The following is a 229,732-nucleotide window of genomic DNA, read 5'->3' on the forward strand; positions in this document are numbered from 1 at the left end:
TTCGGCGCGCCGATGCGGATGTCCGACTGCCCGCTGTAGCGCGACAGCACCACCGCCATGGCCGCCAGCATCAGCACGAATACGGTGTGGCCGCCTTTGCGTGCCTGGGTACGCAAAGCCTCGGCCTGCTCCGCGCCGATGTTCAGTTTGAGCACCGCGCCGCGATAGCTCGGCGTGGCGGGCCGCTCGAAGTCCAGCGGCAGGCTCAGCAACGGCTGCTCGTCACCCAGTTGCGCCTGCCAGTACGCCAGCTGGCGCTGGGCCTCACCGGCCTCCAGCCAGGCACGCTGCCAGATCGCATAATCCGCGTACTGGATCGGCAGGGCCGGCAATACGGCCTGGCGGCCTTCAGCCAACGCGGTGTACAGCTGGATGAATTCCTGCACCAGCAGGTCGCTCGACCAACCGTCGGAGATGATGTGGTGCATGCTCAGGGCCAGCACATGGTGCTCGGCGTCCACGCGCAGCAGCGTAACCCGCATCAACGGCCCGGCCAGCAGGTCGAACGGCTGCTTCAGCGCGGCATCGACAGCCACGCTCAAGGCGCCTTCATCGTCCTGGCACTCGACCACGTCCAGCACCAGCGGGCAGGTGTCGAGAATGTCCTGATGGAACTCGCCTTCATCCGAGACGAAGCGGGTACGCAGCGACTCGTGACGGCTGACCAGCGCATCCAGCGCCTGCTGCAATACCGCCAGGTCGAGTGCGCCCTTCAGGCGCACGGCCATCGGCACGTTATAGGCCGGGCTGTCGGGCTCCAACTGCCAGAGGAACAGCAAGCGCTGCTGGGCAAACGACAAAGGAATGCGCGCCAGGCCCTGGCGTGCGGGCACGATGGGCAACAGGCGGAAGCTTTGCCCAGTGGCCTGCATTTTCTCCAGAATCTGCTGACGCTGCTCCACAGGGAGGCCGACGAAGCGTTGGGCAATGCGTTGTGCTGCAGTGAGTTCCATGTCAGGCCTCTGTGAATTCATTCATCATTTTTTCGATATCACTCAGGCCGTCGTCGCTCAGCGACAGGCCCTGCTCGTCCAGTGCCTGGGCGAACGCACGCAGCTCGGGGTGGGCGAAGATCAGCCGCAGGGGCAGGTCCAGGCCCAGCTCCACGTTGATGCGCGAAACCGCCTGTGCGGCCAGCAGGGAGTGGCCGCCGAGCTCGAAGAAGTTGTCGTTCAGGCCAACCTGGCCGAGGTTCAGCAATTGCGCCCAGATCTGCGCCAGTTGCTGTTGCAGTTCGGTCTGCGGCGCTTCGTAGTCGTGCTGCGGCTGGCTGGGGTCGGGCAGCGGCAGCGCCTTGCGGTCGAGCTTGCCGCTGGGGGTCAGCGGCATGTTCGGCAAGGTCACCAGGTAGGACGGGATCATGTAGTCCGGCAGGCTGGCCTTGAGGTACTGCTTGAGCGCCTGGCGCAGGTCGCCAGTGCTGCCTTCGACAGGCACGGCATAGGCGCACAGCTGCTTGCCACTGGGCAGGTCGATGGCCAATACCGTTGCCTCGCGCACATCCGGGTGCGCGCGCAGGTACTGCTCGATCTCGCCCAGTTCAATGCGGAAACCGCGCACCTTCACCTGGTGGTCAGCTCGCCCGCGATAGGCCAGTTGCCCCTGCTCGTCGTAGTGGCCAAGGTCGCCGGTGCGGTACAACCGGCCTCCGCCGACGGGGTCGAACGGATCGGGAATGAAACGTTCGGCTGTCAGCGATGGGCGTTGGTGGTAACCCCGCGCCAGGCACCCTGCCCCGCCGATGAACAGTTCGCCCGACACGCCGACCGGGGTCGGCGCCAGGCCGTCGTCCAGGGCGTGCAAGGTCCGGCCTGGCAACGCTCGGCCAATCGGCACGCCGCCTGCGCTGATCTGCTCGGGCGTCATTGGCGAGCAATCGAACGTGGTGGCGACCACGGTCGCCTCGGTCGGGCCGTAGGTGTTGAGCAGGCGCACCGCCGGCGGCCCGTCGGCCAGCCAGGCGCGCAGGGCATCCTCCGGCACCGCTTCACCGCCCACGTGGATCTGCTTGAGCCGGCCATAGGCCTCGGGTGCGCGACGCTCCAGGGCCAATAGGCGCCAGTAGGCCGCCGGCAGGTCGGCCACGGTAACCCCGTGGCGGTTGATCTCGTCCACCAGGGTGTTGGTGTCCCACAGCCGCAGGTCGCGCAGCACCACGCAAGCGCCTTGCGCCAGCGGCGGGAAAAACTGCTCGATGAAGCCGTCGAAGCTGAAGGTGGCGAACTGCAGCACACGGTCTTCCGGGCTCAGGCGCGAGTAGTCGCCAGCCACCTGACAGAACACCGACAAGGCATGGTGATCGATGGCCACGCCCTTGGGCATGCCGGTGGAACCGGAGGTGTAGATGACGTAGGCGAGGTTGTGCGGCGCGGCCAGGTTTGGCAGCGGCTCGGCCGGCCAGGCGTGCAGCCACTGGGTGCCGGGTTCGAGCACCACGCAAGGCAGTTGCTTATCCAGCTGCAAGCGCGCCAGCGACGGCGCATCGGCCAGCAGCAGGCCGATGCCGCTGTCCTCGACCATGTACGCCAGGCGCTCTTGCGGGTAGTCCGGGTCCAGCGGCACATAGGCACCGCCAGCCTTGTGAATGGCGATCAACGCCAGCGCCATGCCCAGGCCCCGCTCGACGGCTACACCTACCAGGCGCTCCGGGCCTACGCCCAGGGCACGCAGGCGGTGGGCCAACTGGTTACTGCAGCGGTCCAGCTCGGCGTAGCTCAGTTGCTGGTCGTCGAAAATAAGCGCCACGGCGTCCGGCCGCGCACTTGCCTGGCGTTCCAGCAACTGGTGCGCGCACAGGCCGCTGCTGGCCTGCGGTGCCGGGTTCCAGCCTTGAGTCAGTTGACGGCGCTCAGCGTCGGCCAAGAAGTCCAGCTCGGCGATGCAGCGCTGCGGCTCGGCACAGATGGCTTCGAGCAGCGCTTGCCAGTGCCCGGCCATGCGCTCGATACGCGGGGCATCGAACAGGTCGGTGGAGTAGTTGAACGAGGCCGTTACACCGTCGGAACGTTCCAGGGTGTTGAGCGAAATGTCGTATTGCGCGCCCGGTTCCAGCAGGTCCACTTCCCGGACCTTGAGGCCGTGCAGGGCATCGCTGGACACCTGCTCGCCCAAGTCGCGCAAGTGGTTGTACAGCACCTGGAAGAACGGGTTCACGCCCTGGTCGCGCTCGGGGTACAGGGCTTCGGCGACCTCAAGGAACGGCACGTCCTTGTTGGCCTGGGCCTGCAACGTGGTCTCCTTGATCGCGGCCAGCAGCTGCGGGAACGGCAGGCTGCCATCGACGCCCACCCGCGCCACCACCACGTTGATGAAGAAGCCGATCAGCCCTTCGAGCTCCAGGCGGTTGCGGTTGGTGACGGGCACGCCGATGTTGATCGTATCCTTGCGGCTGTAGCGCGACAGCACGATGGCATAGGCCGCCAAAAAGACATGGAACAGCGTGGCATTGGACGCCACCGCCAATGCCCGCAGACGCTCGGTCAAGGCAAGCGGCAGGCGCACATCGAAGCGGCTGCCCTGGTAGCTTTTGACCTGCGGGCGAATGCGGTCGGCGGGCAGTTCGAGGACTTCGAAGTCGTCTTCCAGGCGCGCCTTCCAATAGTCGATCTGTGCCTGCATCTGCCCCTCGGCCAGCCATTTGCGCTGCCAGGCGGCGAAGTCGGCGTACTGCACCGGCAGCGGTTCGATGGCCCGCACCTGGCCGCTGGCGGCCGCGTTGTAGGCCGCTGCAAACTCGCGTACCAGCAGGCTCATCGACCAACCGTCGGAGACGATGTGGTGCAGGGTCAGCGACAGCAGGTGCTCCTGCGCATGCACCTTGAACAGGCGGGCACGCAGCAGTGGGCCGTGCTCTAGGTCGAACGGGGCGAAGGCTTCGGCCTCGAGCTTGCGCATCTGCGCGGCGTCGTCCTGGCCACTGAGGTCTTCGAAACCGATCGGCACCGAGGCGGCGGGCAGGATGCGTTGCCACGGCAAACCGTTGGCTTCGACGAACACCGTGCGCAGTGATTCGTGGCGCGCCACCAGCGCGTCCAGCGCGGCCTGCACCGCAGCACGGTCGAGGGGGCCTTGCATGCGCACGGCCATTGGCGTGTTGTAGGCCAGGCTTTCGGGGTTGAGCTTCCAGAACAGCCACTGACGGTTTTGCGAGCGGGACACCGGCAGTGGCTCCTCGCGGTCGAGGATCTCGATCTCAAGCCCTGCACCCTGCTCGCCCTCGGCCACGGCCTGGGCGAAAGCCTGCAGGTCGACCGTGTCGAACAGGGTACGCAGCGGGATGTCCAGGCCCAGGTGCTTGCGCACCCGCGATACGGCCTGGGTGGCCAGCAGCGAGTGCCCGCCCAAGGCAAAGAAGTTGTCGCTCAGGCCCACTTTCGGCACCTGCAGCACTTCAGCCCAGATCTGCGCCAGTTGCACCTGCAGCGGGGTCACTGGTGCCTGATAGGCGGCCTGGGTGGCGACCGGCTCGGGCAGCGCCTTGACGTCGACCTTGCCGTTGGCCGTAACCGGCAGTTGCGCCAGCACCATCAGATGGGTCGGCACCATGTGCTCGGGCAGCAGGCCTTTGAGCGTGGCGCGAATCGTGTCCTGCCAAGCTTGGCTGTCTACCGGCATTTGGCTGGGCACCAGCCAGGCCGCCAGCACCGCTTCCGGTGCCTGGCCCTTGACCCGGACCACGGCGTTGGCGACGCCTTCCAGGCCACGCAACTGGTGCTCGATCTCGGCCAGTTCCACCCGGTAACCGCGGATTTTCACCTGGCCGTCCATGCGCCCAGCAAACTGCAGCTCGCCAGCGGCGTTGTGCCGAACCCAGTCGCCACTGCGGTACAGGCGTTCGCCGTGGGCACTATTTGGGTCGGGCACGAAGCGCTCGGCGGTCAGCGCCGGGCGGCCGAGGTAGCCACGGGCAAGGCCGGCGCCGCCGATGTACAGCTCACCCTTGGCCTTGGCCGGCAGTGGCTGCAGGCAGCTGTCGAGCACGTTGACGGTAGCGTTGGCCAGCGGTTGGCCGAGCGACGCCTGATCGTCCAGTTCAGCCACCAGCACGCCGACCGTGGTTTCGGTCGGGCCATAGTGGTTGAACACCTTGAGTGTCGGCGCCAGGGCGCGGATTTTGCCGAGCAGGCCCGGGCTGATGGCCTCACCGCCCAGCACCAGGCACTGGCCAGGCAGTGCCGCGCGACCCGCGACCAACATGGCCTCCAGGTGCGAGGGCACAATCTTGAGGGCGTCCACCTGGTGCTGTGCCAGGTAGGCCGCAAAGCCCTCGGCATCCAACACTTGCTCGCGCAGCATCAGGTGCAAGGTCTGGCCGCCGCACAGGGCGCCGAACAGCATGGTGTGGCCAAGGTCCGCTGCCGGGGTCGAGACTTGCGCCATGCTGCGGATCTGCCCCACCGGCAGGCGCGCGGCGATGCCCTCGACGTAGTTGCCCAAGGCGCCATGGCTGACTGCGACGCCCTTGGGCTGGCCGGTGGTGCCGGAGGTGTAGATCACGTAGGCGAGGTTGGCTGCGGCAGCACTCGGGCGTGGCGTTTTTTGGCTGCGGGCTTGGGTGTGTTCCCACGCCAGTCGGGAAACGCCTTCAGGCAGCTCCGCCTGCCAGTTGCCAGGGGCCAGCACCCGTTGGGTGCCGCTGTCGGTGAGCAAGTAGGCCAGGCGTTCGGCCGGTTGTTCAGGCTCCAGGGGCAGGTACGCGCCGCCCGCCTTGAGCACGCCGAGGATGCTGGCGAGCATGCCGACACTGCGGTCAGCCAGCACGCCGACCAGGGTGTCTGGCTGCACGCCGGCTTCGACCAGCCTGTCGGCGATGGCCTCGGCGCGGGCATCGAGCTCGGCGTAGCTGGCTGCCTCGCCGGCGGCAATCACTGCGGTGCGCGCGGGGTGGCGGCGGGCGGCGTCGGCAAAGCGCTGGTGAACCAGCAGTGGTTCGACCAAATGACCTGGCACACCCCGAGTGGCTGCCAGGCCCGGCAACGGCAACTCGCCCACCGCGCCAGCGGTGTCATCGGCCAGCGCCTGCACCAGGGCCAGCCATTGCTCGCCCAGGGCCTCGATAGTGGCCGCATCGAACACGTCCAGGGCATAGGTGAAGGCCGCATGCAACTGCCCGGCACGCTCGTGGGTATCCAGTGCCAGGTCGAAACGGGCGCTGTGCTTTTCCAGCGTGATCGGCGCCAGGCTCAGCCCGGAGCGGGTCTTGATGGCTTCGACATCCGCCACCTGGGCCTGATGGTTGAACAGCACGCGGAACAGCGGGCTGTCGGTGCTGCGGGGCAGGTCCAAGGCTTCGACCAGTTGCTCGAACGGCAGGTCCTGGTGGCTCTGCGCGCCCACGGCGGTTTCGCGCACGCGCTGCAACAGGCCGGTGATATCCAGCAGCGGGTCGAGCTCGGTGTGCAGCACTTGGGTATTGATGAAGCAGCCGATCAAACCCTGGCTTTCGGCGCGGTTGCGGTTGGCGATGGGCACGCCGACGCGGATTGCGCCCTGCCCGCTGTAGCGCTGCAGCAGCAGCTTGAAGGCCGCCAGCAAAACCATGAACAAGGTAACGTTGTGCCGACGCGCCAGGCCGCGCAGGCGCTCGCCGACATCAGCAGCAATCGGGAATGCGTGGCGAGCGCCGCGGTAGCTTGGCCGGCCGTTACGGGTGCGGTCCAGCGGCAGCTCCAGTGGGGAGTGATCATCGCCCAGGCGCGCCTGCCAGTACGCCAGCTGGCGGTCCTGCTCACCGGCCTCGAGCCAGCTGCGCTGCCACAGGGCGTAGTCACGGTACTGGATCGGCAGGGGCTCGAGTGTGGCTGGGGTGCCGGCCACGGCGGCGTCGTAGAGGTGCAGGAATTCGTCGATCAGCACGTTCATCGACCAGCCATCGGCGACGATGTGGTGCAGGGTCAGCAGCAGGACATGTTCCTGCGCTGCCAGTTGCAGCAGGCGCACGCGCAGCAGCGGGCCGGTGGCCAGGTCAAAAGGCGCCAGGGCCTCTGCTTCGGCAATCGATTCGAGGGTGTGTTGGCGGGCCGCTTCAGCCAGCTCGCTCAGGCAGTCCTGGCGCAATTGCAGCGGGGCCGCGACGGCGTCCACGTGCTGACGCACGTCATCGCCGTCGGCGACAAAGCGGGTGCGCAGGGTTTCGTGGCGGGCGACCAAGGCGTCGAAGGCGTGTTGCAGGGCGCTCAGATCCAATGGGCCATTCAGGCGCACGGCCATTGGCAGGTTATAGGCTGCGCCTTGGGGGTCGAGCTGCCAGAGGAACCACATGCGCCGCTGGGCGTAGGACAACCGGTCACGCTCGTCGACCTCGACACCCGGCGCAATCGGCAGCACCGAGAAGTCCATGCCCTCGCCCTGCAGCGCCTTGAGGAACAGGCGGCGCTTGTCGGGGCTGAGTTCGATGAAACGGCGGGCGAGTTTGAGCGTCTGTTCAGCATTCATGTCGAGCGGTGTCCTGGCAGTCGAGCGGTAACTGTCAGACGAAGGCATGGGGGGCTGATTTAGGGGTTGGGGCTGATAGGTGCATGCCTTGGGTTTTGCAGCGCCGGTGAGATCGAGCGCCGCCCGCGCGGCGCTTCGCAGCACAAGGCTGCTCCTACATCTGTTTCCGGCCAGTAAAGCCTGTGAGAGAGGCGCGCGACCGCCTTGTTTGTTCGACTCGATATCGTGTCAGGCGCCAAGGGTCCGCGCGCTAATGCCTCAGGAATAATTGGCCCGAAACAGATGTAGGAGCAGCCTTGTGCTGCGAAGCGCCGCGCGGGCGGCGCTCGATCTCACAGGCGACAAAACTCCCAAGGCATGCACCTCGTCACCGCCCCACCTGCGAATACCCCTCCGCCATCGCCACCACCACCTTGCGCTTCCCCGTGAACGGCGAACGCGCATGCGCCGCGAGCATGTTGTCGAGCATCAGCACATCATTCTCCAGCCAAGGAAAACGGATGGTGCACTCATCCAATACCCCGCGTACCTCATCAAGCAACGCGTCCTCAATGGCCGACCCATCGCCGTAATACACATTACGCGGCAGGTCCTCTTCCTCGACGATATCCATCAACGACTCCCGCACCTCCGGCTGCAGGTTCGACACATGAAACAGGTGCGCCTGGTTGAACCACACGTCCTCCCCCGTCACCGGATGCCGCGCCACCACCTGGCAGCGTTGGCGTGTGCGCAACTCGCCATCCTCCTTCCAGATGCATTCAATGGCATGCGCACGGCAGTAAGCCTCGACCTGCCGCGGGTCTTCGGTGTTGAACACCTGCGACCATTCCACGTCCAGGCCGTTGCCGTAGTTGCGCACATACATCAGGCCCTTCTCGACCAAGCGCTCGCGGATACGCGCTGGCATCCGCCGATACACCTCGCGGCTGTCGGCAATCGGCGTCTCACCGCCGGTCTCGGCGGGGATCACGCTGTAGAACCAGATCTTCATCGGCCACTCGAGGGTGTAGGCCTGCTCGTTGTGCAGCGGGATGCTCTGGTGCGCCGGGTACTCGGTCGAGGTGTACACGCCTTGGGTCACGTTGCTGCGCGGCGTAGAGCCGAACTCGTAGTTGAGCAGCGGGTGGCCGAACGCGGCGGCGAACTGGCGAAAAGCCTCAGCCCCGCCTACCTGAAACCCCCTGAACAGGATGCCGCCGGCGTGCAGCAGGTGGCGGTCAACCAGCGGTTTCAGCTCGTCAAACGCGTCGAGCAACTCGATGCCGGGCTCCGGCGCGCGCACCAACAGCGGCAGGTCGCCGCGGGCGGCGTCCAGGGGTTCGATCGCAAAGCTCAGCAATTCACTCATGTACCGTCACCTCAAGCCAGGGCCGCCGTGGCGGCGAAAGGGATGCTGCGCCATCAGGGCGCCTGACTAGATGAACGAGCATGCCCGGCAGAAATTCACCCGCGCGAACACACAAGGTAAAGCGAACGCGCGCCGGTTCGTCTGAACGATGTGCACCCTTTTATCGCCCAGGAACCCTACATGACTCGCCAGCTTCTGCTCCTCGCCTTGCTTGCCGCGGCCCCTGCCGTCGCCTGGTCGGCCGAGCACTGTGCCGTGGAAATACACGGCACCGACCAGATGACCTTCGACAAGGCCGAAATCACCATCCCCAAGGCTTGCACGTCGTTCACCGTCACCCTCGCCCACCCTGGCGAAATGCCGAAGAACGTGATGGGCCATAACTGGGTCCTGAGCAGCCAGGCAGACATGCAGGGCGTGCTGGACGACGGCCTGAAGGCAGGCGAGGCACAGGACTACGTGAAGCCAGGCGATACCCGGGTCATCGCCCATACCCGCCTGATTGGCGGTGGCGAAAAAGACAGCGTCACCCTCGACACCCGGTCGTTGAAGGCCGGCACTGCCTACAGCTTTTACTGCTCGTTCCCGTTCCACAGCACCTTGATGAAGGGCACCCTGGCCCTCGGGAGCTGACCCCGCCACGCCGCCCACCTCCACTCCCTCACCGAGATCGCGCTTCATGAAAACGTCTTCCCCCGGGGCCATCCGCGAATTGCTGAACCTGCTCAAACCCTACCGCCCAGCGGTCATCGTCTCGGTGCTGCTGGGCATGGTCGGCGGCCTGGCCGTGACCGCGCTGCTGGCCACCGTCAACCAGGGCCTGCATGCCCCCGATGGCATGAGCCAGGGCGTGATCCTGGCCTTCGCCGGCCTGTGCGTGCTGGCGCTGGTGAGCAGCGTGGCCGCCGACAGTGGCACCAACTACGTTGGCCAGAAGGTCATCGCCCGGCTGCGCAAAGACCTCGGCGCCAAGGTGCTGTCGGCGCCGATCGAGCAGATCGAGCGCTACCGCACCCACCGCCTGATCCCAGTGCTGACCCGCGACGTCGACACCATCAGCGACTTCGCCTTCGCCTTCGCCCCGCTGGCCATCTCGCTGACCACGGTGATCGGCTGCATGGCCTACCTGGCCTGGTTGTCGTGGCCGATCTTCCTCATCACCCTGGTGGCGATCGGCATCGGCAGCGCTGTGCAGTACGTGGCCCGACAAAAAGGCGTGGCCGGTTTCAACGCCGCCCGCGATGCCGAGGACAACCTGCAAAAGCACTACTCGGCGATTGCCGAAGGCGCCAAGGAGCTGCGCATCGACCGCCGCCGCCGCCATGCCATGCTGACCCGCAACATCCAGGGCACCGCCGACTTCATCGCCAACACCCACATCCGCGCCATCAACATTTTCGTGGCAGCCAAGAGCCTCGGGTCGATGCTGTTTTTCGTGGTCATCGGCCTGACCCTGGCCCTGCAGTCGCTGTGGCCGAGCAACGACCCGGCCGTAATGAGCGGCTTCGTGCTGGTGCTGCTGTACATGAAAGGCCCGCTGGAGACGCTGATCGGCAACCTGCCGATTCTCGGCCGCGCGCAAGTGGCGTTCCGCCGCATCGCCGACCTGTCCGAGCGTTTTTCCTCGCCCGAACCGCACCTGCTGCTAGACCAGCCGGTCAGGCACACCGCCCCGGGCAGCGCGCACCTGGAGCTGCACAATGTCGAATACGCCTACCCACCGGTGGACGGCAACGAACCCTTCCGCGTCGGGCCGGTGAACCTGAGCATCGCGCCGGGCGAGATCCTGTTCATCGTCGGCGAAAACGGCTGCGGCAAGACCTCGCTGATCAAGCTGCTGCTGGGCCTGTATACCCCGCAACGCGGCGAAGTGCGCCTGAACGGCAAGGCCGTTGACCCGCAGGGGCTGGACGACTATCGCCAGCTGTTCACCACCGTGTTCGCCGACTACTACCTGTTCGAAGACCTGCCCGAGCACGAGCACAGCCTGCCCAGCGATGCCACGCGCTACCTGGAGCGGCTGGAAATCGCCCATAAGGTGAGCGTGCGCGATGGTGCGTTTACCACCACCGACCTTTCCACCGGCCAACGCAAACGCCTGGCGCTGGTCAACGCTTGGCTGGATGGCCGGCCAGTATTGGTGTTCGACGAATGGGCGGCGGACCAGGACCCGACCTTCCGCCGGGTGTTCTACACCGAGCTGCTGCCGGACCTGAAGCGGCTGGGCAAGACCATCATCGTGATCTCGCATGATGACCGCTACTTCGATACGGCGGACAAGGTGGTGCACCTGAGCCGCGGGAAGGTGGTCGAGGCGCTGGAGCCGGCGTGAGGTAGCGTAGCGCGGGCTTGGCTAGGGGCGGTCACGACAATGGCCGCCCTTTTTTTGCGCTATCTATAATGGCTCTATAATCGATCTATAATTCACTATAAACCCCGAAAAAGGGTCGCCTGCAAGCGCCAGGAACACCTGGCGCTGCGGGCAAATAGCAATCAGAACAACCAGCGGTACAACAGATACGCCACCACCACCGCCAACACTGGCCGCAGAATGCGGTAGGCCTTGGGGTTGGCGCGTTTGAACTGCTTCACGTGGCTGCTGATCTTGTTGCTGAAACGCTTGCTCCAGGCATACGCCTGGTTGATCCCGCCGACGCGCTCGTCGTCGGTGTTCTGCGGCGCGGTGGCGCGACCGAGGAAGGCACTGACCTGGCGGTTGATGCGGGTCATCAGCGGGCTGCTCAGCGGGCGTTCGATGTCGCAGAACAAGATCACGCGGGTGACGTCGGTCTCGTTCTTGACCCAGTGCACGTAGGTTTCGTCGAACATCACGTCCTCGCCGTCACGCCAGGCATACACCTGGCCATCGACGTAGATGCGGCAGTCGTCGGAGTTGGGCGTGGACAAGCCCAGGTGATAGCGCAACGAGCCGGCGAACGGGTCGCGGTGCGGGTTCAGGTGGCTGCCACCGGGCAGCAAGGCGAACATCGCGCCCTTGACGTTGGGGATGCTGCTGACCAACTCGACGGTGCGCGGGCACAGGGCCTCGGCCGACGGCAGCGGTTTGTCGTACCACTTCAGGTAGAAGCGCTTCCAGCCCTTCTTGAAGAACGAACCGAAGCCGGCGTCGTTGTCTTTTTCGGCTGCGCGAATGTAACCCTCGTCGAACAGGCGCATGGCCTCTTCACGGATTTCCTGCCAATTGTCCTTCAGCACATCCAGCTCGGGGAAGCGCTGGCGGTCCAGGTACGGCTTGGACGGCACGCCAGAAAACAGATACATCAAGGCGTTATAGGGGGCGAACAGCGCCGAATGGTTGACGAACTGGCGCAACACAGGCAGGCGCGCCTTGCCGCGCAGGTGCACGAACAGCACGCTGCCGAAAAACACCAGCAGGACACCCGCCTTGGCTGCAAAGGAAAAGGTCATGCAACACTCCTTGGAAAGAAAGCAGGCCTGCGCCGCCTGCTCCCGAAAAAATCATCCGGCCATCATAAACCCATCCCGCCCCAGTAAAAACAACCTGGGCGGGATCTCATTCATGAAGATTCTGCAATAAACCGGATTACCGAGTGTTGCGCCTGATCAGAGGACGAGGCGATTACTGCTGGTTTTCCTGCTCGCTGAACATATCGCTGAACAGCATGCTCGACAGGTAGCGCTCGCCAGAGTCGGGCAGGATTACGACGATGGTCTTACCCTGCATCTCTGGTTTTTCGGCGAGGCGCACCGCCGCCGCCATGGCTGCGCCACAGGAAATACCGCACAAAATGCCCTCCTCCTGCATCAGCCGAATGGCCATGGCCTTGGACTCTTCGTCGGTCACCGTCTCGACCTGGTCGACCATGGAAAGGTCGAGGTTCTTCGGCACGAAGCCCGCGCCAATGCCCTGGATCTTGTGCGGGCTGGGCTTGAGTTCTTCACCGGCCAGGGTCTGGCTGATCAGCGGCGAGGCCACCGGCTCCACCGCCACCGAGAGGATCGACTTGCCCTGGGTCTGCTTGATGTAGCGCGATACGCCGGTGATGGTACCGCCAGTGCCCACACCGGCCACCAGCACATCGACGGCGCCGTCGGTGTCGTTCCAGATCTCCGGGCCGGTGGTCTTTTCATGGATCGCCGGGTTGGCCGGGTTTTCGAACTGGCCTGGCTGGAAGTACTGGGCCGGGTCGGAGTTGACGATTTCGTTGGCCTTCTCGATGGCGCCCTTCATGCCCTTGGCCGGCTCGGTCAGTACCAGTTCAGCACCCAAGGCCTTGAGCACCTTGCGCCGCTCCAGGCTCATCGAGGCAGGCATGGTCAGGATCAGCTTGTAGCCACGGGCGGCGGCAACGAACGCCAGGCCAATGCCGGTGTTGCCCGAGGTGGGCTCGACGATGGTCATGCCGGGCTTGAGCTTACCGCTGCTTTCGGCGTCCCAGACCATGTTCGCGCCGATCCGGCATTTGACCGAGTAGCCCGGGTTGCGCCCTTCGATCTTGGCCAGGATGGTCACCCCACGCGGGGCGATGCGGTTGATCTGCACCAGCGGCGTGTTACCGATGGAATGGGCGTTGTCTGCGTAGATACGGCTCATGGCAGGGGTCCTTGAACATGAAGATGCAGGGAAAGACTTCAAGGGTAAGCCTGCCCCGTTGGCCCGTAAAGCCTGTTCGAACTCCCAGGCGGCGGCTGCGGTCAACCGCACATCCAGCCTAGGAGAACCTTCGATGAAAGGTCGCTACCGCTGGCCGCTGGTCGGCCTGGCCAGCCTGGTCGTGCTGCTGGTGGCCCTGCACCTGGCCCTGCCCTACCTGGTGCGCGACTACCTCAACGACAAGCTGGCCGACATGGGTGACTACCGCGGCCAGGTCGTCGACGTCGACCTGGCCTGGTGGCGCGGCGCTTACCAGATCAACGGCCTGAAGATCGTCAAGACCAGCGGCAAAGTCCCGGTGCCGCTGCTCGATGCGCCTCTGATCGACCTGTCGGTGAGCTGGCACGCGCTGTGGTACGACCGCGCCGTAGTGGCCGAGGTGACCTTCGTGCGGCCAGCGCTGAACTTTGTCGATGGTGGCAGCAAGCAGGCGTCACAAACCGGCCGCGGCACCGACTGGCGCCAACAACTGGAAAAACTGTTGCCGATAACCCTCAACGAAGTACGCATCGAAGACGGCGTGCTGACCTTTCGCAACTTCAACTCCAAGCCACCCGTCAACCTCAAGGCCACCCGGCTCGACGCCAGCATTCGCAACCTGACCAACGTGCGCAACGAAAAAGGCCGGCGCGACGCCAGTTTTAACGCTAATGCCGTGTTGTTCGGGGATGCCAAGGTCGAGAGCCGCGCCACCTTCGACCCGTTCAGCGACTTCGACGACTTCGAATTCCGCCTGCGCGCCACCGACATTCAGTTGCGCAAGCTCAATGACTTTGCCAGTGCCTACGGCAAGTTCGACTTCAATGCCGGGCATGGCGACCTGGTGATCGAAGCCCAGGCTGAGAAAGGCCGGCTTACAGGCTATATCAAGCCGTTGCTGCGCGATGTCGATGTGTTCAACTGGCAGCAGGACGTGCAGAACAAGGACAAGGGCTTCTTCCGCTCGGTGTGGGAGGCGCTCGTGGGGGGCACCGAATCGGTGCTGAAAAACCAGCCGAAAAACCAGTTCGCCACCCGGGTGGAGCTCAGTGGCAGCGTGCACAAGCAGGATGTCAGTGCCTTCGAGGCGTTTTTGCAGATCCTGCGTAACGGCTTTGTCCAGGCGTTCAATGCGCGGTATGAGCAGCCTGCGCCCAAGTCCGACTGAAAGCGCGTGACGGGGCATTCAGGGACTGAATACCCGGTCTGCGTTTGCAGGCGCCGAGCCCCGCGTTATAGTCGGTAACAAATCAAAAATAGGTACTGGCTGTTATGGCCCTATCGCCGGCAAGCCGGCTCCCACAGGGATACCACAGTTCTCGAGGCTTGTGGTGCTCCTGTGGGAGCGGGCTTGCCCCGCGAAAAGGCTGGCCCAGCCACCCGCAGAGGACACTCCCATGAAGTTCGAAGGCACCCGCGACTACGTCGCCACAGACGACCTGAAACTGGCGGTAAACGCGGCCATCACCCTCGAACGCCCGCTGCTGGTCAAAGGCGAACCGGGCACTGGCAAGACCATGCTCGCCGAACAGCTCGCCGCCTCATTCGGCGCCCGCCTGATCACCTGGCACATCAAGTCCACCACCAAGGCCCACCAGGGCCTCTACGAGTACGACGCGGTCAGCCGTCTGCGCGATTCGCAGCTGGGCACCGAAAAAGTCCACGATGTGCGCAACTACCTGAAAAAGGGCAAGCTCTGGGAAGCCTTCGAGGCTGAAGAGCGGGTCATCCTGCTGATCGACGAAATCGACAAGGCCGACATCGAGTTCCCCAACGACCTGCTGCAAGAACTCGACAAGATGGAGTTCTATGTCTACGAAACCGACGAGACCATCAAGGCCAAGCAGCGCCCGATCATCATCATCACCTCGAACAATGAAAAAGAACTGCCCGACGCCTTCCTGCGCCGCTGCTTCTTCCACTACATTGCCTTCCCCGACCGCGCCACGCTGCAGCAGATCGTCGACGTGCATTACCCGAACATCAAGCAATCGCTGGTCAGCGAGGCGCTGGACGTGTTCTTCGACGTGCGCAAAGTGCCGGGCCTGAAGAAAAAGCCCTCCACCTCCGAGCTGGTCGACTGGCTCAAGCTGCTGATGGCCGACAACATTGGCGAAGCGGTGCTGCGCGAGCGTGACCCGACCAAGGCCATCCCACCCCTGGCTGGCGCCCTGGTGAAGAACGAGCAAGACGTCCAATTGCTCGAGCGCCTGGCGTTCATGAGCCGACGCGGCAACCGCTGAGGGGCCGGCCATGCTGCTCAACCTGTTCAACGAAATGCGCGCGGCCAAGGTGCCGGTGTCGGTACGCGAACTGCTCGACCTGCTCAATGCCCTGCAAAAACGCGTGGTGTTTGCCGACATGGACGAGTTCTACTACCTGGCACGGGCGATCCTGGTGAAGGACGAGCGCCATTTCGACAAATTCGACCGCGCATTCTCGGCCTACTTCAAGGGCCTGGAAAACCTCGACCGCCACCTTGAAGCGCTGATCCCCGAAGACTGGCTGCGCAAGGAATTCGAGCGCTCGCTCACCGATGAAGAACGCGCGCAAATCCAGTCGCTGGGTGGCCTGGACAAGTTGATCGAGGAATTCAAGAAACGCCTCGAAGAGCAGAAGGAACGCCACGCTGGCGGCAACAAGTGGATCGGCACCGGCGGCACCAGCCCATTCGGTTCAGGCGGTTTCAACCCCGAAGGCATCCGCGTGGGCGAGGCTGGCAAGCGCCAGGGCAAGGCGGTGAAGGTGTGGGACCAGCGCGAGTACAAGAACCTCGACGACCAGGTCGAGCTGGGCACGCGCAACATCAAGCTGGCCTTGCGCCGGCTGCGCAAGTTCGCCCGTGAAGGCGCTGCCGAAGAGCTGGACATCGACGGCACCATCGACCACACCGCACGCGACGCCGGGTTGCTGAACATCCAGATGCGCCCAGAGCGGCGCAACACCGTCAAGCTGCTGTTGCTGTTCGACATCGGTGGTTCGATGGATGCCCACGTCAAAGTCTGCGAAGAGCTGTTTTCCGCCTGTAAGACCGAGTTCAAGCACCTGGAGTACTACTACTTCCACAACTTCGTGTACGAGTCGGTGTGGAAGAACAACCTACGGCGCACCTCGGAGCGGTTCTCCACCTTCGACCTGCTGCACAAGTACGGCGATGACTACAAAGTGGTGTTCGTCGGCGACGCGGCCATGGCGCCCTACGAGATCACCCAGCCTGGTGGCAGCGTCGAGCACTGGAACGAAGAAGCCGGGTATGTGTGGATGCAGCGCTTCATGGAGAAATTCAAGAAGATCATCTGGATCAACCCGTACCCAAAGCAGGCCTGGGACTACACCGCGTCAACGCACCTGGTGAGGGATTTGATCGAGGACAAGATGTACCCGCTGACCTTGCAGGGGTTGGAGGATGGGATGCGGTACCTGTCTAAGTGATATCGCTTGCACCGGCCTCTTCGCGGGACAAGCCCGCTCCCACAGGTTCAAGTGCAGTCCGGGTGGGATGCTGTTCTCAGGGACAGCACCCTACCTGTGGGAGCGGGCTTGCCCCGCGAAGAGGCCGGTAGCTTCACCGCCAACGGTTCAGATAACCCTGCTGTTCCCGCCAAGCCTCCTCCTGCACCACCGCCCTGAACCGCACCCCCGCCCCCGGCATGCACTGCGCCAATTGCGCCAGCGCCAACGGCGTCAACGCCCCCAGCCGTGGATACCCGCCAATGGTCTGCCGATCATTGAGCAGCACGATTGGCTGCCCATCTGGCGGCACCTGCACTGCGCCAAGCGGAATCCCTTCGGAGATCATCGGCGCGCCCTGGTAAACCAGCTGCGGCCCAAGCAATCGGATCCCCATGCGGTCTGCTCGGCTGTCCAAAGTCCAGTCACTGTTAAACGCCTCGAACAGGCTCATACCGCTGAAATCACCGATCTGCGCGCCCATCACCAGGTCGAGCACAGGCTTTGTCGAATACACAGGCCGCAACGCCCCAGGCACTTCGCGCAAGGCCGGGGATGACCCGGCAAACGTCAGCCCCTGACCTTTGCCAAACGCTTCCCCTCGCCCATCGATACCGCCTAATGCTTCACGTACAACGGTGGCGCAACTGCCTAGCACTGTCTCGGCCTGGAACCCGCCAGGCGCAGCAAGATAAGCGCGTACGCCCTGCTTGGGCTGCCTCAAAGTCAGCCGCCGGCCCTTGGCCAGAGCAAAACTGCGCCAAGGCGCCAGGGGCTGATCATCAACCCGCGCATCCAGGTCGGCGCCAGCCAAGGCCAGCACGCAATCCTGCTCGGCCACCACGCTGAATCCGCCCAGCGCCACCTCGATCACTGGCGCACCCAGCGGGTTACCCAGCAACCAGTTGGCCCAATTCATTGCCACCCAGTCCAGCGCCCCGCCCTGAGTCACGCCAAGGTGGCGCACGCCAAACCGCCCGGCATCCTGCAATTGGCACAGCGCGGTGCTGGCCTCAATCTTCAACTGCGTCATGCCTGCGCCTCCAGCGGGCTGTCATTACCCCCCAACGCCTTGAACTCGGCGTGGGAAACAGCCACGAAACGCACCCGGTCACCCGGTTGCAACAAGCTGTAGCCTTCGCGTTCACGGTCGAACAGACGCACCGGGGTACGCCCGATCAGGTTCCAGCCGCCTGGCGATACCGCCGGGTAAGCGGCGGTCTGGCGCTCGGCGATACCCACGCTGCCCGCCGCCAAACGCTTGCGCGGGGTGTTCAGGCGCGGCGATGCCAGCCGCTCGTCCACCAGCCCCATGAAGCCGAAACCTGGGGCGAAGCCGAGGGCGAATACCGGGTACTCGCGCTCGCTGTGCAGGCGGATCACTTCTTGCTCACTCAGGCCGGTGCGCGCCGCCAATACGGGCAACTCAGGGCCGACACTGGCGTCGTACCACACCGGAATCTCATGCCGACGGCCACCGCTGCCGGTGTCCGGCTGCAGCCCCTCCAGTGCTTGAGTGATCAGCGCCCTCGCCTGCGCAGGCGGCAGATCGAACTGCACCATCAGCGTGGTATAGGAAGGCACCAAGTCCACCAGGTGCTTCCTGAAGGCGGCGCTCAAGCGCTGGCTGGCCGCAAGCATCCACGGCATGTTGGCTTCATCGATGGTGTCGAACAGGCGCACCATCAGGCTGTCGATCGCGACCACTTCAACGCGCACCTTCATACTTGCTCCAGCGCATCGAGGGCCTGGCGGATCTGCCGCACCGCGGCCACTGAACTGTCGTTGTCGCCGTGCACGCACAGGGTGCTGGCGCGCAGGCGCAGCGCGCTGCCATCGTCCGCTACAAGGGTTTCGCCGCGGGCCAGGCGCACGGCCTGTTCGACCACAAGGGCCGGGTCATGGTGCACGGCGCCGGGCAGGCGCCGCGAGACCAGGTGGCCACTGGCGGTGTAGGCGCGGTCGGCGAAGGCCTCGAACCACAGCGGCACGCCAATCTCCTCGCCCAGGGCCTGTGCCGCACTGTCGTCGGCGGTGGCCATGAGCATCAACGGCAAGCCGCTGTCATAGGCCGCCACGGCTTCGAGCACCGCGCGCAGCTTGAGCGGGTCGGCCATCATGTCGTTGTACAGCGCACCATGGGGTTTGACGTAGGCCACCCGGCTGCCAAGTACCTTGCAGATGCCGTCCAGCGCACCAATCTGGTAGTGCAGCAGGTCGCGGATTTCCTCAGGGCTGCAGGCCATGGAGCGGCGGCCAAAGCCGACCAGGTCCGGGTAGGCCGGGTGCGCGCCAATGGTCACGCCATGGGCCAGTGCCAACTCCACGGTACGGCGCATGATGCTGGGGTCGCCGGCGTGGTAGCCGCAGGCGATGTTGGCGCAATCGATAAACGGCATCACTTCGGCATCCAGGCCCATGCGCCAGCTGCCAAAACTCTCGCCCATGTCGCAATTGAGAAGCAGGCGTTCCACCACACAGACTCCCTTGTCGCTGTTCATAGGCCTACCTTACCGCGCCTGAAGGTGTTTGCCGCGTGTTTCCGGCAGGCTGAGCGCTGCCAGAATCACCACGCCGTAGGAGACAGCCGAGAAAACACCAATCCCCAACCCCAGCGGCACCTTTTGGCTAAGCACGCCGATCAGCAAGGGGAACAGTGCGGCGATGACCTTGCCGATGTTGTAGCAAAAGCCCTGCCCCGAGCCACGAATGCGGGTGGGGAACAGTTCGGTCAGGAACGCGCCCATGCCACTGAAGATGCCCGAGGCGAAGAACCCCAGCGGGAAGCCCAGCCAGAGCATGACGCCATCGCTGACCGGTACCTGCGTGTACAGCAGCACGATGATGAACGAGCCCACGGCGAACAGGATGAAGTTCTTCTTGCGGCCCAACAGGTCGGACAGGTACGCGCTGACCACATAGCCGATGTAGGAACCGACGATCACCATCGCCAGGTAGCCCCCGGTACCCAGCACGCTGAGGCCGCGCTCGTTTTTGAGGAAGGTCGGCAACCACGAGGTGATCGCGTAGTAACCGCCCAGCGCACCGGTGGTCAGCAAGGAGGCACGCACGGTCGTCCAGAGCATGCCGGGGGCGAAGATCTCGTAGAAGTGCGACGGTGCTTCGACCGCCTCAGCCGCCTTGGCTTGGCGGTACACCTCCGGGTCCTTGACCAGGCGGCGCACGAAGATCACGAACACGGCCGGCACCAGCCCCAGCAAAAACAGCGCGCGCCAGGCCTGCTCGGCCGGCAGCCAGGAGAACAGCAGCGCGTACAGAATTGCAGTCAGGCCCCAGCCGATGGCCCACCCGGACTGCACCATGCCCACCGCCTTACCGCGGTCCTGGGCGCGGATCACTTCGCCGATCAGCACCGCGCCTGCGGTCCATTCGCCGCCAAAGCCAAAGCCCATCAAGGTACGGGCGATCAGTAGCTGTTCGTAGTTTTGCGCGAAGCCGCAGAGGAAGGTGAAGAACGCGAACCACAGCACCGTGAGCTGCAAGGTGCGGACCCGGCCAATACGGTCGGACAGGATGCCGGCGACCCAGCCGCCGATGGCAGACGCGATCAACGTACTGGTGTGGATCAGCCCAGCCTCGGCGGTGCTGATGCCCCACAGCATGATCAGCGTGGGGATGACGAAGCTGAGCATCTGCGTGTCCATGCCGTCCAGGCCATAGCCGATCTTGCAGCTCCAGAAGGTGCGTCGTTGCTGCTTGTCGATGTCGCGGTACCAGGCGAAAGGCCCGGTCGAAGAAGGTGAAGCGACCTGCTGCTGCACGCCGGTGGGGTTCATGCTTGCCTCGGCTTGTTGGTATTGTTTTATGGGGCGACCTATTGCGTCGCGGCCTGGGCATCATTGTTCAGAGACCGCGCCGGGTGCGTCCAACGAGAAAAACCGCCGGTCTGGAACAAGAAAAACTGATCATGAACCTTCGTTTCCTCGAAACTTTCGTCTGGGTCGCCCGGCTCAAGAGCTTCCGCCTGACCGCAGAAAAGTTGTTCACCACCCAGGCCTCGGTCTCCAGCCGCATCGCCGCGCTAGAAGCCGACCTGGGCGTCAAACTGCTGCTGCGCGACTCACGCGGCGTCAGCCTGACCCCGGAGGGCAGCAAGGTGCTGGAATACGCCGAGCGCATGCTCGACACGGCCAAGGCCATGAAGCAATCGCTGGACAGCGACCGGGCCAAGGTCGGGCGCATCCGCATCGGGGTGATGGACACGGTGATTCATACCTGGATGAGCGCGTTGGTGGCGGCGTTGACCGAGCGCTACCCGCAGGTAGAGATCGAGCTGGTGGCCGATACCGCGCTGAACCTGCGCGAGCAGCTGCAGAAGGGCTTTTTGGATGTGATCCTGCAGACCGACCTGCTGCGTGAACAGTCGATCCGCAGCCTGGACCTGGCGCGTTACCCGATGGGCTGGATCGTGGCCGCAGGCTCGCTCCAGCACCGTGATTACGCCTCACTGGCGGAACTGGGCCGCGAGCGCATCGTGACCTTTTCGAAAAACTCGAGGCCGCACCAGGAGGTGCTCAGCCTGTTGCAAGGCGCCGGGGTGCAAACACCGCGCTTGAACTGCGTGAACTCGGTGGCAGCGATTACCCGGCTATTGCGGGACGGCTTTGCGGTGGGTGCGCTGCCACCGGCCTTGGTGGATGCGGAGCTAAGCTTGGGGGAATTGGTGCTGCTGGAAGGGCTGCAACCACCGCCTAGCCTGGAGCTGGTGGTGGCCTGGCAGACTGGGGTGGCATTGGTGGATGAGGTGGTCGAGGTGTGCCGGCAGGTGCTGGAGCGGTATGCGCAGGATGTGGGTGGGCAACGGATTGTGCTGGTCTAGGGATTATCGCTGCCTTTACCGGCCCTTTCGCGGGGCAAGCCCGCTCCCACAGTGATAGTGCAAAGCTTAAATACTGCAAAACGCTTGTGGGAGCGGGCTTGCCCGCGAAGAGGCCCGCACAGGCGCTATATGACTCAGCGCCAGCTTTCCTTCACCACCCGACGCCGCCCGCCCATGATCACCCAGCCAAGCGCCAGCAACAGGCTTTCGACCACAAAGGCCAGCACAAACCCAACACCAATGCCCCAGCCAACCGCCTCTGGCACCAGCAGAATCTGGTAGCTGTAGCCCTTGAGCGTTTCTTCACGCATTTGCGGGTCCGGCTGTACCAATACATGCCAGGTACGGCTCACCCACGACCCTTGCAGCGCCTGCCATTCGTTTTCCAACAGTTCGTTGCGGATCATCAGGCTTTCGATGCTGTTGGCATCACTGTTAAACACCGGGTCATCACTGCTGCGGTAATGCCGCAGCAGCGCCTGCAGGTCGCCATTGAAGAAGCGTTCGGCCGTCTGCTTGAAGCCATCCAGCGCCTGACGCGATTCGAACAGGTGCGCCTCGACCCGCTGGGTGTAGTCATTGACCAGCCCCGGAACCTGGATACCGGCCAGCAGGCCGAAGGTGAACAGCAACAACCGCAGGTAACTTCTGAACATGCAGCGTCCTTAGCTCTGGCCTTGCGAAACGCACTCTCCGTGCCGCCACAGTGCCCACTCGCCCGGCGCGTAACGCGCCCAGGTCTCGTTCTCGGTCAGGGCCTCGGTGGCAATCACCGTGACCACGTCATTGGGGGTCGTTTCGGTGTGAAAATCGACGATCAGGTCGACATCCTTCAACCGTGCCGCACCAAAAGGTGCGCGCCGGGTAATGTGCACCAACTTGGTCGAGCAGAAGCAGAACAGCCAGTCGCCGTCACTGAGCATGCAGTTGAACACGCCCTTGCCACGGTAGCCGGCACAGGCTTCGACCAGCACCGGCAGCAGCTGTTCCACGGCTACCGGCTCTGGGAAGGCCGCGCGGATGCGGTTGAGCAGGTCGCAGAAGGCCGCTTCGCTGTCGGTATCGCCCACGGGCCGATAGAAGGTCGCTTCACCCTTGAAGTCGCCCAACTGGCCGTTGTGCGCGAAGCACCAGTTGCGGCCCCACATTTCGCGGACGAACGGGTGGGTGTTGGACAGGCACACTTTGCCGACGTTGGCCTGGCGAATGTGGCCGATGACCACTTCGCTTTTGATCGGGTAACGCTGCACCAGGTTGGCGACTTCCGACTCGCTGCTCGCGGCCGGGTCCTGGAACAGGCGCAGGCCGCGCCCTTCGTAAAAGCCGATGCCCCAGCCATCACGGTGCGGGCCGGTGCGGCCGCCGCGTTGCATCAGGCCGGTGAAGCTGAAAACGATGTCGGTGGGGACGTTGGCACTCATGCCCAGCAGTTCGCACATGCGCGTGTCTCCGATTTACAGGCGAGGCTCGACCCGACCGCCGCCCGCAGGCGCGGCAGGGGGTGGATCGTTGCGATAACGGTCACGGCGCTCGGCCGCCAGCGGGGCGTCGACCCGGACCTCGTCATCCTCGGCGGCCTGGCGCTTGGCGGCGGCTTCGGCTTGCTCGCGGCGCTCACGGGCACGCTTTTCCAGCGGCCAGCGCAACAACACGAAGAGCAAGTACAGGCCAAAAGCGATCATGCCGTACATGGCAAAATCGGACACCGCGCGCCAGGCGTTGTTGCCGACCTTGAATGCTACGTCCAGGGCGGTAATGGCGATGGCCGGGGCAAAGCTGTCCTTGACCGGGTCGACGATGGTCGGGGTCAGCAGCAGCACCGCCAGGATCACCCGCAGCGGTTCGCGCAGCCAGCGCCACATCCAACCCGTGAGCTTGAAGCCCACCAACAGGCAGCCCAGGGCGGCAAGGGCGTACAGGCCCCAGGCGAGGGTATAGTCGTTCTCGGTCATGGTGTTCGTGCAAGCCAGGCAAAGAGTTGCCTATGATAAACACTTTTCAGGGCGCAGACAGCGCTTCCCTGTTCAGGCCTCAGCCAAGGACCCCCGATGCCCACCAAGCCCCAGCCCCCCATCGCCCGCGCAGACAACGCCGCCGACCCGTTCGCCTGGCTGCAACAGCGCGACACGCCCGAGGTGCTCGAATACCTGCAGGCGGAGAACAGCTACCAGGAAGCCTGCCTGGCCGACCAAGCGCCCCTGCGCGAACAGCTGTTCGAAGAAATCAAAGGCCGCATCCTGGAAACCGACCTGTCGCTGCCCTCCCCTTGGGGTCCGTACCTGTACTACACCCGCACCACCGCTGGCGACGAATACCCGCGCCATTACCGCTGCCCGCGCCCGGCTGACGACTCCAACACGGTGGATGAAAGCCACGAACAGCTGCTGCTCGACCCTAACGCACTGGCCAACGGCGGCTTCCTGTCACTGGGGGCCTTCAACGTCAGCCCCGACCATCGCCTGCTGGCCTACAGCCTCGATACCAGCGGCGACGAGATCTACACCCTGTACGTCAAGGACCTGGGCGACGACAGCATCACCACCCTGCCCTTCGAGGACTGCGATGGCAGCCTGACCTGGGCCAATGACAGCCAGACGCTGTTCTTCGCCGAACTGGATGACACCCATCGCCCTTGGCGCCTGCGTCGTCACACCCTGGGTAGCAGTGGCGCGCCAACTGTGTTCGAAGAGCCCGACGGCCGCTTCTTCCTGCATTGTTACCGCACCAGCTCCGAACGCCAGTTGGTACTGCTGCTGAACAGCAAGACCACCAGCGAGGCCTGGGTACTCGATGCCGAAACGCCGCAGCTGCCGTTCACCTGCCTGGCGCCACGGGTTGAAGACCATGAGTACTTCCCTGATCACGGCCAGCTCGATGGCGAGTGGCGCTGGTTCATCCGCACCAACCAGGACGGCATCAACTTCGCCCTGTACCACGCCCCAGCCGATGACGTACCGACCCGTGATCGCTGGCAGTTGCTGGTAGCGCACAGCGACGAGGTGATGCTGGAAGGCCTGAGCCTCAACACAGGGGCATTGACCCTGAGCCTGCGCGAAGGTGGCCTGCCGATCATCGAAGTACGCCCCCAGGGCCTGGCGGCTTACCGTGTCGAATTGCCGGATGCTGCCTACAGCCTTTACGTGCAGGACAGCCTGGAGTTCGTCAGCCCCCGCGTGCGCCTGCGCTACGAAGCGCTCAACCGCCCGGCCCAGGTGCGCCAGCTGGAGCTGGCCACCGGGGCGCAGGCGGTGCTCAAGCAAACCCCGGTGCTGGGTGCGTTCGATGCTGACGACTATGTCAGCCAGCGCCTGTGGGCCACCGCCCAGGACGGTACTCAGGTGCCGATCAGCCTGGTGCGCCGCCGCGAAGACCTGGGCAAGACCGTGCCGCTGTACCTGTATGGCTACGGCGCCTATGGCGAAAGCCTCGACCCGTGGTTCTCGCATGCCCGCCTGAGCCTGCTGCAGCGCGGCGTGGCCTTTGCCATTGCCCACGTGCGCGGTGGTGGCGAGCTGGGTGAGGCTTGGTACCGGGCCGGCAAGCAGGCGCACAAGCAGAACAGTTTCACCGACTTCATCGCCTGTGCCGAGCACCTGATCGCCGAAGGCGTGACCTCGCCCGAGCGCCTGGCCATCAGCGGCGGCAGCGCGGGCGGGTTGTTGATGGGCGCGGTGCTCAACCTGCGCCCCGAGCTGTTCCGCTGCGCGATTGCCGAAGTGCCTTTCGTCGACGTGCTCAACACCATGCTCGACCCCGACCTGCCGCTGACCGTCACCGAGTACGACGAATGGGGCAACCCGCAAGAGCCCGAGGTGTATGAGCGCATCAAGGCCTATGCACCGTACGAGAACGTAACAGCCCAGGCCTACCCGGCCATGCTGGTGGTGGCCGGCTACAACGACAGCCGCGTGCAGTATTGGGAGGCCGCTAAGTGGGTCGCCCGCCTGCGCACGCGCAAGACCGATGACAACCTGCTGCTGCTCAAGACTGAAATGGGTGCTGGGCATGGCGGCATGAGCGGGCGCTATCAGGGGCTCAAGGATGTGGCGCTGGAGTATGCCTTCGTGTTTGGCGAGTTGGGGGTGGTGTAGCGCAAAGGTGAGACCGCGCAGTGTTTTATAGGTGTATGACGTTGGGGATGCAGCGGTTTTGAAACCGAGCGCCGCCCGCGCGGCGCATCGCGAGCAACGCTCGCTCCTACGTTTGTTTCTGGCCAATTATTCCTGAGGCATTGGCGCGCGGCCCCTTGGCGTCCATCTCAATACCGGGTCGTGTAAACAAGGCGGTCGCGCGCGCTGCCACCGGCGTAACTGGCCCGAAACAAACGTAGGAGCGAGCGTTGCTCGCGATGCGCCGCGCGGGCGGCGCTCGATCTTCGCAACACTGCAAATGCCACGGCAAACCCTTCCCGCCCAAAACCGTCACTCTAATCCTCCTCCACCGGCACCTTCACAGGCTCTGGCCGCAGCCCTGGCAACGGCTGGTCCTTCGGCGGCCCAGGCACCGGCATTGGCGGCAACAACGGTGCACCAGGCTGGCTGTCATAAGCCTTCGGCGGCGTACTCGGGGTGATCTGCGGATACGGCGTAGGCGTGGGCGTGCCGGGGGCGCCGGGCACGGGTGTATTGAGCCGGGGTGGCGCGCTGGCGGCTTCGGCCATGGGCAGGCCAGCCAGGAGCAACGCGGTGAGGATCGCATGCAACATCAGCAACCTCCTGTCGGGAACCTTCCTACAGGCTACGCCTAAATGGAAGCTTTCGCCTGTCCGCCTGGCCTGCAAGCGCGCTAGACTCAGTGGCATAACCGTCATTTGCCTGATCAGAACAAAGGAAACACCATGAGTTCGGCCTCAACCTCCGCCGCCACCGCACGCCTCGACCGCATCCTTGCCGACGCCAAGCGCGACAAAGAGATGGGCTACCGCGACAAGGCCCTGAAAATGTACCCGCACGTGTGTGGCCGCTGCGCCCGCGAGTTTGCCGGCAAGCGCCTGAGCGAGCTGACCGTGCACCACCGTGACCACAACCACGACAACAACCCGCAGGACGGTTCGAACTGGGAGTTGCTGTGCCTGTACTGCCACGACAACGAACACTCGCGCTACACCGACCAGCAGTATTTCAGCGAAGGCTCGACCAGCACCCCGAGCATCGCCAAGGCTACCCATAACCCGTTTGCCGGGCTGGCTGGCCTGCTGAAAAAAGACTGACCATCGACACAGCCCCCGCTGCGGCCGGCGAGCCCGTATAATCGCGCTTTTTTTGCGAAGGGCCCCGGCACGTGGCAAACAAACGATACAGTTGCATCGGCCTGTTCAACCCCAAGTCGGCGGAAAACGTCGGCTCGGTGATGCGCGCAGCGGGTTGCTACGGCGTCAATTCGGTGTTCTACACCGGCAAACGGTATGAGCGCGCCCGCGACTTCGTCACCGACACCAAACGTGTGCACTACGACATCCCGCTGATCGGCATCGACGACCTGCAGCGCATCATTCCGCTGGGCTGCACGCCGGTAGCGGTAGAGCTGGTCGACGGCGCACGGCCGCTGCCCGAGTACACCCACCCGGATCGCGCCATCTACATTTTCGGGCCAGAAGACGGCAGCCTCGATGCCGATGTGCGAGGGTGGTGTGAAGAGACCATCTACATCCCGACCCAGGGCTGCATGAACCTGGCGGCGACGGTGAATGTGGTGCTGTATGACCGGATGGCCAAAGGACTGAATACCCGGTCGGGGCCCAAGTTCAAGTAAAAAAGCCGTCTCTGAGGGTGCCTGTACCGGCCTCTTCGCAGCACAAGGCTGCTCCTACAGGTCGGTAGAGGCATCACCAGAGGCGGCCAGGTGCTGAGCTCCGTCAGAACAGCACCGTCCTGCAGTCAGCTCACGAAGCGTTGATCCAGATGGTCTTCAACTCCGTGTACTGATCGTGCGCCCAGATGGACTTGTCGCGCCCACCAAAGCCGGACTCTTTGTAGCCACCGAACGGCGTCGAAGCATCGCCTTCGCCGAAGCAGTTGACCGTGACCACACCCGCGCGGATTTCCCGCGACAGGCGAAGGGCATTGCGCAGGCTGCCGGTGTAGGCCGAAGCCGCCAAGCCGTAGATGGTGTCGTTGGCCAGCTCGATCGCTTGGTCAATGGTCTCGAAGCTGGTCACGCTCAGCACCGGCCCGAAGATTTCCTCGACGAACAACCGGTTGTCAGGCGTCACCCCGTCAACGATGGTCGGTTGCACGAACACGCCCTGCTCGGTCTCACCGCCCTGTACCACGCTGAGCTTCTGCTCGGCGGCATATTCCAGGTAAGACTTCACCTTCTCGAAGTGCGCTTTGCTGACCATCGCCCCCAAGCGGTTTTCCGGGTCCAGCGGGTCGCCCAGCTTCCAGTCCTTCAAGTGCTTGCCGATCAGCGTCAGGAGCTCGTCCTTGACGTCCTTGTGCACGATCAGGCGCGAGGACGCCGAGCAGTTTTCGCCCATGTTCCAGAACGCACCGGCGGTGACGAACTGGGCCACTTCGTCCAGGTCTTCACAGTCGTTCATGACCACGGCCGGGTTCTTGCCACCCAGTTCCAACACGATGCGCTTGAGGTTCGACTCGGCCGCGTATTTCAGGAACAGGCGGCCGGTGTCGGTGGAACCGGTGAAGCTGACCATCGGGATGTCCATGTGGCGGCCGATGGCTTCGCCCACTTCACGGCCACCGCCTGGCACCAGGTTGAACACACCCGCCGGTACGCCGGCCTGATGCGCCAGCTCGGCCACGCGCAGGGCGCTGAGGGTGGTTTCCTTGGCGGGCTTGACCACGATCGAGCAACCGGCCGCCAGTGAAGGGGCAATCTTCCAGGCCAGCATCAGCAGCGGGAAGTTCCACGGCAGCACCAGGCCGACCACACCGATGGCTTCACGCACCACCATGGTCACGGCCGCATTGCCGGTGGGGGCGGTGTTGTCGTAGATCTTGTCGATCAGCTCGGCGTGCCAGCGAAGGGTGTGGATGGTTTCCGGCACGTCGACGTTCTGGCATTCGCTGACCGGCTTGCCGCTGTCCAGCGCCTCCAAAACCGCCAGCTCGTGGCTGTTGTCTTCCAGCAGCTGGGCGAACTTCAGCAGGATGTGCTTGCGCTCAGCGGGTTGCAGTTTCGACCACGAGCCGTCTTCGAAGACACGCTTGGCCGCCGCCACGGCAACGTCGACATCCTGCACGTCGCAGGCGGCGACTTCGGCCAGCTGTTTGCCAGTGGCCGGGTTGGTGGTGACGAAGGTACGGCCCGAGACGGCATCGCGGAACTCACCGTCGATGAACGCCTGGGTACGCAGCTGCAGGTCGGCGGCGATGGCCGCGTACTGTTCCTTGCTCAGCAATTCAGCCATGGTCAGGCACCTCCGGTGATCTGGGCGATGTTGCGCTTAAGTTCAGTGACCACGCGCTCGAGTGCCTGCTTCTCGGCGGCATCCAGGTCGTACAGCGGCTTGCGCACGCCACCGGTGCTCAGGCCGTTCAGCGCGCAGCCGTACTTGATCGACTGGACGAATTTGCCACCTTCGAGGAAGTCCATCAGCGGCATCATGGCGGCCATGATGCGGCGGCCTTTGGCGAAGTCCTTGTCGATCACGCAGGCCTCGAACAGGGCCACGTGCTCACGCGGGATGAAGTTGGAACCGGCGCAAACCCAGCTCTGCGCGCCCCAGGCGAAGAACTCCAGGGCCTGGTCGTCCCAGCCGCACGACAGCTGGATGTTCGGGCGCTGGATGGCCAGGCGGTGCAACTGGGCCATGTCGCCCGAGCTCTCCTTGATGGCGACGATGTTTTTCACATCGGCGACCGCCTCGAAGAATTCCTCGCCCATGCCCACGCTCATGCGGCCTGGGTAGTTGTAGAGCATGATCGGCAGGCCGGCAGCCGCGTCGACCGCTTTGACGTGCAGGGCGATTTCCTGTTGGGTCGGCAGCGCGTACGGCGGCGTGCCCACCAGCAGCGCGTCGGCCTTGATTTCCTTGGCGTGTTTGGCGAAGGCCACGGAATCTTCGGTGCGGATCGCGCCGGTGCCGATGATCAGCGGCAGACGGCCATTGAGCACGTCCTTGGCCTGGGCGGCCAGCTCGATCCGCTCTTGCGCGGTGTGGGCGTAGTACTCGCCGGTGGAGCCACCGATAATTACGCCATGGATTTTCGATTCGACCAGGTAGTCGAGTACTTCGGCGAACGCCGCCTTGTCGATCGAGCCGTCCGCAGCCAGCGGAGTGATAGCCGGGGTGTAGATGCCTTCGAATTTCACGGTAGGTTCTCCAGTGCGTTGTTCAGGGGTGTAGAGGCCACAGCGGTTTTACGCTGCGGCGGCTTTTCGAATAGCTCAGCTCAGCGATGCCGCTTGCTGCAGGTTCAATGAACGGGTTTCCGGGGCCAGGGCGACAGAGACGGCCAGGCCGACAAACGTGACGGCGGCGGCGGCATACATGGTTGCGCCGATGCCATAGTTGTCGAGGGCGATGGGTACCAGCCAGGTACCGACAGCAGCACCGACCCGCGACATGGAGGTGCCCACGCCCACGGCGCCGGCACGGATTTCGGTGGGGAACAGCTCGTTGGGGTAGACCAGTTGCAATACCTGGGCACCGCCGATGAACAGTGCATAAGCACCGAACAGCACCAGAATCAGCAGCTCGCTGCCATGGCTGAATGCCGCCAGGCCCAGCAGCGCCAGCCCCGACCAGAAGAAGCTGTGCAGCAGCGTGGTGCGCCGACCGAGGGTGTTGAGCAGGCGGGTGCCGATGATGCAACCGACCACGAACAGGAAGGTGATGGCGACCGAACCGATCGATGCCCAGCCACCCTTGAGGTTGAGCGCGCCCAGCACTTTCGGGGCGAAGGCGTACACGGCGAACACCGGGATCACCGAACAGGTCCAGAACAGGGTGACGAACAGCATGCGCTTGCCATACCCGGAGTGCAGCAGGCTGAGAAACGACAGCTTGCGGGCCTTGGGTTCTTCCGGCAGGTTGCGCAGCGAGAAGCCATTGCCATAGACCCGCTTGATCACCTGTTCGGCCTCGGCCGAGCGGCCCTTGCTGATCAGCCAGCGTGGCGATTCCGGGGTGCCCAGGCGAATGGCGAACAGCACCGCGCCAATTACCGCTGCACTGGTCAATACCAGGCGCCAGGCATCATCGCCGCCGTGGCGCAGGATCGCCTCACCGACCATGTAGGCGGTCGCGGCACCGGCGAACCACAGCACCGTCAGGGTGGCCAGGCGCGGGCCGCGGTTCTTCTTGGGCAGGAACTCCACCAGCAGCGAGGTGGCCACCGGGTACTCGATACCCACCGCGATGCCGATGGCAAATCGCAACAGGAACAAGGCCAGCGCCGACTCCACCCAAAACTGCGCAAGCGACGACAGGATGAACAGGGTCGGGCCGACGAAAAACACACGCTTGCGGCCAAATCGGTCAGTCAGCCAACCGCCGAAAAAGCCGCCGAAGAAAATGCCGATCAGCGCCGAGGCGGCGATCATGCCCTGCCAGAAGCTGGTCAGGCTCAGGCCCGCAGACATTTGCACCATTGCCACGCCGATGATGCTCAACACATACCCATCGACGAAAGAGCCCCCGCCGGAGCGCAGGGTTAAAAACTGGTGAAAACGGTTGATCGGTACATCTTCAATCGAAATATTCGGACTTGTCATTGTTGTTCCTACCACTTCTTCTGCATGCACGTTTTCAAGGCGAGCGCGTCCGCGAAACTGAAAACAGCCTTCAGCCCCGGGTCATCGGACATGACATCTCGATCATCAATTTCGGGCAAAGCGCGCCCGTGCCGGGCAAATCCGCCCGACGTCAATATTCAATGGCCTAACTTACAAAACGATCAGCTTTCTTTGCCCGCGCGCAGTTGCCCCCACATCAAGTTGGCGTTCAAGCCCAGGGATACCAAGGGCTGCGGTGGATTCGCGCAAGGCCCGGGGGCATTGAGCAAAAACTCGATAAGTTCGTGTTTGTCACCGGCCAGCCAGTCGGCCAGCAACTTCCCGGTGACCGTGCCGCGGGTAACACCCAGGCCGTTACAACACAGCGCGCCGACTACATTGGGCGCCAACTGGCCAAAGAACCCCATGTGATTACGCGACAACGCCAGGGCGCCGCCCCAGGTATATTCAAAGTTCACGTCGGGCAACATCGGGAAGCGCCGGGCAAAGGATTCGCGGTGGCGTTGTACGAAACGGTCGAGGTACTTGCGGTTGCTGCGCCCATCCGGGTTGAAGCTGAAGCTGTTGCGCACCAGCAGGCGGTTGTCGACGGTGCGCCGCAGGGTGGTGCCGAATGGGTCGGCGGGGATCACGCCCCAGTAGGGTTTGCCACCCAGGCGGGCCTGCTCGTCTTCGGTCAGCGGGCGGGTGATGCTGCCATAGGTGAACACGGGCAACATGCGGCCCTTGAGGAAGCCGAAGCTCATGCCGAAGGCATTGGTGGTGAGCACCAGCTTGTCAGCAGTGATCGAGCCCTTGGCGTGGCGCAGTACCACTTTGTCGCCGTACTCGACGTCAGTGATCGGCGTGTGCTCGTACAGTGAAACATTGCTCGGCAAGCTGTCGGCCAAGCCTTTGACCAGCGCCGAAGGCTGCAGCAACGCGGTACCCGGCGTGAACAAACCCTTGCGGTAGAAGTGCGTGCCGATGTGTTCGGGCAGGTCGCGACCTTCGATCACTTCATAGGGCTGGCCGAGTTTGTCCAGGCCTCGACGGTAGGCATCGAGCACGGCAATGCCACGATCCTCGACAGCGGCCTGGTATTTGCCACAGTGCCGAAACTGGCATTCGATGCCATGGCGCTCGATCAGCTCCTTGAGGTACGACTGCCCACCCAGGTTGAGCTTGAGCACGGTCTTGGCAGTATCGATATCGCCGATGTAGTCCTCGGCGCCGATGTCATGGGGCAGGTCGATGGCAAAACCGGCGTTGCGCCCGGAGGTGCCAAAACCGACTTCCTGGGCCTCGACCAGCACGATCTCGTCATGCGGAAAGTTCGTTGCCAACTGGCGCGCAGCGGCCAGCCCGGTGAAGCCGGCACCGACCACCACCCAGCGCGCCTGGCTATGGCCACTGTGGGCCGGCCGTGGCGTGCGGGGTGTGCTCAGGTGATACCAACCACAGGTGGCATCATCGGCAGGTAACGAGCTTATTCTTGTCATGTCACTAACCTGGATCTTGTTGTTGACGAGCGATCAGCGCCAGTGGCGACGACCTGGAAACCTTATATCTGAATCGGTACATCCAGCCCTTGCGGTGCGGCGTATTCAGCCATGCGCCGGCGCGACAGCTCGAAGTGCTCACGCACCAGTTGCCCGGCGCGCGCGGGGTCGCGGCGCTCGATGGCATCGATCATCTGGTCATGCTGGTCGCAGGCGGTTTCAAGGTCCTGTTGCATGTCATCAGTGGTCGGGTGGCGATAAAAAATCTTGCCTAGGCGGGCATGGTCGATAAGCAGGCGGCGCAGGCTCGGCATCAGGTAGTCGTTGTGCGCCATCCTGCCGATTTCCAGGTGGAAGGCGTCGTTGTAGACCACCCGGTTTTCCACATCACGCGCTTCGATGGCCTGGCGGAACTGCGCCTGGATAGCCTTGAGCGCCTCGATTTCCGCTTCGCTGGCGTAGGTAGCGGCCAACTGGGTGGTGGCGATATAGATGAGCGGCGCCGCGACGAAAAAGCTGTGCAGCGAATCGTGGTTCATCGCGGCAACACGCGGCGCGCGGTTGGCCTCGAGCTCGATATAGCCTTCGGCGGCAATCTGGCGCAGCAGCTCACGCACCGGTGGGCGCGACAGGCCGAACTCGTCGCACAGTGCCAACTCGTCCACCACAGCGCCCGGGGCCAATTCCATGCTGAGGATCCGGCGGCGCAGCGCTTCGGCGAGGACGGCCTTGCGGTCCTGCGGCGCTTCTTCGCTGATGGCTTGTACGGTGGCTTTCATGGCGGCCTTCTTTGTTGTCATAGCGCTGTGTCTACTATTTGTATAACGAATATAGGGCACTGTTAGACAATGTGTCTACAGCATTTTAGATGAGCGGTTGAATCTCTGTACCGCCCGTATTTAAAGGGCTTCGCGGTTTTAAAGGGGTGAGATTAAACACCTGGCGGGCTGCATTGCCAAACCGGACAAATAACTGCCCAGACAGGACATTTTTCAGGTGCTGGCGCTGAATGGCAATGCGCAGGCCGTACGCCTGGCAACCATTCGGCACAGCGAATGAACGGCGGCGAGCGACCTGCGGTCAGCTGCTTACACTTCATACGGAGGGCTTGCCATGCTCGGTATCCATTCCGCTGCGGCGTCGTCGCAGCATAATGTCCAGGGCCTGGAAAGGGTCGGTTCGCTGGCCGGCGGGGCGCTGATGTTCAGCAAAGGGCTGCGCCATGGCGGCCTGGTCGGGCTGCTGCAGATGGTGGTGGGCGGTATGGCCGTGGCGCGCGGGGTCAGCGGGCATTGCTCGACCAAGGCTTGGTGGCAGCGGCATCGTCAGGAATACAACCGGTTGCGCGCGGACATCGAAGACAGTGCAGCGCAATTGCAGGCGTTGAAGGCCAGTGCCAAGGCAGCTACCCGCGGGGTGACGGTGACAGGGAAGGACCCGTTGACTGGCCTTTGATTTTGTTTTTGCCTGTGCCGGCCTCTTCGCGGGGCAAGCCCGCTCCCACCATTACTTCACTGATCCTGAGAGTAGTGCATTGGTCCATTGGTCCATTGGTCCTCAGAGCAGCGCAATCCTGTGGGAGCGGGCTCGCCCCGCGAAAAGGCCGGCACAGGTGACACAAATCGCTAGCGCAACACCTTGCTCTGCAACACCTCAGACCGCCGCCCCAGCACACGCTCGCTGATCTGCACGAACTCCTCGGTACTCACACTCGGCAAGCGCATCAGCGCCCGCGCCACGTCATCCAACGAACGCTTGGCCTGGGTGTGGATGCGGATCTCCTTGTCCAGGGCCTGCAGCAACAAGACGCCACGGGCAACCTGCGCCGGGTTGGCCTGCTCGCCCTTGAGCTGGGTAACCTTGGCAGCCTGCTTGCTCAAACGCGCCTGCCAGGCCTCGTAGCGGTCATCGCTGACCCCGCCTGCCCGGCGCAACAACTCGCTGGCGTAATAGTCGGTCAGGCTCTCGATCAGCCAGTCACTGCCTTCACGGCCGTGAATCTGCGCAAACAGTTGCACCAATTCGCGCAACAACGGGCTACTGCCATTTTCACTGATCATCGGCCGGGCACTGTGCATATACAGCGACCCCTGCGCCGCCATCGCCCCGCGCCACATACCATCCCGGGCGCCGACCAACAGCAGTTTGGGTGGGTTACGCGGGAACACGGCCTGCAATTGCGGCCAGACGAAGGTCAGCAGGGTCAGGCTGTCCATACGCCGCATGCCCTGCCCGACTGGCGCGGCAACGGTGACTTCAGTCTCGCCCAGACGAGCCCGGCGGCTGCCCAGGTCGCCCGCCAACATCCAGCCAGTGGGGCGGTCGAACAGGCGCGAGACGTTGTCGATGCGGAACTTGTCCTTGCCGATGCGCGGCCATGAAGTTTCGATGCTTTTCCAGCCCTCTGGCAGGTCGAACCACAGGCGTGCCACCAATTCGGTACCGTCCTGCTGATCGAGGCGCGCGGGCGGTACCAGTTGGTCGCCGAGGAACAAGGCCCAATGGGGCGTGATACGCGACGAATAAGCGCCACTGCGCAGCTTCTGGTCCAGTTGCACGCGGTAGCTGAGGCTGGTCTTGCCGGGCGCCGGGTGCCACACACCGCGCTCGCCCTTGTCTGCGACTTGCCATTGGCCGTCAGCCTGGAAGCCACTGTAGGTGCCGGCCTTGCCCAGGTCGAAGTCGAGGCTGCGCACGCTGCTGCCTTCGGCCAGGGTCAGGCGCACTTCGGCCTGGCCGTTGGCTGGCAACAGGCGCACGTGATAATCCAGGTCGACTTTCTTCGCCCAGGCCGGCGAACAGGCCATCAGGCTCAGCAGCAACAACAGCTGGCAACGCATACAGAAACTCCTTGTTTCCCAGAGGCGACGGGGACGCGCCGGTCAGCTGGCGCGAAAAATCAGGTGGTCTTCCCAGTCGTCTTCATCGACATCATGCTCACTGAGCATACGCCCTGACTGGGAAATACGCTGTTCATGGACCTGCTGGCGATCGCCGCAGATCAGGTGGTGCCAGTCAGGCAGGTCCTTGCCTTCGCTGACCAGGCGATAACCGCAGGTGCTGGGCAGCCACTTGAACTGGTCGGCCTTGCCTGGGGTCAGCTGGATGCAGTCGGGCACGTGGGCGAAGCGGTTGGGGTAGTCGCTGCACTGGCAGGTGTCGAGGTCCAGCAGTTTGCAGGCGATGCGCGTGTAATAGATGCTGTTGTCGTCCTCGTCCTCGAGCTTTTGCAGGCAGCACAAACCGCAACCGTCACAGAGCGATTCCCACTCTTGCGGGCTGAGTTGTTCGAGGGTTTTGCGCCGCCAGAACGGCGCGCTGTCAGCGATCATCACACGGGTTTCCTGCATTCATCATCAGTGCGCGGCGCGCGGCGGCGCCAGTCTAGAGCCTGGCCTTTGGCAAAGCCAGACCGCTTGTCAGTCATGACGGGACGCAGTAGCGTGCGGTTTTCCCATCTGCTTGCAGGAACAGCCATGAGCGCCACCCCCCGTATTGCCGATTACGCCATCAACGAGCAGTTCATCAACCGCTGGTCGCCACGGGCCTTTACCGCCGAGCCGATCAGCGAAGAGACCCTGCTGAGCTTTCTGGAAGCCGCGCGCTGGGCGCCGTCGGCGTACAACTCGCAGCCTTGGCGCTTCCTCTATGCCCGTCGCGACACCGCGAACTGGGAGCGTTACCTGAACCTGCTGGTGCCGTTCAACCGCAGCTGGGCGCAACAGGCGTCGGCGCTGGTGCTGATCATCTCCAAAACCACCTTCGCAGCGCCTGGTGCCGCTGAAGAAAGCCCAGCCCTGTGGCACACCTTCGACACCGGCTCCGCCTGGGGGCACTTGGCCTTGCAGGCCAGCATCAGCGGTTGGCACACCCACGGCATGGCCGGTTTCGACAAGGAGCTGGCGCGTCGCGAACTGAAGGTGCCAGAGGGTTACGAGCTGCATGCCATGGTGGCGATCGGCAAGCTGGGCGACAAGGCGACCTTGGCTGAGGCACTGCAGGCGCGTGAAGTGCCGAGCTCGCGCCGGCCGTTGAGCGAGCTGGCGGCTGAGGGGGATTTTAGCCTGTAAGCCTTGTTTGTTGGCTGTACTGGCCTCTTCGCGGGTCAAGCCCGCTCCCACAGGTGGGAGCGGGCTTGACCCGCGAAGAGGCCGGTACAGGCCACTAGCAATCAGTAACCCCGGGCGAAATCCACTTCCCCGCGCAACCCCTGCCCCGCCTCATACGCCCGCACATTCTCGACAAACAACCGCACCATCGCCGCCGGCGAGGTGGGCGCCGAGCTGTGCCCGGTCAGCAGCAACCCCCAGGCGGTCCAGAACGGGTGACGCTGGGGCAGTGGCTCCTGGCGGCATACATCGATCACCGCGCCCGCCAGATGCCCCTGCTTCAGTGCTTCCACCAGGTCGCCATCGACCACCGCCACTCCACGCCCGGCATTGATGAACAAGGCACTGGGCTTGAAGCGCTGGAACAGCGCCGCATCGTACAGGTCGTGGGTGGCGGGCGTGTCCGGCAGCAGGTTGATCACGTAATCAACCTGCTCGACCATGCGCGGCAGGTCCGCCAGGGCCGCCACTTCGACGAACGGCAGCTGCTCGCGGGCGCTGCTCGCGACCCCGTACAGGGTCACGCCGAACGGCAGCAGAAACTCCGCCACACGCTGGCCGATGTCGCCGGTGCCGACGATCAGCACCTTGCGCCCCTCAAGGGTGCGCCCGGGGCGGTCATCCCAGCGCCGCTCGACCTGGCTCACCAGGCGCGACAGCACCTCGCGTTCATGGCCGAGCAGGTAGGTGAGCATGTACTCCGCCATGACTTGGCCAAAAATGCCAACTGCGCGCGTCAGGCGATAATCCCGTGGCAAACCCTCGGCCAGCAACGGGGTGATGCCGGCCCAGGTCGACTGCATCCAGGCCGGCTTGTGGCCCTGGCGCAGCAGGCTCGCCAGCAAGTCGGGCTGGCCCAGCCACACCGGGCACTGCGGTGCCTGCAGCGCCAGCTCGGCAGAATCGCTGCTGGTCAGGATTTGCAGGTCAGGGGCCGCTTCGCCCAGCAGCTGGGTGTACTTGGCATGATCCTGTTCGGCGATCAGAACGCGCATCGTGAAAACAACCTTGGCAGACAACGAAAGCGGCCCGACAGGCGGGCCGCTTGGCGAATGAGGGGAACCGGGCCTGGGTCAGACCGGGTCGTTACGGCGCAGCAGCTCTTCGGGCAGGTGCTCGATGTACTCATCCTCGGCCGGCGGCATCTGCAGGTGATAGCCCTGGTTGTCGAGGTTTTCCAGCACCTTGGTGATGTCCTCGCGCGCCAGCTTGCGCTCGGGGCTCAGCACCAGGTCGAAAGCATGCACGGGGGTGCCGAAGAACGGCAGCAAGGCCTCGGGCACGCGCTCCAGGCCTTCGGCCTTGAGCACATACAGGTACATTTCGTTCTTGCGGGGGCTCTTGTAGATCGAGCAAATACGTTTCATCGGGTCTCTCCGGCGCCTGCCAGGTTGTCCAGCAGGGCCTGGCCCATGCGCTCGCGACGCCAGCCGCGCAGCGAATCGGGCAGTTGATAGGGGCCATTGGGGTAGCCGCTCTTGAGCAGCGCTTCCAGGGTTTTCTTGCGCAGCATCAGCTCGGGGGCAATGCCTAAGCGCTCGCCTTCGGCCTGGCCGATGGCGCGCAGCTGCTTGAGGATGCCGGCCGCTTCGATCGGCAATGGCTCAGGCAAAACCTGCGGCCACTGATCGGCGGGCAGGCTGGCAGCACGCTTGATCAGCTGGACGAGAAACTCCCCGTCCTGGCGGATGGTGCGCGGGTGCATCTCGTCGATCTTGGCCAGGGCCGACAAGTTAGAGGGCTGGGACTTGGCCATCGGCCACAGCGAGTGCTCTTTGAGGATGCGGTTGCGCGGCACGTCGCGGTTGCGCGCTTCGCGCTCACGCCAGGCGCACAGCTCGCGCAACACGGCCAACTGCTGGGGCGCAAGCTTCCAGGCCAGCTTGACGTCGCGGTACAGGCTCTCCGGCTCGACTTCCCGGCGCAGCTGGGCCACCAGCTCGGCGCCGTCTTCCAGCACCCAGGCGTACTTGTCATCGGACAGGCGCGGGCGCAGCGCGATGAACAGCTCGGCCAGGTGCACGGCATCTTCGGCGGCGTAGCTGACCTGGGTGTCGGACAGCGGGCGTTGCAGCCAGTCAGACCGGGTTTCGCCCTTGGGCAGCTCGAGCCCCAGCACGTCCTGGACCAGGCGCGAGTAACCCATGGAGAAACCCAGGTTCAGGTAACCGGCGGCCAACTGCGTGTCGAACAGTGGCTGTGGCAGCTTGCCGGTCAGGCGCAGCAGCACTTCGAGGTCTTCGCTGCAGGCGTGCAGCACCTTGACCACACCGCTGTCTTCAAGCAGCTCGGCCAGGGGTTGCCAGTCCTTGATCAGCAGCGGGTCGATCAGAAAGGCACGTTGACCGTCGCCAATCTGGATCAGCCCCGCCTTGGGGTAGAACGTGTCTACCCGCATGAATTCGGTGTCGAGCGCTACGAAGGGCAGTTGGCGCCACTTTCGGCAGAGGTCGGCCAGGGTCTGGTCGTCACGGATCCAGTGAATTTCGATGGCCACGAGGCTCTCCCACTAACATTGGCGCGCAGTATATACGGCGCGGGCACTGCGGGTGAAACCTGCGCCATCCCTGGAATAGATAAACGGTGGTGTAAAAGCCATGCGCGATCAGCGCTTGGCGGCCAGCCACGGCCGGCAGCTGGCGAACATGTCCAGCGATTGCTGGTAGACCTCGGTGCGCACCTGCAACAGGCCGAGCATCGAGTGGAACAGGTTGTCCTGGGACAGCGGCGCGTCGCTGAGCTTGGTCAGGCAGTCGGTGTCCAGGCCAAAGTCCTCTTTGTAGCTGTCGGAGAACCAGGTCAGCAGTGGCACGTGCTTCTGCTGCTCTGGGGCGATGGCGTAAGGGGTGCCGTGCAGGAACAGGTTGTACTCACCCAGCGACTCACCGTGGTCGGAGAGGTAGATCATCGCCGTGTCGACCTTGTCCTGTTTGCTGCGCAACGTGTCGATCAGCGACGCCAGTACCTTGTCGGTGTAGGCCAGGGTGTTGTCGTAGCCGTTGATAATCTCCTGCTCGCTGCATTGGTTCAGCGCATTGCTCTGGCACACCGGGGTGAAGCGCTCGCTGGCGTTGGGGTAGCGCTTGAAGTACTCGGGGCCGTGGCTGCCCATCTGGTGCAGCACCAGCACGGTGTCCTTGTCGAGGTTATCGATCAGCTCGCCCAGGCCCTGCAACAGGATCTCGTCATGGCATTCGCCGTTGGCGCACAGCGCCGGGTCAGTGAGGTTGCTGACATCGAGGAACTGCACCCGATCACAGGTGCCCTTGCAGCCCGACTGGTTGTCACGCCACTGCACGGCCAAACCGGCCCGCTGCAGGATATCCAGCAGCCCTTCACGGTTTTTTGCCACGCGCGCGTCGTAGTCTTTGCGCGGCATGCCCGAGAACATGCAGGGCACCGACACGGCGGTTTCAGTCCCGCACGAATGCACATCGGAGAAGGCCAGCAGGCCCTGCTCCTTGGCCAGGTTAGGCGTAGTGTCGCGGTCATAACCGAGCACGCCGAAATGGTCGGCCCGCGCACTTTCGCCGACGACCAGCACCGTCAACGACTTGCGTTCATGGTGCTGCCAGGCGGGATCGCGTTTCGCATCCGTGCCATAACTCTGGAAGGGCCTGGCCGCTGTACCGACGCGTTCGCTGACATAACCAATGGAGGCACCCACGATATTGCTCGGGGTGAGCATCAGGCGCAGTTCGTGGTGATTGCGAAACAGTGACGACAAGCCCTGGTAGTTGACCAACGCCACCGACCCGAGGGCGACCACGCAGGCGCCGCTGACCACCAGCTTGCCCAACAGCTCACGGTGCCAGGCGCGGTAGGCGATCGGTGTTTTCCACAGCACGACCGAGGGCAATACGCCCAGCAACAGTATATAAGCGACAAACTTGAACGACATCAGGTCGCGCACTTCCGCAACATTGGTCTCTGCCATGTTACGGAACATGCCAGAATCAATAAGCACCCCGTACTGATTCATGAAGTAAGCAACACCCGCGCCACTCATGAACAGCACAATAAGTACCGGCTTTAATACATACCGGAAGGCAAACAAGGTCAAAATCAGGTTGAATGCGAACAGCATCAGCACGGCAAACGCCAGGCTCAGCCAAAGCCCCGCCAACCCTGGCGGAACCACTTGCTCCAGGTGCTGCCAGAGAAAGAAATTGAAGCCGATCAGCAGGTACAGGCTGGCCAGCAGCGTGACCCATTCAGTCCGCAGGGATTTAAAGTTGAGCATCAGTGTTCGCAATCAAGAGTGATTATCAGCCCACGGGCCTGTGCGGCACCGCGAAAAGTTGGCTGAACTCTAGAAAGGCCACCATCAATTTTTCGTGAAAAAGACGCCAACAAAACCGTGAGAAGGCGTTTTTCCAACATTAAATGAAGTTTATTCAGCCGCCATTCAGCCTGGCAGGCCACGTTTGCTGCCCGGTTGCGAGAAGGCTGCGCCGGCCCCCCCCGCCCCCACCTGCGCAAAGGCGGCTATCCTCAAAGGTCAGGACCGTTCGCCAACCCCCACGAGAGGTGAAGAAATGCCCGTTCCGCATGATCTGCTCGCTGACCTGAACATCACTGCCGATGATTTCCAGACGCGCATCGACAAAGACCATGACCTGCAAAAACTGCACAAGGAGTACATCGCCAAAGACAAGGAAGTGCTGGCCGCTGAAGGTAACGCCAGCACCGATGACACCATCACCCGACTGCGCAAGGAGCGGCTGCTGATCAAGGACAAGATCGAACGGATCATTCATCCGCCGAAATCTTGAAGCGTTTCTGCTGAATCAACCGGCCCTATCGCCAGCAAGCCGGCGATAGGGCCAGCCGCTTTTATACGCTAGCCGACGCCTTCAACGCCGTATCCAGATCATCGATCAGGTCCCGATAGTCCTCGATCCCCACCGACAGCCGCAGCACGTTCTCACTGATGCCCATTACGCCCTTCTGTTCCGGGCTCAGGGAGTTGTGCGACATGCTCCAGGAGTGGTTGATCATGCTCTCCACGCCGCCCAGCGAATCGGCGAGCACGAAGATCTGCAGCGCCTCGACCAGGCGATTGAGCGCCGCCCGGTCGCCACCCTTGACCTTCATGGCCACCACGGCCCCGCCCGCACGCATCTGGCGCTTGCACAGCGCATGCTGGGGGTGGCTTTCAAGCCCCGGGTAAAACACCTGCTCGATCTGCGGATGGCGTTCGAGAAAACGCGCCACCTGCAGCGCATTGGCGCACTGGCGCTCCATGCGTACATCCAAGGTTTTCAGGCCACGCAGGGCCAAGTAGCAGTCGAACGGCCCCTGAATCGCCCCGACGGCCATGCTGATCTTGCGCAGCCGCGCCAGCAGCGCGTCGTTGGCGGCCACCACCACACCGCCGGTGAGGTCGGAATGGCCGCCGATGTACTTGCTTGCCGAGTGCATCACCAGGTCCACGCCCAGGGTGATCGGGCGCTGGTTCCAGGGCGAGCAGAAGGTGTTGTCGATGCAGGTGAGGATACCGCGCGACCGCGCCAGGTCGCAGACCGCCTTGATGTCGACCAGGTGCAGCAAGGGGTTGGTCGGGGACTCGATCCAGATAAGCTGGGTTTCCGGGCGAATCGCCGCGGCCACAGCCTGCACGTCGTTGAGGTCGACGTAAGTGGTGGTCAGCCCCGATGTGTGGCTGCGGTAGTCCTCCAGAATACGGAAGGTGCCGCCGTAGACGCCGTTCATCACCACCACGTGGGCATCCTTGGGCAACAACTCCAGCACCGTCGCCGTGGCGTTCACGCCGGAGGCGCAGGCCACCGCGCCGACACCTTCTTCCAGCGCCGCGACGCAGCTCTCGTAAGCATGCCGGGTCGGGTTGCCGACGCGGCTGTAGGCGTACTCGGGGTTGTCGTCCAGGCTGCGCTTGATGTACGAACTGGCGGTGTAGATGGGCGGGAAGATCGCGTTGTCGGCAACGCTATGCTGCTCGCCGGCGTGGATGGTACGGGTGGCGAAATTACGCGGCTTGTCGGACATGATCCGGTCCATTGACTGAGGTAAGCCTGCAACTATCGCACAACCATTGCCGGCGGCAAGGACGTGCAACGGGGGTCACGTATTTTTTCGGTTTTGCAGTAATCTGGAGAAAATCATTCTCTGGCCAGCCTGTAATCGACATGGACAATTTCGACCAACACATCCTCACCTTGCTGCAGCGCGACGCGTCCATTTCCCTCAAGGACCTGGCCGAGGCGGTAAACCTGTCCACCACACCCTGCTGGAAGCGGGTCAAACGCCTGGAAGAAGAGGGTTACATCCTTGGCCGCGTTGCCCTGCTCGACCCCACGCGCCTGGGGCTGGGCCTGACCGTGTTCGTCCAGCTCAAGACCCAGCGCCACGACAGCGCCTGGCTGGAGCAGTTTGCCGCGACGGTGACCGGTTTCGAGGAGGTGATGGAGTTTTACCGCATGTCGGGGGATTGGGATTACATGCTGCGGGTGGTGGTGGGTGACATTGCCGCCTATGACCGGTTCTACAAGAAGCTGATCACCCGCACCGACGGGCTTTCCAACATTACGTCGAGTTTTGCCATGGAGCAGATGAAGTACACCACCGCTTACCCGGTGCACCGGCCCTGACCGGTGCTGGCCTCTTCGCGGGCTTGCCCGCGAAGAGGCCGGATCAGGCAAACCTTTATTCAGCCGCCTGCACCGCCTCGATCCGGTTCCCCGCCTTGGCTTTCTCTACCCTGATCGCGACGAACTTCGAGGTCGGCGTATACGTCCCCTCGCCATAACTCTCCAGCGGCACCAGCGGGTTGGTCTCCGGGTAATACGCCGCGGCCTGCCCCTGCGGCACGTCATACGCCACCAGGCGGAACCCGGACACCCGCCGCTCGCGCCCGTCCTCCCACAGCGACACTAAGTCCACGTGCTCGCCAGGCTCGAACCCCAGGCGACGGATGTCAGCCTCATTGACGAACACCACCTCACGCAGGCCAAACACCCCACGATAGCGGTCATCCAGGCCATACAGGGTGGTGTTGTACTGGTCGTGCGAACGCAACGTCTGCAGGATTAGGTCCGGTTTGTCGCCACGGGCCAGCACCTGGGCATTGACCAGTTGCTCCGGCAACTGGCTGGCACTGAAACGCGCCTTGCCGGTGGCGGTTCGCCACGTGCGATCCGCCGCGTTGTTGCCCAGGTGGAAGCCACCCGGGTGCTGCAAGCGCTCGTTGAAGTCGGTAAAGCCGGGGATCACATCGGCGATCATGCTGCGGATGCGGCTGTAGTCAGCAATGGCATATTCCCAATCGATCGGCTGCTTGCCCAACGTCGCCTGGGCCATGCCGGCCACGATGGCCGGCTCCGAACGCAAGTGTGGCGAGCGCGGGCGCAATTGGCCGTGGGAGATGTGCACCATGCTGAAGGTGTCCTCCACGGTCACGCCCTGCGGCCCGTCGGCCTGCAGGTCGATCTCGGTTCGGCCCAGGCACGGCAGGATGAGCGCATCGCGGCCGGTGACCAGGTGCGAGCGGTTGAGCTTGGTGGAAATCTGCACGGTCAATGCGCAGTTGCGCAGGGCCGCGTGGGTCCGAGGGGTGTCTGGGGTAGCCTGGGCGAAATTGCCGCCCAGGGCGATGAAGACCTTGGCCTGCCCTTCTTCCATGGCCTTGATCGCCAGCACCGCGTTATGCCCGTGGGCACGGGGCACACGGAACTGGAAGCGTTTTTCCAGGGCATCGAGCAGCCCGGCCTTGGGCTTCTCGTCGATGCCCATGGTGCGGTCGCCCTGCACGTTGCTGTGGCCACGCACCGGCGACAGGCCGGCACCGGGTTTGCCGACGTTGCCGCGCAGCAGTTGCAGGTTGACGATTTCCTGCACGGTGGGCACCGAGTGGCGGTGCTGGGTGACGCCCATGGCCCAGCACATGATGACCCGCTCGGCCTTGCGGTACATGCGCGCGGCCAGCTCAATCTCAGCCTGGGTCAGGCCCGACTGCTCGACGATATGCGCCCAAGAGGTGGCATCCACCACCGCCAGGTAGGCGTCGACGCCGCTGGTGTGTTCGGCGATGAAGGCATGGTCGAACACCGCCGGTTCACCCTTGGCCTGGGCCTCGCGTTCCCATTGCAGCAAATACTTGGCGATGCCACGCATGGCCGCCATGTCGCCGCCCAGGGCCGGGCGGAAGTACGCGGTGTTGGTCGGTTCGGAGCCGTTGCTGAGCATTTCGAACGGGTGTTGCGGGTGCTGGAAGCGCTCCAGGCCACGCTCTTTCAGCGGGTTGAAGCACACCACCTGGGCACCACGCTTGACCGCCTCGCGCAGCGGTTCGAGCATGCGCGGGTGGTTGGTGCCGGGGTTCTGGCCGATGACGAAGATGGCGTCGGCCAGTTCCAGGTCATGGAACACCACGGTGCCCTTGCCCACGCCGAGGGTTTCCGACATGCCCACACCACTGGCCTCGTGGCACATGTTCGAGCAATCGGGGAAGTTGTTGGTGCCGTAGGCGCGGACGAACAGCTGGTACAAAAACGCCGCTTCGTTGCTGGCCCGCCCCGAGGTGTAGAACTCGGCCTGGTCGGGCGAATCGAGCGCCTGCAGGTGTTTGGCGACCAGGGCGAAGGCCTCTTCCCAGGATGTTTCGACGTAGTGATCGGTGGCCGCGTCGTAGCGCATCGGGTGGGTCAGCCGGCCTTGGAATTCAAGCCAGTAATCGGTCTGTTCGGCCAGCGCACTGACGCTGTATTTGGCGAAGAATGCAGGGTCTACCGAGCGACCGGTAGCCTCCCAGTTGACCGCCTTGGCGCCGTTCTCGCAGAACTTGACCATGTCGTTTTCCGGCGACTCGCCCCAGGCGCAGCCGGGGCAGTCGAAGCCGCCGTTCTGGTTGGTCTTGAGCATGGCCCGCAGGTTCTTGAAGGCGTTTTCGCTGCCCAGCCAGCTTTTGGTCACGCTCTTGAGCGCCCCCCAGCCGGCGGCGGCGCCTTTGTAGTCCCTGATATGTTCGTCCTGGCTCATGCGGTGAATCCTCACACTCGGTGTTTTTTCCAGACTATTGAGCGTGGGGCACAAGCGTCCAATCGAAAGATCTTACGGGCTGATAAGCCGTTTCGATCACGGATCCAAATCGCGTCCTGTAGGAGCAGCCTTGTGCTGCGAAGAGGCCGGTTTGGCTAGCCGAGAAGCTGTGGCTGCAATGGCCTCTTCGCAGCACAAGGCTGCACCTACAGGGGGAATCTCCCATACATACCGGGGCCTGCAGCCGTGATAGAGCAGATTGATCAACCAGTCGGGGAAAGCAATTTGACGGGGGTGCGGCCAGGTTATAGCTTGGAGCTGAGTCCATCCCATTCGAGCGCAATCGTGGAACAGAACAGCCGGGCCCTGATCGACGGCTTCAACCGGAAAATCGACTACCTGCGGATGTCGGTCACCGACCGCTGCGACTTCCGGTGCGTGTACTGCATGGCCGAAGACATGCAGTTCCTGCCGCGCCAGCAGATCCTCAGCCTCGAAGAACTGTTCCAGGTGGCCGAGCGCTTCGTCGCATTGGGTACCCGCAAAATCCGCCTGACCGGTGGCGAGCCGCTGGTGCGCCAGGGCATCGTCGAGCTGTGCGGGCGCATCGCCGCCCTGCCCGGCCTGCGCGAACTGTGCATGACCAGCAACGGCTCGCAACTCGGGCGCCTGGCCCAACCGCTGTTCGACGCCGGCGTCTCGCGCCTGAACATCAGCCTCGACAGCCTGGACCCCGGGCGCTTCAAGCAACTGACCCGCACCGGCGATCTCAACCAGGTGATCGCCGGCATCGACGCCTCGCGCCAGGCAGGCTTTCGCAAGACCAAGCTCAACTGCGTAGTGCTCAAGGGCCGTAACGATGACGAACTGGTCGACTTGGTGCGCTTTGCTATCGACCGCGAGCTGGACATCACCTTCATCGAAGAAATGCCCCTGGGTAACATCAGCGAACACCAGCGTGGTGAGTCGTTCTACTCCAGTGACGAGGTGCGCGACCGGCTGGCCGAGCAGTTCACCCTGATCGAGTCCACCGAGTCGTCCCAAGGCCCGGCACGCTACTGGCGCCTGGCCGAAGCGGCGCACACCCGGGTTGGGTTCATCTCGCCGCACAGCCACAACTTCTGCGCCACCTGCAACCGCGTGCGCCTGACCGTCGAAGGCCGCCTGCTGCTGTGCCTGGGCAACGAACATTCGGTGGACCTCAAGCAGGTCCTGCGTGCCCACCCGGGCAACGCCGAGCGCCTGGAAAACGCCATCCGCGACTCCCTGCACCTCAAGCCTTACCGCCATCATTTCGAGGTGGGGGGTGACGTGCAGATCCTGCGTTTCATGAACATGACCGGCGGCTGAACAGCCACCTCTGGATTTCCATGATCGTCCACCCCCGCCCCGACGTGCTGCGCGTGCTGTTCACCCTCAAGGGCTCGATCATCAAGCGCATCGCCCTGCGCTGCCTGATGGTCACCCTGCTGGCCGCACTGATCGTGCTGGTCGAGCGCCACTATCCGGCATTTTTCTACCCGGTCAGCGCCACGCCGTTCACCTTGCTGGGTCTGTCGCTGTCGATCTTCATGAGCTTTCGCAACAACGCCTGCTACGACCGCTGGTGGGAAGGCCGCAAGGCCTGGGGCAAGCTGATCATCGAGACCCGTTCGTTCGTGCGCGAAAGCGTGGTGATCGCCGACCCGGCACTGCGTGCCGAACTGTTGCGCAGCCTGTGCGGCTTTGCCCATGCGCTCAACGCCCGGCTGCGCAACGAGGATGATTTGGCGGCCGCCCGGCCTTGGCTGGCCAACCCCAGCGCGATCAGCGCGCACAATGTGTGCGACACGATCCTGCGCGAAGTCGGCGGGCACTGCTCACGGCTGGCGCAACAGGGGCAGATCAGCGATTGGCGCTACAGCGTGCTGGAACAGCGGCTGGTGGGGCTGACCGAAGTGCAGGCCACCTGCGAGCGGATCAAAGGCACGCCGTTGCCGTTCCCCTATACCTTGTTGCTGCACCGCACCATCTACATCTTCTGCCTGCTGCTGCCGTTCGCCCTGGCTGAACCGCTGGGCTGGTTGGCGCCGCTGTTCACCACCATCGTCGGCTATACGTTTTTTGGGCTGGATGCGATTGGCAACGAACTGGAAGACCCGTTTGGGCGCGATGAGAACGACCTGCCTACCGATGCGCTGGTGCGCACCGTGGAGCGCGATGTGCTGGCCGGGTTGGGGGTTGAACCGCTGCCACCGGCATTGGAGCCGGTGGGGTATGTGTTGAGCTGAGTTTTTTACTGCCTGTGCTGGCCCGCGAAGAGGCCAGTACAGGCAGGGCACTAACCGCGACTTGCGCAAGCCTCGACAGGCTTCAGGTGCGGCACGAAGTTGCACGGCCGGTGGCGCGCATCCAGTTGCTCGGCCAGGATCCCTTCCCACGCTGTTCGGCAGGCCCCGGTCGAGCCTGGCAGGCAGCACACCAAGGTACCGTTGGCCAGCCCGGCCAATGCCCGGCTCTGAATGGTCGACGTGCCGATATCGAGAATGGACAAGGCCCGGAACAGCTCACCAAAGCCATCGATACGTTTGTCCAACAGGCATTCAACGGCTTCAGGCGTACTGTCACGCCCAGTGAAGCCGGTACCGCCGGTGATCAGCACCACTTGCACCTGCTCGTCGGCGATCCAGGTGGCGACCTGGGCGCGGATTTTGTACAGGTCGTCCTTGAGCAGCGCTCGCGCCACCAGGCGATGGCCGATTTCCACCGAGCGGCTGGCCAGCAGCTCACCGGAGGTGTCGTTGTCGTAGGTGCGGGTGTCACTGACGGTCAGTACGGCGATGTTGAGCGGTACGAAGACCGCATCGGGTTTGACGCTCACGGTGGGCTACTCCTGAAAGGGCATTGTCACCACGCTAGAGGCACGGCCGGGGGGCGTCCAATCGATATGGCGTACCGGGTGATCAATGACATCTATCGCTGACTTGGTTAAGGTCAGCATAACCAGACGCCAGGCACTCCCATGGACATCAAGCAACTCAAGTTCCTCATCGCGCTCGACCAGACTCGCCATTTTGGCCAGGCCGCAGCGCTGTGCCACATCACCCAGCCGACGCTGTCGATGCGCCTGCGCAACCTGGAAGACGAACTGGACCTGGTGCTGGTCAAACGCGGCCAGCGCTTCGAAGGGTTCACCGAAGCCGGCGAACGCATTCTGGCCTGGGCCCGCACGCTGCTGGCGGCCCATGACGGCCTGCAAGCCGAAGCCGCCAGTTGCCGCGGCCAGGTGGTCGGCAGCCTGCGCCTGGGCACCGTGCCGCTGGCCAGCTTCAACCCGATGCAATTGCTGTTGCCGCTGCGCGAAAAATACCCCGAGCTGCACTTCCAGATCAGCTCGCACAGCACCGAGCAGATCATGGATGGCCTGAGCCGCAACCAGCTCGACCTGGGCATCTGCTACCTCGACCAAGTCAATGCCAGCTTCTTCGAGGTGATCGAGCTGGGCACCACCACCATGGGCCTGCTGCACGATACCCGGCACTTCCAGTTCCAGGCCGACACCCTGCGCTGGGAAGACCTCGGTGATATACCACTGGGTTTGCTAAGCAAAGGCATGCACTACCGTCAATCGCTGGACCTGAGCTTCCGCAGTCGCAGCCTGGAACCGAATGCCGTGCTGGAAAGCGACTCAAGCTTCCAGCTGATCCAGGCCATCAACACCGGCGTGTGCTGCGCGATCATGCCACTGGATTGCGGGCTGGAAGACTTGAGCGACCACATGCGCATCCTGCCTATCGTCGACGCCAGCATCCACAGCCCGGTGGGCCTGCTGCTGCGCCGCAGCGAGCCGCGTTCGGCGATTGCCGAGCAGTGCTTTGACGAGGCGCGCGCGCTGTTTCAACCCTCCTGAGCGGCCGTCGCCTGGCGGTACTGGCGCGGGGTGAACCCGGTCAATTGCTTGAACTGGCGGCTGAAGGCGCTGTGGTCGGTGTAGCCGCACTGCATCGCCACCTCGGTGATTGGCAAGTCGCTGTGCAGCAAGCGATGGGCATGCTCCAGCCGCGCCTTGTGGATCATCTGCCGTGGCGTGAGGTGGAACACCCGCTTGCAATAGCGCTCCAGCTGAGCCACGGAAATACCCGCGATGCGGGTCAGTTCGCCCATGCTGATGGGTTGGTGAAAATGCCGCCGAATGTGCTCATCCACGGCTGCCAGGCGCTGGTAGGCGGGGTGGGTGTCGGCGGCTGACTGCAGGTCGACCGAGATGCCTACCAGGCCGATGATTGCGCCGTCGGGGTTGAGTAAAGGCCGCTTGTGGGTCAGGCACCAACCCGGTTCGCGGCTGCCGTACAGGTGCAGTTCGAGCTGGTCTTGCAGCACCAGGCCATCCTTGAGTACGCGACGGTCCTGCTCGGTGTAGCCGGGGCCCAGTTGTGCCGGAAAGACCTCGGCGCTGGTCTTGCCCAGCAAGGGTTGCAAACGCTTGAGGCCGCAGCGCTGGACCAGGGTGTTGTTGGCCAGCACGTAGCGGGCGTCGGCGTCCTTGATGAAGATCGCGGCATTGGGGATCGCGTCGAGGATCGGCAGCAGCAGGGAGACCCCGGCGAGCAGAGCCTCCAGGGTGGCGGGCCGGTGCTGGTCCAAGGACTGGTACAGGGTTGCCAGGGGGGGGGCGGTCATTGGGTTGATCTCTAATGGCTTTACTGGCCTCTTCGCAGCACAAGGCTGCTCCTACAGGGACCGCACTGCCTTGTAGGAGCAGCCTTGTGCTGCGAAGAGGCCGGCACTGGCACTGCATCTCCCAAGCCCTTATGCGGTATGGCTTTCAGCCTATCCACGAGCCCACCACCCCGCCACTACTTTTCTGCAACTGTGCCGATTTCGTCATCCACCCTGCAGAAAACCATCAAGAACCGATGCCCCGATCGGTCCACTCTATGCCCCACGCAAGCCGCCCAAGACCTACAAGAGCGCGGCCCAAAAAGCCGCACCTCGTGACATCAGACCTGCCTATCCAAAACCTACAAAAAGGCGCACCCATGTCAGGCAAATTCAAAAAACAGCTCTCATTGCTCGACCTCACCTTCATCGGCCTAGGCGCCATCTTCGGCTCTGGCTGGCTGTTCGCCGCCAGCCACGTCTCGGCCATCGCTGGCCCCGCCGGTATTCTGTCCTGGTTCCTCGGCGGTTTCGCCGTGCTGTTGCTGGGCATCGTCTACTGCGAGCTCGGCGCCGCCCTGCCCCGCGCCGGTGGCGTGGTGCGCTACCCGGTGTATTCCCACGGCCCGTTGCTTGGCTACCTGATGGGCTTCATCACGCTGATCGCGTTTTCCAGCCTGATCGCCATCGAAGTGGTCGCGTCACGGCAATACGCCGCGGCCTGGTTCCCCGAACTGACCAAGGCCGGGTCCAGTGACCCGAGCGTGCTCGGCTGGCTGGTGCAGTTCGCGCTGCTGGGGCTGTTCTTTCTGCTCAACTACCGCAGCGTCAAGACCTTCGCCAAAGCCAACAACCTGGTCAGCGTGTTCAAGTTCATCGTGCCGTTGCTGGTGATCGGCGTGCTGTTCACCTTCTTCAAACCGGCAAACTTCGAGGTCCAGGGCTTTGCGCCGTTCGGCCTGTCGGGTGTGGAAATGGCCGTCTCGGCGGGTGGCATCATCTTCGCCTACCTGGGGCTGACACCGATCATTTCGGTGGCCAGTGAAGTGAAGAACCCGCAGCGCACCATTCCAATCGCGCTGATCCTGTCGGTGCTGTTGTCCACTGCGATCTACGCCCTGCTGCAACTGGCCTTCCTCGGCAGCGTGCCAACCGAAATGCTGGCCAACGGCTGGGCCGGTGTGACCAAGGAACTCGCCCTGCCCTACCGCGACATCGCCCTGGCTTTGGGCGTGGGCTGGCTGGCCTACCTGGTGGTGGCCGACGCGGTCATCTCGCCAAGCGGTTGCGGCAACATCTACATGAACGCCACCCCGCGGGTGATCTATGGCTGGGCGCAGACCGGGACCTTCTTCAAAGTCTTCACCCGCATCGACGAGCAGTCCGGCATCCCCCGCCCGGCGCTGTGGCTGACCTTTGCCCTGTCGGTGTTCTGGACCCTGCCGTTCCCGTCCTGGGAAGCGCTGATCAACGTGGTCTCGGCGGCACTGGTACTGAGCTATGCCGTGGCCCCGGTCACCGTCGCCGCGCTGCGCCGCAACGCACCCGAGATGCCGCGCCCGTTCCGCGTCAAGGGCATGAGCGTGCTCGGCCCGCTGTCGTTCATCATCGCCGCGCTGATCGTCTACTGGTCGGGCTGGAACACCGTGTCGTGGCTGCTGGCCCTGCAAATCGTGATGTTCGTGCTTTACCTGCTGTGCGCCCGCTTCGTGCCAACCCAGCACCTGTCCATCGGCCAGCAAGTGCGCTCGTCGGCCTGGCTGATCGGTTTCTACGCCGTGACCATCCTGTTGTCTTGGCTGGGCAGCTTCGGCGGCCTGGGCGTGATCGGCCACCCGTTCGACACCGTGGTCGTGGCCGCCTGTGCCCTGGGCATCTACTACTGGGGCGCCGCGACCGGCGTGCCGGCGCACCTGGTGCGCCTGGATGGCGAAGACGAGAGCGAAGCCACCGCCGACACACACCTGGGCCACCGCCCTGCCGCTGTCGCCCCCTGACCTCGGCCACCATTCAAGGGACCTGCCCATGAAACACATTCACGTCATCGACTCGCATACCGGCGGCGAACCGACCCGCCTGGTGATGAAAGGCTTCCCACCGCTCAATGGCCGCACCATGGCCGAACAGCGCGACGAACTGCGCGAACTGCATGACCCCTGGCGCCGCGCCTGCCTGCTGGAGCCTCGTGGCAACGATGTGCTGGTCGGTGCACTGTATTGCCCGCCGGTCTCGGAAGACGCCACGTGCGGGGTGATCTTCTTCAACAACGCCGGCTACCTGAACATGTGCGGCCACGGCACCATCGGCCTGATCGCCTCGCTGCAGCACCTGGGGCTGATCGCGCCAGGTGTGCACAAGGTCGACACGCCGGTCGGCCAGGTGAGCGCCACCTTGCATGAAGACGGCGCGATCACCGTAGGCAACGTGCCTGCCTACCGCTATCGCCAACAGGTGCCGGTCGAGGTACCGGGCCATGGCGTGGTGCACGGCGATATCGCCTGGGGCGGCAACTGGTTCTTCCTGGTGTCCGAGCATGGCCAGCGCATCGAGCTGGACAACGTCGAAGCGCTCACCGACTACACCTGGGCGATGCTCAACGCCCTGCAGGCCCAGGGCATCACCGGCGAAAACGGCGAGCCGATCGACCATGTCGAGCTGTTTGCCGACGACCCCGCCGCCGACAGCCGCAACTTCGTCATGTGCCCCGGCAAGGCCTACGACCGCTCCCCTTGCGGCACGGGCACCAGCGCCAAGCTGGCCTGCCTGGCCGCCGACGGCAAGCTCGACGAGGGCCAGACCTGGGTCCAGGCGAGCATCACCGGCAGCCAGTTCCAGGGCCGCTACCAGCGCGAGGGCGAGCGTATTCGCCCGTTCATCACCGGCCGCGCCTACATGACCGCCGACAGCACCCTGCTGATCGACGAACAGGATCCTTTCGCCTGGGGCATCTGACCTGCCCAGGCCTTTTTATTCGCAACCCAGACTGAATACTGCAAGGAGTGACACCCATGAGCGACAACATCTTCACCGGCTGCATGCCTGCCCTGATGACCCCCTGCACCGCCGCCCGTAAACCGGACTTCGATGCCCTGGTACGCAAAGGCCGCGAGCTGATCGAAGCCGGCATGAGCGCCGTGGTGTACTGCGGCTCGATGGGCGACTGGCCGCTGCTGACCGAGGCCGAACGCCAGGAAGGCGTGGCGCGCCTGGTGGCTGCCGGCATCCCGACCATCGTCGGTACCGGCGCGGTGAATACCCGTGAAGCGGTTTCCCACGCGGCCCATGCCGCCGAAGTTGGCGCGGCCGGCCTGATGGTGATCCCGCGTGTACTGTCCCGCGGCGCTTCGTTGATTGCTCAAAAGCACCACTTCTCGGCCATCCTGGCCGCCGCGCCGAAACTGCCGGCAGTCATCTACAACAGCCCGTACTACGGCTTTGCCACCCGCGCCGACCTGTTCTTCGAGCTGCGCCGCGAGTACCCGAACCTGATCGGCTTCAAGGAATTTGGCGGTAGCGCCGACCTGCGCTACGCCGCCGAGCACATCACTTCCAAGGACGATGACGTGACCCTGATGGTCGGCGTCGACACCCAAGTAGTGCATGGCTTCGTCAACTGCAATGCCACCGGTGCCATCACCGGCATCGGCAACGCCCTGCCCCGTGAAGTGCTGCAACTGGTGAGCCTGAGCAAGCAGGCTGCCAAAGGTGATGCCAAGGCCCGGCGCCTGGCCCGCGAACTGGAAGCGGCGTTGGCGGTGTTGTCGTCGTTCGATGAAGGCTGCGACCTGGTGCTGTATTACAAGCACCTGATGGTGCTCAACGGCGACCGCGAGTACAGCCTGCACTTCAACGAGACCGACGCCCTGACCGATGCCCAGCGCAACTACGCCGAGCAGCAATACGCGCTGTTCCGCCAGTGGTACGCCAACTGGTCGGCCGAGCAGAACGTCGCCTGATCCTTGCCACAGGTAGTGCTCGATGACTCGGGCACCGCCGCTCTTCACTCCCGCATTACCAAGGACGCCCCCATGACCCTGACAGGCAACCTGCTGATTGGCCAAACGCCGGTAACCGGCAGCCGCGACGCCATCCGCGCCATCGACCCGGCCACCGGCCAAGCGCTCGAACCCGCCTACCTCGGCGGCACCGGCGAACACGTGGCCCAGGCCTGCGCACTGGCCTGGGCGGCGTTCGATGAATACCGCGAGACCTCGCTCGAACAACGGGCACACTTTCTTGAAACCATCGCCGAACAGATCGAGGCCCTGGGCGATGCACTGATCGACCGCGCCGTCGCCGAGACGGGCCTGCCCAAGGCACGCATCCAAGGCGAACGCGGCCGCACCTGCACGCAACTGCGCACGTTCGCCCGCGTGGTACGTGCCGGCGAATGGCTGGACGTGCGGGTCGACAATGCCCTGCCCGAGCGCCAGCCCCTGCCGCGCCCCGACCTGCGCCAGCGCCAGGTGGCCCTGGGGCCGGTGGCGGTGTTTGGCGCCAGCAACTTCCCCCTGGCCTTCTCGGTGGCCGGCGGCGACACGGCTTCGGCACTGGCCGCGGGTTGCCCGGTGGTGGTCAAGGCCCACGGCGCCCACCCTGGCACCAGCGAGCTGGTGGGCCGGGCGGTGGCTGACGCCGTGAAGCACTGTGGCCTGCCTGAAGGCGTGTTCTCGCTGTTGTACGGCGCGGGCCGTGAAGTGGGCATCGCCCTGGTCAGCGACCCGCGCATCAAGGCCGTCGGTTTTACCGGCTCGCGCAGCGGCGGCATCGCCCTGTGCCACGCGGCGCAGGCCCGCCCAGAGCCTATCCCGGTGTACGCCGAGATGAGTTCGATCAACCCGGTGTTCCTGTTTGACGCCGCCCTGCAGCGTCGCGGCGAAGCACTGGCGCAAGGGTTCGTCGCTTCGCTGACCCAAGGCGCCGGGCAGTTCTGCACCAACCCTGGCCTGGTGATCGCCCGGCAAGGGCCGGCCCTGCAACGCTTCGTCGACGCCGCCAGCGAGCAGGTGCAACGTGCAGCCGCACAAACCATGCTCACCCCCGGTATTTTCAGCGCTTATGAAACGGGCGTTGGCGCATTGGCCGAGAACAGCAACGCCGAAGTCGCCGCCAGCGGTCAACCGGCGCATGGCCCTAACCAGTGCCAGGCCCAGTTGTTCGTGACCCAGGCCAGCGCGTTTCTGACCGACCCGGCGCTGCAAGCCGAGGTCTTCGGCGCTGCCTCACTGGTGGTAGCGTGCGACAGCGACGCGCAGGTGCGCCAGGTTGCCGAGCACCTGGAAGGCCAACTGACCGCGACGCTACAACTGGACGAGGCCGACATCGACAGTGCCCGCGCCCTGTTGCCGACCTTGGAACGCAAGGCCGGGCGCATCCTGGTCAACGGGTGGCCGACCGGGGTCGAGGTGTGCGATGCGATGGTCCATGGCGGGCCATTCCCGGCTACTTCCGATGCCCGCACCACGTCGGTGGGCACCGCGGCGATCCTGCGCTTCCTGCGCCCGGTGTGCTACCAGGACTTCCCAGACGGGCTGCTGCCAGAGGCCTTGCGCCACGGCAACCCGCTGCAACTGCGCCGGTTGCTCGACGGCAAGCGGGAAGGCTGAACCATGGTCGAGCCGCTCAACGCTGCTGAAACTGATATCGCGGTGGTCGGCGCCGGCATCGTCGGCGTCGCCTGTGCCCTGCAGTTGGCAAGGCAAGGCCGTCGGGTGCTGCTGATCGACCGCGAGCCACCTGGCCACGGCGCCTCATTCGGCAACGCCGGGCACCTGGCCACCGAGCAGGTGTTCCCGATTGCCGACTTGTCGATTCTCAAGCGCCTGCCCAGCATGCTGATGGACCCGATGGGCCCGCTGCGCCTGGACTGGAAGTACCTGCCCAAGGCCATGCCCTGGTTCACCCGCTTGCTGCTCAACCTGCGGCCGGCGCCGTTTCAGCGCAGCGTGGCTGGCATCCGTGCGCTGAACGAAGGCAGCCTGGCGGCCTGGCAGCGGTTGTTAGGCTCGATTGGGCGCAGCGACCTGTTCAAGGAAGAGGGGTCGTTGCTGGTGTTCGAACGCAACGAATCGCGCCAGGCACTGGCGGCCTTGCAGGCGCGCATGCAACAGCAGGCGGTGCCGGCAGAGTACTGGTCGGCCGACAGCGTATGGGCAGCGGCGCCTCAGCTGAGCCGCTCGATCCTGGGCGGGCTGTTTTTCCCCCGTACCGGGCATTTCATCGACCCGTACCGCGTGGTCTGCGAGCTGTTCGAAGCGGCCAAGGCCAGTGGGGTTCGCTTCGTCCGGGCGCACGTCGACGGTGGGCACCTGCACGGCAGCGGCGTCAGCCTGGCCAGCGACCAAGGCACGTTCACTGCACGCCAGGTGCTGATCAGTTGCGGCGCGCATTCGGCGAAACTCACTGCGGCCCTTACCGGCAAGCGGGTGCCGCTGGACACCGAACGTGGCTACCACCTGATGTTGCCGGGTGAACATCAACGGCTGCCCTTTGCCGTCACCTCGCTGGAGCGCAAGTTCATCATGACGCCGATGGCCGACGGGTTACGGCTGGCCGGCACGGTGGAATTCGCCGGGCTCGATGCGCCGCCAAGCATGCAACGGGCATGGCAGCTGCACCGGCTGAGCAAGGGCTTGTTCCAGCAAGATCTCGATGCCGAAGGGGCGACGCCGTGGATGGGCTTCAGGCCGTCGTTGCCGGATTCATTGCCGGTGATCGACCAGGTGTGCGAGGGTCGGGTGATGCTTGCGTTCGGGCATCAGCACCTGGGGTTGACTCAGGCGGCGGTGACGGCCGAATGGGTGGGGCGGCTGGCCAACCAGCAAAGAAGGCCGCAGATGGAGGCCTATCGGTTGGATCGGTTTTGAAGCCTGGGGCCGCTTTGCGGCCCAATCGCCGGCAAGCCGGCTCCCACAGAGGCCGGCATGCGCACTACCTGTGGGAGCCGGCTTGCCGGCGATTGGGCTGCGCAGCAGCCCCCTGCATCACTCAGCGATAACGCTCAAGCCAGTGCGCATAAGGCGCCGGCAGGGTCCACGACGCTTTATCCACCCCCAACTCCTTGGCCGCGAAGTACGCCCAGTGCGGGTCCGCCAGGTGCGCACGCCCTACCGACACCAGGTCGAGCTGATTGGCTTTCAGCGCGCCTTCCGCTAGCTGCGGTGTACCAAAGCCCCACGCCGACGTCACCGGCAGGCCTGCCTCGCGGCGCACGCGCTCGGCAATCGGCCCCATGAACGCTGGGCCCCACGGGATGTTCGTCTCAGGGATGGTGAACCCGACGCTGACACTCAGCAGGTCCAGGCCACCGGCTTTGAACATCCGGGCCAACTCGATGGACTCGTCCAAGGTCTGCTCATCGCGGCCGTCATATTCCAGCACACCAAAGCGGGCGGTCAGCGGCAGGTTCTCCGGCCACACCTCACGCACGGCTGCCAGGGTTTCCAGCAAGAAGCGGCTGCGGTTCTCGAAGCTGCCACCGTAGGCGTCGGTACGCTGGTTGGAATGCTCGGAGAAGAAGCTTTGGCCCAGGTAACCGTGGGCAAAGTGCAGTTCGATCCACTCAAAGCCCGCCTCGTGCGCACGGCGGGCGGCATCGACGAAGTCCTGCTTGACCCGGGCAATGTCGTCCAAGGTCATTTCGCGCGGTATTTTCGGCAAGTGAGCGCCGAAGGCGATGGCCGAGGGGGCGATGGTCTCCCAGCCGCGGGCATCGTCGGCGGCGATGTGGTCGTCCCCTTCCCACGGGCGGTTGGCGCTGGCCTTGCGCCCGGCATGGGCAATCTGGATGCCCGGCACTGAGCCTGCTGCTTTGATCGCCTGCACCATCGGCACGAACGCCTGGGCATGGGCGTCGCTCCAGATACCGGCGCAGCCGGGGGTAATGCGCCCTTCTGGCGCGACCGCAGTGGCTTCGACCACCACCAGGCCGGCACCACCTCGGGCCAAGCCGGCCAGGTGGACGTGGTGCCAATCATTGACCATGCCGTCCTCGGCCATGTACTGGCACATGGGCGGAATGGCGATGCGGTTGCGCAGGGTGACGTCTTTGAGGGTATAGGGTTCGAACAATGCGGACATGAGGGACTCCGGGTTCATCTGAATACGATAGTTCGATCATAATCGAACTATGGCAATAATTGAAAGGCCCGTTATCATGTCGACCATGCGAGCCTACAAACATCCCAACCCTGAAGACCTGATCCTCGAGCGCCTGCTTTACGCCTTGAGCGACCCCGTACGCATGGAGATCGTGCGCCACTTGGCGGGCGTGGCGGAGGCCAGCTGCGGCGAGCTGGACGGCGGCCGGCCGAAGTCGAGCATGTCACACCATTTTCGCGTGTTGCGCGATGCGGGGTTGGTGCATACGCGTAATGTCGGCACGACCCACATGAACTCGCTGCGCAGCGAAATGCTCGACGAACGGTTCCCTGGGTTACTGGCGTGCATTCTGCGGCAGCAGTGATTCCTGCCCGCGAAGAGGCCCGCACCACCAGCATCAAGTCTGTTCCTTACGCAGTGCAAACCTGCACACCTGCCCTCCCCTCAGCATGCATTCTTCATGGCTGACCTCGGCGCCCCCCAACGTCCCGATCAGCGCCAGGTCCAGCTCACACACCACCGGGTGCGCCTTGGCCAGGTGATGGAACACGCAATTGTGCGCGACGATCTGCGGCTCACCGGCTGAGCGAAAGAACACCTCTGCCTCATACCCGGCCGTGTTCATGTGCTGAACGATGCGCGCCTCATCCACCACCTGCCGCTCCAGGTCTGCCGCCAGCTTGCGCCCCAACTGGCGCATCAGCACCTGCAGGGCGTCATGGCCGATGATGCCGGCCACTTCAGCGATCAACAGATTGGCCAACAGCGGATACTGCCGCGGGAACAACTCGCGGGCATGCTCAGTGAGCTGGTGCAGTTGCTCCGGACGGCGCCCGGTAGGCCGGGTGGCACCGCGCATCACCAGGCCGTCACGCTCCAGTGCGGCCAGGTGCTGACGCACGGCGGTACGGGTGATGGCCAGGGCCTGCGCCAGGTCGTCGATGCTCATGCCAGCCGGCTGATGCAGCAACGCGTGGAGCAGGTCCTGTTGGGTACGGCCAAGCCCTTCGAGCATCAGAACTTGTCCGGGAACTGCTTGACCAGCGCCGCCGTCAAGGCGTCCGCCAGTGCCAGGATATGCTCGCGCATCATCCCCCAGGTGCGTGCTTCACCGGCATAGTCGCCAGTGGCAAGCTGGTCGATCTGCGCAATATGATGGCCGCCATGGGCGCCGAGCATCGTGATCAGGGTCTGCTCGGGCAGGTTGGGGTTGGCCTTGGCCAGGAACGCGGCAAGCGCCTTGGCGTTGCTGGTCAGGTCATCGACAGCGGCCTGCTGGCCTTGCTTGTCCTTGCCGACGGTGGCGTCACTGTAATGCTTGATAGCGCCCCAGTGGCCGGCGAGCAGCTTGAGCAACTGGTCGGCTGCCGTCTGGCCGTACAACGGCGCAATGCTATTGGCGATGCGGGTGGCATCGGCGACCACTTCGTTGGCGGCGACTTCGGCTTGCTTGGCATTGCCGGCCTGGTTGGCCACGGCGTAATTGCGGACCCAAAATATGTGCTCGACCCACAGGTCGCGCAGGGCCAGGCGCGTGGTCAGTGCACCGGCTTGGGCAGGTTTGGCGGCGGGGGTAGCGGTTGCGTAACTCTGGCTCCATGCCGGCTGCGCACACAGGGCTAACAGCAGTAAGGCAGCAATCTTGAGGTTCATGACGGCACCCTCCTGGAGGGGATCGACTGACAAGATTAATTTAAGCATCAAAATATGTTTTTATTGGCTCCCGCCAGGGTTTCCGATCAGCGGCTTTGCCCGGAAACAAAAAAGCCACGAGGTCACCCCCGTGGCTTTCGTTCACAACAGTGTCGCTTACAGCGCCATGTCGTTCTCAGGCTTGCTTTCAACCGCTTTGCCTGGCGCAGCACCGAAGTCGACGCTGGCATCGATCACGGGCGGCTTCTCCAGCTGCAGCACTTCAGCGGTGTAGTTCCACTCTTTCTGCGTGGCGGCTGCCGAATCATTCAGCTTGGTACCGTAGCTCGGCACGATCTCTTTGATCTTGGCTTGCCACTCAGGCGTCGCCACCTTCTCTTTGAACACGGTTTCGAGCACGTTCAGCATGATCGGCGCAGCAGTCGAAGCACCTGGCGAGGCACCCAGCAGGCCGGCAATGGTGCGGTCCTCGGAGGCCACGACTTCGGTGCCCAGCTTCAGCACGCCGCCTTTTTCGGCATCACGCTTGATGATCTGCACGCGCTGGCCGGCCTGCCACAGGCGCCAGTCTTCTTTCTTGGCGTTCGGGAAGTAGGTGCGCAGGGCTTCGAAGCGGTCGTCGTCAGACAGCATCAGCTGGCCCGCGAGGTACTCGACCAGCGGGTACTGTTCGATACCGACCTTGGTCATCGGCCACACGTTGTGCAGCGTGGTGCTGCCCAGCAGGTCGAGGTACGAGCCGTTCTTCAGGAACTTGGTCGAGAAGGTCGCGAATGGCCCGAACAGGATCACGCGCTTGCCGTCCAGCACGCGGGTGTCCAGGTGCGGTACCGACATGGGTGGCGCGCCGGTCGAGGCGATGCCGTAGGCCTTGGCCATGTGCTGCATGGCAACGGTTGGGTTCTCGGTCACCAGGAACGAGCCGCCCACCGGGAAGCCGGCGTATTCCTTGGCCTCAGGGATGCCCGACTTCTGCAGCAGCTTCAGCGCGCCGCCGCCGGCACCGATGAACAGGAACTTGGCGTCGGTGGCCGATTCGGTACCGTCCTTCAGGTTCTTGTACTCGACGTGCCAGGAGCCGTCCTTGTTGCGGGTGATGTCCTGCACTTCGCTGGACAGCTTCAGGTCGAACTTGTCCTGGGTCTTCAGGTGGCCAACGAACTGGCGGGTGATCTCGCCGAAGTTGACGTCGGTGCCGATCGGCGTCCAGGTCACGGCCAGCTTCTGGTTAGGGTCGCGGCCTTCCATCATCAGCGGGACCCACTTGGCGATCTGCGCGTGGTCCTCGGAGTACTGCATCGGGCGGAACAGCGGGCTGGCCTGCAGCGCGTCATAACGCTTCTTGAGGAACTTGATGTTGTCATCGCCCCAGACGAAGCTCATGTGCGGGGTGCTATTGATGAACGAATGCGGGTTCTTCAGCACGCCCTGACGCACCTGCCACGACCAGAACTGGCGAGAGATCTGGAAGGCTTCGTTGATTTCGATGGCCTTGGTGATGTTGACGTTGCCGTCTTTGTCTTCCGGGGTGTAGTTCAGCTCGGCCAGCGCGGAGTGGCCGGTACCGGCGTTGTTCCAGCCGTTGGAGCTTTCTTCGGCGACGCCGTCCAGGCGCTCGACCATTTCCATCGACCAGCTCGGCTCCAGCTCATGCAGCCAGACCGCCAGGGTGGAGCTCATGATGCCGCCACCGACCAGCAGCACGTCGACTTTCTTGGTTTCTACCGCGTGCGCTTGCATGACGCTCGCCGCGACAGCCAGACCCAGCAAGGTCTTGCCAGCTTTCTTGAACATTGATCAATCCCAATGGTTAGCACGTAAGGGAGGCCTAGGCGGGGCCTCGTGTCGTTCTGTCCTTCAGCGCGCGCTTGTTATTGATCATTGGAGTCAGCAGCCAAGAGAAACAGTGAACGCCCAGCCGATGGTCGAATTGACCCACCATCGCTGAAACGTTTTTCCGATTGTATCTGAATTGCCAGCACAAACAAATTGAGGGGCCGCGCGTCAAGGCGACAGGTTGTCCCAGCCACGCGGGAATATTCGACAGCGATTGCAGTATTCTTCCGTCACCCCTACTATTGCGATCATTTCTCATTCGCACCAGTACGCGCTCGCGCCGGATGCCGCCGTGGTTTCGATACCTGAGTTGAACACCTCGATCCATGCCCTGTACCACAGCCATTCGCGCTGGTTGCTTGGCTTTTTGTACCGGCGCCTGGGCAGCCGTTGCGATGCTGCCGACCTGGTTCAGGACACGTTCCTGCGCATCCTCAACCGCCCGCGCCAGTTCGACGGGGAGCGCGCTGAACGCTCCTACCTGGCCACCATCGCCCGTGGCCTATGCGTGGACCACTGGCGGCGCCAGCGGCTGGAGCATGCCTGGCTGCAACAGCTGGCGTTGCAGCCCGAAGCCGTGCAGCCCTCCCCCGAGCAGCGAGCGATCATCGTCGAAACCCTGCACGAGGTGGACGCGATGCTGCTGCGCTTGCCCGGCAAGGTGCGCCAGGCGTTTCTGCTGGCACAAATCGATGGCCTGGCCTACCGCGATATCGCCGCGCACATTGGCGTCAGCGAACGCATGATCAAGAAGTACCTGGCGCAGGCCTTTTTGCACTGCGCCATCCTTGAAGCCGAACTCGACGGCGTGCTGGTGGAATGACGCCATGAGCACACCCACGCAGAAACTCAGCCACGCCAGTTTGCAGGAAGCCGCGCACTGGTACGTGCAACTGCAAGACGAGGACGCCAGCCCGCAGGTGCGCCACCAGTGGCAACACTGGCTCGACCAGCACGGCGACCACCGCGCAGCCTGGCACTACGTGCAACGTGTCGGCCAGCGCTTCGCGCCTTTGCAGGCCGAAGGCGCTGCCGCGGGCCGGGCCCTGCGCGAGCACGACCCGCGCCGCTTCAGCCGGCGCACCGGGCTCAAGACGTTGCTGGTGCTCGGCGCCAGCTCGCTGCTCGGCTGGCAGGCCTGGCGGGGTGCGCCATTGCCGGGCTGGGGTGCCGACTTTACCACCGGCATTGGCGAAACCCGGCAAACCCGCCTGGCCGACGGCAGCCAGCTGTGGCTGGGCGCCCAGAGCGCAGTGGACCTGGAGTTCTCGGCGCTGAGCCGCGTGCTCACGTTGCGTTTTGGCGAAATCCTGGTAGAAACCGCCGCCGACCCGCGCCGGCCATTTTTTGTCGACACCGCGCAAGGGCGCATACAAGCCCTGGGTACCCGTTTTGCGGTGTGCCAGCAGGGCGGGACCACGCGGCTGGACGTGTACGCCGGTGCGGTCGAAGTGTGCACTGCGCAACGGGCCGAGCGCCTTATCGTCCAGGCCGGGCAGCAGGTGGTCTTCACCGCCCAGGGCATCAGCGCGCCGCGCCCGGCGCAAAGCGCGGGCGAGTCGTGGATTCATCAGCGCCTGAATGCCGAGGACATGCCCCTGGCGCAGCTGTTGCAGACGCTGGGCCGCTATCGCCATGGCCACCTGGGCTGGCACCCGTCGGTGGCACAGCTGTCGGTGATGGGGGCTTTTCCGCTCAACGATACCGACCGCGCACTCGACCTGCTGCAGGCGGCGCTGCCGGTTCGCGTGCAAAGGCTGACGCCCTGGTGGGTGAGCGTCGAGCCGGCGTGAAGAGTGGGGCTGATGGGTGGTTGCCGATAGGTTTGCGGCGCTCGATTTCACAGGCGCTACAAAAACAACGCCATACACCCCCAAAGTCCTCATGCAAAAAAAACGCACCCACCGGTTCCCTTTTCCCAATCTCGTTCGGTTAACCCCTCACAACCTTCCTCAACTGACCGTATCGACCTCAGGGACCAGCATGCCGACGCCCCTCCACCCCGCCTTTCGCCTGGCGCTTGCCGCCCCGCTTTCCCTTTGTGCCGCTGCACCGCTGATGCTGCCGGCGACCTTGGCGTACGCCGAACAAGCGATCAATGCCGAGACTGCCTTCAACATCGCCCCCGGCTCGCTGACCAGCGCCCTCAACCAGTTCAGTAGCCAGGCCGGCATCTACCTGGCCGGCAGCAACGCATTGGCCGCCGGTAAAACCAGCCAGGGCCTGCAAGGCCGCTACAGCGTCACCCAAGGGCTGGCCCGCCTGCTGCAAGGCAGCGGCCTGCAGGCTGTACCGCAAGGCAGCAGCGGCTATGTGCTGCAACCGGTCGAAGACGGCAACGCTTTACAACTGGATGCCACCGCCATCAACGCCGCCACCCTGGCCGTCAGCAATGGCCAGGGCGACACGGGCTACCGTGCGGTCTCCAGCGCCACGGCCAGCAAGACCAGCAGCGCCCTGGCCGACACCCCGCGCTCGGTCTCGGTGGTGACGCGCCAGCGCATGGACGACCAGCAATCGCAGACCCTCACCGAAGTGCTCGGCTATGTACCGGGCATCTTCTCCCCACCCTTTGCCGGTGGTGACGGCCAGGCCGGCGACCTGTTCTTCATCCGTGGCTTCAACGCCACCGACTATGGCTACGGCTTGCTGCGCGATGGCCTGCGGGTGCAAGGCAACCGCTACGACACCAGCAGCGAGCCCTATGGCCTCGAGCGCGTGGAAGTGTTCCGCGGCCCGACCTCGATCCTGTACGGCGAGAACGCCCCTGGTGGCGTGGTCAACCTGGTCAGCAAACGGCCGACCGCCGAGGCCCGCGGCGAAGTGCAGCTGAGCTATGGCTCGCACAACCGCCGCCAGCTGGGTGTCGACGTCTCCGGCCCATTGAACGATGAAGGCAATGTGCTTGGCCGCCTGGTAATGATGGGCCGCAACGCCGATACCCAGGTCGATCACCAGCCTGATGACCGCCTCTACATCGCCCCGTCGCTGACCCTGAACTTCGACGAGTTCAACAGCCTGACCGTACTGGCCACCTACCAGCGCGACCGCACCTTGATGGAGCTGGGCTACCCCGCAGCCGGCACCTTGCTGCACAACCCCAACGGCAAGATCGACAAGGACCAGCTATCCGGTAACCCGGACTGGGACAACTTCGAACGCGAAACCTGGAGCCTGGGCTATGAGTTCAGCCACCGCTTCAACGACACCTGGCAGTTCCGCCAGAATTCGCGCTACATGCAGTCGCGCATCGACCGCCAGGAAATGTGGCCAGGCAGCCTGAACAACGGCGGCTTCGGCACCACCTTGGGCAACACTGCCTACGACCGCTACAACAAGTCCATCGCCTACTCGCTGGACAACCAGTTCGAAGGCCACTTCATCAGCGGCGCGTTCGACCATACCTTCCTGGTAGGTGCAAGCCTGGACCGCACCTCGTTCAACCAGGATTGGGACGCCGGCAACGGCGGCACCATCAACGTGTTCAATCCGGTCTGGAACGGCAAACCAAGCACGCCCCTGCATGTGCAGAACGCCTTGCTCGATCAAACCATGTACGGCCTCTACAGCCAGCTGCAAACCAAGGTCGACAACTGGGTGTTGCTGCTCGGCGGGCGCCTGGACCGGGTCAACAGCCAGTTCCGCAACAAGGTCGGCAACCCGCCAGTCGACATGGACAGCTGGGACAGCAAGTTCACCTGGCAGACCGGCGTTATGTACCAGTTCGAAAACGGCCTGTCGCCGTACTTCAGCTATTCCACCGCCTTTGCCCCCACCCAGCAGACCGAGAGCAAGAGCGGCCCGCTGGACCCGACCACCAGCGAACAGTACGAAGTGGGTATCAAGTACGAGCCCAAGGGCTGGAACACCGCCTTTACCGCGTCGGTGTACGACCTGCGCAAGAAGGACGATGTGTTGTTCGACTCAAGCGTCGGCGACTACCGCCAGATCGGCGCCAGCCGCGCCAAGGGTGTGGAACTGGAGCTCAACAGCGACCTGAGCGAAAACCTCAACCTCACCGCGGCCTACACCTACACCGATTCGCGCATTACCAAGGACGTGGCGGGTTCGCTGTATGAAGATCACCAGATGACCGGCGTGCCGCGCAACCAGGCATCGGTGTGGAGCACCTACCGTTTTCGTGACGGGCTGTTGAAGGGGCTTGAGATTGGCGGTGGCGTGCGTCACTTCGACAGCACCTTCGCTTATACCCCGGCGAGCCTGTACGGCAAGCTCGATACCGGTGATGTCACGCTGGTAGATGCCAAGGTGGGGTATACCTTCGACGAAAACTGGTCGGTCGAGGTCAATGCCCGCAACCTGTTCGACAAAGAGTATGTAGCAGGCTGCAACAACGCCGGGCGTTGCTACTGGGGTGAAGAGCGGACCTTGCTCGGTACCGTTTCGTTGCGCTGGTGACCCCTTAAACAAAAGACCCCGGGCATCTGCATGACCGGGGTCCTTGGATCACGCCGCAAGCGTCGCGATCAGGGTATCGCCAAGATTACTGCGGCTGAGGCAGTTTATCGATCGGGCCGCAGCCACCGATGACCTTGGAGATGGAAACCGAAGGGTGGAACAGGTAGTCGTACGAGCAGTTCTTCTGCTGGTTGTAGACTTGACCAGTGCAGCCGGACAGCAGGGCAACGCCCGAAACGACAGCAACGGCAACAGTGGCTTTCAACAGCTTTTTCATACTAAGTCCTTTAAATGAATCGTCGGCCATCGTACTGATGGCGCCCGGATCATACAGAACCAAGGCATTGGATCCAAGTCGCACAGGCTGCGATGTAAGAATGCGTCGCATACTTGTAGCATTAATGGACAGTTGAAAAGTAAGCCGCCGGGGAAGATAGTCTGTAGTTCTGCCTTGCACCTGCACTATTACAGGAGTTCCCCCCCATGCTGGGTGTTACCGACTACGGCGCCTTCGTCATCGCCTTCATCATCGTCCTGGCAATCCCTGGCCCGGGCAACTTTGCCTTGATCACGGCCACGGGCAAGGGTGGCATCAAGGCCGGCTTGGCGGCGACCTTCGGGGTAATCCTGGGTGACCAGGTGCTGCTGTGGCTGGCCGTGGCTGGCGTTGCCACCTTACTTGCCGCCTACCCTGCCGCCTTCCACGTGGTGCAATGGGCGGGTGCTGCGTACCTGGCCTACCTGGGCCTGCGCATGGCGCTGAGCAAACCCGGCGGCGCCCCGCGTGCAAGCCGCATGGACAACGGCCACTACTTGCGCCAGACGATGATGATCACCTTGCTCAACCCCAAGGCGATCATGTTCTACATGGCGTTTTTCCCGCTGTTCGTCGACCCGGTGAAGCACCAGGGGTTGCTGACCTTTGGCTTTCTGGCGGCGACCGTGGCGGTGGTGACGTTCCTGTATGGGCTGATTGCGGTGGTGTTGACCCACCAGCTGGCCGAACGCATGCGCGCGAATCCACGGATTGCCAACCTGTTCGAGCGGTTGGCGGGGGTTTGCCTGGTTGGGTTCGGGATCAAGCTGGCGGCGATGCGCTGATTCGAGATTTCCGGGGCTGCTGCGCAGCCCATCGCAGGCAAGCCAGCTCCTACAGGTACTGCATTGCCTTCAAGGCTTGCGCTGTACCTGTAGGAGCTGGCTTGCCTGCGATGGGCCGCAAAGCGGCCCCAGGTTTACCCAAAACGCATAAACAACAGAAGAGCGCAGTTGTCATTTCTTGAACTGTAAAGGATGGCGAATCAGCCATCCGCCCTACAGCTAACCTTCAGTTTTTTCCCCTATCTTGTAGTCCATTTCCCAAACATACTCACGATCCGCTCAAACTGTTGCGAGTGCTTGGGTCGCGCTCTAGTCTCGCCCAGTCGTTGCCAAATCAACGACTGGCTTTGACAGGCCGACAACCCAAGTTTCCGTTGCAGCGCTTCATGGCGGCTGTACATAGGGCACATTCGTGTGCGCCGGATTGCTTGGGTACCGGTCTGTCAACCTGTGTATAGCTGTCTCCATTCGTTTGACAGCGTTGCCAGGCAGCTCCACTTACCCAAGGAGCTTTCATGCGCAAGATAGTCCCCGATCCGCCCTACTCCCTCGCACATCCCCCCAGCGCCGCGCACGGTGGATTGAACGTTCGAGTAGCTGCGTAGCCAGGCCCGGCCCCTTCGCGGGCAAGCCCACAGGGCTCTTCTCCATACCTGTGGGAGCGGGTTCACCCGCGAAGAGGCCAGGCCCGGCACTAAAGATTCCAGGGAGTTAAATGACGACTACAGCCACCCCAAAGCCGCCCACCACTGTCGGCCTGACAACGTTCTACCAAGGCGAAAACCAAACCCACCCACTCTTTCGCATCGAGCCAGGCATCTGCTGCCAAAGCGCCCGCGAACAGGCATCCGAGCTGATGGGCTATGTACGCGACATGACCCTGACAGGGTTAATGGAGGGCGATCAGAAGTTGATCTGGGCTTCGCATTACCTGAGCGCGATGGCCAAAGCGCTGCTTGATGATGCGGAACTGGGGATGATGAAGCATTAAGGCCAAACAACGAAAAAGCCCCTGAAAACTCATCGTTTTCAGGGGCTTCATCTACCACATGTATGGCGGAGAGATAGGGATTTGAACCCGCCCGACGCACTCAATAGGCCGCCGCAGGCCAGCATAACCGGCTACTATGACGTTGGCGGATGGCCGGCTTAGGTCTGAGACGCCCTAGAATTTGCCCTAAATTTGCCCTAAGAACTCTCGCACCTGGAGCATGCTCATGGATGAACAAGCCTCGACCACAGCCGACACCCTTGAGCTGTTGCTTCTGAACCAGGTTGCTATCAGAGCAGCGCTGGAGGAGCTTTCGCTGTGGGTGAGCCATCGCGGCTCAGTCGATATTCATGAAAACGTAATGGCCGCCCTGACGACCCTCGATATCCATGCTGAGGCGATTTCAACTGGGATTGCACGCCTGAGGGCTTGAGCGGCCACTCTCCTGACGGGCGTAAACGCTCTCGACTTACCAAAACCACACCTGAGCAGCGCCGATGATGGATTGGGATGTTTTTCTCCAACTCACTGATTTCGCTTACATAAAATCTTTAGTGAAATTCTCGTACCAATTCTGTCCCAATCTCAAGTTTCTCCCCCTTACCCTTTCTCGGCCCCTTGCCGCTGTGGCGGAGGGTCAAGTCAGGGATGTCTACTGCGGGATCTATCGCATCGAGCGAAATGCAAAAACTACCTCCTCTCGCGATAGGAAAGCTGGCTCATTCCTGAACGAAATTTTCTCAGCTAAATCCTCACTTCTAGAATCTAGCTGCCCATGCATCGTCGGCGGGCTAGACAAGGCTTAAATCGCGAGATACCTTAAGGTCATAATGGCAAAAAACCATCAAAAAACTCATACATGCTGATATCTAGAGGGAACTAAATATTTTGAAAACTCTATCAATCCAACCCTCCCTATATTTAAGCTTTGTTAAAAAAGCCGCTCAACCCGCCTCTAACTTACAGTCAATAAGCCCAAAAGAATGATTACCTCACTATCACTCAAGCATTTCAAGTCTGTGTCCAACAACCACCCCATACAATTTAAAAATCTTTCTGTAATCTGTGGCTCCAACAGTTCCGGCAAAAGCTCGATTCTTCAGTCCATCCTAATGCTGAGTCAAACATTTTCCTCTAGATACTTGAAAAAAACCGTTTCACTCAACGGAAAACTAGTTCGACTTGGCTCCTTTACAGATATATTAAACCACACCTGCAAGACTGACGAAAGATTTATAGACATAGCGATTGAACTACAGTTCAGCAAAAACTCACAATCGTGGCTATCAACTAAAAAACTTTCTTTGAAGTACACCTTCGCAAACATAAGCGACAACAACAAAAAGTTCGAAGGCGAGTTCCACCCAGAAATTATTCGCGGCGAAATCGCTCTAGGCCAAAGCTCTGGCGGCAACTACGATGAGTATATAAAATTTTCATCACAAGAGCCAGGTCGTACCAACCCTGAGCTATTTTCAGTCCTAGACTTAGAATCTGCAAACAAATCAGAAATCGCCAAAGAACACCCCGACTACAAGATCGAAGGGGTATCACGACAAGATCTAATTCCTAACATACTACACCTAAATTACGACCTAACAAAAAAACTCAGCCAGACCCTTGTACCCTTCCTCATTGGCACACCGAATTATTTGAAAACAGTTAAAGAGGATGATCAAAAAAGTCTGGAAACCTCAGAAATCCCTAAAGCCTTATTAGATAAGATCAAATCAATGATAAGCGCTGAAATTGAAGACCAGACTAAAAACTTTAAAATACCCGAAGAGATAATCAATCTTCTCGATGCCAGTCAGAAGGTTGTAGACCGTGAACACATTCGCAAGGTACTCGCAGAGCAGGCAATTAGTCTTGCGCCTGATTTGATCTCAATCCCCCCACTTTCCGAAAGCCTGAACATCATCGAGTGGCGGGCAATGATAGCTCGCCTTTCTGAGAAAGAGCGTAAAGCACTTTTCGATTTCCTGATTCGCAACAGAGACACTATTCAGGGCGTGTGGTATGCGAACATGAAGAAAACGCGCGCAAAAGCCACATACGAAATTAGTGCACTGGAACACCTAAATCTTTTCGGCTCTTTCATAATTCCACGACACATCAAATACCTTGGACCATTAAGAAACGAACCGCAGGCGATGTATCAGGCCTTTGACCTGTCTGAGCCAACGCTGGTCGGCCTTAAAGGGGAAAATACTGCAGCGGTACTCCACATAAATAAAGGTGTAAAAATACACTATACCCTGGCAGTAGAAACAGCTGACAATAAAATAGATTTTATAAAAAAATTTGACACACTAGGCGTAGCCTGCACGGAGTGGCTCACTTATCTTGGAGTGGTGACTGAATTCCAGACCTCAGACAAAGGAAAACTGGGTTATGAAATTTTAGTTAAGACAACCACCGATGATAGATTACAAGATCTAACCCACGTCGGCGTAGGTGTGAGTCAGATTCTTCCAATTGTCGTGATGGCCTTGCTTTCTGAGGATGACGACATTCTAATTTTCGAACAACCCGAACTCCATCTCCATCCCAAAGTCCAATCCCGTCTCACAGATTTTTTCTTAGCGATATCAAGCGGTGCAAAACAGTGTCTAATTGAGACACACAGTGAATATGTGATCAACCGTTTACGTCTCAGAATCGCTCAAAGTCGCAATGAAAATTTACGTGCCAATACAAATGTAATTTTTGTCGGGAAGAAAGAAAAAAATTCGGAATTCCAATCTGTTGACATTACATCATTCGGTTCGATCATCGATTGGCCAGAAGACTTTTTCGACCAGACAGACAAAGAAGTCGAGAACATCCTCCTCGAAGCAGTGGCTAAAAAAAGAGAAATTAAAAACCTTAGCAACTTGAAGGCTGAATGAGCATGCAGGTTATAGTGAGCTGTGATTATTTAGTCTCACCTGCTTTTTGCGACAGCAGCATGCTTTCGGAAAAAGTTAGCGACCTCATTGCCATAAAAAGAGAACTAGATGATGGCGGGAATAAGGTTATTATTGAGAGTGACTCCCTAGCTAAGTTAAGCGAACTAGAACTTTATCCTTGCACGCAAATATTCAATCATAACATTCCAGCAGAATTACGAACTGAATTCGCTCCAAAAGACATAGCCGCTATCGTCCGCAGCATTGCAAGCATGCTTGTAGAAGACGACGAATGCCTTCTACCTGAATGCGCGGGGGAGTGGAACTCTATTGCATTGAACCCACAGTTAGAAGGCTGTAAGTTTGAAAGATTCGTACCGCTCACAAAATTAGTGGAGGATGTTTTCCTTGCTAGCCAGATCCACCACAAAAGCTTGTCTATCCTACACCACCCGTTAGGGGCTCAAACTAACGCCATCAAAATCACTGGTGAGTTAAAGCACAGCGTGCCGGAACTAAGCGATGAGTTTCCGATAGCACTTTCGGACGAGGTAAAGATCTATTCGACATACCCGAGATTTTTAGCTCAATTTAATTCTTCTGACATGTATCAGCAGGCAGATACGCCCGCAAAGATACACGCAGCGATCATGATAGGCGCCGCAACAATTCTGCAAAGATCTGGAAACTCAGAACTGCAGAAGTTTTCATTTGGCGAAAATTTTATAGAATCATTACACGCTCACCAATGTGCGCCTGGACAAAAATTTTCAAATACAGCATTTGACGTTATCTGCCACGTTATCGCCTCACTCCCAAAATACCCTCACAACCCTATGTATTCCGACCTTAACAAGAAAACCCAGAAGAAGAAAAACGAGGCCCTTGGCTGGCGCACTCAAATCACAAAAGGCAATCCTGCTTTACGACTTATGTATTGGTCTAAAGACGACACAATTGAACTTGCGAATGTGGGAAACAAAAAAGAGCTGGTTATACTGTGAGTGCCCAAACGTAGATACAGGTGCGCACATGAACGAAAGAGGCGCCCAAGCCTAGGTTTCCTGAGGCTTAGGTGCCTTTTACATTCAGGCATAAGCGCATAAGCGGGGGTAAATTAGCATAGCGATCTCCCCCATTTTGCCGCTGCTAGACCTATTATTTTGGAGCGGAAGCCTGTCCACGAACACGCAGATTGTGATCCGCTATCGCCTGAAACAAAAATTCGACCAGAACACGGAGACGCTCAAATTCAATCTCCGAGCAGCCTAATGATTGCGCGTCGTGATATCGCCTCATCGCACCAACGGCCTCCAGCATCAGAGGGTCGCCTGGCAGGATCACGGCCGACAATTCCTTTGCAACTCTTTTAACTCCGCAATAGCAGGAAAGCATTGAGTATAGCCGATTGGGCGATAGGGATTTGAATCCGCCCGTCTCTGGAGATAGGGGCATTGGCGGAATCCGAGAACAACTTTCGCGACCTGCAGGACCGCCGCCCCTGATTGGAGATCAGCAACCCCTCTATACAGCCGCCTGATCTTTTTTTAACTTCTTAGTAAAAATAGATTTCTTTAGTTCATTTGTTCCAACAATGCCTTGCGCCACCTTTAGCAACTCAGCCAGTTGCATTTCAGCTGAAGAGAGCTGAACCCAGATCTTCCTCATTCCAAATAATTTGACCAGCCCACGAAGTTTTATACCCTGCCGATCATGCGAATCACGCTCGACCAAGCCAGGAATATCTTCAGTGATTGCTCGCGCAACAACCTCAAAATCTTCTGCGCTTTCAACCAGTTCGAATATGACCCTACCAAACTCTTCGTCTAGCCAGTTATGCCAATAATTCTTGAACGGCCCCATGGGACCGAATGACACAGGCCGACCATCAGAAAGGAAGTTAATACCAACTTTTGGGTAGAATTCATCAAAAAGACTAATAACTTCACTATCATCCCTTCGCGCGAGAATCCCTTGCAACCTATCCAGCATACGTTCCCCGTCGACCAACAAAAAGTATTTACAAAACCTATACCTATCGATCGAACTTAGAAATACAAGCATAGGCTGCCACTTTCTTGAATCTGGGCTCGCGGCTTCCTGATAAAAGAGCTCAGCTATATCTTCCGATGAATGCTTTATAAAGGCTGCCGCGTAGTACTCCATAATACTCTTATGAAGAAAAGCGACCCCCCCAATACCTTCCTCCATCATAAGGCATGCGACTTTGACAATATCCTTCTTAAACCCTTCCACTTCACACTTACACTCATCCACATACTGGATAGCAGCTTCAAAGGATGACTCAAAAGCCTCAGAATCTAAAGTTCGACCATGACCAAGCTCCACCACCATAAAACAAAAGGCCTCGAATACCTTCTGCAACTTTCTTTCGGACAACCCACTGAAGTGCTTACGATTGAAACCTATTTTCAATCTGTCATGACGTGTAAACACGACATGAAAAAGCTTTTCGAAAAACTCCGGAAGAGTTGGAGGAATCTCTCGCTCAGACTCATAGACCAAAACAACCAAAGTCATCATCAATGGAGTGCTAATTATACCTTCGATATTAGACGGACTTTGCTCAATTGCACTAATTAGCTCAACACGCTTAGCCGAGGTGATCTTTAGCCTCCTCATGAAAGGATCATAATCGGTCGACCTCAACGGCAACAGATCTACCACTTCAAACCCAGGCAACTTCTGAACTTCGTTACCCGGCCTAGAGGATACAACAAGACGTAATTCTGGATGCTTAATATGAAGATACTCAATCTCCTCAACGACATCATTAATAACATCTTCGCTAACCTCATCAAACCCATCCAGCAGCAAACAAAGCTTACCAGATGAAGCGATGTGTTCAAAAACGTCAGATGACATATCTAAACCTATTGAACTCATGTAGCGCTCAACAGCTTGAACGATGGTTCGCTTCTGTGAGATCGTTCGGAGCTCTATAAATACAGGGATATTAGCTACAGCTTCATCCCTAAGCATTGCAGATGCCAAATACCGCAAAAAAATCGACTTACCTCTACCTACGATACCTTGAATTATTAAGTTTCCGCCAGGTAAGTCTGCAATATTATTAATAGCTATTCGCTCATCAGCCACCATGATAGATGACGGATAATAGAAATCCATTACTGACATTTCTTTGTCAGGGGACCAAATAGTTTTGACTTTTTCAACCTTCAGCAGGCCACGCGCAAACTTTTTACCTCCTTGCGCAATATGTATTTTTTCTATCGAGTTTTTGACGCCACCTTTGGCCATGTTATACAAGTCAGTTATAACAGGGCTTAAGCTACGAGCAACCATACCCGTTAATGCTGCGGAAGTAAGTGCCATTGATCATCCTTAATATTGCAAGAAAAACGTCTACGCGCACCTGCATGCTAGCTTTTTGACACCACCAAAATCTACTACCTAGCTCTTTGAAATCACATTTAATTCAGCGATTGCCTGAAATAGAAACGCACCGAGTCGCATAGTCTCCACGACCAGATCACTGTAGAGCAAAGGCGAGTCAATGCAGTTCACCTCCAATGCGTGAACCTGATGAACCGTGCACACTGCAGCTATGGCATTGAACTCGCTGGGACGACCAAGAGCGTGAACATGCTCAACGGATCGCGCACCTGGTGGCAGATCCTATTAGAGTTAAAACAACTGCCCCAGAGCCGCCGGGTGCCAGTTCATTATCACCAGCTCACTAGAGACCTCAGCCTTGCCCTGACGCTGATTGGTATTGCTGTAGCGGATATCTAGGTAGTCGAAGTGGAAACCTTCAAATGCTCGGCGGATGTCCGGGTGGTCATTGATGCTGACCATCACCCTGCCCTTACAGCGGCGCATGAAGTCAGCCATGCGCTCATATTCCACGAACGGGAAGTCCACGCCGTAGCCTGCAGTCTGCCAGTACGGCGGGTCCATATAAAAGAACGTATGCGCCCGGTCGTAACGCTCGGCACAGGCGAGCCAGGACAGGTTTTCGACGTAAGTACCGGCGAGACGCTGCCACGCGGCGGACAGGTTTTCTTCAATCCTCAGTAGGTTGATGGCCGGCCCGGTGGTGCCGGTACCGAACGTCTGCCCGGTGACCTTGCCTCCGAAAGCATGCTGCTGCAAATAGAAGAACCGGGCAGCGCGCTGGATATCGGTCAGAGTTTCGGGGCGCGTCATCTTCTGCCACTCGAAGATCTGCCGGGAACTGAGCGCCCATTTGAACTGGCGCACGAACTCCTCCAGGTGGTTCTGCACAACACGGTAAAGGGTGACCAGGTCACCGTTGAGATCGTTCAGTACCTCGACCGGGGCGGGCTGGGGGCGCATGAAGAACAACGCAGCACCCCCGGCGAAGACTTCGACATAGCACTCATGAGGGGGAAAGAGAGGGATCAAGCGGTCAGCCAGGCGGCGTTTGCCACCCATCCAAGGAATAATAGGAGAGGTCATAGGTATGCAAGTCTTTACTGTATGGATAAACAGGTGTTAGGCTCGCCGCGCTTTGTGCACAAGGCAGGGGCTACGGCTGGACTTGCAGGATGGGTCTGCGGGTTCGGCGGGCCGGGCTGGATGTTGACGCATCTTCCTGGCTCGCCTCTTTTTACTTGGTGACTTCGCGCACGTAGGCCTGGCAGGCCTGCAGTGCGATCAGTCCTCGATCACCGGTGTCGGTGATGCCGATAATTCGTTGAGCATGCGCTGGGTCAAGTTGGGCACGAATGGGTCCATGAACCATGCCTCCGGTGCCGGCGGCTTCTCGCACCCCACCGTCACAACCCGGGGCGGCAAAGGCTCCGGCGTCGACAAGGACTGACAACCGCAAGTCAGCAGTAGCCAGCCTGTCACGCAGGCGATCTTGAATCTGTTTTGCATCGTTCATCTCCTTCCAGTGTGTTTTGCCCTGCTCCTGCAGGCGATCCTCCAGGTCTTTTTCGCTGAGTTTTCTGCTCAGCCAGCTGCTCCAAGGCTGCAGCTGCAGCCTCCTCACGTTCATGACCATGAACCCGATCTCTGTCCGCCAACTGCTGGACATAACCTGCAGCCTGCTCAGCCAGCTGCTTTCCGTACTCGCTGGCCTGCCAGACCCAAGCCCCACGCCCGCCGGCATAGAGCCCGACCGCAGCGGCCAGAAGCGCGATACGCCAATTCAACGCCATTACTGCAGCACCTCAAGCGCACGCTTGTAGAGCACCTGGCGATCCTTCAACCCATTCAGACCACCATTGATACGGCGGGTGATCAGCTCGAACACCGAGTCATCGCCCCGCAGCACCTTATCCGCGAGGCTATTGAGTCCTGCCCGCTGCCAGTACCAGCCGGCCGACAGCGATGCATAGACGGGCTGCTCAAGCAGGTCAGGGGTATTGAGCAAGCGGCTGTCACCGAACAGCGCTTCGCTGCAGGCCTCGTAGTTGTCGCGGCCAGTTATCTGAATAAGCCCACGGCCACGGTACCGCTGACCATCGCCGTCAGCCGCCGGGGTGTTGCCGAGGCGCTCCGCCAGGCGCCCGGTGTCATACTTGGCCAGGTAGGCATCGCTACCGAGCTCGCGCACATACAGCAGCTGGCCAGACTCATGGCCGACTTGTGCAAGGAACGCAGCCATACGCCGAGGGGTGATGATCGAGTACTTGCCCATTGTTGCGTTGAGGCCGGGAACAAAAACGCCGGCTTTTCGGCCGGCGTTTGGGAGGATCTGTTGCAGCTGTTGAACTGAGATAGCCATTGGTCTCTCCAGTGATGGCCGTATGCGGCCATAGGGGTTAGAGCTGCTCAACCTTGAGCGGCTTGTCGTCTTTCTTTTTCTTGCCCGAGGCCTTGGCCTTGCCCTTCTTGCCGCCGTTGCACTCGACGGTCGTGGTCCACCCGCTGGCCGTGAACACTTGCTCCACGCTTTCCACCAGGTACTCACCATCGAACCCGACCTTGAAGTCCTGGGCATTTACCAAGCACTCCGCAAATAGGTCGTGCCGGCCAGCCATCTCCAGGCGCACGCCAGCGGTGCTGCGGTTGAACGCGGCCAGCCGCGCCTTGGCGGCCTGTCTGGCAGCAGTCTCGTTGGGGTAGATATGCCGGTCGGTATGAACTGGGGGCAGGCCGTCCGGCGATTCGTCGTTGTCCAACTGGACCACCTTCAAAGCACCAGTTTTCTGATCTTGGTGCTGGGTTTTCACTGCCTTCTGTGTACTACGGTCGCTTAGCCGAAATTGATAGCGGGAGACGTCCGTTTTGTTGACTGTGACGACCTGCAATGACTTGCCCGAAGTGCTCTTCCCGCCCTGCCGGGGCATAACCAGCAACTTGCCCTGGGCGACCTTGGCGGTGCTGTCGTACTGCCGTGCCAGGCGCGTGACAAAATTGAAATCCGATTCGTTGCGCTGATCGATCCGCTCGACCTTCGTCGTGACCGGGCAAACGACCTCCCAGCCGTTGCGCTTGGCAATTTCAGTGACGATCTCGGACAGCGGCACACCCTCCCAACTGCCGCTACGGATGGTCTTACCGCTGCCACGCATGTCGCTGGCCTTGCCGCGAATGGTCAGCTCATCAGGCGGACCGGATAACTGCACCTCGTCCACGGTGTAGGCGCCCATGCGTTTGAGTGGCTGGCCCTCGTAACCCAGCAGGACCTCCACCACCCCTCCCCGGGCTGGCAGCGCCACTGCCTGGTCGCGGTCGTCAATGCGCAGCTCAAACTCGTCCGACTCCATGCCAGGCTTGTCCGAGATCCGCAGCAGCAGAAGGCGGTCATTGATCAGCGCGGTAATGTCCTTGCGGTCCGCGATGATTCGATACGTTGGTTTCATGCAGACTCCAGATACAAGAAACCCCGCACTGGGCGGGGCTTCGCTTGAGTAACACCGGGTCAGTCGAACAGCTGCAGCAGCTCAACAGCCGGCGCCGACAGATCGGGCAGCAATATCAACAGGCCGGCGCGGTACGGCTGTGCCTCCCTGGCTAAATCCGGGTTGGCATCGAGCACTGCCTCGACCGTGCCATTGAGATTTCCATAATGGTGCTGACAGATCACATCGAGCAGATCCCCGTCAGACGTTCTGCAGGTCGTTGCCATAGCTCACAAACTCCAGGTTGAAGCCCTGTTTACGGGGGATACCACCTGCCAGCAGGTGGCTTTGCTCCTCTTCGATACTGACCAGGCACCAATCGCCCAGCACCTCGCCGTAACCCGTAACCAGCTTCAGTGCCTGTAGGTTGCGACCGATGCTACGCAGCACGCTCAGTTGCTTGATGCCGCCTTTGTGGTGCGGGAAGATCGCACCCTTGAGCGTTATCTTTTCCTCCCCCAACCCCACTGCCTGCTGGGCCACGCTTCGACGCAGACGCTCTTGACCAGCCCAACGGAACGACGTCTGACGACGCAGTTCGTCAAAGGCGGCCGTGCCCAGGTTGAAGTAGTACGGCTGCTTTTTCGGATCGTGTGGCTGGATGATCAGCAGGTGCGGGTAAGGCGCGACCGCCTCAGGTAGCGGAGTGGCCGACCCCAACAGGCCGCCGGTCGGCAGCACGTTGGACAGCGACGGGCTAACCAACCCCGCCACCCGGCCGGCCTGAGCTGTGACCTTCGCTGCCATCTGCTTGAACGTGCCGAGCCGCTCCTGCACCTGAGCGGCACCGGTCACTGCTCGGCTATACATCGACGCCACTTGCCCTACCTGAGACTGCGCCACGTTGATACTGCGCACGATCCGGCCAAGCTTGGCTCCGGCTTCAGGCCCCACGAACGGAATATTCTCCAGCTCCGACGCGGCGCCTGTGATGCTGCCGACTGCACTGTTGAGCGGTGACAGCATGCCGTCCACACCTTTACGTCCAGCCTCCCCTGCTGAAACCAGCCCGGAAAGGGACGACTCCAGCTGCGCCATGTAGGCCATAGGCCCTCCTTAAACATGCGGTTGGTCGAACAGTTGAGCCGAAGCCATGCGCGCCGATGCTTCGCGCTGCCATGCCTCAAACAGCTGACGCAGTGGCGACTCGATTTCACGGACGACCTGCGACGGGTCTTTCACATCGCCCTGCACATCGATCTTGATGTTTGGCGAGAACGAAAACGCCTGATCCACTTTCGGCGCCGATACCGCTCCTGGTGCAGCCGCTCTGGCTGGTTGAGCCACTTCGGGTATCCGAGGTGGTATGGGAGCAGACTTAGCCGCCATGTCACGCACCACATCACCGAAACCAGCCGGCAAGTTTGCCAACTGGGGAACAGCTGACGGTGAAGCGCCATCGGCAGCGGGCCTACGCTCGCGGCTGTCGATCATCACAGGCACCGGTGCCGATTTAGCCGGCACCTCGCGCACCGTCTCTCCCAGCTTCACCGGCGGCGGTGTCGACGCCGGTTGCGGTTGGGCTTGCGGTGGCACCAGGCCTGCACCCGGGAAACGCACCTTGTTGGCCGTCAACGCCGGCAACAGGTACGGGTCCTTGGACTCGGGGTCGCGCGGGTCATACGACACCGCAGGCTCGGTCGGCGCCGGTGTAGCCAGGGCTCGCACTGAGCTGCCCAACTTCGGTGCTTCCTGCAGCACAGATTCAGGCACAGGGTCAGGTTGCGCCGGCGGCCGTACCAGCGGCGCACCCGGGAAGCGCACCTTGTTTGCCGTCAATGCCGGTACCAGGTACGGGTCCTTGGACGCCGGGTCGAGCGGCTCATACGAAACTTCAGGTTCAGCCGGGGCTGGGGTAGACACGGCTCGCATCGTGTCGCCCAACCTCGGAAGTTCCTGTAACACCGGCGCCGGTTCAGGCTCGATCACTGGCTCAGGTTGCGCCGGCGGCCGCACCAGTGGCGCACCTGGTAAACGCACCTTGCTAGCCGTCAGCGCGGGCAGGAGGTACGGATCTTTGGACGCCGGGTCGAGAGGGTCATACGACACTTCAGGCTCAGCCGGGACCGGGCCGCCCACGGCTCGCACCGTGTCGCCCAACCTCGGCAGTTCCTGCAGCACCGACGGCGGTTCAGTCTCTGCTACTGGCTCAGGTTGCGCTGGAGCTGAAACGGTGACGCCGCGCAGCGTATCGCCCAACTTCGCCGGCGGCTCCTGCACGCTCGGTGCTGCCTCGGCTTGAGGCTCGGGTTGCGCCGGCGGCCGCACCAGTGGCGCACCTGGGAAACGCACCTTGTTGGCCGTCAGCGCGGGCACCAGGTACGGGTCCTTGGACACCGGGTCAAGCGGGTCGTACGACACCTTGGGCTCGGGCGGCACCGGGGCTACTGCGTTACGCACCGTGTCTCCCAAGGCCGGTACCGGCGGCGCCGGCATTGGCTTGGTGACAGGTTCACGGTTGTCGATCACTACCGGCGCCACGACAGCAGCCTTTGGGGCCGCTGGCAACGGAACCGAGGTATCAACCTTGGGGATTGGCTTGTCCTTCTGCGACGGAGCCAGGGTTACACGTAAAGCCTCCCCAGGTACTGCCGGACTTTCTGACTCAGCCTTGGGGGCGGACTCGGGTTGCTCATCACCAAACCAGCGCTTGCCCAGCCACCCACCCAGCGATTCGCCACCCATGCCACCGAGTACAGCGCCGACTGCACCGCCTACTGCAGTGCCTATGACAGGCACCACCGAGCCGATGGCCGCCCCGGCCGCCGCGCCTGCGAGAGTCCCCGCAAGGCTGCCAGCTGCACCACCATACCCTTCTGCCTTCTCATCTTGAGATGTGGCATTCATCGCGACATCGATCGCAGCAGCGCCGGAGTCAACCACGTTCCCACCAGGCAATCGCTTGGCCAGACGTGTAACGCCGCGCACCGAGCGAGCAACCCTGCCCAGCTCTTCGAAGCCGGTAACCACCTTCGGCGCAGCTACAGGAATAGCCGGCTTCACCAGTGGCGACTTGGGCGCCTCAACCTTCACCCCGGGCCGGGCTGGAGCAGCTTGTCTTGCCTCACGCCTACGAGCCCTGCGCCGGCTTCTACGACCGCCCCGAGCAGGGGCTGCAGGCGCACTGTTTGTGACGCTACTGCCGATCCCGCTGAATGCATCGGCATTGACCACAAAGACCCGCTGCGTGTCATCCCTGCCTGCTAGCGGGTCATTTGCCGGCGCCGCATCCTTCGGCGTTGCTCCAAACACCTTACCCAGCAGGCCAAGGCCAGTGTCGACCACTTTGCTGCCCGTCTTAGGCAGCTCAATGGGCGTACGATCGCCACGCCCCGCCCGGCCGGCCATCCTCTCCAGACCTCGACCTCGCGCGATGTTCAACACACCCCGCCCGATCTTGAACGCGCTGGATGCCGTCTTGAGTGCGAGGATGGCCGCCACGGTACCGGCAATGCCCGCCACAACAGCCGGGAACTTGTCCGACAGCGAAGTAATGCCACGCGCGACGGCTGTCAGACCCTTCGATGCCATGTCAGTAGCCGGGCGGATCGCATCGCCAATGCTGCGCATGGCGTCGTCAACCGCCTGGGCTGTCTCGGCCCACTGCTGCGCTGATGTTTCGCGACGCTCAGCCAGGTTCTTGTCGAGAATTCCCGTTGCCTTCTGCGAGTCGGCCTTGAGCTCCTCGTATAACCCCCTGTTCTGCCCATAGGCAGTGAGCGCCGCCTTGACCTGCATGTCGGCGAAGATATCGCCGGTGCGTAAGGTCTTTTCCAGAGCGTCCAGCGCCGCCTTGGCTTTCTCAGGGTCGACCTCCTTGTCGATCTTGGCCTTGGCCGCCTCGATCTTCTTGGCCTTCGCGGGGTCGGTCGCCTCGACGTACTTCATGGCCAGGGCCATGGACGCCTCGATGACGTTCATGCCCTTCTGCAAACCGGTGTTCAGCGAGGACTGATAGTCAATGCCAGCATCCTTGTAGGCTTTGACTACATCACCGGCGCCGATCTTCTCCATCCAGTTCTTGAAGTTGTTCGCCGCTTCGTCCGAGCTGCCGGCGGTCTTCATCTGCACCTGCAGCATCGAGCCCAGCGAGGTCACCGCGTCTAGCCCGGTGATCCCGTTTTTCTCCATGCCGGCCAGCAGTTGCGGGAACCACTTGGCCATGTCGCTGGCCTCGAAGCTGCCCGCCTGACCTTGGTAGGCAATAGCCTCCAGCGCCTGCTGCATGACCTTCGGGTCGTTGATTTTGGCGTTTTGCTGCAGCGCCTGGATCATCGACGCCGTGTCGACACCCGAAGACCCCTGGCCAATCGCGAACTTGGCCGCGACAGGGGCATAGGACAGCGCCTTGTCCAGCTCCATGCCGGCACCGACCAACTGGTTGACCAGGTCAGCCACGTCATTGCGGGACATGCCGGTGTCTTTGGCCGTATCAATCACCGTCCGGGTGAGCTGCCGCTCCTCCGGCTTGTTGACGATATCGGCCTTGATCGCAATGTCACGGATGACTGCTTGATAGTTCGCGCTGATCATTGTCGGCACGGCGGCGGCGCCCGTGGCGACCACCGCCTTGCCAATGTTCGACTTGAGCGATTCCTTGCCCGCCTGCAACTGCTGGTGACCCTTGAGTTGCAGATCGGCGGCTCTCGCCTCGCGCCCCAGGCGCTGATACTCGCGACTGAGGCGACCAACCTCGATACCCTGCTTGCGAAGGGCATCCAGATTGCTGTCCAGCTTACGCAGTAGTTTGTCGGCGCCGGCCGCACCGCTGTCGTGCGCCCGCTTCCACTCTTCACGCAGCTTGACGGTTTCGCCAATGGTGCTTTTCAGCACCTTGGCCCTGTTGCCTTTGGCCTCCAGTTTCTGGATGCCGTTCTCGACCGTCTTGAATGCAGCGCCTACCGATGAGGCGACAGCACCCCCGATCACCAGCGATAACGCTAGCCTGCTTGCCATCGGTGCCCCCTATGCAAGCTCAATCCGTAAGCCACCAAACCATGTCCGCGTAGGACATGGTCAGGATCTCTGCGGCGGAGAAATTCAACTCAGCCGCAAGTCGCTTGGCAGCTTGCTTCTGCGTGGCCGGATTAAAGCTCGTCGTCTCGCACCAAAAAGTTGTACCCGGTCGCCAGGCGGTTGTAGTCCTTGTAGGTGAGGCCCTCCAGGTCTTTGACGTGAACATCGGCCAAGGAGGCGAACAGATTCAGCTCGCGCTGCTCATCGTCACCGTCCGAGGTTTGGGTCGAGTTGCGGATATCGCGGACAGTCGGCGCCCGCAGGGTGATGGTGTCCTGCCGGACACCGTTGAGCTCGGCCGGGCTGGTCAGCGTTACGGTGACGCGGTCGGCTTCGAGCTTGATGAACTTTGGCAGTGGCTTGGCCATGGTTTGAGGTCCTTGATTCGGAAAGAGATATGAAAGGGTGGGGAGGGATTACAGGCCGAGGTCCCGGCGCTGGCCGGCCAGTTGGTCGACGCCATTGATGACGCGCTTCATGCCGGCCGGGTCGATCTCATAGATGACCTCGCCGGCGACCTCCAGCTTGTAGTAGGTCAGGGCCACAGCGTGCTTGAGCTCGGCCTTATCGCCTGGCTTCCAATCCCCCATATCCAGCTCTTTCAGGGTGCCGCGCTGGGTGACGATGACTGCTTTGGTTTCACCTTTCTGGCCCTTGAACGAGCCACGGAAAGTGCCGTTGAAGGCGTTGCCGTCGGCCAGGCCGAAGAACTTGAGCGACTCTTTACGCACGCCAGTGGTGGTGAAGTTGGACTCCATCTTCTCCATGCCCACGTCCATCTCGATTGGCATGTCCATGCCACCTGGGCGGTGCTCTTCCATCTTGAGCGTTAGTTTGGGCAAGGTCAGGCTGGGCACGTCGCCCTGGAAGCTGACCCCATCCACAAACAAGTTCATGTTGGCCAGAATTTCGGGAATCATTGCCATGTGATGCGCTCCTTACGCGACTTGGTCGAGAACTTCGGTCAACCACTGGTTGGTAACTTCGATACGGAAATTCGGGTTTTCTGCCGGTGGAACGTCGGTGAAGCGGATGTTCCAATACACCTTGCCCTGCTCCAGCTGGCTGGTGGAGTTGAGCACCGGGTCGGCGTAGACCTCGAAGTTGATGATTGCGCCCTGGGCTTTCAGGTCGCGCATGAAGGCCTGCAGGCCCTCGGTCACGTCGCGGATGTAAGTCGAGGTAATGCCCCGGTCCACCGCCCACTTGTGGCCGTACAGGATCGCGTCCATGACCATGTCCATGGTCCGCACGCGTGTGACGAACGCCCATTTCGAATCGCTCGACAGCGTGCGGTTGCCCCACAGGCGGAAACCGTCGTCACGGATGATGGTCGCGATATTGGCGTTGTTCAGCAGGTTGGCCCGGCACGTCTCGTCGCCGTCCAGGTACTCGATTGCTCGGGTGGTGCCGGTGATACCGACAAACTCCTTGTTCGACGGCGACGACCAGAAACCGTATTCGCTGTCGGTGTAGGCAAACATGCCCGCCGCCCAGGCCGAGGCCGGCGCGTCTACCGTCGCACCAGACGCGCCGGACGTGGTGTCCCAGAACTGCACACCTGGATCGACCATGTACAGGCGCTTGGAGCCGAACAGCTTGGCGTAGGTGGTGGCCGCTTCGTCGGTAGTGCCGGGGCCGTCGATGATGCCGATGGCGCGCAGCTTGCCCGCAATCGAATCCATGGCCGTGGCCACCGCCTGAGTGGCACTGTGCTTGGGTGCGATGATCAAGCGCGGTTGCGCGTTGAAACGGCTCTTACCATCAAGCAGCGCCTGCAGGCCGGTACGTTTGCCGCTGGCCTGCACCCCGCCAATGATCGCGGAAGTCTGCGCCGCCGCATCCGCGCCCTTGGCCACGCCGGTGGCGACGATCACCGCCTTGGAGCGGGCATAGATGGCCTGGCAGGCCTTGGTAACAGCCGAGGCAGCACCGAACGCGGCGACCGCCTCGCGCTCGTTGGTGATCAGCACCAGGTCGCCAATTTTCGCCGTAGCCCCGGCGCCTTCGGTGAAGGTGTCGACCAGGCCAATGATCGAGGACGACGGCAACGAAACGTTGCGCGCTCCGGTGTCGACGTTCGATACGGTAACGCCGTGAAAGAATCCAGCCATTTGATACTCCAGAAAGCACAAGGCCGCGTCATGCGCGGCCCGAGGGGTGGGAGGGAAGGAAACCGTCAGTGCTGCAGGATCTGCAGCACCTGCACCAGCAGCGCCACGGTCAGGCAGGCCACCAGCGGGCAGAAGAAGTCGAGGCGACCGTCTACGGTCCATCGCCAAATGCGCAGGCCGTCGTACCAGCGCAGGTTGGCCAGGTGCACCGACTCGACGTGCGACAGGTAGCGCTCGCCTTGGGTGTACTCGCGGCCGGCGAAAAAGAAGATGCCGGCAGCGGCGCCGGCCCAGTGGCCAGCGGGGACGCCCAGCAGGGCAAAGGCGCCCCACAGGGCGCCCATGATCAGCAACGCCGCCAGGACGTGCTCAAAGTGGGTTCGATTCATGCGTGCCCTCCAGGCACAAAAAAAGCCGCTTAGCGGCCCTTGGGGTTACGGGGTGGGAACTGACTTAAACGTCGAGGCCGAGGCCCTGCACGCTCTCCTTGATCGCTGCAATGGCCAAGTCGGCAATGGCCTCGGCTTCCGCGTGGGTTGTCGCTTTCTGCACGTCCTGTTTGCCCTTGAGGCGCAAGGTGCGCAGGCTCAGCAACGCATCATCCCAAGCCTTGGCCTTGGCCAGAATGCTGTCGGCGGCCTCCTGCGGCTCCAGCCCTGCAGCATCTGCCCAGGCCTTCACATAAACCGGTGTTTCGCCAGCGTAACCGGCCTGCTGGAACGCGCGAGCCTCGTCCGCAGCACGCTGATGCTCCAGGGCACGCAACGGGTCGTTGATCACCGACGCGCGAGCCACATCGGCCGCTTGGTCGATCTGCATGGCCGCGACCAGCAAGGCGGCTCCCACAGGCAGATTTTCGTATTTGTAGCCAGCAAGGAACGCGCCGCCAAAGTCGACGCTCAAGTTACGGGTTTGCATAGGGTGTACTCCGAATTACAGGGAAGCGAGGTTAGACATAACGTGGCCCAGGTCTTTCACCAGAGCGCCGGCGGCCACGTTGCTGACGTAGCGACCAGCAAAGCCACTCGGGAACGACACGTTGGTGGTCGCCAGAACCACGCTGCTCGACGTCACACCGATGAAGTTGCCGAACCAGTCCGCAGCCATGGTGACGGCCACGTTTTCCAGGGACACGTTGAAGACGGTCGGCACGTTCACGCTAGAGAAACCACGGAAGAACGAGCCGGCACGGGCGTTGTTCGGCGCTGGGGTGAACCCGGCAGGCGACGGCAAATAGATATCCATGTCTCGAATCGAAATCAGATTCGACGCGAGGTACATGTTGAAGCCGGTCATGTTGGTGGTGGTGATGTTGTTCGCATCGGTGCTGGTGATGTACTTGGGCTTGAGCTTCGGCCGTACACCGTTTTTCGCCACCCCGACCAAGATCAACACCGAGTTCAGCGAGCCGATACCGGCCGGCATGTCGTAGTCGTCCATAACGTACGCCGTGCAGACGCCGCTGGGCGGGGTAACCGCGATAGCCTTGTTGATGGTCTTGAACGGCTCGGCCTGGGTGCCCTTGTTGGTGTCCAGGCCGTTGACCGGGTCGACATACCAGGAGCGCGAGGTTTCCGGCGATGCTGCGATAGCGGCCGCAACGGCGGCATCAATGCCAGCCTTGCGGGTCTGGAAGTAGGCCAGCAAGGAGTTAGTTTGCGTGACCAGGTTAGCTACATCAGATTCGAGACTCATGCGTTCTACGCTCCATAGGTGTTTTTGGTTACTAGGGTTTGCAGCGCGATAACAGCCGCTGCGTTACAGATTGAAAGGCTCAACAAGCCTTCGCGGTCGCTGTCTTGGCGAAGCTCGACGGCCTGCAGGCGCTGCGTATGGTTGTCGAGCACCACACCAGCCCGGCGCGAGACTTCGCCCTGGGCGTCCAGCTGATCCTGCCGCTGCAAGCCACGCAGCTGCTCGGAGACCACTGCGGCGGCATTGCCGATGACACCGCTGGCCAGGCCTTCGCGGTCGGCTTCCTGACGGCGCTCGACGTCCGACATGCGCGACAGCAAGCGGGAAAGCTGCTCCCCCGCCACGCGCTGCCACTGGCCTTGCTGGTCGATCTGGTCTTGCCGCTGCAGGCCGCGCAACTGCTCGGCAATCAGTGCCTGCGCTTGCGCAGCCAGTGGCCCGGCCAGGCTCAGACTCAGCCCGGCCTCGTTGCTGACAATCGTCACGCTGTCCGCCGGCAGCGCTGACAGCGACAGGTCGTAAGCCAGCAGCAAATCGGTGTCTGCCGACTTGTAGGCAAGCGGGTTAGATGAATCGGACCACACCGCCAGCAGGGTGCCGTCGCTCAGCAGAAAGCCGATTTCCCGCACCCAAAAAGCGCGGTCGCCATCGGCCAGGGCGGTCAGGTGTAGCAAGGTGCTGCTCAGGCGCTCGCCGCCGGCAATCGGGTACTTGGCCGTTTGCGCAACCAGGCTTTTCTGGTCGGCCGACGGTGTGTAGCCCGAGGTGCCCAGGGCGATATGGGTGATCTGCGCCGCGATGCCGGTGTTATCGGCTCGCAGGATCGCCGCCAGCCCCGCCTTGGTGATCACGGGTTGTAACGGGGTACTCATAGAACAGCCTCCATCGTGCTGCGCACGACGACTAGGGCACGGGTCGCACTGGCGACCACAAAGCCCGATTCAGCGTTGATCGGAACGCCCAAGGCCTCGACAGACCGCCGAGACACACCGAATGACCGGGTAGCATTGGCGAATTGCAGGCCCTGCACCGCCACGTCGATCTGCACCGCCTGGGCATTCATGCTCAGACGCTGCAGGCCGTACCCGCGACTGGCGTTGGCAAACAGCAGGCCGCCGTCAAAGCGCGCGCCAAGGCGAAACTCGTAGTGGCTGCGCTCGTTCTTTGCCGCGTCGACCAGGGCGCGCAAACGCGCCCCCAGTTGCGGCGAGATAATCGAGCCCTCCCCCTCGCGGTTTTCGTTCGCCCAGGCCGTGACCTGGAACGTGTACGGGGCCGCGTTCGGGATCTGGTGCCAATCTTTGAAATCCGCGTTTACCCGTACCGCCTTGAGCACCCGCCGGATCGCGCCGACGGTGCCCTTGGTTTTGTGAACCGGGATTGCCTCGCGGACCAGCTCGCGGCGCTGGGCGTTGGTGTTGGCAGCCTCCCAGCCTTCGACCTTCCAGGCCCAACCAAGCCAAGGCAGGAAGTCCGGCGGGCAGCGCGTCGAGTCGGCAATGCACCGGATGATTTCCGGGTCAATGCCCTGCTCGCTGGCCGCCTCCAGCGAGCGCTCCAGCAGCGTGGCGTTGTGCGGCAGCAGGCTCACGTCGCCACCTGCGTGGTCAGCGTGATTGACGTACAGTTGGGGTAATGCCGCTTGTCACACGCGATACCTGCAGTCGGGTACACCAGGTCAACCTGGCTGATGCCCGTTACGTGTAACGCCGCGTAGATCGCTGACAGCGGCAACTGCCCCTCCAGGCTTCGCGCCTCGGCAATGGCCGCATCCAGGCCTTTCCGGGCGGTCGCTTTAACCACCGCCGGATCTGGCCCGGCCTCGACGTGCAGAACGGCCTGCACCTTGAAGTCGGTAGGCGCGCCCGTTTGCACGCGCGGTCGGTCGGTGACCGGCCGCACGCTTTCGGCTGACAGCGCCGCCTGCACCGTGGCCACCAGCTGGGCCGGCAGCGAAGTGCTATCCAGCCTTGGCAGAATGGCCAGCGACACGTCGCCGGGCAGTGGCTTATCCAGCCCGGCGTCGTAGTCACAGACCACCACAATGGCCCCGGCCGGCAGTAGCGCTTTAACCGTGGCGTCGAGTGGCAGCCCGGAAAACCGGGGCGAGTCGACCGACACGTTAACCAGCTCGGCCGAGGCGGTCAGCCCGTAGTACTCATATGCGCCACGGCTTCCGGCAACGGACAGCGCCTCAAGCGACAGCCGCGTGCGGTAGCGCAGCGCCTCGTCGTCTTCCATGACGGCCTCCACCGGAGGCACCGCATCAGGATCGGCCGCGCGGATGGTCAACCGCTGCACACCGTAGTCAGCGGCGCGGTTATCCAGGTCGGCACCCTTGGCATAGGCCAGCAAACTGGCCTTGGCCGCCGCGTTGACCCGCGCCCGCATCATCAGCTCGCGGTAGGCAATCACCTCCATCAGCTTGACGACCGGGTCGGACTCCAACAGCGCTGTCCACTGGTCGCCCATGTGGCTGCGGAAAATGCCTACCACCTCCTGATACAGCGCCTCAAAGTCCAGGGTTTCCACCACATCGGGCGGGGGCAGCAAAGACAGGTCAATCATGCTCTCACCTCCACGACGGCCGAATTGCCCAGGTACTGGCCTGTCAGTTCCAGACCTATCTGGCCATCAAGCACGGAAACCACCTTGACGCGCTCCAGCTGCACGCGCGGCTCCCAACGGCCCAAGGCGCGGGCCACCTCGGCCTGCACCGCACTTTTCCAGCCCTCGTTAACCGGCAGGTCGATAAAGCGGCGCAGGTGACTGCCGTACTCCGGCACCATGCGCCGAGAGCCCAAGGGGGTGGTCAGAATGTCCTCAATCGACTGTTTCAGATGATCGAGGCCCGAAAGTGGCTGACCGGTTCGCCGGTCCACGCCAATCATGGTTAGCCGTCCAGGCGCTGCAGGTCGGCGTGGCCACCCAGGAACGCCAAGGCCTCGTCGTCATCGGCCTGGACGGTCACGCGACCGGCCAGCACCTTCAACTCGCGCAGTTCGTCGCCGGCCTGCAGGAAAAGCGAGCGCGAGGTATAGGCACTGTCGCCGAAGGTCACGCCACGCGCCGCGACCTCCACAACAGCGGCGGTACCTTCCGCACCAGGTATAACTGCGGATTCGCCCGCATCCGTTGCCGCGTCATCCGCAGCAGTTTTCTTGACTGCCATAAAGTGATGCTCCAGAAAAGACAAAGCCCGCGAGAGCGGGCTGTCAGTGTTTGTGGTTGGCTGTGTTGCCGCCGGTGTCGATGATCTTCCCGAGGCCTAAGATGTCGCCCGTTACGCGTAACGGCCCGTCGATCTGCACGACACCCTGCAGGGTGATCAGGGCTGCCTTAGCAGTGATGCTCTCGGCCTCGGCGCTGATCGCGGTGGACTTGGCGGTGATAGCGTCGTCGGTAACCATCGCCTTGCTGCTGCCGACCTCGATGCTGACCGTGCCGGTGGGCAGCTTGATGGTGTAGCTATTGGCAGCCCAGTCGTAGACCAGAGACCCGCCATCATCGAAACGCCACACCTCGACATGGTCACGGTTGTCCGGTCGCTCGCCAGCGTTGCCGTACAGGCCGGGAATGAAAGTACCCTGAGCGGGGTCGCCGCTAGGGCTGATCAGCGCGCCCTGCTCCCCCAGGCTCGGTGCACGCCAATGTCGCGCCTTCCCGGCAGCCAGCGAGTGCCAACGCACCCAGGCGCTGCTCCAGCCGGTACCGTCCGACATACGCAGCTTGCCGGCATCCAGGTCGACCGCCACGACATAGCCCTTGATCACGACGCAGGCCAACATGCGGTCGTGCTCGGCGCTCACGTAACTCATTCCATGGCCTCAGGTGATTGGTAGTGATGCTCGTTGCCCTGACCGGCGTCAGGATCGAAGGCAACCACCAGCGGGCCGGGCTCTCGGGGCCACGGCCACTCCTCCTCTCCGAGATAGATCACCTGGGTCCATTCAACTACCCAAACGGCGAAGCTATCTAGCTCTGGCCGGCTCCAATCCCGTTCTGCCCGAACAAACTGGGCAAATTCCACAGCCAACCCCCAGGACTGCATACGCAGTAAAACAGCCAGTTGAGCAGCAACAAAAGCGGCCACGTGAAGGCAGTTTTCCTCTTCGGCTGCCACGATAACGCGCGCCTCAAAACGAGCATCAACTGCCGCCTCACCAGTCCCCGGGTCTTTGTCTGCGTCATCAAAACCGGCCAATTCCAACACAACTGCTGGCACCGGAACGACTTCTATGCCTGCAGGCATGGTTCCGACATAAGCGAGGCCAGGTATCGCTTCTCCGATGTGCTGCTCAATCGCAGTGTAAATCTGGGAAAGTGGTATCGGATCGTCACCCATTGCCAGTCCTCCGCAAGACCTTTTGCAACTCAAAGTTCAACTCCTGCCTCATAACCACCAGCAGTCGGTCGTGGGCACGATTTGTCCAGGTCTCGAAATGGGGCCGAACGTCTTCTAGCGAGATTTTTGCCTTAGCAAGGGGGAAGCGGCCTATGCTGGTGGATTCAGCAATCCAACCCGAACGGCCCTTTCGTCGCGCTTCAACCATGCTGTCGGGGTAATCTTCATCCGTGAAATGCTTGCTGCCAGCACGAATCCAGATGTCAGGCTGATCGCCATATACTCGGCGGTAGAAAGCCCCTTTGTAATGACGCCCAGCTACCGATACACCAGAGCGCGTTTGCCGCGCCCGGCCAGCACGACTAGCCTCAATCGGTTTGATCCCGAACCAGAGCTTGCCCTGCCCGTTGCTGCCCATGGGGTAAGCCATTAAGCGCTTCCGTACAGCCGCTACAGCGATGCGCTCTTGCACACCCACTTCTCTGGCAATCTTGCCCCTCAACCAACGAAGTGTCTTATTGATGGCTCGCCGCTGCGCTGCAGCGATCGCTTTCGGCAGCAATTGGGCAAACTGTTGAAAGCCCGTAACATCCTGGGGTCTTGCCTGCAGCGTGATTAAGCCGCTGCTTGCCGACTCCTTGTGGTAACTGCCAACACTCATGAACGCACCTCACGCAGAGTCAGGTTGATCCAACCGGTCCCGTCAGGCTTCCTGCCCGCGATGACGTAACGGCCACCACCATCCTCAGGTGCAAGCCTGACCACCAAGTGCATCCCCTCCTTGATGCCATTCGCGTGGACGATACGAACGGCAAAAACAGGTTCGCGCACCCCGGTGTTGATCTGGCCAAGCTTGGGCTGGAGCCACGGCGCCGAAAAGAACCCCGGTACCGGCTCAGCCATACCTTCGATCTCAGCCTCGTCTCCCAGGACATCCAGTAGCGCACGGTCCATGAACGCCACCTGTTCACGGAAGCCCATGATCAGTCACCGTCGTCTTGTTCGTCCTTACCTGGCAGCTTGCCGCGAGGAGCAATCTTTCCCTCTTCGATAAGCAGCTCCAGCACTTCCTTGTCGGACGACATGAAGACCTCACCCTTTTCGAAGACCTTGGCCCCATCCTGGATGCAGCCGTCCACCACCACGTATTCGACCTTGGCAGCCATGTCACACCACCTTGGCGAAGAGGAAGGCGTTCGGTTCCAGCAGGCCAGGCAACGGCGCCGCCTGAACCTTCAGCCAGCGTTGGCTTGGCTCCTGAGTGACCCAGCTCTTGGGGAAGCGCGCGGCTTCAACCAGGCCGCTTTCGATGGCTTCAAGATCCTGAATCGCCGCGTACAGCATGGCGTTACGAGTGGCGGTAGAACCTAGGATCAGGCCCCCGGCAGGAATCATTGGCTTTTCACCAGCCTCATCGTCCAGGTACCACTCGTCGTACGCGTAAAGGTCCACACCCGGGTCATTGAGGTAGCCGAGGTAAGTTACGCCGTCAGGGAGCTCTTCCGGTTTGATCAAGCCCAGGTCAACACGGCGGGTGTTCAACTGCTTGAGTACCGCATCGTTGCTCTGGAAAGCATCCTGTGCCTCCGCGCTCAACACCGCGACGTTGGCCGAACGCCCCGAGTCCTTGGCGATCAGGCGCCGCCACTGACGCAAGTTACCGATGGGATCGGATCCGGCGGTGTTCCAACGGCCAGTGGCCAAGGAGACCTTGTGGGTGTCTTCCATCAAGAAGTCGATGGTGTCATCAACCCCATCGCCGACAACCCGGATCCGACCGGTAGTCAGCGCTTGAGAACACATCCATTCCTCACGACGAATGATCTCGCCCTCAAGCTCAACCAGGTCACGGCCGAGCCGCTCGCCCGCTCGCTCAAGTGCGGTGCGCGTCGAGAACGGGGTTTCACCTGCGCCGCGTTTCAGGATCTGCTCTGCCCGGGTGACACGCTTGGGCTGAATGTATGGCGGCTGGTAGGTCGACGAGGCGAAGCCGGTACGCTGCGAAACGCTGCCAGGCAGGGTCGGGTGAACGAACGGCGCCATTTTGCGCTGCCCTTTCACGATGTCGATGGTCACCGTCTCGGTGGGGAAGGTTTCAGGGGCGCCGGCATTAAAGAAGGTGTTCATGAGGAAGCGCCGCGGCGTCGCCAGCTGCTCGACAGCTTCCAGCATGGTCAGGGTGTCGAAGATATCCATAGAGGCTCCAATTATCGAACGAAGAGGCAGAGAGGACGCAGAGCGGCTTTCGCAGCCGCCAGAGTAAGGCCCCCACCGAGGGTGAGCTGGTTGCCCAGCACCTGGCCGGTCAGGCGAATAGGCGCGCTGTGAGCGCCATCGGTGGTGTCCACAGCGCGGTCGAGGATCGCCTTGGGGGCCTGCGATCCGTCCTCGGCAGCGGTTTTGCACAGCAGGTACTCACCAGAAGCGGTGACTTGGCCTAGCACTGCACCGCGCGGCAGCTGCTGTCCAGCGGCGATGACGCCGGACTCCATCACAACGGGGAAGTCCCCCGCCTCGAGCTGGGAAGGTGTAAAGGTATGGGTTACAGGGTTTGGCATGAGGAGCTCCTGGTTAACGGCGCGAGGCGCCAGAGACGATTGCGCTAACGGCGGCCTTACGCTCACCAGCCTTGCCGCCTTCCAGCGGAGTGGTACCGGTCACACCTTGTGCATCACCCTTGATGCCTGCGAGAGAAATACCGCGATCTTGCGAGGCCTTGAACAGCACCAGAGCCGTGGCCTCAACCGAGCTGCCATCATCGATCGCAGCGCCGATTTCCTTTTCAAAGCCTTTGACGGCCAGAGCATTAATGCCCTTGATACGCTCACGCTCGGCGGTGGCGGCCTCGGCTCGAATCGCTGCGATGTCAGGCTGATCGGCTTGGACGATCTCGATGGTGTTGGGGTCGGTGCCAGCTGCAAGGGCGGTGCGCAGTTCGGCCGTGGTTTTGACGGTGGTCATGGTGTTTGTCCTTGGGAAAGTAGTGGCCGGCTTGGCCAGTTCAGTGATCAGGGATTCCAGCGAGCCCACCCGATGAGCTAGGCCGTGCTTGACGGCGTCGGCACCGACGCGGATCCCGCCGTGGTCGCCCATCTCGGGCACCTTCTCGGCCGCTACGCCGAGGTTGCGGGCAACCTTGCCCACGAAAACGTCGGCCATCGCGTCGATGGTCTCGCCCATCTTGGCGCGGCCTTCCTCCGTGCCGAGGTCAGGCCGCTTGTTTGGCGCGTTGCGACTGACGATCTGGTAGCGAGTGCGACCGGTCTTCTTCTCGTCTTCGATCACAGCCTCGACAACGACGCCGATGCTGCCTGCCAGGCTGGCCTCATCAATGACGATCTCGCCTGCCGCCGAGGCGATCCAGTAGGCCGCGCTGGCTCCGATGCCACCGATGTAGGCAACGATCCGCTTGCGATCCCGGGCTGCGAAGATCATCTCAGCCAGTTCGTTGATGCCCGACGCGACGCCACCAGGACTGTCGATGTTGAGCACTATCGACTTGACCTTGGGGTCATCCAGCGCACGCTGAATGTCGGTCGCAAGGATTTGGGTGCTGGTGGCGCCGCTGATCTCGGTAAACAGGTTGGCGTACCGGAAAATCGGGCCGGTGATTGGAACCACCGCAACATTGCCGCGCATGGTGACTCGCCGGGTTTCATCCAGCCGCTCGCCGCGCTTGGTTGCCAGCGCCACCGGATCGCCCATGCGGTCGGAGATGGTCAGCAGGTTGTCCAAGGCGTCGGGCATCATCAGCCAGGGCTGCGATGCAGCCAGCTCAAGTGCTCGAGGCATGCTTATTCCTCTTGGGGTTTAGGGTCAGGTGGGGACTCAAGCCCACCTTTTGGCAGAGCCTGTATGTTGTGCTCGCGCCGGTAGGCAACCTCTCGGGTACGCTGACGGATCACTTGCTGCCAGGGCTCTCCGGTCATGGCCGCCGTTTCCAGCGTCTCGTTGCTCACGCCGATCTCGATGCGTTTGCCCGCCGCATTGGCTTCCTTGAGCTCGTCAATCGCGCCACGGGCCGGACCAATCCAGATTGCCTGGCAATAGGCCTTGCGCTTGGCCGAGTCGTTGTAACCGGGCAGATCCACCAAGCCTCTGGCCACAGCCTCGTCGATCACCAGCTCGCGGCTTGGCTGGCAGAAGTCACAGGCCAGCCACCAGCGGCGCAAGCTATAGAAGCGCCAAGCCTGCAACATGGCTGCCCGGGCTGCGCTATAGCTGCTGCTGTAATGCAACAACAGTTCCTCCAGCGGCAGCTCCAGCGCCGCGCCGATTTCCTTCACGACTGCGGTGAAAAACGGATCGAACTGCGCGTTGGGCCTGCTGGGGTTGGCGATCATCGGTTCCTCACCCACGCCCAAGTCAACGATGGCCCCCTCGCCCAGCGCAATTGCACCGTCGGAGGTGTCATCACCGCCTGGTTGCTCTTCTGTCAATGCGGACATGGGCAGGTTGTTATTGTTGAAGTTGTCGCCCTTCTTGATGAACACGGTGAACATTGCCGATATCACCGCCGCCATCAGCTCGGCGCTGCTGTAACGCTCCAGCTTCTGCAGTGGCTCAAGAACCGGCGACAGGTAGGGGGCGCCGCGCTTCTGCCCAGGCCGCTCTTTGTCAGCCATGACATGTAGCACCCGACGACGCCCGGTTTCAGCACCGAACACCGTCAGCCGCTCCCATTGCAGCGACTTGCCCAGCACATGCTCGCCCGGGTAGCCGGTGCATACGTGGTAAGCCACTGGCGCCCCCAGTCCGTCGAACTCGACGCCCTCTACTAGGTCCGCCCGGTCCATTCCGCCGTTCGGGTTGCCTACGCGGTCCGACTCGATCAACTGCAACCGCGTGCTGAAGATGCAACCAGGCCGCTCCTGATCGGGGCTGGCAACAAATACGTCACCTGCAACCATCGACGAGACAAGTACCAGAGCCTGTAGTTGGTAGTGGTTGAGCGATGCTTCGGCATCGCACTCACGTGGGTCATCGGCGTACAGCGACCACAGACGGTCCAGTTGGCCGTTGAGCTGCTCTGCCTCTTCCTCAGTCAAGCCCAACGCTTCATGGTCGACCTGGGCACGGCAGACGAGCCCGGTACCCACGACGTTGGTGCGCAATCGGGTAATCGCCGCGCGGGCGATCAAGTGATTGCGCATCGCATCGCGGGAGCGGGCCACCAACATGCGGCGCTCGCTATGGTTAAAGTCACGCCGAGGGCTACCTAGGCCAGGAATCCAGCTGGCAACGCTGCGCAGCACCCGGGAGGCGCCACGCCAGCGGGTTTCGACGCCACCGCCACCGCCCTGGGCGACGATCTGCTGCCCCTCGACTGAAGCTCTGGCCACACGAATAGCTTCGGTCATCAACTGCTCGGCAGCCGAATCCCGTTTTCGGAACGGCCACATGGTCAGATCCCCACGTAGGAAACGCGGTTACGGCCACGGCCCTGCCGGGCAGCCGTCTCTGCGGCAACCTCGGTTGCATACTGTTTCTCCAGCAAGCGCAAGCTGTTCAGCTCAGCCAACTGGACCTCTCGATCCTGTCGACGCAAGCGTTGCCCGTTTTTCAGGACATTCGAGATCGCCGCCCGGACCTCGTCGAGACGTTGTTGTGCATCTGTCATGGTGAACCTCGGTTAGCTGACGCGGCTCCGAGTGCCTCTGCCACGCGCTAGCGCACGGCGGGGAACCGGCGCCACCGCCTGCTCAGTTGTGAAGAGGGTGGGCTGAAGCAGTTGCTGCTCCAACTGGTCCCATTCGTGATCACGCAGCAGGTGCGTCTTCAGGCTGCGAGCCGCATGCAAGGCGTACACCTCGCAGTCCAGCGCTTCGTTGCGCCGGCCTGCTTTTTTCTGCCAGACCATCTTGCTGGGGTTACGCGGGTGCGGCGCCAGCACCTCGTTGGTCACCTGCTCGTAGTAGTCCGAGCGGATCTCGCTGTACCAGTGCATCCGGCCCGGCCCTGCCCCCTTGAGCTTCATCCGGCCATCGATAAGCGTCTTGGCCTTGTGGGTACCCACGATGAACACGCGCAGGCCGTACTTCGAGGCCTTGGTGTTGTCCTGGCTGGTGTCTGCAGACTGGGCTGGCTTAGTAAAGATTTCCCGGTCCCGGCTGTCGATGGACGCGCCCTTGATCGCCATGATGTTGAAGCGCTGGCGATCTCGAACGTAGGTGTACACCGCATCGCTGGTGTTACCGTCAGAGCTGTCGATGCTGACTGCTGATACGGCAAGCTGCGCACCGCTTTCGGTGGGTATGGGTGTCGCGATGACCTTGTCCAGCTCAGTCCACACCGGGTCGTGCGGATCGATGGGGTTGCCTGGTAGCTCGCCCCAGTACAATCTCCAGGACTCCTCGCCCCTCCCCCAACCAACCATGACCAGGGCGAGACGATCACCCTGAACGTCGACGCCGACCGTGACCAGCAGCGTGCCCTTCGGGGCCGTCAACTCGGCATAGGGCTCGGCGCGCTTCTCCAGCTCGTCCGTCTTGGGCGCGTCGCTCTTGTACTCGTAGCTCTCACCCATTGAGCTGTTGGTGAAGGCAATCATCGGACCGATGTTGCCCAGCCGCGTGGCGTATTCCGCCTGCAGCTTCTTCTCCATCAGCACCTCAAAGCGGGAGCCGTGGAACTTGGCGTACAGCTCATTGAGGATGTAGCCGGCGATACCACGGAATTCAGCCGTCGCTTCCCAGTATCCATGCGCGAGGTTGGAGTTCTTCTGGTGGTCATCCCAGATCTCACCGCAGTGCGGGCACGCGTAGTAAGCCGTTTCCGGGCGGCGCTTGCCATAGACCTCGTGGAAGTAGTGTTCGTCCTCGTCGCAGTGCAGATGATCGAAGCTCAGCGCATGCGACTGGCCACAACCGTGGCACGGCACCAACCCAACGCGCTTGTCGGATAGCTCAAGCTCGGCGTCGATGGCAGAAAGGCCCTTGATGGTAGGTGTGCCACCAATGATGATCTTCGACCGGCGGAACGTCTTGAGACGCTCCTTGGCCAGCTTGATGCTGTCCCCCTGCCCCCGCAGGTTGAGGTTGCAGTCATCAGGCTCTTCAATGGCAACCCGTGGCACTGGCGTGGACTTCACGCTGGCCGGGCTGTTGGAGCCCACCATTTTCAGGAAGCCACCGGGGAAGCGCTTGAAGTCCTGGCGCTGCTGCAGCTTGCGACTACGCAGGTCAACCTTCTTCCGTAACCGCTTGGTGGCCTCAATCATCGGCTCCAGTTTTTCCGCGACGTACTGCTTGGCCGCTTCAGCCTTGGGGAACAGGATCAAGATGGGAGAAGGGTCGAGATCAATCCACTTGCCGATGGCGTTACCCAGCACTCCCGATGTCCAGGCTACCTGGGCTGACTTGCGCCCCACGATCTCGAATACGTTCGGATCGTCCAGCGCTTCGAGCGGTCCCCCCGGCCAGATCAGGTGCGGGGTCATGTCGAAGCGGTACTTACCTGGTGCAGCTGACTCTTCGGGAGCGAGCCAGCGGAACCGGTCGGCCCACTCGGCGATGGTCATTCTTGGCGGGGGAGCCCACTTACGGCAGACCCGGCCCATGGCTTTACTCGCCGTCTTCTTCAGAGCCCTCCTCGTCGTCCGACTCGTCAGAATCCCCAGCGAGATCGTCGTCCTCGTCATACGCGGACAACCTCCTCAGTATTGATTCGATGGGCTCGCGGATCAGCTGGTCATCGACCTGCACGCCGTACTTGGCCGACAAGGTCGCCGCCAGCTCATCAGGGAAGGTATTGAGCAGTTCAATCTTCGCGGCAGTGATCACCGCCTCAAAGCGCTCAACCATTTCGGCCTCGATCACGACCTCGCCCAGCTCACGGGCTAACGCGATTTCTTCGCGGTCACCGCGCAGCCGATCAAGGCGGTCGCGCGTCGATTCCTTCTTGCCGTTCAAGGCGGCCTGGCACATCAGCCACTCGATCACCACCTGGGTGTCGTACTGGTTTTCGTTGCCACGGCCAACACCGAACTCGATCACTGGCATGCCGTCCTTCTGCCAACGGCTCAGGGTTCGCTCATCACGGCCGATGATCTCGCCCAGTTCGAGCTTGCTGACTGTCTTGCCCATCACTAAGTCCTTGAAAAGACGGACATCCCTGCAGGAATTTCAGCTGCAGGGAAACCGCGAGTCTGCGCACCCGTGTAGGGGGCGGCCCCGGGGGAGGACCCAAAAATCGGCGGGCGCCGCCTGGGCCAGCATCGGGCCGTGGTCACTGACCCGCCTCCCCGCCGGCGGGTGGCGCCTGCTCCAGTCCCAGGCGCTTCGCAGCCCAGCGCATGTAGAGGTTGATAGCAACATCGGCACCGGCCATCGCAGCCAAGCAACCAACGGCCGCCGCCGCCCATACCGAAACGCCGAGGGCGTACAGCAGCATGTTGGTCGAAAGCCCGCAGGTCACACAGGCACCAGAGCGCAACGCCAACCGGCGAATCAGCCCCCAACCGCGAGCACCCGCCATGTCGGCCCGCCACATTTCTCCCGAAACACCGCCGACCAGGGACAGCACGATCACCATCCAGATCGGCAGTTCGGCTAACGTTTGTTGCTCGCTGTTCATAAAAGCCTCATTGGCAAAGCAAGGCGCCGGAAAAAGAAAACCCCGCCGGTTGGCAGGGTTCTCGATGCTCCGACAGGTCGGGGCGGGTTGCACAGCACAGTGCTTGTGGGGGAAGCGCCTAAGCGCACTTTTGATATCGTGGGGACTTTTTACATGCCACCGGAAAAACCGAAAAGGGGTGTTTTTCGGTTCGTCATCATCTGGTGGCTATGTCGCATCAATGTTGCACGCAAGTCGCATAGCGACCCGACGAACGGTCTGCTGACGAGCGCTGCCGGATCGGGCGGCCAGCACGGCAAACACCTGTAGCCGCAGGGCCTTAACCCAGTTGCGATAGGTCCGATCAGCACCCTCCTCAATCCCGACCACACGCATCTGCTCCCTGATCGTGACCTGATGGAAGTACCGTAGCTCAGCCAGCTCGGCCAGTGTCGCCCCGCGCTTGTCCCGGCGGGCCAGCCCAGCAACGGCTGCATCGACTTCGGCAGCGGCATGATCCAGGCCGGCACCGGCCATCAGTATCCGAGCACCAGAAGAGCCGGTGCGGGGCGCCGACCCCTTCCATTCCATGATCGTCCCCATCTGGCTGCCGAGGCTGGCTTCCAATCCCAGTTGCCGACGCTGCTCGCCCCAATGCTCCATCAGATCATCCACCAGGCGCAGGCGCTCGGTTTCATCGATCAATGCTGCCATGTCCTTCTGGTGCTGAACCATCCGCGCCAGGTGCTGCAGGCGTATTTCCACGTCCATCGTCATCGCCATTCCCCCGAAATCAAAACCCAACACATATTCAGCGAACCCAACACAAACCCAACACACTCAAAACCCAATGAATTCAATGGATTGGAAACATCTGTGTTTAGTGTGTTGGGTGTGTTGGGTTTTTCAGGGTTCGCATATAGATTCATCCGCCCTTCGATTTTGGCAGTTGAAGTAGATCGCATGCGCGTGCGCGTGCGCGAACCCAACACACCCAACACACAATGACGCCAAGCCACGGATTTCGGGGCCTGAATCTGTGTTGGCTTGCGGAAACCAACCCAACACCAACCCAACACACCCAACACACTTACCGGCGGAGTCATGCTGCAACCCTCTTGATGTGGTCCCAGCCTTCCACCGTCCAGCCCGCGAGCTTCGCTCGCTCGCGCCACTCGCGAACGTTCTTGCCCAGCACGGCCGCATTCATGGATGGGGGCAGGGAAGGATCACCATCGTTGGGCATGAAGAACGCCGCGAAACGACGCGGGCCCTGGGCCGTGGAGCAGTCCGTCCAAGGGATAGCCCTTGTCTTCTCCACCTTCGCGCTCAGCATCAAAGAGAACTTGGTTTGGCTCATGGCGTGCTCTTTGTTATGGGCGCACCACTCAATGAACATGGCGTAAACATCCGAGGTCAGGCAGCAGCCCCAGAGGCCGTACCCAAGCTCGCCGTTGCGCCAGAGGTGGAAGAAGGTCTGCCAGGCCGTGCGGCTCAGCTCTACCAGGCGCTGCCTGGCCTCAGTCTTCGGCGGACGGGTGCGCTGATTGAAGTCCTCAAGGTCAACGCTAAGCAGCCACCCATACAAGGCAGCCACCCCACCATTCGCCAACTCCCTGGCGATTGCCTTCTGCCTCTCAGCCGGCAGCGTCTCCAAGGGCCACATCACCAACATCCGACGGTCGTCTTCGCTGATTGGCCACGGCATGATCTCGTTGCTCAGGAAAGCCGCGTTCATGTGGTTGGTCTCTTCCCAGCCATTGATGAACTTTGACTCCATGCGCACCGTTTTGCCGGTGATCATGTGCTTGATTTTGCCGACCTGGTTGTAGCGCTGATCGCGGCTCACAACCTCTTCGAATACAGCCCACAGCTTGCCGCTTCGCCAAGCGTTGAAGCTGCCTTCAAGTTGGTCTTGCCCAACAGTGGCACCGTACTCACCGTACAACTCGCCCATGATGTCTGAAAACAGCAGGCTCTTGCCCGAGCCTTCCATGGTCGAGTGGAACAGGATCGCGGTGTCCAGCTTCGCGCCCATATGCTGCAGCGGGAACGCCAGCCACTTCACCAGCCAGTCCAACGCCTCGGCGTCATGGTTGCAAAGGAACGAGATCAGCCAGCGCAAGTTCTCGCACGCAGCGTCGTCGCGGGCCGGCTCAAGCGGCAAACCCTCGAATGTGTTGATGTAAATCGCCGGATCTTTGGTCATCGTCGGGTCGAACACGATGTGGTCAACGTCCACTACACGCCGATCCGGACTGTTCAGCCAGAGCTGATAGGCATCGCCCAAGGCCATTTTCACACTGCCCTCGGGCAGACGGCGCTTCTTTTCGCGATCCCAGGCCTCTTTCGTGCCGTCTATGTAGATGTAGCGGTCGAGCGGCTCCAGCTTCAGCGTGCCGCCCTTCTTGCTGGACATCTTTCGGGCCTGCTCGAGCTCTGCCACTTGCTCGGAGGCGATAAGCTTCTTGTCGGTCCGCTCCATCCAAGCTTTTGCGAGCGGCTTGCCAACCAGGGCCTCGAAGCCTGTTCGCTTCATCGAACGCCCCTTGTCCAAGTCCCACACGTTGGTGGTGCCTTCGACCAGGGCAAAGCGGCGCATCGCACCGTCAATGTCCAGGGTGCTACCCCCTGCCCCCCCGTTGGCCGAGGAGCCGGCCGGGCTGGGCGCTTCGACGTCCGATGGGGCGTGGGGAAGGTGATCGACATCGGCGTCGAAGACGGGCTGCTGCTCGGCCGGCTCGGCTGCCGATGGGGTACGGGGAAGTTCGCCCAATGGAGGCGGTTCCGGTGGACGGGATTTCGCGTCAATGCCGAGGATCTGTGCCGCCGCTCTGGTCGCAGCCTTCTGGTCGCCATCGTGCATCAGGATGCAGAACACGTCGAACGCGTCGTTCTTGTGCCCGTTGGCCAGGGGATCAGAAGTGTGATGCGAGTAAAGCTTGCGATCTTTGATCGTCACACCTGGCAGCCCTGAGCTGCTGTGCGGGCTCAACCATTTCCCATCGATGCGCTTGTAACCATGCGCCTCGATCATCGTGGCGATGTCATGGACGCGGTTGAATTCGGGAATGACTTCGGGGAGCCGGTCACCAGATCGTGCAGCAGCTGGTGATGGCCTGGCCACGGGACGAGCTGCAGCCGCAGGTGCTGCCGCCTTCGGCTTCCAAGGGCAAACAGCCTCCCCCTTCGCTTTAAATTCGTCCCAACCCTGCCAGATGCCCAGCAGGTCAGCCGGCAACTCGGGCAGCCCCTCAGCAGTCGGTGGTGTACGCCACGTGTAGGGTTTACGAGTGCCTGGGTGAATGGATGGCGGCAAGACGTCCTGCACCAGGCCGCCCCGCAGCTCAAAAACCGTCACTTTCTTGAAGGGCTCAGCCGCCATGCGAAAAGCCGCCTCGCGGGCAGCATCGCCTTCGTCCTGCGCGGCCTTCACTTGCCCCATGAGCCCCTTGTAGATGGTGCCATCGGGGTCGTTTTTGTTCGGCCACACCAGGGCGTGGCGAGTCAGCTCCACACCTTCAGGAACGCGGAACATCACGCGGAATCGTTCAGGGTTGCCTACTGAGGTCGGGTACGCATCAGCGAGCGCGTCAACGTCGAGCCCAAGGGTCTGCTGCAAGACCTGCCGGGTCAGCTCAACGTCATCAACGTCGAGCGAGCAGGCACGACTCGGCCCGAGCACAACACCAAGGTTGTGATTCGGGCTCGCAGTCCAGAACGCTTCAGCCTTCGAGGCATCCGTGAAATAGCCACCAGGCTTGTTCCAGCCGGCACCCTTCGGACCCTTCTCACCTGGTTCAATGGGAACCAGAGCAAGATCGAAGGCATCAATGTAGCGCCGCGCCCAATCAGCTGTGGTAGAGGATGGGCGATCACTCATCTCCGACGCTCCCGCAGCTGCTGGCAGCTGATGCAAGTCTCGCACCCCGCCACCAGCAGCTGACGCACCTCCGGGATTGGTTCATCGCAGTCTTCACAGAACTGCGCACTCGGCTTCGTCACTGGGCGAATGCGGCGCTGAAGGGCTACCTGCAGGTGATAGTCGGCTTGGTCGTTAGCCACATCGATCACATCAGCCATGAGCTTCGTCCTCCATGGCTTGGCGGGCACCCGCCATGATTGCCAGTACCTGACGGATAACATCCATCCCGCGCTGCTCGAGGTCGACCACTTCACCAGCCGTCCAGACATTGTCAGCGGCGCCTTCGTGCAGGCTACCGACGAACTCACTGGACTCTTCAAGGAGCTTGGCTACTGCCTGCAGAGCTTCATTAGTCGCTGGGACCGGCTCCGGGCGATACCAGACGGCACCGGCCGGACGGACCAAGGCATCAAGCAAACGCGGGTCAGCGGTCCAGCGGACGATTTCTTCGAGCTCGTCCGGGCTTGGCCAGCGGCGCTCTTCGGTAGGGTGGAGTTTCTTCTGCAGGGCATCCACGTCCATGACCATATCGAAGGCCAGCTTTGTGATACCGCCGTGATAGTCGCGACCGGCGCGGTAGAGCGCCTGCCGCAAGGCGAGAACCGGACCTGCATCCGGCAGTAGATCAATGCGACTCATAACCGTAAATCCTCGGTTTACGGTGTAGCCAGAGAATGAGGTAGGACCTATCCTACAGCTACGACCGTACTGTGCTGTGCGTCGTCGTCGCTGGGCCAGGGAGGTGAGAGTCCCTGGTCCAGCACCTTATTCCTTTGCTTGCCTCAAATACGCCCAATCAATGTCCGGTCGCAGCGCTTCACAACGAATCGCCCCTTCCGTTTCTCGATCTAGGCAAACAGCCAATCCCGCACTAGCGCGGCGGTTGCCGTAGGCGACTTGTTTCAACTGCCCAACAGACGTTCCGCAACGTTTCGCGAAAGCCTCGAGCCCTTCCTTGTCCATCGTTTTCAAGTACTCGCTAAGCGTCATAGACACCTCCATTGGCGGCGAGATTAGCAATTGCTAATTCGCAAGGCAATAGCAAGTCGTAATTTACTGTTTGCTAACGGAAAGCAATCATCGCCACATGGATATCAACGAAAGGCGTATCGCCTCCCTCCGTACGATCATGGGTGCACTGAGCCAGAAGGAATTCGCTGAGGCTCACGACCTAGACGCGTCGTACCTTTCACAACTGCTCAACGGCCATCGCAAGCTGGGGGAAAAGGCTGCGCTAAATCTGGAGCTCAAGATTGGGCTCGCAGCAGGGACGCTGACATCTCCTCCCTCCGAGGAGCCATCCACCGCAGCTCCAGACAACGTGGTTCGCCTGCCCACCAGGGCGGTAAAGGACAAGAACTTCGTGCTGATTCCGCACCTCGATATCGCGGCGTCTATGGGGCATGGCAAGGCAGCCCCAGGTATGCACATTGAAGTCATCCGCGACATGACGGTTCACCTCGACTGGCTAAGGATGCAGGGCCTGAGCTTCTCGAATGTCGACAACTTGGCCATCATCACAGGAGATGGCGACAGCATGTCTGGCACGTTCGCCGACGGCGACGCTCTGCTTGTGGATCGTGGGATTTCCGAGGTGAAAACAGACGCGATATACGTCTTCACCCTCGAGGGCGATCTCTACATCAAACGCCTGCAGCGCCTTACCGGAGGCCAACTGCGAATGATCTCCGACAACCCCATCTACCCACCGATTACCATCGATGAGTCGATGATCGAGCGCATGCATATCCAAGCCCGCGTCCTGCTGGCCTGGAACGCGAAGAAGCTCTAACGAACTCCCGTGCTGCGCCCTACCGGCATTTGCTGGGGCGTAGCCACACCCCGACAATTTAGCGTTTGCTATTGCTCAATTAATTAGCTTTTGCTAATTTCGTCCCCGTGCCCCTCTCTCACTTCAAGGACACGGAAGAATGAAATCAGCACAGCACAAAGGATCGGTCACGGTCCTGATCCACCCCACCGCCTGCAGCAGCCTTGCAAAGATTCAGGCATTCCAGCGCAGCACCGGCTTGCAGTTGGTCGTCACCCAGGATGGTAAGGCCCACGCAGTAGCGGCCACCGGAGGTGCAGCATGAGCGAGTTCCAGATACCTCTCCGCCAGATCATGCTGCTGCAGAGCACCCTGGACAAAGGCGGCTCAGCGACCTGCAAACTGCAGCGCCCGGAAGTGTCGCTTGACGCTCAGCTTGAGATCGAGAACGACACTACTCACCACCGCATCAAGGTGACCCTTGGGCCGCTCCTCAGCAGCCTGAGCCTTCCTCGCGCACTTTCGACCAAGTGCCAATCATTGCGGGACTTTCTGCAGGATCTGGCCAATGGCCGAGCTGACTCTGGCGCTCAGTCGGAAGAAGCACTCGCACTCTTGGAGGCGCAGGTCAGTGTGGAAGAAGTACTCCTAACCGGCCAAACCGCCTATGTCATCGCCACCGTCAACCGCGAACTGCCCCTTGGCGCCGTAGTGACCAACGAGCAAGGGGATGTTTGTGTCGCCGTCACGGGTGCCTGCAAAGCACACCTCGCTGCAGCAGTGCGCGGAAAGCTTCAGCCCGGCCCCGAAGGCCTCGGGAAATGCGCATGAGCACGCTGGAACAACTGCGCAGTGAGTTCGCCACCCCTTGCCCGACGCTGTCCGCCGTGAGGGAGCGCTATTTCGCTCACATCGGTACAGACCGACGACTCAGGGAGCTCATCAACAAGGGCCAGATCGATCTGCAACTGAGCAAGTTACACAACTCGGCGAAGGCCCAGCACGTGGTTTACCTGCAGAACCTGGCCGCATATCTGGATCGCCAGGCAGAGCGCACTACTCAATCCGCTTGAAGCAGGCGGCCCCGGCCAACAGGGGCACCCTGCCCGCCACCGACTCTCACCCCGCAAGGTGGCGGGCCACGAAGGAGCACAGCACATGCAACCTCATCAGTACGCACTCGCCGCTGGCGTCGGCTGGATGGTCACCCTGATCATCCTTCCTTTCCTGATCGCTAAGGCACGCCGACTTGCTTATGCCCGAGGGTTCGAGGCCGGCAAAACCTTCCACGACCAGACCTTGAGCCTTCAGCTCAAGGAAGCCAAACAGGCCTTGGACGATCAACGCGCAGAGCTGCTGCGCACTCAGCAAACCGGCAATGTGCAGCTTGCCGCGCGCGAAGCCAGCATTGCTGCGCTCAAGGCAAGTATCAGCGAACTTGAAGCACGAATCATGTCGTACACCGGCCTCCCTGTGACCAAGGCTGACTACGAGAAGCTGATCAACGCTTCGTCCACGATGCGCCTCGCCCAGCGCACATTCCAGGCATTGAAGTCCCAACCCGAGGCAGATCGAGCAGCCGCCCAGGCCGATTCCATCGACGAGCTGGCAAAGCGCATGCACGCCCAGCTCCGCAGCACCCCTGACGGCACCTCAACTGGGGAGGCTGCAGCATGAAGACCCCAGCTCCCCGTAGCTGCCTCGTCCACGGCCCCTCTGGCTGCGGCAAGAGCACCTACGCCCAGGCCATCGCCAAAGCACTCGGTTTGCACGACGTGCTTGATAACTGGACGCCGGGTAAGCCCGCTCCGCTGCTCAATACACTCGTCCTGAGCAGCGAGTCTGACCCCATCTGGCACTTCAAAGGCCGAGCAATGACCTTCGAACAGGCAATGCAGATCGCCCGCCAGCAGGGGACAGTCGTATGACCGCCGCCCAGCAGATCGTCATCGCGGGAGCGCAACAGCAAGCCCTTCCCTTTCAGCGCGAACTTTACGTGGACCTGTTCGCCGGCGCCGGCGGTGCCAGCAGCGGCGGAGCACGCGCATATCGCGACCCGGACATCGCAATCAACCACAACCCAATCGCGATCGCGGTGCACCGTGCAAACCACCGCAAGACCAGGCACTACATCTGCGACATCTACGAAGTTGACCCGCTGGAAGCAACCGGCGGCCAACCCGTGGGCATTCTGTGGGCCTCGCCGGATTGCCGCCATTTCTCCAAAGCGAAAGGCGGAGCACCACGCAGCAAAAGCGTACGCTCGCTTCCATGGGTGGTCGTTCGCTGGGTATTTGCTACTCGTCCGCGCTTGTTCCTGATGGAGAACGTGGAAGAGTTCCAGGCGTGGGGACCACTGGACGATGCGGGCAAGCCGATCAAAGAACATACCGGCCGCACCTTCCGGGCATTCGTGTCCTGCCTCACCACCGGCTTGCCGGCGGACCATCCCGATATGCACGAAATCATGGAGTGCATCGGTCAATGGGTACCGATGGATGCATTGGTCCGCGGCCTTGGGTGCGACGTGCAGTGGCGTGAACGCCGAGCTTCCAACGCCGGGTCTCCGACCATCCGCAAACGTCTGTTCCTTATCGGTCGCACCGACGGCCGCCCCATCGTGTGGACGAAACCCAAGCGTCACGAAAAGCCAAAGGCAGGACAACTGCCATGGCGCACCGCCGCCGAGTGCATCGACTTCAAAGACCTCGGAAAAAGCCTATTCGATCGAAAGCGCCCACTGGTGGAGAACACCTGCCGCCGCGTGGCCAAGGGCTTTTGGCGGCATACCGTGATGGCCGAGCAGCCATTCGTGATCCCAATGAACGATCACCAGCTGGCCGCCGCAAGCCTCACCGAGTTTGCTAACGCAAGCACCCAAAGGACGTTCAGTGCGGTCGAGCCTCTACGCACCCAGGTAGCGCAGGTGAAAGGCGGCCACTTCGCGCTGGCAGCTGCACACCTCACGCACCTGACGCACCTGACGCACCTGACGCACCTGACGCACCTGACGCACCACGGCGATCGATCGGGATATCCCGTATCCGAGTCAACACGCACCAAAACCGCAGCCAACCGGGGCGAGCAGGCCATGGCCACCGCCACGATGGTTACCCTGCGCAAAGGAAGCACTGGCACGAGCATGACCAAACCGGTCAACGCGCTAACTACAGGCAGCGGGCATCATGCGATTGCCGCATGCCACTTTGAGCAGGCAAACGGCGGGTTCTATACCGGCGACGGTCGAGCAGCACGCGCACCACTGAGCACCATCCTCGGGCGCGGCACCAACCAGAGATTGGCCAGCGCCTACCTGGTTAAGTACTACGGCACCGGTGGCCAGTGGCAAGGCATGCGCGAGCCAATGCACACGCTGCCCACAAAGGAACGCATGGCCCTGGTCAGCATCGTCCAAGTGCCTGCAGCAGTACTGCCGCCGGATCTGATGAAGAAAGCACGCCAATGCGCCCGCTTCCTGCACAAGTACCTACCCGAGCACTTCCCAGAGCCGGCCGACCTGGTACTGCTGGGCGACTATGTGCTGGTCGACTTCACCTTGCGCATGTTGAAAGCGCCAGAACTGAAGCTCGCACAGGGATTTAGTCCTGACTACATCCTCGATCGCGGGCTGTTCGAGAACCAGCGCACCGGCGAGCTGGAGTGGCGCGCCATCAGCAACACCAACCAGATCCGATTGATTGGCAACAGCGTCTGCCCCGACGAGGCGGAAGACCTGATCGCCGCCAACGCCAAAGATCTAATCGATCTGTACCAACGGGAGGCCGCATGAGCACGCACCGCCATGATTGGTACATGAGCGAGGCCGACGACGGCGGCCTGTATCACTGCAGGAAATGCAGGCGCACCCATGATGGCTCTGTCCCAGAAGCTCACGGCTGCCCAGTGTCAAACGCCGAGCATCACGCCGCCGCTTGGCTCGGCCAGGCCGGGCTGTACCGTACCCGGTTTGACGCCGTGCGCAACTTCGAGCAGTCCGTCACGCCGGTATCCGCCGACGAACTGTTCGAGCTGGCCAGCAAACAGGTTCTCAGCCAGCTCAACGAGGGCCGCCAACGTGGATAAATCAACACGCACCTGGCAACTGATCAGCCTCACGCTCGCCGTGGCGCTGATCGCTGCACTGGCTCAGCTGGAGCACATCAGCACTACCAGCCGGCCCGCTTCAGGCACGCTAACGACCGTAAACAGCGCCACAAACCTTGAGCACCTAGCCTTGAGCCCAAACGCTCGCCGAGTCCATGAGAGGTATTCGCTGTGACCACTACACGCATGGAAATCCTACAACTCAAGTGGGCGGCCGAATGGGCCGCTGCTAAGCCGTCGAATGAAACCACGTCCGTCGTGTACAGGATAATGGTACCGCCCACCGATGTGCTGGAGCTTATCGCGGAGATCGAGTGCCACCGCCAGGTAAATGCCGAGGGCTGCAAGCCCGACAGCAACACCCTGCTCTCCGGTGCCCACTGCGCCAGTGTCACGCCATGCCGGTGCCTAGACAAAGCGGAGGGCTACAAGCCCGACCTCATTAATACTCCCCCCGACCTCAACGCTGCCAGCGCATGGCTGGAGGCAGCCCGACGCAACCTGAACTCAGCCGTTGAGCAGACCTACCCGATCGGCAGCAAGCTGATGGTTGACCGGGGCACACATCACGCGCGCGTCGAAGTGGTCAGCCACCCGAACGCAGCCCACCCAGGGACGATTTCAGTCCAGAACATCAAAACCGGGAAACGCTACCGGATCGACTACAGCCGCGTATTGGAGCAGCGCCATGACTGATGCGAGAAGAACGCGGCCGCGCATCGCCTCCCATAGCCTCGACCTTCCGGCAATGTGCGACATCTGCGGCAAAGCACGCTCAACCCGAAACCATGCCCGCTGCAGCCAAATCCGGCAACAGCAGAAAAGCTTGGAATGGGAATCCTATATGGCCAATGTGGCCGCAAAGAAACTCCAGCAGGTCAAGCGCCTGCGCCCAATTCGGTAAGTTGGAGAATACATTTATGGCCAAGCCACAGATTAAGCCAATCCATGAAGCTGCTAACCCAAGCGAAACGGTGCAACTTCTGATTACACCGTCTACCTGGATACGAAAGGAACTACTCTTCCCGATTTTCGGACTCAGCACCGAAGCCGTTCGCAAGTATCGCGATCGTGGAATCTGGCTGGAGGAGAAACAATGGCGGACTGATCCAGCCAATGTCATTGTTTACAACCGTGTTGAAATCGAAAACTGGATGGCCGGCCGTCCATGAGTGCGAAGCTTCCAACAGGTGTCGACGCCTTGCCGAAAGGCGTCGACATCAATGGCAACCTTCTGCGGATCGCCTTCATGTTTGAAGGCGAACGCCGCCGGGAACCACTGCGAAACGTTGCCAAGATCAACAAGGCCGCCATCGCCTATGCGGACAACAAACGCAGGACGATACTTGCTGAGATCAAGGAAAACCGATTCGACTATGCGGCACACTTCCCCGACTCCGCTTGGCTCAAGGCCCGTCAAGAACTTCCGAATGAGCCAGCTAAAAGGACTGTCGACGAAGGGATAGCCCAGTGGCTTGAAGTTGCCAAGGTCAAGAAGGCTAATAGCACTTACATTAACTATAAAAGTAAGTCAGAGCACGTTAGGAAAAAGTTTACCGGCAGAACGATCGCCAGCATTCCCAAGAGCGAGCTTGAGTTATTCCAAGCTGAACTGCTCACCAATGGCCTCAAGCCGAAAACCGTTAATGACATCTTCACAATTATAAGGGGGGTGTGGGGGGATGCGTTCAGCGATGAGATTATCAGGCTCAACCCCCTGGAACGCATCGAGAACATCCAGTCCGACAGCGACAGCGAATTCGCCGACCCATTCACCAGGAGCGAGATCGAGCGGATAGCCGCCGCCGACCCTGAGCGTATGACAGACAGCCGGATGATCGTCTTCAACTGTTGGGCCGGGCTGTCTCTGTCCGAGTTGATCGCGGCAGGCGTAGAGGACGTTGACCTGGTGGCTGGCACCCTGACAATTCGCCGCGCCCTGGTCGCTGGGGAATTCAAGGTACCGAAGGAGCGCTCGCGCATTCGTACGGTGGAGCTGATCGCGCCGGCCTTGGAGCTGCTGGCCATGATCGTGGCCGAAGCCAGGGATGCCGAACCCACGCACATCAGCGTTGTGCAGAGAGACAACATCACGAAGAAGCATGAGCGTGTCCGCTTCCTGTTCCGCAGTTCCACAAGCGGGCTGCTGTGGAACGGCAAGACCGTCAGCAACTGGTTCACCGCCCATCTTGAGAAAGCAGGCATTCGACATCGAGGCGCTAACCAGGCACGCCACACGTTCGCGAGCCAAGCGCTATCGAGCTACGTCCCGATTGAATGGGTAGCCCGCCAACTCGGCCACAGCGACACGACCATGGTGCGCAAGCACTATGGCCGCTGGATCTCGAAGGACACCAAAAGCATGGCGGACATCGTCTCCAAGATGATGGGCTTTGCAGCGGACTGATACGACCTAACGCGGCCTGCTAGGCTGCAAATTTGCCCTAAATCTGCCCTAACTGATAACCCTGAAACGACGAAGCCCCCGAAAACATCAACGTTTTCGGGGGCTTCGGCTACTTCGCGTATGGCGGAGAGATAGGGATTTGAACCCTAGGTACTGTTGCCAGTACAACGGATTTCGAATCCGTCCCGTTCGACCACTCCGGCATCTCTCCAATGGCGCGCATCATACCAGCGAATTTCTGAAACGCAAACCTTTATTTCAAAAAAATTCGCGTGGTATCAGGCGCTTGCGTGAACGGGCCGCTTACAGCGGCACGCCCAGGCGCTTGGCAACTTCTTCGTAGGCTTCGATGACGTCGCCCAGGCCCTGACGGAAGCGGTCCTTGTCCATCTTCTTGCGGGTTTCTTTGTCCCACAGGCGGCAGCCGTCTGGGCTGAATTCGTCGCCCAGGACGATCTGGCCGTGGAAGACGCCGAACTCCAGCTTGAAGTCGACCAGCAGCAGGCCGGCGTCATCGAACAGCTTGTTCAGCACTTCGTTGACTTTCAGCGACAGCTTTTTCATTTCGACCAGCTGCTCGGCGGTGCCCCAGCCGAACGCGACAACGTGGGATTCGTTGATGAAGGGGTCGCCCTTCTCGTCGTTCTTCAGGAACAGTTCGAAGGTGGACGGCTCCAGCTTGATGCCCTCCTCCACGCCCAGGCGCTTGACCAAGCTGCCCGCGGCGTAGTTACGCACGACGCACTCGACTGGGATCATGTCGAGCTTCTTCACCAGGCACTCGTTGTCGCCCAGCAGCTTGTCGAACTGAGTCGGCACGCCGGCTTCTTCGAGCTTTTGCATGATGAAGGCGTTGAACTTGTTGTTCACCATGCCTTTGCGGTCGAGCTGTTCGATACGCTTGCCGTCGAACGCCGAGGTGTCGTTGCGGAACAGCAGGATCAAGCGGTCGGCGTCGTCGGTCTTGTAAACCGATTTGGCCTTGCCGCGGTAAAGTTCTTCGCGTTTTTCCATGATGGGCTCCGCTTGCTTGAGTAGTTGGGCTAGGCGATTTCGCGCCAGTCGAGCCCGTGTTCCTGATTCGCCACCTGAAGCCAGTCCGGGTCGCACCCGAGGGTGTCGACGAAGCACTGGCGGGCCAGTTGTGGCAGGTTGTTCTTGCTGCTGAGGTGGGCCAGCACCAGGTGTTGCAGGTTGCTCCAGCCCAACTCGTCCACCAGGCGCGCAGCCTGGTGATTGTTCAAATGCCCTTGCGCGCCACCCACCCGCAGCTTCAAGAAGGCCGGGTAGTGCCCGCGCGCCAGCAGGTCACGGCAGTGGTTAGCCTCGATCAACAAGGCATCCAGGCCTTGGTAGCGCTCCAGCAACAACGCATCGTACGAGCCCAGGTCGGTGAGCATGCCGAAACGCCGCCGGCCGTCGCTGAACACATACTGCAACGGCTCGTAGGCGTCGTGTTCGACACGCGCCGCCGTAACCTCCAGGCCACCGATGCGCAGGCTGTCGCCACACGCGAGAAAACCGGCCACCTCCACCGGCTTGCGCAGGCCGCGCAAGGTCCCTTGGCTGAGGTAGACCGGTACATTGTAGCGCCGCGACAGCAACCCCACCCCATGCACGTGGTCGGCATGTTCGTGGGTGACCAACACGGCGCTCAGCTGTGCTGCGCTGACCCCGAGCAGCGCCAGGCGCCGCTCGGTTTCACGCAGGGAAAACCCGCAATCGACCAGGATGAGCGTGTCACCACTGGCAATCAGCGTGCCGTTTCCCTGGCTGCCGCTTCCGAGTACCGCGAAGCGCACTTAACCCAGGTGGTCCTGAATGGCGCTCAGCACGCGGCGGGCGACATCGGCCGGAGCCACGGTGTTGATGTTTTTCTCGACCGTTACCTGCACGCTTTCACCGACCTTGCTCAGGCGCACCTGGTAGCGTTCGGCACGGGCTTCACGCTCTTCCTTGGACGGCGCACTGCCGAACAGGCGGCTGAAGAAGCCCGGCTCGTTCTGCTTGTCGTCAGGCTTTTCGGACAGGTTGATGTAGTACAGGCCCAAGCTGCGGTTGATGTCTTCGACACGCCACTCGCCACCTTGCTCCAAGGCGCGGCCTACGCTGGACCAGGCGCGATCCAGGTCGGCGCCCAGGTACAGCACCGGGTTGCCGCTGCCGTCTTCGCTCAGGCTGACGCGGCTCGGGGCATCGAAATCGCGTGCGGCCAGCAGCGAGACCGACCCGCCCTTCTCGGCGCTGCGGTTCATGCTGGCAAGCATTTCGTCGACCAGCAGGGCATCGGCGCCAGTGTTGCTGGACGAGGACGGGAAACCAGGCTCGGCGGTGCTGCCGGCCGGGCGCTCGACGCTGACGATGTACACCTCGGAGGTGTTGCGTTGCACGCCGGGCTCCATGCGTACACGCACGCGCACTTCGCTGTCTGCACTGCTGGCGGTGCTCGCCAGGCGCTGACCGAGTGACGCGGAGAGTTCATCGAAACGCTGCCAAGTGGTGTTGAATTCGCCAGTCTGTGGGCGCTCTTCAGCAATGCGGAAGCCATTGTCTTCAAAGAACTGACGGGCTGCCGGCCAGACTTCGGCGGGCGAGCGCTGGGCCAGGACCCAACGGCTGTTGCCGCTGCGCTGCAGGCTGAAATCGCTGACTTCGGCACCCGCAGTCAGGGGCTGCGGGCGCGGTACTTCGAACTCGCCGGTGGCACGGTCATCAGCAACGTTACGCGGAATAGGCAACAGCGGGTCGAGGCGCTTGACGTTGCTGGCGTCCGGCGGCAGTTGCATCGGCGCGGTCGGGTGCGCCTGCAGGTAATCGCTGCCGCGGTCGCGGAAATAACCCTCGTCGCCCCACAGCCAGCCGCAACCGCTGGTGCTGGAAATGATCAGGGCAAGGGCGGAAAGACCAGCCAGTCGCTTCATGCGGTGTACTTCCTCGATTAAACCAGTACGCCGGACTGGCGCAAGGCAGTACGGACTTTTTCGTGACAGCCTTCGCTCAGCCAGGTCAGCGGCAGGCGAATGCCCTTGTGCATCAGGCCCATTTCAACGAGCGCCCACTTCACCGGAATCGGGTTGGCTTCGCAGAACAGGTCTTTGTGCAGCGGCATGAGTTTTTCGTTGATCGCGCGGGCCTTCTCGGCATTGCCCTCAAGGGCGGCCTCGCACAGATCGGCCATTTCGCGCGGGGCGACGTTGGCGGTCACGGAGATGTTGCCCTTGCCGCCCAGCAGGATCAGCTCGACAGCGGTCGGGTCGTCGCCGGACATGACGATGAAGTCCTTGCTGACGCCATCGAGGATGGCTTTGGCGCGGGCCAGGTCGCCGGTGGCCTCTTTGATGCCGATGATGTTCGGCACGGTCGACAGGCGGATCACGGTCTCGGCCTGCATGTCGCACGAAGTGCGGCCGGGCACGTTGTAGAGGATCTGCGGGATGTCGACGGCTTCAGCGATGTGCTTGAAGTGCTGGTACAAGCCTTCCTGGGTCGGCTTGTTGTAGTACGGCACGACCAGCAGGCAGGCATCGGCGCCAGCGTTCTTGGCGTTCTGGGTCAGGTGCACGGCTTCCGACGTGGAGTTGGCGCCGGTGCCCGCGATGACCGGAATGCGGCCATTGACACGTTTGACAACAAATTCGATGACCTCGATGTGTTCTTCAACAGTCAGGGTGGCCGACTCGCCGGTGGTGCCGACGGCGACGATCGCATGAGTGCCGTTTTCCAGGTGGAAGTCTACAAGTTTGCCGAGGCTGTCCCAGTCAAGACGCCCTTGTGCATCCATGGGAGTGACCAATGCCACCATACTGCCCGCAATCATGTAACTGCTCCTGCCGGAAAAAGAGAGCGGTAATGGTACTGGGGGCATCGGCCTTGCACAAGCGAAGCAGGCGGGCGGAGCATTCCCCTCGGCGGCTTATTTCGCTACCCTTGGCCCTTTGATCGGTGCAGCGCGGCCCGCCGGGCCGTCGACCTTGCTCCCCGCCGGCGTCCACGACCTCGCATGCGAGCCCCGGGCCCTGCCGACTGGAGGCTTTTGCCTGTCCTGCACCGACCGCTCATCGCTTTAGGAATGCTGCATGTCCACCCCCACCGTCCGCGAACAATTCCTTGTCATCAGTGCCCTGGGCCCAAACCCCATGGAACTGGCCAACGTCCTCAGCCGCGCTGCCTTCGAAAACCGCTGCGCGGTCGTCACTTCGCGCCTGAGCCGCCATGGCGAGACCAGCGCCCTGGTGCTGCAGGTCGGTGGCAGCTGGGACGCCCTGGCGCGTCTTGAAGCTTCCCTGCCGGGCCTGGGCAAAAAGCACGGCCTGACCCTTGATGTGGTGCGCAGCGCCGACCAGGAGGTGCGCCCGCAGGCGCTGCCTTATGTGGCCTATGTCAGTGCGGCCTACCGCCCGGACATCATCAATGAGCTGTGCCAGTTCTTCCTCGACCACCGCGTCGAGCTCGAAGCCATGACCTGCGACACCTACCTGGCGCCACAAACCGGCAGCAGCATGCTCAACGCCCAGTTCACCGTGATCCTGCCCGCCGGCACCCAGATCAGCTGGCTGCGTGACCAGTTCCTGGACTTTGCCGATGCCTTGAACCTGGATGCGCTGATCGAGCCTTGGCGCCCACAGAACCCCGTGTAAGGAAGCCCCTATGGCCGTAGCACTCGACCAACCCGTTGCCGATTTCCAGGCCCAGGCCACCAGCGGCCAAACGGTCAGCCTTGCCGAGCTCAAGGGCCGCCAGGTGGTGGTGTACTTCTACCCGAAGGACAGCACCCCGGGCTGCACCACCGAAGGCCAGGGTTTCCGCGATCAGCATGACGCCTTTGCCGCAGCCAACACCGTGGTGTTCGGCGTGTCGCGCGATGGCATCAAGTCGCATGAGAACTTCAAGGCCAAGCAAGGCTTCCCGTTCGAGCTGATCAGCGACAAGGACGAGGCCCTGTGCCAGCTGTTCGACGTGATCAAGCTGAAGAAGCTGTATGGCAAGGAATACATGGGCGTGGACCGCAGCACCTTCCTGATCGACAAGGACGGTGTGCTGCGCCAGGAATGGCGTGGGGTGAAGGTACCGGGGCATGTGGAGGCCGTTTTGGCGGCGGCCCAGGCTTTGAACAAGGCTTGAGATTGGTTGGGGCCGCTTCGCGCCCCATTCGCAGCACAAGGCTGCTCCTACAACGGCAACCTTGTGCTGCGAATGGGCCGCAAAGCGGCCCCAATGTCATTCAGAGCAGTGGCGAAACACTCGGTTCCTGCCGCGGCCAGGCATCCAGCACAGCCTTGAACAGCGTCGCCAGCGGGATCGCGAAGAATATCCCCCAAAAGCCCCACAGCCCACCAAACAACAACACCGCGCAGATGATCGCCACCGGGTGCAGGCTGACCGCCTCGGAAAACAGCAGCGGCACCAGCACGTTGCCATCCAGTGCCTGGATGATCGCGTACACCGTCATCAGGTAGATGAACTGGTCCCCCCAGCCCCACTGGAACAAAGCAATCAGCGTCACCGGCACCGTCACCACCACCGCGCCCACATAAGGCACCACCACCGACAAGCCCACCAGCAGCGCCAGCAGTGCGGCATAGTTGAGCCCCAGGCTGATAAAGGCGATGTAGGTGGCAATCCCGCAGATCAGGATCTCGATACCCTTGCCACGGATGTAGTTGGCAATCTGCCGGTTCATCTCGCTGCCCACCCGGTTCAACAATGTGCGCTGGCGTGGCAGGTAACCACTGACCCAGCGGGCGATCATTTCCCGGTCCTTGAGGAAGAAGAACACCAGGATCGGCACCAGCACCAGGTAGATCATGGCGTTGACCAGCAGCGGCAGGCTCGACAGCGAGAACGTCAGCGCCCATTGGCCGAACTTGCCGATTTCACCGCGCACCGACTCGATAGCTCGCAGCACCTGCTCATCCGACACCAGGTGCGGGTAGCGCTCAGGCAGCAGCAGCAACAGCGACTGCCACTTGCCGAGCATGCCGGGCAACTCGTTGAACAGGGTGATCAGCTGATGCCAGAGCAACGGCACCAGCACCAGCAGGATGACCGCCAGCGCCCCCATGAACAACGCGAACACCACCGCCACCGCCAGCCGAGTAGGCACGCGCAGGCGCTCCAGGGCGTTGACCAGGCCTTGCATCAGGAACGCCAGGACCATCCCCGCCAACACCGGCGCGAGCATGCCGCCCAAGGTCAGTACTGCGGTAAAGGCCAGAAACAGCAGGACCGCCAGCACCACTGCTTCTTCATCGGAGAAGTAGCGCTGCATCCAGTCGCGAAGCACTTTGAACATTGACGATCCTTGGTTAAGACTCAGGCCTTGCGCAGCCAGTAGGTGTAGGTACCGGCCTCGGCCGTTTCGTGCAGCAGCGTATGACCGGCCAGCTTGGCAAAAGTGCGGAAGTCACGCTGCGAGCCGGCATCGGTGGCAATCACCTTGAGCACCGCGCCACTGGCCAGGCGGTTGAGTTCCATCTTCGCCTTCAGCAGTGGCAGGGGGCAGTTCAGCCCGCTGGCGTCGAGTTCGGCGTCGCAGGTCAGGGTGTCACTCATCAGGGGTTCTCCACACGCGGGTAGACGTCTTTGGTAACAGGCCCGCTAGGATACCGCCACTGGTCGCCAACGTGTGAGCGGGCTACAGTAGAGGCCTTTGACCCGACGCGAGCTTCGTGCATGAATCTACTGCGCCCTACCCTGTTGACGCTGGCCTGCCTGATGGCCCTTCCCGGCCATGCTGACGACCTGCCATCACTGGGTGATGCCAGCTCTGCGATCGTCTCGCCGCAGCAGGAACACCAGCTCGGCCGCGCCTGGCTCAGCCTGTTGCGTGGCCAGGTCAACCAGCTGAACGACCCGCAGCTCAAGGACTACGTCGAAACCAGCGTGTACCGCCTGGCAGAAACCAGCCAGCTGCAGGACCGACGCCTGGAATTCATCCTGATCGACAGCCGCGAGCTCAACGCATTCGCCGCCCCTGGGGGCATCGTCGGGGTCAACGGTGGCCTGTTCCTCAATGCTCAGACCGAGGGCGAATACGCCTCGGTACTGGCGCACGAACTGGCGCACTTGTCGCAGCGCCACTTTGCCCGTGGCGTCGAAGCCCAGCAACGCATGCAACTGCCGATGATGGCCGCACTGCTGGCCGGCATCGTGCTGGCAGCGGGGGGCGCTGGCGACGCTGGCATCGGCATGATTGCCGGCACCCAGGCGGCGGCGATCCAAGAGCAGCGGCGCTTTTCGCGGCAAAACGAGCAGGAAGCCGACCGCGTCGGTATCCAGAACCTGGAAAAGGCTGGCTACGACCCGCGCAACATGCCGAGCATGTTCGAGCGCCTGGCGCGTCAGTACCGCTACGATGCCAAGCCGCCAGAATTTCTGCTGACTCACCCGGTTACAGAGTCGCGCGTTGCCGACACCCGCAACCGCGCCGAGCAGGCGCCCAAGGGCGGCATCGAAGACACCCAGCGCTACCAGTTGATCCGCGCCCGCGTGGCCCTCACCTACGAAGGCACCCCAGGCCTTGCCGCCAAGCGCTTCCGCGCACAGCTGGATGAAGACCCTAAACTGGACGCCGCACGCTACGGCTTGGCCCTGGCGCAGATCAAGGGTGGCCAGCTCAACGAAGCCCGCGAACTGCTCAAGCCATTGCTGGCCAAAGCGCCCAACGACATTACCTATAACCTCGCGCAGATCGACCTGGACATCACCAACAACCGCCTCGCTGACGCCCAGCAGCGTGCCGAGCGCATGCAGGGGCTGTACCCGGGCAACTACCCGCTGAAACAGGTGCGGGCCGACCTGCTGGTGAAGCAGAACAAGCCAGCTGAAGCGGAAAAAGTACTGAACGACCTGCTCAAGAGCCGGCCGGACGATCCGGATGTGTGGTATGACGTTGCCGAAGTGCGGGGGTTGTCGGGTAATACCATCGGCTTGCACCGGGCGCGCGCCGAGTACTTCACCTTGGTCGGTGACTTCGACCAGGCTATCCAGCAGCTGGATTACGCCAAGCGTCGTGCGGGGAGCAACTTCCCGCTGGCGTCACAGATCGATCAGCGCCAGCGCGAGGTCATGGAGCAGCAGCGGATGGTCAGGGAGATGATGGGGCGCTGAGTTTTTCGGGAGCGCTTTGCGCTCCATTCGCAGCACAAGGCTGCTCCTACAGTAGATCGCGTTCCCCTGTAGGAGCAGCCTTGTGCTACGAATGGGCCGCAGAGCGGCCCCAGCATTTTCAGGCGTTACCCGAAAGCTTCAAGCGCGCCGCCTGGGTGAAATCCAGCATGCGGTTAAGCGGCTTGATCGCCTTGGGCACCAACGCCGGATCAACGAAAATCTCGTTGCTGCCCGTGCGCAAGCATTCCAACACCCGCTCCAGCGTGTTCATCGCCATCCATGGGCAGTGCGCGCAGCTGCGGCATGCGGCGCCGTTACCGGCAGTCGGGGCCTCGACGAATTCCTTGTCCGGGCACAGCTGCTGCATCTTGTAGAAGATGCCGCGGTCGGTCGCGACGATGAAGGTCTTGTTCGGCAGGGTCTGCGCGGCTTTGATCAACTGGCTGGTGGAGCCAACCGCGTCAGCCAGGTCGATCACCGATTCCGGCGATTCGGGGTGGACCAAAATCGCGGCATCCGGGTAAAGCGCCTTCATGTCGGCCAACTGACGCGACTTGAATTCTTCGTGGACGATGCACGCACCGTCCCACAGCAGCATGTCGGCACCGGTCTGCTTCTGGATGTAACGGCCCAAGTGCTGGTCCGGGCCCCAGATGATGGTCTCGCCGTTGTCCATCAGGCTTTCGACGATCTCCAGTGCACAGCTCGAGGTCACCACCCAATCGGCACGGGCCTTCACAGCCGCCGAGGTATTGGCATACACCACCACGGTGCGTTCCGGGTGCTGGTCGCAGAAGGCCGAAAACGCTTCGACCGGGCAACCCAGGTCGAGGGAGCAGGTGGCCTCCAGGGTGGGCATCAGCACGCGTTTTTCGGGGGTGAGAATTTTTGCCGTCTCACCCATGAAGCGCACGCCGGCGACGATCACGGTTTCGGCGGGGTGGTTCTTGCCGAAGCGGGCCATTTCCAGCGAGTCGGATACGCAGCCGCCGGTTTCTTCGGCCAGCGCCTGGATCACCGGGTCGCAGTAATAATGGGCGACCAGCACGGCGTTCTGGGCCTTGAGCTCGGCAGCGATGGCCGCACGGTATTCGGCCTCCTGCTCGGCTGTCAGCGGGTTGAGCTGTTTGGCGTCGAGGTGGGCCTGAACCAACAGGCGTTCGGAAATCTGGGTCATGATCGCTGGACCTGCAAGCGCGTGCGCGCATCAAATCGAGTGTATCACCCGGCCCTGGCAGATCGGCTAAGGGCGCCGGACGGCGCGCAGGCCATCACGGCCCTCTGCGGGCGCGGATTATTATCGGACGCCGAAGGCTACAGACAATCGAGGGAATTCAAAAGGGGTTTTTATGCAGCCTGCCCCGGCGAACGGGCCGGGGCAGGCTTAGCGAATCAACCTTGCGGCTGCAAGGCGGCAAGACGCATGGACATCAGCATGGCGAACTCTTCTACGGTCATCTTCTGGCCATTGAAGTCGACCATGCCATCGGCATAGTGCAGGCGGGTCACCACGTCGTTGCCCTGCACCGTGGCCATGCCGCTCTGCAGCGCCATCATGCCAACCATTTCACCTGCCTGGCTCGACTGCATGGCGATGGCCTGGGCATCGGTCTGCCCTTCCAAAAGAGCCTGCAAGGTTGCCAGGTCACCGATCATCGGCTTGGACAGCGACAGCGACGTCTTGACCTCGGTGATCAGTTGTTTGCTCAGCTGGTCGGGCGGCAGGTCGAAGGAGGCCGGGCTGGCGAAGTCAATTGCCAGGTTGAAGCGGCTCTCGCCGTTGGCGGTCTTGAACGACAGGTTTTCCACCGCGAGCTTGGGCTTGGAGGCCAGCAGTTGCTGCAGGTCAGCCTGGAACTTGGCCTTCTCGGCTTCGCCCATCTGGATCTGTGGCACCGCCTGGCCCGCTGCGGCCGCTGCCTCGAACTCCGGCAAGTGCGCCTGGTACCAGTGCGACAGCGCTTGCAGCGCCGGTGCATTGACCGACTTGATGCTCACGGCCATCTGCGCATTGCCGACAGCGCGGCCGTCCCAGGTGATATCCGCCAACGTGTAATCCGCGCGCCCACCGACGGTGTCCGGGCCGTCGAGGGCTTGCTGGGCTTTCTGCTCAAAGCCTTTGATCGACAGCACCTGCTGCTTGGGCCCCAAGGTCACTTTGGTTTCCGCCAGCGACAGGTCGACCTTGCCGACATAGATCGCATCGTGCTGGGTGGCGGCCAAGTCGCCGTCGACCTTCAAGCCCTTCAGCTCGAAGGTGGCAGGCGGCTGATCGTCGTGCACCCACTTCATTTCGAAGCGCTCGGCGCTGCCCTGGAATTTCGTCGCCTTGCCTTCGCGGTCGCCGCTAAGCTGCAACTGCATGCCCGAGAACGCGAGGCTGTTGCCGTCGGTTTCGTTGACCTTGAGCGGGGCCAGCAGGACCGTGCTGTCGACGTTGCCGCCGTAGCCCAGGCTGGTCTGCGCGCTGATCGGCGCCTGTTCGCCCGCTGCCGCGAACCAGGGGGCGGTGAAATCGTCCTTCTGCAGCGTGCTGTTGCTGACAGCCAGCACGGGCATCAGCTTCAGTGCCTTGACCCGCGACCACGGGAATGGACCATGCTCGATCTGGTCGGTCATGCCTACATCGAAACTGACCACTTCGTCGTCGCCCAGGTTGATGTCCTTGGCCTTGAGCCGGTACTGGGCGGTACTGCTGAAGAAGTGCCGATCCAGCGAGACCAGTTCGACGGTCAGGCTGCCACCGACGCCCACCAGGGCTTTTTTCAGTTCGGCGTTGCTGCGGTTGACGGAGTATTCCAGCTCCGCAGGCAGGCGCTCGCCGGTGTACCAGGCGCCAGCGGTGGTTGCGACGGCAATGGCGATAGCCAGGCCGGTAAGGATGCCTACTGATTTCTTCATGAATAGAACCGAATGCTGTCCATAAGGGCTTACACGTGGCCAAGGTGCCACGCAAGGCCTGAAGAATATCACCGCAGCCTCGGGCAGGTGGCGGCCGAAGCAGAGAAATCCCGGCTGTAGGATACGTCTGATAGGCCCATGGGAAAGATCCTTTTTGTTCAATTTTACGAACATCTAAATCGATCAAAACCGCAAAAAATCGCGCAAAAACTGAACAAAACCCCATTGAAATCGATAAATATTTCAGTTTTGCAACATCTTGTCATGTTTAACTTGACACCAACCTACCCATCGTTTTTTATTTTCACCACTTGCACCGCGCCCACCCCACAAAGAACAACCGGCGCCTCGCACGCGCCTCCCTCTGCTCCGAACAATAAAGGTGAACAACATGGAGCCCACCCGCTCGCCCTTGCCGCATGCGCAATTCACTGTGCCCGCCGTTCACGTCCAGCCGCAGGAGCCATGCCAGCATGCAGCCTGACCACAGCGCTTCCGGCGGCGACCAATTCCGCAAATCCCTGCGCCTTTGGCACGTGGTGATCATCGGCCTGGCCTACCTGACGCCGATGACCGTGTTCGACACGTTCGGCATTGTTTCCGGCATCACCGCCGGGCACGTGCCCAGCGCCTACATCCTGGCACTGGCCGGCATCCTGTTCACGGCGGTGAGCTACGGCACCCTGGTACGACGCTTCCCACAGTCAGGCTCGGCCTACACCTACACCCAGCGCGCCATCAACCCGCACGTGGGCTTCCTGGTGGGCTGGTCATCGCTGCTGGACTACCTGCTCCTGCCCATGGTCAATGCCTTGCTGGCCAAGCTCTACCTGTCGGCCATGTTCCCCGAAGTGCCCGCGTGGGTCTGGGTGGCCGGGTTCGTCAGCCTGATCAGTTTGATCAACATGCGCAGCATCAACCTGGTGGCGCACTTCAACCTGTTGTTCGTGGCGGTGCAGGTCGCGATCATCGCTGTGTTTATCTACCTCTGCGTGCGTGGCCTAGGCCACGGCGAAGGGCTGGGCACCACCTGGAGCCTGCTGCCGTTCGCCGACAATCAGACCCACCTCAGTGCCTTGGCCGCTGGCGCCACCATCCTGTGCTTCTCGTTCCTGGGCTTCGACGCAGTGACGTGCCTGTCGGAAGAAACCCGCGACCCAGGCAAGACCATCCCACGGGCCATCTTCCTGACCGCGCTGATCGGCGGGATGGTGTTCATCCTGGTGTCGTACTTCATCCAGGCCTACTTCCCGACCATGGCGCGCTTCCATGACCAAGAAGCCGCCCTGCCGGAGATCGCCCTGTACGTGGGTGGCAAGCTGTTCCAGTCGGTGTTCATCGCCTGCACCGTGATCAATACCATTGCTTCGGGCCTGGCCTCGCAGACCAGCGTCTCGCGCCTGCTGTACGTGATGGGCCGCGACAATGTAATCCCGGCCAGCATCTTTGCCCGCCTGCACTCGCGCTACAAGACGCCGGTGATGAACATCGCCGTGGTCGGGCTGATTTCGCTGTCGGCGATCTTCTTCGACCTGGTCACCGCCACGTCGATCATCAACTTCGGCGCCCTGGTCGCGTTCAGCTTCGTCAACCTGTCGGTGATCAACCACTGCTACCTGCGCGAAGGCAACCGCAAAGGCCTGGCCAACAAGCTGAAGTACCTGGTACTGCCGACCATCGGCTTCTGCATCATCGTTTCGCTGTGGCTGGACCTGAACGAGCATTCGTTGATGTTCGGAGGGCTTTGGGCGCTGCTCGGGGTGATTTACCTGGCCTGGCTGACCAAGGCCTTCAGGGTTGCGCCACCGAACTGCATCGCTGAATGACCCACGCTGCCGACAACGCCCGCGCCTGACCGCGGGCGTTGTCCTTGATCGAAAAGGAAAGCCCTCATGTCGCTGCGTCGCCTCTCCATCCAGTGGAAGATCACCCTGCTTGCCGGCTTGTGCCTGCTGGCCATCGTCGCACTGCTGGTCACCACCTCGCTGACCCAGGCCCGGCGCAGCGCGGCACTGGTCAGCCAGGCCAACTCGGAAATGCTCGACCACAGCGCGCGCCTACGCCTGCAGGCGCACGCCGAAACCCAGGCGCTGCGTATCCAGCGCTACTTCATGGACGCCTATCAGCACGGTAATGGCTTCCGACGCCTGGTACAGGTGCTGAAGGCCCGCGGCGGCAACGACTTGCGTGGCGAGCTGACCCGCGAGGCGCGCGCCAGCCTGGCCAGCAACCCGGATGTGATCGGCCTGTACCTGGTGTTCCAGCCGGACACGCTGGACCATCAAGACAGCCAGTTCGTCGCCCAGGAGGCCGTGGGCAGCAACGACAGCGGGCGCTTCTCGCTGTACTGGTCGCAGCCGCGCCCGGGCACCCTGGAGCAAGAAGCCATGCCTGAGGCGATGCTCGCCGACACCCGCATCAGCACCAGCGGCAGCCCGCAGAACCGCTGGCTGACCTGCCCGCAAGAGACAGCACGCACCTGCATGCTCGAGCCGTACCTCGACGAGGTCAACAGCCGCCAGGTGCTGATGACCAGCATTGCCCTGCCCCTGCTGGAAAACGGCAAGGTCGTCGGCGTGGTCGGCCTGGACATTGGCTTGGACAACCTGCAGCAGTTGAGCCTGAACGGCCGCCAGGAGCTGTTCGATGGCCAGGGCCAGGTCAGCATCGTCAGCCCGGCCGGCCTGCTGGCGGGCCACAGCCGCGACAGCAGCCAGCTCGGCAAGGCGCTGGACACGGCGGTACCGAACGGCTTGCTGCGCGTTGCTCACCCGTTCAGCCCCATCCCCGACGCAGCGCCCTGGCAAGTGTTGCTGGAGTTGCCTGAAAGCGTGCTGCAAGCACCGGCCATGGCGCTCAACCAACGCCTGGATGCGCACAACCAAACTGCCAACCTCACCAGCCTGCTGATCGGTCTCGGCGCCGCTGTGCTGGGCCTGGTGCTGGTCTGGCTGACCGCCCGCGGCGTGACGCGGCCGATTCTCGCCGTCGCCGCGCGCCTGAAAGACATCGCCAGCGGCGAAGGTGACCTGACGCGTCGCCTGGACTACGCCCGCGAGGACGAACTGGGACAACTGACCGGCTGGTTCAACCGCTTTCTCGACAAACTCCAGCCGGTGATCGCCCAGGTCAAAGGTTCGCTGCAGGAAGCCCGTGGCACTGCCGACCAGTCCGCCGCCATCGCCAGCCAGACCAGTAGCGGCATGCAGCAACAGCACCGGGAAATTGAGCAGGTCGCCACCGCTGCCAACGAAATGAGCGCCACCGCGCTGGATGTAGCCCACAACGCCTCCCAGGCCGCCCAGGCGGCCCGTGGCGCCGACCAGGCAAGCCGCGAAGGCCTACAACTGATTGCCAGCACCCGCCAGGCCATCGACCGCCTGGCAGCCGACATGAATACCGCGATGGACGAAGCGCGCACCCTTGAAAGCCGCAGCGATCAGATCGGCTCGGTGCTAGAGGTGATCCGTGCGATTGCCGAGCAGACCAACCTGCTGGCGCTCAATGCCGCCATCGAAGCGGCCCGCGCCGGCGAGGCTGGCCGTGGCTTCGCCGTGGTCGCCGATGAAGTGCGCAGCCTGGCCCAACGCACTCAGGTTTCGGTCGAGGAAATCCGCCAGGTCATCGAGGGCCTGCAGCAAGGCACCCAAGATGTGGTGGGCGCCATGCATGAGGGCCAGCGCCAAGCCCAGGCCAGCGCAACGCGTATGGAACAGGCGCTACCGGCCCTACAGCGTATCGGCGAGGCGGTGGCGGTGATCAGCGACATGAACCTGCAGATCGCCTCGGCGGCCGAGGAACAAAGTGCGGTGGCCGAGGAAGTGAACCGTAACGTGGCAGGTATTCGTGATGTGACAGAATCGCTGGCCGGCCAGGCCGATGAATCGGCGCGGATCAGCCAGGCGCTGAACCGGCTGGCCAATCAGCAGCAAGCTTTGATGGAGCAGTTTCGCGTTTAGCCGGTACTGGCCTCTTCGCGGGCAAGCACAGGCAACCCACCTTTTGAAAGAGCTTTACCCATGCAAGCAACAAACAAAACCCCGTTCTTCGACATCACCAGCGAACAAGGCCTGCTACGCACCTCGATCGCCGTTACCCTGTTCATCGCCACCATCGGCATTGCCTTCGGCCTGGCCTCAGGCTCGTTCTCGATCATCTTCGACGGCGTTTACTCGCTGGTCGACGCCAGCATGAGTGGCCTGTCGCTGGTGGTGGTCAAGCTGATCACCTCTCACGCCACCAGCCTGCAAATGTCACGCAAGCTGCGTGAGCGCTTCACCATGGGCTTCTGGCACCTGGAGCCCATGGTGCTGGCGCTCAATGGCATCCTGCTCAGCGGCGTAGCCATCTATGCGTTGATCAACGCCGTCAGCAGCGTATTGCAAGGCGGGCGGCACCTGGAGTTCGGCATCGCCATGGTCTACGCGGTACTGACCGTGATCGCCTGCGTGACCATTGCAGTCGTCGAAGCCCGGGCCAACCGCAAGCTGGGGTCGGATTTCGTACGCATGGACGTCAAGGGTTGGGTGATGTCGGCGAGCATCACCGCCGCGTTGCTGATCGCTTTCTGCTTTGGTTATGCGGTGCAGGGCACGCAGTGGGAATGGATGTCCCCGTACATCGACCCGGCGGTGCTGGCATTGGTCTGCCTTGTGATCATTCCATTGCCGCTGTCGGTGGTACGCCAAGCGTTTTCGGAGATATTCCTGGTGACGCCGGGGGACCTCAAACTGCATGTAGACGAAGTCGCCAAGGCCTTCGTCGCGCGCCACGGGCTGCAGTCGTACCGCGCCTATGTGGCCAAGGTAGGGCGTTCGCGGGAGATCGAGCTGTACTTCATCGTGCCTACCGGCATGGGCGCGAAAACCATCGATGAGTGGGATGCGCTGCGCAACGAGATCGGCGATGCCGTGGGCGGCGAAGGGCCGGACCGTTGGTTGACCGTGGTGTTTACCGGAGATCCGGAGTGGGCTGAGTAACCGTCAGTACACGCCAGAAACGACAAAGCCCGCTACCGTTGCCGGTAGCGGGCTTTGACTTACTGCATATGGTGGGTCGTGTAGGATTCGAACCTACGACCAATTGGTTAAAAGCCAACTGCTCTACCAACTGAGCTAACGACCCGTTGGATGGCGCGTATAATACTGATTTCTAACGGGAAATCAACACCTCGCCATAAAAAAAATCAAAAATAACGCGTCGGGTCGGCCACCCCGGCAGCCTTGAAGCCATCAGCACGCAGGCGGCAGCTGTCGCACTTGCCGCAGGCACGGCCTTGATCGTCGGCTTGGTAGCAGGAAACCGTCAGGCTGTAATCCACACCCCGGGCGATGCCCGCCTGAACGATCTGCGCCTTGCTCATGTTCTGCAACGGTGCCTGGATGCGGAAGCCCTGCCCTTCGACACCCGCCTTGGTCGCCAGGTTGGCCATGCGCTCGAAGGCTTCGACGAATTCGGGGCGGCAGTCCGGGTAACCGGAGTAATCCACGGCATTGACGCCGATGAAGATGTCACGCGCTTCGAGCACTTCTGCCCAGCCCAGGGCCAAGGACAGGAAAACGGTGTTGCGCGCCGGTACGTAGGTGACCGGGATGCCTTCACCTGGGGTTTCCGGCACGTCGATGCTGCTGTCGGTCAGGGCCGAGCCACCGATACCGTCCAGGCTCAGGCCAATGACCTTGTGCTCGACCACACCCAGGTCACGTGCCACACGGGCGGCAGCATCGAGCTCGGCCCGATGACGCTGGCCATAGTCGAAACTCATGGTGTAGCAGCTGTAGCCTTCGGCTTTGGCCATGGCCACCACCGTGGCCGAGTCCAGGCCACCGGACAGCAAGATTACCGCGCGTTTCTCAGTCATGTACTGCAACTCCTCAATCAACGTCCGGGTTCGTCGTTCCACAGCAGCTTGTGCAGCTGCAACTGGAAACGTACGGGCAGGTTGTCGGCAACGATCCAATCGGCCAGGTCACTCGCGCTCACCTGATGGTGGCTGGGCGAGAACAACACCTCGCCGGCACGCTCGGCCAGGTTGTACTGGATCAGCTTGGACACGGCCCAGTCATAATCCTCACGGGAGCAGATCACGAACTTGACCTGGTCGTTGCGGGTCAGGTGCTCGATGTTCTCGTAGCGATTGCGGTGCGACTCCTCGGAGCCTGGGGTCTTCAGGTCGACCACGCGGCTGACGCGGGTGTCGGTACCGGAAATATCCAGGGCGCCACTGGTTTCGAGCGAGACCTCGTAGCCGGCATCGCACAGCTGCTGGAGCAAAGGCAAGGCATTGGGCTGGGCCAGCGGTTCGCCACCGGTGACACAGACGTAGCGCGGCTTGAAGCCGGCCACTTGTTGCATGATCGAATCGAGGGTGCGAATAGTGCCGCCGGTGAAGGCGTAGGCACTGTCGCAGTACTGACAGCGCAGGGGGCAACCGGTCAGGCGCACGAATACCGTGGGCAGCCCAGCCGTTCGTGTTTCACCCTGCAACGAGTAAAAGACTTCGGTGATGCGTAATGTGTCTTGCATGATCGCCACGGGCGTGACAGCTAAACAGGCTGTCCGCCTCCGTCAGGCACTGTCGCGGACTCGACATGGCGTTATCCGCAGCAGCGTGTTTAGGAAAAAGGGCACTGATTCTAACGAAAAAACCCGCGACTCGCGCGGGTTTCTTTTAAAAGGTGCTGCTTAGAGCTTCTGCAGGTCGCGCTGCGCCAGCTGCGCGGCAGAGGTGCCGGGGTACTGGGTGATGACCTGTTGCAGAATGCCTTTGACCTTGTCGGTGTGGCCCATGCGGCGCTCGACGTCGGCCAGCTTGTACAGCGAATCAGGCACCTTGCTGTGCTTGGGGTACTTCTGGCTCACTTGAGCGAAGGCCTGGCTGGCACCTGGCAGGTCGCCCTTGGCCAGGTTCACCTCACCCAGCCAGTACTGGGCGTTGCCGGCGTACTGGCTGTTGGGGTACTTGCGCAGGAAGGCGTTGAACGCCTGGCTGGCCTTGTCGAAGTCCTTCTGCTTGATCAGGTCGAAAGCAGCATCGTAGTAGAGCTTTTCTTTCGCCGGATCACCGGGCTCGCTGCTGGCGGCCGGTTGTTGTGCAGCAGCGCCAGCGGCGCCTGCTGCTGCACCGGCGGCGGCATTGGATGCGCCACCGGTAGCGGAATTGTCAGGGGTCGCGGCAGGCGCGGCACCACTGTTGATGCGACGGTCCAGATCCTGGTATCGCTCCAGGTTTTCCTGCTTCATGCGCGACACATCGTTTTGCAGCTCTTCGATGATGCCTTGCTGGCGGGAAAGCTGATCCTGCATCTGTTGCAGCTGCATGAACAGCTGGCCCTGTGCTGAGGCAGGGGTCGAAGCCCCTGCCCCGGCATAGGCGCCGCTCGTGCCATAACCCGCAGGTGGATACCCACCCGCGTTGTCATCTACTACAGGGACCTCAGCCCAAGCCGCGAGCGGCAGGCTGAGTGCGAGGACGGTTACAACACGGCGGCACATTCGCATAGGAACTTACTTACGCAGTTCTACGCGACGGTTCTGAGCCCAGGATTGCTCGTCGTTGCCAGTGGCAACCGGACGCTCTTCACCGTAGGAGACCAGTTCCAGCTGAGCAGGGGAAACGCCCTGCAGAACCAGGTAACGCTGAACGGCCTTGGCACGACGCTCACCCAGAGCCATGTTGTACTCGCGGGTGCCGCGCTCGTCGGTGTTGCCTTCCAGAACAACGCGGTTGCCGTTGGACTTCAGGTCCTTGGCGTGAACGTCCAGAGCGCGCATGGCTTCTGGCTTCAGGTCCGAGCTGTCGTATTCGAAGTAGAAGGTGGTGATTGCGCGCAGGGCGGCTTCTTCGCTCAGGGAGCCGTCGACCGCGCCAGTGTTGGCACCGTAGCCAGCGTTCGGGTCAACAGCGCCTTCACCAGCGTTGTCACCGCCTTTCGAGGAGCAACCTACAGCTACAGCCATGGCCAGAGCCAGCGCAGCGAATTTACCAAACTTCAGCATTTCCATCGTGAAACTCCTAATGAAACCCCAGTGTGTTAAGCAAAACGTATTACGCCGCAATCAGTTCAGGAAAGGGGACCAGGACGGTTCTCTGACTTCGCCTTGAGCGGTAGGAAGTGGGAGCCTCACGCGGCCATTAAGCGACACGAGCATCAAGACTCCCCGGCCCTGCTGGCGGGTGGCGTAGATTAGCATGGTGCCGTTTGGCGCAACAGTGGGAGACTCATCAAGACTTGTTTCCGAGAGAATCTTTACACTTCCGCGTTGCAAGTCCTGTGCCGCCACTTTGAAGTTGGTGAAGCCCTGCTGACGGTGAATCATCACCAGCGTCTTTTCGTCCGCCGAAAGTTTCGGGTTGGCGTTGTAGTTACCCACGAAAGTTACGCGCTCGGCACCACCACCACTGACCGACTGCTTGTAGATCTGCGGCTTGCCGCCACGGTCGGAGGTGAAGTACAGGGTGTTGCCATCTTTGCCCCAGAACGGCTCGGTATTGATACCTGGGCCAGCAGTGACACGGCTGATCTGACGCGACGCCACGTTCATCACATAGATGTCCGGGTTGCCATCTTTAGACAGCACGAACGCCAGGCGCGAACCATCCGGCGACCAGGCAGGCGCGCCGTTGAGGCCTTCGAAGTTGGTGACCTGCTCACGGCGACCGGTGTCGATGTGCTGAACGAAGATACGCGGGCGCTTCTGCTCGAACGACACATAGGCAATGCGCTTGCCATCCGGTGCAAAGCGTGGCGACAGGATCGGCTCACGCGATTGCAGCAGGGTCACTGCCCGGGCACCGTCGTAGTCCGAACGCTGCAGGGTGTAACGGGTGTTATTGGTAGAGAAACGCTCGGCCGTCACGTACAGCATGCGGGTCGAGAACGCACCCTTGATGCCGGTGAGCTTTTCGAACGACTGGTCGGCGATGTAGTGCGACATGTCGCGCAACTGGTCGACGCTGCCCGCCACGCTACCGGTCAGCACTTGCTGCTCGGTGGCGACGTTGAACAGGGCGTACTGCACCTGCAGGCGGCCGCCGGACGGCACGATGCTGCCGACCATGACGTACTGCGCGCCCAGCGCTTTCCAGTCACGGAAGATGACTTCGCTGGCCTGGGAAGGCTGGCTGATCATGTTCTGACGCGGAATCGGCGAATAGTAGCCGGAGTTGCGCAGGTCGTTGCCGATGATCTCGGCCATGTCTTCGGGCAGCACGCTGCCGCCCTGCAGACCGAACGGCACTACCGCGATGGGAGTGGCCCGGTCGCTGCCACTGGTGACCAGGATGTTCTTTTCATCTGCTACCGCCATGCCTGCTACGCAGCAAAGCATGACCAGCAGTCCTCTCAGACGTTTAATCACAACGCTAGATCCTCAGGTGTAAATGTCATCTTGAACGAACGATACTGATTGAAATCGCTCGGCTTCATACCCTGCATTTCGGTCAGACGACCGATGTTCTTCACTGCTGCCACCGCCGAACTGTCGAACGGACCGTCGCCACTGGAGCGCAGAACGCTGGCATTGGTGATGGTGCCATCTGGCAACATGTTGATCTGCAGGACCACCGTCATGCCCTTACGCGCGGAAGGCGGACGCGCCCAGCCTTCGGCCGCTCGCAAACGGATCAGGTCGTCGAAACTGCCGGCCACCTGGTCGCCTTGCTCGTCAGCCAGTGCCTGCTGCCGCTCTGTGGTGTCGGACAACAGCTCGGCCAGGGCCTGGGCTTTCTTGTCTTCCGCCGACTTGCGGGCCGCTTCCTGTGCCTTTTTCTTCTGGGCGTCTGCAGCGGCCTTTTTCTTGGCCTCTTCAGCTGCCTTCTTCTTCGCGTCCTCGGCCGCCGCTTTCTTCTTGGCGTCCTCGGCTGCTTTCTTCTTGGCCTCTTCGGCTGCCTTTTTCTTGGCGTCCTCGGCGGCTTGCTTTTTCGCTTCTTCGGCGGCCTCTTTCTTGGCCTCCTCCTCGGCTTTCTTCTTGGCCTCTTCCTCAGCCTTCTTCTTGGCGATGTCGGCCTGCTGTTTCTCGGCGGCCTTCTTCGCCTCCTCGGCTTTCTTGGCTTCGGCGGCTTTCTTGGCCTCGGTGGCCTTGGCAGCCTCCTCCGCCTTCTTGGCTTCAGCGGCTTCAGCCTTCTTGGCCTCGGCGGCTTCGCGAGCCTCTTCGGCCTTTTGAGCGGCGTCGGCTTTCTTTTGTTCCGCGGCCTTAACGGCCTCTTGCTCGACCTTCTTCTGTTCCAACTGCTCGACTTCGGTCTGGCGCGAGGCGGTTTTCTTCGCTTCCCCGGCAATCTTCTGATTGGTCTGGGTAGTCGCCTGGCTCTTGGACTTCAGCTGATACAGGGTAGCCTGGACGATCGGCTTGGAAGGCGGCAGTTCAGGCGTCATGGCAAAACTGACGAACAGCATGCCGAACACCAGCACGTGCAGACCGATGGCCCAGACACTGGGCCAGAAGTAGCTTTCCGAGGCGGATGGCTCTCGCTGTTGCATCAGGGCGCCTCGGTAATCAGGCCAACGTTACCGACACCGGCCTTCTGCAACCCGCCCATGGCACCCATGACCGCGCCGTAGTCGACAGCCTTGTCGCCACGAATGAAGACCTGTGTCTGCTTGCCCTGGTCACGGCCGGCGGCAATGATCTTGGACACTGCGTTGGTCATGTCGGGCAAGGTCATGGCCTTGTCCATCTGCTTGTCGGTATCGACTTCGCTGCCGAGGTTCCAGTAGTAGGTCTTGTCGGCCTTGATGGAAATGGTGAGGATCTGGACGTTGTTGTCCTGCGGCAAGGCTTCACTGGAAACCTTGGGCAGGTCGACCTTCACGCCCTGGTTGAGCATTGGGGCCGTCACCATGAAGATGACCAGCAGCACCAGCATCACGTCGATGTAGGGCACCACGTTCATCTCGGCGACCGGCTTGCGTTTGTGGCGAACTCGGGCCATGGGCTTCTACCTGATTACTCTTCGCTGGTGTGCACTTTGCGGTGCAGGATCGCCTGGAACTCGTCGGCGAAGGTGTAGTAACGACCGATCAGCACTTCGCTGCGCGCGGCGAAACGGTTGTACGCGATAACGGCGGGGATCGCCGCGAACAGGCCGATCGCAGTGGCGATCAACGCTTCGGCGATACCCGGGGCAACCGTGGCCAGGGTGGCTTGCTGGGCGCTGGCCAGGCCGCGGAAGGAGTTCATGATGCCCCATACGGTACCGAACAGGCCGATGTACGGGCTGGTCGAACCGACGGTGGCGAGGAACGGCAGGCTCTGCTCGAGCTTTTCTTCCTCACGCGAGATGGCCACGCGCATGGCTCGGCCAACGCCTTCCATGACCGCGTCCGGGTCTACACCCGGCTGCTGGCGCAGGCGCGAGAACTCTTTGAAGCCTGCACGGAAGACCTGCTCCACACCCGAATCCGGGTCTGGGTTGCTGCCGGCCTGACGGTACAGCTTGGACAGGTCGATACCCGACCAGAAACGCTCCTCGAAGGCATCCAGCGCTCGACGACCGGCGCGCAGCATGGTGCTGCGCTGGAAGATCATGATCCATGAGGTGACCGAGGCGGCCACAAGGATCAGCATTACCAGCTGTACCACCACGCTGGCATTGCTGACCAGACTCCACATGGAGGTATGGTCGACGACGTTAGCTTCCACGCTTATTCTCCTGCATTCGATTGAGTACCCGAGCCGTCCGCCATAAAGGCATCGCGCAGCTTGGGGGGTATGGCTCGGGGTTTGAAAGTGTCGGCGCGCACGGCGGCCACCAGGAACTGCCCCTCGCAGAGCAGCGTTTCATCCTTTTCCCGCCAGACCTGCTGCACGAAGCGCAGGCTGGCACGATTGAGTTCAAGTACTTGCGCGGTCACCCGCAGTTCATCGTCCAACCGCGCCGGCGCGTGGTAGCGCGCCTCGCTGGAATGGACCACGAACAGCAGGTTCTCCCCGGCCAGCTGCAACTGGGAAAAGCCCAGGTGCCGCAGCCGCTCGGTACGCGCGCGCTCCATGAATTTCAGGTAGTTGACGTAATACACCACGCCGCCCGCATCGGTGTCTTCGTAGTAGACGCGACAACGGTGGGCGAACGATTCGAGCTGATTTTGCGCGCGCATACTCTAGTGCTTACTCCTCAGCTTGCCAATCCGCTGCGGCAACTGTTTTTTCTCATTAATGTCTTATTGCCAGCGCGCCGAGGGCATGCCAGCGGTAGGACCACAAAAAGCCGGTTTTGATCTGTCATTCATCGCCTGGCTCGGAAAAATCCCCCCCCTCCCCCAAACGCCCGGGAACATTCAGGCCAAAGTGCAGGTAGGCATGCCGGGTGACCACACGGCCGCGCGGTGTGCGCATGATGTAACCCTGCTGGATCAGGTAGGGTTCGAGTACGTCTTCGATGGTATGACGCTCTTCACTGATGGCGGCGGCGAGGTTGTCTACCCCCACCGGGCCACCGTCGAACTTCTCGATCATGGTCAACAGCAGGCGGCGGTCGGAATGGTCGAAACCACGCTCGTCGACGTCCAGCAGGTTCAGCGCCAGGTCGGCCACGGCCTTGGTGATCTGGCCCTTGCCGCGCACTTCGGCATAGTCGCGCACACGGCGCAGCAGGCGGTTGGCGATACGCGGCGTGCCACGGGCACGGCGGGCGATCTCGAAGGCGCCCTGGTCTTCGATGACCAGGCCCAGGATGCCAGCGGAGCGGCTGACGATGGTTGCCAGGTCCTTGTCGCTGTAGAACTCCAGGCGCTGGACGATGCCGAAGCGGTCACGCAAGGGGTTGGTCAGCATGCCTGCGCGGGTGGTGGCACCCACTAGGGTGAACGGCGGCAAGTCAAGCTTGATCGAGCGGGCGGCGGGCCCTTCGCCGATCATGATGTCGAGCTGGAAGTCTTCCATCGCGGGGTAGAGCACTTCTTCGACCACTGGTGAAAGCCGGTGAATTTCGTCGATGAACAACACATCATGAGGTTCGAGGTTGGTCAGCATCGCCGCCAAGTCACCCGGGCGCTCGAGGATTGGCCCCGAGGTGCTCTTGACCGAAACACCCATCTCATGGGCAATGATGTTGGCCAAGGTGGTCTTGCCCAACCCGGGCGGGCCAAAGATCAAGGTATGGTCGAGTGACTCGCTGCGACCACGAGCCGCCTGGATGAACAGCGACATCTGCTCACGCACCACCGGCTGCCCGATGTATTCGTCCAAGCGCAGGGGGCGGATCGCGCGGTCCTGGACCTCTTCGCGGTCACGCCCACTGGCGGCGATCAGACGGTCGGCTTCGATCACTTGGTAATCATCCCTTTGAGGCTGGCGCGGATCAGCTCTTCACTGCTCAGGCCTGCCTTGTCCTTGATGGCGGACACTGCCTTGCTGGCTTCCTGCGGCTTGTAGCCCAGGGAAACCAGCGCACTGACGGCATCGGCCTCGGCCGTGGAGGCACTGCTGACCGGCACCGGCCCGTCAGACACCAGGGTGAACATGGCCGGTGAAGTTTCCCAGGCCTTGAAGCGGTCCTTGAGTTCGACCAGCAAACGCTCAGCGGTCTTCTTGCCGACACCAGGCACGCGCACCAGGGCCGAGGTGTCCTGGGCCTGCACGCAGCGCACCAGCTCGTCGGCTTCCAGGCCCGACATCAAGGCCAGCGCCAGCTTCGGCCCAACGCCATTGAGGCGAATGAGCTCGCGGAACAGTTCGCGCTCGCGCTTTTCGTGGAACCCGTAGAGCAGGTGCGCGTCTTCGCGCACCACCAGGTGGGTATGCACGGTAACCGTTTCGCCCACCTTGGGCAGGCGATACAGGGTGGTCATGGGCACTTCCAGCTCATAGCCCACGCCATTGACGTCGATAATCAGGTGCGGCGGTTGCTTTTCCGCCAGGGTGCCGCGCAAACGTCCAATCACGTTCCGATCCTTCCTCTTGGGGAGCCGATCAAAGACCGCTCAACCCTATCAGCAAATGCCTCAGGTGAACGCTTCACCTGAACAAAATGTGTATCACCGCATGAAGCGACTACAGACGCAAGCGCCCGCCGCGACGCCGTGCCGTGGCCAGGCCGTGCGGTACCAGGCTGGAACGGGTGTGGGCATGGCACAGGGCGATGGCCAGGGCGTCAGAGGCGTCGATCTGCGGCTTCTTCGTAAGTTTGAGCAGGTGCATGACCATCATCATCACTTGCTCCTTGTTGGCCCCGCCCGTACCCGCCACGGCCTGCTTGACCTGGGTGGCGCTGTACTCGGCGATTTCCAGGCCGGCCTCAGCGGCGGCGACGATCGCCGCACCGCGGGCCTGGCCGAGCTTTAGCGCCGAGTCGGGGTTGCGGGCCATGAACACTCGCTCGATGCCCATGGTCACCGGCTCGTGCAGCTTGATGATCTCGCTGACACCGCGAAAGACTATCTGCAGACGTTCGTGCAACTCACCACTGCCCGTGCGGATACAACCCGACGCCACGTACTCGCAACCACGGGCAGTCTGGCGCACAACGCCATACCCGGTGATGCGCGAGCCGGGGTCGATACCAAGAATCAGAGTCATAAAGCCTGTCGTATAGGGAGATGCTTGGAAGCCTGAGCTTGATTCAAGGCCATTGGGGCCGCTGCGCCCCCCATCGCAGCGGTTCGTCGCCACGACAAGCCAGCTCCTACAGGTACAGCGCATCTTCCTAGATCAGCGCGTTACCTGTAGGAGCTGGCTTGTCGTGGCGACGAACCGCTGCGATGGGGCGCGCAGCGGCCCCAATTACAGCCTTGTAGACGACACCTTAGCCGAGTTTTTCCATGATCTCGTCGGAAATCTGCGCATTGGAATAGACGTTCTGTACATCATCCAGGTCTTCAAGCATGTCGATCAGCTTGATCACCTTCTCCGCACCTTCCTGATCCAGTTCGGCACTGGTGGTCGGCTGCATGACGATTTCAGCGTCATCGGCCTTGAAGCCAGCCTCTTCCAGGGCATTACGCACGGCATAGAAGCTGTTGAACGAGGTGAAGACGTCGAACGAACCATCGTCATTGGCGACGACGTCGTCGGCATCGGCCTCCATCGCGGCTTCCATCAAGGCGTCTTCATCAACGCCCGCTGCGAAGCTGATCTGGCCCTTGCGCTCGAACAGGTAGGCCACCGAGCCGTCGGTACCGAGGTTGCCGCCACACTTGGTGAAGGCATGACGCACGGCTGCCGCGGTACGGTTGCGGTTGTCGGTCATGGCCTCGACCATGATCGCCACGCCACCTGGGCCGTAACCCTCGTAGCTGAGTTCTTCGACGTTGTCGCTTTCGTTGGTGCCAGCACCACGAGCCACAGCACGGTCGATGATATCGCGGCTCATGTTGGCGCCGAGCGCCTTGTCCAGCGCCAGGCGCAGACGCGGGTTGGACGCCGGATCACCACCGCCTTGCTTGGCCGCAACGGTCAGCTCGCGAATCCACTTGGTGAAGATCTTGCCTCTCTTGGCATCCTGGCGCTCTTTGCGGTGCTTGATGTTCGCCCACTTGGAATGACCAGCCATAACAACTCCAAATTCTTTGAAACACAAACAATTGCGCCCCTGACGGGGCGCAACGACAAAAATACCTGCGCCGTAACGCAAAGGCGCATCCATCTGGATGCGCCCGGGGCCCGCTTACTCGACTTTGGTCTGTTCGCGCAGGCGGATATGCAGCTCGCGCAAGGCCTTGGCGTCGACCATGCCTGGGGCTTGGGTCATGACGCAGGCAGCGCTCTGGGTTTTCGGGAAGGCGATCACTTCACGGATCGACTGGGCGCCGGTCATCAGCATGACCAGGCGGTCCAGGCCGAAGGCCAGGCCACCGTGAGGCGGTGCACCGAACTTCAGGGCGTCGAGCAGGAAGCCGAACTTCTCTTCCTGTTCCGCCGCTTCGATACCCAACAGACGGAACACCGCCTGCTGCATCTCTTTGCGGTGGATACGGATCGAACCGCCACCCAGCTCAGTACCGTTCAAGACCATGTCGTAGGCACGGGAAAGGGCTGTAGCCGGGTTGGCCTCGAGCTCTTCCGGCGAGCACTTCGGCGCGGTGAACGGGTGGTGCAGCGCGGTGAAGCTGCCGTCTTCGTTCTCTTCGAACATCGGGAAGTCGACGACCCACATCGGTGCCCACTCGCAGGTGTGCAGGTTGAAGTCGTTGCCGACCTTGATGCGCAGTGCGCCCAGGGCCTCGCTGACGATCTTGAACTTGTCGGCACCGAAGAAGACGATGTCGCCATCGACCGCGCCAACGCGATCGAGGATCACGTTGAGGTTGGCTTCAGGGATGTTCTTGACGATCGGCGACTGCAGGCCTTCGACGCCCTTGGCGCGCTCGTTGACCTTGATGTACGCCAGGCCCTTGGCACCATAGATGCCGACGAACTTGGTGTACTCGTCGATCTTGCTGCGCGGCATGCTGGCGGCGCCTGGCACGCGCAGGGCGGTAACGCGGCACTTCGGATCGTTGGCCGGGCCTGCGAATACCTTGAAGTCGACATCCTTCAGCTGGTCGGCAACGTCGACCAGTTCCAGCGGGTTACGCAGGTCTGGCTTGTCGGAGCCGTAGCGGCGCATGGCTTCTTCGAAGGTCATGTGCGGGAATTCACCGAACTCCAGGTCCAGGACTTCCTTGAACAGCTTGCGGATCATGCTCTCGGTGAGGCCCATGATCTCGGACTCATCCAGGAAGCTGGTCTCGATGTCGATCTGGGTGAATTCCGGCTGGCGGTCAGCACGCAGGTCTTCGTCACGGAAGCACTTGGCGATCTGGTAGTAGCGGTCGAAACCGGCGACCATCAGCAGCTGCTTGAACAGCTGAGGCGACTGCGGCAGGGCGAAGAAGCTGCCTGCGTGGGTACGGCTCGGTACCAGGTAGTCACGCGCGCCTTCTGGCGTGGCACGGGTGAGGATCGGCGTCTCGACGTCGAGGAAGCCGTTCTCGTCGAGGAAGCGACGGATGCTGCTGGTGATGCGCGAACGCAGACGCAGCTTGTCGGCCATTTCCGGGCGACGCAGGTCGATGAAGCGATAGCGCAGGCGGGTTTCTTCGCCAACGTCGGAGTATTCGTTGAGCGGGAACGGCGGGGTTTCGGCTTCGTTGAGCACGGTCAGCTGGTAGCCAAGGATCTCGATGGCACCGGAGGCCATGTTGGCATTCACCGCACCGTCAGGGCGCTTGCGAACCTTGCCGGTGACTTGCACGACGTATTCGCTGCGCACACGGTCGGCGGCGGCGAAGGTTTCGGCGCGATCGGGGTCGAATACGACCTGGGCCATGCCCTCGCGGTCACGGATGTCGAGGAAGATCACCCCGCCGTGGTCGCGGCGACGATGGACCCAGCCGCAAAGGGTGACTTCCTGGCCGTCCAGGCTCTCGTTCAGTTGGCCGCAATAATGGCTGCGCATCATGATGGTGGTTTCGCTTCTCGTGATTCGTGTATTCGGTGGAGGCCTTGGCCGCCCAGAGGGCTAATACTGCAAGACCCGGTCACAGCATTCAACTCAGTCGGCTTTGTCGCCGCCTGCAAGGTTCTTTTTTGCCCCGGTCTTGAAGTCGGTTTCGTACCAACCGGTGCCGCTCAGGCGAAAACCGGGTACCGACAGCAGCTTCTTCAGTGCCGGCGCCTGACAGGCCGGGCAATCGGTCAGCGGCGCAGCGCTGATCTTCTGCAGCACTTCCATGCGGTGCTCGCAGGACGCACATTGATAGTCATAAAGGGGCATGGGTGTCTCTCGTCAACCATAACACTGGCTGCCGGGGCAGCAAAAAGCGGGATTATATATGGTTAGCAAGCACTGCGCAGCCCGCCTGGCGATCAGCGTGCACTCGGCGGATCGAGCAACCAGGCGACGCAGATGACGCGGATCAGGCCACTGAAGTTGCGCACCCCGCCCTGTCGCAGATGCACCTCGCGGTCCACGTAGGACAACACTGCGCTGACCGAGCAGCGGTTGGCCTCGGCGATACGCTCCAGGATCCCCCAGTAGACCGCTTCCAGGCGCAGACAGGTGGAAAACCCGTTGAGCCGGACCGAACGCGACACCGGCCTGATCTGCAGCATGTCGAAGTCGGCCTTGAAGGGGTCGACGCATTGCTTGCCCGGCCAACGCCCCTGACCACCGCCTCGCTTGCCTTGTTGCATCATGCCTACCATCCGGCCACTCCATCGCGACTGCCATTGCCCCTGTACCCGGGGCCCTAGGGCAACCATGAAGCGCCAGCCTGCGCCTTCGAAGCAGCGGCAAAACCTTCCCGCAGAAACACAAAAAGCCCGGCTGCACTGCCGGCAGCCGGGCTTTCAGACGCTTCTGACGCTATGTGGCGACTATTTACCGTCCAGCAAGACGCGCAGCATCCAGGCGGTCTTCTCGTGCACCTGCATACGCTGAGTCAACAGGTCGGCGGTCGGTTCATCGCTTACCTTGTCCACCACCGGGAAGATGCTGCGCGCGGTGCGCACCACCGCCTCCTGGCCCTGGACCAGCTGACGGATCATCTCCTCCGCCGCCGGCACGCCCTCCTCCTCCTTGATCGAAGAATGCCGCGCATAAAAAGCATAGGACCCCGGTGCTGGGAAGCCCAGGGCACGGATCCGCTCGGCAATCGAGTCCACCGCCAGCGCCAGCTCGTTGTATTGCTCTTCGAACATCAGGTGCAGGGTTCGGAACGACGGACCGGTGACGTTCCAGTGAAAGTTATGGGTTTTCAGATACAGCACGTAGGTATCCGACAACAGGCGGGACAGCCCATCGACGATGGACTTGCGATCTTCTTCACTGATACCGATATCAATTGCCATGAAGTTCCCCTTTCCATGAGCTTGATGATCAAGCGGGCCCTTCCAACTGTATCAACACTTGGCGCAACCCGCCTGTGACATGGCGCAACACATCGGCTGTGGCGGCCTGCGGTTTGAGTAGCCTGCGCCTTTGCTGTTAAATAGGCAGGGTGCCACCCGTGCGGACTGTTATTGCCGGGTGCATAGGCTGGCCTACCACGTGTTCGCGCTTTACACCTCATGCGCACCGTGTCGCCAGCTCTTCCTGTGATCAGCTTGTCAACTGTGAGCCAACCCATGTTCAAGATCGTCCATCTGGTGACGGGCGTAGCGGCTTTGCTGCTATCGCTCATACCCAGCCTGAAAACCGACGCAACACCCTTCCTGCAGCAACCCGACGCGGTCTACCTGGCACTGCTCGGCCTGCTTAACCTGGTATTGGCCCCGGTCGTGCCGCTGTATTACCGAGGTGCCCGGCAACAATTGCAGCACCTGGCTTGCGCCCTGCTGGTGGTGGCCGTGGTATTGCAGACCCTGACGCTGCTGGCTCGCCCCGAAATGGGCAACCTGGCCGCCCTGGTCTGCGCGGCATTGGCCGTGGTGCTGCACTTGGCTGCGGGCTTCGCCCGAACCAACCGAAAATCCCGCGCGAGCCAAAGCGCCCCCTTGGAGGCCAGCAACCGCGATACGGGCACCGTCAAGTGGTTCAACACATCCAAAGGCTTTGGCTTCATTTCCCGCGATTCGGGCGATGACATCTTCGTGCACTTCCGCGCCATCCGCGGCGAAGGCCACCGCATTCTGGTCGAAGGCCAGCGCGTCGAGTTTTCGGTCATGCACCGTGACAAAGGCCTGCAGGCCGAAGATGTGGTTGCGGTAACCCGTCGCTGACCGTGTGCAGCCCTGGTGCAAGGCCAGGGCTGCCTCAACTCAATAATGAGGGGGCGGCGCCTCTTCACCTTCGCTGCCGTACTGCCCCACCATTTCTTCGTAACGCTTGAGCAACTCGGCCATCTGCAGTTGCAGGCGCTCGATCACACGCCCTTGCTCGACCACCACATCATTGAGCGCCTGAAGCGTGTCGTCCTGGAAGGCCTGGCGGGTTTCCAGCTCGATGATTCGCGATTCAGAGGACACTTCAAGCCACCTGCTGGTAGTCATCGTTGAGCAGCGCGCGCAGGCGCTGACCAATGGCATCGACTTGCCCCGGCGCATACTCGACGGCGGGCACTTTGCCCCATACCGGCGCTGGCCATGCGGCGTCATGGGTGTGACGGACGATCACATGCATGTGCATCTGGCTGACAACGTTACCCAGGGTGGCAACGTTCATCTTGTCAGCCTTGAATTCACCCTTCAGCACTTCAGCCAGATACGTGGTTTCTTTCCACAGCTGCGCCTGGTCTTCCTGGCTCAAGTCGAACAATTCGCTCACCCCAGCGCGACGAGGCACCAGGATGAACCAAGGGTAATTGGCGTCTTTGCTGAGCAACACACGGCACAACGGGAAGTCTCCAAGTACATAGGTGTCTTGCTGTAAACGCGAATCCATCTCAACCACTATCAACCTCCAATACTCGACAACGGGCCCGCGACACACGGGAACATTGCGCAAGGATACCTTGCTTCGCACGCGTCGGCATGCAACAGCAGCCCGGCATTGCACACTTTAAGTTCATGAGTACCTCCTGCCTGCACAGCCGCGGTAACACACCGCTACTTTTCGCACCAAAATGAGGCCGCAAACGAGCACACCACTACGCTTTTACCCACACGAATGACTCCGCATGAACAGTTGCCGGTAACACATTGACTTTTATGACAGGTTTTGAATTTGAAAACCGCCACTGTTGTGGCACACCATCAGACAAGCCTCGCCCCGTGTTTACGGTACTTTCCGACCTTCGGCAGCCTCATTTGTGAAAATTTCATGAACCGGCGGTACTTTTGAGCACGCTTGTTGCATTCCTCTCCCGCCAAGTCGGCACGACATCTGCATCAAGCGATGTACGCAACAAATAACAACAGCCGCTTTGGATACACCAGGGAGTTTCCCTAACCGGAACCTGTAGTTACGGATTCGTTACGGTGACAGGAACAGCGCTGGCGTTGTACGACCCGGGAATCCGGGACGTGATTTGCGACATGGAAATACCTGAAAGCGACATGGCCATAAAGTTCCCGAAACGTTGAATATGCCCATATCGCCAACAACAGTCAGCGTGTTATACATTTCCGCCGACATAACAAGAAAGAGCTGCCCCATATAACTAAAAGACTTGGGCGCAGCGGTACTCTTCCTAAAAAACCAAAGGAGCAAATCACGATGCGCGTGATGAAGTGGAGCATGATCGCCCTGGCCGTTTCGGCAGGGACCTCGCAATTGGCCTTCGCCTCTGCACAAGACGAGTCCAAGGGTTTCATCGAAGACAGCCAGCTGAACGTCAAAACTCGCATGCTGTACTTCAGCCGTGACTTCCGTAACAACCCAGCCGGCACTCAGAGCCGCGTGGAAGAAACCGGCCTTGGTTTCCTCGGCACTTACGAATCGGGCTTCACCCAGGGCACCGTAGGCTTCGGCGTCGACGCCATCGGCATGCTCGGCCTGAAACTGGACAGCGGCAAAGGTCGCGCCGGCACCGGCCTGTTCCCACAAGGCTCCGACGGCCGTTCGCAGGATGATTACTCCGAAGGCGGCGGCGCTGTAAAAATGCGCATCTCCAATACCGTGCTGAAGTTCGGTGACCAGTTCACCGCCATGCCAGTATTCGCCACTGACGACAGCCGCCTGCTGCCGGAAGTTGCCGAAGGCGGCCTGATCACCAGCAACGAGATCAATGGCCTGACCCTGAACGCCGGTCACTTCACCGCCATGAACGCCCAGGCTCAGACCTACCATGACAGCCTGAACCTGACCGAAGCCAACATCTTCGGCGGTACCTACGCGTTCACTGACAGCCTCAGCACCAGCGTTTACTACTCGCACATCGAAGATCACTTCCGTAAGTGGTACGGCAACATCAACTGGGCACTGCCGATCAGCGACAAGCAAGGCCTGGTGTTCGACTTCAACATCTATGACACCAAGTCGATCGGCGCCAACCGCACCGGGGCATTCGTCACCAAGTCCGACGGCACCAACGAGCTCGACAACATCGCAGCCAGCCTGTCGGCCGCCTACAACATCGGCGCCCACACCTTCACCCTGGCCTACCAGAAAGTCAGCGGCGACGGTGACTACGCCTACGGCGTGGACGGCGGCGGTACCGTGTTCCTGGCCAACTCCATTGCCCGTTCCGACTTCAACGCCGAAGACGAGAAATCCTGGCAGGCTCGCTACGACCTGAACTTCGCCGAGTTCGGCGTACCAGGCCTGACCTTCATGACCCGCTACGCTCGCGGTACCGGTGCAACCACTCGTACCACCGACGACGGTAAGGAATGGGAACGCGACGTAGACGTCAAGTACGTCATGCAGAGCGGCCCAGCGAAAGACCTGAGCTTCCGTGTCCGTCAGGCCACCTACCGTTCCAGCGACGGTGTGTACTACGGTTCGAGCTCGATCGACGAACTGCGTCTGATCGTCGAGTACCCGCTGAGCATCCTGTAAGCCTGGCTTGCAGTGCCCCGCACTTGAAAAAGCCCGGCGATCACGCCGGGCTTTTTCTTGGCTGACAAGTGTCACGCCCTGGGGCATCCTGTACGCCTTCGTTTCGCCCCCGTACAATGCGGGGTCATTTCAACGTCTTAGGCAATCGACACGGCCCACCATGCGCACCAGTCAATATTTGCTCGCCACCCAGAAAGAAACCCCTGCCGACGCAGTGGTCATCAGCCACCAGCTCATGCTGCGCGCCGGCATGATCCGCAAACTGGCCTCTGGCCTGTACACCTGGCTGCCGATGGGCTTGCGAGTGATGCGCAAGGTCGAAGCCGTTGTACGCGAGGAAATGAACGCCGCCGGCGCCCTGGAAGTGCTGATGCCCAGCATCCAGCCCGCCGAACTGTGGCAGGAATCCGGCCGTTGGGAGCAGTACGGCCCAGAGCTGCTGCGCCTGAAAGACCGTCACAACCGCGACTTCTGCGTCGGCCCAACCCACGAAGAAGTCATTACCGACCTGGCCCGTAACGAGCTGTCCAGCTATAAACAGCTGCCGCTCAACATGTACCAGATCCAGACCAAATTCCGTGATGAGATCCGCCCACGCTTCGGCCTGATGCGCGGCCGCGAGTTCATCATGAAGGACGCCTACTCCTTCCATGCCGACCAGGCTTCCTTGCAGGAAACCTACGACCGCATGCACCAGGCGTACAGCAACGTCTTTACCCGCCTGGGCCTGGACTTCCGCCCAGTGCAAGCCGACACCGGCTCCATCGGTGGCAGCTACTCGCACGAATTCCACGTGCTGGCCGAATCCGGTGAAGACGATGTGATCTTCAGCGACAGCTCCGATTACGCTGCCAACATCGAGAAGGCCGAAGCCATCCCGCGTGAAACCGTGCGCCCTGCCCCTGCCGAGGAGCTGCGCCTGGTCGACACGCCGGACGCCAAGACCATCGCCCAGCTGGTCGAAAACTTCGGCCTGCCGATCGAGAAAACCGTCAAGACCCTGATCGTGCGCGGCGCCGAAGAAGGCAAGCTGATCGCCCTGATCGTCCGTGGCGACCACGAGCTCAACGAAATCAAGGCCACCAAGCTGGAACAGGTTGCCGACCCGCTGGTCATGGCGACCGAAGCTGAACTGCGTGACGCCATCGGCGCCGGTGCAGGCTCGCTCGGCCCGCTGAACCTGCCACTGGAGTGCATCATCGACCGTTCGGTTGCCCTGATGAGCGACTTCGGCATCGGCGCCAACATCGATGACAAGCACTACTTCGGCGTCAACTGGGAGCGCGACCTGCCGGTTCCACAAGTCGCCGACCTGCGCAACGTCGTGGAAGGCGACCCAAGCCCAGACGGCCAGGGCACCCTGGTGATCAAGCGCGGCATCGAAGTGGGCCACATCTTCCAGCTCGGCACCAAGTACAGCGAGGCACTCAAGTGCCAGGTACTGGGCGAGAACGGCAAGCCTGTCGTGTTGTCCATGGGTTGCTATGGCATTGGCGTGTCCCGCGTGGTCGCCGCCGCCATCGAACAGAGCTACGACGACAAAGGCATCATCTGGAACGACGCCCTGGCGCCTTTCCAGATCGCCCTGGTGCCGCTGCGCTATGAAACCGACGTGGTTCGCGAAGCGACCGACAAGCTGTACGCCGAACTGACTGCCGCCGGCTTCGAAGTGCTGTTGGATGACCGCGACAAGAAGACCAGCCCAGGCATCAAGTTTGCCGACATGGAGCTGATCGGCATCCCGCACCGCATCGTCGTCAGTGACCGTGGCCTGGCCGAAGGCAACCTGGAATACAAGCACCGCACCGAACAGGATGCTCAAGCGCTGCCACTCAATGAAGTGCTGTCGTTCCTGCAGGCCCGCGTTCGCCGCTGATAATCAATGCACGAGTGATCATGTCCAAGCGAAGTACCTTTCCCCTGGGGGGCGCCGCACTGTGCGGCGCCCTGCTCATCAGCGGCTGCGCCAACCAGATGTCCCAGCGCAGCGAGCACGAGGAGCGCGTCGAGCGAAAACTGCTCGAACACAGTCTGCAGATCGATGTCGGCGAGCCGAAGGTGATGGAGCTGCCGCAACGACGTGTGCGCGTGCATGAGCTGAAGCGCTTCGAAGTCACCGAGTTCGAAGTTACCCGGCGCTACGACCGCTACACGCCTTACCAGCCCTGGCGGGAGATCTACGAGATCCCATTGGGTGCGGTGGCTGTGGTGGCGGGCGTGGGTGCCAACGTGGTCAATGTGTTCGCCTTGGGCAACCTGCCTGAAAGCGTGACCCACGACTGGCTCAGCTACGGCGTGGCGGGGCTTAACCCGTTCATGAACGTGCAGTCCAACGGTCGCGCCCAGCAGAACCTTGCTGGGATCAGCGAAGTGCAGAAGGACCAGCGTGAAGAGTCCACCAGCCTGCCCTGGAGCGAGCGCCTGGTCGAAGTCAAGGCCGGTAAACTCACCCACGAGCTGACCACCGACAGAAACGGCGTGCTGCGCCTGAACCTGCTCGACAGCCCGTTCTCCGAGCAGAACCTCAACCACATTGGCACCCTGCACCTGCAGGTGGTCGATGAGGACAATGCGGTGCGCGGTGACGCCAGCCTGCTGGTCAGCGCAACGCTGCGCAACAAGCTGCTTGAAGCGCATGAGCTGATCTTCGACGACCTGGAAGACGATGATGTCAGCCAGTGGGTACACCGGGTCAAACGCCTGTCCGAACTGGGCCTGGAAGAGGAAGCCAGTGAAATGGAGCAGAGCCTGATCGAGCTGACGCGCAACGATCCGGAACTGCAGCAGGAATTCCTGCAATCCCTGACCAAGGCCACCGGGCGGCTGGTAGCTGACCCAGGCGTGCGATAAATGAAAGGGGCCGCTTAGCGGCCCTTGTTCATTTAGGTGGGAAAAGCTCCAGTTGCTCATGCGCACCGCGCAAATCCCGCAACCTGACCCCGACGCCCAACAAACGCACTGGCTTGTCACCGCGCGCGAAGGCCTGCTTCATTAATTGCCGGTAACTTTCCAGATCCCTGCCTGCCCCCGCCTGCTCCATCGTCGTCTGGCTGAAGTCGTGGAACTTGACCTTGACGAAAGGCTTGTCCGGCCGGTAGCTGCTGTCCATGCGGGCAATGCGCTCATTAAGGCTGTCGAGCAACGCAGGAAGACGCTCCAGGCAACTGGCCAGGTCCGGCAGATCGGTATCGTAGGTATTTTCCACGCTCACCGATTGCCGGCGGCTGTCATTGTGCACAGCACGCTCATCAATCCCCCGCGCCAGCCCCCAAAGCCGCTCACCAAAACTGCCGAACTCACGCACCAGGGCCAGGCGCGACCACGCGCGCAGGTCCAGGCAGGTATCGATACCCAACCGCGCCAGCTTGTCCGCCGTGACCTTGCCCACCCCATGCAACCGTGCGACGGGCAAGGCTGCGACAAACGCCTCGACCTCCCCCGGGGTGATGACGAACAGGCCATTGGGCTTGCGCCAGTCACTGGCGATCTTGGCCAGGAACTTGTTGGGGGCGACACCCGCCGACACTGTGATATGCAGGGTACGGGCGACGCGCCGGCGAATGTCCTCGGCAATCCGTGTCGCGCTACCGGCGTACCACTGGCTGTCGCTGACATCCAGGTAGGCCTCATCCAGCGACAAGGGTTCGATCAGCTCGGTGTAATCGCGAAAAATGGCGTGAATCTCGCGGGATGCCTCGCGATAGGCTTCAAAACGGGGTTTGACGATCAGCAAGTCAGGGCACAGCTTGAGCGCATGGCGCGAGGACATGGCCGAGCGCACGCCATAGGCGCGGGCTTCATAGTTGCAGGTGGCGATTACCCCGCGATGGTCGGCCGACCCGCCGACCGCCATGGGCCGACCGGCCAGGCGCGGGTCATCACGCATCTCGATCGCGGCGTAGAAGCAATCGCAGTCGACATGGATGATCTTGCGCAAGGACATGGATGACCGTCAGTACTGTAGATTCATACAGATAGTATCGCATGGCCCCTCTGGCGCAATAGCCTGGGCGGCGCATCCCTCGACAATCGGCCTGCAACGCCCGGTGCGCCTGCCCCGCGCCCCGTGCTCAAACGCTAAGGGTTTGAACGAAAAAGGGTTTTCTTGGAATAATGCTTGACATAGGGCGGGAAATCCGTAGAATTCGATCTCACAGGCGCGGGATGGAGCAGCCTGGTAGCTCGTCGGGCTCATAACCCGAAGGTCGTCGGTTCAAATCCGGCTCCCGCAACCAGATTCGAGAAAAGGCCACTGTTAACGCAGTGGCCTTTTTCTTTGGCCTCGAAAAAGTCATTGTAGAAAATTGACGATAAATCAAGAGCTAACGCTTGACACACCGTCAATAAACTGTAGAATCCGCCCCACAGACGCGGGATGGAGCAGTCTGGTAGCTCGTCGGGCTCATAACCCGAAGGTCGTCGGTTCAAATCCGGCTCCCGCAACCAAATAAAGAGAAGGCCACTGTTAACGCAGTGGCCTTTTTCTTTGCATCGAAAATGATGCAGAAGAAAAAAGGTTGAGAAATCAACAATTAACGCTTTACACAGACTCAACAAGCTGTAGAATGCGCACCTCTGACGCGGGATGGAGCAGTCTGGTAGCTCGTCGGGCTCATAACCCGAAGGTCGTCGGTTCAAATCCGGCTCCCGCAACCATATTCGTCAGAACAAACCCCGCCTGTGTAACAGCAGCGCGGGGTTTGTTGTTTTATGGCCCCACGCTTTCCACCGCCACGGCACGAAGCTGCCACTCGCCTGCCCCTCAGGCTTGAGATGCCCCTCTCAGGATGAACTATCTTTAACCCGGCCAGAACGCTGAAAGCGCCTGTGCACGGAGTACTATAGGATACGTTTTCCTAAGGGACTTTCACTTGGCCGCACCTCTCCCCTACCTCGCGCTGCCGGCTCGGGGTACCAATCGATGACTTCCCACAACCCTGAACCTCCGGTGCCCCTCGCATCGGCGCTACCGACTGCTGCGCAGCGCCTGCCCATGATCGAGCGCTTGAGCCGCTATCGTCAGCCCATTGGCCTGGCGGTGACGCTGGTGCTGTTCGCCATGGCGCTGGTTGCCTGCCGCCACCTGCTGAGCGAGCTGGACATCTATGCGCTGCACGATGCCATGCTCAGTGTGCCGACGCAGTCGTTGCTCGGTGCGTTGCTGGCGACAGTCGTCGGGTTCGTGATCCTGCTGGGGTACGAATGGTCGGCCAGCCGCTACGCCGGCGTGAAACTGCCCGCGAGCAGCCTGGTCCTGGGCGGCTTCAGCGCCTTCGCCATCGGTAACGCCATCGGCCTGTCGATGCTGTCGGGTGGTTCGGTACGCTACCGCCTGTATGCGCGCCAGGGCCTTGGGGCTGCCGAAGTTGCGCGGATGACCGTTTTTGCCAGCCTGTCGCTGGGGTGTGCGTTGCCGCCCCTGGCTGCCTTGGCGACCTTGAGCGACCTGCCCGCCGCCTCCACGGCGCTGGGCCTTTCGCCGGGCCTGTTGGCGGGTATCGCTGCTGCTGTACTGGTGCTGTTTGCAGTGTTGGTGATCGGGCTCTACCGCAGGCGCCTGGCCGAACAACCCGTGGCCGATAACCTGTTGGTGCAACTGGGCCGCCGCACGCTGCGCCTGCCGGGTGCCCGCTTGGCCGCGCTGCAATTGCTGATCACTGCCCTGGACGTGGCCGCGGCAGCCACCGTGTTGTTCCTGCTGCTGCCCGAAGCACCACCCTTTGGCGCGTTCATCCTGGTGTACCTGCTGGCCTTGGCCGCCGGCGTGCTCAGCCATGTACCCGGCGGTGTCGGGGTGTTCGAGGCGATCTTGCTGGCAGCCTTTGCCGACCAGTTGGGCGCCGCGCCACTGGCAGCAGCCCTGCTGCTGTATCGCCTGATCTACGTGGTATTGCCGCTGCTGCTGGCCTGCGTGCTGTTGTTGGCCAACGAGGCACGGCGCCTGCTGTTCGCGCAACAGGCGATCAAGGTGGCTTCAGGGCTGGCCGCCCCGGTGCTGTCGATCCTGGTGTTCCTGTCAGGCGTCGTGCTGCTGTTCTCTGGTGCCACGCCGGAGATCGACACGCGCCTGGAGCACATGGGTTTTCTGGTACCCCATCGCCTGATCGATGCATCGCACTTCGGCGCCAGCCTGATCGGCGTGCTCTGCCTGCTGCTGGCCCAAGGGCTGCGCCGGCGCCTGTCTGCGGCCTGGCTGCTGACCACCACATTGCTACTGGTCGGTGCCTTGCTGTCGCTGCTCAAGGGCTTTGACTGGGAAGAGGCGTGCCTGCTCACGTTCACCGCCGCCCTGCTTGCCCTGTTCCGCCGCTCCTTCTACCGCCCCAGCCGCTTGCTAGAGCTGCCTTTCTCGCCGGTGTTCCTGGTGGCAAGCGCCTGCGTGGTCGGGGCTTCGGTGTGGTTGCTGCTGTTTGCCTACCAGGATGTGCCTTACAGCCACCAGCTGTGGTGGCAGTTCACCCTGGATGCCGATGCCCCGCGTGGCCTGCGGGCGGCCATGGGCAGCGCCGTGCTGCTGGTGGCCGTGGCCTTGACCTGGCTGCTGCGTACCGCACCGCCGGTCATCCACCTGCCCGATGACGAAGAACTGCAACGCGCCAACCGCATTCTGCTGGCGTCCGACCAGCCCGATGGCGGCCTGGCGCTAACGGGGGACAAGGCCTTGCTGTTCCACCCACGCGACAACGCCTTCCTGATGTATGCCCGTCGCGGTCGCAGCCTGGTAGCCCTGTATGACCCGATCGGCCCCGCCCAGGAGCGCGCCGAGATGATCTGGCAGTTCCGTGACCTGTGCGACCTGCACCACGCCCGGCCGGTGTTCTACCAAGTGCGCGCAGAGAACCTGCCCTTCTATATGGACATTGGCCTGACCGCCCTCAAGCTGGGCGAGGAAGCCCGGGTCGACCTGCGCCGCTTCGACCTCGACGCCAAGGGCAAGGAAATGAAAGACCTGCGCTACACCTGGAACCGTGGCGGCCGTGACGGCCTCAGCCTGGAGATCCATGAGCCCGGTCACGCCCCACTGGCAGAGCTCAAGGAAATCTCCGATGCCTGGCTCAGCGGCAAGAACGTGCGCGAGAAAGGCTTCTCGCTCGGGCGCTTCAGCCCCGAGTACCTGCAGCATTTCCGGATTGCCCTGATTCGCTTCCAGGGCCGGCCTGTGGCGTTTGCCAACCTGCTGGAAACCCACAGCAACGAGCTGGCCAGCCTCGACCTGATGCGCGCCCACCCAGAAGCGCCCAAGCTGACCATGGAATTCATGATGATCGGCCTGATCCTGCACTACAAAAGCCATGACTACGGCCGTTTCAGCCTGGGCATGGTCCCGCTTTCCGGGTTGCAGCCAAGGCGTGGCGCGCCGTTGACCCAGCGCCTGGGCTCAATGGTGTTCCGCCGTGGCGAACAGCTCTACAACTTCCAGGGGCTTCGACGCTTCAAGGACAAGTTCCAACCGGACTGGGAACCCCGTTACATGGCTGTGCCAGCAGGGCTCGACCCGCTGGTGGCACTGGCCGACACTGCCGCCCTGATTGCTGGCGGCCTGACTGGATTGGTGAAACGCTGATGATCCGACGCTATTGGCTGTACCTGGTGATTGCGCTGCTGCTGGCCGCCCTTGGCGGGGCCGCGGCCTTCTGGCTATGGACGCGCCCTGCTCCCGAGGCGCGCCTTGAGCAATTGACCCTGAATGACACCCACATCACCCGTGTCACCCCCGGCGTGCACGCCAAAGCCCGGGTTGCCATCGGCGTCCCCCAGGACCAGGCCCTGACCGACAAGCAGTTGCTGGACCTGAGCCAGGCCGGGGAAGCCCAGCTGGTGCAGGTGATCCTGCCGCCGAACGACTGCAGCAAGCAGCAGCAGGCGCTGGACCTGGCACTGACCCAGCTCGCCGAGAAACCGACCCTGGTAGCCGGCATCGGCCCGGGTGCGGCACAAGCCTGGCGCTGGCTGGCCGCACAGACTGACGACAAGGCGCGGGCCATTTCCGTCGACTTCACCCTGGAGCAACCCGGCTGCCAGGCCACGCTGCCCAAGTCGGCCGCCCACGGCCACTGGAACGTCGCCTGGAACGACAACCCGGATGACGCCAGCGCCGCCTTCGTGCGCGATCAGGCCAACGCCGAAACCAGCATCAGCGATTACGACATCCACTTGCCCCAGGTACTCAAATCGCAACTGACCCAAGCCCTGGTCGGGCATGACGGCAATGCCCTGGCCATCCCGGTGGTCGAGGTGCCGGCTGGGCAAACCACCGACACCGTCACCCTGTTCCTGTCCGGGGATGGTGGCTGGCGCGACTTGGACCGGGACGTGGCCGGGGAAATGGCCAAGCTGGGCTACCCGGTGGTCGGTATCGACACCCTGCGCTATTACTGGCAACACAAAACTCCGGAACAGAGCGCCGCCGACCTGTCGGAACTGATGCAGCACTATCGTCAGAAATGGGGTACCAAGCGCTTTGTATTGACCGGCTATTCGTTTGGCGCCGACGTGCTGCCCGCCATCTACAACCGCCTGCCGGCCGAAGACCAGCAACGCATCGACGCAGTGATGCTGCTGGCCTTCGCCCGCAGCGGCAGCTTCGAGATCGAGGTCGAGGGCTGGCTGGGTAAAGAGGGCCAGGAGGCGCCAACCGGGCCGGAAATGGCCAGGCTGCCAGCGTCCAAAGTGGTATGCGTCTACGGCGTGGAAGAGACCGACGAAAGCGGCTGCACCGACAAGACGGCCGTCGGTGAGCGACTGAAGCTGCCAGGGGGGCACCACTTCGATGAGAACTACCCTGCGCTGGCGAAGCGCCTGATCGGCGAGATCGAGACGCGCCAGGGCAAGTCGAGCGTGGCGGAGCAGAACTGATAGAAAGGGGCCGCTATGCGGCCCAATCGCCGGCAAGCCGGCTCCCACAGGTTCAACAGCGCCCTCAAGCGCTGCACACTTCCTGTGGGAGCCGGCTTGCCGGCGATGAGGCCAGAACAGGCTGCGCAATTCCAGCAGCCCGACCTGGCTCAAATCTCGACCTGGGTCCCCAGCTCGATCACCCGGTTCAACGGTAGATTGAAGAAGCGCAGATTGCCGTTGGCGTTCTTCAGCAGAAACGCAAACAGGTTCCCGCGCCAGCGCGACATGCCCTCCAGCCGCGACGCAATGACGGTTTCGCGGCTGAGGAAGTACGTCGTGCGCATCGGGCTGAAATCCAGGTCTTCCAGGTGGCACAGCTTCAACGCCGCTGGCACGTCCGGCTCGTCCATGAAGCCAAAGTGCAACAGCACGCGGAAGAACCCATCGCCATAGGCCTCCACCTCGAAACGCTCCTGCTCCGGTACCCGTGGCTGGTCCTCGCTGACCACCGTCAGCAGCACCACCTGGCTGTGCAGCACCTGGTTGTGCAACATGTTGTGCAGCAGCGCATGGGGCACGGCGTCGGGGCGCGCCGTCAGGAACACCGCCGTCCCTTCAACCCGGTGCGGCGGCTGGATGCGGATGCTGCTGATGAACACCGGCAGCGGTAGCGCGCCTTCATCGATGCGCTCGACAAGAATCTGCTTGCCGCGCTTCCAGGTGCTCATCAACAGGAACAACACGCCGCCCGCCAACACCGGGAAGGCCCCGCCCTGCACGATCTTCGGCACGTTGGCGGCGAAGAACAGCCCGTCCACGAACAAAAAGCCCAGCAGAATCGGCACTGCCAGCACCGGCGGCCACTTCCACAACAGCAGCATCACCGACGACACCAGAATGGTGGTCATCAGCATGGTGCCGGTGACCGCCACACCGTACGCCGCAGCCAGGGCGCCGGACGATTCGAAACCGATGACCAGCAACACCACACCGACCATCAACGTCCAGTTCACCGCACCGATGTAGATCTGCCCCTGTTCATCGCTGGACGTGTGCTGGATCTGCATGCGCGGTATGTAGCCCAGCTGGATCGCTTGTCGCGTCAGGGAGAAGGCCCCGGAAATCACGGCTTGCGAGGCGATCACCGTGGCCATGGTCGCCAACCCCACCAGCGGCAGCAACGCCCAGGACGGTGCCAGCAGGTAGAAGGGGTTGCGCGCCGCCTCCGGGTTCTGCAGCAGTATTGCACCCTGGCCAAAGTAGTTGAGCACCAGCGCCGGCAGCACCAGGGCGAACCAGGCGCGGGCAATCGGCTTGCGGCCGAAGTGGCCCATGTCGGCGTACAGCGCCTCGGCACCGGTCAGCGCCAGCACCACGGCACCAAGAATGGCCACGCCCATGCCGGGGTGAACAATGAAAAAGTTCACCGCCCAACCGGGGTTGAATGCCCTGAGCACTTCAGGGCTTTGCGAGATGCCATGCACCCCCAAGGCCCCCAGCACCACGAACCAGGCCACCATGATCGGGCCAAACAGCTTGCCGATCTTGTCGGTGCCATGCTTTTGCACCAGGAACAGCGCCACCAGCACCACCAGCGAGATGGGCACCACCCAGTGATCGATGCCGTCAAAAGCCAGGCCCATGCCCTCGACCGCCGACAGGACCGACACCGCCGGGGTGATCATGCTGTCGCCATAGAACAGCGAAGCGCCAATCAGCCCGCAGATGACCATCAGCGTACGCAGCCGCGGATGGGCCGCCGTGGCCCGCCGCGCCAGCGCGGTAAGCGCCATGGTGCCGCCCTCGCCCTGGTTGTCGGCACGCAGGATGAACATCACGTATTTGAACGACACCACCCACAGCAGCGACCAGAGGATCAGCGACAGGATCCCCAGCACACCGTCATGGTTGACCGGCACGCCATAGCCACCGGTAAAGACTTCTTTGAGCGTATACAGCGGGCTGGTGCCGATATCGCCATAGACCACCCCGACCGCCGCCACGAGCAGGCCCAGCGACCGCGTCGCACCCTGCTTCCCCTCGTGCCCGCCTTCGGCATGACTGCTTGCCTGAACCATCGACCACTCCCGCAGACGGCCCTCTCGGCCGATAGAATTCACCCCCACGCCAGGGCATGGCAGATACCCGGACGCAACGGCGCGAAGCATAGCGCAGCGTTCGTCGTATTTCTGCTAGTCAAGCGACCTTGCGCTCGCTAGAATTGCGCACTTTTTGATCAGAGGCGCCAAAAAGCGCCCGTCAAGATCGCCCCCGTTTCCGGTCGGGCGACCTGTATTCAATACCGAGGTTAGTCATGTCCACCACTCCCGCCACTCCTAAGGTAGGTTTCGTAAGCCTGGGTTGCCCAAAAGCCCTGGTCGATTCCGAGCGCATTCTGACCCAGCTGCGCATGGAAGGTTATGAAGTCGTGCCCACCTACGAGGACGCCGACGTGGTGGTGGTCAACACCTGCGGCTTCATCGACAGCGCCAAGGCTGAGTCGCTGGAAGTGATCGGCGAAGCGATCAAGGAAAACGGCAAGGTCATCGTCACCGGTTGCATGGGTGTCGAGGAAGGCAGCATCCGTGATGTGCACCCGAGTGTGTTGTCGGTTACCGGCCCGCAGCAGTACGAACAAGTGGTCAACGCCGTGCACGAAGTGGTACCGCCACGCCAGGACCACAACCCGCTGATCGACCTGGTGCCGCCTCAAGGCGTCAAGCTGACCCCGCGTCACTACGCCTACCTGAAGATTTCCGAAGGCTGCAACCACAGCTGCAGCTTCTGCATCATCCCGTCGATGCGCGGCAAACTGGTCAGCCGCCCGGTGGGTGAAGTGTTGAGCGAGGCCGAGCGCCTGGTCAAGGCAGGCGTCAAGGAGATCCTGGTGATTTCCCAGGACACCAGCGCCTACGGCGTCGACGTCAAGTACAAGACCGACTTCTGGAATGGCCGCCCGGTCAAGACCCGCATGCTCGAGCTGTGCGAAGCGCTGAGCAGCCTGGGCGCCTGGGTCCGCCTGCATTATGTGTACCCGTACCCGAACGTCGACGACGTGATCCCACTGATGGCCGCCGGCAAGATCCTGCCGTACCTGGACATCCCGTTCCAGCACGCCAGCCCGAAAGTGCTCAAGTCGATGAAGCGCCCGGCCTTCGAAGACCGTACCCTGGCGCGCATCAAGAACTGGCGCGAGCAGTGCCCTGAGCTGGTGATCCGTTCGACCTTCATCGTCGGCTTCCCTGGCGAAACCGAAGAAGACTTCCAGTACCTGCTCGACTGGCTGACCGAAGCCCAGCTCGACCGCGTCGGCTGCTTCCAGTATTCGCCTGTCGAAGGCGCCCCGGCCAACGACCTGGGCCTGGACGAAGTGCCGGATGACGTCAAGCAGGACCGCTGGGACCGCTTCATGGCGCATCAGCAAGCCATCAGCAGCGCGCGCCTGCAGCTGCGCATCGGCAAAGAGATCGAAGTGCTGATCGACGAAGTCGAGGAGCAAGGTTCGGTAGGCCGCAGCTTCTTCGATGCACCTGAGATCGACGGCAGCGTGTTCATCGATGGCGACCACGGCTTCAAACCCGGCGACAAAGTGCGTTGCCGGGTTGTGGATGCCGACGAGTACGACATGTGGGCAGAGCCTGTCTGATCAACGCAAAGCGCTGAAATACCGGGGGCGCATGGCGCCCCTTGTGTTACCACATCCGCCCACACCCTCCGGTCATGCGCACTCCCGGTAGGAGCAGCCTTGTGCTGCGAAGAGGCCGGCGCTAGCAGCGAAGATTTACGGCGTTGCCACTGCCCTCTTCGCAGCACAAGGCTGCGCCTACAGTGCAATGGTTAGGCTGATCTGACGCCGACCTTTGCATTTGCATCTATCGTTCTCCTCAGTCCCCAGGAGGATTACACGGATGCGCCAGGTTTCGACGCTGCACACCCCCCATCTGCGCGACTACCCCGAGCTTACCCAGGTTTGGGAAGACTCCGTACGCGCGACCCACGATTTCCTGCCTGATGCCTATATCCTGCTGCTGCGCGAACATGTGCTGCACCGCTACCTCGATGCGGTGATGCTGATTTGCTGCAAGGACTCACAGCAACGCATCCAGGGCTTCGCCGGCGTGGCCAATGGGCGGGTGGACATGCTGTTCGTCGCGCCCTCATACCGCGGCCAGGGCATTGGTAAACGGCTGCTGCATTACGCCATCGATGAACTGAATGCCGAACGCCTGGATGTCAATGAGCAGAACCCGCAGGCGCTGGGGTTCTACCTGCACGAAGGTTTTGAGGTAGTTGGCCGTTCACAGACCGATGGGCTGGGGCAGCCCTACCCCTTGCTGCACCTGCGACTGATCCGCGCAGGGGCCTGACGCTTCTGCCGTGTTGTCTCGCCAAAACGGCGTAAATGACACAGATTCCCAGCCCCTCGACCGCCCAGGCAGGTACAATGGCGGCCTTTCCCTGCCTTTGCGAATCGCCGTCATGTCTGAGCCCGTCCGCCTGTCCAAACGCCTTATCGAGCAATTCGGCTGTTCCCGCCGCGAAGCCGAGCTGTACATCGAAGGCGGCTGGGTCACGGTCGATGGCGTGGTGGTCGAGCAGCCGCAGTTCAAGGTCGACGGTCAACAGGTCGAGCTGCTGCCCGGTGCGCGCGCCGAGAACCTCGAGCCCGTGACCCTCTTGCTCAACCAGCCTGCCGGCCTGGACACCGAGTCGGCCCGTATCAGCATGACCATGGACACCCTCAGCGAGGCGCACCGTGAAGGTGTTCGGCCGCTGCATGGGCACTTCACCAAGCTGTCCTGCATTGCGCCACTCGAGCGTGGCGCCAGCGGCCTGCAGATTTTCACCCAGGATTGGCGCGTAGCGCGCAAGATCGACGCCGACCTGCGTCGCCTGGAGCAGGAATACATCATCGAAGTCAGCGGCGAAGCCACCCCGCAGGCGCTGGAGCGCCTGGCCCGTGGCGTGATGCGCAATGACCGGGAGCTGCCCAAGGCCAAAGCCAGCTGGCAGAACGAAACTCACCTGCGCCTGGCCTTGAAAAACCCGCAGCCGGGGCAGATTTCTGAACTGTGCGCCAGCCTGCGCCTGCAGATAATCAGCATGCGCCGCATTCGCCTGGGCGGTGTGTCCATGGGCAAGCTGCCACTGGGACAGTGGCGCTACATGGCGGCCAGCGAACGTTTCTAAGCAATACCGCCGCGCCGGATGGCACGGCTCAGAACAGGATTTCAGTCAAATGAACCACAACGATGTACTGCGCAGCCTGCGCTACATGCTCAAGATCAACGATGCCAAAATGGTCGGCATCATCAAGCTGTCGGGCCTGGAGGTCAGCGCCGAGACCCTGGCCAGCTACCTCAAGAAAGAGGAAGAGCCCGGCTTCGTGCGCTGCCCCGACCCGGTCATGGCGCACTTTCTGGATGGCCTGGTGATTCATCGCCGCGGCAAGGACGACAGCCGCCCGCAACAGCCGGTCGAGCTGCCGGTGACCAACAACACGATTCTGAAAAAGCTGCGCGTAGCGTTCGAGCTCAAGGAAGAAGACCTGCACACGATACTCAAGTCGGTCAACTTCCCGGTCTCCAAACCCGAACTCAGCGCGCTGTTCCGCAAGGTCGGCCATGACAACTACCGGCCCTGCGGCGACCAGTTGCTGCGCAACTTCCTCAAGGGCCTGACCCTGCGCGTGCGCGGCTAAGTGGCCATGCAGCATACGGTTTCACCGGTCGGCATCGTCCGCTCCTGCTTCAAGGAAAAGTTCGCCATCCCGCGCCAGCCCCACCTGGCACCTGCGGCGCGTGGCGTGCTGGAGCTGCTGCCGCCGTTCGACCAGGGTGATGCCGTGGCGGGCCTGGAGCAGGTCAGCCATGTCTGGCTGTTGTTTCTGTTCCACCAGGCCCTGGAAGACAAGCCACGCCTGAAAGTGCGCCCACCGCGCCTGGGCGGCAACAAGAGCATGGGCGTGTTCGCCACCCGTGCCACCCACAGGCCCAATGGTATTGGCCAGTCGGTGGTACGCCTGGAAGGCGTGGAGCCTGGGCGCCTGCTGCTGTCTGGGATCGACCTGCTCGATGGCACCCCGGTGCTGGATATCAAGCCTTACGTACCGTATGCCGACAGCATTGCCGGTGCCAGTAACCAGATGGCCAGCGAAGCGCCCGCCGCCATCGCCGTGCAATGGCACGACGATGCCCTGCCCCAGGCCCACGCGCATGCCCTGCGCCTGGGCGAGCCACTGGTGGAGCTGATCGAGCAGTGCCTCGGGCAAGATCCGCGGCCGGCGTATCAGGTGCCACCAGCGGAGCGGGTGTATGGGGTCAAATTCTGGGATGTGCAGGTGCGCTGGCATTATCCGCAGCCGGCGCTGATCCGCGTGCTGGAAGTGGTGCTGGATCATTGATCCGAGCGTGTACAAAAAAGGCGACCCGAAGGTCGCCTTTTTTCATTGCCTAACCGCGATCAGCGAGCCGGGCCTTCAGCCACGCCCAGGTCGTCGGTCGGACGGGTGTCTTCCAGCGGTGCGCCGCCAGATGCCAGCTCCGAAGCCAGCTTGTCGTTGTCCATTTCATTGACCCACTTGGCCACGACCACGGTGGCAACGGCGTTACCGACCAGGTTGGTCAGAGCACGGGCTTCGGACATGAAGCGGTCGATGCCCAGGATCAGCGCCAGGCCGGCAACCGGCAGGTGGCCAACCGCCGACAGGGTGGCGGCCAAGACGATGAAGCCCGAACCAGTCACGCCAGCAGCGCCTTTGGACGCCACCAACAGTACCAGCAGCAGGGTGATCTGGTGGGTGATGTCCATGGTGGTGTCAGTCGCCTGGGCGATGAACACGGCGGCCATGGTCAGGTAGATCGAGGTGCCGTCCAGGTTGAACGAGTAGCCCGTCGGGATGACCAGGCCAACCACCGATTTCTTCGCACCCAGGCGCTCCATCTTCGCCAGCATACGTGGCAGCGCGGACTCAGAAGAAGACGTGCCCAGCACGATCATCAGCTCTTCGCGGATGTAGCGGATCAGCTTGAGGACGCTGAAGCCGTGGGCGCGGCAGATACCGCCGAGGACCACCAGGACGAACAGCAGGCAGGTCACGTAGAAGCAGGCCATCAGGTAGCCCAGCTGCACCAGCGAACCCACGCCGTACTGGCCGATGGTGAAGGCCATGGCACCGAAGGCGCCGACCGGGGCCAACTTCATGATCATGTTGATGATGTTGAACATGACATGGGCGAAGCGGTCGATCAGGTCGAGCACCGGCTTACCGTAGCTGCCCAGGCGGTGCAGGGCGAAGCCGAAGATCACCGAGAACATCAGCACTTGCAGGATATCGCCATTGGCGAAGGCACCGACCACGGTGTTGGGGATGATGTTGAGCAGGAAGCCAACGGTGGTCTGCTGCGCGCCGGCGGCGGCATAAGCGGCCACGCTGCTGGCGTTCAGGGTGGTGACGTCGATGTGCATGCCAGCGCCTGGCTTGACCACGTTGACGACGACGAGGCCGATGATCAGGGCGATGGTGGAGACGATTTCAAAGTACAGGAGCGCGTAGCCGCCGGTCTTGCCTACCGACTTCATGCTCTGCATGCCAGCGATGCCGCTGACCACGGTGCAGAAGATGATCGGGGCGATGACCATTTTGATCAGTTTGACGAACCCGTCACCCAGGGGTTTGAGGGCAACGCCGGTTTCGGGATAGAAGTGGCCGAGCAGGATGCCGATGGTGATGGCGACCAACACCTGGACATACAGGGATTTGTACAGCGGCTGACGTGTCGTCATGGCTAATTTCCTCAAGTGTGCCGGTTCACCCTTCCCAGGGTGATGGGGCACCTGAATCGCTAACCCTCCTGCACATGGAGGGATTTGTCGTTGTGTTCGAGCTGCCTGGGCAGGCCTCTGCCAGGATCAATAGCAAGGGCAATGCCAAAATGCCCATGAAGGGTGCAAAGGCCGAGATTGCTAGGGATAAGTGCCCAACGACAGGGCGAGAAAGCTGAGGAAGGCTGGCGGATTTCCGCCCGGTGGCGGAATTTGTACAAGGGTGGATGGCGGGAATCCGCCCAACAGGGGTTGGCTAATCGGTCTGCCGATCAATCCAGCGTGAAGGTGATCCGGAACGCCGCGCCACCCAGCGGCGAATCACCCAGGCTCAACCCGGCGTCATAGCTGTCGACGATGTCTTTGACCACCGCCAGCCCGATGCCCTGCCCCGGGTGCTGGCTGTCCAGCCGCTCGCCGCGCTCCAGAATGCGCTCGCGCTGATCGGCCGGCACCCCGGGCCCATCGTCTTCGATGCACAGCGTCAGTTGGCCTGGCGCCTCTTCCAGGCTCACCCGTACGTGCCCCAGGCTCAACCGGTAGGCGTTCTCCAGCAGGTTGCCGAGCAATTCCAGCAGCGCGCCCTGCTCCATCGGCAGTTGCGCGGCCTCGGGTATGTCCAGCGCGACGCTGACCTGCTTGTCGCGGTAGACCTTGGCCAAAGTGCTGCACAAGCTGTCGAGCAAGGGCTTGAGTTGCACGCTGTGACGCACCAGGCCGCTCTTGCGCAGGCTGGCGCGCTGCAGTTGGTAGTCGATCTGCTGGCTCATGCGCTCGATCTGGCTTTGCAGCACCCGCGCCTGCTCGCGCTCACCGTTGCGCTGGCGCAGGCTCTCGCCCACCCCTTGCAACACCGCCAGCGGTGTCTTCAGGCTGTGCGCCAAGTCATCCAGCGAGTCACGGTAGCGCTGGCGCTGCTCGCGCTCGCTGTGCAGCAGGCGGTTCAACGAACCGGTCAGGCGCAGCAGCTCCCGGGGGTGCTCGCGGCTCAAGCCGTCACGCGCGCCGGCCTCGACCTCGTCCAGCTCGCGGCTCAGCCGCCGCAGCGAACGCAGGCCCCAGGTCAGGCCGGCCCACAGCAGCACCAGCAGCGCCAGCAGGGCTGCGCCAAACCCCAGGTAGAGCTTTTCTCGCAGGCCATCGAGGGTGTGCTGGTACTCGCGCACCGGTTGCAGCGCAACGATGCTGTAGGCCGCGCTCTGGCCGCCGAGCAGCTTGATCTCGACGTCATAGACGAAGAACTCTTCGCCATCGCCTTGATGGATGCGGGCGAATTCGTTGCCACGGCCGTCATAGCGGGGGCGGTAGTTGATGTTCTGGTCTGCAGTGGCCCGCGACTGCCACACCAGGTTGCCGTCGCGGTCGAAGATATAGCCGAGCAGGCCGGTGTAGGGCAGGTTATAGCGTTCGTCCGGCAGCAGTGTCGGCATCTGCAATTGGCCGTGCTCGATGCGGGCGGCGGAGATCAGCGTGGTCACGTCCGAGGCCAGGCGTTGCTCGATGGATTCCTGCAGGGCAAGGCTGAACGCCTTCTGCAAGGCAGGCAACAGCGCCAGCATGAACAGCAGCGCCAGCACTGCGGCCGCCAACATCAGGCGCACCCGCAGGGAACGGATCATCGGCAGCGCTCGGTAAACAGGTAACCCAGGCCACGCACCGTGTCGATCGGTTTGAAGCCGTTTTCACCTTCCAGCTTGCGGCGTAGGCGCCCGACCAGCACCTCGATGACATTGGGGTCACGTTCTTCATCGCCTGGGTAGAGTTGCTCCATCAAGCGGTCCTTGGCCACCACCTGCTGGTGGTGGCGCATGAGGTATTCGAGAATGCGGTATTCGTAGGCGGTCAGGGCCAGGGGCTGATCGTCCAGGGTCGCCTGCTTGCGGTTGAGGTCGAGCAGCAGCGGGCCTGCGGCGATGGTCGACTGGGTGAACCCACTGGAGCGGCGCAGCAGCGCGTTGAGGCGCGCTTCGAGTTCTTCGAACTGGAAGGGTTTGACCAGGTAATCGTCCGCACCGGCGGCCAGGCCTTCGACCTTGTCCTGCCAGTTGCCACGGGCGGTGAGGATGAGAATGGGGAAGGTCTTGTTCTGGCTGCGCAGGCGGCCGATCAGTTCCAGGCCGCTCATGCCCGGCAGCCCCAGGTCGATCACGGCCAGGTCGAAGTGGTACTGCTCGGCCTGGTAAAGGGCCTCTTCGGCATCGGCGACAGCCTGGACCACGTGGCCGCTTTCGCCCAGGCGGGTGTAGAGGTGATGGCGAAGCAGCGCTTCGTCCTCGACCACCAGCAGTTTCATGTGCAGCTCCTTGTTTATATGGCCTGTGCCGGCCTCTTCGCAGCGCAAGGCTGCTCCTACAGGCACAGTGGTTGCCCGATGTAGGAGCAGCCTTGTGCTGCGAAGAGGCCAGTGCAGGATAACAACTACCTCAGAACTTGTAGTTCGCCGACAGGTAAGTTTGTGCACTGCTGGTCAGGCGCAGGGTGCCGTCTTTCGGCCCACCGCTGGCGCCCACCTCGGTGGCAGCATTGGTGCGCAGGTAACGGTAGCCCATCTCCACCGATGCCTTGTCGGTGATCTCCTGGATCACACCTGCCTGCAGGCCCACCGCGTAGCCATAGTCGGTATCACGGCTGGCACCTGGGGAATCCTGGGTCAGCTTGGTCATGCCCAGGCTGCCGCCACCGAACAGTTTGGTGGTGTCGCCCACCGGCAGGAACAGGTCATAGCTGCCCAGCAGGTTTTCCTGGCGCAGCTTGAGGCCGCTGTGGTCGCCCGAGACGTTATCGTAGGTCATGTAGTAGCGACCCTGCTCGTTGATCTTACCCACGCGCACGCCCCAGGTGTCGTCCTTGCCGATGATGCCGTCGGCGTTCAGGTTGTCGGTGTTGCGTTGTAACAGGCCAGACTTGCGAACTTTATCGCTGGTCTGGCCGTAGGTCAGGCTGGCGAAGTTTTCATCGGCGGCCTGGGCAGTGGTGATGCCTGCGGCGCAGACGGCCATGGCGGCGAGCAAGGTGTTAAAGGTTTTCATGGCTTCGTACTCCAGTTGGATGCGCTGTTTCTGTCTGGAAGCTAGAGTAAGGAGGGCACCCTGAACCGTGACTGAACCCTGGCTGAACCACGGCTGAACGAACTGTCTGCAAGACAAGGAGTAGTAAACATGCGCGCCCTGCTGGCCCTGACCTTGATGTGCAGCGCCGCCCTCGCCCAGGCGGCGGTAGTGACCCGCGAGATTCCCTATCAGGACGACGATGGCAAGCGCTATGTCGGCTACTACGCCTATGACGATGCACTGGACGACAAACGCCCGGGCATCGTCGTGGTGCATGAGTGGTGGGGCCTGAACGACTACGCCAAGCGCCGCGCCCGTGACTTGGCAGCCTTGGGCTACAAAGCGCTGGCGATCGACATGTACGGCGATGGCAAGCACACCGAGCATCCGCAGGATGCTCAGGCGTTCATGGCCGAAGCGATGAAAGACCCGGCTGCGGCGGCCGCGCGCTTCGACGCTGGCCTGGAGTTGCTGAAAAAGCAGCCGAACGTCAACAAGCACCAACTGGGCGCCGTCGGTTACTGCTTCGGCGGCAAGGTGGTGCTCGATGCGGCGCGTCGGGGAGAAAAACTCGATGGCGTGGTGAGTTTCCATGGCGCGCTGGCCACCCAGACGCCAGCCAAGCCGGGCGTGGTCAGGGCCAACATACTGGTCGAGCACGGCGCGGCGGACAGCATGGTCACCGAACAACAGGTCGAAGCGTTCAAGGCGGAAATGGACGCGGCCAAGGTCAACTACCAGTTCGTCAGCATTCCCGGGGCCAAGCATGGCTTCACCAACCCGGACGCCGACCGCTTGAGCCATGGCGAGCATGGTGGGCCGGACATTGGCTACAACAAGGCCGCCGATGAAAGCTCATGGGCGGATATGCAGGCATTCTTCAAGAACGTGTTCAAGTAACGATCGCCGGGGCCGCGTTGCGGCCCATCGCGACGCAAGGCCGCTCCCACACAGCCGTCGCGGCTGGCACAATAGCCTCCATGAACACACTTCCCACCTGCTGCTCCCCACTTCAGCACCACTGGCCCCTGCCCCGCCCGTTGCCGGGTGCAGTGCTGGTCAGCTGTGCCTTCGACCCGGCCCACCTGGCTGCCGACGACTTCCAGCGTGCCGGCATTGTACAAAGCGCCAGCCTGCAACGCTCGGTGGCCAAGCGCCAGGCCGAGTACCTGGCCGGCCGTGTCTGCGCCCGCGCCGCCTTGCAACGCCTGGATGGCCGCGACTTTGTGCCGGGCACCCACGAAGACCGCTCGCCCATCTGGCCGGCCGGTATCCACGGCTCGATCACCCACGGCAAAGGCTGGGCCGCCGCCGTTGTCGCGGGCCAAGGCAGCTGCCGCGGCCTGGGCTTGGATCAGGAGTCGCTGCTCGATGACGAACGCGCCGAGCGCCTGAAGGCGGAAATCCTCACCCCCGCAGAACTTGAGCGCCTGGACCGCCGCCAGCTCGGCCTGACAGTGACGCTGACCTTTTCGCTCAAAGAAAGCCTGTTCAAGGCTCTCTACCCGCTGACTCGCCAGCGTTTCTATTTTGAGCACGCCGAAGTGCTGGAGTGGTCCGCTGAGGGTTCGGCCCGCCTACGCCTGCTCACCGACCTGTCGCCCGAATGGCAACGCGGCAGTGAACTGCAAGGCCAGTTCTGCCTTCAGGACGGCCACCTGCTGAGCCTGATCAGCGTCTGACCTTTATTGGGGCGCCTGTGCCCGCGGCCAGCTGAGGCTGAAGCAGGCGCCGCCCAGCGCCTCGCTGCGCCCTACCGTGGCCCTGCCAGCGTGCCAGTAGATGATCCGCCGAACGATCGACAGGCCCAGCCCATGCCCGCCGGATGCCCGGGTGCGGCTGTCGTCGAGCCGGGTGAAGGGGGTGAAAATGCGGTCCCAAACGCCCTCCGGGATGCCTGGCCCGTCATCTTCCACATCGACCCTGCAGCGTTGCTGCCCCAGTTGGTAACTCAGCCGAACTTCGCCCTCGGCATGGCGCATGGCGTTGCTCACCAGGTTCTGCAGCGCCCGGTGCAGGTAGCGCGGCTCGGCCTCGACCCAGGCCCCATCGGTTGCAGCCCCTTGGCAAGCACCGCGCACCACCCTGATGCCAGCCCGCAGCGGCGCCAGTTCCTCGATCACCCGGTCAAACAAGGCATCGAGGTCGACCCGCTGGAATTTCAGCGCCGGCGCACCTTGCTCAAGGCGCGCGTAAGTCAGCATCTCGTCGACCAGTTTGTCCAGGTCCTGGATGTCGCCATCCATGCCGGCCAGGTGCTTGGCGCGGGCTTGGTCGGTACTCGCGGTCTCGATCATCTCCAGGCCAAAGCGCAGGCGCGCCACCGGTGTGCGCAGCTCGTGGGACACCGCCCGCACCAGCTCGCGCTGCATGGTCAACGAGCGCTGCAGGTGCTCGGCCATGCCATTGAATGCTGCAGCCAGGCGCCCGACCGAATCGGCGTCACCGGCCGGCACACGGGTGTCCAGGCTGCCCTGGGCAATACGCGTGGCCGCAATCTCCAGGCCCGACACACGCCGCTCCAACTGGCGCACCAGCAAATACACCACCAGCCCGATCAGGCACAGCCCGAGAAAGGCAATCAGGATCAGCAACTGCGGCGGGTACGGGTTGAGCTGATGCAGCGGGCCGATTTCCAGCACCCAGGGTGACCCTGAGAGCCCAGAGAACACCCGGATCGAATCGCCATCCTTGCCCAGGGCCATGACGGTATCGCCCTCCTCTACCCGCCGCCGCTGGTCGTCATCCAGGCCGACCCGCTCCAGGCGTTGCAGGGCGATGTCGAAACCAAACCCCTTGCTCTGCTTGAGTTGCGCAAGGCGCTGCTGCTGCTCGGTCACCGGATAACGCACCAGCTCGTCCGCCAACAGGTAGAGCGTGGCCCGGGCCAGCTGCTCGCTGACCTGCTTGATCTGGGCCACCAGCAGGACATCCTCGCGGCCGACCTTGCGCAGCACCTGGGCGGCGTGCGGGCCAGTCTTTTCGACCACCACCAGGCCGCGATACAGCCGGGCCCGCTGGCCACCGTCAAGGGTGCGCGCCGACATCGGCTGCAGCGCCAACGGTACCCCAAGCAGGCGCTCCCACATCAGCAATGAGCGCTTGCGTTCGGTTTCGTTCTGCACGGCCAGGTTGTCGGCCATCAGGCTGAAAGTGCCTTGGGCCAGGCCCTCGCGGTGCTGGGCGGCGCGCACTTCGTTGACCAGGTGCAGGCTGAGTACCCCGAGTAGCGCCACCAGCACCAGCACAGCGAGCATGCCGCCATAGATGCGCAGAAAGATCGAGTTGTTCATGGCGCCTCGCCGACGAACAGGTAACCCTTGCTGCGCAGGGTCTTGATCAGGCGTGGGTGGATCGGGTCGTCACCGATCTTGGGGCGGATCTTGGAAATGCGCACATCGATGGAGCGGTCCTGGCCGTCGTAGCCGACACCGCGCAGGGCGGTGAAAATCTGCTCGCGCGACAAAACCCGGCCGGCGTTGCTGGCCAGCAGCCAGAGCAGGTCGAATTCGGCGCCGGTCAGGTCTATCAGTTGCTCGCCCAGCCGCGCTTCGCGCAGGCGGTTGTCGATGCGCAGCGGGCCGAAGGCCAGGTCCAGGCGCTTGCTTTCGGGCGCCTCGCTGCGCCGCAGCAGGGCCTGGATACGCGCCAGCAACACGCGCGGGCGCACTGGCTTGCACACATAGTCGTCGGCGCCCAGGTCCAGCCCCTGCACCTGGTCGAGCTCGTCGCTGCGGGCGGTGAGCATGAGGATCGGGCCAGCATATTGGCCGCGCACCCGGCGGCAGATGCTCAGGCCGTCTTCACCGGGGAGCATGAGGTCGAGAATCACCAAGTCAGGCTGGCTGTCGACAATGCGTCGCACCGCGCGGCCGCCATCGCCCTCGACGGCCACCTCGAAGCCGTTGGCCTGGAGGTATTCGGCCGTGAGCTCGGCCAGGCGCTGGTCGTCTTCGACGATGAGGATGCGGGGGGTGGGTTGGTCCATGGCCTTTGCCTTTCGATTGTTGTTTTTCTATCGCCGATACTACGTTCCGACCTGAGCACTGCCAACCGACCTGCAGTACCGCACTCGCCACTGGACTGAACCGTTTTTTGTGGTAGGGTTCGCGCCCTCAAAATTCTGCCTTGGGGCAGCGCGCTGAAGAAAAATACTGCAAACCACTTGGCACAAGGCCTACAGGCCATACCCACAAAGTACGCACAACTTATCCACAGGCGCTCGCCTTGCAAAGACCCTGATACCGCATTATCTTGTATCCCGATCGCAGCGAACCACTACATGTTGGGGTTCGTGCAAAATCACACACAAAAGTCAACCCGGCAAATTATTCGATTTTCCGGTTGAACTTCAGGTGATTTGACCAGCCATACCGCTCCAGCGGACTACTGAACTGCAACAGCTTTTGGGTACTGCCCAAAACCTTTGACTTCGGCCAGGGAGCGGCAAGCTATTGCCCCTTATTCCTGAGTCTGTCCCGAAGTCGGTACGCCCGAGCGGGCGGATGCGCGCGCATGACGCATCCCCGCACGGGTGATCGAGCAAGTGGACGGAACGGTGGGCGCCCAAAAGGCGCCTGTACAATATAGAAACTGTGGAGACACCCACCCATGCAAACCGACACAACTCGCGAGAACCCGCAGGCCCAGGTGCCGCAGGCCGCCGATTCCAACCAGGATCTGGCTGCCACCGCCCCCGGCCAACTGCGCGTGATCAAGCGCAACGGCACTGTCGTCCCCTACACCGACGACAAGATCACCGTGGCCATCACCAAGGCGTTCCTCGCAGTTGAAGGCGGCACCGCCGCCGCCTCGTCGCGTATCCACGACACCGTCGCGCGCCTGACCGAGCAGGTCACTGCCACGTTCAAGCGTCGCATGCCATCGGGTGGCACCATCCACATCGAAGAAATCCAGGACCAGGTCGAACTGGCCCTGATGCGTGCCGGTGAGCAGAAAGTCGCCCGCGACTACGTGATCTACCGCGACCAGCGTGCAAAAGAGCGCGCCACCCGCGCCAACACCGACGCCGTAGTCGAGCCGCACCCAAGCATCCGCATCACCCTGGCCGACGGCAGCCTGGCGCCGCTGGACATGGCGCGCCTGAACACCATCATCAGCGAAGCCTGCGAAGGCCTGGCCGAAGTCGATGGCGACCTGATCCAGCGCGAAACCCTGAAGAACCTGTACGACGGCGTGGCCATCAAGGACGTCAACACCGCCCTGGTGATGACCGCCCGTACCCTGGTCGAGCGCGAGCCGAACTACTCGTTCGTCACCGCCCGCCTGCTGATGGACACCCTGCGTGCCGAAGGCCTGGGCTTCCTCAGCGTTGCCGACAGCGCCACCCACCACGAGATGGCCGAGCTGTACGCCAAGGCGCTGCCAGCCTACGTCGCCAAAGGTATCGAGTTCGAGCTGCTGAACCCGGCGCTGGCTGACTTCGACCTGGAAAAACTGGGCAAGGCGATCAACCACGAGCGCGACCAGCAGTTCACCTACCTGGGCCTGCAGACCCTGTACGACCGCTACTTCATCCACAAGGATGGCGTACGCTTCGAGCTGCCACAGGTGTTCTTCATGCGTGTGGCCATGGGCCTGGCGCTGGAAGAGAAAGAAAAAGAAGCCCGTGCGATCGAGTTCTACAACCTGTTGTCGTCCTTCGACTACATGGCCTCGACCCCGACCCTGTTCAACGCCGGTACCCTGCGCCCGCAGCTGTCCAGCTGCTACCTGACCACCGTGCCGGACGATCTGTCGGGCATCTACCACGCGATCCACGACAACGCCATGCTGTCGAAATTCGCCGGTGGCCTGGGCAACGACTGGACCCCTGTGCGTGCACTGGGCTCCTACATCAAGGGCACCAACGGTAAATCCCAGGGCGTCGTACCCTTCCTGAAAGTGGTCAACGACACCGCCGTTGCGGTCAACCAGGGCGGCAAGCGCAAGGGCGCTGTCTGTGCCTACCTGGAAACCTGGCACCTGGACATCGAAGAATTCATCGAGCTGCGCAAGAACACCGGTGATGACCGTCGTCGTACCCACGACATGAACACCGCCAACTGGATCCCTGACCTGTTCATGAAGCGCGTCTTCGATGACGGCAAGTGGACCCTGTTCTCGCCCTCGGAAGTGCCTGATCTGCACGACCTGACCGGCAAGGCCTTCGAAGAGCGCTACGAGTACTACGAAGCCCTGACCGAGTACAACAAGATCAAGGTGTTCAAGACCATCCAGGCCAAAGACCTGTGGCGCAAGATGCTGTCGATGCTGTTCGAGACCGGCCACCCATGGTTGACCTTCAAGGACCCGTGCAACCTGCGTTCGCCGCAGCAGCACGTGGGCGTGGTCCACAGCTCGAACCTGTGCACCGAGATCACCCTGAACACCAACAAGGACGAGATCGCGGTCTGCAACCTGGGCTCGATCAACCTGCCGAACCACATCGTCGATGGCAAGCTGGACACCGCCAAACTGCAACGCACCGTGAACACTGCCGTGCGCATGCTCGACAACGTGATCGACATCAACTACTACTCGGTGCCGCAAGCGCGTAACTCGAACCTCAAGCACCGCCCAGTCGGCCTGGGCATCATGGGCTTCCAGGACGCACTGTACCTGCAGCACATCGCCTACGGTTCCGACGCTGCGGTCGAGTTCGCCGACAAGTCGATGGAAGCGGTCAGCTACTTCGCGATCCAGGCGTCCTGCGACCTGGCCGACGAGCGTGGCGCCTACGAGACCTTCCAGGGCTCGCTGTGGTCCAAAGGCATCCTGCCGCTGGATTCGCAACAGATCCTGATCGAGGCCCGTGGCCAGAAGTACATCGATGTCGACCTGAACGAGACCCTGGACTGGGCGCCGGTGCGTGCTCGCGTACAAAAAGGTATTCGTAACTCGAACATCATGGCCATCGCGCCGACCGCGACCATCGCCAACATCACTGGCGTGTCGCAGTCCATCGAGCCGACTTACCAGAACCTGTACGTGAAATCGAACCTGTCGGGCGAATTCACCGTGATCAACCCGTACCTGGTTCGCGACCTGAAAGCCCGCGGCCTGTGGGACTCGGTGATGATCAACGACCTGAAGTACTACGACGGTTCGGTGCAGCAGATCGAGCGTATCCCGCAAGAGCTGAAAGACCTGTACGCCACCGCGTTCGAAGTCGAGACCAAGTGGATCGTCGATGCTGCCTCGCGTCGCCAGAAGTGGATCGACCAGGCTCAGTCGCTGAACCTGTACATCGCTGGCGCTTCGGGCAAGAAGCTGGACGTGACCTACCGCATGGCCTGGTACCGTGGTCTGAAAACCACCTACTACCTCCGTGCCCTGGCTGCGACCAGCACCGAGAAGTCGACCATCAACACCGGCAAGCTCAATGCTGTTTCCAGCGGCGGCGACAGCGCCCCGGTTCAGGCAGCCGGCCCGGCACCTGTGCCAAAGGCGTGTGCGATCGACGAGCCTGACTGCGAAGCCTGCCAGTAAGGCCTGATGCCGCAAGGGGTGCCACGGGCGCCCCTTGCGGCATTTTTGTATCCGCGCGCCAGAGAAACCTTGCCCTTTGCCCACCGCTCGCGCGGCTCGGTAAAAGAGCAGGACCTCTCAAAAAAGGACGTACCCCATGGCGCGGAACAAAGTGGCAACTCGCAAAATTGGTCGCAATGCTGAAACCGGCCGCTTCACCTCGGTCGAAGAAGCACGCAAGCACCCCAAGACACACGTGGTCGAGACCCTGCGCAAGCATTGCAGCTAACACGCGCTGTGTAGGAGCAGCCTTGTGCTGCGAAGAGGCCGGCTATGCCAGCGAAATGTGCTGTGCTTGCGCCGGCCTCTTCGCAGCACAAGGCTGCTCCTACACGACGCACAACCCCATATACAGTGTCTAGAAAACAAAAAACCACAACATATAGTGCCAAACCTTCGTTTAGCGGCTACACTCTTGCCCGAACGAACGACGCACCCTTGGTGAACGGATGCGCGCCAAACCGGTCGAAAAAGTTACCCTCGCCGGCCAGACTCGCACCCCGATCGAAGGCGAATTCCGGTATACTGCGCCCCCTCTGAAAAGGGCACCTTTCAAGTCCCTGGCCCCTCTGTGAGGCCTGGCCAGGCACAAGCACATCCAGATGTAACGAGAGTCAGCCTCTCGAGCTGTCCATTCGCCGTAACGGCCTTGCGTCAGGCATCACATTCTTAAAATCCAACCGGTTGCCTGAGGGCGACCCTCAAGCAGGAGCCAAACCATGCTGAGCTGGGACGAATTCGACAAGGAAGACGGCGAAGTAGCCGCCAAAGGCAACACCCCTGCGCAGGCCAACGCCGCTGCCACCCTCGACAAGCTCGACAGCGCCGGCGGTGCCGCCGCTCTGGAAGCCCGTGCCGCTACGGCTTCTGACTCCGAAGCCGTTAAACGCGCCAAGGCTGCCCTTGACGCCCTCGACGTTGCCGAAGGCCTGGCCGAGCTGGAAGGCTCTGCCGCCCGCGTTGCGGTCGATGAAAAGCGCATGATCAACTGCCGCGCCGACCTCAACCAGCTGGTGCCATTCAAATACGACTGGGCCTGGCAGAAGTACCTCGACGGCTGCGCCAACCACTGGATGCCGCAAGAGGTCAACATGACCGCCGACATCGCCCTGTGGAAGAGCCAGGACGGCCTGACCGAAGACGAGCGCCGCATCGTCATGCGTAACCTCGGCTTCTTCTCCACCGCCGACTCCCTGGTTGCCAACAACCTGGCCCTGGCCGTGTACCGCCTGATCACCAACCCGGAGTGCCGCCAGTACATCCTGCGCCAGGCCTTCGAAGAGGCGATCCACACCCACGCCTACCAGTACTGCATCGAGTCGCTGGGCATGGATGAAGGCGAGATCTTCAACATGTACCACGAGATCCCGTCGGTCGCGAAGAAAGCCGCCTGGGGCCTGAAGTACACCCGCGCCATCTCCGACCCGGAATTCAACACCGGCACCCCGGAAACCGACAAAGAGCTGCTGCGCAACCTGATCGCTTACTACTGCGTTCTGGAAGGCATCTTCTTCTACTGCGGCTTCACCCAGATCCTGTCGATGGGCCGCCGCAACAAGATGACCGGCGTTGCCGAGCAGTTCCAGTACATCCTGCGTGACGAGTCGATGCACCTGAACTTCGGTATCGACGTGATCAACCAGATCAAGATCGAGAACCCGCACCTGTGGGATGCCTCGATGAAAGAAGAAGCGACCCAGATGATCCTGCAAGGGACCCAGCTGGAGATCGAATACGCCCGCGATACCATGCCGCGCGGTGTACTGGGCATGAACGCAGCGATGATGGAGGACTACCTCAAGTTCATCGCCAACCGTCGCCTGACCCAGATTGGCCTGAAGGAAGAGTACCCAGGCACCACCAACCCGTTCCCGTGGATGAGCGAGATCATGGACTTGAAGAAGGAGAAGAACTTCTTTGAGACGCGTGTGATTGAGTATCAGACTGGTGGGGCGTTGAGCTGGGACTGATTGTCCGGGCTGAGCATCGAAAAGGCTGCCAATGGGCAGCCTTTTTTTTGCGTGCTAACAAGCCATGCGGTACTCGATTACCCCCGGCTTTTCAGCAATCCAGTCGTACAGCCGCTGTGCAGTCTGGTTGGTTTCCTGGGTATGCCAGTACAGGCGATCGCACTGTTTCTCCCGCGCCTGGCCCTGAACGTGCTCAATCAACTGCTTGCCAACCTGCCTCCCTCGCGCGCTTGGGCAAACGTACAGGTCTTCCAGATAGCAGAAGTCATTACACCCCCAGGTCGAGCGATGGAACACAAAATGGACGAAACCGAGGATGCGCTCACCGTCCGTGGCGACGGCGCAGTGCACGGGCTCTGCCGGGTCGAAAAACCGGGCCCAGGTCAGCTCGGTGGTGGCCTGGCTCAGCGCTACTTTGTAGAACGCCTGGTACTGGTCCCAATAGGCGGACCATTGAGGGAAATCGTTCTGCTTCAACTCGCGGACTGAAATCAATGCTGGTGCAACTGTCATCGTGGACCCCTTTCAATGTGGGAATGGTCTGAAAACAGGTGCATTTATAGCGATAGAATGGCCTGTATAGCCCCGCCACTTTATGTAAGTGAACCAGACCAATGTTCAAACATGCACAACTGCAATCGGTCAAAGCCTGGATGAGCGACCCGGCCCATGGCGCGTTGTCGTTGCATGTGCGGATCCAGCGGGCGATTCGCCAATTGATCCTTGATGGCGCGCTGCCGGTCGGTAAGTCGCTGCCAGCTTCACGCCCATTGGCCCAATCGCTGGGCGTCTCGCGGGATACCGTGGAGGCGGCTTACAGCCAGTTGCATGCAGAGGGCTTCATCGAGCGTCGGGTGGGCAGCGGAAGCTTCGTCTCGCAACGCGCACGGCATCTGCCACGGCGACAGCAAAAACGCGAAACGCGCTGCGATGAGCCACCTCAACTGAGCCGCCGGGCGATGGCCGTGCTGCAGAGCGGGGGCGTGAATAATTTCCAAGGGCCGCGCCCTTTTGCACCGGGGGTAGCCGAGACCCGGCACTTCCCCCTGGCGATCTGGGAAAGGCTGGAGCGCCAGGTGTACAAGGAATTTGGCACCCAGGCATTGGAGCACAGTGCGCCACAGGGCATGGCCTGCCTGCGCAGCGCGATCGCTGACTACCTTAACCTTGAACGGGGCGCGCAGGCGTCTGCCGACCGGGTGCTGATCCTCACCAGCTCACAGCAGGCGCTTGGCCTGTGCGCGCAGGTGCTCATGGATGCGGGCGATCAGGTGCTGGTCGAAGACCCGCTCTACCAAGGCACGCGCAAAGCCATCGCGGCAGCAGGCCTCGAAGGCGTGCCCGTGCCAGTGGATGAGAACGGCCTGCAGGTGGAGCGCATGGTGCGTCTGGCCGCCAATGCCAGGGCGGTATTTCTAACGCCGTCTCATCAATACCCCACCGGCACGACGTTGTCGCTGGACAGGCGCCTGCAGGCCATCGAGTGGGCAAGGCAGCAGCGCGCCTGGATCATCGAAGATGACTACGACAGCGAGTTCCACTACGAAGGCCGGCCGACTGCCTGCGTGCAGGGCCTGGACCCGCATGAACGCACGCTGTACATCGGCACGTTCACCAAGTCGCTGTTCGCCGGGCTGCGCATCGGCTACTTGCTGTTGCCGCCTGCTCTCGTCGCGCCGATGACCAGTGCACGCACGCTGCAGGATGGGCATACGGCCTCCATTGCCCAGCTGACCCTGGCGCGGTTCATGGAGGGCGGGCACTACACGGCGCATGTGCGGAGCATGCGGGCGCTGTATGCCGCACGCCGGGACATGCTGGCCGAGCTTGTGCACAAACACCTGGGGGCGTTTCTGGCGCCTAGCATCCCGGCCGGAGGGCTGCAGATGCCCTGCCATTTCGTGCAGGACTTGCCGGAAGACGCGGTAGTGAGGGCGGCGCATGCGGTGGGGATCGACCTGTTGGGGCTCGGCAGTTTGTATGCATCGCCGAGGAATGATGTGGGCCTGTTGATGGGGTTCGCGGCGCTGACGCCTGGCGAGATGCGTGTAGCGGTGGGGAAACTGGCGAAGGTGTTTGCGGGGTTGGAATAGAGAGCTCCCAGCCGCATTCAAGGCGCTGCTCTGGGTTCACAGAAGTCTGCCCTGAGTGCTTCTGCGCCTGTGAGATCGAGCGCCGCCCGCGCGGCGCTTCGCAGCACAAGGCTGCTCCTACATCTGTTTCGGGCCAGTTATTCCTGGGGCATTGGCGCGCGGCCTCCTGGCGCATGGCGCGATATTGAGCCGGACAAACAAGGCGGTCGCGCGCCGCCTTCACAGGCGTGACTGGCCCGAAACGGATGTAGGAGCAGCCTTGTGCTGCGAAGCGCCGCGCGGGCGGCGCTCGATCTCACAGGCACTGAAGCACTCAAGCCCTCAGTCATAGTACCTCCAGAAAAAACCCTTGCCCCCGGAATAGAGGCCTCAGCTTTCCGTATTCACCAAAAAGCCAAGCCTCCAAACACCCTCATCACACCACAAAGCGTTGACATCCCCACCACCACTTGATAAAAATCGCCACAGTTGTACGACAACGCATAACAAAAACAACAATCCGTGGACGATCGCCATGTCGACTTCAATCGCGCTATACCCCCGCATTGCACCTTTCCCGATTTCGTCACCCGCGGCCACCTAGGGCCGTAAGCCCGTTTCACCCTCCCTGGCCGTGACCGGCCCGTTACCTACCCGCCCCTACCGCTGGCCGCTTGCGCGTGCACGGTGGACGGGCCGCCACACCCTTTTGTGGAGCACAACAATAATGAGAATCTGCCAAACCCTTCCCTTTGCCCTGCTCGGCGTCGGCATGCTCGGCAGCCTGCCGGGTACCACCCTGGCGGCGGGCTTTGTCGAGGATGCCAAGGCCACGCTTGGCCTGCGCAACTTCTACATCAACCGCAACTTCACCAACCCCAGCAACCCGCAAAGCAAGGCCGAGGAATGGACGCAGAGCTTCATCCTCGATGCCCGCTCGGGCTTTACCGAGGGGCCGGTGGGGTTCGGTGTGGATGTGCTGGGCATGTGGTCGGTGAAGCTTGATGGCGGTGGCGGCACCTACGGCACCGGGCTGCTGCCGCGCCACGACGATGGGCGCCCAGCCGATGACTTTGGGCGACTGGCGGTGGCGGGCAAGGCGCGGATCTCGAAGACCGAGCTGAAGATCGGCGAATGGATGCCGGTGCTGCCGATCCTGCGCTCCGACGACGGCCGTTCGCTGCCGCAGACGTTCCGCGGGGGGCAGGTCACCTCCAACGAGATCGCCGGGCTGACGCTGTATGGCGGGCAGTTCCGTGGCAACAGCCCGCGCAATGACGCGAGCATGGAAGACATGAGCTATGGCGGGGCGCTTTCCGATCGCTTCAACTTCGTCGGCGGCGAATACAAGTTCAACCAGGACCGCACGCTGGTCGGGCTGTGGAATGCGGTGCTCAAGGACGTCTACCAGCAGCAATACCTGCAACTGAGCCACAGCCAGCCAGTGGGTGACTGGACCCTGGGCGCCAACCTGGGCTACTTCCATGGCGATGAAGACGGCTCCGAGCGTGCCGGGCAGCTGGACAACAAGACCTACTCGGGGATGTTCTCGGCCAAGTATGGCGGCAACACCTTCTGGGTTGGGCTGCAAAAAGTCGATGGCGATACCTGGATGCGGGTCAATGGCACCAGCGGCGGGACGCTGGCCAACGATAGCTACAACTCCAGTTTCGACAACGCCAACGAACGCTCGTGGCAGGTGCGGCATGACTTCAACTTCGTCACCGTCGGGGTGCCGGGTTTGACGCTGATGAACCGTTATATCAGCGGGCAGGATGTGCACAACGGTGCGGTTACCGATGGCAAGGAGTGGGTGCGGGAAACGGAGCTTGCGTATGTGATCCAGAGCGGGGCGTTCAAAGATTTGAGTGTGAAGTGGCGGAACTCGAGCATTCGCCGGGATTACAGCAACAACGAGTTTGATGAGAACCGGTTGATCTTCAACTATCCGTTGTCGTTGTTGTAATAGGGGCCGCTTTGCGGCCCATCGCGGGCAAGCCCGCTCCTACACGGACCACGTGGAACCTGTAGGTGCGGGTTTGCCGTAATGAGGCACACAGGGTCACAGAATTAACATTGACAACTCTGGAACCCGCTGCCGATAATTCAGCTCAGTCATACGACAACCTACAACAACTAACAACGAGCCGGCCATGACCCCAACTCCCCTCAATCGCCTGCTGCTCACCGGAGCCGCAGGCGGCCTGGGCAAGGTCCTTCGCGAACGCCTGCAAGGCTACGCCGAGGTCCTGCGCCTTTCCGATATCAGCCCGATGGCACCTGCCGCGGGCCCGCATGAAGAGGTGGTGGCTTGCGACCTCGCCGACAAGGCAGCGGTCCACGCCCTGGTCGAAGGCGTAGACGCCATCATCCACTTCGGTGGCGTGTCCACCGAGCATTCCTTTGAAGACATCCTCGGCCCGAATATCTGCGGCGTGTTCCACGTCTACGAGGCGGCGCGCAAGCATGGCGTCAAGCGCATCATCTTCGCCAGCTCCAACCACACCATCGGTTTCTACCGCCAGGACGAGCGCATCGACGCCCACTCCCCGCGCCGCCCCGACAGCTACTACGGGCTGTCCAAATGCTACGGCGAAGATGTCGCCAGCTTCTACTTCGATCGCTATGGCATCGAGACCGTGAGCATTCGTATCGGCTCGTCGTTCCCGCAACCGCAGAACCCGCGGATGCTCTGCACCTGGCTGAGCTACGACGACCTGGTCCAGCTGATCGAGCGCGGGCTGTTCACGCCCGACGTCGGCCACACCATCGTCTATGGCGCCTCCGACAACCGCACCGTGTGGTGGGACAACCGGCATGCCGCGCACCTGGGCTATGCGCCTAAAGACACCTCCGAGGTGTTCCGCGAGGCCGTCGAAGCCCAACCGGCGCCCGCCGCCGATGACCCGAGCATGGTCTATCAGGGCGGCGCCTTCGCCGTGGCCGGACCGTTCAACTGACCCCCGCGCGCCAGGAGGCACGGCCATGAACTGCGAACTGATCGTCGACGCCCGCAACGGTACCGGCGAAAGCCCTGTGTGGCACCCTACCGAACAGGCCCTGTACTGGGTCGACATCCCTGCCCGCACACTGCACCGCTGGCAGCCCAATGGGGCTCAGCAGGCGTGGCAAGGTGACGAAATGCTCGCCTGCATCGCCCGCACCGAACAGGGCTGGGTCGCGGGGATGGAAAGCGGCATCTTCCACCTCGAACCCAAGGCCGACGGCAGCCTCGACAGCCGCCTGCTCAGCACCGTCGAACATGCCCAGGGCGGCATGCGCTTCAACGATGGGCGCTGCGACCGCCAGGGCCGCTTCTGGGCCGGCACCATGTTGATGGACATGCCACAGGGCGCCCATGTCGGGGCGCTGTACCGGCATGACGGCGAAGGGCACCTGCACCTGCAACAGGACGGCATGATCGTGCCCAATGGCCTGGCCTTCAGCCCCGACGGCACGCGCATGTACCTGTCGGACTCGCACCCCAACGTGCAGAAAATCTGGGTATTCGACTACGACATCGACAGCGGTACGCCGCACAACAAGCGGTTGTTCGTCGACATGCATGCCTACCCTGGCCGCCCCGACGGCGCCGCCATCGACCAGGACGGCTGCTACTGGATCTGCGGCAACGACGCCGGCCAGGTCCACCGCTTCACCCCCGATGGCCGCCTGGACCGCTCGCTCAATGTGCCGGTAAAAAAACCGGCCATGTGCGCCTTTGGTGGCGCCAACCTGGACACCTTGTTCGTCACGTCGATCCGCCCTGCGGGCATTGACCTCTCCGACCAACCGCTGGCCGGTGGGGTATTTGCCTTCGAGCTCGGCGTCAAAGGCCTGGAGGAGCCTGCCTACCGGGGCTGAACACCCGCTCTGCCACACACTTGCACACACGAAACCGGATAATAAAAACCACGGAGTTTCACCATGACCTTCAAACGCAAGCTGCTCCTTGCCGTACTCCCCTTCGCCTTCAGCCTGTCGATGCCGGCCTCCGCGCTGGACATCAAGTTCGCCGAGATTCACCCGGCCGGCTACCCGACCGTGGTCGCTGAACAGAACATGGGCAAAAAGCTCGAAGCCGCCAGCAATGGCGAGATTACCTTCAAGATGTTCGCCGGTGGGGTGCTCGGCTCCGAGAAGGAAGTGATCGAGCAGGCACAGATTGGTGCCGTGCAGATGACCCGCGTCAGCCTGGGGATCGTCGGCCCGGTGGTGCCGGACGTGAACGTGTTCAACATGCCGTTCGTGTTCCGTGACCATGAACACATGCGCAAGATCATCGACGGCGACATCGGCCAGGAGATCCTCGACAAGATCACCAACTCCGAATTCAACCTGGTGGCCCTGGCCTGGATGGATGGCGGCTCGCGCAGCATCTACACGAAAAAACCGGTGCGCAGCCTTGAAGACCTCAAGGGCATGAAGATCCGCGTGCAGGGCAACCCGCTGTTCATCGACATGATGAACGCCATGGGCGGCAACGGCATCGCCATGGACACCGGCGAAATCTTCAGCGCCCTGCAGACCGGCGTGATCGACGGCGCCGAGAACAACCCGCCAACGCTGCTCGAGCACAACCACTTCCAGAGCGCCAAGTACTACACCCTCACTGGCCACCTGATCCTGCCGGAGCCGGTGGTGATGTCCAAGACCACCTGGAACAAGCTCACCGCAGACCAGCAGGCACTGGTGAAGAAAGTCGCGCGTGAAGCGCAGATGGAAGAGCGTGCGCTGTGGGACGCCAAGTCTGCGGCCAGCGAAGAGAAGCTCAAGGCGGCCGGTGTCGAGTTCATCACCGTCGACAAGAAGCCGTTCTTCGACGCCACCGCATCGGTCCGCGAGAAGTACGGTGCACCGTACGCCGACCTGATGAAGCGTATCGACGCCGTCCAGTAATACCGGCCCCTTCCAAGACGACCTCGACAGTGCGGCGGCCGCCGCCCTGTCGCTTTGGTGATGCCTATGAAATCGCTTTTCCTGAGCGTGAACGACACGCTGTACCGCGGCTGCATCTGGATTGCGGGCCTGTCGATCCTGACCATGACGCTGATCATTCCGTGGGGCATCTTCGCCCGCTACGTGCTGGGCACCGGCTCCAGCTGGCCTGAGCCAGTCGCGATTCTGCTGATGGTGGTATTCACTTTCGTCGGCGCCGCCGCCAGCTACCGGGCGGGCGCGCACATGGCGGTGGCGATGATCACCGACCGCCTGCCCGCCCTGCAGCGCCAGCTGGTTTCGCTGCTGGTGCAACTGCTGATGATCGTGGTGTGCGTGTTCATGACCTATTACGGCACCAAGCTGTGCATCACCACCTGGAACCAGTCGCTGGCCTCTCTGCCAGGTATACGCGTGGGCATGACTTACGCGCCGATCCCGGTGGGGGGCGTGCTGACGCTGATCTTTGTCGTGGAAAAACTCCTGCTGGGCGACCAAAGCAACCGCAAGGTGGTGCGTTTCGACCTGGCTGAAGAAAGCGAAGGAGCTGCGTAAATGGATGCGTTCATTCTGTTGGGCAGTTTCATCGCGCTGATCCTGATCGGCATGCCGGTGGCTTACGCCTTGGGCCTGTCTGCGCTGATCGGCGCCTGGTGGATCGATATCCCACTGCAGGCGATGATGATCCAGGTGGCCAGTGGGGTTAACAAGTTTTCGTTGCTGGCGATTCCGTTTTTCGTACTGGCTGGCGCGATCATGGCCGAGGGCGGCATGTCCCGCCGGCTGGTAGCGTTCGCCGGGGTACTGGTGGGCTTCGTGCGGGGCGGGTTGTCGCTGGTCAACATCATGGCCTCGACCTTCTTTGGCGCGATTTCCGGCTCGTCGGTGGCCGACACCGCGTCGGTGGGCTCGGTGCTGATCCCAGAGATGGAGCGCAAAGGCTACCCGCGTGAATTCTCCACCGCCGTGACCGTCAGTGGCTCGGTGCAGGCACTGCTGACCCCGCCCAGCCACAACTCGGTGCTGTACTCGCTGGCCGCGGGGGGCACGGTGTCGATCGCCTCGCTGTTCATGGCCGGGGTGATGCCTGGGCTGTTGCTGAGCGCGGTGATGATGGGCCTGTGCCTGATCTTCGCGAAAAAGCGCAACTACCCCAAAGGCGAAGTGATCCCGCTGCGCCAAGCGCTGAAAATCGCTGGCGAGGCGCTGTGGGGGCTGATGGCGATGGTCATCATCCTCGGCGGTATCCTGTCGGGCGTATTCACCGCGACCGAGTCGGCCGCCGTGGCCGTGGTCTGGTCGTTCTTCGTGACCATGTTCATCTACCGCGACTACAAGTGGCGTGACCTGCCCAAGTTGATGCACCGCACGGTACGCACCATCTCGATCGTGATGATCCTGATCGGTTTTGCCGCAAGCTTCGGCTACGTGATGACGCTGATGCAGATCCCCTCGAAGATCACCACGGCGTTCCTGACCCTGTCGGATAACCGCTACGTGATCCTCATGTGCATCAACTTCATGCTGTTGCTGTTGGGCACGGTGATGGACATGGCGCCGCTGATCCTGATCCTGACCCCGATCCTGCTGCCGGTGATCACGGGCATCGGCGTAGACCCGGTGCACTTCGGCATGATCATGTTGGTGAACCTGGGTATCGGCCTGATCACACCGCCGGTGGGCGCAGTGCTGTTCGTCGGTTCGGCCGTCGGCAAGGTGAGCATCGAGTCGACGGTGAAGGCGCTGTTGCCCTTCTACCTGGCGTTGTTCCTGGTATTGATGGCCGTGACCTACATCCCTGCCATCTCGCTCTGGCTGCCCAGCGTGGTGCTGTAAAGCCAAATGGGGCCGCTTGCGGCCCCATCCTCTTTTGCAAATGGATCCTGCACATGGCTGTTCCCTCCTCTGCCACTCCCCTCTTTCCTCGCAAGCTGGCGCTGGCGCTACTGGCGCTGCTGGCCTGCTCGTTCGCCGCCAACCACGTTGCCGCACGCATCGCCTTCGATGACGGCACCGGCGTGCTGCTGGCGATTCTCTGCCGCTCCGGCATCACCTTTCTGGTCCTGGCCTGCCTGCTGCTGTGGCAACGCCAGGCAGTGGGCCTGCCGACCGGCACACGGCGCTGGCAATTGCTGCTTGGCCTGCTGATCGCCACACAGAGCCTGTGCCTGTATTCGGCGGTGGCGCGTATCCCGGTGGCACTGGCGCTGCTGGTGGGCAATACCTTCCCGATGTTGCTGGCGCTGCTCACGTGGGCGTTGGGCGGTGCGCGCCCGACTGGCCGCACCGTGCTGTTCATGGGCCTGATCCTCTGCGGCCTGGTGCTGGCGCTGGATGTACCGGCACGGCTGGCCGACAGCGCCGACGCCAACCCACACTGGGCCCTGGGCGTCAGCCTGGCCTTCTGCGCCGCGTGCGCCTTCGCCTGCGCATTGTGGATCACCGATCACAAACTGGCCGCCGTGCGCGGCCCGGTACGCAGCCTGCTGACCTTGCTGATCGTGTTCTCCAGCATGCTGGTGGCAGGCGCAAGCGGCGTGATGCCTTCCGGGCTGTCGCTGCCCGCCAGCAGCAGCGGGTGGGCGGCCTTGGCCAGCCTGGTGGTGCTGTATGGCGTGGCCTTCACCCTGCTGTTCGTCTGTGTGCCCCGGCTGAACATGGCGCAGAACGCGCCGGTGATGAACATCGAACCGATCGCCACCTTGCTGCTTGGTTGGGCGTTGCTGGATCAGCGCCTGAGTACCTGGCAACTGATCGGCGGTGCCGTGGTGGTGTGCGGCATCGTGCTGCTGACCTATCGCCGGGCGAGCTGAGCAAACATTCTGAAAGGAGCCGCTGATGGCTGTCACCGAACTGCACCTGCAAGACCACCTGACCCGCCTGAGCCTGGCGCCGGAACTGGGCGCCAGCCTGATCAACTGGGAAGTGAAAGCGACCGGGCAGGCGCTGCTGCGCCACTCTGACCAAGACGCGCTGGCCAGCGGCACGCCGCGGCAACTGGCGTGCTACCCACTGGCGCCTTGGTCCAACCGGATTGCCCAAGGGGGTTTCGAGCGGCCAGAGGGTTGGCTGGCGTTGGCGCCCAACACCGCACACGACCCCTACCCGATTCATGGCACCGCCTGGCAGCAGGCCTGGCAGGTGGAGCACCACAGTGAACGCCGCGCCCGGCTGACGCTCGACAGCCAGTTGCCCTTTGCCTACCGGGCAACGCTGGATGTGCACCTGCTCGACGGGTGCCTGAACCTCGACTTGCATGTGACCCACCTGGATGAAACAGCCACGTGGTATGGGCTGGGGCTGCATCCTTATTTCCCGCGGCATTCGGACACCCGGCTAAGTGCTGCGGCGCAGCATGTGTGGCTGGCAGAAGAGGGGCGGCTGCCGTCGTACCCGGCTGAGCTGCCTGATGACTGGTGCTTCGAGAGCCCGGGCGCGTTGCCGACCAGGGTGGTCGATCATGCGTTCGGTGGTTGGCCTGGCAGCTGCGTGATCGAACAGCCCAGCGCGGGTTATGCCCTGGATTGCACGGCCAGTGGGTGTGAGCATTTTCTGTTGTTCTGCCCACCGGGCAAGGCGTTCTTTTGCTTCGAGCCGGTCAGCCACCCGATCAACGCGCATCACCTGCCAGGGCGGCCAGGGTTGCGGTTGTTGCAGCAGGGTGAGGCGATGACCTTGGGGTTCAGGATGCAGTATCGGGCGCTGTAAGGGGGTTGCCTGGATAGGGGTCGCTTTGCGACCCATCGCCGGCAAGCCAGCTCCCACAGGTGCGGCGCTAGCCTTGGGGGCTACACAGTTCGGGTGGGAGCTGGCTTGCCAGCGATGGGCTGCAGAGCAGCCCCGCGATCTCAAGCTTTAAACCAGCACTTCGGCGGTGGCCACGCCCTGACGCGCGACCGGCTCACCTCGTACCTCACGCGCAACCTTCCACACCAGCACCGCCGCAACGATGTCGAACGCTGCCAGCACCACGAATAGCGGACTGTAGCCGATCTGCGTCACCAAGATGCCGAACACCAGGGTAAACACCGCCGCGCCCAGGTACCCACACATCCCGCCCATCCCTGTCGCGGTGGCCACCTGGTCCTTGCTGAACGAGTCCGACGTAATCGAATACAGCGCCCCCGACAGCGTTTGGTGCGCAAAGCCACCAATGCACAGCAGCAAAATTGCGGTATATGGGCTTTCCACCAAGCCGATGCACGCAGGGCCAATCATGCAGCTGGCACCGAACACCAGCACCATTTTGCGCGACGTGAACAGCGACACCTTGAGGTGACGGTGGAACAGCGGGCTCAGGTAACCACCGAGCACACAGCCGATGTCGGCCGCGAGAAACGGCAGCCATGCGAACATCGCCACTTCCTTGATGTTCATGTGCCGCTCGGTCATCAGGTACAGCGGGATCCAAGCATTGAAGGTTTGCCAGGCCGGCTCCGAGAGGATGCGCGCGGAGGCGATGGCGTAGAAGTTTCGGGTCTTGAAGATGCGTTTCCAGGCGCCCTTCTCGCGCTTCTCTTCCTTGAAGTGCGCTTCCTGGCCAGACAGGATGTAGTCACGCTCTTCGCTGCTCAAGCGCTTCTGATCGCGAGGGTGTTTGTATAACAGCATCCACAAAACCGTCCAGACGATGCCGGACACCCCGACCATCACAAAGGCCAGTTGCCAGCCGCTGTGCAGGATCGCCCACACCACCAGAGGCGGCGCCAGCAAGGCACCCAGCGAGGAGCCGATGTTGAACCAGCCGATCGCCACCGACCGCTCTTTGGCCGGGAACCACTCAGTGGTGGCCTTGACCCCGGCAGGCAAGCCGGCCGCTTCGGTCATGCCCAGCAGGCCGCGCATGAATGCCATGCTTTGCCAGCCCGTGGCCAAGGCTGCGCCAGCACACGCCACCGACCAGGCCATGGCGAACACGGCAAAACCGAGCTTGGTCCCAATGAAGTCGATAAACCAGCCGGCGATCGGCTGCATAAGGGCGTAGCACACCTGCCAGGCGGCGACGATCTTGGCGTATTGCTCGGTCGTGATGGAGAGGTCGGTCATCAAGGTGGGGGCAGCCACCGAGAGGGTATTGCGGGCGAGGTAGTTGACGACGAGCCCAGCCGTGACGAGGCTGACCATCCACCAACGGATGCCTTTCATCTTCATGGTTCACCTGAATCTTATTTTTAGAGGTGCGGGTGAGTGCCTCAACGCTGGCAGCGCTAATTGAGACAATTTGTTTCAGGCGCAAGATTGCCATGTCGTAGGTCGTCGTACAACATAAATTGTTAACGGATGTGTATGCATAGGGGGGCTATTGCAGGGAGTTGTACGACCTCAATCCAGCCCTTGGGCTCGAAGCGCATGGGCTAGCATGTCGATGAAGGTCCTGACTTTGGCGGACCCGTACTTACTCTCCCGGTGCAGCACATGAATCGGCCAGGGGGCTTCTTCGTACTCGGCCAGAATGACCTGCAACTGCCCGTTCGCTATCTCGTCCGCCACTTGGTACGACAGCAACCGTGCGATCCCCAGCCCGCCACTGGCTGCAGCAATCGCCCCATCGTTGCTGGTCACCGTCAGTCGCGGCTTCATGCGGACCAGGGTCGGCTCATCCGTCACGCCGAAGCGCCAACCGGCCCGGGGCGACAAGTTGGTGGTGCCGATCACCGCATGGCCTGGCAAGTCCGATGGGTGTTGCGGCACGCCGTGGCGCGCCAGGTAGTCCGGCGAGGCGCAGAGCATGCGCCGCACCCTGCCCACCCGCAGCGCCTTCAGGCCGGAGTCTGGCAGCGGGCCGATGCGCACGGCCACGTCCATGCCCTCCTCGACCATGTTCACCACCCGGTCGAGGAAGTACGCAGACACGTCGACCTCGGGGTATTGCTGCAGGTAACGAACGATGCACGGCATGACGAACTTCTTGCCGAACAGGATCGGCGCGGTAACGGCCAAGTCCCCCTTGGGCGTGGCGTTGATGCCGGCCGCGGCTTCATTGGCCTCGTGGATGCTGGCGAGAATATGCCGGGTGTCTTCCAGGTAGCGGCCACCCGCTTCGGTCAAGCGTACGCTGCGGGTGGTGCGCAGCAGCAGTTTGACCCCCAACTGGTCCTCCAGGGCACTGACGGCACGGGTCACTGCGGCGGGCGAGATGTCCAGCCGGCGGGCGGCAGCGGCGAAGCTTTCCAGCTCGCCGACTGCTACGAACACCTTCATCAGGTGAATCTGATCCATGCCGGCTCCTGGGATGTCGGGGGTGGGGATTATCGATTATTTGCGGTTTTTTCGCTGCCCTATGAGCAGGCCGCATCAGGCAGCACTACAGCGCCAGCACCAAGGCCTGCGCGCCCTCCTCCACTTTAGCCGGCACGGCACAGCAGATCAGCGCCGTACCGTTTTCCGGCAGCTCGGCAGGCGGGTTCGGGTAATGCACCTGCCCACTCACCACCTTGGTCTTGCAGGTGCCGCATGAACCACCCCGGCAGCTGAAATCCGGCGACAACCCACGCGCCTCGGCAAGCTCCAACAAGGTGCCGCTGCCCGGTGCCCAGCGCGCCTCCTTGGCCGAGCTGGCGAAGTACACCGGCACCGGTTCGCTGGCAGCCGGAGGTTGCTGCAGCACCGGCTGGTCGTCGTCGGTGTGCCGCCTGAGCGTCGATGGCCCAAAGGCTTCGGCATGGATACGTGCGTCGGGTACATGCACGGCGCGCAGCCCTTCGTACAGGTCCTGGGTAAAACTCGCTGGGCCACACACATAGAAATCGTAGTCATCCAGCACCAGCTGGGCTTTCACCTGCTCAATGCCCAGCCGACCAGCATGCTCGTAGTCGCGCCCCCTGACCGCATCGGCCTCAGGCTGGCTCAGGCAACGGTGCACACGCAACCATTCGCCCGCTTGCTGGCGCAGCGCCGCCAGTTCTTGCTGGAAGGGCAAGTCAGCCAGGCTTCGCGCACCGTGAAACAGGTGAATAGGCCGCGACTGACGCCGGGCCAATTGTGCCCGTAGCATGGCGATCAATGGCGTGATACCCACGCCCGCGCCAATCAGTACAATCGGCCGAGCGCTTTGCTCATCCAGGGTAAAACTGCCCATGGGCGGGCGCACATCGAGCAGGTCGCCCACCGCAATGCGCTCATGCAGATAGCGCGATGCCGGGCCCTGGGCCTTGACGCTGATGCGCAGGTAACCGTCCGACGGGGCGCTGGAAACGCTGTAGGTGCGAATCAGCGGGGCATCGCTGCCCAGCGCGATACGCACAGGAATATGCTGCCCTGGCGCAAACTGCACGGGTGCATCTGCCGCCAGGTAGAACGAGCGAATATCACGGCTCTCCTGCTCCAGGCGCACCACCCGCCACGCCTGCCATTGACGCTGACGTTCACGCTGTTGCAGGCGTTCGCCGGCCTCGGCCCAGGTGCCGGTCATCAGGCTGGTCGGCGCGTATTCTTTGAAGGCCCAGCGCAGCGATACCGCTGCCGGGCGCCATACCACGTGCTCGACGTCCAGTGTCCACAACCGCTCGGCGCCCTCGAACGCATTGATGGCTGGGCTCTCCAATACCACTTCGGCATGCCCGCAAAGCTGCAGTACATTGCCGGTGGCGAAGTCGATGAACAGCAACCCTGCCACCGGGTTCACCAACAGGTTGCCCAGCGTATTGAAGTGCAAATTACCGGCGTAGTCGGGAATGGTCAGGCGGTTGCCCTCGACCTTGACGAACCCAGGCCGACCGCCGCGGTGGGACACATCGACCGAACGCAGGCCATCGTCTTGCTCGACGTAGCTTGCGACAAAAAAGGTATCGGCCACTTCGATCATGGCAACCGTGCGGGCATCCAGTGCAGTGGCATCGACGCGCCCTTTTGCCGGCTCATCGCTACGGGTGTACTCGCGCAGCTGGATGTACTGAGGGCAGTTGCCGAACGACTGCTCCACCGTCACTTCCAGTTGCCCGTTGCGTGCCTGGCCGATCAGGCCATTGATTCGGTTGCGCCGGCGCGTATGCAACTCGATGCCCAGCAGCCCGATTGCCTGCCCGCTCGCCAGCCCTGGTGTGGCGGGGTCATCCGCTTTCAGGTCCACGTTGATCAGCAACTGGCGTGGGTCGGGCGAGCTGACGAAGCCTTGCGGGCCTTCGAGGAAGGTTGCCCACGGCCTGCCGTGGGCATCCACACTGCCCGCCACCATGAACGGCAACTGCTGATAGAACGCGCGATGCTGGTCTGGCATGAAGTCGCGGATGACCTTCTGCCCGAACACCTCCATGCGCTCCGACACACCGACCTTTTCCTGCAGGATCTTCTCACCGCTGTGCCAAGGTGACGCGCGATGGCCTGGGAGCTGATGCATGGTGGCATTCCTCGAAGGGGGTTGAGCTCAATCGCCGGCTTGCAGGCCCGTGGCGGTGCGCGGCATCGGCACGAAACCTGGCAACGCCTCGATCCGTGCCAGCCAACTGCGCACGTTGGCGTACGGCTCAAGCGAGACATTGCCCTCTGGTGCGTGGGCGATGTAGGAGTAGTTGGCAACGTCGGCGATGGTGGGCTGACTGCCTGTCAGGAAGGGGGCCTTGGCCAGTTCGGCGTCGATCACCTTGAGCAGCGTGTGGGCACGGCCGATGACTTCATCGGTGTTGAAGGCGGCGCCGAACACGGTCACCAGGCGAGCAGCGGCCGGGCCAAAGGCCAATGGGCCTGCGGCGACCGACAGCCAGCGTTGCACGCGCGCTGCGGCTTCGGGCTCCTCGGGCAACCAGGTACCGTTGTCATATTTCTTGGCCAGGTACACCAGGATGGCGTTGGAGTCGGCGATGACGGTGCCGTTGTCGTCGATGACCGGCACCTGGCCGAACGGGTTGAGGGCCAGGAACGCGGGCTGCTTGTGCTCACCTTTGGCCAGGTCGACGAAAACCAGCTCGGTCGGCAGCTTCAGCAACGAGAGCATCAGCTCGATACGGTGCGCGTGGCCAGACTTGGGGAAATTGTAGAGTTTGATCGCGGTCGACATGGGCTTGGCTCCTGGTCAGCGCCGGAATGGGCTGGTGGAGGCCATGTTGGACCGATTCGACTGGCAGCAGAATCAGTGCTGGGGGGAAACCATAATTTCGCGTGGCGGAATAATGCTTGTAGAAGCGGCGCTAGGCCGCTTTTACAGTGAAGTGCATAAGCTGCATCTACGGCTCAGTGCAGCTGATTATGGAACTTGAACAACTGGCGTGCCGCCTCGATCACCTGAGGCACACAGGCTTGAATGTCCTCTCCACTCATTTGATCGAGCAACTCGAAGTTGTCCTCCAGCCCATGCAGGGAAATGGCCTTGAGCAGTTGATCCTGCTCAGGCGGCAACGCATCCCAGCTGGCGACCTGGGTACCGCGCATATAGCCGAAGCACCACTCTTCCATGATGATTACAGCACCATCGTCGGTTTCATTTTCCTCGAACAGCGGCTCGAACTGATCGATGTTGTCACCCACCTCATCCGCCACCTGGCTGGCGTAACGCAACATCAGCGCCGTGTACGCCTCTTCATGCGCGGGCTTCTTGAATTTCGGCACCTTGCCACCCGCCACGGCTGGCAACCATTGTTCCGGGTGGACGATGTTCGGGGAACTGGCCAGGGCGGTAAAAAAGCCATTGAGCTCGGACAGGTTGAGTACCGAATAATCGTTGCCGTAGGTGATCAGCAGGTCTTCGAGGCGGTCGAGTTCTTTTTCGCTGAGCGCGGGGAGCATGGGCGTTGTCCTGAAAAGCAAAAGTGCACGCACCCTAGCACAGCACGCACCAGAAGGCTGCCCGCAGCGACGAGGCTGCGGGCAGTTTCGCTAGCGTGGCAACCACGTGTGCAGCAGGGCCTGCCTGCCTGACCCGATCAAGAGCCAGAGCAGGACTCGGCACTTGCGCGGGCTAAGTTGCCCAGCCATGTGCAGCCCTTTTTTCTGCAGGTCGATCTCGCCGCCGACAAACCCATAGGTCGCCAGCGCCGTTGCCCCCCTGCCTGTGCGGGTTGCCATGATCACTGGCAAGCCGGGCGTGAGTTGGCCCAGCATCTCGGACCAGGCGCCCGAAACGTGCCCAGCACCAAACCCCGCAATCACCAGCCCCTCGTAACTCAGCGCCGGCAAGGCCTGCAACAGGGCAGTGTCCGCATCCACGCAGGCCTCCAACAGGGCAACGCGATGATCGAGACGATGCAGGATTGGCAGTACTGCCCGTGGTGAAGGCTGATGGTGATAGCGCGCAACACCTTCGACCACTTCGCCCAAGGGGCCACTGCCAGGTGACTCAAAAGCGGCCATCGCCAGGCTGGCAACCTTCCAGCGTATCGGTCCCTTGGGTGAGCATCACGGCCTGCGCACCGCGCGCTATCTGACCACGCGCCCAGGCCAGCACTTCAAGCAGCGTCACAAACCCAAGCGAGGCGCTGGGCAGCATGCCCAGCGTCGCCACTTCGAGGTGCGCCATCTGCCTGAGCGCTGGCAGCAAGGACAGTTGCTTCTCACAATCGAGCGTTGGCGTTACACCCCCCTCAACCGTATCGGCCTGCATGCTGACGGTGCCGCCCAGGCTGGCGATCGACAGCCGAGGCAACTCTGGAGACTCAGTCATGCCGCACCTCCTATCAGCCCCACCAGCGGCACGATTGCCAATGTACTGAAGGCCATGGACAAGACATTGCCGATGTAGCCATGCATATAGCTTGGCAACCGGCCACTGATGGCCACCGCCAATGGCGGCGCTACCAGCGCACCCAGCACCGCGCTGGTTACCACGACCTGCCAGTCACCCCCGTGCATCAGCACGGCAGCCGGAACGATCGACACAATGGGGATGTAAGTGGGGTACCAGCCGCGCGCCTGCCATTGACGACGCCACACCAGCACCCCCACCAATGACGCCAGCGCCTGGCCTGCCACCATCTGCACGACCAGTTGCGAACCGTAGGCCGGTGCTGCAGGAGCAATCACGTAGGCCAACAGCAGGCCAAACAACAGCCCGAGGCTGGCAAGCTCATTGCCGAAAAATGGCGCTTCACTGAAGTCAGCCAACACACGTCGAAGGGTCCAGACCACACCGTAATCAGGTTGACGGCTGACGGGCTGCAACCCCGCGGGCCTTTTGCCTTGGTGCACCCATAACGGGAAACGCATGCACAGCAGGAAAGCCACCACGCTCGCCACGGCCATGCCGCCAACGTTGCCGATGACCACTGGCAACTGCAAAGGGATGCACAGGTAATTGACCAGGAATAGGCTGGCAGGCGTTACCAGCAGCGCACCGAGTAGCGCCCCGGTAATCGTCACCTGCCAGCCTCCGCCAAACAGCAATACCATGGCAGCCGGCAGCGACACGAAAGCGACGAAGGTCGGTTGCCAGCCTCCCCCAGCCAGCGTCCACCCCCACAGGACGTGGCTAAGCAGCAGGCCGAGCAGCGAGCTGGTGAACACCCACGGCCACAACAAATGGCAAAGCCTTGCCAGCGGTAGCCACGAAGACCGGCCCAATGCGCTAGACAGGCCCCCAGCAGCAGGCCCAAAGCCGGCAACTCGTGCTTGTAGAAAGCGACTTCGCTGATGTCGCCGACTATCCAGCGCAAACGGCTCAGGGGGTGATCAAGGGTGGCGGTGAGCTGTGCGTAGTCCGGCCATTGGCCGAAAACCAGGCTAAGTATCAGCAATACGGTCAGGCAGGCCAATATCACCAGCGGTGGCCTTTGCCTGTTCGGGATGCTTATCTCGTTCATGTTCTGCCTCCTCAGCGCGGCATCGGGGCATGCAGGCGATAACCGAGGGTGTGGTCATAAAGATCGGTACGCCGATCTCGCGGCAGATCATTGAGGCTGTTCCAGATCGGCGCAGACCGAGCCGCACTGAGGTCCACATCGGCATAGAGGATGCTTTCCTCTTCAGCGCTTGCCACTTCTCCGATCGGCCAGCCGTTGGTGCCGGCAATCAGCGAACAGCCCAGAAAACGACCGCCACGCTCGCTGCCAATTCGGTTGGCAGCGGCGATATAGACGTTGTTGACGTGTGCTGCGGTCATGGTCAGGTAAGAAGCCATGCAGCGCCCGGCCTCATCGAACAGCGGCGGCGGCGTCCACACCCAGTTGTTAAGGCTGCAGAGGATGTCGGCGCCTTGTGCAGCCAACAGGCGGGGGACTTCGGGGAACCAGATATCCCAGCAGATGAGCAGGCCGATACGCCCAATGGGGGTTTCGAACACCGGGAACCCGAGGTTACCGGGCGTGAACCACAGCTTTTCCTGGTTCCATAAGTGCGCTTTGCGGTAATGCCCAAGCATGCCTTCGGGGCCGAAAAGTACGGCGCTGTCATACAGCTTCATCCCATCCCGTTCGGCGAACCCCGCCGCCAGGTAGATGTGATGATCCCGCGCAAAGTCCGCCCAGGCTTGGACGCTGTGCCCGTCGTGCAGGGGCTGCGCATGGGCATAGGCTTCTGCCCGCGAGTGGAACGTATAACCGGTGTTGGCAAGCTCTGGCAGCACAATCAGGTTGGCACCTTCGCGCACGGCGCGCCGGGCCAATGCCAGGCCCCTGCCCACATTGCGATCACCGTGCTCGACCCCCACTTGAGGGTCATACTGGATGACTGCGATGCGCACGGGGCTGACAGGGGTGCAGTGTTCAGACATGGCGGCTTCCTTTTATGTTTGTTGCGGAAGGGCGCCAGTAAAGCGGGGTTGAGCCTGGGAGCGACAGTCAGGACGCTCCCACAAGATCGTAGGGAAAAGGAAGAATTATTGAGGGAAGGGTCCTACGTGCAGATTGCCGAGGATTGGGGGAACTGAGAATGGAAACGTGGGGATTTTCAAGAGACCAGCCAAAGCATTCACGGGGCAAGTCGAGCCGCCTTACCGCCGTTGCTACAGGTACTTCACAGTTTTTGAGCGCTGTGGTGATCTATAGCAACGGTGGTGAGGCGGTCCGACTTGCCCCGCAAATAGGCCGCTAAACCTTATACCGCCAGCGCGCGCTCACGCAGCTCGCTGTTGAGGATGCGGTCGTTCTCGCTGTAGTCGACCGGGCAGTCGATCACGTGTACGCCTGGGGTCTTGATGCAGTGCTCGAGCAGCGGCAGCAAGCCTTCGGCGCTTTCCACGCGGTGGCCATTGGCACCGTAGGCTTCGGCGTATTTGACGAAGTCCGGGTTGCCGTAGTCCAGGCCGAAATCGGTGAAGCCCATGTTGGCCTGCTTCCAGCGGATCATGCCGTAGCCGTCGTCACGCAAGATTACCACGGTGACGTGCATGCCCAGACGGACTGCGGTTTCCAGCTCTTGGCTGTTCATCATGAAGCCGCCGTCGCCACATACCGAGATCACCGGGCGGTCCGGGTACACCAGGTGCGCGGCCATCGCGGACGGCAGGCCTGCGCCCATGGTCGCCAGGGCGTTGTCGAGCAGCACGGTGTTCGGCTTGTGGGCCTTGTAGTTACGGGCGAACCAGATCTTGTAGATGCCGTTGTCGAGGGCAACGATGCCTTCGGACGGCAGCACGCGACGGATGTCGGCGACCAGGCGCTGTGGGTAGACCGGGAAGCGGTCGTCGTCGGCACCTTCGGCGATTTGCGCTTCGTTGGCTTCACGGATGGCCATGAGGCGGGTGAAGTCCCAGTGCGAGGTGTCGCCCAGGCCTTCAGCGATCTGCCAGACGGCGTTGGCGATGTCGCCGATCACTTCGACCTGTGGGAAGTACACGGCATCGACTTCGGCGGAGCGGAAGCTGATGTGAATGACTTCGGTGCCGCCACGGACCATGAAGAACGGCGGCTTTTCGATCACATCGTGGCCAATGTTGATGATCAGGTCGGCCGCTTCGATGGCGCGGTGGACGAAGTCACCGGACGACAGCGCGGCGTTGCCCAGGAAGCGCGGGCTGCGCTCGTCGACCACACCCTTGCCCAACTGGGTGGTGACAAACGGAATGCCGGTCTTGTCGATCAGCTGCTTGAGGACCTTGGCAGTCATCTTGCGGTTGGCGCCGGCACCGATCACCAGGATCGGGCTGCGTGCGGTGCGCAGTTTTTCGATGGCGGCTTCGATGGCCACGTGCTCGGCCAGCGGGCGGCGGTGCAGGCTGCGCGGGATCGGCATGGCATCGGTCTGCTCGGCAGCGATGTCTTCCGGAAGTTCCAGGTGCACGGCGCCTGGTTTTTCTTCTTCAGCCAGACGGAACGCTTCACGCATGCGCGAAGGAATGTTGTCGGCCGAGGCGAACTGATGGGTGTACTTGGTGATGGGGGCCATCATGCCGCACACATCGATGATCTGGAAGCGGCCCTGTTTGGACTTCTTGATCGGCTTTTGGCCGGTGATCATCATCATCGGCATACCGCCGAGGTAGGCGTATGCACTGGCGGTGACCAGGTTGGTCGCGCCAGGGCCGAGGGTCGACAGGCTGACGCCGGTCTTGCCGGTCAGGCGGCCATAGGTGGCGGCCATGAAGCCCGCAGATTGTTCGTGGCGGGTCAGGACCAGCTTGATCTTCGACTTGCGCAGGGATTCCAGCAGGTCGAGGTTTTCCTCACCAGGGATGCCGAACACATACTCGACACCTTCGTTTTCCAGGCATTGCACAACGACATCGGCGGCCTTAGCCATCTTGCTCTCTACCTCAAGTGATAGGACGGTGAAAGTCCATAAATGCGCAGCACGGCACGCTGGCATCGCTCTATTCGGGCGCGAGAGTGCCCCGAACCTAAGTCTTGACGCAGGTTAGGCAGGGCAAAGTCACGTGCACGAACAGGATTAATTGTCGCACCCTTGAGCGCGTTTGGAGAGGTACAGGACGGACAAAACATCTTTGCCTGGAGACAGCGGATCTGCGCTTATAAACGCCAGAAAAGACAAAACCCCTACCTGCTTGCGCAGATAGGGGTTTTGCGAAATGAATCTTGACGATGACCTACTCTCACATGGGGAAACCCCACACTACCATCGGCGATGCATCGTTTCACTACTGAGTTCGGGATGGGATCAGGTGGTTCCAATGCTCTATGGTCGTCAAGAAATTCTGTAGCCAGAATGTCCAGATGGACAGCCCAGCGAATTCGGATATGCGATTTTGTGGTTACGAACTTTCGGGTCTTTCGTCTTCACCACCGCAATTCGCGCTAGCAAATTGCTTGGGTGTTATATGGTCAAGCCTCACGGGCAATTAGTATTGGTTAGCTCAACGCCTCACAGCGCTTACACACCCAACCTATCAACGTCGTAGTCTTCGACGGCCCTTTAGGGGATTCAAGATCCCAGTGAGATCTCATCTTGAGGCAAGTTTCCCGCTTAGATGCTTTCAGCGGTTATCTCTTCCGAACATAGCTACCCGGCAATGCCACTGGCGTGACAACCGGAACACCAGAGGTTCGTCCACTCCGGTCCTCTCGTACTAGGAGCAGCCCCTCTCAAATCTCAAACGTCCACGGCAGATAGGGACCGAACTGTCTCACGACGTTCTAAACCCAGCTCGCGTACCACTTTAAATGGCGAACAGCCATACCCTTGGGACCGGCTTCAGCCCCAGGATGTGATGAGCCGACATCGAGGTGCCAAACACCGCCGTCGATATGAACTCTTGGGCGGTATCAGCCTGTTATCCCCGGAGTACCTTTTATCCGTTGAGCGATGGCCCTTCCATACAGAACCACCGGATCACTAAGACCTACTTTCGTACCTGCTCGACGTGTTTGTCTCGCAGTCAAGCGCGCTTTTGCCTTTATACTCTACGACCGATTTCCGACCGGTCTGAGCGCACCTTCGTACTCCTCCGTTACTCTTTGGGAGGAGACCGCCCCAGTCAAACTACCCACCATACACTGTCCTCGATCCGGATAACGGACCTGAGTTAGAACCTCAAAGTTGCCAGGGTGGTATTTCAAGGATGGCTCCATGAGAACTGGCGTCCCCACTTCAAAGCCTCCCACCTATCCTACACAAGCAAATTCAAAGTCCAGTGCAAAGCTATAGTAAAGGTTCACGGGGTCTTTCCGTCTAGCCGCGGATACACTGCATCTTCACAGCGATTTCAATTTCACTGAGTCTCGGGTGGAGACAGCGCCGCCATCGTTACGCCATTCGTGCAGGTCGGAACTTACCCGACAAGGAATTTCGCTACCTTAGGACCGTTATAGTTACGGCCGCCGTTTACCGGGGCTTCGATCAAGAGCTTCGCTTGCGCTAACCCCATCAATTAACCTTCCGGCACCGGGCAGGCGTCACACCCTATACGTCCACTTTCGTGTTTGCAGAGTGCTGTGTTTTTAATAAACAGTCGCAGCGGCCTGGTATCTTCGACCGGCATGGGCTTACGGAGCAAGTCCTTAACCCTCGCCGGCGCACCTTCTCCCGAAGTTACGGTGCCATTTTGCCTAGTTCCTTCACCCGAGTTCTCTCAAGCGCCTTGGTATTCTCTACCTAACCACCTGTGTCGGTTTGGGGTACGGTTCCCAGTTATCTGAAGCTTAGGAGCTTTTCTTGGAAGCATGGCATCAACCACTTCGTCGCCTAAAGGCAACTCGTCATCAGCTCTCGGCCTTGAGATCCCGGATTTGCCTAAGATCTCAGCCTACCACCTTAAACTTGGACAACCAACGCCAAGCTGGCCTAGCCTTCTCCGTCCCTCCATCGCAATAACTGGAAGTACAGGAATATTAACCTGTTTTCCATCGACTACGCTTTTCAGCCTCGCCTTAGGGACCGACTAACCCTGCGTCGATTAACGTTGCGCAGGAAACCTTGGTCTTTCGGCGTGGGAGTTTTTCACTCCCATTGTCGTTACTCATGTCAGCATTCGCACTTCTGATACCTCCAGCAAGCTTCTCAACTCACCTTCACAGGCTTACAGAACGCTCCTCTACCGCATCACCAAAAGGTGATACCCGTAGCTTCGGTGCATGGTTTGAGCCCCGTTACATCTTCCGCGCAGGCCGACTCGACTAGTGAGCTATTACGCTTTCTTTAAAGGGTGGCTGCTTCTAAGCCAACCTCCTAGCTGTCTAAGCCTTCCCACATCGTTTCCCACTTAACCATGACTTTGGGACCTTAGCTGACGGTCTGGGTTGTTTCCCTTTTCACGACGGACGTTAGCACCCGCCGTGTGTCTCCCATGCTCGGCACTTGTAGGTATTCGGAGTTTGCATCGGTTTGGTAAGTCGGGATGACCCCCTAGCCGAAACAGTGCTCTACCCCCTACAGTGATACATGAGGCGCTACCTAAATAGCTTTCGAGGAGAACCAGCTATCTCCGAGCTTGATTAGCCTTTCACTCCGATCCACAGGTCATCCGCTAACTTTTCAACGGTAGTCGGTTCGGTCCTCCAGTCAGTGTTACCTAACCTTCAACCTGCCCATGGATAGATCGCCCGGTTTCGGGTCTATACCCAGCGACTAAACGCCCTATTAAGACTCGCTTTCGCTACGCCTCCCCTATTCGGTTAAGCTCGCCACTGAATATAAGTCGCTGACCCATTATACAAAAGGTACGCAGTCACCTAACAAAGTAGGCTCCCACTGCTTGTACGCATACGGTTTCAGGATCTATTTCACTCCCCTCTCCGGGGTTCTTTTCGCCTTTCCCTCACGGTACTAGTTCACTATCGGTCAGTCAGTAGTATTTAGCCTTGGAGGATGGTCCCCCCATATTCAGACAAAGTTTCTCGTGCTCCGTCCTACTCGATTTCATTGATAAGAGATTTTCGTGTACGGGGCTATCACCCACTATGGCCGCACTTTCCAGAGCGTTCCACTAATCTCAAACCAACTTAAGGGCTGGTCCCCGTTCGCTCGCCACTACTAAGGGAATCTCGGTTGATTTCTTTTCCTCAGGGTACTTAGATGTTTCAGTTCCCCTGGTTCGCCTCTTGCACCTATGTATTCAGTACAAGATACTCAGCTTATGCTGAGTGGGTTCCCCCATTCAGAGATCTCTGGATCACAGTCTGTTTGCCGACTCCCCAAAGCTTATCGCAGGCTACCACGTCTTTCATCGCCTCTGACTGCCAAGGCATCCACCGTATGCGCTTCTTCACTTGACCATATAACCCCAAGCAATCTGGTTATACTGTGAAGACGACATTCGCCGAAAATTCGTTTTGCTCTTTCGAGCCCACAAATTTTACCTTAGCCTGATCCACTACCAGTGAAAGTAGTGTTCAGTCTATTTCTATCACATATCCGAATTTTTAAAGAACGATCTGACAAAAGTCAGAAATCAACATTCGATGCGAATGCTCATTTCCGAGTTCTGATCAGGAACAAGACTAGGCCTATAAAAGGCCTTGATCGTCTTCAACAATGAATCAAGCAATTCGTGTGGGAGCTCATCAGCAGGCTGATGTCGTCGATTAAGGAGGTGATCCAGCCGCAGGTTCCCCTACGGCTACCTTGTTACGACTTCACCCCAGTCATGAATCACACCGTGGTAACCGTCCTCCCGAAGGTTAGACTAGCTACTTCTGGTGCAACCCACTCCCATGGTGTGACGGGCGGTGTGTACAAGGCCCGGGAACGTATTCACCGCGACATTCTGATTCGCGATTACTAGCGATTCCGACTTCACGCAGTCGAGTTGCAGACTGCGATCCGGACTACGATCGGTTTTGTGAGATTAGCTCCACCTCGCGGCTTGGCAACCCTCTGTACCGACCATTGTAGCACGTGTGTAGCCCAGGCCGTAAGGGCCATGATGACTTGACGTCATCCCCACCTTCCTCCGGTTTGTCACCGGCAGTCTCCTTAGAGTGCCCACCATAACGTGCTGGTAACTAAGGACAAGGGTTGCGCTCGTTACGGGACTTAACCCAACATCTCACGACACGAGCTGACGACAGCCATGCAGCACCTGTGTCAGAGTTCCCGAAGGCACCAATCCATCTCTGGAAAGTTCTCTGCATGTCAAGGCCTGGTAAGGTTCTTCGCGTTGCTTCGAATTAAACCACATGCTCCACCGCTTGTGCGGGCCCCCGTCAATTCATTTGAGTTTTAACCTTGCGGCCGTACTCCCCAGGCGGTCAACTTAATGCGTTAGCTGCGCCACTAAAATCTCAAGGATTCCAACGGCTAGTTGACATCGTTTACGGCGTGGACTACCAGGGTATCTAATCCTGTTTGCTCCCCACGCTTTCGCACCTCAGTGTCAGTATCAGTCCAGGTGGTCGCCTTCGCCACTGGTGTTCCTTCCTATATCTACGCATTTCACCGCTACACAGGAAATTCCACCACCCTCTACCGTACTCTAGCTTGCCAGTTTTGGATGCAGTTCCCAGGTTGAGCCCGGGGCTTTCACATCCAACTTAACAAACCACCTACGCGCGCTTTACGCCCAGTAATTCCGATTAACGCTTGCACCCTCTGTATTACCGCGGCTGCTGGCACAGAGTTAGCCGGTGCTTATTCTGTCGGTAACGTCAAAACAGCAAGGTATTCGCTTACTGCCCTTCCTCCCAACTTAAAGTGCTTTACAATCCGAAGACCTTCTTCACACACGCGGCATGGCTGGATCAGGCTTTCGCCCATTGTCCAATATTCCCCACTGCTGCCTCCCGTAGGAGTCTGGACCGTGTCTCAGTTCCAGTGTGACTGATCATCCTCTCAGACCAGTTACGGATCGTCGCCTTGGTGAGCCATTACCCCACCAACTAGCTAATCCGACCTAGGCTCATCTGATAGCGCAAGGCCCGAAGGTCCCCTGCTTTCTCCCGTAGGACGTATGCGGTATTAGCGTTCCTTTCGAAACGTTGTCCCCCACTACCAGGCAGATTCCTAGGCATTACTCACCCGTCCGCCGCTGAATCGAAGAGCAAGCTCTTCTCATCCGCTCGACTTGCATGTGTTAGGCCTGCCGCCAGCGTTCAATCTGAGCCATGATCAAACTCTTCAGTTCAATACTGCTTGGGTTTTTAAGAAACCCTAAACTTGGCTCAGCAATCTCAAATGACTATGTGATTTCTCGCATGGCCACTTGTGATGCTGATAATCTTTGTGACTATCAGTCCATACTCACAAGCACCCACACGAATTGCTTGATTCAATTTGTTAAAGAGCGTTTGGTTAAGAGCTTTTCGTCTCAACCGAGGCGCGCATTCTACGCTTTCCTCATTTGCTGTCAAGCGTTTATTTTGAAGTTTTTTAACTTCGCTTTCTTTCGAAAGCTTTCAACTTCAACAACTTGCCGCTTGCCCCGAAGCGTTCATCGCTGCGAGGAGGCGAATAATACGCGCTTTGAAATCAGAGTCAACACCCTGATCTAAAAAACTTTCCAGCAGTGTTTGACCGCCCTTCGCAACTAATGAAGACGCAACCGATCTGTAGATAAACACCCCACGGAGCGTGGCAACCATGAGCGAGACGCAAAGCGAGAAAACGCCAGGCCTGTCGGCGGATGAAGAGCAGGAAGTCAGCCATAACCAGCCGCCACGAGCAGCGGTGCTGCACGAGATCATTCGCTACCAGGGCGACCAAGAGCTGGAGCGCACGATCGCAGCCCTGTGGTGGTCAGCGCTGGCCGCCGGGTTGTCGATGGGGCTATCGCTCATGGCCATGGGTTTGTTCTATGCCCGCCTCCCCGAGGGCGACAGCGCCCAGGTGATTGCAAGCATTGGGTACAGTGCAGGTTTCCTGGCGGTGATCCTCGCCCGCCAGCAACTGTTTACAGAGAACACACTCACCGCTGTGCTGCCGGTGATGACATCGCCTACCCTGGCCAACCTGGGTCGCCTGCTGCGCCTATGGAGCGTGGTATTACTCGGTAACCTGGCCGGCACCCTACTGGTCGCCTGGGTCATGCTGGAGCTGCCGATCTTCGACGGTAAGACCGACGTGGCCTTTCTAGAGGTCGGGCGCAAGGTAATGAAGAACGATATCGGCCAGATGTTCGCCAAAGGCATCGTGTCGGGCTGGATGATCGCCACCATGGTCTGGATGATCCCGTCGATGGAGCACGCCAAGATCTGGATCATCCTGATGATTACTTACTTCATGGCGCTGGGTGACTTCACCCATATTGTCGTCGGTTCGGTGGAAGTGTCCTACCTGGTCTGGGCCGGTGAAGAGACCTGGCGCAGCTTCTTGCTCGCATTCGCCCTGCCGACCCTGGCCGGCAACATCATTGGTGGCAGCTTCATCTTCGCGCTGATCAGCCATGCGCAGGTGCGCAGTGACAGCGGCAAGCCGCCTTCGCGTTTACTGGACGACCAGAAGCCGCCCTCACCTCGCCAGCAAGACGCTGAAAAATGACCCTCAGCGCACCGCCACGGCACGCTCTGTCGACCGCTCTCGCTGATGCGCAGGTTTGGGCTGCCACCAGTTCTGCCCGGCATGCGGCGAGTCCAGGCTGACCCGCTCGCCCATCTGCGGGGTGCATAGCCGCACCTGCGCTTGCTCAGTGAGGGCCAGGATACGCTCAAATGGCTCTTGCCAGGCATGGGTGGATAAGTCGAAGGTGCCGTTATGGATCGGCAGCATCCAGCGCCCCTGCAGGTCGAGGTGTGCCTGCAGGCTCTGCTCCGGCTGCATGTGCACGCTCGGCCAGGCGACGTTATAGGCCCCAGTTTCGATCAGGGTCAGGTCAAAAGGCCCGTAGCGCTCGCCGATCTGTTTGAAGCCCTCGAAGTAGCCTGTATCGCCGCTGAAAAACAACCGCAGTTGTTCATCGATCATCACCCAGGACGCCCACAAGGTCCGGTTACTGTCGAACAGGCCACGCCCTGAGAAGTGCTGTGCTGGGGTCGCGACAAAGCGCACCCCTTCAACTTCAGTGTCCTGCCACCAATCCAGTTGGCGCACCTTGTCTGCTGCAACCCCCCATTCGATCAACAGATCACCCACCCCAAGCGGTGCCAGAAACACCCCCGTACGCGGGGCAAGCCGTCGAATCGCCTGCTCATCCAGATGATCGAAGTGATCATGGGACAGGATCACCGCGGCCAATGGCGGCAGTTCGTCCAGGCCAAGCGGTGGTGCATGGAAACGTTGCGGCCCTGCCCACTGCACCGGTGAGGCGCGCTCGGCGAATACCGGGTCGGTAATAAAGAAGCGCCCGCGCAACTTCAGCAATAGCGTCGAATGGCCAAGGCGCCACAGGCTGTGATCAGGCGCATCAAGCACCTGTTGTCGGGTCATGGGCTGTACTTGGAGGGGGGTGGAGGGCCGAGTGTCGGGCGGCTTGCGCAAAAACAGGTACTTGAGGCCGATGCGCAGCTTTTTCATCACGCCGTCCTGAGGCAGGCGGGCCTGATTATGGAAACGACCGTCCCGTTGAGGCGCCGATTCGCCGGCAGCGTTAGCCATGGGAACCATGAGCATGAGCACTCCAAGCAACAGGAAAGCCTTCATATTACCCCACAGTGATCAGATCAACCGTGAATTGGCTTGTAAGGTCATTTTTCATAGATGAAACACTGTTCAACAATATTCACACGCGTTATGCGATAAACGGCGCCTAAGCAGAAGAACGATGACCATGATGGACAACCGCAGCGGCAAGGGCCTTTCTTTCGTCAAGCGCATCTACCTGCCGCGCATCATCGGCATGGGCATCGGCCTGTTCAGTGTAATGGCTGCCGTGGCGCCGCTATCGCCGCCCACCTGGGTCTGGCTGCTGATGCTGTTCAACGGGATTGTCTGGCCGCATGTGGCCTACCTGTGGGCGATGCGCTCGGCAGCGCCTTACCAGGCAGAGCAACGCAACCTGCTGCTGGACTCGCTGATGGGCGGCTTCTGGACCGCCGCCATGCACTTCAACCCGCTGCCCAGCGTGACCGTGCTGTCGATGATGACCATGAACAACGTCGCCGCGGGCGGCAAGCGCCTGGTCGTCCGTGGCGTGCTGGCCCAGCTTGCCGGCATGCTCGTGGCCACGTTCGTGCTCGGCCCTGGCTTGCAACTCACTGCCACGCCCGTGCAGGTTTACGCGTGCTTGCCCATGCTGACCCTCTACCCGCTGGCCCTTGGCTGGGTCTGTTATCGCCTGGCAATCAAACTGGCAGAGCACAAGCGCCGCCTCAGTGCGCTCAGTCTTACCGACAGCCTGACCGGGTTGCTCAACCACGGTGCCTGGAAAGACCTGCTGCTGGTCAAGTTTCAGACCTGCCAGCAACAGCAGCAGCAGGCGGTCATCGCCCTGATCGACATCGACCACTTCAAGACCATCAACGACACCTTCGGCCACGTAGTCGGCGATTGCGTGCTGCGCCAGATGAGCGAGGAGCTTAAACGCAACCTGCGTGAGGTCGACCAGGCCGGGCGCTACGGTGGCGACGAATTCTGCGTGATCCTGCCGGACACCAACGAGGCCCAGGCCTGCCTGGCCATGGAGCGCTTGCGCGAGCGGGTGGCGAGCTACCGCAATCCGCAGTTACCACATTTGCGGATCAGCCTCAGCATCGGCCTGTCTGCCTTCGACGCCGACCTTGAATCCCCCGAACACTGGCTCGAACAGGCCGACAAGGCGCTCTACACCGCCAAACACGCTGGCCGCGACCAGGTCAATTTCGCGCAACGCGAGGCCACCGGGCTCAGGCTGGCCTATCCTGACTGAACCTCCTTCCTGATTGCCTTGCGGGAGGCTGCTGTTCTTGAAGGAGTCACCCGCACATGGCCAGGACCGCCAACCTTCCACCCACCCTACCCACACCCCGATTTCAAGTTCGCCGCTTGATTGCAGGCTTTTGCGTAGTTTTTGGCCTGGCCTGCCTGGTCACCTTGGGCGCATTGCTCAACATTGCCGCTACCCTCGATCACCAAGAGCAACAGCGCAGCGCCTTCCATGCCTCCCAAGCCCTCGAACAGCGGCTGCTCGCCTCACGCCAGTTCCTGTCCAGCTATGCCGTGTGGGATGCCGCCTTTGAACACCTGGCCGGCAAGGCGGACTGGCAGTGGGCGTACGAAGAGAAGAACGTCGGTGAATCGCTATACAGCGCCAGTGGCTATGAAGGTGTTTTCGTGGTGGACGACCAGCGCACCACCTACGCGCTGTTCAAAGGCAAGCCCAGTGAAGCGAGCGCCAGCACTTATATAGAAGCGCCGCTGCAACCCATCATCAATGAAGCGCGGGCGGCTGCCAGCGCCCGCGAACAAATCACCCGGTTCGTGCTGTTCAACGGTTGGCCCGCCGTGCTCAGCGCCGCCGCGGTAAGGCCAGACAAGGAGGTCTCGGACAGCGAAGTGCGCCAGGCACCCGTCATGCTATTCGTCGACCAGCTGACCGACGACAAACTTACACGGTTGGGTACCGGCGCCGGCCTGGCGGGCATGCACCTCGAGAAAGACGCTACCGGCGAGCATGGCCAGCAGCGTATCGCGCTGGGCGATACCGGCTTCCACCTGGCCTGGACCAGCCCGCTGCCAGGCCAGCAATTGCTGTGGGCGATGCTGCCGCCGCTGCTGTGCGCGCTGCTGATACTCGGCCTGGTGATGCTCTACCTGTTCCGCCACGCCTTGCGCAGCTCCCGCGCCATCGACCTTAGCCTGGCGCGGCTGCAGCAGAGCAACCAGGCCCTGGAGGCCAGCGAGCAGCGTTTTCGCGCCGTCGCCGAAGCCGCATCCGACTGGATCTGGGAAACCGACCGACAACAACGCCTGACCTATCTTTCACAGCGTTTCGTCAGCGTCACCGGCTACCCGGTGGACGACTGGCTGGGCCTGCCGGTGAACCAGCTGCTGGCCTGCGACACCACGCCACTCTCTCCCTGGCTGGACGCGTTGGCCGCAGCCGACCCACAGCAGCTGGCAAACCTGCGTTGTACCTACCGTGACCACAACGGGCAAAACCGCTATTGCCGCATCTCGGCGCGGGCGATCTGGTACGACGGCAAACCGACGGGTTTTCGCGGCACCGCCAGCGACATCACTGACGAAGTCGACGCCCATGCACGCATCCAGCACCTGTCGCTGCACGACCCGCTGACCGGGCTTGCCAACCGCAACAAACTCGCTCGGCACCTTGAGCAGTTGTTGTTGCGCGGCAGCGACTCGCCCCCGCTCACGTTGTTGCTACTGGACCTGGACAACTTCAAGCCGATCAACGATTCCCTCGGCCACGCCGCCGGTGACGCTGTGCTGCAAGAGGTGGCGACACGCCTGCGTGACACCACCCGCGATGTCGACCTGATCGCGCGCCTGGGTGGCGACGAGTTCATCCTAGTGCTCAATGGCATGGATAACCGCACTGAAGTCGACCGCTTCTGCGCCCGCCTGATTAGCCTGCTGCAGCAACCTATCGTCTTCGACAACCAGCCCCTGCACATCGGCGCCAGCATCGGCGTCGCCCAGAGCCGCACCCTGGGCTTCGATGCCGGCGAACTGATCCGCTGCGCCGACATCGCGCTGTACCAGGCCAAAGCGGAGGGCAAGAGCACCTGGCGCTACTTCGCCCCCGAAATGAACAAACAGATCCAGTACCGCCGACAACTGGAGAATGATCTGCGCCGGGCCCTGCAAAACCAGGAGTTCGCGTTGCATTACCAGCCACGCTACCGCCTGGGCGACCTGCGCATCGTCGCGGTCGAAGCCCTGCTGCGCTGGCAGCACCCGCAGGAGGGTTTGCTCGGGCCAGACACCTTTATCCCGCTGGCCGAGCAAAGCGACATCATTGTCGCGCTGGGCCGCTGGGTGCTGCGCGAAGCCTGCCGCACGGCCCACGACTGGCCGGAGGGCCTGCTGATTTCGGTAAACCTGTCACCTGCGCAGTTCTTGCGCAGCGACGTGGTGGCCGACGTTCGCGAGATCCTGCTGGAAACCGCGTTCCCCGCCCAGCGCCTTGAACTGGAAATCACCGAAAACGTGATGCTCAACGACATCGAAGGCGCGCTAAGCACCATGCTTTCGCTCAAGGAACTGGGTGTTCGCCTGAACATGGATGACTTTGGCACCGGTTACTCATCGCTGGGCTATTTGCGCACGTACCCGTTCGACAGCATCAAGATCGACAAACGCTTCATCGCCGGGCTGAACAATACCAGTGGCAATGATCGCGCCGTGGTCCAGGCCATCATCAACCTGGGTGAAGCCATGGGGCTGACGGTAACGGCCGAGGGCGTTGAAAGTGAACAGCAGCTCAGAACACTGGAGAAGGACGGCTGCCATGAGGTGCAGGGTTATTTCTTGAGCCGGCCTTTGCCTAAAGAGGCGCTCGAAGCCTTGCTGCAGCAGGCGCCCACAGGCTCGGCGGCCAATCGCCTGCTTTAAAGGCAGCCTTCGCAGAATAAGGCTGCCCCTGTGAACAGCAGGGCGTCAGCGCTTGTTGCGCTCGGCCACGATCTCGGGCAAATCGCTGCGCCGCAGGTAAGTGCGCAAGGGCTCGCCAATGTTCAAACGGTCATCGACATGCTGGTCCAGCAACAGTGCCAGGCGTTCTCGGCACAACGCCATGCGCGGGCCTTGCTCGGGCCGCCAGACGAATTCGCTGCAGGGGGTGATACTGTCGTCGGGCACGTCCATGCCGAACGAGTCCTCGGAAAAACGCACAATATGAACGCCGCGCTTGCCATGAAAGCCAACGAAACCGTTGAGCTGCTCAGCCGCGTTGCAGATGTCCTGGGAAGTGATGGCCATGCCGTAACCTCGCAATCAAGTCGAAAGTGACGCACGCCGGGCTGCAAACGGTCGCCTCTGCCGGGCAACTCGCAGCGGCCAGCCTAACGCAAGTCACCGCAGATTCGCCAAGGTTTTCAAGACTCCTACAGCCCCTTAAGAAGGTTCGGCTGTGCTTCATTGCTCAACCCGGTCCTCATGCACCTGCACGCTGGCTGTCATGCCGGCACTCAGGTTCATGCCCTGCGGGATCTCGTCCAGACGGATCCGCACAGGTATCCGCTGCGCCAGACGCACCCAGTTGAAAGTCGGCTCCACCTCCGGTAACAGTTGGCTGTCCGGATTACTGTTGCGGTCGGTGATACCCCGGCTGATGCTCTCCACATGCCCCTGCATTGCCTCGCCCGCCCCCATCAACCAGACCTTGACCGTGTCGCCGACGCGGATGCGTGGCAGTTTGGTTTCTTCGAAGTAGGCCTGGATATAGAAGGTCGAATCGTCCACCAGGGCCATCACCGACTCCCCGGTGTTCACGTAGTTACCCTGGGCCAGGCGCAGGTTGGTGATATGGCCACTGCGCGGCGCCCGCACTTCGCTGCGCGCTAAGTTGATCTTGGCCACTTGCAGTTGCGCCTCGGCCTCATGCAGTTCACCACGGGCGATGGCGGCGTTGATCTGGGCATTTTCACGCAGCTCGGCACTGATTGCCTCCGGCCCTAGGGCCGTACGCCGCGCCGCTTCGCGCTCGCGCAAGCGCAGTTGCTGGGCGCGGGTCTCGGTCACGGCGCTGGCCTGGTCGAAGGCTGCCTGGAACCGTTCACGGTCGATGCTCATGAGCAAATCGCCCGCCTTGACCTGCTGGTTGTCATGCACCTTGAGCTCGCGCACCCAACCGGATACGTCTGGGGCAATCACCACCACGTCGGCGCGCACCCGCGCATCGCGGGTCCAGGGGGTCAGCATGTAGTACTGCCACAGTTGGTAGCCTGCCAGCAGGGCAAGGGCCACCACACACAGGGTCACCAGGGTACGTACGGCGGCACGCATTGAATCACTCCTTACACAATTCGTTAACAGAGCCTTTATGCAGCCCCCAGTACTCGCACCACCAGGAACAACACACACACGAACAACGCCGCGTCGAACAGTGCTTCATGCCATATCCAGCGACCCAACGGCGTGGCTTGCACCAACAAGCGCAACACCCCGGTGAGCACCAGGGCCAGCAACACATAAATCAGAAACGGGCTCAGCAGCACGCCGCCCAGCGCCCATTCACGCAACCCCATGCACGTCCTCCTGCCAGCGGCACCACTTGCCCCAGCTCTTCTGCAACTGCAGCACTGCACCTTCAGCCAGGCGCAACGGATCGCTTGCCGGCAGCCGACGCAAGGCGGCGATGAATTGCTCACTGGCGCTGTCCAGGCGCTGCCCGCGGCCCGCCGCCGGGCCCTTGGCCAGAACCGCTTCCACCTGCTGCAGGTACTCGCGTTCAGCGCGGCCCAGCGGCGCCTGGGCGACCGCCAGGCACATGCGCAGGTGCACCAGTTCGTCGCCGATGTCCAGGCCGTGCAGGCCGTCGTCCCAACGCTTACGCTCGCTTTCGGGCAATTCGCCGGCATGCCGCGCCAGTTGCAAGAGGCGATCGGCCATACGCCCGCCAAACCAGCTGTCGGCGCCACGCAGGTCGCGCCGGGTCAGGCGCACCAGGTCGCTTTGGGTCGCCGCCCGCAAGCGCCGGCCCAGCCAGGCCGGGTGACGAAACACCAACAAACGAAACGCCATCACCGCAGCAGACACGCCCACCAGCATCGCCAGCGCGCTGTTGAGCATGCTGGCCACGCCAAACTGCATGGCATTGAGCGGTGATACCAACACGATGAAGTGCAGGCAATAGGAAGTCGCGGTCGCGCCGGTACGCGGGTGGGCCATGCCCAGCGCACCCAGAAACAGCGGCACACCCATGCCCAGGCAGAGCATGGCGAAGCTGCTCCACTGCGGCAAAAGAATCTGCCCGACCAGAAACGCCGCAGGGATGGCCAGAAAGATGCCACGCAAGAAACTGAGGCCGATCTGTGCGCCATTTTCGCGGCTGGCAAACAGGCTGCAGACCACACAGGTCAGCACCAGGCCGCCCGGCGCAGAAGGCCAGGCGGTCGCCAGCCAGAAACCACTCATCACCAGAAACGCCAGCGCGCTGCGTGAACCGAACAACAGTGCCAGCGACCAGTCGCGGTGTGCGGCCAGGCCCTGGGACACATCCTTGGGCGCCCTGCCCGCTTCGACGTCGTCCAGCGCCTGGGTCGCGGCCATCGCGTAGTCCAGCAACAGCGTCATGCGCGCCAGGCAGTAATGTTCGGCAGCGCTTATCCGCTCATCATGGGCGGCATCCCAGATGCGTTGGCGCAACAGCAACAGGCCGGGTTGGTCGGGTGCGCCCAACTGCGCGCGCACCGCCTCCAGCCAGGGTGCCAGGTGCCGGGCTTCGCCTTCATCGAGCTGGCGCCACTGCCGGCGCACCGAGCGGGAAATACGCAGTAGCACCATCAGCTTCTGGCTCAGGCCGCGAATGGCGCGGGCCCGCTGACGCCCGCGATTGCCTTCGAACCAGGCATGTTCGCGCTGGCTGTCGATGGCGACGATGCGCCCAAGGCTTTCCAGCAGCCCTTTGCGCGCTTCATCCTCTCCCCCCAGCATGGCACTGGCCGCCTGCACGCCATTTTGCCAAGCCTGCCGGGCCTGCCCACCCAGCTGCTGTTCCACACGCAGCGGCCAGATCAGGGCGCTGGTGGCGGTGGCGCAGAAAATCCCCAGGCAGATCTCGGTGCAGCGCGCGACGGCCTGGTCAAACACCTGCAACGGGTGGTCGATCGCCGGCAGGGCGATGATCGCGGCGGTATAGCCGGCCAGCACAAAGGCGTAGGCCCAGGCACTGCGCAGTTGCGTCGACGCAGCCGTGCACAGCGCCAGCCACAGCGCGAGGGTGATCAGGAACAGGCCTGGTGTCTGGGCGAACAAGCCGATAAAAACTACCGACATGAACGTGCCGACCAAGGTGCCGGCCAGGCGCGCCAGGCCCTTCTGCACCACCATACCGGACAACGGCTGAGCCACGATGAACGCCGTCATCAATGCCCATGACGGCTGCTCCAACCCCCAGCGCATCGCCAGCCAAAGCGCCAGGCCGCCACCGAGCACGGTCTTGATGGCGAACTTGAGGGCGAGGCTGCTGGGTGCGAACAGGGCCTGGAGAGTGATGGGCACGAGGCGGACCTTGCGGGGATGATCAGGTAAACGATAGACAATGAAGCGAAGGATAATGCGGAAACGATTAATTAGCTAGCTAATCATCTTTATTGAGATGCGCTGGCCAACATTTCGCAGGCAAAAAAATGGGCGACCGAAGTCGCCCTAAATGCCTTGCGTGCTCGTGAACCCGGAAGGTCAGCGCGGCTTGCGCTTGTTCGAGTCCTTCCAGATGAAAATGCCCAGACCGGCAAAGAATGCGACCATCAACCCGACCGTTACCACACCTGCGATAACCACGTTGTCGAAGAACATGTCGGCCTCCCTCTTCGTTTGCCGTTGTCCGATGGATGCAAGGTAACGAATGTGGGGGCAGGGAAAATTGACCGGGGTCAATGGTGCCCGGGACCGGGCACGCGGGGCGGGCGCAGGGTTGACCTGCGTCAAGTTTCAGCGCTTCTTGGGCTTGCCCTTGGGCTTCTTTTTCTTTGCCGTGCTCAGGGGCATGGCTTGCTCGAAGGCCTGGCGGACTTCGTTCAGGCGCTTTTCCTTGAGGTCGTGGACGCGCTTGGCACGTTCGGCATCGAAATCGATGAGGTTGTCTTGGCTCATGGGTGGGCTCGACGATCAACAGAGACTTGCATGATGAAGCCAGCCAGTGACGCTGACCAGCCCCGCGTCAGACTTCGATGTCGACCAACAGCCCCTGACGTGGGCTCTCACCCATCAAGGGGGCGACCGGTACGGTGTTGTCAGCGTTGACTTCATCACCTGGTAACGCGCTGTAAAGCTCGCCGTCGCTTTTTTGCCGACGTTGCTGTTGACGACGCTGTTCATCACGCAGGATCAAGGCCTGCTCCTGCGGGTCGCGCTGCTGCTTGAGGTTAATGGCGCTTTCACCGGAGGTCGGCTGCGCGGGCACCACCGGCTTGATGTCGGGGGTGGGTTTGACCGGGTCCTGTTGCGAGGTTACCGGGGCTGCACTGAGCGGAATAATCGGCGGCAACATGGAAAGTCTCCTATTACCCCTGTATCGGCGGGCGTTGTCCTACCTTGAACAGAGACAACGCTTATTCGACTTCGTCATCAGGGTCGTCATCGCTCGGCGGGCTCGCCTCGCTCCAAGGCCGCTTGTAGACCTGCTGCCAGACTGCGTCCATGTGCTCGCGCAGTACCTGCGGCGCGCTTTTGAGCGAGGCGCTGTCTTCACGCTCGCCGCCGATCGGCTCCTCACCCGCCGGGGTGATCAGCGATTGGCCGGTAATGGTGTAGATAGCCTGGCCTTCGCGCATTTCGATGGCGATATCGTGGGGGTCGATGCCGCCGCCGCAGAAGGCATGGCTGGCAACCGTCAGTTCGGCGATACCGTCCTTGTTCAGGTCACTGACATCGCTGACATCGGAATAGAAGTCGACATCCAGGTCCAGCCCCGGGCAGGTGGTTTCCTGCTCGATCTGCCAACGAGCCTTGAACGCATCGCTTTCGGCCGTGCGCCCATACAGCGTGGCCTTGAGCACCACTTTGTCCACTTCCTGCTGGTTTTCCGCGTCGGTGGCCTGGCCGTCGGTGCGGCTCAGCACCAGCAGGCCTTCGCCGTCGCGGTCACGAAAGTGCACGCTCTTGATCGGCGTCTGCACGCCCAGTGCCTCAAGCTGCCCAGGCGTAATCGCCGGCAAGGTCTCGAAGCTTTTTTGCTCGCAGCCGGCCAGCAGCACAAGGCTGCTCACGGCCAGGGAAACGTTCAACCAGCGGTGCTTGGCGGACATGTTAGTGCACAGCCCTCGTCTACAAGACGGTGTTGGTCGATGAAACGGCTAGACTGTTGGTCTTCGGCACCCTTCGGTGCACTTCAACACTTTGGTCTGACCGGCCGATCCGTTAACATAGCCGGCTTTTCATCGCGGGAGTTCAGGCAGTATGGCGCAGCAGTATCAACCGGGGCAACGCTGGATCAGCGACAGCGAAGCAGAGCTCGGCCTGGGTACCATCCTGGCGCAGGATGGCCGCCTGTTGACCGTGCTCTACCCGGCCACTGGCGACACCCGCCAGTATTCCCTGCGCAATGCGCCGCTGACCCGCGTGCGCTTCTCGCCAGGTGACCAGATCACCCACTTCGACGGTTGGAAGCTGACCGTGCGCGAGGTCGACGATGTCGATGGCCTGTTGGTGTACCACGGCCTGGACGGGCAAAACCAGCCGCGTACCCTGCCGGAAACCCAACTGTCGAACTTCATTCAGTTCCGCCTGGCCAGCGACCGCCTGTTCGCCGGCCAGATCGACCCGCTGTCGTGGTTCAGCCTGCGTTACAACACCTTGCAGCACACCAGCAAGCAGATGCAGTCGTCGCTCTGGGGCTTGGGTGGCTGCCGCGCACAACCGATCGCCCACCAGTTGCACATCGCCCGTGAAGTCGCTGACCGCAGCGCACCGCGGGTGCTGCTGGCGGACGAAGTCGGCCTGGGCAAAACCATCGAGGCAGGCCTGATCATCCATCGCCAGCTGCTCTCAGGGCGCGCCAGCCGCGTACTGATCCTGGTCCCGGAAAACCTCCAGCACCAATGGCTGGTGGAAATGCGCCGGCGCTTCAACCTGCAAGTGGCGTTGTTCGACGCCGAGCGCTTCATCGAGAGCGATGCCAGCAACCCGTTCGAAGACGCCCAGCTCGCGCTGGTGGCCCTGGAGTGGCTGGTTGACGACGAAAAAGCCCAGGACGCGCTGTTTGCCGCAGGCTGGGACCTCATGGTGGTCGACGAAGCCCACCACCTGGTCTGGCATGAAGACCAGGTCAGCGCCGAGTACGGCCTGGTCGAGCAACTGGCCCAGGTGATCCCTGGCGTGCTGCTGCTCACCGCCACCCCCGAACAGCTCGGCCAGGACAGCCACTTCGCCCGGCTGCGCCTGCTCGACCCCAACCGCTTCCATGACCTTGTGGCGTTCCGTGCCGAGAGCGAAAACTATCGCCCGGTCGCCGAGGCGGTACAGGAGCTGCTTGACGAAGGTCGCCTGTCGCCTGAGGCCCACGCCACCATCCATGGCTTCCTCGGGGCCGAAGGCGATGCCTTGCTGGCAGCCGTCAGCGATGGCGACACCCAAGCCAGCGCGCGGCTGATCCGCGAGCTGCTCGACCGCCACGGTACTGGCCGCGTGCTGTTCCGTAACACCCGCGCAGCCGTTCAGGGCTTCCCCGAGCGCGAGTTGCATGCCTACCCGGTAGCGATGCCGGAGCAATACCGCGACCTGCCGGCTGGCGAAAAAGCCGAGCTGTACCCGGAAGTCGCCTTCCAGGCGCAGGGCGACATCACTGACGACGAGCGCTGGTGGCGTTTCGACCCTCGGGTCGACTGGCTGATCGATACCCTGAAGATGCTCAAGCGCACCAAAGTACTGGTGATCTGCGCCCATGCCGAAACCGCCATGGACCTGGAAGACGCCCTGCGCGTGCGCTCCGGCATTCCTGCCTCGGTCTTCCACGAAGGCATGAGCATTCTGGAGCGTGACCGCGCCGCCGCCTACTTCGCAGACGAAGAGTTCGGCGCCCAGGTGCTGATCTGCTCCGAGATCGGTAGCGAAGGCCGCAACTTCCAGTTCTCTCATCACCTGGTGATGTTCGACCTGCCGGCCCACCCGGACCTGCTCGAGCAGCGTATCGGCCGTCTCGACCGGATCGGCCAGAAGCACACCATCCAGTTGCACGTGCCCTACCTGCAGAACAGCCCGCAAGAGCGCCTGTTCCAGTGGTACCACGAAGCGCTCAACGCCTTCCTCAACACCTGCCCGACCGGCAATGCCCTGCAGCATCAGTTCGGTCCTCGCCTGCTGCCGCTGCTTGAAAGCGGTGATAGCAAGGCCTGGGATGCACTGGTGGCTGATGCCCGCGGCGAACGCGAGCGCCTGGAAGCCGAGCTGCACAGCGGCCGCGACCGCCTGCTGGAGCTCAATTCCGGCGGGGCCGGTGAAGGCCAGGCACTGGTCGAGGCGATTCTCGAACAGGATGACCAGTTCGCCCTGCCGATCTACATGGAAACCCTGTTCGACGCGTTCGGCATCGACAGCGAAGACCATTCGGAAAACGCCCTGATCCTCAAGCCGAGCGAGAAAATGCTCGACGCCAGCTTCCCGCTGGGTGACGACGAAGGCGTGACCATCACCTACGACCGCGCCCAGGCGTTGTCCCGCGAGGACATGCAGTTCCTGACCTGGGAGCACCCGATGGTTCAGGGTGGCATGGACCTGGTGCTGTCCGGCTCGATGGGCAACACCGCCGTTGCGCTGATCAAGAACAAGGCGCTGAAGCCGGGCACCGTGCTGCTCGAACTGCTGTTCGTCAGCGAGGTGGTAGCACCGCGCGCCCTGCAACTGGGCCGTTACCTGCCACCGGCAGCCCTGCGCTGCCTGCTCGACACCAACGGCAACGACCTGGCGTCGCGCGTGGCGTTCGAAACGCTCAACGACCAGCTCGAAAGCGTGCCGCGCGCCAGCGCCAACAAGTTCGTCCAGGCGCAACGTGATGTCCTGGCCCAGCGCATCAGTGGTGGTGAAGCCAAGATCATGCCGACCCACGTCGAGCGTGTGGCCGAAGCGCAGCGTCGCTTGCAGGCTGAGGCCGACGAAGAGCTGGCGCGCATGGTTGCCCTGCAGGCCGTCAACCCAAGCGTGCGCGACAGCGAAATCGACGCCCTGCGCAAGCAGCGTGAAGAAGGCCTGGCGATGCTTGAGAAAGCTGCCCTGCGCCTCGAAGCCATTCGCGTGCTGGTAGCCGGCTGATACACCCCGCCCCTGTAGGAGCAGCCTTGCGCTGCGAAGAGGCCGGTAGAGCTACAGCATTGGCTGTGTCTGAACTGGCCTCTTCGCAGCACAAGGCTGCTCCTACAGGTGGCGCGGCACCAGTAGCCATATTCCTGGCTGCTATTGAACGCATAACCAAATCGTAGAAATCAAAGTGCCATTAGTCAGGAAGGCCTAACCACCTCTTCCTATACTGCCTCTGGACAGTCTCCCAAGGCGTTGTACCGGAGACGCGTGAAAACTCGGCCAAGAGGCACGCAATGGACTGGTTGGGACTGCAACTGTTCGCCGATCTGCCGGCAACCGGACGCATCGTCATCGATTGTCGCCACGAGCCTTTCCTTGTTCTGCTCGCCTTTACCGTGGCCTGCGCGGCTTGCTTCGCGACCCTGGACATGGCCGAGCGCCAATCCCACAACGACCACCCCACCGCGCAACGCCAGTGGCGCGTGCTTGGCGCCTGCTGCCTGGCTGGCGGTATCTGGGCCATGCACTTCATCAGCATGCTGGCCTTCCAGGCGCCGGTGGAAGTCCACTACGACGTCTCGCTGACCGTCCTCTCGTTGCTCATTGCACTGATCGTTGCCTGGCTCGGCATGAACAGCCTCAACCGCAGCCAAATGCGAGTGCAGCATTACCTGCAAAGTGCCGTGCTGATTGGTGCCGGTATTATCCTGATGCACTTTATCGGCATGGCCGCCCTTGAGACCGGCGCCCGGCAGTACTACCAGACCGGGCTGTTACTGGCCTGTGTGGTCATTGCCATGCTCACCAGCCTCGTGGCGTTGCTGTTGGCGCGGTATTTCCGCAATGGCAGCGGCACGCTGCACCAAGCCCTGAAGTACGGCGCGAGCCTGTTGATGGCCGGTGGCATCGTAGCCACCCACTTCACCGCGATGTCGGCCATGACCCTGGTCATCCCCGCCGATACCGCCCTGCGCCTGCCCTCGGCAGACAACAGCCTGCAACTGGGGTTGACCATTGCCTTCATTACCCTGCTGATCAGCGGCGCCAGCATCAGTGCGGCACTGGCCGACAAGAAGCTGCAAAGCAAGGAGCACGACCTGCGCCGGGTCAGCATCCTGCTCAGCCAATTGGACCAGGCACGGGCCTCGCTGCAACAGGCCGCGCATTACGACGCCCTGACCAATCTGATCAACCGCCGCGGTTTCAATCAGGTATTCGCCGAACGCCTCGCCGAACAGACCGCCAGTCAAAACCGCCTGGCGGTGATGTTCCTCGACATCGACCATTTCAAGCGGATCAACGACAGCCTTGGCCATGCCGCCGGCGACGAACTGCTCAAGGTGATTGCCAACCACATCAAGGCAGCCACCCGCAGCCACGACCTGGTGGCGCGTTTCGGCGGCGACGAGTTTTGCGTGGTCACCAGCCTCAACGACCGTGACGAGGCACGCCACCTGGCGCAGCGCATCATGCAACGGATGAAAAAGCCCATCGACCTGGGTGGCCGGCGCATGGTCATGACCACCAGTATCGGAATCAGCATTTTCCCCGACGATGGCCACACCGCTGAAGAGCTGCTCAAGCACGCCGATCTTGCCCTGTACCAGTCCAAGGGCAACGGCCGCAACAGCCTCAACTTCTTCAACGACAGCCTGAAAACCCGCGCCACCCTCGCCCTGCAGCTGGAAGAAGAACTGCGCATCGCGCTGCTGGAGGAACGCGGGCTGTGCGTGCACTACCAGCCCATCTTCGACCTGCGCAATGGCCAGGTGGCCAAGCTCGAAGCCTTGGTCCGCTGGCAGCACCCGCAACACGGCTTGCTCGGGCCCGACCGGTTCATCGGTATCGCCGAAGCGAATGGTTTGATCATCGACCTCGACCTGTGGGTGCTGCGCCACGCCTGTGCCGACCTGGCGCAACTGCACCGTCACGGCTTTGCTGACCTGAAGGTCACCGTCAACTGCTCGGCGGTAACCCTCAGCCACGATGAGCTACCCAGCGAAGTGGAGAAAGCGCTGTACCACTCGGCGCTGGCGCCCCGCCACCTGGAGCTTGAAGTCACCGAGAATGCCTTGATGGGCGATATTCATCGCACGGTCAACCTGCTCAAGCGCGTGCGCGCCCTCGGCGTGGCCTTGTCGATCGATGACTTTGGCACCGGTTATTCGTCACTGGCCTACCTCAAGCGCCTGCCGCTGGACGTGCTGAAAATCGACCGGACCTTCCTGCAGGAGGTACCCGGCAGCCAGAAGGACCGCGAGATCGTCCAAGCCATCATCGTCATGGCCCACACCCTGCACTTGCAGGTAGTCAGTGAGGGGGTGGAAACCGTCGAGCAACTTGAATTCCTCGAAACCCACGGCTGCGACTACCTGCAGGGCTACCTGCTCGGCCGCCCGGTAGCGCTGGGCGAATTGCGGCCCGTCCTGGAGCGGCTGGAGCGCCACAAAGGCGTGCTCAGCCCTTGCTGCGATACAGCGATACCAGGGTCGCCGGATCTTTTTGCAAGTAGCCCTGGCTACCGTGCAGGCGCATCAATTGCGCGGCGAGGCCACTAAGCGGTGTCGCCGAGCCCTGCTCGCGGGAGAATTTGACCGCGCTGTCGAGGTCTTTGAGGAGCGTGCGCACATGCCACTTGACCGGCTCGAAGCGGCTTTCGGCCATTTGCGGGGCGAGGATCTGCAAGGGTTTCGAATCGGCAAAACCTCCCGCCAACGCCTCGGCGATGAGTGTCGCATCAACCCCCGATTGCTCGGCCAACGCCACCACTTCGGCAATCACCAATGCATTGCAGGCCACGATCATCTGGTTGCAAGCCTTGGTCACCTGGCCTGCCCCCACGGCGCCCATGTGCGTTACACGTTGGCCCAGGGTGAGCAGCACCGGCTGCGCGCGTTGCAAGTCAGCCGCTTCGCCACCGACCATGATTGCCAGGGTGCCGGCCTCGGCGCCCGGCGTGCCACCGGACACCGGCGCATCCAGCCAGGCCATGCCACACAACGCAGCGAGCTCGGCAGCCATCTCACGGGTGGCGGTCGGTTCGAGGCTGGAGAAGTCGATCAGCAGTTGGCCACTGCGCCCACCCTGGGCAATGCCCTGTTCACCAAACACCACCTCGCGCACCACCGGCGTGTCGGCCAGGCACAGCAGCACCATGTCGCTGTCGCGGCACAACGCGGCCGGGCTTGCCGCTAGGCGCGCGCCAGCCGCCACCAGTTCGGCGCATTTGTCCGGGCTGCGGTTCCACACCGTCAAGGGGTAGCCGGCAGCCAGCAGGCGCCGACACATCGGCAGGCCCATCAGGCCAATGCCGGCGAATCCTAGCGAAGGTAGTTGTGAACTCATTAACGACTCCTTGCACATTGTTATTTTTTGAGGCCGCAGTCAGGGCCTAAGGCGCGGGTGTACCCGCGAAGGGGCGCGCAGCGGCCACATTACGCATCCCGTAAACTGTTACCGCCACGCCGAATTGTTACTTACCTCTACCCGGCTGATCGCCCTCAAGCACCCATTTGAGGCGGCTGCGCATTTTCACGCACCAAAAACGATCACGCCGATTCCGAACGCTTCGCTTGAATCACGATAAACGGTGAAACCACCACGGCCCAGATCTCTGGATCGCGGTTTTGCAGGTCCAATGCCTGCTCGGCAGTCACCGGTCCTACAGTGCCATCACTGCGCCACTTGGCGAAGATCTCGCTGCGATTCTCGGCCATTGCTTCGGCAACGGAGATCAGGTCCAGGCTAGGGTCGACCCAAATCAGGTCACCCTTCGCCCAGAAGCGCTCCAGCGCTTTCCACTCGATGATTGCCGTCTCGCCAAGCAATTTGGCATAGAGGGTGCTTGTTTGATCAGTCATGGGTTTGTACCCGCAAAAATCGGCCAATAAAAAAGGCCGGTATTTTTGCAGAAAAACCCGGTTTCAAATACGTAATTTGGTCGATCGGCCCCGAACTTGTGGGGTGGGGCTGCAGATACAGGCAAATTGATGGCGCCTTTCTGTATCTTTGTGTCGATCAAGCGACAACCCAGGAAACAGGCTCTTTTTGACCGCTTTTCAAGCGCTCGGACAGCGCTCTACACTGTACCGGTACAGTTCCGGGACATGTTCCGGGGGAAGGTGGGCATGCAGTATGGCGTGGCCATACCGCAAATCCCGCCCGGTCTGTAGCCCTGGCCGCCAGGACTATAAGAATTACAACAGAATGAGTGGAGCACTATGATCAAGATTTCCAAGCTGTTCGCCGCAATGGTTCTGGCCGGGGTAGCCAGCCATTCGTTTGCCGCCGATACCATCAAGATCGGGATCGCAGGGCCTAAGACCGGCCCTGTCACCCAGTACGGCGACATGCAGTTCATCGGCGCCAAGCAAGCCATCAAAGACATCAACGCCAAGGGCGGCGTCGATGGCAAGATGCTCGAAGCCAAGGAATACGACGACGCCTGCGACCCTAAACAGGCCGTGGCAGTCGCCAACAAAGTGGTCAACGACGGCGTCAAGTTCGTCATCGGCCACCTGTGCTCCAGTTCCACCCAGCCTGCGTCCGACATCTACGAAGACGAAGGCGTGATCATGATCACCCCCGCCGCCACCAGCCCAGAAATCACCGCCCGTGGTTACAAGCTGATCTTCCGCACCATCGGCCTGGACAGCGCCCAGGGCCCGGCAGCCGGCAACTACATCGCCGACCACGTCAAGCCCAAGGTCGTTGCGGTCCTGCACGACAAGCAGCAGTACGGTGAAGGCATCGCCACCGCGGTCAAGCAGACCCTGGAAGGCAAAGGCACCAAGGTGGCCGTCTTCGAAGGCCTGAACGCCGGTGACAAGGACTTCTCCTCGATCATCCAGAAGCTCAAGCAGAACAACGTCGACTTCGTCTACTACGGCGGCTACCACCCAGAGCTGGGCCTGATCCTGCGTCAAGCTCAGGAAAAAGGCCTGAAAGCCAAGTTCATGGGGCCGGAAGGTGTCGGCAACGACTCCATTTCGCAGATCGCCCAGGGCGCTTCCGAAGGCCTGTTGGTTACCCTGCCGAAGTCGTTCGACGCGGACCCTGCGAACAAGGCCATCGTCGACGCCATCAAGGCTGACGGCAAAGACCCAAGCGGCCCGTTCGTGTTCCCGGCCTACTCGGCTGTCGAGCTGATCGCTGAAGGCATCAAGGCCGCCAAGTCGGAAGACACCGCCAAGGTTGCCGAAGCCATCCACAAAGGCACCTTCAAGACCCCTACCGGCGACCTGTCGTACGACGCCAAGGGCGACCTGAAAGACTTCAAATTCGTGGTCTACGAATGGCACTTCGGCAAGCCGAAGACTGAAGTTTCCCCTCAGTAACTGCGTGACTAAATAGCTGACCGTAGAAGCCCACTGTGCGAGCAGTGGGCTTTGTTTTACGAGGTTCATGGGCCTGATCCCCGCGATCCGGGGGCCGGCCCACCTGAAAATCTTAAAACCGTCACCCGCGGTTTCCTGGCCGTACCCCTGCCAGTGAAATGCAAATCAGGTTTTTAGGAGCGCTGTAATGCCTGAGATCTACCATTTCTTCCAACAACTGGTTAATGGATTGACCATCGGCAGCACCTATGCCTTGATCGCCATCGGTTACACGATGGTGTACGGCATCATTGGCATGATCAACTTCGCCCACGGCGAGGTATACATGATCGGTTCCTACGTGGCCTTCATCGCCCTGGCGGGCCTGGCCATGATGGGTATCCATTCGCTGCCGATCCTGATGACCGTCGCCTTCGTCGCGACGATCTTCGTCACCAGTGCCTATGGTTACAGCATCGAACGGGTTGCCTACCGCCCTCTGCGCAACAGCAACCGTCTGATCCCGCTGATTTCCGCCATCGGCATGTCGATTTTCCTGCAGAACACCGTCTTGCTTTCGCAGGACTCCAAGGACAAATCCATCCCCAACCTGATCCCTGGGAGCTTCTCCTTCGGGCCAGGCGGTGCTGAAGAAGTACTGATCAGCTACATGCAGATCCTGGTGTTCGTCGTCACCCTGGTGGCCATGACCCTGCTCACCCTGTTCATCTCCCGTTCCCGCCTGGGCCGCGCCTGCCGTGCCTGCGCCGAGGACATCAAGATGGCCAACCTGCTGGGCATCAACACCAACAACATCATCGCCCTCACCTTCGTCATCGGTGCCGCACTGGCGGCGGTGGCGGCCGTGCTGCTGAGCATGCAGTACGGGGTGATCAACCCCAACGCCGGCTTCCTGGTGGGCCTCAAAGCCTTCACCGCCGCTGTGCTGGGTGGCATCGGCAGCATTCCGGGCGCCATGCTCGGTGGGCTGGTGCTGGGTGTGGCCGAAGCCTTCGGCGCCGACATTTTCGGCGACCAGTACAAGGATGTGGTGGCATTCGGTCTCTTGGTACTTGTCCTGCTGTTCCGGCCGACCGGCATCCTGGGCCGCCCGGAGGTTGAAAAAGTATGAACAAAAATCTTAAACAGGCGTTCTTCAGCGCCTTGCTGGTCTGGGCCGTGGCCTTCCCGGTGCTCGGCCTGAAACTGAGCATCGACGGCATCAGCCTGGCCGTGCATAGCCAAGGGTCGTTCACCATCAGCATCATCGCCGTCTGCTCGGTGCTGATGTTCCTGCGCGTGCTGTTCGACAAGCAGTGGAGTTCGGTCATGGGCCGCCGCTCGGATCGCAAGCTGGTCCCGCCTGCGGTGAGCAACTACCTGACCCTGCCCAAGACCCAGCGCTGGATCATCATGGGGCTGATCGTGGCTGCGCTGGTCTGGCCATTCTTCGGCTCGCGCGGTGCGGTCGACATCGCCACGCTGATTCTGATCTACGTGTTGCTGGGCCTGGGCCTGAACATCGTGGTCGGCCTCGCGGGTCTGCTCGACCTGGGTTATGTGGGCTTCTACGCCGTAGGTGCCTACAGCTATGCCATGCTGTCGCATTACCTGGGTTGGAGCTTCTGGGTCTGCCTGCCGATCGCCGGCCTCATGGCCGCCACCTTTGGCTTCCTGCTCGGCTTCCCGGTGCTGCGCTTGCGCGGCGACTACCTGGCGATCGTGACCCTTGGCTTCGGCGAGATCATCCGCCTGTTCCTGCGTAACCTCACCGACTGGACCGGCGGCCCTAACGGCATCAGCAACATCCCCAAGCCAGAGTTCTTCGGCCTGACCTTCGAACGCCGTGCCGCCGAGGGCATGCAGACCTTCCACGAGTTCTTCGGGCTGGAATACAACTCGATCAACAAGGTGATCTTCCTCTACCTGGTAGCGCTGCTGCTGGCCTTGCTGGCGCTGTTCGTCATCAACCGCCTGCTGCGCATGCCGATCGGTCGTGCCTGGGAAGCCTTGCGTGAAGACGAAATCGCCTGCCGTGCACTGGGCCTGAACCCTACCGTGATCAAGCTCTCGGCATTCACCCTGGGTGCCTGCTTCGCCGGTTTCGCCGGCAGCTTCTTCGCGGCTCGCCAAGGCCTGGTAACCCCCGAGTCGTTCACCTTCATCGAATCGGCGATCATCCTCGCCATCGTCGTGCTCGGCGGCATGGGCTCACAATTGGGCGTGATCCTCGCGGCCATCGTGATGATCCTACTGCCTGAGCTGATGCGTGAGTTCAGCGAATACCGGATGCTGATGTTCGGTGCGCTGATGGTGTTGATGATGATCTGGCGTCCGCAAGGCCTGCTGCCTATGCAACGTCCACACATGGAGCTGCGTCGATGAGCCGCGAAATTCTGCAAGTCAGCGGCCTGAGCATGCGCTTCGGCGGCTTGTTGGCGGTCAACGGCGTGGCCCTGACCGTCAAGGAAAAACAGGTGGTGGCGCTGATCGGCCCGAACGGCGCTGGCAAGACCACCGTGTTCAACTGCCTGACCGGCTTCTACAAGCCCAGCGGCGGCACCATCCTGCTCGATGGCCAGCCGATCCAGGGCCTGGCCGGCCATCAGATCGCCCGCAAGGGCGTGGTACGGACCTTCCAAAACGTCCGCCTGTTCAAGGAAATGACCGCGCTGGAGAACCTGCTGATCGCCCAGCACCGGCACTTGAACACCAACTTCTTCGCCGGCCTGTTCAAGACCCCGAGCTTCCGCCGCAGCGAGAAGGAAGCCATGGAGCGCGCGCAGTACTGGCTGGAAAAGGTCAACCTGACCGAATTTGCCAACCGTACCGCCGGCACCCTCGCCTACGGCCAGCAACGCCGCCTGGAAATCGCCCGCTGCATGATGACCCAGCCACGGATCATCATGCTCGACGAACCGGCAGCAGGCCTGAACCCGAAAGAGACCGAAGACCTCAAGGCACTGATCGCCTACCTGCGCGAATCACACAACGTCACCGTGCTGCTGATCGAGCACGACATGAAGCTGGTGATGAGCATCTCCGACCATATCGTGGTGATCAACCAGGGGACCCCCCTGGCCGACGGCACGCCGGAGCAGATTCGCGACAATCCTGATGTGATCAAGGCTTACCTGGGGGAAGCGTAAATGCTGAAGTTCGAGAACGTTTCCACCTTCTACGGCAAGATCCAGGCACTGCACAGCGTCAACGTGGAAATCAACCAGGGCGAGATCGTCACCTTGATCGGCGCCAACGGCGCGGGCAAGTCGACCCTGCTGATGACCTTGTGCGGCTCGCCGCAGGCGCACAGTGGCAGCATCAAGTACCTGGGTGAAGAACTGGTCGGCCAGACCTCCTCGCACATCATGCGCAAGAGCATCGCCGTAGTCCCCGAAGGGCGCCGCGTGTTCGCCCGCCTGACGGTCGAAGAGAACCTTGCCATGGGCGGTTTCTTCACCGACAAGGGCGATTACCAGGAGCAGCTGGACAAGGTCCTGCAGCTGTTCCCGCGCCTGAAGGAGCGCTATATCCAGCGCGGCGGCACCATGTCCGGTGGCGAGCAGCAGATGCTCGCCATTGGCCGGGCACTGATGAGCAAACCCAAGTTGCTGTTGCTCGACGAGCCCTCGCTGGGCCTGGCTCCGATCATCATCCAGCAGATCTTCGACATCATCGAACAGCTGCGCCGTGACGGCGTGACCGTGTTCCTGGTGGAGCAGAACGCCAACCAGGCGCTGAAGATCGCCGACCGTGCCTATGTACTGGAAAACGGACGGGTGGTGATGCAGGGCACGGGTGAAGCACTGCTGAGTGACCCGAAGGTGCGTGACGCCTACCTGGGTGGTTGACTTGAGCAAAGGGCCTTCGGGCCCTTAGCTCTTTATATGGCCTGTGCCGGCCTCTTCGCGGGTAAACCCGCTCCCACAGGTACTGCACAGCTTTGAAAGTCTCTGCTGGTCTGTGGGAGCGGGTTTACCCGCGAAGAGGCCGGCACAGGCTACCAACAAAGCTTGTGATCGCCGCGCACCCTGAGTAACGTGGCCAGCTCTTTTGCAACGATCGCCGGAGCCCGCCCCATGCGCCTCACCCCCTCCCTGCTGCTCGCCGCCATGCTGCCCCTGTTCGCCGGCTGCCAGCTCATGGCTGCCACGCCGACCGACCCGAACATCGGCACCACGCGCATGCAGGGCGAACTGAGCGCCGCCGGGGGCCAGTTGCTGTTCAAACCCTGTAATGAAAGCCGCCGTTTCGTGATCAACGACGCCGCCAGCACCGGCATCCTGCAGGAAGCCGCCAACCTCGCCAAGGATGCTGGCGACAAGCTGTTCGCCGACGTGCGCGGCCGCCTGACCGGCAGCAAGCAGGCCAACACCGACGGCCAGCTCGACGTCCGCCGCCTGTACCGCCTGGAGCCCTCGACCCGGGCCTGCGAAGACCCCAACTTCAAACAGCTGACCCTGCGTGCCAACGGCCACGAACCCGACTGGGACATCAAGGCCAGCGGCAAAGGCATGGTCGTCAACCGCGTAGGCCAGGCGCCGCTACCCCTGCCGTTTCTGGAAGAAGAAGTACCCGGTGGCGGCCTGACCCTGACCAGCGAAGCCAACGGCCAGCACGTGGAGCTTTGGGTCGCACCGCAACGCTGCGTGGACAGCGCGACCGGGGCAGTCCGTCACTTGCGCGCCGAGCTGCGCATCGATGGCAAGACCCTGCAAGGCTGCGGTTACTACGGTGGTGCACGCGACAACTGATCGCCGGGCGCTTTTATCCTGCCAGTCAGGGCGGCGAACAGCTTATACTTGGCGGTTTGTGTAAAGCCGCCGGCCGCCCATGGCCGGGATACTGGACCCTGCCATGCTACGAATCACCGAACTGAAGCTGCCCCTGGACCACCCTGACGAAGCCCTGCGCGAAGCCATCGTCCAGCGCCTGGGCATCCGCGATGAGCAATTGCTCAGCTTCAACCTGTTCAAGCGCAGCTACGACGCACGCAAGAAAAACAGCGAACTGCTGTTCATCTACACCATCGACCTCGAAGCCAGCAACGAAGCCGAGCTGCTTCGCACATTCGAAGACGATCGCAACATCGGCGTCGCGCCTGACGTCACCTACAAGTACGTCGGCCACGCCCCTGCCGAGGTCGAGCAACGCCCGATCGTGGTCGGCTTCGGCCCCTGCGGCATCTTTGCCGGCCTGTTGCTGGCGCAGATGGGCTTCAAGCCGATCATCCTCGAGCGCGGCAAAGAAGTGCGCCAGCGCACTAAGGACACCTGGGGCCTGTGGCGCAAAAGCGTGCTCAACCCGGAATCCAACGTGCAGTTCGGCGAAGGCGGCGCCGGGACGTTCTCCGACGGCAAGCTGTACAGCCAGATCAAGGACCCGCTGCACCACGGCCGCAAGGTGCTGGAAGAGTTCGTCAAGGCCGGTGCGCCCGATGAGATCCTCTATATCAACAAGCCGCACATCGGTACCTTCCGCCTGACCGGTATGGTCGAGCAGATGCGTCAGGACATCATCGCCCTGGGCGGCGAAGTGCGCTTCCAGGAGAAAGTCACCGACCTGCTGACCGAGGATGGGCAACTGACCGGCGTGGTCTTGGAAAGCGGCGAGCAGCTGCATTCGCGCCATGTGGTCCTGGCCCTGGGCCACAGTGCCCGCGACACGTTCCGCATGCTGCACGCCAAGGGCGTGTTCATGGAGGCCAAGCCCTTCTCGGTCGGCTTCCGTATCGAGCACCCGCAAACGCTGATCGACAAGGCACGCCTGGGCAAGTACGCCGGCCACCCGAAGCTCGGCGCAGCCGACTACAAACTGGTGTACCACGCCAAGAACGGCCGTTCGGTCTACAGCTTCTGCATGTGCCCAGGCGGCACCGTGGTCGCGGCCACCAGCGAGCCTGGCCGCGTCGTTACCAACGGCATGAGCCAGTACTCGCGTAACGAACGCAATGCCAACTCCGGCATCGTCGTCGGCATCGACCCGGAACGCGATTACCCGGGTGGTCCGTTGGCCGGTATCGAGCTGCAGGAGCGCCTGGAAGCCCACGCCTACGTGATGGGTGGCAGCAACTACCAGGCACCGGCGCAGTTGGTTGGCGACTTCGTGGCCGGCAGGCCGTCCACGGCCCTGGGCAGTGTCGAACCGTCGTATAAACCGGGCGTGACCCTGGGCGACCTGGCGCCGAGCTTGCCGGACTTCGCCATCGAGGCGATCCGCGAAGCACTGCCGGCATTCGATCGGCAGATCAAGGGCTACAACCTGCACGATGCGGTGCTGACCGGTATCGAGACGCGCACGTCTTCGCCGCTGCGCATTACCCGGGGTGAGGACTTCCAGAGCCTGAACCTGAGGGGGCTGTTCCCGGCGGGCGAAGGTGCGGGTTATGCGGGCGGTATTCTGTCCGCTGGCGTCGATGGCATTCGCATTGCCGAGGCGGTGGCGCGGGATATGCTCGGGCTGAACGCATAAAGCCCGCTTCTGGTAGGAGCAGCCTTGTGCTGCGAAGAAGCCGGTGAAAGCAGCGAAGCTCTCTGTGCTGCCAATGAGCTCTTCGCAGCGCAAGGCTGCTCCTACACGGCATCGAGTCTGTGGGGCTCTGCAGTGCCAGAAAAGCCTGCAGAGATAATCAGATTTGCCCTACCCGCGTATTCCGCAACACCGTCTAGGCTTGCCACAGCCCAGGCAGCAATAACATATAACAAAAACGAATATAGTTTTTGTTTGAAAGCATATCGCCACAGGCTAGGGTGTACGCCCGTTCCATCCTTTATCTCTCAGGGAGAGCCCATAGCCCGTGCGTAGCCTCTTCACCCGATTCTTTCAGCTCGAAGCTGCCAGCGGTCTGCTGCTGATCGCCGCGGCCGTTCTTGCGCTGGTCATCAACAACTCACCTTTGTCTTACCTGTACAACGGCCTGCTCGACGTCCCGGTGGCGGTCAAAGTTGGCGCGCTGGAAATCGCCAAGCCCTTGCTGCTGTGGATCAACGACGGCCTGATGGCGCTGTTCTTCCTGCTCATCGGCCTGGAGGTCAAGCGCGAGGTGGTCGACGGCCACCTGTCCAAGCCCTCGCAGATAGTCCTGCCCGCTACCGCTGCGGTGGGTGGCATGGTGATTCCCGCACTGATCTACTGGTTCATTAACCGCGACGACCCGGCGGCGGTCGCCGGCTGGGCCATCCCCACCGCTACGGACATTGCCTTCGCCCTTGGCGTACTGGCACTGCTGGGCAAGCGCGTACCGGTTTCGCTGAAGCTGTTCCTGATGACCCTGGCGATCATCGATGACCTGGGTGCGATCATCGTCATTGCTCTGTTCTATTCCGGCACCTTGTCGAGCGTGTCGCTGTTGCTGGCCGGTGCGTGCCTGGTCGCGCTGCTGGCCATGAACCGGCTTGGCGTGGTCAAACTAGGGCCCTACCTGATCATCGGCCTGGTGCTTTGGGTGTGCGTGCTCAAGAGCGGTGTTCACGCCACGCTGGCCGGGGTCGCCCTGGCGCTGTGCATCCCACTGCGCACGCGCAACGCCGAAACGTCGCCGCTGCTGTCCTTGGAACATGCTCTGCACCCTTGGGTTGCCTACGCCATTCTGCCGCTGTTCGCCTTCGCCAACGCCGGTGTTTCGCTGGCAGGCATGAACCTGGAAAGTTTCACTCATCCAGTGCCGCTGGGTATCGCTGTCGGCTTGCTGCTGGGTAAGACAGTGGGGGTCTTCGGCCTGACTTGGGTCGCGATCAAGCTTCGCATGGCTGCGTTGCCTGCTGGCGCAAACTGGGCGCAGTTGCTGGGGGTGGCGATCCTCTGTGGCATCGGCTTCACCATGAGCCTGTTCGTGGGCTCGCTGGCTTTCGTGCCAGGCAGTAGCGATTATGCGGGCATGGACCGTATGGGTATTCTGACGGGCTCG

Annotated in this window: 208 protein-coding genes, 5 tRNA genes, 3 rRNA genes and 4 pseudogenes (2 of these 220 only partly in view); 89 read left to right on the forward strand and 131 right to left on the reverse strand. The window is 61.7% G+C overall.

Going from position 1 to position 229,732, the window contains the following annotated elements; translation table 11 throughout:
- The 3 genes from LOY53_RS19835 to LOY53_RS19845 all read right to left on the reverse strand — a co-directional run.
- On the reverse strand, positions 1-953 hold the 5' end (the start) of the coding sequence (locus LOY53_RS19835; RefSeq protein ID WP_258703169.1) for a non-ribosomal peptide synthase/polyketide synthase. Its footprint begins 11,419 nt before the window's first position; 953 of the gene's 12,372 nt are visible here — the first part of the coding sequence; it begins with the start codon at positions 951-953; the stop codon falls past the left edge of the window.
- Between the two features lies 1 nt (position 954).
- Positions 955-7,434 (reverse strand): non-ribosomal peptide synthetase, encoded by a 6,480-nt coding sequence (locus tag LOY53_RS19840; protein WP_258703170.1) that lies wholly within the window; start codon positions 7,432-7,434, stop codon positions 955-957.
- 367 nt (positions 7,435-7,801) lie between these two features.
- The gene (locus LOY53_RS19845; protein WP_252825407.1) at positions 7,802-8,785 is read right to left on the reverse strand and encodes a TauD/TfdA family dioxygenase; all 984 of its coding nucleotides are present in this window, start codon (positions 8,783-8,785) and stop codon (positions 7,802-7,804) included.
- A gap of 180 nt (positions 8,786-8,965) precedes the next feature.
- Here LOY53_RS19845 and azu point away from each other — a divergent pair, with 180 nt between their 5' ends.
- Both azu and LOY53_RS19855 read left to right on the forward strand, forming a co-directional pair.
- Positions 8,966-9,418, forward strand: coding sequence for an azurin (gene azu, locus LOY53_RS19850; protein WP_252825409.1), 453 nt, complete (start codon positions 8,966-8,968; stop codon positions 9,416-9,418).
- Between the two features lie 46 nt (positions 9,419-9,464).
- Positions 9,465-11,117 carry a cyclic peptide export ABC transporter gene (locus tag LOY53_RS19855; protein ID WP_252825410.1) on the forward strand — a complete coding sequence of 551 codons (1,653 nt, stop codon included), beginning with the start codon at positions 9,465-9,467 and terminating at the stop codon, positions 11,115-11,117.
- A 161-nt stretch (positions 11,118-11,278) separates the two neighbouring features.
- Here LOY53_RS19855 and LOY53_RS19860 read toward each other — a convergent pair whose 3' ends face one another.
- Positions 11,279-12,214 carry an aspartyl/asparaginyl beta-hydroxylase domain-containing protein gene (locus LOY53_RS19860; protein ID WP_027594588.1) on the reverse strand — a complete coding sequence of 312 codons (936 nt, stop codon included), beginning with the start codon at positions 12,212-12,214 and terminating at the stop codon, positions 11,279-11,281.
- Positions 12,215-12,386: 172 nt separating this feature from the next.
- Positions 12,387-13,361: a cysteine synthase A gene (cysK, locus tag LOY53_RS19865; RefSeq protein ID WP_027594589.1), complete on the reverse strand. Its 975-nt coding sequence runs from the start codon at positions 13,359-13,361 to the stop codon at positions 12,387-12,389.
- Between the two features lie 133 nt (positions 13,362-13,494).
- Here cysK and LOY53_RS19870 point away from each other — a divergent pair, with 133 nt between their 5' ends.
- The 3 genes from LOY53_RS19870 to LOY53_RS19880 all read left to right on the forward strand — a co-directional run bounded on the left by LOY53_RS19870 (position 13,495) and on the right by LOY53_RS19880 (position 16,832).
- Positions 13,495-14,568, forward strand: a complete 1,074-nt coding sequence (locus LOY53_RS19870) for a DUF748 domain-containing protein (protein ID WP_252825412.1) — start codon at positions 13,495-13,497, stop codon at positions 14,566-14,568.
- Positions 14,569-14,797: 229 nt separating this feature from the next.
- The gene (locus LOY53_RS19875) at positions 14,798-15,643 is read left to right on the forward strand and encodes a MoxR family ATPase (protein ID WP_027594591.1); all 846 of its coding nucleotides are present in this window, start codon (positions 14,798-14,800) and stop codon (positions 15,641-15,643) included.
- Between the two features lie 10 nt (positions 15,644-15,653).
- A complete protein-coding gene (locus LOY53_RS19880) occupies positions 15,654-16,832 on the forward strand; it encodes a VWA domain-containing protein (protein WP_027594592.1) in 1,179 nt (392 codons plus the stop codon).
- Positions 16,833-16,965: 133 nt separating this feature from the next.
- Here LOY53_RS19880 and LOY53_RS19885 read toward each other — a convergent pair whose 3' ends face one another.
- From LOY53_RS19885 to LOY53_RS19900, 4 genes are read right to left on the reverse strand one after another with little or no spacing between them, the layout of a single operon-like run.
- Entirely contained in the window at positions 16,966-17,883 is a 918-nt protein-coding gene (locus LOY53_RS19885; protein ID WP_258703171.1) for a biotin-dependent carboxyltransferase family protein, read from the reverse strand.
- Positions 17,880-18,575 carry a 5-oxoprolinase subunit PxpB gene (gene pxpB, locus LOY53_RS19890; RefSeq protein ID WP_258703172.1) on the reverse strand — a complete coding sequence of 232 codons (696 nt, stop codon included), beginning with the start codon at positions 18,573-18,575 and terminating at the stop codon, positions 17,880-17,882. Before pxpB ends, LOY53_RS19885 begins: the two co-directional genes overlap by 4 nt.
- Positions 18,572-19,351: a 5-oxoprolinase subunit PxpA gene (locus LOY53_RS19895; RefSeq protein ID WP_252825418.1), complete on the reverse strand. Its 780-nt coding sequence runs from the start codon at positions 19,349-19,351 to the stop codon at positions 18,572-18,574. Before LOY53_RS19895 ends, pxpB begins: the two co-directional genes overlap by 4 nt.
- A gap of 9 nt (positions 19,352-19,360) precedes the next feature.
- Positions 19,361-20,647 (reverse strand): MFS transporter, encoded by a 1,287-nt coding sequence (locus LOY53_RS19900; protein WP_099455040.1) that lies wholly within the window; start codon positions 20,645-20,647, stop codon positions 19,361-19,363.
- Positions 20,648-20,778: 131 nt separating this feature from the next.
- Between LOY53_RS19900 and LOY53_RS19905 the strand changes: the two genes are divergently transcribed.
- A complete protein-coding gene (locus LOY53_RS19905) occupies positions 20,779-21,690 on the forward strand; it encodes a LysR family transcriptional regulator (protein ID WP_252825420.1) in 912 nt (303 codons plus the stop codon).
- 134 nt (positions 21,691-21,824) lie between these two features.
- On the opposite strand, the gene LOY53_RS19910 is transcribed toward LOY53_RS19905, so the two are convergent.
- Genes LOY53_RS19910 through LOY53_RS19920 form a run of 3 tightly spaced genes read right to left on the reverse strand, consistent with a single transcriptional unit; the run spans position 21,825 to position 23,642 of the window.
- Entirely contained in the window at positions 21,825-22,346 is a 522-nt protein-coding gene (locus LOY53_RS19910) for a DUF2937 family protein (RefSeq protein WP_252825421.1), read from the reverse strand.
- A 9-nt stretch (positions 22,347-22,355) separates the two neighbouring features.
- On the reverse strand, positions 22,356-23,129 hold the full coding sequence (locus LOY53_RS19915; RefSeq protein ID WP_027594601.1) for a class II glutamine amidotransferase: 774 nt from the start codon (positions 23,127-23,129) through the stop codon (positions 22,356-22,358).
- A 15-nt stretch (positions 23,130-23,144) separates the two neighbouring features.
- Positions 23,145-23,642 carry an MFS transporter gene (locus LOY53_RS19920; RefSeq protein ID WP_099455043.1) on the reverse strand — a complete coding sequence of 166 codons (498 nt, stop codon included), beginning with the start codon at positions 23,640-23,642 and terminating at the stop codon, positions 23,145-23,147.
- 96 nt (positions 23,643-23,738) lie between these two features.
- Between LOY53_RS19920 and LOY53_RS19925 the strand changes: the two genes are divergently transcribed.
- Positions 23,739-25,781 carry a S9 family peptidase gene (locus tag LOY53_RS19925; RefSeq protein WP_258703173.1) on the forward strand — a complete coding sequence of 681 codons (2,043 nt, stop codon included), beginning with the start codon at positions 23,739-23,741 and terminating at the stop codon, positions 25,779-25,781.
- 335 nt (positions 25,782-26,116) lie between these two features.
- Here the strand turns inward: LOY53_RS19925 and LOY53_RS19930 are convergent, their stop codons facing one another.
- Positions 26,117-26,395 (reverse strand): hypothetical protein, encoded by a 279-nt coding sequence (locus LOY53_RS19930; protein ID WP_027594604.1) that lies wholly within the window; start codon positions 26,393-26,395, stop codon positions 26,117-26,119.
- A gap of 132 nt (positions 26,396-26,527) precedes the next feature.
- Here LOY53_RS19930 and LOY53_RS19935 point away from each other — a divergent pair, with 132 nt between their 5' ends.
- Positions 26,528-26,899 carry a YajD family HNH nuclease gene (locus LOY53_RS19935; RefSeq protein ID WP_027594605.1) on the forward strand — a complete coding sequence of 124 codons (372 nt, stop codon included), beginning with the start codon at positions 26,528-26,530 and terminating at the stop codon, positions 26,897-26,899.
- 71 nt (positions 26,900-26,970) lie between these two features.
- Positions 26,971-27,441 (forward strand): RNA methyltransferase, encoded by a 471-nt coding sequence (locus LOY53_RS19940; RefSeq protein ID WP_027594606.1) that lies wholly within the window; start codon positions 26,971-26,973, stop codon positions 27,439-27,441.
- Between the two features lie 130 nt (positions 27,442-27,571).
- Here LOY53_RS19940 and LOY53_RS19945 read toward each other — a convergent pair whose 3' ends face one another.
- The 5 genes from LOY53_RS19945 to LOY53_RS19965 all read right to left on the reverse strand — a co-directional run bounded on the left by LOY53_RS19945 (position 27,572) and on the right by LOY53_RS19965 (position 33,652).
- On the reverse strand, positions 27,572-29,062 hold the full coding sequence (locus LOY53_RS19945; RefSeq protein ID WP_252825425.1) for an aldehyde dehydrogenase: 1,491 nt from the start codon (positions 29,060-29,062) through the stop codon (positions 27,572-27,574).
- 2 nt (positions 29,063-29,064) lie between these two features.
- Positions 29,065-29,967 carry a dihydrodipicolinate synthase family protein gene (locus LOY53_RS19950; RefSeq protein WP_252825427.1) on the reverse strand — a complete coding sequence of 301 codons (903 nt, stop codon included), beginning with the start codon at positions 29,965-29,967 and terminating at the stop codon, positions 29,065-29,067.
- 75 nt (positions 29,968-30,042) lie between these two features.
- Positions 30,043-31,371 carry an MFS transporter gene (locus tag LOY53_RS19955; protein ID WP_258703174.1) on the reverse strand — a complete coding sequence of 443 codons (1,329 nt, stop codon included), beginning with the start codon at positions 31,369-31,371 and terminating at the stop codon, positions 30,043-30,045.
- 182 nt (positions 31,372-31,553) lie between these two features.
- A complete protein-coding gene (locus tag LOY53_RS19960) occupies positions 31,554-32,873 on the reverse strand; it encodes an FAD-binding oxidoreductase (RefSeq protein WP_252825431.1) in 1,320 nt (439 codons plus the stop codon).
- A 62-nt stretch (positions 32,874-32,935) separates the two neighbouring features.
- Positions 32,936-33,652 carry a GntR family transcriptional regulator gene (locus tag LOY53_RS19965; protein WP_186680931.1) on the reverse strand — a complete coding sequence of 239 codons (717 nt, stop codon included), beginning with the start codon at positions 33,650-33,652 and terminating at the stop codon, positions 32,936-32,938.
- A 334-nt stretch (positions 33,653-33,986) separates the two neighbouring features.
- Here LOY53_RS19965 and LOY53_RS19970 point away from each other — a divergent pair, with 334 nt between their 5' ends.
- Complete coding sequence (locus LOY53_RS19970; protein WP_252825433.1) at positions 33,987-34,328, forward strand: YgaP-like transmembrane domain; 342 nt, start codon at positions 33,987-33,989, stop codon at positions 34,326-34,328.
- Between the two features lie 170 nt (positions 34,329-34,498).
- Here the strand turns inward: LOY53_RS19970 and LOY53_RS19975 are convergent, their stop codons facing one another.
- Both LOY53_RS19975 and LOY53_RS19980 read right to left on the reverse strand, forming a co-directional pair.
- On the reverse strand, positions 34,499-35,713 hold the full coding sequence (locus LOY53_RS19975; RefSeq protein WP_252825435.1) for a hypothetical protein: 1,215 nt from the start codon (positions 35,711-35,713) through the stop codon (positions 34,499-34,501).
- A 42-nt stretch (positions 35,714-35,755) separates the two neighbouring features.
- On the reverse strand, positions 35,756-36,205 hold the full coding sequence (locus LOY53_RS19980) for a YcgN family cysteine cluster protein (protein ID WP_027594614.1): 450 nt from the start codon (positions 36,203-36,205) through the stop codon (positions 35,756-35,758).
- A gap of 144 nt (positions 36,206-36,349) precedes the next feature.
- On the opposite strand from LOY53_RS19980, the gene LOY53_RS19985 reads away from it, so the two are divergent.
- Positions 36,350-36,943: a nitroreductase family protein gene (locus LOY53_RS19985; RefSeq protein WP_099455051.1), complete on the forward strand. Its 594-nt coding sequence runs from the start codon at positions 36,350-36,352 to the stop codon at positions 36,941-36,943.
- 101 nt (positions 36,944-37,044) lie between these two features.
- Here LOY53_RS19985 and LOY53_RS19990 read toward each other — a convergent pair whose 3' ends face one another.
- The 4 genes from LOY53_RS19990 to LOY53_RS20005 form a co-directional block, all read right to left on the reverse strand.
- On the reverse strand, positions 37,045-37,977 hold the full coding sequence (locus tag LOY53_RS19990) for a D-2-hydroxyacid dehydrogenase (RefSeq protein ID WP_027594616.1): 933 nt from the start codon (positions 37,975-37,977) through the stop codon (positions 37,045-37,047).
- A gap of 78 nt (positions 37,978-38,055) precedes the next feature.
- Positions 38,056-38,349: a YcgL domain-containing protein gene (locus tag LOY53_RS19995; RefSeq protein WP_027594617.1), complete on the reverse strand. Its 294-nt coding sequence runs from the start codon at positions 38,347-38,349 to the stop codon at positions 38,056-38,058.
- Entirely contained in the window at positions 38,346-39,479 is a 1,134-nt protein-coding gene (gene rnd, locus LOY53_RS20000; protein WP_027594618.1) for a ribonuclease D, read from the reverse strand. The genes LOY53_RS19995 and rnd overlap by 4 nt, the downstream gene beginning before the upstream one ends.
- 108 nt (positions 39,480-39,587) lie before the next feature.
- On the reverse strand, positions 39,588-41,225 hold the full coding sequence (locus LOY53_RS20005) for a phosphoethanolamine transferase (RefSeq protein WP_258703175.1): 1,638 nt from the start codon (positions 41,223-41,225) through the stop codon (positions 39,588-39,590).
- 295 nt (positions 41,226-41,520) lie between these two features.
- Here LOY53_RS20005 and LOY53_RS20010 point away from each other — a divergent pair, with 295 nt between their 5' ends.
- On the forward strand, positions 41,521-41,757 hold the full coding sequence (locus LOY53_RS20010; RefSeq protein ID WP_252825439.1) for a YdcH family protein: 237 nt from the start codon (positions 41,521-41,523) through the stop codon (positions 41,755-41,757).
- A 61-nt stretch (positions 41,758-41,818) separates the two neighbouring features.
- Here LOY53_RS20010 and LOY53_RS20015 read toward each other — a convergent pair whose 3' ends face one another.
- Positions 41,819-43,003, reverse strand: coding sequence for a PLP-dependent aspartate aminotransferase family protein (locus LOY53_RS20015; RefSeq protein WP_258703176.1), 1,185 nt, complete (start codon positions 43,001-43,003; stop codon positions 41,819-41,821).
- A 128-nt stretch (positions 43,004-43,131) separates the two neighbouring features.
- Here LOY53_RS20015 and LOY53_RS20020 point away from each other — a divergent pair, with 128 nt between their 5' ends.
- A complete protein-coding gene (locus LOY53_RS20020) occupies positions 43,132-43,593 on the forward strand; it encodes an Lrp/AsnC family transcriptional regulator (RefSeq protein WP_027594622.1) in 462 nt (153 codons plus the stop codon).
- Positions 43,594-43,648: 55 nt separating this feature from the next.
- Here LOY53_RS20020 and LOY53_RS20025 read toward each other — a convergent pair whose 3' ends face one another.
- Positions 43,649-45,979, reverse strand: coding sequence for an FdhF/YdeP family oxidoreductase (locus tag LOY53_RS20025; protein WP_258703177.1), 2,331 nt, complete (start codon positions 45,977-45,979; stop codon positions 43,649-43,651).
- Positions 45,980-46,324: 345 nt separating this feature from the next.
- Between LOY53_RS20025 and moaA the strand changes: the two genes are divergently transcribed.
- Positions 46,325-47,329: a GTP 3',8-cyclase MoaA gene (gene moaA, locus LOY53_RS20030; RefSeq protein ID WP_027594624.1), complete on the forward strand. Its 1,005-nt coding sequence runs from the start codon at positions 46,325-46,327 to the stop codon at positions 47,327-47,329.
- Positions 47,330-47,349: 20 nt separating this feature from the next.
- Positions 47,350-48,249, forward strand: a complete 900-nt coding sequence (locus LOY53_RS20035) for a bestrophin family protein (protein ID WP_258703178.1) — start codon at positions 47,350-47,352, stop codon at positions 48,247-48,249.
- A 50-nt stretch (positions 48,250-48,299) separates the two neighbouring features.
- On the opposite strand, the gene moaB is transcribed toward LOY53_RS20035, so the two are convergent.
- Positions 48,300-48,839 (reverse strand): molybdenum cofactor biosynthesis protein B, encoded by a 540-nt coding sequence (gene moaB, locus LOY53_RS20040; RefSeq protein ID WP_099430188.1) that lies wholly within the window; start codon positions 48,837-48,839, stop codon positions 48,300-48,302.
- Between the two features lie 141 nt (positions 48,840-48,980).
- On the opposite strand from moaB, the gene LOY53_RS20045 reads away from it, so the two are divergent.
- Positions 48,981-49,868, forward strand: coding sequence for a LysR family transcriptional regulator (locus tag LOY53_RS20045; RefSeq protein ID WP_258703179.1), 888 nt, complete (start codon positions 48,981-48,983; stop codon positions 49,866-49,868).
- Here the strand turns inward: LOY53_RS20045 and LOY53_RS20050 are convergent.
- Entirely contained in the window at positions 49,856-50,638 is a 783-nt protein-coding gene (locus LOY53_RS20050; protein WP_027594628.1) for an AraC family transcriptional regulator, read from the reverse strand. The two genes, LOY53_RS20045 and LOY53_RS20050, sit on opposite strands and share 13 nt — an antisense overlap.
- A gap of 359 nt (positions 50,639-50,997) precedes the next feature.
- Here LOY53_RS20050 and LOY53_RS20055 point away from each other — a divergent pair, with 359 nt between their 5' ends.
- From LOY53_RS20055 to LOY53_RS20075, 5 genes are all read left to right on the forward strand, one after another.
- Positions 50,998-52,614: an APC family permease gene (locus tag LOY53_RS20055; RefSeq protein ID WP_252825448.1), complete on the forward strand. Its 1,617-nt coding sequence runs from the start codon at positions 50,998-51,000 to the stop codon at positions 52,612-52,614.
- A gap of 28 nt (positions 52,615-52,642) precedes the next feature.
- Positions 52,643-53,569, forward strand: coding sequence for a 4-hydroxyproline epimerase (locus LOY53_RS20060; protein WP_258703180.1), 927 nt, complete (start codon positions 52,643-52,645; stop codon positions 53,567-53,569).
- Between the two features lie 56 nt (positions 53,570-53,625).
- Complete coding sequence (locus tag LOY53_RS20065) at positions 53,626-54,573, forward strand: dihydrodipicolinate synthase family protein (protein ID WP_258703181.1); 948 nt, start codon at positions 53,626-53,628, stop codon at positions 54,571-54,573.
- Between the two features lie 72 nt (positions 54,574-54,645).
- Positions 54,646-56,223, forward strand: coding sequence for an aldehyde dehydrogenase (NADP(+)) (locus LOY53_RS20070; protein WP_252825451.1), 1,578 nt, complete (start codon positions 54,646-54,648; stop codon positions 56,221-56,223).
- Between the two features lie 3 nt (positions 56,224-56,226).
- Positions 56,227-57,483, forward strand: a complete 1,257-nt coding sequence (locus LOY53_RS20075; protein ID WP_258703182.1) for an FAD-binding oxidoreductase — start codon at positions 56,227-56,229, stop codon at positions 57,481-57,483.
- 121 nt (positions 57,484-57,604) lie between these two features.
- Here the strand turns inward: LOY53_RS20075 and xenA are convergent, their stop codons facing one another.
- Positions 57,605-58,696 (reverse strand): xenobiotic reductase XenA, encoded by a 1,092-nt coding sequence (gene xenA, locus LOY53_RS20080; protein WP_258703183.1) that lies wholly within the window; start codon positions 58,694-58,696, stop codon positions 57,605-57,607.
- A gap of 49 nt (positions 58,697-58,745) precedes the next feature.
- Here xenA and LOY53_RS20085 point away from each other — a divergent pair, with 49 nt between their 5' ends.
- On the forward strand, positions 58,746-59,081 hold the full coding sequence (locus LOY53_RS20085; RefSeq protein ID WP_027594635.1) for a helix-turn-helix transcriptional regulator: 336 nt from the start codon (positions 58,746-58,748) through the stop codon (positions 59,079-59,081).
- A 33-nt stretch (positions 59,082-59,114) separates the two neighbouring features.
- Here the strand turns inward: LOY53_RS20085 and LOY53_RS20090 are convergent, their stop codons facing one another.
- The 3 genes from LOY53_RS20090 to mqo form a co-directional block, all read right to left on the reverse strand.
- Positions 59,115-59,732, reverse strand: coding sequence for a metalloregulator ArsR/SmtB family transcription factor (locus tag LOY53_RS20090; RefSeq protein ID WP_252825453.1), 618 nt, complete (start codon positions 59,730-59,732; stop codon positions 59,115-59,117).
- Positions 59,732-60,370, reverse strand: a complete 639-nt coding sequence (locus LOY53_RS20095; RefSeq protein WP_252825454.1) for a hypothetical protein — start codon at positions 60,368-60,370, stop codon at positions 59,732-59,734. The genes LOY53_RS20090 and LOY53_RS20095 overlap by 1 nt, the downstream gene beginning before the upstream one ends.
- A gap of 156 nt (positions 60,371-60,526) precedes the next feature.
- The gene (gene mqo / locus LOY53_RS20100) at positions 60,527-62,164 is read right to left on the reverse strand and encodes a malate dehydrogenase (quinone) (RefSeq protein WP_027594638.1); all 1,638 of its coding nucleotides are present in this window, start codon (positions 62,162-62,164) and stop codon (positions 60,527-60,529) included.
- Between the two features lie 334 nt (positions 62,165-62,498).
- On the opposite strand from mqo, the gene LOY53_RS20105 reads away from it, so the two are divergent.
- The 3 genes from LOY53_RS20105 to LOY53_RS20115 all read left to right on the forward strand — a co-directional run bounded on the left by LOY53_RS20105 (position 62,499) and on the right by LOY53_RS20115 (position 66,625).
- Complete coding sequence (locus LOY53_RS20105) at positions 62,499-63,029, forward strand: sigma-70 family RNA polymerase sigma factor (RefSeq protein WP_252825456.1); 531 nt, start codon at positions 62,499-62,501, stop codon at positions 63,027-63,029.
- A gap of 4 nt (positions 63,030-63,033) precedes the next feature.
- Complete coding sequence (locus LOY53_RS20110; RefSeq protein WP_258703184.1) at positions 63,034-63,999, forward strand: FecR domain-containing protein; 966 nt, start codon at positions 63,034-63,036, stop codon at positions 63,997-63,999.
- A 190-nt stretch (positions 64,000-64,189) separates the two neighbouring features.
- On the forward strand, positions 64,190-66,625 hold the full coding sequence (locus tag LOY53_RS20115; RefSeq protein WP_258703185.1) for a TonB-dependent siderophore receptor: 2,436 nt from the start codon (positions 64,190-64,192) through the stop codon (positions 66,623-66,625).
- Between the two features lie 85 nt (positions 66,626-66,710).
- Here the strand turns inward: LOY53_RS20115 and LOY53_RS20120 are convergent, their stop codons facing one another.
- Positions 66,711-66,902, reverse strand: a complete 192-nt coding sequence (locus LOY53_RS20120; protein WP_027594641.1) for a DUF4223 family protein — start codon at positions 66,900-66,902, stop codon at positions 66,711-66,713.
- 206 nt (positions 66,903-67,108) lie between these two features.
- On the opposite strand from LOY53_RS20120, the gene LOY53_RS20125 reads away from it, so the two are divergent.
- From LOY53_RS20125 to LOY53_RS20145, 5 genes are all read left to right on the forward strand, one after another.
- Positions 67,109-67,726 (forward strand): LysE family transporter, encoded by a 618-nt coding sequence (locus LOY53_RS20125; RefSeq protein WP_252825462.1) that lies wholly within the window; start codon positions 67,109-67,111, stop codon positions 67,724-67,726.
- 715 nt (positions 67,727-68,441) lie between these two features.
- Entirely contained in the window at positions 68,442-68,717 is a 276-nt protein-coding gene (locus LOY53_RS20130; RefSeq protein WP_099430202.1) for a DUF3077 domain-containing protein, read from the forward strand.
- A gap of 226 nt (positions 68,718-68,943) precedes the next feature.
- Positions 68,944-69,150 (forward strand): hypothetical protein, encoded by a 207-nt coding sequence (locus LOY53_RS20135; protein ID WP_258703186.1) that lies wholly within the window; start codon positions 68,944-68,946, stop codon positions 69,148-69,150.
- Between the two features lie 550 nt (positions 69,151-69,700).
- Complete coding sequence (locus LOY53_RS20140; RefSeq protein ID WP_258703187.1) at positions 69,701-71,608, forward strand: DUF3696 domain-containing protein; 1,908 nt, start codon at positions 69,701-69,703, stop codon at positions 71,606-71,608.
- Complete coding sequence (locus LOY53_RS20145) at positions 71,605-72,612, forward strand: hypothetical protein (RefSeq protein WP_258703188.1); 1,008 nt, start codon at positions 71,605-71,607, stop codon at positions 72,610-72,612. Before LOY53_RS20140 ends, LOY53_RS20145 begins: the two co-directional genes overlap by 4 nt.
- A gap of 520 nt (positions 72,613-73,132) precedes the next feature.
- On the opposite strand, the gene LOY53_RS20150 is transcribed toward LOY53_RS20145, so the two are convergent.
- The 37 genes and pseudogenes from LOY53_RS20150 to LOY53_RS20330 form a co-directional block, all read right to left on the reverse strand.
- Positions 73,133-74,965 (reverse strand): NACHT domain-containing NTPase, encoded by a 1,833-nt coding sequence (locus LOY53_RS20150; RefSeq protein WP_258703189.1) that lies wholly within the window; start codon positions 74,963-74,965, stop codon positions 73,133-73,135.
- 312 nt (positions 74,966-75,277) lie between these two features.
- Positions 75,278-76,072 (reverse strand): DNA adenine methylase, encoded by a 795-nt coding sequence (locus LOY53_RS20155; protein WP_258703190.1) that lies wholly within the window; start codon positions 76,070-76,072, stop codon positions 75,278-75,280.
- 151 nt (positions 76,073-76,223) lie between these two features.
- Positions 76,224-76,779: pseudogene (locus LOY53_RS20160) on the reverse strand (lysis protein).
- Complete coding sequence (locus LOY53_RS20165) at positions 76,779-77,348, reverse strand: glycoside hydrolase family 19 protein (protein ID WP_258703191.1); 570 nt, start codon at positions 77,346-77,348, stop codon at positions 76,779-76,781. The pseudogene LOY53_RS20160 and the gene LOY53_RS20165 overlap by 1 nt, the downstream one beginning before the upstream one ends.
- A 37-nt stretch (positions 77,349-77,385) precedes the next feature.
- Positions 77,386-78,429 (reverse strand): phage late control D family protein, encoded by a 1,044-nt coding sequence (locus tag LOY53_RS20170; protein ID WP_258703192.1) that lies wholly within the window; start codon positions 78,427-78,429, stop codon positions 77,386-77,388.
- Positions 78,430-78,488: 59 nt separating this feature from the next.
- On the reverse strand, positions 78,489-78,695 hold the full coding sequence (locus LOY53_RS20175) for a tail protein X (RefSeq protein ID WP_056804632.1): 207 nt from the start codon (positions 78,693-78,695) through the stop codon (positions 78,489-78,491).
- Positions 78,670-79,515 (reverse strand): phage tail protein, encoded by an 846-nt coding sequence (locus LOY53_RS20180; RefSeq protein ID WP_258703193.1) that lies wholly within the window; start codon positions 79,513-79,515, stop codon positions 78,670-78,672. Before LOY53_RS20180 ends, LOY53_RS20175 begins: the two co-directional genes overlap by 26 nt.
- A 9-nt stretch (positions 79,516-79,524) precedes the next feature.
- Complete coding sequence (locus tag LOY53_RS20185; RefSeq protein ID WP_258703194.1) at positions 79,525-83,424, reverse strand: phage tail tape measure protein; 3,900 nt, start codon at positions 83,422-83,424, stop codon at positions 79,525-79,527.
- Between the two features lie 131 nt (positions 83,425-83,555).
- A complete protein-coding gene (locus LOY53_RS20190) occupies positions 83,556-83,852 on the reverse strand; it encodes a phage tail assembly protein (protein ID WP_258703195.1) in 297 nt (98 codons plus the stop codon).
- Between the two features lie 48 nt (positions 83,853-83,900).
- Complete coding sequence (locus LOY53_RS20195; protein ID WP_119369084.1) at positions 83,901-84,410, reverse strand: phage major tail tube protein; 510 nt, start codon at positions 84,408-84,410, stop codon at positions 83,901-83,903.
- Between the two features lie 12 nt (positions 84,411-84,422).
- Positions 84,423-85,598, reverse strand: a complete 1,176-nt coding sequence (locus LOY53_RS20200; RefSeq protein WP_258703196.1) for a phage tail sheath family protein — start codon at positions 85,596-85,598, stop codon at positions 84,423-84,425.
- Positions 85,599-85,663: 65 nt separating this feature from the next.
- Positions 85,664-85,987 carry a hypothetical protein gene (locus LOY53_RS20205; RefSeq protein ID WP_258703197.1) on the reverse strand — a complete coding sequence of 108 codons (324 nt, stop codon included), beginning with the start codon at positions 85,985-85,987 and terminating at the stop codon, positions 85,664-85,666.
- Between the two features lie 64 nt (positions 85,988-86,051).
- The gene (locus tag LOY53_RS20210) at positions 86,052-86,516 is read right to left on the reverse strand and encodes a hypothetical protein (RefSeq protein ID WP_258703198.1); all 465 of its coding nucleotides are present in this window, start codon (positions 86,514-86,516) and stop codon (positions 86,052-86,054) included.
- A 15-nt stretch (positions 86,517-86,531) separates the two neighbouring features.
- A complete protein-coding gene (locus LOY53_RS20215; RefSeq protein ID WP_258703199.1) occupies positions 86,532-87,293 on the reverse strand; it encodes a DUF1565 domain-containing protein in 762 nt (253 codons plus the stop codon).
- 5 nt (positions 87,294-87,298) lie between these two features.
- Positions 87,299-88,165: a phage tail protein gene (locus tag LOY53_RS20220; protein WP_258703200.1), complete on the reverse strand. Its 867-nt coding sequence runs from the start codon at positions 88,163-88,165 to the stop codon at positions 87,299-87,301.
- Positions 88,162-88,884, reverse strand: coding sequence for a phage tail protein I (locus LOY53_RS20225; RefSeq protein ID WP_258703201.1), 723 nt, complete (start codon positions 88,882-88,884; stop codon positions 88,162-88,164). The genes LOY53_RS20220 and LOY53_RS20225 overlap by 4 nt, the downstream gene beginning before the upstream one ends.
- Positions 88,881-89,861: a baseplate J/gp47 family protein gene (locus LOY53_RS20230; protein ID WP_258703202.1), complete on the reverse strand. Its 981-nt coding sequence runs from the start codon at positions 89,859-89,861 to the stop codon at positions 88,881-88,883. The genes LOY53_RS20225 and LOY53_RS20230 overlap by 4 nt, the downstream gene beginning before the upstream one ends.
- Positions 89,858-90,184 carry a GPW/gp25 family protein gene (locus tag LOY53_RS20235; protein WP_258703203.1) on the reverse strand — a complete coding sequence of 109 codons (327 nt, stop codon included), beginning with the start codon at positions 90,182-90,184 and terminating at the stop codon, positions 89,858-89,860. Before LOY53_RS20235 ends, LOY53_RS20230 begins: the two co-directional genes overlap by 4 nt.
- Before the next feature lie 2 nt (positions 90,185-90,186).
- Positions 90,187-90,465, reverse strand: a complete 279-nt coding sequence (locus LOY53_RS20240) for a hypothetical protein (RefSeq protein WP_258703204.1) — start codon at positions 90,463-90,465, stop codon at positions 90,187-90,189.
- A 43-nt stretch (positions 90,466-90,508) separates the two neighbouring features.
- On the reverse strand, positions 90,509-91,111 hold the full coding sequence (locus LOY53_RS20245; RefSeq protein WP_258703205.1) for a phage baseplate assembly protein V: 603 nt from the start codon (positions 91,109-91,111) through the stop codon (positions 90,509-90,511).
- Entirely contained in the window at positions 91,108-91,638 is a 531-nt protein-coding gene (locus LOY53_RS20250) for a hypothetical protein (protein WP_258703206.1), read from the reverse strand. The genes LOY53_RS20245 and LOY53_RS20250 overlap by 4 nt, the downstream gene beginning before the upstream one ends.
- Entirely contained in the window at positions 91,631-92,299 is a 669-nt protein-coding gene (locus LOY53_RS20255; protein WP_258703207.1) for a hypothetical protein, read from the reverse strand. Before LOY53_RS20255 ends, LOY53_RS20250 begins: the two co-directional genes overlap by 8 nt.
- The gene (locus tag LOY53_RS20260) at positions 92,296-92,619 is read right to left on the reverse strand and encodes a hypothetical protein (protein ID WP_070384266.1); all 324 of its coding nucleotides are present in this window, start codon (positions 92,617-92,619) and stop codon (positions 92,296-92,298) included. Before LOY53_RS20260 ends, LOY53_RS20255 begins: the two co-directional genes overlap by 4 nt.
- A gap of 2 nt (positions 92,620-92,621) precedes the next feature.
- Positions 92,622-92,804 carry a hypothetical protein gene (locus LOY53_RS20265; protein WP_258703208.1) on the reverse strand — a complete coding sequence of 61 codons (183 nt, stop codon included), beginning with the start codon at positions 92,802-92,804 and terminating at the stop codon, positions 92,622-92,624.
- A 1-nt stretch (position 92,805) separates the two neighbouring features.
- A complete protein-coding gene (locus LOY53_RS20270; protein WP_070384268.1) occupies positions 92,806-93,834 on the reverse strand; it encodes a major capsid protein in 1,029 nt (342 codons plus the stop codon).
- 11 nt (positions 93,835-93,845) lie between these two features.
- Positions 93,846-94,196 carry a head decoration protein gene (locus LOY53_RS20275; protein ID WP_258703209.1) on the reverse strand — a complete coding sequence of 117 codons (351 nt, stop codon included), beginning with the start codon at positions 94,194-94,196 and terminating at the stop codon, positions 93,846-93,848.
- A 13-nt stretch (positions 94,197-94,209) separates the two neighbouring features.
- The gene (locus LOY53_RS20280; RefSeq protein ID WP_258703210.1) at positions 94,210-95,430 is read right to left on the reverse strand and encodes a S49 family peptidase; all 1,221 of its coding nucleotides are present in this window, start codon (positions 95,428-95,430) and stop codon (positions 94,210-94,212) included.
- A 2-nt stretch (positions 95,431-95,432) separates the two neighbouring features.
- Positions 95,433-97,040, reverse strand: coding sequence for a phage portal protein (locus tag LOY53_RS20285; RefSeq protein WP_085625557.1), 1,608 nt, complete (start codon positions 97,038-97,040; stop codon positions 95,433-95,435).
- 2 nt (positions 97,041-97,042) lie between these two features.
- Positions 97,043-97,258 (reverse strand): hypothetical protein, encoded by a 216-nt coding sequence (locus tag LOY53_RS20290; RefSeq protein WP_085625556.1) that lies wholly within the window; start codon positions 97,256-97,258, stop codon positions 97,043-97,045.
- Between the two features lie 12 nt (positions 97,259-97,270).
- Positions 97,271-99,277 carry a phage terminase large subunit family protein gene (locus tag LOY53_RS20295; protein ID WP_408981311.1) on the reverse strand — a complete coding sequence of 669 codons (2,007 nt, stop codon included), beginning with the start codon at positions 99,275-99,277 and terminating at the stop codon, positions 97,271-97,273.
- The gene (locus LOY53_RS20300) at positions 99,201-99,722 is read right to left on the reverse strand and encodes a terminase small subunit (RefSeq protein WP_258703212.1); all 522 of its coding nucleotides are present in this window, start codon (positions 99,720-99,722) and stop codon (positions 99,201-99,203) included. The genes LOY53_RS20295 and LOY53_RS20300 overlap by 77 nt, the downstream gene beginning before the upstream one ends.
- A gap of 142 nt (positions 99,723-99,864) precedes the next feature.
- Positions 99,865-100,212, reverse strand: coding sequence for a phage holin family protein (locus LOY53_RS20305; RefSeq protein WP_258703213.1), 348 nt, complete (start codon positions 100,210-100,212; stop codon positions 99,865-99,867).
- A 207-nt stretch (positions 100,213-100,419) separates the two neighbouring features.
- The gene (locus tag LOY53_RS20310; RefSeq protein WP_258703214.1) at positions 100,420-100,968 is read right to left on the reverse strand and encodes a hypothetical protein; all 549 of its coding nucleotides are present in this window, start codon (positions 100,966-100,968) and stop codon (positions 100,420-100,422) included.
- Positions 100,969-101,293: 325 nt separating this feature from the next.
- Entirely contained in the window at positions 101,294-104,074 is a 2,781-nt protein-coding gene (locus tag LOY53_RS20315; RefSeq protein WP_258703215.1) for a bifunctional DNA primase/polymerase, read from the reverse strand.
- Entirely contained in the window at positions 104,071-104,274 is a 204-nt protein-coding gene (locus tag LOY53_RS20320) for a TraR/DksA C4-type zinc finger protein (RefSeq protein ID WP_258703216.1), read from the reverse strand. The genes LOY53_RS20315 and LOY53_RS20320 overlap by 4 nt, the downstream gene beginning before the upstream one ends.
- Complete coding sequence (locus LOY53_RS20325; RefSeq protein ID WP_258703217.1) at positions 104,267-104,755, reverse strand: phage regulatory CII family protein; 489 nt, start codon at positions 104,753-104,755, stop codon at positions 104,267-104,269. Before LOY53_RS20325 ends, LOY53_RS20320 begins: the two co-directional genes overlap by 8 nt.
- 126 nt (positions 104,756-104,881) lie before the next feature.
- Positions 104,882-105,106: a helix-turn-helix domain-containing protein gene (locus tag LOY53_RS20330; protein ID WP_258703218.1), complete on the reverse strand. Its 225-nt coding sequence runs from the start codon at positions 105,104-105,106 to the stop codon at positions 104,882-104,884.
- Between the two features lie 97 nt (positions 105,107-105,203).
- Between LOY53_RS20330 and LOY53_RS20335 the strand changes: the two genes are divergently transcribed.
- The 11 genes from LOY53_RS20335 to LOY53_RS20390 all read left to right on the forward strand — a co-directional run bounded on the left by LOY53_RS20335 (position 105,204) and on the right by LOY53_RS20390 (position 112,398).
- On the forward strand, positions 105,204-105,908 hold the full coding sequence (locus LOY53_RS20335) for a S24 family peptidase (RefSeq protein ID WP_258703219.1): 705 nt from the start codon (positions 105,204-105,206) through the stop codon (positions 105,906-105,908).
- 139 nt (positions 105,909-106,047) lie between these two features.
- A complete protein-coding gene (locus LOY53_RS20340; protein ID WP_258703220.1) occupies positions 106,048-106,212 on the forward strand; it encodes a hypothetical protein in 165 nt (54 codons plus the stop codon).
- Complete coding sequence (locus LOY53_RS20345) at positions 106,209-106,718, forward strand: hypothetical protein (RefSeq protein WP_258703221.1); 510 nt, start codon at positions 106,209-106,211, stop codon at positions 106,716-106,718. Before LOY53_RS20340 ends, LOY53_RS20345 begins: the two co-directional genes overlap by 4 nt.
- A complete protein-coding gene (locus tag LOY53_RS20350; protein ID WP_258703222.1) occupies positions 106,715-106,960 on the forward strand; it encodes a pyocin activator PrtN family protein in 246 nt (81 codons plus the stop codon). The genes LOY53_RS20345 and LOY53_RS20350 overlap by 4 nt, the downstream gene beginning before the upstream one ends.
- Before the next feature lie 127 nt (positions 106,961-107,087).
- Complete coding sequence (locus LOY53_RS20355) at positions 107,088-107,564, forward strand: hypothetical protein (RefSeq protein WP_258703223.1); 477 nt, start codon at positions 107,088-107,090, stop codon at positions 107,562-107,564.
- Positions 107,561-107,815: an ATP-binding protein gene (locus LOY53_RS20360; RefSeq protein ID WP_258703224.1), complete on the forward strand. Its 255-nt coding sequence runs from the start codon at positions 107,561-107,563 to the stop codon at positions 107,813-107,815. Before LOY53_RS20355 ends, LOY53_RS20360 begins: the two co-directional genes overlap by 4 nt.
- Positions 107,812-109,677, forward strand: a complete 1,866-nt coding sequence (locus LOY53_RS20365) for a DNA cytosine methyltransferase (RefSeq protein ID WP_258703225.1) — start codon at positions 107,812-107,814, stop codon at positions 109,675-109,677. The genes LOY53_RS20360 and LOY53_RS20365 overlap by 4 nt, the downstream gene beginning before the upstream one ends.
- Positions 109,674-109,970 carry a hypothetical protein gene (locus LOY53_RS20370; protein ID WP_258703226.1) on the forward strand — a complete coding sequence of 99 codons (297 nt, stop codon included), beginning with the start codon at positions 109,674-109,676 and terminating at the stop codon, positions 109,968-109,970. The genes LOY53_RS20365 and LOY53_RS20370 overlap by 4 nt, the downstream gene beginning before the upstream one ends.
- 192 nt (positions 109,971-110,162) lie before the next feature.
- Positions 110,163-110,687, forward strand: a complete 525-nt coding sequence (locus LOY53_RS20375) for a hypothetical protein (protein WP_258703227.1) — start codon at positions 110,163-110,165, stop codon at positions 110,685-110,687.
- A 224-nt stretch (positions 110,688-110,911) separates the two neighbouring features.
- Entirely contained in the window at positions 110,912-111,163 is a 252-nt protein-coding gene (locus tag LOY53_RS20385) for an excisionase family protein (RefSeq protein ID WP_258703229.1), read from the forward strand.
- The gene (locus LOY53_RS20390) at positions 111,160-112,398 is read left to right on the forward strand and encodes an Arm DNA-binding domain-containing protein (protein WP_258703230.1); all 1,239 of its coding nucleotides are present in this window, start codon (positions 111,160-111,162) and stop codon (positions 112,396-112,398) included. Before LOY53_RS20385 ends, LOY53_RS20390 begins: the two co-directional genes overlap by 4 nt.
- Before the next feature lie 121 nt (positions 112,399-112,519).
- Here LOY53_RS20390 and LOY53_RS20395 read toward each other — a convergent pair.
- The 5 genes from LOY53_RS20395 to dapA form a co-directional block, all read right to left on the reverse strand.
- Positions 112,520-112,609 (reverse strand) — tRNA-Ser (locus LOY53_RS20395).
- A gap of 92 nt (positions 112,610-112,701) precedes the next feature.
- Positions 112,702-113,412: a phosphoribosylaminoimidazolesuccinocarboxamide synthase gene (purC, locus tag LOY53_RS20400; protein WP_008097517.1), complete on the reverse strand. Its 711-nt coding sequence runs from the start codon at positions 113,410-113,412 to the stop codon at positions 112,702-112,704.
- 29 nt (positions 113,413-113,441) lie between these two features.
- Positions 113,442-114,200, reverse strand: coding sequence for an MBL fold metallo-hydrolase (locus tag LOY53_RS20405; protein WP_027594646.1), 759 nt, complete (start codon positions 114,198-114,200; stop codon positions 113,442-113,444).
- Positions 114,201-115,319, reverse strand: a complete 1,119-nt coding sequence (bamC, locus tag LOY53_RS20410; RefSeq protein WP_027594647.1) for an outer membrane protein assembly factor BamC — start codon at positions 115,317-115,319, stop codon at positions 114,201-114,203.
- Between the two features lie 17 nt (positions 115,320-115,336).
- On the reverse strand, positions 115,337-116,215 hold the full coding sequence (dapA, locus tag LOY53_RS20415) for a 4-hydroxy-tetrahydrodipicolinate synthase (RefSeq protein ID WP_099430204.1): 879 nt from the start codon (positions 116,213-116,215) through the stop codon (positions 115,337-115,339).
- A gap of 259 nt (positions 116,216-116,474) precedes the next feature.
- Here dapA and LOY53_RS20420 point away from each other — a divergent pair, with 259 nt between their 5' ends.
- Together LOY53_RS20420 and LOY53_RS20425 are read left to right on the forward strand one after the other, a co-directional pair.
- Entirely contained in the window at positions 116,475-117,035 is a 561-nt protein-coding gene (locus tag LOY53_RS20420; protein WP_027594649.1) for a glycine cleavage system protein R, read from the forward strand.
- A gap of 10 nt (positions 117,036-117,045) precedes the next feature.
- On the forward strand, positions 117,046-117,519 hold the full coding sequence (locus LOY53_RS20425) for a peroxiredoxin (protein ID WP_027594650.1): 474 nt from the start codon (positions 117,046-117,048) through the stop codon (positions 117,517-117,519).
- Between the two features lie 100 nt (positions 117,520-117,619).
- On the opposite strand, the gene LOY53_RS20430 is transcribed toward LOY53_RS20425, so the two are convergent.
- Both LOY53_RS20430 and LOY53_RS20435 read right to left on the reverse strand, forming a co-directional pair.
- Positions 117,620-118,690, reverse strand: coding sequence for an AI-2E family transporter (locus LOY53_RS20430; protein WP_027594651.1), 1,071 nt, complete (start codon positions 118,688-118,690; stop codon positions 117,620-117,622).
- A 20-nt stretch (positions 118,691-118,710) separates the two neighbouring features.
- Positions 118,711-118,950 (reverse strand): sulfurtransferase TusA family protein, encoded by a 240-nt coding sequence (locus tag LOY53_RS20435; RefSeq protein ID WP_027594652.1) that lies wholly within the window; start codon positions 118,948-118,950, stop codon positions 118,711-118,713.
- Between the two features lie 120 nt (positions 118,951-119,070).
- Here LOY53_RS20435 and LOY53_RS20440 point away from each other — a divergent pair, with 120 nt between their 5' ends.
- Positions 119,071-120,507, forward strand: a complete 1,437-nt coding sequence (locus tag LOY53_RS20440) for a M48 family metalloprotease (protein WP_027594653.1) — start codon at positions 119,071-119,073, stop codon at positions 120,505-120,507.
- A 118-nt stretch (positions 120,508-120,625) separates the two neighbouring features.
- On the opposite strand, the gene nadA is transcribed toward LOY53_RS20440, so the two are convergent.
- Positions 120,626-121,684 (reverse strand): quinolinate synthase NadA, encoded by a 1,059-nt coding sequence (gene nadA, locus LOY53_RS20445; protein WP_085272423.1) that lies wholly within the window; start codon positions 121,682-121,684, stop codon positions 120,626-120,628.
- A gap of 215 nt (positions 121,685-121,899) precedes the next feature.
- Positions 121,900-123,408: a YdgA family protein gene (locus LOY53_RS20450; RefSeq protein WP_252825544.1), complete on the reverse strand. Its 1,509-nt coding sequence runs from the start codon at positions 123,406-123,408 to the stop codon at positions 121,900-121,902.
- A gap of 473 nt (positions 123,409-123,881) precedes the next feature.
- Here LOY53_RS20450 and LOY53_RS20455 point away from each other — a divergent pair, with 473 nt between their 5' ends.
- From LOY53_RS20455 to LOY53_RS20465, 4 genes and pseudogenes are all read left to right on the forward strand, one after another.
- Complete coding sequence (locus LOY53_RS20455) at positions 123,882-125,234, forward strand: APC family permease (RefSeq protein WP_186680979.1); 1,353 nt, start codon at positions 123,882-123,884, stop codon at positions 125,232-125,234.
- A gap of 285 nt (positions 125,235-125,519) precedes the next feature.
- Positions 125,520-126,509: pseudogene (locus tag LOY53_RS26935) on the forward strand (HAMP domain-containing protein); the annotation flags it as partial.
- Between the two features lie 102 nt (positions 126,510-126,611).
- Positions 126,612-127,367: a methyl-accepting chemotaxis protein gene (locus tag LOY53_RS26940; RefSeq protein WP_371097899.1), complete on the forward strand. Its 756-nt coding sequence runs from the start codon at positions 126,612-126,614 to the stop codon at positions 127,365-127,367.
- Positions 127,368-127,427: 60 nt separating this feature from the next.
- Positions 127,428-128,387, forward strand: a complete 960-nt coding sequence (locus tag LOY53_RS20465) for a cation diffusion facilitator family transporter (protein ID WP_027594658.1) — start codon at positions 127,428-127,430, stop codon at positions 128,385-128,387.
- 69 nt (positions 128,388-128,456) lie between these two features.
- Here LOY53_RS20465 and LOY53_RS20470 read toward each other — a convergent pair.
- From LOY53_RS20470 to LOY53_RS20555, 18 genes are all read right to left on the reverse strand, one after another.
- Positions 128,457-128,532: transfer RNA gene (locus LOY53_RS20470), tRNA-Lys, on the reverse strand.
- A gap of 61 nt (positions 128,533-128,593) precedes the next feature.
- On the reverse strand, positions 128,594-129,268 hold the full coding sequence (gene queC / locus LOY53_RS20475) for a 7-cyano-7-deazaguanine synthase QueC (protein WP_099455079.1): 675 nt from the start codon (positions 129,266-129,268) through the stop codon (positions 128,594-128,596).
- A gap of 17 nt (positions 129,269-129,285) precedes the next feature.
- Positions 129,286-129,933 carry a 7-carboxy-7-deazaguanine synthase QueE gene (queE, locus tag LOY53_RS20480; RefSeq protein WP_252825548.1) on the reverse strand — a complete coding sequence of 216 codons (648 nt, stop codon included), beginning with the start codon at positions 129,931-129,933 and terminating at the stop codon, positions 129,286-129,288.
- A gap of 159 nt (positions 129,934-130,092) precedes the next feature.
- Positions 130,093-130,908, reverse strand: coding sequence for a tol-pal system protein YbgF (gene ybgF, locus LOY53_RS20485; RefSeq protein WP_027594661.1), 816 nt, complete (start codon positions 130,906-130,908; stop codon positions 130,093-130,095).
- 6 nt (positions 130,909-130,914) lie between these two features.
- The gene (gene pal, locus LOY53_RS20490; protein ID WP_008090230.1) at positions 130,915-131,412 is read right to left on the reverse strand and encodes a peptidoglycan-associated lipoprotein Pal; all 498 of its coding nucleotides are present in this window, start codon (positions 131,410-131,412) and stop codon (positions 130,915-130,917) included.
- 54 nt (positions 131,413-131,466) lie between these two features.
- Positions 131,467-132,738, reverse strand: coding sequence for a Tol-Pal system beta propeller repeat protein TolB (gene tolB / locus LOY53_RS20495; RefSeq protein ID WP_033694211.1), 1,272 nt, complete (start codon positions 132,736-132,738; stop codon positions 131,467-131,469).
- 26 nt (positions 132,739-132,764) lie between these two features.
- Positions 132,765-133,889, reverse strand: coding sequence for a cell envelope integrity protein TolA (tolA, locus tag LOY53_RS20500; RefSeq protein ID WP_252825550.1), 1,125 nt, complete (start codon positions 133,887-133,889; stop codon positions 132,765-132,767).
- Complete coding sequence (gene tolR / locus LOY53_RS20505) at positions 133,889-134,341, reverse strand: protein TolR (RefSeq protein WP_258703232.1); 453 nt, start codon at positions 134,339-134,341, stop codon at positions 133,889-133,891. Before tolR ends, tolA begins: the two co-directional genes overlap by 1 nt.
- 14 nt (positions 134,342-134,355) lie before the next feature.
- Positions 134,356-135,051, reverse strand: a complete 696-nt coding sequence (tolQ, locus tag LOY53_RS20510; protein ID WP_008090219.1) for a protein TolQ — start codon at positions 135,049-135,051, stop codon at positions 134,356-134,358.
- A 2-nt stretch (positions 135,052-135,053) separates the two neighbouring features.
- Positions 135,054-135,506, reverse strand: coding sequence for a tol-pal system-associated acyl-CoA thioesterase (ybgC, locus tag LOY53_RS20515; RefSeq protein WP_258703233.1), 453 nt, complete (start codon positions 135,504-135,506; stop codon positions 135,054-135,056).
- 124 nt (positions 135,507-135,630) lie between these two features.
- Positions 135,631-136,677: a Holliday junction branch migration DNA helicase RuvB gene (gene ruvB / locus LOY53_RS20520; protein WP_027594665.1), complete on the reverse strand. Its 1,047-nt coding sequence runs from the start codon at positions 136,675-136,677 to the stop codon at positions 135,631-135,633.
- Entirely contained in the window at positions 136,674-137,291 is a 618-nt protein-coding gene (gene ruvA, locus LOY53_RS20525; protein WP_027594666.1) for a Holliday junction branch migration protein RuvA, read from the reverse strand. The genes ruvB and ruvA overlap by 4 nt, the downstream gene beginning before the upstream one ends.
- A 109-nt stretch (positions 137,292-137,400) precedes the next feature.
- Entirely contained in the window at positions 137,401-137,925 is a 525-nt protein-coding gene (ruvC, locus tag LOY53_RS20530) for a crossover junction endodeoxyribonuclease RuvC (RefSeq protein ID WP_027594667.1), read from the reverse strand.
- A gap of 226 nt (positions 137,926-138,151) precedes the next feature.
- Complete coding sequence (locus LOY53_RS20535; RefSeq protein WP_252825554.1) at positions 138,152-138,898, reverse strand: YebC/PmpR family DNA-binding transcriptional regulator; 747 nt, start codon at positions 138,896-138,898, stop codon at positions 138,152-138,154.
- A gap of 114 nt (positions 138,899-139,012) precedes the next feature.
- Positions 139,013-140,788: an aspartate--tRNA ligase gene (gene aspS, locus LOY53_RS20540; RefSeq protein ID WP_027594669.1), complete on the reverse strand. Its 1,776-nt coding sequence runs from the start codon at positions 140,786-140,788 to the stop codon at positions 139,013-139,015.
- A 93-nt stretch (positions 140,789-140,881) separates the two neighbouring features.
- Positions 140,882-141,103, reverse strand: coding sequence for an FmdB family zinc ribbon protein (locus tag LOY53_RS20545; protein ID WP_027594670.1), 222 nt, complete (start codon positions 141,101-141,103; stop codon positions 140,882-140,884).
- A gap of 92 nt (positions 141,104-141,195) precedes the next feature.
- Positions 141,196-141,525 (reverse strand): ribbon-helix-helix domain-containing protein, encoded by a 330-nt coding sequence (locus LOY53_RS20550; protein ID WP_252825556.1) that lies wholly within the window; start codon positions 141,523-141,525, stop codon positions 141,196-141,198.
- Positions 141,526-141,705: 180 nt separating this feature from the next.
- Complete coding sequence (locus tag LOY53_RS20555) at positions 141,706-142,179, reverse strand: Dps family protein (protein ID WP_009684045.1); 474 nt, start codon at positions 142,177-142,179, stop codon at positions 141,706-141,708.
- A gap of 276 nt (positions 142,180-142,455) precedes the next feature.
- Here LOY53_RS20555 and LOY53_RS26735 point away from each other — a divergent pair, with 276 nt between their 5' ends.
- On the forward strand, positions 142,456-143,049 hold the full coding sequence (locus tag LOY53_RS26735) for a cold-shock protein (protein WP_276534090.1): 594 nt from the start codon (positions 142,456-142,458) through the stop codon (positions 143,047-143,049).
- 39 nt (positions 143,050-143,088) lie between these two features.
- Here LOY53_RS26735 and LOY53_RS20565 read toward each other — a convergent pair whose 3' ends face one another.
- Together LOY53_RS20565 and LOY53_RS20570 are read right to left on the reverse strand one after the other, a co-directional pair.
- Positions 143,089-143,295: a SlyX family protein gene (locus LOY53_RS20565; protein WP_027594674.1), complete on the reverse strand. Its 207-nt coding sequence runs from the start codon at positions 143,293-143,295 to the stop codon at positions 143,089-143,091.
- 1 nt (position 143,296) lies between these two features.
- The gene (locus LOY53_RS20570; protein ID WP_099455081.1) at positions 143,297-143,719 is read right to left on the reverse strand and encodes an HIT domain-containing protein; all 423 of its coding nucleotides are present in this window, start codon (positions 143,717-143,719) and stop codon (positions 143,297-143,299) included.
- Between the two features lie 765 nt (positions 143,720-144,484).
- Here LOY53_RS20570 and LOY53_RS20575 point away from each other — a divergent pair.
- The 3 genes from LOY53_RS20575 to LOY53_RS20585 all read left to right on the forward strand — a co-directional run bounded on the left by LOY53_RS20575 (position 144,485) and on the right by LOY53_RS20585 (position 148,618).
- Positions 144,485-145,768: an OprD family porin gene (locus tag LOY53_RS20575; RefSeq protein ID WP_027594676.1), complete on the forward strand. Its 1,284-nt coding sequence runs from the start codon at positions 144,485-144,487 to the stop codon at positions 145,766-145,768.
- A gap of 160 nt (positions 145,769-145,928) precedes the next feature.
- Positions 145,929-147,644 carry a proline--tRNA ligase gene (locus LOY53_RS20580; protein ID WP_252825557.1) on the forward strand — a complete coding sequence of 572 codons (1,716 nt, stop codon included), beginning with the start codon at positions 145,929-145,931 and terminating at the stop codon, positions 147,642-147,644.
- Between the two features lie 20 nt (positions 147,645-147,664).
- Entirely contained in the window at positions 147,665-148,618 is a 954-nt protein-coding gene (locus LOY53_RS20585; RefSeq protein WP_258703234.1) for a hypothetical protein, read from the forward strand.
- Between the two features lie 28 nt (positions 148,619-148,646).
- On the opposite strand, the gene dinB is transcribed toward LOY53_RS20585, so the two are convergent.
- Positions 148,647-149,705: a DNA polymerase IV gene (gene dinB, locus LOY53_RS20590; protein WP_177408589.1), complete on the reverse strand. Its 1,059-nt coding sequence runs from the start codon at positions 149,703-149,705 to the stop codon at positions 148,647-148,649.
- 221 nt (positions 149,706-149,926) lie between these two features.
- Here dinB and LOY53_RS20595 point away from each other — a divergent pair.
- The 5 genes from LOY53_RS20595 (at position 149,927) to LOY53_RS20615 (ending at position 154,624) form a co-directional block, all read left to right on the forward strand.
- A tRNA-Met gene (locus LOY53_RS20595) sits at positions 149,927-150,003 on the forward strand.
- A 134-nt stretch (positions 150,004-150,137) separates the two neighbouring features.
- A tRNA-Met gene (locus LOY53_RS20600) sits at positions 150,138-150,214 on the forward strand.
- A gap of 133 nt (positions 150,215-150,347) precedes the next feature.
- Positions 150,348-150,424 (forward strand) — tRNA-Met (locus tag LOY53_RS20605).
- Between the two features lie 265 nt (positions 150,425-150,689).
- A complete protein-coding gene (mprF, locus tag LOY53_RS20610) occupies positions 150,690-153,332 on the forward strand; it encodes a bifunctional lysylphosphatidylglycerol flippase/synthetase MprF (RefSeq protein WP_258703235.1) in 2,643 nt (880 codons plus the stop codon).
- On the forward strand, positions 153,332-154,624 hold the full coding sequence (locus LOY53_RS20615) for a virulence factor family protein (protein WP_258703236.1): 1,293 nt from the start codon (positions 153,332-153,334) through the stop codon (positions 154,622-154,624). Before mprF ends, LOY53_RS20615 begins: the two co-directional genes overlap by 1 nt.
- Positions 154,625-154,773: 149 nt before the next feature.
- Here LOY53_RS20615 and LOY53_RS20620 read toward each other — a convergent pair whose 3' ends face one another.
- Complete coding sequence (locus LOY53_RS20620) at positions 154,774-156,684, reverse strand: potassium transporter Kup (RefSeq protein ID WP_027594682.1); 1,911 nt, start codon at positions 156,682-156,684, stop codon at positions 154,774-154,776.
- Between the two features lie 236 nt (positions 156,685-156,920).
- On the opposite strand from LOY53_RS20620, the gene rimO reads away from it, so the two are divergent.
- The 5 genes from rimO (at position 156,921) to tsaA (ending at position 161,009) form a co-directional block, all read left to right on the forward strand.
- Positions 156,921-158,252 carry a 30S ribosomal protein S12 methylthiotransferase RimO gene (gene rimO, locus LOY53_RS20625; protein ID WP_027594684.1) on the forward strand — a complete coding sequence of 444 codons (1,332 nt, stop codon included), beginning with the start codon at positions 156,921-156,923 and terminating at the stop codon, positions 158,250-158,252.
- A 262-nt stretch (positions 158,253-158,514) separates the two neighbouring features.
- Positions 158,515-158,973 carry a GNAT family N-acetyltransferase gene (locus tag LOY53_RS20630; RefSeq protein WP_252825563.1) on the forward strand — a complete coding sequence of 153 codons (459 nt, stop codon included), beginning with the start codon at positions 158,515-158,517 and terminating at the stop codon, positions 158,971-158,973.
- 112 nt (positions 158,974-159,085) lie between these two features.
- The gene (locus LOY53_RS20635; protein ID WP_252825565.1) at positions 159,086-159,796 is read left to right on the forward strand and encodes an rRNA pseudouridine synthase; all 711 of its coding nucleotides are present in this window, start codon (positions 159,086-159,088) and stop codon (positions 159,794-159,796) included.
- Positions 159,797-159,845: 49 nt separating this feature from the next.
- Positions 159,846-160,307 (forward strand): DUF1456 family protein, encoded by a 462-nt coding sequence (locus tag LOY53_RS20640; RefSeq protein WP_252825566.1) that lies wholly within the window; start codon positions 159,846-159,848, stop codon positions 160,305-160,307.
- 6 nt (positions 160,308-160,313) lie between these two features.
- Entirely contained in the window at positions 160,314-161,009 is a 696-nt protein-coding gene (gene tsaA, locus LOY53_RS20645; RefSeq protein WP_258703237.1) for a tRNA (N6-threonylcarbamoyladenosine(37)-N6)-methyltransferase TrmO, read from the forward strand.
- A 59-nt stretch (positions 161,010-161,068) separates the two neighbouring features.
- On the opposite strand, the gene LOY53_RS20650 is transcribed toward tsaA, so the two are convergent.
- The 4 genes from LOY53_RS20650 to LOY53_RS20665 all read right to left on the reverse strand — a co-directional run bounded on the left by LOY53_RS20650 (position 161,069) and on the right by LOY53_RS20665 (position 165,459).
- Entirely contained in the window at positions 161,069-162,391 is a 1,323-nt protein-coding gene (locus LOY53_RS20650) for a dicarboxylate/amino acid:cation symporter (protein WP_027594689.1), read from the reverse strand.
- A 311-nt stretch (positions 162,392-162,702) separates the two neighbouring features.
- Entirely contained in the window at positions 162,703-164,049 is a 1,347-nt protein-coding gene (locus LOY53_RS20655) for an ATP-binding protein (protein ID WP_258703238.1), read from the reverse strand.
- Positions 164,046-164,723: a response regulator gene (locus tag LOY53_RS20660; RefSeq protein ID WP_099455093.1), complete on the reverse strand. Its 678-nt coding sequence runs from the start codon at positions 164,721-164,723 to the stop codon at positions 164,046-164,048. Before LOY53_RS20660 ends, LOY53_RS20655 begins: the two co-directional genes overlap by 4 nt.
- A gap of 130 nt (positions 164,724-164,853) precedes the next feature.
- Positions 164,854-165,459 (reverse strand): outer membrane protein, encoded by a 606-nt coding sequence (locus LOY53_RS20665; protein WP_252825571.1) that lies wholly within the window; start codon positions 165,457-165,459, stop codon positions 164,854-164,856.
- A gap of 129 nt (positions 165,460-165,588) precedes the next feature.
- Here LOY53_RS20665 and LOY53_RS20670 point away from each other — a divergent pair, with 129 nt between their 5' ends.
- Both LOY53_RS20670 and LOY53_RS20675 read left to right on the forward strand, forming a co-directional pair.
- The gene (locus LOY53_RS20670; protein ID WP_258703239.1) at positions 165,589-166,380 is read left to right on the forward strand and encodes a dienelactone hydrolase family protein; all 792 of its coding nucleotides are present in this window, start codon (positions 165,589-165,591) and stop codon (positions 166,378-166,380) included.
- Positions 166,381-166,460: 80 nt separating this feature from the next.
- On the forward strand, positions 166,461-167,162 hold the full coding sequence (locus LOY53_RS20675; protein ID WP_258703240.1) for a 4'-phosphopantetheinyl transferase: 702 nt from the start codon (positions 166,461-166,463) through the stop codon (positions 167,160-167,162).
- A gap of 3 nt (positions 167,163-167,165) precedes the next feature.
- Here LOY53_RS20675 and LOY53_RS20680 read toward each other — a convergent pair whose 3' ends face one another.
- Positions 167,166-168,773: an ATP-binding protein gene (locus tag LOY53_RS20680; protein ID WP_258703241.1), complete on the reverse strand. Its 1,608-nt coding sequence runs from the start codon at positions 168,771-168,773 to the stop codon at positions 167,166-167,168.
- A complete protein-coding gene (locus LOY53_RS20685; protein WP_099455097.1) occupies positions 168,770-169,468 on the reverse strand; it encodes a response regulator transcription factor in 699 nt (232 codons plus the stop codon). Before LOY53_RS20685 ends, LOY53_RS20680 begins: the two co-directional genes overlap by 4 nt.
- A gap of 623 nt (positions 169,469-170,091) precedes the next feature.
- On the opposite strand from LOY53_RS20685, the gene LOY53_RS20690 reads away from it, so the two are divergent.
- The 3 genes from LOY53_RS20690 to LOY53_RS20700 all read left to right on the forward strand — a co-directional run bounded on the left by LOY53_RS20690 (position 170,092) and on the right by LOY53_RS20700 (position 174,980).
- A complete protein-coding gene (locus LOY53_RS20690; RefSeq protein ID WP_027594697.1) occupies positions 170,092-172,971 on the forward strand; it encodes a ribonucleoside-diphosphate reductase subunit alpha in 2,880 nt (959 codons plus the stop codon).
- A 136-nt stretch (positions 172,972-173,107) separates the two neighbouring features.
- The gene (locus LOY53_RS20695) at positions 173,108-173,239 is read left to right on the forward strand and encodes a hypothetical protein (protein WP_258703242.1); all 132 of its coding nucleotides are present in this window, start codon (positions 173,108-173,110) and stop codon (positions 173,237-173,239) included.
- A gap of 490 nt (positions 173,240-173,729) precedes the next feature.
- Positions 173,730-174,980 (forward strand): ribonucleotide-diphosphate reductase subunit beta, encoded by a 1,251-nt coding sequence (locus LOY53_RS20700; RefSeq protein WP_027594698.1) that lies wholly within the window; start codon positions 173,730-173,732, stop codon positions 174,978-174,980.
- 54 nt (positions 174,981-175,034) lie between these two features.
- Here the strand turns inward: LOY53_RS20700 and LOY53_RS20705 are convergent, their stop codons facing one another.
- Positions 175,035-175,493: a GNAT family N-acetyltransferase gene (locus LOY53_RS20705; RefSeq protein ID WP_252825579.1), complete on the reverse strand. Its 459-nt coding sequence runs from the start codon at positions 175,491-175,493 to the stop codon at positions 175,035-175,037.
- A 101-nt stretch (positions 175,494-175,594) separates the two neighbouring features.
- Between LOY53_RS20705 and LOY53_RS20710 the strand changes: the two genes are divergently transcribed.
- From LOY53_RS20710 to LOY53_RS20750, 9 genes are all read left to right on the forward strand, one after another.
- Positions 175,595-177,073, forward strand: coding sequence for a PLP-dependent aminotransferase family protein (locus tag LOY53_RS20710; RefSeq protein ID WP_258703243.1), 1,479 nt, complete (start codon positions 175,595-175,597; stop codon positions 177,071-177,073).
- Positions 177,074-177,779: 706 nt separating this feature from the next.
- Complete coding sequence (locus LOY53_RS20715; protein WP_252825583.1) at positions 177,780-179,018, forward strand: OprD family porin; 1,239 nt, start codon at positions 177,780-177,782, stop codon at positions 179,016-179,018.
- Positions 179,019-179,205: 187 nt separating this feature from the next.
- Positions 179,206-180,012: an NAD(P)-dependent oxidoreductase gene (locus LOY53_RS20720; protein ID WP_027594703.1), complete on the forward strand. Its 807-nt coding sequence runs from the start codon at positions 179,206-179,208 to the stop codon at positions 180,010-180,012.
- A 25-nt stretch (positions 180,013-180,037) separates the two neighbouring features.
- Positions 180,038-180,916, forward strand: coding sequence for a glucurono-1,5-lactonase (locus tag LOY53_RS20725; RefSeq protein ID WP_252825584.1), 879 nt, complete (start codon positions 180,038-180,040; stop codon positions 180,914-180,916).
- Between the two features lie 63 nt (positions 180,917-180,979).
- Positions 180,980-181,951, forward strand: coding sequence for a TRAP transporter substrate-binding protein (locus LOY53_RS20730; RefSeq protein ID WP_027594705.1), 972 nt, complete (start codon positions 180,980-180,982; stop codon positions 181,949-181,951).
- Positions 181,952-182,017: 66 nt separating this feature from the next.
- Positions 182,018-182,545 carry a TRAP transporter small permease gene (locus LOY53_RS20735; protein WP_027594706.1) on the forward strand — a complete coding sequence of 176 codons (528 nt, stop codon included), beginning with the start codon at positions 182,018-182,020 and terminating at the stop codon, positions 182,543-182,545.
- Positions 182,546-183,826 (forward strand): TRAP transporter large permease, encoded by a 1,281-nt coding sequence (locus LOY53_RS20740; protein ID WP_027594707.1) that lies wholly within the window; start codon positions 182,546-182,548, stop codon positions 183,824-183,826.
- A gap of 53 nt (positions 183,827-183,879) precedes the next feature.
- Entirely contained in the window at positions 183,880-184,803 is a 924-nt protein-coding gene (locus LOY53_RS20745) for an EamA family transporter (RefSeq protein WP_027594708.1), read from the forward strand.
- Positions 184,804-184,828: 25 nt separating this feature from the next.
- Positions 184,829-185,698 carry an aldose 1-epimerase gene (locus LOY53_RS20750; protein ID WP_252825586.1) on the forward strand — a complete coding sequence of 290 codons (870 nt, stop codon included), beginning with the start codon at positions 184,829-184,831 and terminating at the stop codon, positions 185,696-185,698.
- A gap of 147 nt (positions 185,699-185,845) precedes the next feature.
- Here LOY53_RS20750 and LOY53_RS20755 read toward each other — a convergent pair whose 3' ends face one another.
- From LOY53_RS20755 to LOY53_RS20810, 12 genes and pseudogenes are all read right to left on the reverse strand, one after another.
- The gene (locus tag LOY53_RS20755; RefSeq protein WP_258703244.1) at positions 185,846-187,141 is read right to left on the reverse strand and encodes an MFS transporter; all 1,296 of its coding nucleotides are present in this window, start codon (positions 187,139-187,141) and stop codon (positions 185,846-185,848) included.
- Positions 187,142-187,312: 171 nt separating this feature from the next.
- Positions 187,313-188,209: a LysR family transcriptional regulator gene (locus LOY53_RS20760; protein ID WP_027594711.1), complete on the reverse strand. Its 897-nt coding sequence runs from the start codon at positions 188,207-188,209 to the stop codon at positions 187,313-187,315.
- An 85-nt stretch (positions 188,210-188,294) separates the two neighbouring features.
- Positions 188,295-190,325 carry a pyridoxamine 5'-phosphate oxidase family protein gene (locus tag LOY53_RS20765; RefSeq protein ID WP_258703245.1) on the reverse strand — a complete coding sequence of 677 codons (2,031 nt, stop codon included), beginning with the start codon at positions 190,323-190,325 and terminating at the stop codon, positions 188,295-188,297.
- A 27-nt stretch (positions 190,326-190,352) separates the two neighbouring features.
- A complete protein-coding gene (locus LOY53_RS20770; RefSeq protein WP_258703246.1) occupies positions 190,353-190,982 on the reverse strand; it encodes a glutathione S-transferase family protein in 630 nt (209 codons plus the stop codon).
- A gap of 173 nt (positions 190,983-191,155) precedes the next feature.
- Positions 191,156-191,707 carry a UPF0149 family protein gene (locus LOY53_RS20775; RefSeq protein WP_252825590.1) on the reverse strand — a complete coding sequence of 184 codons (552 nt, stop codon included), beginning with the start codon at positions 191,705-191,707 and terminating at the stop codon, positions 191,156-191,158.
- A 90-nt stretch (positions 191,708-191,797) separates the two neighbouring features.
- Positions 191,798-192,581, reverse strand: a pseudogene (locus LOY53_RS20780) (asparaginase domain-containing protein).
- A pseudogene (locus LOY53_RS20785) lies at positions 192,578-193,716 on the reverse strand (hypothetical protein). Before LOY53_RS20785 ends, LOY53_RS20780 begins: the two co-directional pseudogenes overlap by 4 nt.
- A gap of 11 nt (positions 193,717-193,727) precedes the next feature.
- Positions 193,728-194,624, reverse strand: coding sequence for a nitrilase family protein (locus LOY53_RS20790; protein WP_258703247.1), 897 nt, complete (start codon positions 194,622-194,624; stop codon positions 193,728-193,730).
- A gap of 323 nt (positions 194,625-194,947) precedes the next feature.
- The gene (locus LOY53_RS20795; protein ID WP_099455110.1) at positions 194,948-196,591 is read right to left on the reverse strand and encodes an acetolactate synthase large subunit; all 1,644 of its coding nucleotides are present in this window, start codon (positions 196,589-196,591) and stop codon (positions 194,948-194,950) included.
- 291 nt (positions 196,592-196,882) lie between these two features.
- A 5S ribosomal RNA gene (rrf, locus tag LOY53_RS20800) occupies positions 196,883-196,998 on the reverse strand.
- 128 nt (positions 196,999-197,126) lie between these two features.
- Positions 197,127-200,019: ribosomal RNA gene (locus LOY53_RS20805) — 23S ribosomal RNA — on the reverse strand.
- Positions 200,020-200,329: 310 nt separating this feature from the next.
- A 16S ribosomal RNA gene (locus LOY53_RS20810) occupies positions 200,330-201,866 on the reverse strand.
- Together the 16S, 23S and 5S rRNA genes form the textbook arrangement of a ribosomal RNA operon.
- A gap of 455 nt (positions 201,867-202,321) precedes the next feature.
- Here LOY53_RS20810 and LOY53_RS20815 point away from each other — a divergent pair.
- On the forward strand, positions 202,322-203,218 hold the full coding sequence (locus tag LOY53_RS20815; RefSeq protein ID WP_099455111.1) for a formate/nitrite transporter family protein: 897 nt from the start codon (positions 202,322-202,324) through the stop codon (positions 203,216-203,218).
- Positions 203,219-203,221: 3 nt separating this feature from the next.
- On the opposite strand, the gene LOY53_RS20820 is transcribed toward LOY53_RS20815, so the two are convergent.
- Positions 203,222-204,316 carry an MBL fold metallo-hydrolase gene (locus LOY53_RS20820; RefSeq protein ID WP_258703248.1) on the reverse strand — a complete coding sequence of 365 codons (1,095 nt, stop codon included), beginning with the start codon at positions 204,314-204,316 and terminating at the stop codon, positions 203,222-203,224.
- A 130-nt stretch (positions 204,317-204,446) separates the two neighbouring features.
- On the opposite strand from LOY53_RS20820, the gene LOY53_RS20825 reads away from it, so the two are divergent.
- Complete coding sequence (locus LOY53_RS20825) at positions 204,447-205,520, forward strand: diguanylate cyclase (RefSeq protein ID WP_258704183.1); 1,074 nt, start codon at positions 204,447-204,449, stop codon at positions 205,518-205,520.
- A gap of 56 nt (positions 205,521-205,576) precedes the next feature.
- Complete coding sequence (locus LOY53_RS20830; RefSeq protein WP_258703249.1) at positions 205,577-208,168, forward strand: EAL domain-containing protein; 2,592 nt, start codon at positions 205,577-205,579, stop codon at positions 208,166-208,168.
- 45 nt (positions 208,169-208,213) lie between these two features.
- Here the strand turns inward: LOY53_RS20830 and LOY53_RS20835 are convergent, their stop codons facing one another.
- From LOY53_RS20835 to LOY53_RS20865, 8 genes are all read right to left on the reverse strand, one after another.
- A complete protein-coding gene (locus LOY53_RS20835) occupies positions 208,214-208,534 on the reverse strand; it encodes a DUF2025 family protein (RefSeq protein ID WP_252825595.1) in 321 nt (106 codons plus the stop codon).
- Positions 208,535-208,690: 156 nt separating this feature from the next.
- Positions 208,691-209,560: an HlyD family secretion protein gene (locus tag LOY53_RS20840; protein ID WP_099455114.1), complete on the reverse strand. Its 870-nt coding sequence runs from the start codon at positions 209,558-209,560 to the stop codon at positions 208,691-208,693.
- A gap of 35 nt (positions 209,561-209,595) precedes the next feature.
- Positions 209,596-209,802 carry a DUF1656 domain-containing protein gene (locus tag LOY53_RS20845; RefSeq protein WP_027594247.1) on the reverse strand — a complete coding sequence of 69 codons (207 nt, stop codon included), beginning with the start codon at positions 209,800-209,802 and terminating at the stop codon, positions 209,596-209,598.
- Positions 209,789-211,777, reverse strand: a complete 1,989-nt coding sequence (locus tag LOY53_RS20850) for an FUSC family protein (RefSeq protein WP_252825597.1) — start codon at positions 211,775-211,777, stop codon at positions 209,789-209,791. Before LOY53_RS20850 ends, LOY53_RS20845 begins: the two co-directional genes overlap by 14 nt.
- 180 nt (positions 211,778-211,957) lie before the next feature.
- Complete coding sequence (gene ccoM, locus LOY53_RS26740; RefSeq protein ID WP_003254862.1) at positions 211,958-212,074, reverse strand: cytochrome c oxidase subunit CcoM; 117 nt, start codon at positions 212,072-212,074, stop codon at positions 211,958-211,960.
- Between the two features lie 135 nt (positions 212,075-212,209).
- On the reverse strand, positions 212,210-212,371 hold the full coding sequence (locus tag LOY53_RS20855) for a hypothetical protein (RefSeq protein WP_176515004.1): 162 nt from the start codon (positions 212,369-212,371) through the stop codon (positions 212,210-212,212).
- Between the two features lie 67 nt (positions 212,372-212,438).
- Entirely contained in the window at positions 212,439-212,768 is a 330-nt protein-coding gene (locus tag LOY53_RS20860; RefSeq protein ID WP_027594245.1) for a hypothetical protein, read from the reverse strand.
- Positions 212,769-212,829: 61 nt separating this feature from the next.
- Positions 212,830-213,525 (reverse strand): M949_RS01915 family surface polysaccharide biosynthesis protein, encoded by a 696-nt coding sequence (locus LOY53_RS20865; protein WP_027594244.1) that lies wholly within the window; start codon positions 213,523-213,525, stop codon positions 212,830-212,832.
- Between the two features lie 151 nt (positions 213,526-213,676).
- On the opposite strand from LOY53_RS20865, the gene rapA reads away from it, so the two are divergent.
- Entirely contained in the window at positions 213,677-216,523 is a 2,847-nt protein-coding gene (gene rapA, locus LOY53_RS20870; RefSeq protein ID WP_252825601.1) for an RNA polymerase-associated protein RapA, read from the forward strand.
- 281 nt (positions 216,524-216,804) lie between these two features.
- Entirely contained in the window at positions 216,805-219,069 is a 2,265-nt protein-coding gene (locus tag LOY53_RS20875) for a bifunctional diguanylate cyclase/phosphodiesterase (RefSeq protein WP_252825603.1), read from the forward strand.
- Here the strand turns inward: LOY53_RS20875 and LOY53_RS20880 are convergent.
- Positions 218,969-219,856 (reverse strand): NAD(P)-dependent oxidoreductase, encoded by an 888-nt coding sequence (locus tag LOY53_RS20880; RefSeq protein ID WP_252825605.1) that lies wholly within the window; start codon positions 219,854-219,856, stop codon positions 218,969-218,971. The genes LOY53_RS20875 and LOY53_RS20880 overlap by 101 nt on opposite strands.
- Before the next feature lie 203 nt (positions 219,857-220,059).
- Positions 220,060-220,371, reverse strand: a complete 312-nt coding sequence (locus tag LOY53_RS20885) for a DUF2288 domain-containing protein (RefSeq protein ID WP_252825606.1) — start codon at positions 220,369-220,371, stop codon at positions 220,060-220,062.
- Positions 220,372-220,731: 360 nt separating this feature from the next.
- On the opposite strand from LOY53_RS20885, the gene LOY53_RS20890 reads away from it, so the two are divergent.
- The 8 genes from LOY53_RS20890 to nhaA all read left to right on the forward strand — a co-directional run.
- Positions 220,732-221,847, forward strand: a complete 1,116-nt coding sequence (locus tag LOY53_RS20890) for a branched-chain amino acid ABC transporter substrate-binding protein (protein ID WP_252825608.1) — start codon at positions 220,732-220,734, stop codon at positions 221,845-221,847.
- 187 nt (positions 221,848-222,034) lie between these two features.
- Positions 222,035-222,958: a high-affinity branched-chain amino acid ABC transporter permease LivH gene (livH, locus tag LOY53_RS20895; RefSeq protein ID WP_008097482.1), complete on the forward strand. Its 924-nt coding sequence runs from the start codon at positions 222,035-222,037 to the stop codon at positions 222,956-222,958.
- Complete coding sequence (locus tag LOY53_RS20900; RefSeq protein WP_085273537.1) at positions 222,955-224,211, forward strand: high-affinity branched-chain amino acid ABC transporter permease LivM; 1,257 nt, start codon at positions 222,955-222,957, stop codon at positions 224,209-224,211. The genes livH and LOY53_RS20900 overlap by 4 nt, the downstream gene beginning before the upstream one ends.
- Complete coding sequence (gene livG / locus LOY53_RS20905; RefSeq protein ID WP_027594237.1) at positions 224,208-224,975, forward strand: high-affinity branched-chain amino acid ABC transporter ATP-binding protein LivG; 768 nt, start codon at positions 224,208-224,210, stop codon at positions 224,973-224,975. Before LOY53_RS20900 ends, livG begins: the two co-directional genes overlap by 4 nt.
- A complete protein-coding gene (locus LOY53_RS20910; protein WP_085273538.1) occupies positions 224,976-225,677 on the forward strand; it encodes an ABC transporter ATP-binding protein in 702 nt (233 codons plus the stop codon). It begins immediately after the preceding gene.
- 228 nt (positions 225,678-225,905) lie between these two features.
- Positions 225,906-226,580: a COG3650 family protein gene (locus LOY53_RS20915; RefSeq protein ID WP_027594235.1), complete on the forward strand. Its 675-nt coding sequence runs from the start codon at positions 225,906-225,908 to the stop codon at positions 226,578-226,580.
- Between the two features lie 103 nt (positions 226,581-226,683).
- A complete protein-coding gene (locus LOY53_RS20920; protein WP_258703250.1) occupies positions 226,684-228,297 on the forward strand; it encodes an NAD(P)/FAD-dependent oxidoreductase in 1,614 nt (537 codons plus the stop codon).
- 325 nt (positions 228,298-228,622) lie between these two features.
- Positions 228,623-229,732 carry the 5' portion of a Na+/H+ antiporter NhaA gene (nhaA, locus tag LOY53_RS20925; RefSeq protein WP_099455125.1) on the forward strand. 66 nt of this gene lie beyond the right edge of the window, so the window shows 1,110 of its 1,176 coding nt (coding positions 1-1,110); it begins with the start codon at positions 228,623-228,625; its stop codon lies off the right edge, out of view.

It is taken from the genome of Pseudomonas sp. B21-031 (assembly GCF_024748985.1).
Classification (GTDB): domain Bacteria; phylum Pseudomonadota; class Gammaproteobacteria; order Pseudomonadales; family Pseudomonadaceae; genus Aquipseudomonas; species Aquipseudomonas kermanshahensis.

Coding starts and splice junctions, on each gene's coding strand:
- LOY53_RS20700 (WP_027594698.1), top strand. CDS start 173,730: ATGCTGAGCTGGGACGAATTCGACAAGGAAGACGGCGAAGTAGCCGCC.
- LOY53_RS20555 (WP_009684045.1), bottom strand. CDS start 142,179: ATGGCAATTGATATCGGTATCAGTGAAGAAGATCGCAAGTCCATCGTC.
- LOY53_RS20365 (WP_258703225.1), top strand. CDS start 107,812: ATGACCGCCGCCCAGCAGATCGTCATCGCGGGAGCGCAACAGCAAGCC.
- LOY53_RS20865 (WP_027594244.1), bottom strand. CDS start 213,525: ATGTCCGCCAAGCACCGCTGGTTGAACGTTTCCCTGGCCGTGAGCAGC.
- LOY53_RS20790 (WP_258703247.1), bottom strand. CDS start 194,624: ATGTCTGAACACTGCACCCCTGTCAGCCCCGTGCGCATCGCAGTCATC.
- LOY53_RS19935 (WP_027594605.1), top strand. CDS start 26,528: ATGAGTTCGGCCTCAACCTCCGCCGCCACCGCACGCCTCGACCGCATC.
- dapA (WP_099430204.1), bottom strand. CDS start 116,215: ATGATTGCGGGCAGTATGGTGGCATTGGTCACTCCCATGGATGCACAA.
- LOY53_RS19910 (WP_252825421.1), bottom strand. CDS start 22,346: ATGTTCAGAAGTTACCTGCGGTTGTTGCTGTTCACCTTCGGCCTGCTG.
- queE (WP_252825548.1), bottom strand. CDS start 129,933: ATGCAAGACACATTACGCATCACCGAAGTCTTTTACTCGTTGCAGGGT.
- LOY53_RS19970 (WP_252825433.1), top strand. CDS start 33,987: ATGCTCGGTATCCATTCCGCTGCGGCGTCGTCGCAGCATAATGTCCAG.
- mqo (WP_027594638.1), bottom strand. CDS start 62,164: ATGTTCAAGAAAGCTGGCAAGACCTTGCTGGGTCTGGCTGTCGCGGCG.
- LOY53_RS20350 (WP_258703222.1), top strand. CDS start 106,715: ATGAGCACGCTGGAACAACTGCGCAGTGAGTTCGCCACCCCTTGCCCG.
- LOY53_RS20465 (WP_027594658.1), top strand. CDS start 127,428: ATGCAAGCAACAAACAAAACCCCGTTCTTCGACATCACCAGCGAACAA.
- livH (WP_008097482.1), top strand. CDS start 222,035: ATGCCTGAGATCTACCATTTCTTCCAACAACTGGTTAATGGATTGACC.
- LOY53_RS20615 (WP_258703236.1), top strand. CDS start 153,332: ATGATCCGACGCTATTGGCTGTACCTGGTGATTGCGCTGCTGCTGGCC.
- LOY53_RS20425 (WP_027594650.1), top strand. CDS start 117,046: ATGGCCGTAGCACTCGACCAACCCGTTGCCGATTTCCAGGCCCAGGCC.
- LOY53_RS19840 (WP_258703170.1), bottom strand. CDS start 7,434: ATGAATGCTGAACAGACGCTCAAACTCGCCCGCCGTTTCATCGAACTC.
- LOY53_RS20145 (WP_258703188.1), top strand. CDS start 71,605: ATGAGCATGCAGGTTATAGTGAGCTGTGATTATTTAGTCTCACCTGCT.
- LOY53_RS20055 (WP_252825448.1), top strand. CDS start 50,998: ATGTCAGGCAAATTCAAAAAACAGCTCTCATTGCTCGACCTCACCTTC.
- LOY53_RS20655 (WP_258703238.1), bottom strand. CDS start 164,049: ATGATCCGTTCCCTGCGGGTGCGCCTGATGTTGGCGGCCGCAGTGCTG.
- LOY53_RS20245 (WP_258703205.1), bottom strand. CDS start 91,111: ATGAGTTACGTGAGCGCCGAGCACGACCGCATGTTGGCCTGCGTCGTG.
- purC (WP_008097517.1), bottom strand. CDS start 113,412: ATGGAAAAACGCGAAGAACTTTACCGCGGCAAGGCCAAATCGGTTTAC.
- LOY53_RS20320 (WP_258703216.1), bottom strand. CDS start 104,274: ATGGCTGATGTGATCGATGTGGCTAACGACCAAGCCGACTATCACCTG.
- LOY53_RS20770 (WP_258703246.1), bottom strand. CDS start 190,982: ATGTCGACCGCGATCAAACTCTACAATTTCCCCAAGTCTGGCCACGCG.
- xenA (WP_258703183.1), bottom strand. CDS start 58,696: ATGTCCGCATTGTTCGAACCCTATACCCTCAAAGACGTCACCCTGCGC.
- LOY53_RS20670 (WP_258703239.1), top strand. CDS start 165,589: ATGCGCGCCCTGCTGGCCCTGACCTTGATGTGCAGCGCCGCCCTCGCC.
- ybgF (WP_027594661.1), bottom strand. CDS start 130,908: ATGCGAATGTGCCGCCGTGTTGTAACCGTCCTCGCACTCAGCCTGCCG.
- LOY53_RS20900 (WP_085273537.1), top strand. CDS start 222,955: ATGAACAAAAATCTTAAACAGGCGTTCTTCAGCGCCTTGCTGGTCTGG.
- LOY53_RS19870 (WP_252825412.1), top strand. CDS start 13,495: ATGAAAGGTCGCTACCGCTGGCCGCTGGTCGGCCTGGCCAGCCTGGTC.
- LOY53_RS20750 (WP_252825586.1), top strand. CDS start 184,829: ATGGCTGTCACCGAACTGCACCTGCAAGACCACCTGACCCGCCTGAGC.
- LOY53_RS20855 (WP_176515004.1), bottom strand. CDS start 212,371: ATGAGCCAAGACAACCTCATCGATTTCGATGCCGAACGTGCCAAGCGC.
- LOY53_RS20455 (WP_186680979.1), top strand. CDS start 123,882: ATGCAGCCTGACCACAGCGCTTCCGGCGGCGACCAATTCCGCAAATCC.
- LOY53_RS20285 (WP_085625557.1), bottom strand. CDS start 97,040: ATGTGGCCGTTCCGAAAACGGGATTCGGCTGCCGAGCAGTTGATGACC.
- LOY53_RS19960 (WP_252825431.1), bottom strand. CDS start 32,873: ATGACAAGAATAAGCTCGTTACCTGCCGATGATGCCACCTGTGGTTGG.
- LOY53_RS20305 (WP_258703213.1), bottom strand. CDS start 100,212: ATGAACAGCGAGCAACAAACGTTAGCCGAACTGCCGATCTGGATGGTG.
- LOY53_RS20385 (WP_258703229.1), top strand. CDS start 110,912: ATGGCCAAGCCACAGATTAAGCCAATCCATGAAGCTGCTAACCCAAGC.
- bamC (WP_027594647.1), bottom strand. CDS start 115,319: ATGAAGCGACTGGCTGGTCTTTCCGCCCTTGCCCTGATCATTTCCAGC.
- LOY53_RS20665 (WP_252825571.1), bottom strand. CDS start 165,459: ATGAAAACCTTTAACACCTTGCTCGCCGCCATGGCCGTCTGCGCCGCA.
- LOY53_RS19990 (WP_027594616.1), bottom strand. CDS start 37,977: ATGCGCGTTCTGATCGCCGAACAGGATCATGCCAAGTACACCCAGCTG.
- LOY53_RS20050 (WP_027594628.1), bottom strand. CDS start 50,638: ATGACCGCCCCCCCCCTGGCAACCCTGTACCAGTCCTTGGACCAGCAC.
- LOY53_RS19885 (WP_258703171.1), bottom strand. CDS start 17,883: ATGACGCAGTTGAAGATTGAGGCCAGCACCGCGCTGTGCCAATTGCAG.
- LOY53_RS20240 (WP_258703204.1), bottom strand. CDS start 90,465: ATGGCAGTCAAGAAAACTGCTGCGGATGACGCGGCAACGGATGCGGGC.
- LOY53_RS20675 (WP_258703240.1), top strand. CDS start 166,461: ATGAACACACTTCCCACCTGCTGCTCCCCACTTCAGCACCACTGGCCC.
- LOY53_RS20205 (WP_258703197.1), bottom strand. CDS start 85,987: ATGAATCGAACCCACTTTGAGCACGTCCTGGCGGCGTTGCTGATCATG.
- LOY53_RS20065 (WP_258703181.1), top strand. CDS start 53,626: ATGAGCGACAACATCTTCACCGGCTGCATGCCTGCCCTGATGACCCCC.
- LOY53_RS20535 (WP_252825554.1), bottom strand. CDS start 138,898: ATGGCTGGTCATTCCAAGTGGGCGAACATCAAGCACCGCAAAGAGCGC.
- LOY53_RS19955 (WP_258703174.1), bottom strand. CDS start 31,371: ATGACAAGTCCGAATATTTCGATTGAAGATGTACCGATCAACCGTTTT.
- LOY53_RS20185 (WP_258703194.1), bottom strand. CDS start 83,424: ATGGCAAGCAGGCTAGCGTTATCGCTGGTGATCGGGGGTGCTGTCGCC.
- LOY53_RS20705 (WP_252825579.1), bottom strand. CDS start 175,493: ATGACAGTTGCACCAGCATTGATTTCAGTCCGCGAGTTGAAGCAGAAC.
- LOY53_RS20215 (WP_258703199.1), bottom strand. CDS start 87,293: ATGAGTCTCGAATCTGATGTAGCTAACCTGGTCACGCAAACTAACTCC.
- aspS (WP_027594669.1), bottom strand. CDS start 140,788: ATGATGCGCAGCCATTATTGCGGCCAACTGAACGAGAGCCTGGACGGC.
- LOY53_RS20550 (WP_252825556.1), bottom strand. CDS start 141,525: ATGATGCAACAAGGCAAGCGAGGCGGTGGTCAGGGGCGTTGGCCGGGC.
- LOY53_RS20060 (WP_258703180.1), top strand. CDS start 52,643: ATGAAACACATTCACGTCATCGACTCGCATACCGGCGGCGAACCGACC.
- LOY53_RS20620 (WP_027594682.1), bottom strand. CDS start 156,684: ATGGTTCAGGCAAGCAGTCATGCCGAAGGCGGGCACGAGGGGAAGCAG.
- LOY53_RS20720 (WP_027594703.1), top strand. CDS start 179,206: ATGACCCCAACTCCCCTCAATCGCCTGCTGCTCACCGGAGCCGCAGGC.
- LOY53_RS20910 (WP_085273538.1), top strand. CDS start 224,976: ATGCTGAAGTTCGAGAACGTTTCCACCTTCTACGGCAAGATCCAGGCA.
- LOY53_RS20835 (WP_252825595.1), bottom strand. CDS start 208,534: ATGGCCATCACTTCCCAGGACATCTGCAACGCGGCTGAGCAGCTCAAC.
- LOY53_RS19905 (WP_252825420.1), top strand. CDS start 20,779: ATGAACCTTCGTTTCCTCGAAACTTTCGTCTGGGTCGCCCGGCTCAAG.
- LOY53_RS20820 (WP_258703248.1), bottom strand. CDS start 204,316: ATGAAGGCTTTCCTGTTGCTTGGAGTGCTCATGCTCATGGTTCCCATG.
- LOY53_RS19985 (WP_099455051.1), top strand. CDS start 36,350: ATGAGCGCCACCCCCCGTATTGCCGATTACGCCATCAACGAGCAGTTC.
- LOY53_RS20195 (WP_119369084.1), bottom strand. CDS start 84,410: ATGGCAATGATTCCCGAAATTCTGGCCAACATGAACTTGTTTGTGGAT.
- queC (WP_099455079.1), bottom strand. CDS start 129,268: ATGACTGAGAAACGCGCGGTAATCTTGCTGTCCGGTGGCCTGGACTCG.
- ybgC (WP_258703233.1), bottom strand. CDS start 135,506: ATGCGCGCGCAAAATCAGCTCGAATCGTTCGCCCACCGTTGTCGCGTC.
- LOY53_RS19995 (WP_027594617.1), bottom strand. CDS start 38,349: ATGAAACGTATTTGCTCGATCTACAAGAGCCCCCGCAAGAACGAAATG.
- LOY53_RS20430 (WP_027594651.1), bottom strand. CDS start 118,690: ATGTTCAAAGTGCTTCGCGACTGGATGCAGCGCTACTTCTCCGATGAA.
- LOY53_RS20170 (WP_258703192.1), bottom strand. CDS start 78,429: ATGAAACCAACGTATCGAATCATCGCGGACCGCAAGGACATTACCGCG.
- rimO (WP_027594684.1), top strand. CDS start 156,921: ATGTCCACCACTCCCGCCACTCCTAAGGTAGGTTTCGTAAGCCTGGGT.
- LOY53_RS20370 (WP_258703226.1), top strand. CDS start 109,674: ATGAGCACGCACCGCCATGATTGGTACATGAGCGAGGCCGACGACGGC.
- LOY53_RS20640 (WP_252825566.1), top strand. CDS start 159,846: ATGAACCACAACGATGTACTGCGCAGCCTGCGCTACATGCTCAAGATC.
- LOY53_RS20175 (WP_056804632.1), bottom strand. CDS start 78,695: ATGGCAACGACCTGCAGAACGTCTGACGGGGATCTGCTCGATGTGATC.
- LOY53_RS20095 (WP_252825454.1), bottom strand. CDS start 60,370: ATGAACCTCAAGATTGCTGCCTTACTGCTGTTAGCCCTGTGTGCGCAG.
- LOY53_RS20875 (WP_252825603.1), top strand. CDS start 216,805: ATGGACTGGTTGGGACTGCAACTGTTCGCCGATCTGCCGGCAACCGGA.
- LOY53_RS20635 (WP_252825565.1), top strand. CDS start 159,086: ATGTCTGAGCCCGTCCGCCTGTCCAAACGCCTTATCGAGCAATTCGGC.
- LOY53_RS20275 (WP_258703209.1), bottom strand. CDS start 94,196: ATGCCAAACCCTGTAACCCATACCTTTACACCTTCCCAGCTCGAGGCG.
- LOY53_RS20045 (WP_258703179.1), top strand. CDS start 48,981: ATGGACATCAAGCAACTCAAGTTCCTCATCGCGCTCGACCAGACTCGC.
- LOY53_RS20630 (WP_252825563.1), top strand. CDS start 158,515: ATGCGCCAGGTTTCGACGCTGCACACCCCCCATCTGCGCGACTACCCC.
- LOY53_RS20450 (WP_252825544.1), bottom strand. CDS start 123,408: ATGAAGAAATCAGTAGGCATCCTTACCGGCCTGGCTATCGCCATTGCC.
- LOY53_RS20440 (WP_027594653.1), top strand. CDS start 119,071: ATGAATCTACTGCGCCCTACCCTGTTGACGCTGGCCTGCCTGATGGCC.
- tsaA (WP_258703237.1), top strand. CDS start 160,314: ATGCAGCATACGGTTTCACCGGTCGGCATCGTCCGCTCCTGCTTCAAG.
- LOY53_RS20845 (WP_027594247.1), bottom strand. CDS start 209,802: ATGGGGTTGCGTGAATGGGCGCTGGGCGGCGTGCTGCTGAGCCCGTTT.
- LOY53_RS20680 (WP_258703241.1), bottom strand. CDS start 168,773: ATGAACAACTCGATCTTTCTGCGCATCTATGGCGGCATGCTCGCTGTG.
- LOY53_RS20295 (WP_408981311.1), bottom strand. CDS start 99,277: ATGACGAGGACGACGATCTCGCTGGGGATTCTGACGAGTCGGACGACG.
- LOY53_RS20235 (WP_258703203.1), bottom strand. CDS start 90,184: ATGATTGGCGTGGACCGGCGAACCGGTCAGCCACTTTCGGGCCTCGAT.
- LOY53_RS20740 (WP_027594707.1), top strand. CDS start 182,546: ATGGATGCGTTCATTCTGTTGGGCAGTTTCATCGCGCTGATCCTGATC.
- LOY53_RS20885 (WP_252825606.1), bottom strand. CDS start 220,371: ATGACTGATCAAACAAGCACCCTCTATGCCAAATTGCTTGGCGAGACG.
- nadA (WP_085272423.1), bottom strand. CDS start 121,684: ATGACCCAGATTTCCGAACGCCTGTTGGTTCAGGCCCACCTCGACGCC.
- tolB (WP_033694211.1), bottom strand. CDS start 132,738: ATGCTTTGCTGCGTAGCAGGCATGGCGGTAGCAGATGAAAAGAACATC.
- ruvC (WP_027594667.1), bottom strand. CDS start 137,925: ATGACTCTGATTCTTGGTATCGACCCCGGCTCGCGCATCACCGGGTAT.
- LOY53_RS20310 (WP_258703214.1), bottom strand. CDS start 100,968: ATGACGATGGACGTGGAAATACGCCTGCAGCACCTGGCGCGGATGGTT.
- LOY53_RS20020 (WP_027594622.1), top strand. CDS start 43,132: ATGGACAATTTCGACCAACACATCCTCACCTTGCTGCAGCGCGACGCG.
- LOY53_RS20585 (WP_258703234.1), top strand. CDS start 147,665: ATGTCCAAGCGAAGTACCTTTCCCCTGGGGGGCGCCGCACTGTGCGGC.
- LOY53_RS20730 (WP_027594705.1), top strand. CDS start 180,980: ATGACCTTCAAACGCAAGCTGCTCCTTGCCGTACTCCCCTTCGCCTTC.
- LOY53_RS20120 (WP_027594641.1), bottom strand. CDS start 66,902: ATGAAAAAGCTGTTGAAAGCCACTGTTGCCGTTGCTGTCGTTTCGGGC.
- LOY53_RS20825 (WP_258704183.1), top strand. CDS start 204,447: ATGGACAACCGCAGCGGCAAGGGCCTTTCTTTCGTCAAGCGCATCTAC.
- LOY53_RS20325 (WP_258703217.1), bottom strand. CDS start 104,755: ATGAGTCGCATTGATCTACTGCCGGATGCAGGTCCGGTTCTCGCCTTG.
- LOY53_RS20025 (WP_258703177.1), bottom strand. CDS start 45,979: ATGAGCCAGGACGAACATATCAGGGACTACAAAGGCGCCGCCGCCGGC.
- LOY53_RS20915 (WP_027594235.1), top strand. CDS start 225,906: ATGCGCCTCACCCCCTCCCTGCTGCTCGCCGCCATGCTGCCCCTGTTC.
- LOY53_RS20745 (WP_027594708.1), top strand. CDS start 183,880: ATGGCTGTTCCCTCCTCTGCCACTCCCCTCTTTCCTCGCAAGCTGGCG.
- LOY53_RS20435 (WP_027594652.1), bottom strand. CDS start 118,950: ATGAGTGACACCCTGACCTGCGACGCCGAACTCGACGCCAGCGGGCTG.
- LOY53_RS20650 (WP_027594689.1), bottom strand. CDS start 162,391: ATGACGACACGTCAGCCGCTGTACAAATCCCTGTATGTCCAGGTGTTG.
- LOY53_RS20140 (WP_258703187.1), top strand. CDS start 69,701: ATGATTACCTCACTATCACTCAAGCATTTCAAGTCTGTGTCCAACAAC.
- LOY53_RS20830 (WP_258703249.1), top strand. CDS start 205,577: ATGGCCAGGACCGCCAACCTTCCACCCACCCTACCCACACCCCGATTT.
- LOY53_RS20775 (WP_252825590.1), bottom strand. CDS start 191,707: ATGCTCCCCGCGCTCAGCGAAAAAGAACTCGACCGCCTCGAAGACCTG.
- LOY53_RS19975 (WP_252825435.1), bottom strand. CDS start 35,713: ATGCGTTGCCAGCTGTTGTTGCTGCTGAGCCTGATGGCCTGTTCGCCG.
- LOY53_RS20880 (WP_252825605.1), bottom strand. CDS start 219,856: ATGAGTTCACAACTACCTTCGCTAGGATTCGCCGGCATTGGCCTGATG.
- LOY53_RS19900 (WP_099455040.1), bottom strand. CDS start 20,647: ATGAACCCCACCGGCGTGCAGCAGCAGGTCGCTTCACCTTCTTCGACC.
- LOY53_RS19965 (WP_186680931.1), bottom strand. CDS start 33,652: ATGAAAGCCACCGTACAAGCCATCAGCGAAGAAGCGCCGCAGGACCGC.
- LOY53_RS20130 (WP_099430202.1), top strand. CDS start 68,442: ATGACGACTACAGCCACCCCAAAGCCGCCCACCACTGTCGGCCTGACA.
- LOY53_RS20300 (WP_258703212.1), bottom strand. CDS start 99,722: ATGGGCAAGACAGTCAGCAAGCTCGAACTGGGCGAGATCATCGGCCGT.
- LOY53_RS20765 (WP_258703245.1), bottom strand. CDS start 190,325: ATGCATCAGCTCCCAGGCCATCGCGCGTCACCTTGGCACAGCGGTGAG.
- LOY53_RS26735 (WP_276534090.1), top strand. CDS start 142,456: ATGTTCAAGATCGTCCATCTGGTGACGGGCGTAGCGGCTTTGCTGCTA.
- LOY53_RS20330 (WP_258703218.1), bottom strand. CDS start 105,106: ATGACGCTTAGCGAGTACTTGAAAACGATGGACAAGGAAGGGCTCGAG.
- pal (WP_008090230.1), bottom strand. CDS start 131,412: ATGGAAATGCTGAAGTTTGGTAAATTCGCTGCGCTGGCTCTGGCCATG.
- LOY53_RS20345 (WP_258703221.1), top strand. CDS start 106,209: ATGAGCGAGTTCCAGATACCTCTCCGCCAGATCATGCTGCTGCAGAGC.
- LOY53_RS19980 (WP_027594614.1), bottom strand. CDS start 36,205: ATGATCGCTGACAGCGCGCCGTTCTGGCGGCGCAAAACCCTCGAACAA.
- LOY53_RS20085 (WP_027594635.1), top strand. CDS start 58,746: ATGGCAATAATTGAAAGGCCCGTTATCATGTCGACCATGCGAGCCTAC.
- LOY53_RS20010 (WP_252825439.1), top strand. CDS start 41,521: ATGCCCGTTCCGCATGATCTGCTCGCTGACCTGAACATCACTGCCGAT.
- LOY53_RS20265 (WP_258703208.1), bottom strand. CDS start 92,804: ATGGCTGCCAAGGTCGAATACGTGGTGGTGGACGGCTGCATCCAGGAT.
- LOY53_RS19895 (WP_252825418.1), bottom strand. CDS start 19,351: ATGAACAGCGACAAGGGAGTCTGTGTGGTGGAACGCCTGCTTCTCAAT.
- LOY53_RS20070 (WP_252825451.1), top strand. CDS start 54,646: ATGACCCTGACAGGCAACCTGCTGATTGGCCAAACGCCGGTAACCGGC.
- LOY53_RS20760 (WP_027594711.1), bottom strand. CDS start 188,209: ATGGATCAGATTCACCTGATGAAGGTGTTCGTAGCAGTCGGCGAGCTG.
- cysK (WP_027594589.1), bottom strand. CDS start 13,361: ATGAGCCGTATCTACGCAGACAACGCCCATTCCATCGGTAACACGCCG.
- LOY53_RS19920 (WP_099455043.1), bottom strand. CDS start 23,642: ATGACCGAGAACGACTATACCCTCGCCTGGGGCCTGTACGCCCTTGCC.
- LOY53_RS20335 (WP_258703219.1), top strand. CDS start 105,204: ATGGATATCAACGAAAGGCGTATCGCCTCCCTCCGTACGATCATGGGT.
- LOY53_RS20180 (WP_258703193.1), bottom strand. CDS start 79,515: ATGGCCTACATGGCGCAGCTGGAGTCGTCCCTTTCCGGGCTGGTTTCA.
- LOY53_RS20015 (WP_258703176.1), bottom strand. CDS start 43,003: ATGGACCGGATCATGTCCGACAAGCCGCGTAATTTCGCCACCCGTACC.
- LOY53_RS20190 (WP_258703195.1), bottom strand. CDS start 83,852: ATGGCCAAGCCACTGCCAAAGTTCATCAAGCTCGAAGCCGACCGCGTC.
- LOY53_RS20210 (WP_258703198.1), bottom strand. CDS start 86,516: ATGCAAACCCGTAACTTGAGCGTCGACTTTGGCGGCGCGTTCCTTGCT.
- LOY53_RS20260 (WP_070384266.1), bottom strand. CDS start 92,619: ATGGGCTTCCGTGAACAGGTGGCGTTCATGGACCGTGCGCTACTGGAT.
- LOY53_RS20115 (WP_258703185.1), top strand. CDS start 64,190: ATGCCGACGCCCCTCCACCCCGCCTTTCGCCTGGCGCTTGCCGCCCCG.
- rapA (WP_252825601.1), top strand. CDS start 213,677: ATGGCGCAGCAGTATCAACCGGGGCAACGCTGGATCAGCGACAGCGAA.
- mprF (WP_258703235.1), top strand. CDS start 150,690: ATGACTTCCCACAACCCTGAACCTCCGGTGCCCCTCGCATCGGCGCTA.
- pxpB (WP_258703172.1), bottom strand. CDS start 18,575: ATGAAGGTGCGCGTTGAAGTGGTCGCGATCGACAGCCTGATGGTGCGC.
- LOY53_RS20690 (WP_027594697.1), top strand. CDS start 170,092: ATGCAAACCGACACAACTCGCGAGAACCCGCAGGCCCAGGTGCCGCAG.
- LOY53_RS20125 (WP_252825462.1), top strand. CDS start 67,109: ATGCTGGGTGTTACCGACTACGGCGCCTTCGTCATCGCCTTCATCATC.
- tolR (WP_258703232.1), bottom strand. CDS start 134,341: ATGGCCCGAGTTCGCCACAAACGCAAGCCGGTCGCCGAGATGAACGTG.
- tolA (WP_252825550.1), bottom strand. CDS start 133,889: ATGCAACAGCGAGAGCCATCCGCCTCGGAAAGCTACTTCTGGCCCAGT.
- LOY53_RS20685 (WP_099455097.1), bottom strand. CDS start 169,468: ATGGACCAACCCACCCCCCGCATCCTCATCGTCGAAGACGACCAGCGC.
- LOY53_RS20710 (WP_258703243.1), top strand. CDS start 175,595: ATGTTCAAACATGCACAACTGCAATCGGTCAAAGCCTGGATGAGCGAC.
- LOY53_RS20290 (WP_085625556.1), bottom strand. CDS start 97,258: ATGACAGATGCACAACAACGTCTCGACGAGGTCCGGGCGGCGATCTCG.
- ccoM (WP_003254862.1), bottom strand. CDS start 212,074: ATGTTCTTCGACAACGTGGTTATCGCAGGTGTGGTAACGGTCGGGTTG.
- LOY53_RS20580 (WP_252825557.1), top strand. CDS start 145,929: ATGCGCACCAGTCAATATTTGCTCGCCACCCAGAAAGAAACCCCTGCC.
- LOY53_RS20795 (WP_099455110.1), bottom strand. CDS start 196,591: ATGGCTAAGGCCGCCGATGTCGTTGTGCAATGCCTGGAAAACGAAGGT.
- LOY53_RS26940 (WP_371097899.1), top strand. CDS start 126,612: ATGCAGCAACAGCACCGGGAAATTGAGCAGGTCGCCACCGCTGCCAAC.
- LOY53_RS20755 (WP_258703244.1), bottom strand. CDS start 187,141: ATGAAGATGAAAGGCATCCGTTGGTGGATGGTCAGCCTCGTCACGGCT.
- LOY53_RS20840 (WP_099455114.1), bottom strand. CDS start 209,560: ATGCGTGCCGCCGTACGTACCCTGGTGACCCTGTGTGTGGTGGCCCTT.
- LOY53_RS20220 (WP_258703200.1), bottom strand. CDS start 88,165: ATGAGTACCCCGTTACAACCCGTGATCACCAAGGCGGGGCTGGCGGCG.
- LOY53_RS20735 (WP_027594706.1), top strand. CDS start 182,018: ATGAAATCGCTTTTCCTGAGCGTGAACGACACGCTGTACCGCGGCTGC.
- LOY53_RS20315 (WP_258703215.1), bottom strand. CDS start 104,074: ATGAGTGATCGCCCATCCTCTACCACAGCTGATTGGGCGCGGCGCTAC.
- LOY53_RS20110 (WP_258703184.1), top strand. CDS start 63,034: ATGAGCACACCCACGCAGAAACTCAGCCACGCCAGTTTGCAGGAAGCC.
- azu (WP_252825409.1), top strand. CDS start 8,966: ATGACTCGCCAGCTTCTGCTCCTCGCCTTGCTTGCCGCGGCCCCTGCC.
- LOY53_RS20165 (WP_258703191.1), bottom strand. CDS start 77,348: ATGGCTATCTCAGTTCAACAGCTGCAACAGATCCTCCCAAACGCCGGC.
- LOY53_RS20420 (WP_027594649.1), top strand. CDS start 116,475: ATGTCCACCCCCACCGTCCGCGAACAATTCCTTGTCATCAGTGCCCTG.
- LOY53_RS20340 (WP_258703220.1), top strand. CDS start 106,048: ATGAAATCAGCACAGCACAAAGGATCGGTCACGGTCCTGATCCACCCC.
- LOY53_RS19855 (WP_252825410.1), top strand. CDS start 9,465: ATGAAAACGTCTTCCCCCGGGGCCATCCGCGAATTGCTGAACCTGCTC.
- LOY53_RS20360 (WP_258703224.1), top strand. CDS start 107,561: ATGAAGACCCCAGCTCCCCGTAGCTGCCTCGTCCACGGCCCCTCTGGC.
- LOY53_RS19875 (WP_027594591.1), top strand. CDS start 14,798: ATGAAGTTCGAAGGCACCCGCGACTACGTCGCCACAGACGACCTGAAA.
- LOY53_RS20715 (WP_252825583.1), top strand. CDS start 177,780: ATGAGAATCTGCCAAACCCTTCCCTTTGCCCTGCTCGGCGTCGGCATG.
- LOY53_RS20815 (WP_099455111.1), top strand. CDS start 202,322: ATGAGCGAGACGCAAAGCGAGAAAACGCCAGGCCTGTCGGCGGATGAA.
- LOY53_RS19915 (WP_027594601.1), bottom strand. CDS start 23,129: ATGTGCGAACTGCTGGGCATGAGTGCCAACGTCCCCACCGACATCGTT.
- LOY53_RS19845 (WP_252825407.1), bottom strand. CDS start 8,785: ATGAGTGAATTGCTGAGCTTTGCGATCGAACCCCTGGACGCCGCCCGC.
- LOY53_RS19925 (WP_258703173.1), top strand. CDS start 23,739: ATGCCCACCAAGCCCCAGCCCCCCATCGCCCGCGCAGACAACGCCGCC.
- LOY53_RS20075 (WP_258703182.1), top strand. CDS start 56,227: ATGGTCGAGCCGCTCAACGCTGCTGAAACTGATATCGCGGTGGTCGGC.
- LOY53_RS20390 (WP_258703230.1), top strand. CDS start 111,160: ATGAGTGCGAAGCTTCCAACAGGTGTCGACGCCTTGCCGAAAGGCGTC.
- LOY53_RS20860 (WP_027594245.1), bottom strand. CDS start 212,768: ATGTTGCCGCCGATTATTCCGCTCAGTGCAGCCCCGGTAACCTCGCAA.
- LOY53_RS20230 (WP_258703202.1), bottom strand. CDS start 89,861: ATGATTGACCTGTCTTTGCTGCCCCCGCCCGATGTGGTGGAAACCCTG.
- LOY53_RS19860 (WP_027594588.1), bottom strand. CDS start 12,214: ATGACCTTTTCCTTTGCAGCCAAGGCGGGTGTCCTGCTGGTGTTTTTC.
- LOY53_RS20660 (WP_099455093.1), bottom strand. CDS start 164,723: ATGAAACTGCTGGTGGTCGAGGACGAAGCGCTGCTTCGCCATCACCTC.
- LOY53_RS19880 (WP_027594592.1), top strand. CDS start 15,654: ATGCTGCTCAACCTGTTCAACGAAATGCGCGCGGCCAAGGTGCCGGTG.
- livG (WP_027594237.1), top strand. CDS start 224,208: ATGAGCCGCGAAATTCTGCAAGTCAGCGGCCTGAGCATGCGCTTCGGC.
- LOY53_RS20890 (WP_252825608.1), top strand. CDS start 220,732: ATGATCAAGATTTCCAAGCTGTTCGCCGCAATGGTTCTGGCCGGGGTA.
- LOY53_RS19930 (WP_027594604.1), bottom strand. CDS start 26,395: ATGTTGCATGCGATCCTCACCGCGTTGCTCCTGGCTGGCCTGCCCATG.
- LOY53_RS20035 (WP_258703178.1), top strand. CDS start 47,350: ATGATCGTCCACCCCCGCCCCGACGTGCTGCGCGTGCTGTTCACCCTC.
- LOY53_RS20200 (WP_258703196.1), bottom strand. CDS start 85,598: ATGGCTGGATTCTTTCACGGCGTTACCGTATCGAACGTCGACACCGGA.
- LOY53_RS20150 (WP_258703189.1), bottom strand. CDS start 74,965: ATGGCACTTACTTCCGCAGCATTAACGGGTATGGTTGCTCGTAGCTTA.
- LOY53_RS20005 (WP_258703175.1), bottom strand. CDS start 41,225: ATGCTCAACTTTAAATCCCTGCGGACTGAATGGGTCACGCTGCTGGCC.
- LOY53_RS20090 (WP_252825453.1), bottom strand. CDS start 59,732: ATGCTCGAAGGGCTTGGCCGTACCCAACAGGACCTGCTCCACGCGTTG.
- LOY53_RS19945 (WP_252825425.1), bottom strand. CDS start 29,062: ATGGCTGAATTGCTGAGCAAGGAACAGTACGCGGCCATCGCCGCCGAC.
- LOY53_RS20255 (WP_258703207.1), bottom strand. CDS start 92,299: ATGAGTGTTGGCAGTTACCACAAGGAGTCGGCAAGCAGCGGCTTAATC.
- LOY53_RS20155 (WP_258703190.1), bottom strand. CDS start 76,072: ATGACCTCTCCTATTATTCCTTGGATGGGTGGCAAACGCCGCCTGGCT.
- LOY53_RS20575 (WP_027594676.1), top strand. CDS start 144,485: ATGCGCGTGATGAAGTGGAGCATGATCGCCCTGGCCGTTTCGGCAGGG.
- LOY53_RS20725 (WP_252825584.1), top strand. CDS start 180,038: ATGAACTGCGAACTGATCGTCGACGCCCGCAACGGTACCGGCGAAAGC.
- LOY53_RS20695 (WP_258703242.1), top strand. CDS start 173,108: ATGGCGCGGAACAAAGTGGCAACTCGCAAAATTGGTCGCAATGCTGAA.
- LOY53_RS20250 (WP_258703206.1), bottom strand. CDS start 91,638: ATGGGTGACGATCCGATACCACTTTCCCAGATTTACACTGCGATTGAG.
- LOY53_RS20270 (WP_070384268.1), bottom strand. CDS start 93,834: ATGGATATCTTCGACACCCTGACCATGCTGGAAGCTGTCGAGCAGCTG.
- LOY53_RS20920 (WP_258703250.1), top strand. CDS start 226,684: ATGCTACGAATCACCGAACTGAAGCTGCCCCTGGACCACCCTGACGAA.
- LOY53_RS20545 (WP_027594670.1), bottom strand. CDS start 141,103: ATGCCCCTTTATGACTATCAATGTGCGTCCTGCGAGCACCGCATGGAA.
- LOY53_RS20135 (WP_258703186.1), top strand. CDS start 68,944: ATGGATGAACAAGCCTCGACCACAGCCGACACCCTTGAGCTGTTGCTT.
- LOY53_RS20280 (WP_258703210.1), bottom strand. CDS start 95,430: ATGCCTCGAGCACTTGAGCTGGCTGCATCGCAGCCCTGGCTGATGATG.
- LOY53_RS20355 (WP_258703223.1), top strand. CDS start 107,088: ATGGTCACCCTGATCATCCTTCCTTTCCTGATCGCTAAGGCACGCCGA.